The 220,799-nt window shown below is 67.9% G+C and carries 181 protein-coding genes, 3 tRNA genes and 5 pseudogenes; 91 read left to right on the top strand and 98 right to left on the bottom strand.

Features of this window, described 5'->3' with window-relative positions; all coding sequences use genetic code 11:
• Nucleotides 1-564: 564 nt before the first annotated feature.
• The 6 genes and pseudogenes from D187_RS58750 to D187_RS14855 all read left to right on the top strand — a co-directional run.
• Nucleotides 565-660: pseudogene (locus tag D187_RS58750) on the top strand (MerR family DNA-binding transcriptional regulator); the annotation flags it as partial.
• Nucleotides 661-935: 275 nt separating this feature from the next.
• Nucleotides 936-1,607 carry an FG-GAP-like repeat-containing protein gene (locus D187_RS14870; RefSeq protein ID WP_002621700.1) on the top strand — a complete coding sequence of 224 codons (672 nt, stop codon included), beginning with the start codon at nt 936-938 and terminating at the stop codon, nt 1,605-1,607.
• A gap of 118 nt (nt 1,608-1,725) precedes the next feature.
• Nucleotides 1,726-2,274: a hypothetical protein gene (locus D187_RS14865; RefSeq protein WP_002621699.1), complete on the top strand. Its 549-nt coding sequence runs from the start codon at nt 1,726-1,728 to the stop codon at nt 2,272-2,274.
• Between the two features lie 314 nt (nt 2,275-2,588).
• Complete coding sequence (locus tag D187_RS57810; protein ID WP_245591714.1) at nt 2,589-3,071, top strand: hypothetical protein; 483 nt, start codon at nt 2,589-2,591, stop codon at nt 3,069-3,071.
• A gap of 383 nt (nt 3,072-3,454) precedes the next feature.
• Nucleotides 3,455-3,526, top strand: a pseudogene (locus tag D187_RS59085) (hypothetical protein); the annotation flags it as partial.
• A 15-nt stretch (nt 3,527-3,541) separates the two neighbouring features.
• The gene (locus tag D187_RS14855; protein ID WP_306413570.1) at nt 3,542-4,360 is read left to right on the top strand and encodes a tRNA nucleotidyltransferase/poly(A) polymerase-related protein; all 819 of its coding nucleotides are present in this window, start codon (nt 3,542-3,544) and stop codon (nt 4,358-4,360) included.
• On the opposite strand, the gene D187_RS55140 is transcribed toward D187_RS14855, so the two are convergent.
• Complete coding sequence (locus D187_RS55140; RefSeq protein ID WP_043429722.1) at nt 4,361-5,197, bottom strand: hypothetical protein; 837 nt, start codon at nt 5,195-5,197, stop codon at nt 4,361-4,363.
• Between D187_RS55140 and D187_RS57805 the strand changes: the two genes are divergently transcribed.
• The gene (locus tag D187_RS57805) at nt 5,139-6,458 is read left to right on the top strand and encodes a transposase (RefSeq protein ID WP_002621695.1); all 1,320 of its coding nucleotides are present in this window, start codon (nt 5,139-5,141) and stop codon (nt 6,456-6,458) included. The genes D187_RS55140 and D187_RS57805 overlap by 59 nt on opposite strands.
• A 597-nt stretch (nt 6,459-7,055) precedes the next feature.
• Here D187_RS57805 and D187_RS14840 read toward each other — a convergent pair.
• From D187_RS14840 to D187_RS53855, 4 genes are all read right to left on the bottom strand, one after another.
• Nucleotides 7,056-7,493 (bottom strand): hypothetical protein, encoded by a 438-nt coding sequence (locus D187_RS14840; protein WP_002621693.1) that lies wholly within the window; start codon nt 7,491-7,493, stop codon nt 7,056-7,058.
• A 38-nt stretch (nt 7,494-7,531) separates the two neighbouring features.
• The gene (locus D187_RS55130; protein WP_002621692.1) at nt 7,532-7,684 is read right to left on the bottom strand and encodes a hypothetical protein; all 153 of its coding nucleotides are present in this window, start codon (nt 7,682-7,684) and stop codon (nt 7,532-7,534) included.
• Nucleotides 7,685-7,722: 38 nt separating this feature from the next.
• On the bottom strand, nt 7,723-8,280 hold the full coding sequence (locus tag D187_RS14835; RefSeq protein WP_002621691.1) for a dihydrofolate reductase family protein: 558 nt from the start codon (nt 8,278-8,280) through the stop codon (nt 7,723-7,725).
• A 493-nt stretch (nt 8,281-8,773) separates the two neighbouring features.
• Nucleotides 8,774-10,042: a DNA integrity scanning protein DisA nucleotide-binding domain protein gene (locus tag D187_RS53855; protein ID WP_081713696.1), complete on the bottom strand. Its 1,269-nt coding sequence runs from the start codon at nt 10,040-10,042 to the stop codon at nt 8,774-8,776.
• Nucleotides 10,043-10,508: 466 nt separating this feature from the next.
• Between D187_RS53855 and D187_RS52310 the strand changes: the two genes are divergently transcribed.
• Nucleotides 10,509-10,646: a hypothetical protein gene (locus D187_RS52310; protein WP_002621690.1), complete on the top strand. Its 138-nt coding sequence runs from the start codon at nt 10,509-10,511 to the stop codon at nt 10,644-10,646.
• Nucleotides 10,647-11,039: 393 nt separating this feature from the next.
• Here D187_RS52310 and D187_RS14830 read toward each other — a convergent pair whose 3' ends face one another.
• Genes D187_RS14830 through D187_RS14815 form a run of 4 tightly spaced genes read right to left on the bottom strand, consistent with a single transcriptional unit; the run spans nt 11,040 to nt 15,434 of the window.
• Complete coding sequence (locus tag D187_RS14830; protein ID WP_020918040.1) at nt 11,040-11,297, bottom strand: hypothetical protein; 258 nt, start codon at nt 11,295-11,297, stop codon at nt 11,040-11,042.
• Nucleotides 11,298-11,305: 8 nt separating this feature from the next.
• A complete protein-coding gene (locus D187_RS14825; RefSeq protein ID WP_002621688.1) occupies nt 11,306-12,295 on the bottom strand; it encodes an FAD binding domain-containing protein in 990 nt (329 codons plus the stop codon).
• A 17-nt stretch (nt 12,296-12,312) separates the two neighbouring features.
• A complete protein-coding gene (locus D187_RS14820; protein ID WP_081713695.1) occupies nt 12,313-14,793 on the bottom strand; it encodes a xanthine dehydrogenase family protein molybdopterin-binding subunit in 2,481 nt (826 codons plus the stop codon).
• The gene (locus D187_RS14815) at nt 14,793-15,434 is read right to left on the bottom strand and encodes a (2Fe-2S)-binding protein (protein ID WP_002621686.1); all 642 of its coding nucleotides are present in this window, start codon (nt 15,432-15,434) and stop codon (nt 14,793-14,795) included. Before D187_RS14815 ends, D187_RS14820 begins: the two co-directional genes overlap by 1 nt.
• Before the next feature lie 102 nt (nt 15,435-15,536).
• On the opposite strand from D187_RS14815, the gene D187_RS14810 reads away from it, so the two are divergent.
• Complete coding sequence (locus D187_RS14810; RefSeq protein ID WP_155893347.1) at nt 15,537-16,481, top strand: hypothetical protein; 945 nt, start codon at nt 15,537-15,539, stop codon at nt 16,479-16,481.
• 15 nt (nt 16,482-16,496) lie between these two features.
• On the top strand, nt 16,497-17,402 hold the full coding sequence (locus tag D187_RS14805; RefSeq protein ID WP_002621684.1) for a DUF1838 family protein: 906 nt from the start codon (nt 16,497-16,499) through the stop codon (nt 17,400-17,402).
• Nucleotides 17,403-17,922: 520 nt separating this feature from the next.
• Here D187_RS14805 and D187_RS14800 read toward each other — a convergent pair.
• The gene (locus tag D187_RS14800; protein WP_043429948.1) at nt 17,923-23,235 is read right to left on the bottom strand and encodes a trifunctional serine/threonine-protein kinase/ATP-binding protein/sensor histidine kinase; all 5,313 of its coding nucleotides are present in this window, start codon (nt 23,233-23,235) and stop codon (nt 17,923-17,925) included.
• A 268-nt stretch (nt 23,236-23,503) separates the two neighbouring features.
• Between D187_RS14800 and D187_RS14795 the strand changes: the two genes are divergently transcribed.
• Nucleotides 23,504-24,205: a YndJ family transporter gene (locus tag D187_RS14795; RefSeq protein WP_002621682.1), complete on the top strand. Its 702-nt coding sequence runs from the start codon at nt 23,504-23,506 to the stop codon at nt 24,203-24,205.
• 6 nt (nt 24,206-24,211) lie between these two features.
• Here D187_RS14795 and D187_RS14790 read toward each other — a convergent pair whose 3' ends face one another.
• The gene (locus D187_RS14790) at nt 24,212-24,955 is read right to left on the bottom strand and encodes a hypothetical protein (protein ID WP_002621681.1); all 744 of its coding nucleotides are present in this window, start codon (nt 24,953-24,955) and stop codon (nt 24,212-24,214) included.
• A gap of 321 nt (nt 24,956-25,276) precedes the next feature.
• On the opposite strand from D187_RS14790, the gene D187_RS14785 reads away from it, so the two are divergent.
• Nucleotides 25,277-26,692, top strand: coding sequence for an ELWxxDGT repeat protein (locus tag D187_RS14785; protein WP_245591713.1), 1,416 nt, complete (start codon nt 25,277-25,279; stop codon nt 26,690-26,692).
• 57 nt (nt 26,693-26,749) lie between these two features.
• On the opposite strand, the gene rsgA is transcribed toward D187_RS14785, so the two are convergent.
• The 10 genes from rsgA to D187_RS14735 all read right to left on the bottom strand — a co-directional run bounded on the left by rsgA (nt 26,750) and on the right by D187_RS14735 (nt 45,326).
• Nucleotides 26,750-27,838, bottom strand: coding sequence for a ribosome small subunit-dependent GTPase A (rsgA, locus tag D187_RS14780; RefSeq protein ID WP_002621679.1), 1,089 nt, complete (start codon nt 27,836-27,838; stop codon nt 26,750-26,752).
• A 312-nt stretch (nt 27,839-28,150) separates the two neighbouring features.
• Nucleotides 28,151-29,632 carry a DUF4340 domain-containing protein gene (locus tag D187_RS14775; protein ID WP_002621678.1) on the bottom strand — a complete coding sequence of 494 codons (1,482 nt, stop codon included), beginning with the start codon at nt 29,630-29,632 and terminating at the stop codon, nt 28,151-28,153.
• An 18-nt stretch (nt 29,633-29,650) separates the two neighbouring features.
• Nucleotides 29,651-31,279 carry a GldG family protein gene (locus tag D187_RS14770; protein WP_002621677.1) on the bottom strand — a complete coding sequence of 543 codons (1,629 nt, stop codon included), beginning with the start codon at nt 31,277-31,279 and terminating at the stop codon, nt 29,651-29,653.
• 8 nt (nt 31,280-31,287) lie between these two features.
• Nucleotides 31,288-32,007 carry an ABC transporter permease subunit gene (locus D187_RS14765; protein ID WP_002621676.1) on the bottom strand — a complete coding sequence of 240 codons (720 nt, stop codon included), beginning with the start codon at nt 32,005-32,007 and terminating at the stop codon, nt 31,288-31,290.
• A gap of 41 nt (nt 32,008-32,048) precedes the next feature.
• Nucleotides 32,049-33,062, bottom strand: coding sequence for an ATP-binding cassette domain-containing protein (locus D187_RS14760; RefSeq protein ID WP_002621675.1), 1,014 nt, complete (start codon nt 33,060-33,062; stop codon nt 32,049-32,051).
• Between the two features lie 171 nt (nt 33,063-33,233).
• Complete coding sequence (gene sppA, locus D187_RS14755) at nt 33,234-35,015, bottom strand: signal peptide peptidase SppA (RefSeq protein WP_002621674.1); 1,782 nt, start codon at nt 35,013-35,015, stop codon at nt 33,234-33,236.
• Nucleotides 35,016-35,092: 77 nt separating this feature from the next.
• The gene (locus tag D187_RS14750; RefSeq protein WP_002621673.1) at nt 35,093-40,465 is read right to left on the bottom strand and encodes a trifunctional serine/threonine-protein kinase/ATP-binding protein/sensor histidine kinase; all 5,373 of its coding nucleotides are present in this window, start codon (nt 40,463-40,465) and stop codon (nt 35,093-35,095) included.
• Nucleotides 40,466-40,746: 281 nt separating this feature from the next.
• Nucleotides 40,747-41,601: a tetratricopeptide repeat protein gene (locus D187_RS14745; RefSeq protein WP_002621672.1), complete on the bottom strand. Its 855-nt coding sequence runs from the start codon at nt 41,599-41,601 to the stop codon at nt 40,747-40,749.
• Between the two features lie 31 nt (nt 41,602-41,632).
• Nucleotides 41,633-43,396 carry a serine/threonine-protein kinase gene (locus D187_RS14740; RefSeq protein WP_002621671.1) on the bottom strand — a complete coding sequence of 588 codons (1,764 nt, stop codon included), beginning with the start codon at nt 43,394-43,396 and terminating at the stop codon, nt 41,633-41,635.
• Between the two features lie 421 nt (nt 43,397-43,817).
• Nucleotides 43,818-45,326: a DUF4214 domain-containing protein gene (locus tag D187_RS14735; RefSeq protein WP_081713694.1), complete on the bottom strand. Its 1,509-nt coding sequence runs from the start codon at nt 45,324-45,326 to the stop codon at nt 43,818-43,820.
• A 302-nt stretch (nt 45,327-45,628) separates the two neighbouring features.
• Here D187_RS14735 and D187_RS49920 point away from each other — a divergent pair, with 302 nt between their 5' ends.
• Both D187_RS49920 and D187_RS14725 read left to right on the top strand, forming a co-directional pair.
• Nucleotides 45,629-48,313, top strand: a complete 2,685-nt coding sequence (locus D187_RS49920) for an ATP-binding protein (RefSeq protein ID WP_002621669.1) — start codon at nt 45,629-45,631, stop codon at nt 48,311-48,313.
• Nucleotides 48,314-48,580: 267 nt separating this feature from the next.
• On the top strand, nt 48,581-49,660 hold the full coding sequence (locus tag D187_RS14725) for a Kelch repeat-containing protein (RefSeq protein WP_162159642.1): 1,080 nt from the start codon (nt 48,581-48,583) through the stop codon (nt 49,658-49,660).
• Between the two features lie 22 nt (nt 49,661-49,682).
• Here D187_RS14725 and D187_RS14720 read toward each other — a convergent pair whose 3' ends face one another.
• Nucleotides 49,683-51,143: a GAF domain-containing sensor histidine kinase gene (locus D187_RS14720; RefSeq protein WP_162159641.1), complete on the bottom strand. Its 1,461-nt coding sequence runs from the start codon at nt 51,141-51,143 to the stop codon at nt 49,683-49,685.
• A 195-nt stretch (nt 51,144-51,338) separates the two neighbouring features.
• Here D187_RS14720 and D187_RS14715 point away from each other — a divergent pair, with 195 nt between their 5' ends.
• Together D187_RS14715 and D187_RS14710 are read left to right on the top strand one after the other, a co-directional pair.
• Nucleotides 51,339-52,016 (top strand): cobalamin B12-binding domain-containing protein, encoded by a 678-nt coding sequence (locus tag D187_RS14715; protein ID WP_043429714.1) that lies wholly within the window; start codon nt 51,339-51,341, stop codon nt 52,014-52,016.
• Between the two features lie 481 nt (nt 52,017-52,497).
• Complete coding sequence (locus tag D187_RS14710; RefSeq protein WP_245591712.1) at nt 52,498-53,874, top strand: multicopper oxidase family protein; 1,377 nt, start codon at nt 52,498-52,500, stop codon at nt 53,872-53,874.
• 681 nt (nt 53,875-54,555) lie between these two features.
• Here the strand turns inward: D187_RS14710 and D187_RS14705 are convergent.
• From D187_RS14705 to D187_RS14680, 6 genes are all read right to left on the bottom strand, one after another.
• Nucleotides 54,556-55,860: an aspartate kinase gene (locus tag D187_RS14705; RefSeq protein ID WP_155893345.1), complete on the bottom strand. Its 1,305-nt coding sequence runs from the start codon at nt 55,858-55,860 to the stop codon at nt 54,556-54,558.
• 11 nt (nt 55,861-55,871) lie between these two features.
• On the bottom strand, nt 55,872-56,735 hold the full coding sequence (locus tag D187_RS14700) for a class I fructose-bisphosphate aldolase (protein WP_002621663.1): 864 nt from the start codon (nt 56,733-56,735) through the stop codon (nt 55,872-55,874).
• A gap of 50 nt (nt 56,736-56,785) precedes the next feature.
• The gene (locus D187_RS14695) at nt 56,786-58,036 is read right to left on the bottom strand and encodes a 3-dehydroquinate synthase II domain-containing protein (protein ID WP_002621662.1); all 1,251 of its coding nucleotides are present in this window, start codon (nt 58,034-58,036) and stop codon (nt 56,786-56,788) included.
• Between the two features lie 121 nt (nt 58,037-58,157).
• Nucleotides 58,158-59,375, bottom strand: coding sequence for a phenylacetate--CoA ligase family protein (locus tag D187_RS14690; protein WP_002621661.1), 1,218 nt, complete (start codon nt 59,373-59,375; stop codon nt 58,158-58,160).
• Nucleotides 59,376-59,398: 23 nt separating this feature from the next.
• Nucleotides 59,399-60,151, bottom strand: a complete 753-nt coding sequence (locus D187_RS14685) for an amidohydrolase family protein (RefSeq protein WP_002621660.1) — start codon at nt 60,149-60,151, stop codon at nt 59,399-59,401.
• A 28-nt stretch (nt 60,152-60,179) separates the two neighbouring features.
• On the bottom strand, nt 60,180-61,511 hold the full coding sequence (locus tag D187_RS14680; RefSeq protein ID WP_002621659.1) for a phenylacetate--CoA ligase family protein: 1,332 nt from the start codon (nt 61,509-61,511) through the stop codon (nt 60,180-60,182).
• A 426-nt stretch (nt 61,512-61,937) separates the two neighbouring features.
• On the opposite strand from D187_RS14680, the gene D187_RS49915 reads away from it, so the two are divergent.
• Nucleotides 61,938-62,264 carry a hypothetical protein gene (locus D187_RS49915; RefSeq protein ID WP_002621657.1) on the top strand — a complete coding sequence of 109 codons (327 nt, stop codon included), beginning with the start codon at nt 61,938-61,940 and terminating at the stop codon, nt 62,262-62,264.
• 104 nt (nt 62,265-62,368) lie between these two features.
• Here D187_RS49915 and D187_RS14675 read toward each other — a convergent pair whose 3' ends face one another.
• Entirely contained in the window at nt 62,369-63,076 is a 708-nt protein-coding gene (locus tag D187_RS14675) for a Coq4 family protein (protein ID WP_002621656.1), read from the bottom strand.
• 515 nt (nt 63,077-63,591) lie between these two features.
• Between D187_RS14675 and D187_RS14670 the strand changes: the two genes are divergently transcribed.
• Genes D187_RS14670 through D187_RS14650 form a run of 4 tightly spaced genes read left to right on the top strand, consistent with a single transcriptional unit; the run spans nt 63,592 to nt 73,993 of the window.
• On the top strand, nt 63,592-69,291 hold the full coding sequence (locus D187_RS14670) for a cupredoxin domain-containing protein (protein ID WP_002621655.1): 5,700 nt from the start codon (nt 63,592-63,594) through the stop codon (nt 69,289-69,291).
• Complete coding sequence (locus tag D187_RS14665; RefSeq protein WP_002621654.1) at nt 69,288-71,315, top strand: YncE family protein; 2,028 nt, start codon at nt 69,288-69,290, stop codon at nt 71,313-71,315. The genes D187_RS14670 and D187_RS14665 overlap by 4 nt, the downstream gene beginning before the upstream one ends.
• Nucleotides 71,296-72,411 carry an SCO family protein gene (locus tag D187_RS49910; protein WP_002621653.1) on the top strand — a complete coding sequence of 372 codons (1,116 nt, stop codon included), beginning with the start codon at nt 71,296-71,298 and terminating at the stop codon, nt 72,409-72,411. The genes D187_RS14665 and D187_RS49910 overlap by 20 nt, the downstream gene beginning before the upstream one ends.
• A 13-nt stretch (nt 72,412-72,424) precedes the next feature.
• Entirely contained in the window at nt 72,425-73,993 is a 1,569-nt protein-coding gene (locus D187_RS14650; protein WP_081713691.1) for a cytochrome c/ABC transporter substrate-binding protein, read from the top strand.
• Here the strand turns inward: D187_RS14650 and D187_RS14645 are convergent.
• Nucleotides 73,941-75,251: an MFS transporter gene (locus tag D187_RS14645; protein WP_051256372.1), complete on the bottom strand. Its 1,311-nt coding sequence runs from the start codon at nt 75,249-75,251 to the stop codon at nt 73,941-73,943. The genes D187_RS14650 and D187_RS14645 overlap by 53 nt on opposite strands.
• 162 nt (nt 75,252-75,413) lie before the next feature.
• On the opposite strand from D187_RS14645, the gene D187_RS14640 reads away from it, so the two are divergent.
• On the top strand, nt 75,414-76,361 hold the full coding sequence (locus D187_RS14640; protein ID WP_002621651.1) for a LysR family transcriptional regulator: 948 nt from the start codon (nt 75,414-75,416) through the stop codon (nt 76,359-76,361).
• A 37-nt stretch (nt 76,362-76,398) separates the two neighbouring features.
• Here D187_RS14640 and D187_RS14635 read toward each other — a convergent pair whose 3' ends face one another.
• Nucleotides 76,399-77,241: a helix-turn-helix domain-containing protein gene (locus D187_RS14635; protein ID WP_002621650.1), complete on the bottom strand. Its 843-nt coding sequence runs from the start codon at nt 77,239-77,241 to the stop codon at nt 76,399-76,401.
• Nucleotides 77,242-77,372: 131 nt separating this feature from the next.
• Between D187_RS14635 and D187_RS14630 the strand changes: the two genes are divergently transcribed.
• Nucleotides 77,373-78,110 carry an SDR family oxidoreductase gene (locus tag D187_RS14630; protein ID WP_002621649.1) on the top strand — a complete coding sequence of 246 codons (738 nt, stop codon included), beginning with the start codon at nt 77,373-77,375 and terminating at the stop codon, nt 78,108-78,110.
• 45 nt (nt 78,111-78,155) lie between these two features.
• On the opposite strand, the gene D187_RS49905 is transcribed toward D187_RS14630, so the two are convergent.
• The 15 genes from D187_RS49905 to D187_RS14555 form a co-directional block, all read right to left on the bottom strand.
• Nucleotides 78,156-78,650, bottom strand: a complete 495-nt coding sequence (locus tag D187_RS49905; protein ID WP_002621648.1) for a hypothetical protein — start codon at nt 78,648-78,650, stop codon at nt 78,156-78,158.
• 43 nt (nt 78,651-78,693) lie between these two features.
• Nucleotides 78,694-79,920, bottom strand: a complete 1,227-nt coding sequence (locus D187_RS14615; RefSeq protein WP_002621647.1) for a hypothetical protein — start codon at nt 79,918-79,920, stop codon at nt 78,694-78,696.
• Entirely contained in the window at nt 79,917-80,729 is an 813-nt protein-coding gene (locus D187_RS49900) for an alpha/beta hydrolase (RefSeq protein WP_081713690.1), read from the bottom strand. The genes D187_RS14615 and D187_RS49900 overlap by 4 nt, the downstream gene beginning before the upstream one ends.
• An 82-nt stretch (nt 80,730-80,811) precedes the next feature.
• Nucleotides 80,812-82,956, bottom strand: a complete 2,145-nt coding sequence (locus D187_RS14605) for a DUF6351 family protein (RefSeq protein ID WP_002621645.1) — start codon at nt 82,954-82,956, stop codon at nt 80,812-80,814.
• 59 nt (nt 82,957-83,015) lie between these two features.
• Nucleotides 83,016-83,993 (bottom strand): alpha/beta hydrolase, encoded by a 978-nt coding sequence (locus tag D187_RS14600; protein ID WP_002621644.1) that lies wholly within the window; start codon nt 83,991-83,993, stop codon nt 83,016-83,018.
• Nucleotides 83,994-84,043: 50 nt separating this feature from the next.
• Entirely contained in the window at nt 84,044-85,567 is a 1,524-nt protein-coding gene (locus tag D187_RS14595) for a tannase/feruloyl esterase family alpha/beta hydrolase (protein ID WP_002621643.1), read from the bottom strand.
• Nucleotides 85,568-85,591: 24 nt separating this feature from the next.
• Nucleotides 85,592-86,122: a hypothetical protein gene (locus tag D187_RS14590; protein WP_043429700.1), complete on the bottom strand. Its 531-nt coding sequence runs from the start codon at nt 86,120-86,122 to the stop codon at nt 85,592-85,594.
• 46 nt (nt 86,123-86,168) lie between these two features.
• Nucleotides 86,169-87,680 carry a carboxylesterase/lipase family protein gene (locus D187_RS14585; protein ID WP_043429698.1) on the bottom strand — a complete coding sequence of 504 codons (1,512 nt, stop codon included), beginning with the start codon at nt 87,678-87,680 and terminating at the stop codon, nt 86,169-86,171.
• Between the two features lie 266 nt (nt 87,681-87,946).
• Complete coding sequence (locus tag D187_RS14580; RefSeq protein WP_002621640.1) at nt 87,947-89,509, bottom strand: DUF1501 domain-containing protein; 1,563 nt, start codon at nt 89,507-89,509, stop codon at nt 87,947-87,949.
• 11 nt (nt 89,510-89,520) lie between these two features.
• Complete coding sequence (locus D187_RS14575; RefSeq protein WP_002621639.1) at nt 89,521-90,177, bottom strand: hypothetical protein; 657 nt, start codon at nt 90,175-90,177, stop codon at nt 89,521-89,523.
• The gene (locus D187_RS14570; RefSeq protein ID WP_002621638.1) at nt 90,167-91,585 is read right to left on the bottom strand and encodes a hypothetical protein; all 1,419 of its coding nucleotides are present in this window, start codon (nt 91,583-91,585) and stop codon (nt 90,167-90,169) included. Before D187_RS14570 ends, D187_RS14575 begins: the two co-directional genes overlap by 11 nt.
• 163 nt (nt 91,586-91,748) lie before the next feature.
• Nucleotides 91,749-92,012 (bottom strand): sensor histidine kinase, encoded by a 264-nt coding sequence (locus D187_RS58745; RefSeq protein WP_081713689.1) that lies wholly within the window; start codon nt 92,010-92,012, stop codon nt 91,749-91,751.
• A gap of 63 nt (nt 92,013-92,075) precedes the next feature.
• The gene (locus D187_RS14565; RefSeq protein ID WP_002621637.1) at nt 92,076-94,127 is read right to left on the bottom strand and encodes a DUF6351 family protein; all 2,052 of its coding nucleotides are present in this window, start codon (nt 94,125-94,127) and stop codon (nt 92,076-92,078) included.
• Nucleotides 94,128-94,280: 153 nt separating this feature from the next.
• Nucleotides 94,281-95,564, bottom strand: a complete 1,284-nt coding sequence (locus D187_RS14560; RefSeq protein WP_043429694.1) for a HAMP domain-containing sensor histidine kinase — start codon at nt 95,562-95,564, stop codon at nt 94,281-94,283.
• Complete coding sequence (locus D187_RS14555) at nt 95,561-96,283, bottom strand: response regulator transcription factor (RefSeq protein WP_002621635.1); 723 nt, start codon at nt 96,281-96,283, stop codon at nt 95,561-95,563. The genes D187_RS14560 and D187_RS14555 overlap by 4 nt, the downstream gene beginning before the upstream one ends.
• A gap of 380 nt (nt 96,284-96,663) precedes the next feature.
• Here D187_RS14555 and D187_RS14550 point away from each other — a divergent pair, with 380 nt between their 5' ends.
• Nucleotides 96,664-97,395 carry a DUF6310 domain-containing protein gene (locus tag D187_RS14550; protein ID WP_245591711.1) on the top strand — a complete coding sequence of 244 codons (732 nt, stop codon included), beginning with the start codon at nt 96,664-96,666 and terminating at the stop codon, nt 97,393-97,395.
• Nucleotides 97,373-98,136: pseudogene (locus D187_RS52300) on the top strand (DUF5953 family protein). Before D187_RS14550 ends, D187_RS52300 begins: the two are co-directional and overlap by 23 nt.
• A gap of 28 nt (nt 98,137-98,164) precedes the next feature.
• On the opposite strand, the gene D187_RS58740 reads toward D187_RS52300, so the two are convergent.
• The 3 genes from D187_RS58740 to D187_RS14540 form a co-directional block, all read right to left on the bottom strand.
• Entirely contained in the window at nt 98,165-98,296 is a 132-nt protein-coding gene (locus tag D187_RS58740; protein WP_002621632.1) for a hypothetical protein, read from the bottom strand.
• A gap of 90 nt (nt 98,297-98,386) precedes the next feature.
• Nucleotides 98,387-98,463: transfer RNA gene (locus D187_RS14545), tRNA-Asp, on the bottom strand.
• 23 nt (nt 98,464-98,486) lie between these two features.
• Nucleotides 98,487-98,558: transfer RNA gene (locus D187_RS14540), tRNA-Val, on the bottom strand.
• 194 nt (nt 98,559-98,752) lie between these two features.
• Here D187_RS14540 and hemE point away from each other — a divergent pair.
• From hemE to fadJ, 3 genes are all read left to right on the top strand, one after another.
• Nucleotides 98,753-99,790: a uroporphyrinogen decarboxylase gene (gene hemE / locus D187_RS14535; protein ID WP_043429914.1), complete on the top strand. Its 1,038-nt coding sequence runs from the start codon at nt 98,753-98,755 to the stop codon at nt 99,788-99,790.
• A 162-nt stretch (nt 99,791-99,952) separates the two neighbouring features.
• Entirely contained in the window at nt 99,953-101,254 is a 1,302-nt protein-coding gene (gene fadI, locus D187_RS14530; protein WP_002621630.1) for an acetyl-CoA C-acyltransferase FadI, read from the top strand.
• Nucleotides 101,254-103,494: a fatty acid oxidation complex subunit alpha FadJ gene (gene fadJ, locus D187_RS14525; protein ID WP_002621629.1), complete on the top strand. Its 2,241-nt coding sequence runs from the start codon at nt 101,254-101,256 to the stop codon at nt 103,492-103,494. Before fadI ends, fadJ begins: the two co-directional genes overlap by 1 nt.
• Nucleotides 103,495-103,556: 62 nt before the next feature.
• Here the strand turns inward: fadJ and D187_RS14520 are convergent, their stop codons facing one another.
• Nucleotides 103,557-105,485, bottom strand: coding sequence for a CocE/NonD family hydrolase (locus D187_RS14520; RefSeq protein WP_002621628.1), 1,929 nt, complete (start codon nt 105,483-105,485; stop codon nt 103,557-103,559).
• Between the two features lie 122 nt (nt 105,486-105,607).
• On the opposite strand from D187_RS14520, the gene D187_RS14515 reads away from it, so the two are divergent.
• Nucleotides 105,608-106,732, top strand: a complete 1,125-nt coding sequence (locus D187_RS14515) for a mannosyltransferase family protein (RefSeq protein WP_043429911.1) — start codon at nt 105,608-105,610, stop codon at nt 106,730-106,732.
• Complete coding sequence (locus D187_RS14510) at nt 106,729-107,397, top strand: class I SAM-dependent methyltransferase (protein ID WP_002621624.1); 669 nt, start codon at nt 106,729-106,731, stop codon at nt 107,395-107,397. Before D187_RS14515 ends, D187_RS14510 begins: the two co-directional genes overlap by 4 nt.
• Here the strand turns inward: D187_RS14510 and D187_RS14505 are convergent.
• Together D187_RS14505 and D187_RS14500 are read right to left on the bottom strand one after the other, a co-directional pair.
• Nucleotides 107,370-108,218, bottom strand: a complete 849-nt coding sequence (locus D187_RS14505; protein ID WP_002621622.1) for a carbohydrate deacetylase — start codon at nt 108,216-108,218, stop codon at nt 107,370-107,372. The two genes, D187_RS14510 and D187_RS14505, sit on opposite strands and share 28 nt — an antisense overlap.
• A 6-nt stretch (nt 108,219-108,224) precedes the next feature.
• Complete coding sequence (locus D187_RS14500) at nt 108,225-109,019, bottom strand: glycosyltransferase family 2 protein (RefSeq protein ID WP_002621620.1); 795 nt, start codon at nt 109,017-109,019, stop codon at nt 108,225-108,227.
• A 175-nt stretch (nt 109,020-109,194) separates the two neighbouring features.
• Here D187_RS14500 and D187_RS14495 point away from each other — a divergent pair, with 175 nt between their 5' ends.
• From D187_RS14495 to D187_RS14485, 3 genes are all read left to right on the top strand, one after another.
• A complete protein-coding gene (locus D187_RS14495; RefSeq protein WP_306413569.1) occupies nt 109,195-110,112 on the top strand; it encodes a diguanylate cyclase in 918 nt (305 codons plus the stop codon).
• Between the two features lie 221 nt (nt 110,113-110,333).
• Entirely contained in the window at nt 110,334-111,884 is a 1,551-nt protein-coding gene (locus D187_RS14490; protein WP_002621612.1) for an ATP-binding protein, read from the top strand.
• Nucleotides 111,881-113,350, top strand: coding sequence for a sigma-54-dependent transcriptional regulator (locus tag D187_RS14485; RefSeq protein WP_002621611.1), 1,470 nt, complete (start codon nt 111,881-111,883; stop codon nt 113,348-113,350). Before D187_RS14490 ends, D187_RS14485 begins: the two co-directional genes overlap by 4 nt.
• 15 nt (nt 113,351-113,365) lie before the next feature.
• On the opposite strand, the gene D187_RS14480 is transcribed toward D187_RS14485, so the two are convergent.
• Nucleotides 113,366-114,697, bottom strand: coding sequence for a replication-associated recombination protein A (locus D187_RS14480; RefSeq protein ID WP_002621610.1), 1,332 nt, complete (start codon nt 114,695-114,697; stop codon nt 113,366-113,368).
• A gap of 233 nt (nt 114,698-114,930) precedes the next feature.
• On the opposite strand from D187_RS14480, the gene D187_RS14475 reads away from it, so the two are divergent.
• The 9 genes from D187_RS14475 (at nt 114,931) to D187_RS14435 (ending at nt 125,086) form a co-directional block, all read left to right on the top strand.
• The gene (locus D187_RS14475; RefSeq protein ID WP_002621609.1) at nt 114,931-116,133 is read left to right on the top strand and encodes an ROK family transcriptional regulator; all 1,203 of its coding nucleotides are present in this window, start codon (nt 114,931-114,933) and stop codon (nt 116,131-116,133) included.
• The gene (locus D187_RS14470) at nt 116,130-117,617 is read left to right on the top strand and encodes a sugar ABC transporter ATP-binding protein (protein ID WP_002621608.1); all 1,488 of its coding nucleotides are present in this window, start codon (nt 116,130-116,132) and stop codon (nt 117,615-117,617) included. Before D187_RS14475 ends, D187_RS14470 begins: the two co-directional genes overlap by 4 nt.
• Nucleotides 117,598-118,635, top strand: coding sequence for an ABC transporter permease (locus D187_RS14465; RefSeq protein ID WP_002621607.1), 1,038 nt, complete (start codon nt 117,598-117,600; stop codon nt 118,633-118,635). The genes D187_RS14470 and D187_RS14465 overlap by 20 nt, the downstream gene beginning before the upstream one ends.
• A 74-nt stretch (nt 118,636-118,709) precedes the next feature.
• A complete protein-coding gene (locus D187_RS14460; protein ID WP_002621606.1) occupies nt 118,710-119,678 on the top strand; it encodes a substrate-binding domain-containing protein in 969 nt (322 codons plus the stop codon).
• 71 nt (nt 119,679-119,749) lie between these two features.
• On the top strand, nt 119,750-120,772 hold the full coding sequence (locus tag D187_RS14455; RefSeq protein ID WP_002621605.1) for a sugar phosphate isomerase/epimerase family protein: 1,023 nt from the start codon (nt 119,750-119,752) through the stop codon (nt 120,770-120,772).
• Nucleotides 120,769-121,935 carry a Gfo/Idh/MocA family protein gene (locus D187_RS14450; protein ID WP_002621604.1) on the top strand — a complete coding sequence of 389 codons (1,167 nt, stop codon included), beginning with the start codon at nt 120,769-120,771 and terminating at the stop codon, nt 121,933-121,935. The genes D187_RS14455 and D187_RS14450 overlap by 4 nt, the downstream gene beginning before the upstream one ends.
• Nucleotides 121,936-122,034: 99 nt before the next feature.
• On the top strand, nt 122,035-123,333 hold the full coding sequence (locus D187_RS14445; protein WP_002621603.1) for a hypothetical protein: 1,299 nt from the start codon (nt 122,035-122,037) through the stop codon (nt 123,331-123,333).
• 128 nt (nt 123,334-123,461) lie between these two features.
• Nucleotides 123,462-124,307, top strand: a complete 846-nt coding sequence (locus tag D187_RS14440) for an NAD(+)/NADH kinase (RefSeq protein WP_002621602.1) — start codon at nt 123,462-123,464, stop codon at nt 124,305-124,307.
• An 8-nt stretch (nt 124,308-124,315) separates the two neighbouring features.
• Complete coding sequence (locus D187_RS14435; protein ID WP_002621601.1) at nt 124,316-125,086, top strand: YdcF family protein; 771 nt, start codon at nt 124,316-124,318, stop codon at nt 125,084-125,086.
• Between the two features lie 3 nt (nt 125,087-125,089).
• Here the strand turns inward: D187_RS14435 and D187_RS14430 are convergent, their stop codons facing one another.
• The 4 genes from D187_RS14430 to D187_RS14415 all read right to left on the bottom strand — a co-directional run bounded on the left by D187_RS14430 (nt 125,090) and on the right by D187_RS14415 (nt 129,283).
• Nucleotides 125,090-126,721: a bifunctional metallophosphatase/5'-nucleotidase gene (locus tag D187_RS14430; RefSeq protein ID WP_002621600.1), complete on the bottom strand. Its 1,632-nt coding sequence runs from the start codon at nt 126,719-126,721 to the stop codon at nt 125,090-125,092.
• A 131-nt stretch (nt 126,722-126,852) separates the two neighbouring features.
• On the bottom strand, nt 126,853-127,599 hold the full coding sequence (locus D187_RS14425; RefSeq protein WP_002621599.1) for an MBL fold metallo-hydrolase: 747 nt from the start codon (nt 127,597-127,599) through the stop codon (nt 126,853-126,855).
• Between the two features lie 67 nt (nt 127,600-127,666).
• Nucleotides 127,667-128,272: a TetR family transcriptional regulator gene (locus D187_RS14420; RefSeq protein WP_002621598.1), complete on the bottom strand. Its 606-nt coding sequence runs from the start codon at nt 128,270-128,272 to the stop codon at nt 127,667-127,669.
• Between the two features lie 78 nt (nt 128,273-128,350).
• A complete protein-coding gene (locus D187_RS14415) occupies nt 128,351-129,283 on the bottom strand; it encodes a catalase family peroxidase (RefSeq protein ID WP_211241512.1) in 933 nt (310 codons plus the stop codon).
• A 122-nt stretch (nt 129,284-129,405) separates the two neighbouring features.
• Here D187_RS14415 and D187_RS14410 point away from each other — a divergent pair, with 122 nt between their 5' ends.
• Complete coding sequence (locus D187_RS14410; protein ID WP_002621596.1) at nt 129,406-130,047, top strand: NADPH-dependent F420 reductase; 642 nt, start codon at nt 129,406-129,408, stop codon at nt 130,045-130,047.
• On the opposite strand, the gene D187_RS14405 is transcribed toward D187_RS14410, so the two are convergent.
• Complete coding sequence (locus D187_RS14405) at nt 130,041-130,610, bottom strand: adenine phosphoribosyltransferase (protein ID WP_002621595.1); 570 nt, start codon at nt 130,608-130,610, stop codon at nt 130,041-130,043. The genes D187_RS14410 and D187_RS14405 overlap by 7 nt on opposite strands.
• Nucleotides 130,607-131,596, bottom strand: coding sequence for a 2-hydroxyacid dehydrogenase (locus D187_RS14400; RefSeq protein WP_002621594.1), 990 nt, complete (start codon nt 131,594-131,596; stop codon nt 130,607-130,609). Before D187_RS14400 ends, D187_RS14405 begins: the two co-directional genes overlap by 4 nt.
• A 159-nt stretch (nt 131,597-131,755) precedes the next feature.
• Here D187_RS14400 and D187_RS14395 point away from each other — a divergent pair, with 159 nt between their 5' ends.
• From D187_RS14395 to D187_RS14380, 4 genes are all read left to right on the top strand, one after another.
• The gene (locus D187_RS14395; RefSeq protein ID WP_002621593.1) at nt 131,756-135,055 is read left to right on the top strand and encodes a DEAD/DEAH box helicase; all 3,300 of its coding nucleotides are present in this window, start codon (nt 131,756-131,758) and stop codon (nt 135,053-135,055) included.
• A 152-nt stretch (nt 135,056-135,207) separates the two neighbouring features.
• On the top strand, nt 135,208-136,947 hold the full coding sequence (recN, locus tag D187_RS14390) for a DNA repair protein RecN (RefSeq protein WP_002621592.1): 1,740 nt from the start codon (nt 135,208-135,210) through the stop codon (nt 136,945-136,947).
• A 94-nt stretch (nt 136,948-137,041) separates the two neighbouring features.
• Nucleotides 137,042-137,803 (top strand): Stp1/IreP family PP2C-type Ser/Thr phosphatase, encoded by a 762-nt coding sequence (locus D187_RS14385; RefSeq protein ID WP_002621591.1) that lies wholly within the window; start codon nt 137,042-137,044, stop codon nt 137,801-137,803.
• A gap of 289 nt (nt 137,804-138,092) precedes the next feature.
• Nucleotides 138,093-138,989, top strand: a complete 897-nt coding sequence (locus D187_RS14380) for a M23 family metallopeptidase (RefSeq protein ID WP_043429897.1) — start codon at nt 138,093-138,095, stop codon at nt 138,987-138,989.
• An 88-nt stretch (nt 138,990-139,077) separates the two neighbouring features.
• Here the strand turns inward: D187_RS14380 and D187_RS14375 are convergent, their stop codons facing one another.
• Both D187_RS14375 and rlmM read right to left on the bottom strand, forming a co-directional pair.
• Nucleotides 139,078-139,767 (bottom strand): diguanylate cyclase domain-containing protein, encoded by a 690-nt coding sequence (locus D187_RS14375; protein WP_002621589.1) that lies wholly within the window; start codon nt 139,765-139,767, stop codon nt 139,078-139,080.
• A 43-nt stretch (nt 139,768-139,810) separates the two neighbouring features.
• Complete coding sequence (rlmM, locus tag D187_RS14370) at nt 139,811-140,971, bottom strand: 23S rRNA (cytidine(2498)-2'-O)-methyltransferase RlmM (RefSeq protein ID WP_081713688.1); 1,161 nt, start codon at nt 140,969-140,971, stop codon at nt 139,811-139,813.
• 173 nt (nt 140,972-141,144) lie between these two features.
• On the opposite strand from rlmM, the gene secA reads away from it, so the two are divergent.
• The 6 genes from secA (at nt 141,145) to D187_RS14340 (ending at nt 148,520) form a co-directional block, all read left to right on the top strand.
• Nucleotides 141,145-143,982, top strand: a complete 2,838-nt coding sequence (secA, locus tag D187_RS14365; RefSeq protein ID WP_002621586.1) for a preprotein translocase subunit SecA — start codon at nt 141,145-141,147, stop codon at nt 143,980-143,982.
• A 251-nt stretch (nt 143,983-144,233) separates the two neighbouring features.
• Complete coding sequence (gene rpsB, locus D187_RS14360; protein WP_002621585.1) at nt 144,234-145,208, top strand: 30S ribosomal protein S2; 975 nt, start codon at nt 144,234-144,236, stop codon at nt 145,206-145,208.
• 152 nt (nt 145,209-145,360) lie between these two features.
• Nucleotides 145,361-146,014, top strand: coding sequence for a translation elongation factor Ts (tsf, locus tag D187_RS14355; protein ID WP_002621584.1), 654 nt, complete (start codon nt 145,361-145,363; stop codon nt 146,012-146,014).
• 167 nt (nt 146,015-146,181) lie between these two features.
• On the top strand, nt 146,182-146,934 hold the full coding sequence (gene pyrH / locus D187_RS14350) for a UMP kinase (protein WP_002621583.1): 753 nt from the start codon (nt 146,182-146,184) through the stop codon (nt 146,932-146,934).
• 34 nt (nt 146,935-146,968) lie between these two features.
• Nucleotides 146,969-147,523 (top strand): ribosome recycling factor, encoded by a 555-nt coding sequence (gene frr, locus D187_RS14345; protein WP_002621582.1) that lies wholly within the window; start codon nt 146,969-146,971, stop codon nt 147,521-147,523.
• Nucleotide 147,524: 1 nt separating this feature from the next.
• Nucleotides 147,525-148,520: a diguanylate cyclase domain-containing protein gene (locus D187_RS14340; RefSeq protein ID WP_002621581.1), complete on the top strand. Its 996-nt coding sequence runs from the start codon at nt 147,525-147,527 to the stop codon at nt 148,518-148,520.
• Between the two features lie 53 nt (nt 148,521-148,573).
• On the opposite strand, the gene cyaY is transcribed toward D187_RS14340, so the two are convergent.
• Both cyaY and D187_RS14330 read right to left on the bottom strand, forming a co-directional pair.
• The gene (gene cyaY / locus D187_RS14335; RefSeq protein WP_002621580.1) at nt 148,574-148,906 is read right to left on the bottom strand and encodes an iron donor protein CyaY; all 333 of its coding nucleotides are present in this window, start codon (nt 148,904-148,906) and stop codon (nt 148,574-148,576) included.
• 5 nt (nt 148,907-148,911) lie between these two features.
• The gene (locus D187_RS14330) at nt 148,912-149,421 is read right to left on the bottom strand and encodes a SixA phosphatase family protein (protein ID WP_002621579.1); all 510 of its coding nucleotides are present in this window, start codon (nt 149,419-149,421) and stop codon (nt 148,912-148,914) included.
• Between the two features lie 223 nt (nt 149,422-149,644).
• Between D187_RS14330 and D187_RS58735 the strand changes: the two genes are divergently transcribed.
• The gene (locus tag D187_RS58735; RefSeq protein WP_002621578.1) at nt 149,645-150,334 is read left to right on the top strand and encodes a hypothetical protein; all 690 of its coding nucleotides are present in this window, start codon (nt 149,645-149,647) and stop codon (nt 150,332-150,334) included.
• A 34-nt stretch (nt 150,335-150,368) separates the two neighbouring features.
• Here D187_RS58735 and D187_RS14320 read toward each other — a convergent pair whose 3' ends face one another.
• From D187_RS14320 to D187_RS14305, 4 genes are all read right to left on the bottom strand, one after another.
• Nucleotides 150,369-154,157 carry an FAD-dependent oxidoreductase gene (locus D187_RS14320; RefSeq protein ID WP_002621577.1) on the bottom strand — a complete coding sequence of 1,263 codons (3,789 nt, stop codon included), beginning with the start codon at nt 154,155-154,157 and terminating at the stop codon, nt 150,369-150,371.
• A gap of 330 nt (nt 154,158-154,487) precedes the next feature.
• The gene (locus tag D187_RS14315) at nt 154,488-155,891 is read right to left on the bottom strand and encodes a hypothetical protein (protein WP_002621575.1); all 1,404 of its coding nucleotides are present in this window, start codon (nt 155,889-155,891) and stop codon (nt 154,488-154,490) included.
• Entirely contained in the window at nt 155,888-156,361 is a 474-nt protein-coding gene (locus D187_RS14310; protein ID WP_002621574.1) for a hypothetical protein, read from the bottom strand. The genes D187_RS14315 and D187_RS14310 overlap by 4 nt, the downstream gene beginning before the upstream one ends.
• Nucleotides 156,358-158,598, bottom strand: coding sequence for a glycosyltransferase family 4 protein (locus tag D187_RS14305; RefSeq protein WP_002621573.1), 2,241 nt, complete (start codon nt 158,596-158,598; stop codon nt 156,358-156,360). Before D187_RS14305 ends, D187_RS14310 begins: the two co-directional genes overlap by 4 nt.
• 43 nt (nt 158,599-158,641) lie before the next feature.
• Between D187_RS14305 and D187_RS14300 the strand changes: the two genes are divergently transcribed.
• From D187_RS14300 to D187_RS14285, 4 genes are all read left to right on the top strand, one after another.
• The gene (locus D187_RS14300; protein ID WP_002621572.1) at nt 158,642-159,733 is read left to right on the top strand and encodes a glycosyltransferase family 4 protein; all 1,092 of its coding nucleotides are present in this window, start codon (nt 158,642-158,644) and stop codon (nt 159,731-159,733) included.
• Between the two features lie 68 nt (nt 159,734-159,801).
• Complete coding sequence (locus D187_RS14295) at nt 159,802-161,628, top strand: bifunctional metallophosphatase/5'-nucleotidase (protein ID WP_002621571.1); 1,827 nt, start codon at nt 159,802-159,804, stop codon at nt 161,626-161,628.
• A gap of 233 nt (nt 161,629-161,861) precedes the next feature.
• Nucleotides 161,862-162,251, top strand: a complete 390-nt coding sequence (locus tag D187_RS14290; RefSeq protein WP_002621570.1) for a hypothetical protein — start codon at nt 161,862-161,864, stop codon at nt 162,249-162,251.
• 65 nt (nt 162,252-162,316) lie between these two features.
• Nucleotides 162,317-163,522 (top strand): hypothetical protein, encoded by a 1,206-nt coding sequence (locus D187_RS14285; protein ID WP_002621569.1) that lies wholly within the window; start codon nt 162,317-162,319, stop codon nt 163,520-163,522.
• Here D187_RS14285 and D187_RS55120 read toward each other — a convergent pair whose 3' ends face one another.
• Nucleotides 163,523-163,660, bottom strand: coding sequence for a hypothetical protein (locus D187_RS55120; protein WP_002621568.1), 138 nt, complete (start codon nt 163,658-163,660; stop codon nt 163,523-163,525).
• 566 nt (nt 163,661-164,226) lie between these two features.
• Here D187_RS55120 and D187_RS55115 point away from each other — a divergent pair.
• Both D187_RS55115 and D187_RS14275 read left to right on the top strand, forming a co-directional pair.
• Entirely contained in the window at nt 164,227-165,768 is a 1,542-nt protein-coding gene (locus D187_RS55115; protein ID WP_155893343.1) for a restriction endonuclease, read from the top strand.
• 193 nt (nt 165,769-165,961) lie between these two features.
• Nucleotides 165,962-167,133, top strand: a protein-coding gene (locus D187_RS14275; RefSeq protein ID WP_155893342.1) for an IS3 family transposase whose coding sequence is annotated in 2 segments (ribosomal slippage) — nt 165,962-166,217 and nt 166,217-167,133 — 1,173 coding nt in all. Because the reading frame shifts where the segments join, the coding sequence is not laid out codon by codon here.
• A gap of 180 nt (nt 167,134-167,313) precedes the next feature.
• On the opposite strand, the gene D187_RS14270 is transcribed toward D187_RS14275, so the two are convergent.
• From D187_RS14270 to D187_RS14210, 13 genes are all read right to left on the bottom strand, one after another.
• Nucleotides 167,314-169,176 (bottom strand): DUF4209 domain-containing protein, encoded by a 1,863-nt coding sequence (locus D187_RS14270; protein ID WP_043429680.1) that lies wholly within the window; start codon nt 169,174-169,176, stop codon nt 167,314-167,316.
• Between the two features lie 238 nt (nt 169,177-169,414).
• Nucleotides 169,415-170,209, bottom strand: coding sequence for a nucleotidyltransferase family protein (locus tag D187_RS14265; RefSeq protein ID WP_002621561.1), 795 nt, complete (start codon nt 170,207-170,209; stop codon nt 169,415-169,417).
• 20 nt (nt 170,210-170,229) lie between these two features.
• Complete coding sequence (locus D187_RS14260) at nt 170,230-170,928, bottom strand: GrpB family protein (RefSeq protein WP_043429677.1); 699 nt, start codon at nt 170,926-170,928, stop codon at nt 170,230-170,232.
• 4 nt (nt 170,929-170,932) lie between these two features.
• Nucleotides 170,933-171,802 (bottom strand): sulfotransferase family protein, encoded by an 870-nt coding sequence (locus D187_RS14255; RefSeq protein WP_002621559.1) that lies wholly within the window; start codon nt 171,800-171,802, stop codon nt 170,933-170,935.
• Between the two features lie 8 nt (nt 171,803-171,810).
• Nucleotides 171,811-172,515: an SDR family oxidoreductase gene (locus tag D187_RS14250; RefSeq protein WP_043429888.1), complete on the bottom strand. Its 705-nt coding sequence runs from the start codon at nt 172,513-172,515 to the stop codon at nt 171,811-171,813.
• Nucleotides 172,516-172,531: 16 nt separating this feature from the next.
• Nucleotides 172,532-173,299, bottom strand: coding sequence for a sulfotransferase family protein (locus tag D187_RS14245; protein WP_002621557.1), 768 nt, complete (start codon nt 173,297-173,299; stop codon nt 172,532-172,534).
• Nucleotides 173,300-173,303: 4 nt separating this feature from the next.
• Nucleotides 173,304-174,578: a coproporphyrinogen-III oxidase family protein gene (locus tag D187_RS14240; RefSeq protein WP_002621556.1), complete on the bottom strand. Its 1,275-nt coding sequence runs from the start codon at nt 174,576-174,578 to the stop codon at nt 173,304-173,306.
• A gap of 22 nt (nt 174,579-174,600) precedes the next feature.
• On the bottom strand, nt 174,601-174,948 hold the full coding sequence (locus D187_RS14235; RefSeq protein WP_002621555.1) for a phosphopantetheine-binding protein: 348 nt from the start codon (nt 174,946-174,948) through the stop codon (nt 174,601-174,603).
• The gene (locus D187_RS14230; protein ID WP_002621554.1) at nt 174,945-176,459 is read right to left on the bottom strand and encodes a class I adenylate-forming enzyme family protein; all 1,515 of its coding nucleotides are present in this window, start codon (nt 176,457-176,459) and stop codon (nt 174,945-174,947) included. The genes D187_RS14235 and D187_RS14230 overlap by 4 nt, the downstream gene beginning before the upstream one ends.
• A 179-nt stretch (nt 176,460-176,638) precedes the next feature.
• On the bottom strand, nt 176,639-179,428 hold the full coding sequence (locus D187_RS14225; RefSeq protein WP_002621553.1) for an Hsp70 family protein: 2,790 nt from the start codon (nt 179,426-179,428) through the stop codon (nt 176,639-176,641).
• A 19-nt stretch (nt 179,429-179,447) separates the two neighbouring features.
• Nucleotides 179,448-181,301, bottom strand: coding sequence for an Hsp70 family protein (locus D187_RS14220; RefSeq protein ID WP_002621552.1), 1,854 nt, complete (start codon nt 181,299-181,301; stop codon nt 179,448-179,450).
• Nucleotides 181,302-181,326: 25 nt separating this feature from the next.
• Nucleotides 181,327-181,926, bottom strand: coding sequence for a DUF2760 domain-containing protein (locus tag D187_RS14215; protein WP_002621551.1), 600 nt, complete (start codon nt 181,924-181,926; stop codon nt 181,327-181,329).
• 94 nt (nt 181,927-182,020) lie between these two features.
• Nucleotides 182,021-182,096, bottom strand: a tRNA-Ala gene (locus D187_RS14210).
• 178 nt (nt 182,097-182,274) lie between these two features.
• On the opposite strand from D187_RS14210, the gene D187_RS14205 reads away from it, so the two are divergent.
• The 5 genes from D187_RS14205 (at nt 182,275) to D187_RS14185 (ending at nt 188,550) form a co-directional block, all read left to right on the top strand.
• The gene (locus tag D187_RS14205; RefSeq protein WP_002621550.1) at nt 182,275-184,611 is read left to right on the top strand and encodes a tetratricopeptide repeat protein; all 2,337 of its coding nucleotides are present in this window, start codon (nt 182,275-182,277) and stop codon (nt 184,609-184,611) included.
• Between the two features lie 207 nt (nt 184,612-184,818).
• Nucleotides 184,819-185,703: a heme o synthase gene (gene cyoE / locus D187_RS14200; protein WP_002621549.1), complete on the top strand. Its 885-nt coding sequence runs from the start codon at nt 184,819-184,821 to the stop codon at nt 185,701-185,703.
• 7 nt (nt 185,704-185,710) lie between these two features.
• On the top strand, nt 185,711-186,718 hold the full coding sequence (locus D187_RS14195; RefSeq protein ID WP_043429673.1) for an ABC transporter ATP-binding protein: 1,008 nt from the start codon (nt 185,711-185,713) through the stop codon (nt 186,716-186,718).
• Nucleotides 186,715-187,605, top strand: coding sequence for an ABC transporter permease (locus D187_RS14190; protein ID WP_002621547.1), 891 nt, complete (start codon nt 186,715-186,717; stop codon nt 187,603-187,605). Before D187_RS14195 ends, D187_RS14190 begins: the two co-directional genes overlap by 4 nt.
• Nucleotides 187,606-187,719: 114 nt before the next feature.
• Nucleotides 187,720-188,550 carry a carboxypeptidase regulatory-like domain-containing protein gene (locus D187_RS14185; protein WP_002621546.1) on the top strand — a complete coding sequence of 277 codons (831 nt, stop codon included), beginning with the start codon at nt 187,720-187,722 and terminating at the stop codon, nt 188,548-188,550.
• A 1-nt stretch (nt 188,551) separates the two neighbouring features.
• On the opposite strand, the gene D187_RS14180 is transcribed toward D187_RS14185, so the two are convergent.
• Genes D187_RS14180 through D187_RS14170 form a run of 3 tightly spaced genes read right to left on the bottom strand, consistent with a single transcriptional unit; the run spans nt 188,552 to nt 191,101 of the window.
• A complete protein-coding gene (locus D187_RS14180) occupies nt 188,552-189,832 on the bottom strand; it encodes a HAMP domain-containing sensor histidine kinase (protein WP_002621545.1) in 1,281 nt (426 codons plus the stop codon).
• Nucleotides 189,833-189,891: 59 nt separating this feature from the next.
• The gene (locus D187_RS14175) at nt 189,892-190,572 is read right to left on the bottom strand and encodes a response regulator transcription factor (protein ID WP_002621544.1); all 681 of its coding nucleotides are present in this window, start codon (nt 190,570-190,572) and stop codon (nt 189,892-189,894) included.
• A gap of 25 nt (nt 190,573-190,597) precedes the next feature.
• A complete protein-coding gene (locus D187_RS14170; protein WP_002621543.1) occupies nt 190,598-191,101 on the bottom strand; it encodes a periplasmic heavy metal sensor in 504 nt (167 codons plus the stop codon).
• Nucleotides 191,102-191,324: 223 nt separating this feature from the next.
• Here D187_RS14170 and D187_RS14165 point away from each other — a divergent pair, with 223 nt between their 5' ends.
• Together D187_RS14165 and D187_RS14160 are read left to right on the top strand one after the other, a co-directional pair.
• Complete coding sequence (locus tag D187_RS14165) at nt 191,325-191,531, top strand: cold-shock protein (RefSeq protein ID WP_002621542.1); 207 nt, start codon at nt 191,325-191,327, stop codon at nt 191,529-191,531.
• A gap of 138 nt (nt 191,532-191,669) precedes the next feature.
• Nucleotides 191,670-192,032 carry a cupin domain-containing protein gene (locus tag D187_RS14160; RefSeq protein ID WP_002621541.1) on the top strand — a complete coding sequence of 121 codons (363 nt, stop codon included), beginning with the start codon at nt 191,670-191,672 and terminating at the stop codon, nt 192,030-192,032.
• 56 nt (nt 192,033-192,088) lie between these two features.
• On the opposite strand, the gene D187_RS14155 is transcribed toward D187_RS14160, so the two are convergent.
• The gene (locus tag D187_RS14155; protein ID WP_002621540.1) at nt 192,089-193,036 is read right to left on the bottom strand and encodes a LysR family transcriptional regulator; all 948 of its coding nucleotides are present in this window, start codon (nt 193,034-193,036) and stop codon (nt 192,089-192,091) included.
• Between the two features lie 72 nt (nt 193,037-193,108).
• Here D187_RS14155 and D187_RS14150 point away from each other — a divergent pair, with 72 nt between their 5' ends.
• Nucleotides 193,109-194,110 carry an aldo/keto reductase gene (locus tag D187_RS14150; RefSeq protein ID WP_002621539.1) on the top strand — a complete coding sequence of 334 codons (1,002 nt, stop codon included), beginning with the start codon at nt 193,109-193,111 and terminating at the stop codon, nt 194,108-194,110.
• Between the two features lie 284 nt (nt 194,111-194,394).
• Here the strand turns inward: D187_RS14150 and D187_RS57785 are convergent, their stop codons facing one another.
• From D187_RS57785 to D187_RS14140, 3 genes are read right to left on the bottom strand one after another with little or no spacing between them, the layout of a single operon-like run.
• Nucleotides 194,395-194,631, bottom strand: a complete 237-nt coding sequence (locus D187_RS57785) for a hypothetical protein (protein ID WP_002621538.1) — start codon at nt 194,629-194,631, stop codon at nt 194,395-194,397.
• Between the two features lie 36 nt (nt 194,632-194,667).
• Nucleotides 194,668-194,790, bottom strand: coding sequence for a hypothetical protein (locus D187_RS58730; protein ID WP_002621537.1), 123 nt, complete (start codon nt 194,788-194,790; stop codon nt 194,668-194,670).
• Nucleotides 194,787-195,446, bottom strand: coding sequence for a TetR/AcrR family transcriptional regulator (locus tag D187_RS14140; protein WP_043429670.1), 660 nt, complete (start codon nt 195,444-195,446; stop codon nt 194,787-194,789). Before D187_RS14140 ends, D187_RS58730 begins: the two co-directional genes overlap by 4 nt.
• 24 nt (nt 195,447-195,470) lie before the next feature.
• On the opposite strand from D187_RS14140, the gene D187_RS14135 reads away from it, so the two are divergent.
• Together D187_RS14135 and D187_RS56740 are read left to right on the top strand one after the other, a co-directional pair.
• On the top strand, nt 195,471-196,109 hold the full coding sequence (locus D187_RS14135; protein ID WP_002621535.1) for a DUF998 domain-containing protein: 639 nt from the start codon (nt 195,471-195,473) through the stop codon (nt 196,107-196,109).
• A 268-nt stretch (nt 196,110-196,377) separates the two neighbouring features.
• Nucleotides 196,378-196,794 (top strand): hypothetical protein, encoded by a 417-nt coding sequence (locus D187_RS56740; protein ID WP_155893341.1) that lies wholly within the window; start codon nt 196,378-196,380, stop codon nt 196,792-196,794.
• 160 nt (nt 196,795-196,954) lie between these two features.
• Here D187_RS56740 and D187_RS14120 read toward each other — a convergent pair whose 3' ends face one another.
• The gene (locus D187_RS14120) at nt 196,955-197,191 is read right to left on the bottom strand and encodes a DUF7336 domain-containing protein (protein ID WP_002621533.1); all 237 of its coding nucleotides are present in this window, start codon (nt 197,189-197,191) and stop codon (nt 196,955-196,957) included.
• A 9-nt stretch (nt 197,192-197,200) separates the two neighbouring features.
• Nucleotides 197,201-198,385, bottom strand: a complete 1,185-nt coding sequence (gene sitA5, locus D187_RS14115) for a SitA5 family polymorphic toxin (RefSeq protein ID WP_002621532.1) — start codon at nt 198,383-198,385, stop codon at nt 197,201-197,203.
• A gap of 187 nt (nt 198,386-198,572) precedes the next feature.
• Here sitA5 and D187_RS59715 point away from each other — a divergent pair, with 187 nt between their 5' ends.
• The 4 genes and pseudogenes from D187_RS59715 to D187_RS57770 all read left to right on the top strand — a co-directional run bounded on the left by D187_RS59715 (nt 198,573) and on the right by D187_RS57770 (nt 200,497).
• Nucleotides 198,573-199,016, top strand: a complete 444-nt coding sequence (locus D187_RS59715; RefSeq protein ID WP_497463184.1) for a DUF5372 family protein — start codon at nt 198,573-198,575, stop codon at nt 199,014-199,016.
• Nucleotides 199,013-199,327: pseudogene (locus D187_RS57780) on the top strand (recombinase family protein); the annotation flags it as partial. The gene D187_RS59715 and the pseudogene D187_RS57780, both read left to right, overlap by 4 nt.
• 14 nt (nt 199,328-199,341) lie before the next feature.
• Nucleotides 199,342-199,782, top strand: coding sequence for a recombinase family protein (locus D187_RS57775; RefSeq protein WP_002621531.1), 441 nt, complete (start codon nt 199,342-199,344; stop codon nt 199,780-199,782).
• Nucleotides 199,760-200,497 carry a recombinase family protein gene (locus D187_RS57770; protein ID WP_245591708.1) on the top strand — a complete coding sequence of 246 codons (738 nt, stop codon included), beginning with the start codon at nt 199,760-199,762 and terminating at the stop codon, nt 200,495-200,497. The genes D187_RS57775 and D187_RS57770 overlap by 23 nt, the downstream gene beginning before the upstream one ends.
• A 4-nt stretch (nt 200,498-200,501) precedes the next feature.
• On the opposite strand, the gene D187_RS14095 is transcribed toward D187_RS57770, so the two are convergent.
• From D187_RS14095 to D187_RS59540, 3 genes are all read right to left on the bottom strand, one after another.
• A complete protein-coding gene (locus tag D187_RS14095) occupies nt 200,502-200,675 on the bottom strand; it encodes a glycosyltransferase (protein ID WP_081713702.1) in 174 nt (57 codons plus the stop codon).
• Between the two features lie 249 nt (nt 200,676-200,924).
• A complete protein-coding gene (locus D187_RS14090; protein ID WP_081713685.1) occupies nt 200,925-202,976 on the bottom strand; it encodes an aerolysin family beta-barrel pore-forming toxin in 2,052 nt (683 codons plus the stop codon).
• A gap of 178 nt (nt 202,977-203,154) precedes the next feature.
• Complete coding sequence (locus tag D187_RS59540; RefSeq protein WP_438356949.1) at nt 203,155-203,847, bottom strand: transposase zinc-binding domain-containing protein; 693 nt, start codon at nt 203,845-203,847, stop codon at nt 203,155-203,157.
• A 203-nt stretch (nt 203,848-204,050) separates the two neighbouring features.
• Between D187_RS59540 and D187_RS14085 the strand changes: the two genes are divergently transcribed.
• From D187_RS14085 to D187_RS14075, 4 genes are all read left to right on the top strand, one after another.
• Nucleotides 204,051-204,416, top strand: a complete 366-nt coding sequence (locus D187_RS14085; protein WP_002621527.1) for a MarR family winged helix-turn-helix transcriptional regulator — start codon at nt 204,051-204,053, stop codon at nt 204,414-204,416.
• Nucleotides 204,417-204,463: 47 nt separating this feature from the next.
• Nucleotides 204,464-205,210: an NADPH-dependent F420 reductase gene (locus tag D187_RS14080; RefSeq protein WP_002621526.1), complete on the top strand. Its 747-nt coding sequence runs from the start codon at nt 204,464-204,466 to the stop codon at nt 205,208-205,210.
• A 152-nt stretch (nt 205,211-205,362) separates the two neighbouring features.
• Nucleotides 205,363-206,340: a hypothetical protein gene (locus D187_RS55110; RefSeq protein ID WP_155893340.1), complete on the top strand. Its 978-nt coding sequence runs from the start codon at nt 205,363-205,365 to the stop codon at nt 206,338-206,340.
• A 35-nt stretch (nt 206,341-206,375) separates the two neighbouring features.
• The gene (locus D187_RS14075; protein WP_020918029.1) at nt 206,376-207,599 is read left to right on the top strand and encodes a hypothetical protein; all 1,224 of its coding nucleotides are present in this window, start codon (nt 206,376-206,378) and stop codon (nt 207,597-207,599) included.
• Here the strand turns inward: D187_RS14075 and D187_RS49890 are convergent.
• Entirely contained in the window at nt 207,587-208,186 is a 600-nt protein-coding gene (locus D187_RS49890; RefSeq protein WP_002621524.1) for a hypothetical protein, read from the bottom strand. The two genes, D187_RS14075 and D187_RS49890, sit on opposite strands and share 13 nt — an antisense overlap.
• A gap of 145 nt (nt 208,187-208,331) precedes the next feature.
• A complete protein-coding gene (locus D187_RS14065; RefSeq protein ID WP_002621523.1) occupies nt 208,332-208,784 on the bottom strand; it encodes a hypothetical protein in 453 nt (150 codons plus the stop codon).
• Between the two features lie 164 nt (nt 208,785-208,948).
• On the opposite strand from D187_RS14065, the gene D187_RS49885 reads away from it, so the two are divergent.
• Both D187_RS49885 and D187_RS14055 read left to right on the top strand, forming a co-directional pair.
• Nucleotides 208,949-209,716: a hypothetical protein gene (locus tag D187_RS49885; protein ID WP_002621522.1), complete on the top strand. Its 768-nt coding sequence runs from the start codon at nt 208,949-208,951 to the stop codon at nt 209,714-209,716.
• A gap of 260 nt (nt 209,717-209,976) precedes the next feature.
• Nucleotides 209,977-210,171 (top strand): helix-turn-helix domain-containing protein, encoded by a 195-nt coding sequence (locus D187_RS14055; RefSeq protein ID WP_245591707.1) that lies wholly within the window; start codon nt 209,977-209,979, stop codon nt 210,169-210,171.
• Nucleotides 210,172-210,308: 137 nt separating this feature from the next.
• Here D187_RS14055 and D187_RS14050 read toward each other — a convergent pair whose 3' ends face one another.
• Both D187_RS14050 and D187_RS59535 read right to left on the bottom strand, forming a co-directional pair.
• Nucleotides 210,309-210,728, bottom strand: a complete 420-nt coding sequence (locus D187_RS14050) for a hypothetical protein (RefSeq protein ID WP_043429662.1) — start codon at nt 210,726-210,728, stop codon at nt 210,309-210,311.
• Nucleotides 210,729-211,241: 513 nt separating this feature from the next.
• Nucleotides 211,242-211,553, bottom strand: coding sequence for an immunity protein TriTu family protein (locus tag D187_RS59535; RefSeq protein WP_438356948.1), 312 nt, complete (start codon nt 211,551-211,553; stop codon nt 211,242-211,244).
• Between the two features lie 107 nt (nt 211,554-211,660).
• Here D187_RS59535 and D187_RS49880 point away from each other — a divergent pair, with 107 nt between their 5' ends.
• The 3 genes from D187_RS49880 (at nt 211,661) to D187_RS55105 (ending at nt 214,139) form a co-directional block, all read left to right on the top strand.
• Entirely contained in the window at nt 211,661-212,425 is a 765-nt protein-coding gene (locus D187_RS49880) for a hypothetical protein (RefSeq protein ID WP_002621518.1), read from the top strand.
• Nucleotides 212,426-212,664: 239 nt separating this feature from the next.
• On the top strand, nt 212,665-212,865 hold the full coding sequence (locus tag D187_RS14035) for a helix-turn-helix domain-containing protein (protein ID WP_245591706.1): 201 nt from the start codon (nt 212,665-212,667) through the stop codon (nt 212,863-212,865).
• Between the two features lie 326 nt (nt 212,866-213,191).
• Nucleotides 213,192-214,139: a hypothetical protein gene (locus D187_RS55105; RefSeq protein WP_155893339.1), complete on the top strand. Its 948-nt coding sequence runs from the start codon at nt 213,192-213,194 to the stop codon at nt 214,137-214,139.
• A 211-nt stretch (nt 214,140-214,350) separates the two neighbouring features.
• On the opposite strand, the gene D187_RS49875 is transcribed toward D187_RS55105, so the two are convergent.
• Nucleotides 214,351-214,848, bottom strand: coding sequence for a hypothetical protein (locus tag D187_RS49875; protein ID WP_002621516.1), 498 nt, complete (start codon nt 214,846-214,848; stop codon nt 214,351-214,353).
• 125 nt (nt 214,849-214,973) lie between these two features.
• Here D187_RS49875 and D187_RS14020 point away from each other — a divergent pair, with 125 nt between their 5' ends.
• The 8 genes and pseudogenes from D187_RS14020 to D187_RS59210 all read left to right on the top strand — a co-directional run.
• A complete protein-coding gene (locus D187_RS14020) occupies nt 214,974-215,285 on the top strand; it encodes a helix-turn-helix transcriptional regulator (RefSeq protein WP_211241508.1) in 312 nt (103 codons plus the stop codon).
• Between the two features lie 327 nt (nt 215,286-215,612).
• Entirely contained in the window at nt 215,613-216,194 is a 582-nt protein-coding gene (locus D187_RS14015) for a hypothetical protein (RefSeq protein ID WP_155893338.1), read from the top strand.
• A 141-nt stretch (nt 216,195-216,335) separates the two neighbouring features.
• Nucleotides 216,336-216,584: a helix-turn-helix domain-containing protein gene (locus tag D187_RS14010; RefSeq protein WP_051256349.1), complete on the top strand. Its 249-nt coding sequence runs from the start codon at nt 216,336-216,338 to the stop codon at nt 216,582-216,584.
• Nucleotides 216,585-216,985: 401 nt separating this feature from the next.
• Nucleotides 216,986-217,666: a hypothetical protein gene (locus D187_RS14005; RefSeq protein ID WP_002621513.1), complete on the top strand. Its 681-nt coding sequence runs from the start codon at nt 216,986-216,988 to the stop codon at nt 217,664-217,666.
• Between the two features lie 119 nt (nt 217,667-217,785).
• Nucleotides 217,786-219,051, top strand: coding sequence for a DUF3987 domain-containing protein (locus D187_RS14000; RefSeq protein ID WP_162159640.1), 1,266 nt, complete (start codon nt 217,786-217,788; stop codon nt 219,049-219,051).
• Nucleotides 219,048-219,257: a helix-turn-helix domain-containing protein gene (locus D187_RS13995; RefSeq protein ID WP_002621511.1), complete on the top strand. Its 210-nt coding sequence runs from the start codon at nt 219,048-219,050 to the stop codon at nt 219,255-219,257. The genes D187_RS14000 and D187_RS13995 overlap by 4 nt, the downstream gene beginning before the upstream one ends.
• A gap of 12 nt (nt 219,258-219,269) precedes the next feature.
• Complete coding sequence (locus D187_RS13990; RefSeq protein WP_063724974.1) at nt 219,270-219,545, top strand: helix-turn-helix domain-containing protein; 276 nt, start codon at nt 219,270-219,272, stop codon at nt 219,543-219,545.
• Nucleotides 219,546-219,547: 2 nt separating this feature from the next.
• A pseudogene (locus tag D187_RS59210) lies at nt 219,548-220,648 on the top strand (tyrosine-type recombinase/integrase); the annotation flags it as partial.
• Between the last annotated feature and the right edge of the window lie 151 nt (nt 220,649-220,799).

Raw genomic sequence — 220,799 nt, 5'->3', positions numbered from 1 at the left:
CTGAGAGCGGGGCACGCAGACAAGAGGGTCCTCCAGGAACCTGGGAGGTGCTGACGACTCCACGTCGAAGTGGCCGGAGGGCAACCGGAAGAAAGCCCAGGCCCGAGGGAGATGGGCGCCCGACTCCCGCGGGAGCGAAGGACGGGTGGCGGTGGTAGCGCGCTGGCGAAGGAAACGAAGCCGGGCGTGAAGGTCGTCAGGAAGTCGGAGTGCCTCGTAGTACCGCTGAAGCAGGGGAACGCACCCGGGCGGACCCTGTGGAGGGAAGGGGGCACCGGAACATGGAACCGAGGGAGGGAAAGATGGCGGGGACACCGAGCCCTACAACCGTCTCAACGAAACTCCAACGGATAGCGACGCTGGCGAGCAGCTCATCCAGCGCAGGGTGCGAGAAGGGGTGTCACCGACTCGCAGCGAAACCATGAGCCGAGGAGCCGGATGCGGGAATTCTGCACGTCCGGATCTGTGGGGGGCCGGGGTGGGCAACTGCCCCGGTCTACCCGACAGGAACGACTCGGAGAGCGAGAGGTGTCGGAACGAGTTCTTTGACACCTTCTCTGGAAGGTGGGCGAGCTCGCCGCACGCACCGGCGTCTCCATCCGTGCCCTCCACTACTACGAGGAGATTGGCCTGTTGGCGCCCTCGCTCCGCACCGACTCGGGGCATCGGCTCTGCGCGAGCAGCTCCAGTATCCCACCCCCGAGCAACCGAGAAGAGCGGGGGCGATCCGGCGCTCGAGCGCGGCATGAAGACCATGATCGAGCAGGAGTCCACCGTCCTGGGCAAGGACACGGGACCCATGCGCGAGATGATGAACTACATCACCCGCGCGCTCATGGCATCGCGTTCTCCATGACCGCTTCTTCCCAGGCGGCCCGCTGACGCCTCGAGGGATGCCGGGGAGGATGTCACGCACCTGCCCGAAAGGCCCGCACGTGACCGACACGGACTGGGACTTCGAGGTCGCGGACTGGAATGGCGACGGCGCGCAGGACCTCTTCGCCATCAAGCACCATGGCCTGAGCAACCACACCGAGGTGCACGTGCTGGACGGAGCCACCTCGCTCTCCACCTACCTCGGGCACTACACAACGGTGTTCGGCCAGACCGACGCGAACTGGGAGTTCGACGTGGGGGATTGCAACCACGATGGCACGCCGGACCTGCTCGGCGTCCGCCGCGCGGGTGGCACCAGCGGCAACGTCGAGGTGGACATCCTGAACGGGGCCGACGACTTCAGCACCGTCCTGCAGCATTCGGTCACCGCGATCTCCCAGACGGAGACCCAGCTCGACTTCAACCTGGTGGACTGGAACCGGGACAGCACCCTGGACCTCGTGGTCACCAAGCGCAACGGCACTTCCAACTCGACCGAGGTGCACGTGCTCAGCGGCGCCACGGGCTTCAGCGAGTTCCTCCTCCATGCAGGCACCGCGCTGCACCAGGCGGATGGCACGTGGGTCTTCAAGCTGGCCCGGCGCGACGAGACCTTCCTGGAGCGCCTCCTCGACGGCGGCAACGGCTTCGACCTGGTGGGCATCAAGCGCTCGGGCACGGCGAATGGACCCCTCCCCGCGCGGAAAACAAACCGAAAAATCCCCAGGTAAGGATCTTCCCGGATCCCGTCCTTTCAACAACGCGGCGGCCAGGCCAGCCGGTGGAACGAACCACCGGTACGGGTGGCCGCCGCGGGTGCAGTGCTTTCACTCGAAAAGGACAATCCTCATGAAGAAGCAAGTGGCGTTCCTGTTGACCTCCCTGTCGTTGCTCACCTCTGCTTGCGGCGTCGAGCAGCCCGCGGACAACGAAGCCAACCAGTTGTTGGATCAGGCCTCCGCGGACGAGAGCTTCCGCGCCACGGTCTCCTGGCTGGCGAAGGCCAAGGACATCCAGGTGGACCTCGGCCAGGGCGTCGTGGAGCACAAGGAAGGCGCGACCCGCCTCACCTTCGCGCTGCCGAGCGAGGAGGTCTCCGGGCTCTCCTTCGAGGTCCGCCCGGATGGCTCGACGCGTGTGTACACCAATGAGCGCCTGAACGAGGAGCCCGAGGACCGCTCGGCGCAGGCGGCCTGCGGCCGGTACGTGAGCTCGGACTCGTGCACGACCGGGCCCTACAGCACGGGCGAGTACTGCGCCAACAACGCGCCGCTGTACGCCTACACCGACTATACGCGCGAGACCTACCAGTACGGCCGCAAGGTCTTCCACAAGCAGAGCTGGAAGAGCTGCCAGTGGACGGCGCAGTCCACCACCTGTACGAACACCTGCAGCTGATTCCCGGGCGGCGGGCTCACCGCGGCGGCATCGGCATGCGCGCCGCGGTGGTACCCGCTCGAGCAGGGCCCATGAATCCACGCACATCCCGCCTGGCACGCGTTCCGTCAGCCGGCGGGAACGAGCCCGAGCAGTGCTCCCGGCCGGTAGAGAGGCCGCGCAGCCCCTTGGGGTACACGCCGACCCTGGCCGCCCTCCCGCATGCAGGTGCGTATGAGCGTGCAGGGAGAATCCCTCCAGGAACGCCGGGCGCGAAGGTGCCCACACGATTCGTCAGGGGCGGAGCGTGCGCTTCAGTGCTAGGCCATGCCGCCATGTCCGGCGACTCACCCCTCCCCACCCCCGGCGGCTTGCCCACCCTGCACTTCCCCCCCGAGCTCCCCATCTCGAGCCGGGTGGAGGACATCACCGCGGCCATCACCGCCCATCAGGTCGTCATCGTCGCGGGGGCCACCGGCTCGGGGAAGACGACGCAGCTGCCGAAAGTCCTGCTCTCCATGGGGCGCGGCCGCCCGCTCCCCCAAGCCGGAGCGGAGGAGAGGAGCGTGACGCCCCAGGCAGCGGCCAGCACGGAGCCGATGAAGGAGAAGACGCCGCGAGGAGACTGGGCCGAGTTGCTCAGGAGGACGTTGGCGCTGGACGTGTTCGCCTGCGCCCGCTGTGGAGGCAGGCGAAAGGTGCTGGCGGACGTGAAGGGAGGGGGTGGAGTGCGAGCGATGCTGGAGCACCTGGGCCTGGCCCCGGCAGGTGCGAGGCTGGCCCCGGCGCGAGGCCCCCCCCAGAGCGCGTGGTGTTGAGGCTCGAGCGGCCCCAGCCAGGAGAGCCAATCGCCTGCCGCGCACCTCCTGGGAAGGCGGCCTGGGCCGACGTGTGTATCCCAAGGGGCTGCGCGGCTTCTCCACCCGCCTGGCGTACTGCTCGGGCGGCCCCGTCAGCGGCCCTCCTCGGCTCCTGCGCTCCAGCCCTCATCCTCTACATGGCCTCTATCCCGCCTATACGCTTGATGCAGGCCTTTACCTCAGGGGGATAAGTAAAAGGCGTCATGGCGACACATGGGCGGGGAGCGCGCGGCACCTGAGGGACTTCGAGCGGCACTGGTACACGCTCAGCGACGAGGAAACCGTGCAAACGCGACGCTGCGGTTCATCCGACGTCCCCGATGTAGAACGACTTCACCGTCAACGCGATGGCGTGGGATCCGGTGGGCCAGGACTTCGTGGATCCGTTCGGCGGACAGGAGGACCTGGAGCGGCGGCTCATCCGCTGCGTGGGCTCGGCCACGGCGCGCTTCTCCGAGGACGGCTTGCGCCCCCTGCGCGCGGTGCGCTTCGCCGCGGTGCTCGACTTCTCGCTCGATCCGGACACCCAGGCGGCGATTCGTCCCACGCTGCCCATCTTCCAGAAGGTGGCCCTGGAGCGCGTGCGGGACGAGTTCGTGAAGCTGCTCCTGTCGCGCAAGGCCGTGTTCGGGCTCGAGCTGCTCGCGGACACGGGGCTGCTCGGGGTGTTCCTGCCCGAGGTCGCCGAGGCCGAGCCCGAGGCCGCCCGCCGGGCTCGGGAGGCCGCCGCCGCCGCGCCCGCCGAGGTGGAGCTTCGGTTGGCCGCGCTGCTCGCGGACCTCGTCGAGCCCGCGCGCGCCGAGGAGATCGGCACCCGGCTCAAGTTCCCCGCCAAGGTCATCGAGCGCATCCGCCTGCTGGTGACCCACGCGGCCGTGGAGTCCCTGGTGGGCGCGCCGGATCAAGCGCTGCGCCGCCTGCTGTCCAAGGTGGGGCTCGCCCAACTGGAGGCATTGCTCTCGGTGGCCCGGGCCCGGCTCGGGGTGCGCGAGCCCGCGCGGATGCCCGGGTTCGAGGCGCTCTTCGACCGGCTGCGTGCGCTTGCCGCCACGAAGCCGCCGCTGACGGCGAAGGACCTGGCGCTCAACGGCGGAGCAATCATGTCGGCGCTCGGCGTGGGGCCCTCGCCGATGGTGGGGGAGGCGACGCGCTTCCTCGTGGAACAGGTGCTGGACGAGCCCGCGCGCAACACGCCGGAGACCCTCCGGGAGTTGCTGACGGGTTGGCGGAGTTCGCGGAGTGCTTGATCAGCTCCGCCGTGGGCGGCCCAGGCCCACGAGGAGCCCCAGGCCGCACCACGCACCGAGGATGGGACTGGCCCCCATGCCCACGAGGGGAACGGGGAAGGCCCCGAGTCCGGGCGCCAGCGCCGAGAGCGCGAGGTAGACGGCGAGGCCCATCGCCGCGGCGGGCAAGGGGCCTTTGACGGCGGCCAGGGGCGACAGGACGGCTCCCGCGAGGGTGAGCACGGCCAGCAGCGCCAGGAGCGGAGAGGTGTCCCGGGCGAGGCCGAGGATGCCCTCGACCTCGGGCACGGGCAGCAGGGGATCCGGCCGGAAGAGTGCGATCAGGGCCGCCGCCGTGGAGACCGCCACGCCCACCCACCCGAGCGCCCCTGGTGGACGTTGAGCAAGCTGGATCGCGAGGACGGCGCCCGCCAGTGCCACGGCTTGCGAGGCATCCGGCTGGAGCGCCAGGACGAGCCCGATCCCGGGCACGGTGAGCGCGAACGGGAACCGTCGGGGGGCGAGGCTCGACCAGGCGACGAGGCCCACGGGCAGGAGCAGCTCGGCGGCGTTGAGCCGCACGGGGCCCAGGCGGATCCAGCGGTGGACGCCCGAGAGCCCCCCATCGAGAAAGGTGGCCGCGATGGCGGCCGGGACCAGGAGCAGGCAGACGCGTGCCATGCGCGGCGTGGCGGTCCGAGCGAGCACGGTGGCCAGGAGCGCCCCGAGGATCCAGGCGCCGGCGTTGCGCGCCCAGAGGGCAGGGGGGACGGCGTGCGCGGCGGCCACTCCGCAGCCAATGAGGACCGCGCCGCCCGAGCAGAGGGTGAATAGGACGGCCGCGCGCCGTGACGGCATGCTCGGCAGGCTGCTTGGGGGTGGCGCGTTCGAGGGGGCATCCATGTGGGCGGGGCGCGAACCTAGCAGTCAGGCGGAGGGGGCGGCCGTGAAGAGAAGGGCACCAGGGGGTCGCACGCGGCCGGGCGGCCGTGTTCACGCCAAGGACAGGCAGGGGCTGGAGCGGCTGTGCCGCTATGGAGCACGCGGAGCGTTGGCGCTGGAGCGTTTGTCACGAGCGGAGGACGGCCGCATCGCTTATCGGATGAAGCGCCCGCTGCCGGACGGCACCACGCACCTGCTCTTCACCGGGTTGGAGTTGCTGCGTCGCCTGGCATCCCTGGTGCCTCCGCCTCGGGCAAACCTCACGAGGTTCCACGGCGTCTTCGCTCCAGGCGCGAAACTGCGGCCATTTCTGGTCCCCCAAGCAGGTGAGGAGGGGGCGAGCGAGGCACCTGAGGCAGCGCGCAGCAAGGAGCCGAAGAAGAAGAGGACGCCGCGAGTGGACCAGGCGCAACTGCTGAGGAGGACGTTCGGCGTGGACGTCTTCACCTGTGCCGGGTATGGAGGCAAGCGCCGGGTATTGGCATACCTGACGGCACCCAACGCCGTGCGCGCCATTGTGGAGCACCTGTCACTGCCCACGCGGCCTGCTTGCGCTGGCCGCAGCGCGGGGGCCACCCCAGCACACGTGGTGTTGAGCCTCGAGCCGTCACGCTGCCCAAGACGCCCACACCCCTGTGGCCGCCCCCTGGAGGAGCCCTCGGGGCCGGCGTGTGCCCCATGGGGCTGCACCGCGTCTCCTCTGGCCCGGCACACAGCCCGCATGACACCCGTCCGCAGCTCTCCTCGCCCCCTCGGCTCCAGCCCTCTCCCTCCACACGGCCCCCATTCCGCCTATACGCTACGCACGCTACGTGCCAGCATCAACTACACGGATTGGTGGGGTAATACGTATTGGGCGTACAGGAGCAGAACACCTGGGAACCGAGGACCCAACCACACTCGGAGCCATTGCCGGAAGCACTACAATCGACCTTCATCACGCTTGTTCCAGCCGACAGGCAATAGTAGCCGCCGCAACCACCATAACGAGCTGTACAAGCGCACAAGCTGCCACACGCCTCACCGAGAGCGCTCTCGACTTGAGACTCAGTCTCCATCTGGGGGTCGGTCACACCACAACCCACCAGTGAAGCCGACGCAAACAGCGCAAAGATCATCTTCTTCATATTCCCTCCAACGAACAACAGCGCGAGACGCAGCCACGGTACTGCTTTGACACAAAACACACTTTCAATCCGTGCGTCAATGAGGAGTTCCCCCCGGGCCTTGGTGTTCAAGGAATGCAGCCGCAATACGAGACGCGGCGAAAGTACGAACTCCGCTGCTTGCTTTCGGGATGCGGCGAATCGTGAGGCGTTCAAAAGGCTCGCTCCCTCCTCTCCTGCTTGGGGGAACATTGCCCCCATTCCTCTCATGCGCGCCGACCTGCTCATGCGCGTCTTCCGCCTGGACGTTCTTCGGTGCGACCAGTGCGGAGGACGGATGAAAGTCCTCGCGGCGATACTGGACCCCCGAGCGGCGGCGGCGATCCTGGAGCACGTGGGACTCGGGGGCGAGGCGCCCGTGGTGGCGCCACTGCGGGGACCGCCCGAGAGGGAAGAGGGCGTTGGGGAGTGGGTCCAGTGAACGTGAGCTGCCGGAGCAAGGGTGAGCGAAGCTCGCAGGGCACCGGTGTGCCCGGTTCGTGGAGAACGGACTCGGGTCCTTGTTTTCCCCCGGGCGCCGCGGCGTCCGGGGGGCGAGGGTCGAGGCTCATGGTCGAGTTGGTCCGGGCCCGTACCGCTCGAAGTCCGGCTGGCCCGTCGACATCCTTTCAGCTCGGAAGATGTTTCCGGTACAGGCTGACGTTCGTGGGGCGCGACCCGTCGGGAAGCTTCACCTGCTGGACGACGCGCATCATCGTGCCGCCGTCGTCGAGCTGTCGCTCGGCGAACATCAGCGCCTGGCCGCCCCTGAACGCCACCGAATCGAGGCGACGTGCGGAAGGCACCGAGACGGCGAGCGCGTCGGCCAGTTCGCCGCCCGCGAAACGAGCGGGCTCGCCGTCGGGAATGCCGGAGAAGGTGACCTGGTGGCTCGCACCAGCGGCGTCTACCCAGTCGATCGTGAAAGTCAGGCGCCCCTCGGCCTCGGAGATGACGTACCGGCCCGCGCGCGGGGGCAGCCCCTGCTCGTAGTTGCAGGATTCGGGAATCAGAACCCAGGTGCCCAGGAAGCCGGCCCAAGGGCGTTGCGAGGATGACGAACTCATGGCGCGCCTGGAGGAGTCTACCAGGCCGGGGCCGGCGGTCACCTGGCGGCGTGCCGTCCCGCGCGCAGGACGGCCGGCCGCTTCGTACCGTCGAACACGACCGACACGCCCGGGAGGGTCCGGCCGAGCTCGCGCGCGAGCGTGGTCTTGCCCGCGCCCGCCTTGCCGCAGATGAAGTGGAGCGTCGCCATCGGGGGCGTCCTCTTTCCGTGGGTCTGAACGTACTGCTCTACTTTGCATCGACCCGGCGGTGATGCAGCGCCATCGCGCCGGATGCGAGGCGCTTCGTCGAGAGGAGCTTGAGGCGCCGCGAGTGCTCGAGGCCCTGAAACAAGGTCGGGCCATGGCCGGCGAGAACCGGGTGGACGACGAAGCGATACTCATCGATGAGCCCCAGCCGCTCGAGCTCGGCCGCGAGCATGGGGCTGCCCACGAGGACGCCGCGCGGGGTCTTCTCCTTGAGCTGCGTCACGGCCTCGTGCAAATCCCCCGCGATGCGGAAGGTGTTGTTCCACGGAAAGTCGTGTCGCGAGGCCGAGACGACATACTTCGGCTTGGCATCCAGCTTCTGCGCCCACTCCCGCATCGCTCGGAGGGCCTTCTCATCGCGCGCCACCGCCGGCCAGTAGCTCTCCATCATCTCGTAGGTGGTGCGCCCCCACAGCATCGCCCCGACCGCGTCCATGAGCTGCGTGAAGTAGTCGTGCAGTTCGTCGTCCGCGATCCCCTCCCGATGGTCGTAGCACCCGTCCAAGGTCACGTTGAGCGCGAAGGTCAAGACCCCCATGGGATTCCTCCAGTCGTGATTGCAAACCGCAACCAGTTGCAACGTACTATCGGTAGACCTGTCGAGCAAGCCGGCACGGCTCCACCCAGAGTGCACCGGCATGGCTCACAGCTCGTGGGCTCCCCTCAGCGGCCTTCCTCTGCCTCTCTGCTCCCCCCGCTGCCCTCGACATTGCCCCCATTCCTCTTATGCGCCATTGGCAGTGTAGGACCATAAATCCTCGGCCACGGGTTCCTCGATCGTCGTCAACTGCGGGCGCCAGTCTTGGGAACTCATGTGCCGATGGTAGCTGCGTGCAATCATTGTGGCCAGTAATTCGGGACTGGGGAACATCCAGTCCATGGCTGCGAGGATGTCGGGGCCTGAAACGAGGCTTCGCTCGCCTCTACCACGAAGAGTATCTTCGCCAGTCCGACGGAGGCAGTGATGACTCGTGTGGAGGTGGAAGAGTTCCGTGCCCGATGCGCCGCCACTCAGCCGGGTCCCTGGTCGCCTACAAAGCCAAGGGCCAGTGAACAACCAATTCCGGGCCGTAAGCCACAAAAATGGCCGCGTCTCCGTCCTGGGAGACAATGACAGAGAGTCCTTGGTCATGTGCCTTGGCAAAGCCTGCCGCTGCTCGATGACGAGTGCCTCGCATGCTCAATAGAAATGGCTTGTCTGGGCGCCTATCGAGGCCAATGGTTTTGACTTCGACGCCGTCCATGTCTTGAGACGGAAGTTTGACGCCAAAGGCAAGGACATCCAATTGCTGATTCAGGACCACGGCCCCATCGACAGTAGTGAAGTTGGTGATTTGTTCGACCATTCGCGACACAACGCTAGCCGCGAATTGCACGTCTTCATCCGCGCGCTCTTGCCAGTTCGGCTGATTGTATCCCTCTGCTGCGTGGTAGTCGAAAGTTTTTGTGAGAACGTTGAAGTTTCTCTCGCTAACAGCCCGTTGAAACGAGAGAGCCTCATTCATGTTCCGGAGCGCCTCTCCAAACTTCAACGGCTCAGCCAATCGCATGGGGCTGTCAAAGATGCCTCTCAGATTATCGTCAGGTCCGAGCACAACGATGAGTCCGCCGTGCTTCCGCCTGACCATGCCTTTAAGTATGAACGCAAGTTCAGAGAATACGCTTGATGCATAGGCAGGCTCAGCATCATTCCCGATGACTGCTCGCTGAATGGTATTGAGTTGTTTGATGTGGTGCTTTGTGAGTTCCGTCGGGTCGTCCACGCTCGGCCAGTTCTGAAGAACACGCCCACGCCGATAACGTACAATTTCCTCGACACCACGCCTGACGGAAACGTCTCCAGGATTCAACGCAATGACTTGAATAAATTCAATGAACGCCAAGAAGCTGGGAGCCGGTGGGGTCGCGATGCCAACTATTTTGAGTTGTTGGTTGTCTGCAACTACTGCAAAGAGAGCGTCGGTTGCGCCACACGCCGAGGCATACTTGGTGATGTGGTTCACGTCGAAATCTAGAGGGGAGCAAAAACGGACGAGCGTCCACCTGCTGTTTCGAAATGAATCGAGGTCATCGATAAAGACGATGCCTACACGGCTGAAGTGACCTTCTTCCGTTGCCTGAGATGCGAAAAACATCGTTTCGATTAGTTGTTTGATTTTGACTTTGGTGGGGCTCTTGGGTTCATTCTTGAAAGATTTGCCGAAAATGGGATGCATCTTCAGGCGATGCCAGGTGGCTTCCTCGCGGCGAATGAATTCGGCTGCGACATCACTGGGATAGGCAATACGCGGTGGAGTCATTGGTTCTCAGTCTATTGCAAGTAGACGACTTGAGCCAATGGCTCACGTTGAGCGCGAAGGTCAAGACCCCCATGGGATTCCTCCAGTCGTGATTGCAAAACCGCAACCAGTTGCAACGTACTATCGGTAGACCTGTCGAGCAAGCCGGCACGGCTCCACCCAGAGTGCACCGGCATGGCTCACAGCTCGTGGGCTCCCCTCAGCGGCCTTCCTCTGCCTCTCTGCTCCCCCCGCTGCCCTCGACATTGCCCCCATTCCTCTTATGCGCTCGCCTCCAGATTTGGTCCGAATCTGGTCCGACAAGAATCGATTTGGTCCCCCAAGGCGAGCCGCGCATCCTCTTTGGGAGTAGGCTGGCCGCCCCTTGGAGGGGCCCTCGGGGCCGGCGTGTGCCCCATGGGGCTGCACCGCGTCTCCTCTGGCCCGGCACGCAACCCGCCTCGGCCCGCGCCTTGGCCTGCGCACCGTGCAGAGCCCGGTGCCGCCGCTCACCCTCACCATCAACCTGTGGTGGCACGAGCGCACCCACACCGACCCGGCGATGAGCGCCTTCCGCGACCTCACCCGGCGCGCCGGTGCCCGCGGCGGTGCCAGCGCGACTTGACCGCTCACGGCCTGGTGAGGCCCAGCACGATAAGCAAGGCCAGGAACGCCGTGATTCCGGCCAACGGCAGGCATAACCCTTGCCCCGCGATGAGCAGGGTCAGCATCCCCAGGCAGAAGAGCGTGAACCCCACGCTCCTGGCGTTCGCCGACCTTCCGCGTCCATTCCTCGGGCCGGTGGCTATCACCGAACGACGAGGCGAGCACCCGGTCCGTGGGAAGGTGAGCTAAGGCGGCGGGCAACTTCTAGTGGAGGCGGCGGGAATCGAACCCGCGCCGGGCGGTGCGAAATTCCCAGCAGAATCGCGCCCTTACCTCGCAACCGCCCGGAATGTTGGTCACGCCCTTCCCGCCCCCTCCTCAACCAAGCCTGGGCGGTGAACGGTTCCCAAGTTCACTCCAGGATTCGAGCCTCCTCCGCCGACTCGTCCGTGGGGGGACGGAAGCAGACGCGCCCCTCTCCGCAGGCATGCGGATGGACCAGGTCGTCATCGGGCCCCACGCACTCTCCCGTCGAGACGCACCAGAACGTCGCGGTCGACACGAAGCCCGTCTCCCACTCCACCGCCGCGTCGTAGCGCACGCCCGGCGTTCCCTTCGAGCGCACCCGCCTGCAGACGCGCGGGGGTTTCTGCTCGGTGTTCGAGTCCATGGGCTCCCTCAGGCCTTCGACGCGGCGACCACCGTCCTTCGGATCACCGCTTCGAGGATCGGCACCTTGTAGGCGTTCTTCGACAGGGGCGTCGCGCCGCTCACGGCCGCCTTCGCCGCCTGCCGCGCGAGTTCCTCATCGAGCTTCTTCCCCACGAGGAGCTTCTCCGCTTCCGCCGCCCGTCGGGGCGTGGGCGCGACCCAGCCCAGGGCGATGGCCGCCTGCCGGACGACCTGACCATCCATCTGGAGCACCACCGCGACGTCGCAGATCGGCCAGTCGTAGCTCTCCCGCTCGCCCTGCTTGTGGTACGCCGCCTTCGTTCCCGCGCCCGGCACCGGGATGCGCACGCGCGTCAACACCTCGTCCGGCGCGATGACCGTATCGCGTGGCCGCTTCATGTCCGGTGGCAGCAGGAAGTCGGACACGGGGACCACGCGCGTCTTGCCGCCGGGTCCGCTCAACTCGACCGACGCGCCATAGGCCACCAGGGCCGTGGCCGGGGTGGAGGCGTGCACCATCGCCGTGCGCTGGTTGTCGAAGATGGCGTGGTACTGGTTCTCTCCCGCGCGGACCCGCTCGAGTTCGTTGCCTCCCACCTGGTGGAAGTACTCGTTGCGGAAGTACCAGCAGCGGGGCCGCTGGAGCAGGTTGCCGCCCAGCGTGGCGGCATTGCGGACCTGGGGCGTCGCGGCGTGCTCCGCCGCGTCCGCGAGCGCCACGAAGCGACGGCGCACCTCGGGCTCCCGAGACACCCGGGCCAGCGTCACCAGGGCGCCGAGCTCCAGGCCCTGTTTCGCTTCGAAGCGCACCCCGTCCAGTCCCTTGATGGTCTTGAGGTTGACCACCCGGCGCGGGGACACGACGCCTGTCTTCATCAAATCCAGCAGATCCATCCCGCCGGCCTTCGCCACGACCGGCGTGCGCTCGTTGCCTTCACCCAGCAGCGACACGGCCTGCTCCACGGATTCAGCATCCACCCACTCGAAGCTCTGCATGCGTCCTCCGGTCCGGTTCAGCCGCGCAGCGCCGCGAGCACGTTCGCGGGTGTCATCGGGAGCGTGCGGATGCGCTTGCCCGTCGCGTTGTAGAAGGCATTGGCCACCGCCGCCGCCGTGGCCACGTTGGCGGGCTCGGCGACTCCACGCGCGTCCGTCGAGGACTGTGCCCCGAGCTGCTCGAGCAGGATGACCTCGATGTTCGGCACCTCGCGCGAGCCGACGATCTTGTATTGATCGACGTTGGCGTTGAGCTGGTGGCCGCTCGCAGCGTCCAGGTGCCGCTCCTCGTAGAGCGCGTAGCTCACGCCTTGAATCACCCCTCCGAAGATCTGGCTCTCGGTCAGCTTGGGATTGATGGGACGCCCACAGTCGTGCACCGCGACCATCCGCACCACCTTGACGATGCCCGTCTCGGTATCGACCTCGACCTCGGCGAACTGGACGCCCCCAATGCCATGCCGGCTGATGCTCATGTCCGGGGTCACGGCCATGTACCCTTCGTAGTCGTCCCGTCGCTCGGCCCGGTGGGAGATCTCCTGGAAGCGGGCCTTCTTGACCGCCTCCCGGAACGGCATCGCCGTCGAGGCCTTGCCCTTCACCATCACCTTGCCCCCCGCGAAGACGATGTCGTCCGCGTTCGCGTCGAGAACGGGGGCGAGGCGTGTGGCGAGCTCACGGGCACAGCGCCAGGCGGCGTTGCGGGCGGCGGGAGTCAGGGAACTGGTGACCCGGCTCCCTCCGGAGGCGGGCCCACCTGGATAGCGGGAGTCGCCGATATGGGAACCCACCTCCTCGGGGCGCAGGCCGAACTCCTCCGCCACCACCTGGGCCAGGATGGTGCGCGTCCCCGTGCCGATGTCCTGCGTGCCGCTGAAGGCCTCGACGGAACCATCGCCCATCACCCGCACCTCGCACGCGGCGTTGCGGTGGACGAGGTAGAGCCACTGGGATTGGGCGACTCCCATGCCCCGCTTGATGGCTCCCTTGTCCGAGCCCGCGGGCCGCCGCTTGCTCCAGCCGAACCGTTCGGCGCCCACGCGGCGCTCATGGGCTCGGGCCAGGCAATCATCCGTCCCGGAGATGTCGATCTTCTCCCGGAGCGTGAGCGGGTCCATCCCGAGCTTCTCCGCCAGCTCGTCCACGGCTTGCTCCAGGCCGAACATGCCCTGGACCTGACCGGGCGCCCGGAAGGCGGCGCAGGGCCCCGTGTTGGTGAAGACGTCGTACTGCTCCACGTGCACGTTCGGGCAGTCATAGAGGGTGGAGTGGGCGAAGCCGACCCCCGCGCCTCCGGCCACGCCTCCGCTGCCATACGCCTGGAGCTGGAGCGCCACGAGGGTGCCGTCACGCTTCGCGCCGAGCTTGAGCCGTTGGATGCTGTTGGGGCGATGGCCACCCGAGACATGCTCGTCCCGGCGATCCAGGATCATCCGCACCGGCGCCCGGGCCTTGCGCGACAGGTGGATGGCGAGCAGTCCGAAGTTGCCAATCCCATACTTCGCGCCGAAGCCGCCGCCGGTGAAGTCGCTGATCACCCGGACCTTGCTCTTCGGCAGATCGAAGTGCTCGGCCGCCTCGTCCCGGACGCTGCCAAGGTATTGGGTGGACGCGTAGAGGGTGAGCCCCTCGTCCCGCCAATCGGCGACGATTCCGTGCGGCTCCATGGGCACGTGGGTCTGCACCTGCGTGCGGTATTCCGCTTCGACCACCACCTCGGACTCGCGAAACCCCTGGGCGACGTCCCCGCGCGGGCCCACTCCTCGAGGCTTCGTGTCGGGACCTCGTACGTTGCCTTTCTGGGGCAGACCCGGAGGCGCCCCGCCACCTCCCGCCGTCGCCGGCTGCTCGGTGGGCCCGGGGAAGACGCGAGGCGCGTTCTCCTTCATCGCCTCCTCGATCCCGGTGACGTGGGCCTGGGGCTCGTACTCCACCTTGATCAGCCGCGCCGCGGCTTCGGCGGCACGGGGGTTGTCGGCCGCGATCGCCGCGATGGGCTGGCCCGCGTAGCGGACCGTGGGATAGCGATTGCCCTTTTCCGCCTTGGGGTCGCGCAATTGCGCGGTCGAGAGCACTCGCTCCAGCACGTGAACGGCCCGGACCCCCGGGGCGCGCTCGGCCGCCGAGGTGTCGATGGACTTGATGCGCGCATGGGGCAGCGGCGAGGTGACCCACTTGCCCCAGAGCATTCCGGGGAGCTGGACATCGAAGGTGTAGCGGGCCCTGCCAGTGACCTTCTCGATTCCATCCAGACGGGAGACGGGCTTGCCAATGGACTTGAGCTTGGCGTTCTCGGGGAGGGGAGGGGGTTCATCCGCGGGGACGCGCCGGGTGACTTCCTTCAATCCCTGGCCGACAATCCCATATGGGAGTGCCTGCTGCCTCGAGGGCCCTGGGTTCGGTGGTGGCGGCGGCTGGGGACCCGCCTTCGGGCCTTTCTGTCCGTCGGTGGAGGGGCCAGCGCCCTGGGTACCCGTGGTATCCTTGACGTCTTGCATCAGCTGTTCCCCTTTGTCTTTCCACCCGCCTGGGCCGCCGCGAGGGTTGCCTTGAAGACGTTGGGATAGGTGCCGCACCGGCACAGATGACCGCTGACCGCCTGCTTCACATCCTCGAGCGTGCACTTCGGATTGCGCTCGACCAGCGCGGCGCAGCTCATCACCATGCCGGGCGTGCAGAACCCGCACTGAAGAGCATCGTTCTCCACGAAGGCGCGCTGGACCGGGTGGAGCTCGTCACCCCGGGCAAGCCCCTCGATGGTGGTGACCTTCCGGCCCCGGGCATCCAGGGCAAGCGTCATGCAGCTCGCGGCGACCTCGCCATCGAGCCAGACCGTGCAGGCCGAGCAGGCGCCGCGATCACAGCCAATCTTCGTTCCCGTCATGCCGAGGTGGTTGCGCAGCACCTCGGCCAGCGTCGTGGCGGGGTCGGCCTGGACGGTCACGGCGCGGCCATTGACGGACAGGGAGAGCGCGGCGGGCTCGGGGCCCAGGACCGGCGGAGCGGACGCGGCCGCCTGCGCGGTGGACTGAGCCAGCGTGGCGGTCAGCGCGGACGCGCCCGCGCCGGTGAAGAAATCCCGCCGGCTGAGCCTGGGCAGGACGGGCTTGGGGTCGGAGTCATCATCGGATGGGGCCAATGTCGAACACTCCTCTCGCGGATGAAGCTACAGGAGTCCTTCAAGCGCGGCCCAGCGCGAATCACCACTTGGGATGAAGGACGTCATGTTAAGGACAGTCACATGCGACGTCTCTCCTTCCCCTCCAAACGACTCATGCTCCAGAGCCGTCGGAGCGGTGCTCGTTTCACGCCCGTGCTGCTGTTTGTGTTGGGTGCTTGTCAGGAGAACTCCACGGCGGCCCCTCGGCCTCCCGTCGAGGCTCCACCCGTGGTCGAGGCCGCCGCCTCCGACGCGGGTGCTCCCAGTGCCCCGGCCGTCACGCCCGACGCGGGTACTCCCGGTGCCACGGCCAGCCCCCGGCCCGAGGAGCCCGCAGCGGCGAGCCGCACCTTCTCGCGCCTGAAGGGCTCGCCGCGTCCCGCCTGGTTTCTCTGTGATGGGACGAACCGGCCCCGGATCGCCGTCGTCGAGCGCGACGAGGGGGGCTCCACCGCCACGCTCACCTGGGTGGAGAAGCGCAAGGGTGCTCCGTCCACCCAGCAGACCTACGCACTGGGAGAGGTGTCTCCCGGAGCTGGCCAGCGCTTCTACCCGCTGCTCCAGGGTGGCAAGGAGGTGGGCAATCTGCACGCGGTCAATCCTGGCATGTTGCCCGAGCCCGACCGGGCGCTGATTCCTCCCTTCGTGAGCCTCCAGGCGGGTGGGGTGGACCTGTCCTGCCGTTGGATGCTGGGCGTGCGGGTGATGGGCTTCGATGGCACCCGCAGCGTGCTCGTCACCCAGGAGGGCAGTGGGTTCACCTACCAGTCCTTCGACTTCGCCGCCGCCGCCAAGGCGAAGCAGACGCGGATCGAGGGTTATGGCCAGACGACTCCGGCCTCGCGGACGGTCCAGGGCGGGACCGAGGAGCGCACCTCGGACGGCTCCACCTTCACCTTCCGCAATGAGGGCTACACCTATGTCCTCCGGGCGGGTGGGGAGGCGTCATTGGAGGTCTTGAAGGACGGGCGCTCCGTGCAGCGCTCCGACCTGCTCGCCTGGACCTACGCTCCCCCTCCTCCCTGAAAACAGGAGATCCTCATGGCAAGACACGTTTGTCACCTGGTGTACGCGCTGACGTTCGCGGGAGCGCTGGCGTGTGGTGAGCCCGAAACGCGCACGCCCCTCGACCTGTCCCAGCCTGGCGACACCCTGCTCGGCTTCGTGAAGACGCGCGGCTCGCTCGATCCCGAGCAGGAGGTGGTCTTCTACTGGACCGGCTTCATCTACTCGTCCGTCCAGGAGAGCAGTCTCCCCGTCACGAGGAGCAACAAGGTGCTCTTCAAGTTCGAGGGCTACAACATCACCCGCTTCCAGAAGACGGCGGAGGGCTACCAGCAGCTCAGCCGTGAGGCCTCCTTCTATGAAGACCCCACCACGGGGGAGATCCTCGAGTGCTGGAACAACCCGCTCAACGGCAGGTCCGTGTCCGTCGTCCACGTGTGGAACGACCCCGTCAACAACCGCTTCGGTGAGAAGGACGCTCCCCTGCTGGCGCACACCGAGGATGGGGATCGCGTCGTCTACAGCACCGACATCCTCCTGGCCTACCCCTCGCCGCTGCCCGTGGCGACGTACCCGGACTACTCCGGCGGCAACCTCTACCAGGCCGCCGAGCTCTTCAACTTCTACGTCTCGCGCGCCGCGCTGGAGGACTCGAGGCTCGACACCGTACCCGCGGACATCTCCTGGACGCGCGTGGGCCCCTATCTTCCCTGGATGCAGATGGGCTCCCAACCGGGCCAGCTCATCTACCAGACACATGGCCGCAAGCTGATGGGCGGCTGGGCCGAGCTGCCCCAGCACCTCCGGGATTACGTCACCCGCTCCTTCCCCGAGTACCAACACGCCCCCACCGAGTGGCCCGCGGGCCAGGGCAACGCCACGAGCTGGCGCTACTTCAAGCAGCTCGTGGACAGCGGGCAGTACAAGCCCTCCTGTCCGTGAATCCCAATGGGGGCCGCACGGAGCCATGACGAAACGGTGACGAACGCATGGACGGGCGTCGGCCAATGCCCGCTGGTGCCCACGTACGGTGGATTCGCTGTCTCCCCCCTCTCAGGAGCGCGAACCCTCAATGTGAATCTCAGGCGGATTTGCTTTCACTTCCGCCAGATGGGCCTCGAGCGAGGCGGCCCGCGAGCGACACCACGCCCCACCACACAGCCGCCCAGAAGGTGGCAACCAGGATCCACCCCAGCGGGGATGGCCCTGGCCATCCCCCGGACTCCGCCCTTCCGAAAACGGGGAGGCCCACTGCTCTCAAGGCCATGAGGGGCAGGTAGACCGAACCGGCCACCGCGGGCGCGATGGCCTCGGGAGGAAAGGCCGTCGCGAGGACTTGCAGCGTCAGCAGCGAACCCCACAGCACCAGGCGCAGTCGCATCGGTTCACTGCCTCGACGTTCGGGTGGCTGGCGACCTTGTCGCGCTACCTCGGGGACACTGATCGATGCCCGGTGGGATTGTCAATTCTCCTCGCTGGGATGGCCGCCTTCGCCGAGGGGCAGCTCGAGCGTGGCCGTGGCGCCCTTGCCAAGGCCGTCACTCTCCAGCGTGAGGTACCCGCCCAGCATCTTCGCCGCCAGCGCGCTCGAGTGCAGGCCGAAGCCATGGCCATTCTTGCGGGTGGTGAAGCCGTGCGTGAAGAGCCGCTCGCGCGCCTCGGGAGCGATGCCCATGCCGTTGTCCACCACCTCGATGCGGGCCTTGTTCCCCTGGGCGGTGAGCCGCACGTGCAGCCGCCGCTGGCTTTCGGGGAGCACGTCCAGCGCGTGCTTGGCGTTGCTGATGAGGTTGATGAGGATCTGCAACACCTTGTGCTTGTCCACCTGGACCTTGGGCAGCACGGGCAGCTCGCGGGTGATGGTGATGCCGTGGCGCTTGAGCGAGGCCATCTGGATGCGCAGGGCATCGACGACGAGCTGGGCGAGGTCGCACTCCACCGCCAGGACGGCGGTCTTCGCGTAGGTCTGTTGCACCTGGACGATGGCGCGGATGTGCTCGATGTTCCGGCCCATCTCCTCCACGTCTCCCAGCAGCTTCTCCTGCTCGCGCAGCAGCTCCTCGGACAGCTCGGCGAGGTAGTCGGGAATCTGCCGGCCTCGCGAGTCGCCCGTGAAGAAGTCCGCGAGGTCCTCGCGGTGCTCGAGGATCATCGCGGAGATCTGCTTCACCCGGCTCACGCGCGAGTCGCCCACGGCCCGGCGCAGCATCTCCACGTTGATGACGGCGCTGGTGAGCACGTTGCCCACGTTGTGCAGCACGTTGGAGGCCACCTCGCTCATGCCCACCTCGCGCGCCGTGTCCACCAGCTGGGCCTGGGCTTCCTTCAACGCGCGCGTGCGCTCCTCCACCCGCTGCTCGAGCGCGTCGTTGGCCAGGCGCAGGGCCGCCTCGCCCCGCTTCACATGCTCGTACAGCCGCGCGTTCTCGATGGAGATCGCCGCCTGAGAGGCGAGGTGGCTCAACAGGACGAGCCGCTTCGGGTTGAAGGCGTTGGTGGCCAGGTTGTTCTCCAGATACAGCGCTCCGCAGAACACCTCCTGGCGCATCAACGGCAGGCACAGCACCGAGCGGGTCTCGTGGCCGCGCAGGTACTCGTCGGACGAGAACGGATGGGGTTGGGCGGCGTCGTCGATGTGGACGTGCTCGTGGGTGCGCTTGACGTAGCCGATGAGCGTCCAGGGCAGCTTCGGGGAAGCGTCTTGCACCCCGACCCGCACGGCGCTCTCCTCCGGCGGGCCGCCGGAGATGGCGGCCACCGAGAGCGTGTCCCCGCTGGGCAACAACAGGGCGCCGCGTTGGGCTCCGGCGTTCTCGATGGCCACGTGCAGCAGGGTCGCCGCCAGCCGCTCCAGGACGATCTCCCGGGAGATGGCCTGCTGCGCCTTGACCACCGTGAGCGCGTCGACCTGGGTGGAGTCCGTGGTGGCGGTGGTGGCGTCCTCGACGTCGGTCCGGGAGGGCTCGAGGCCGGGCCATCGGGACTCCAGGTGACGCACCTTGCCCAGGGCTCCCCATTGTTGGTAGGCCGCCCGGGCATCGCGCGCGAAGGTGAGGGCCGTGGTCGTCGCCCGCCGCGCGCGCCAGAAGTTCGCCGCGAGTTCGGCCGCGATGCCGGTGTTCTGGGTGAAGCCGTTGTCGCGCGCCGAGCGGATGGCGTCCTCATAGGCGATGATCGCGTCATCCAGCCGCCCCGTGAGCCGGCACAACTCCGCGAACACCATGCGCTCGGGGGCGCGGAAGGTCTCGGGGCAGTTGTCTGCCCAGGCCGCGAGCTGCTCGTGGTGCCGCTGGATGGCCTCGAGGGTCTTCTCCCGCGCCGCCGTCGCCTCGCCCTGGCAGGTCGCGGCCAGCGTGAGGGCGCGGTAGAGGTGGAAGTCCAGGATGTTGATGCTCCCCCTCATGACCCAGATGTACCCGGCCACCTGGTTGGCGGCCTCGAGCGCCTCCTCGTAGGCGCCACACATGAAGCGGGACTTCATCTTGACGAGCCAATAGGTGCTGCGCGGGCCGTTCTGTCGCGAGGACTTCAGTGACGCCTCGAACGCCTGCTCGTCGAAGTCCTCTCCGCTCAGCGTGTCGAACGAGAGCGAGTGCCCGCGCAGCTGTTGCACGTAGCTTTGATGGAGCAGGAGCATGCCTCGCGCATCGCTGACCCCCGCCCTGTGCGAGAAGTCGCCCCGCACGAGCGCTTCCTGGTAGACGTCATCCAGGTGGTTCCCCATGGCGAGGCGGTTCAGGGTGATGGAGTTGCCGCAGTAGGCGGCCACCTGGAATTCTCCCTGCTGGACGGCGTGCTGAAAGCCCTCGAGGACGAGTTGCTGGGTCACGGTGAGGGGCTGGGCCCAATAACTGATGAATTGCAGGCTGAAGAGCACCTTGGCCCGCTGTGAGGACAGCTCGTGGTGCTCGAGGTGCTGCTGGGCGAGCAATCCCAGCGCATAGCCCTCCCGGTAGTGGTTGAAGTGGGCGCCGGCCATCACCCCCAGCCAGCTGAACCCGGACAGGGCGGCTTCCGTGAAGCCGTGCCGGAGCGTCAGGGTGACCATCTGGCTCAGGTCGATGATGAGCAGGTGGGGATCGGTGAAGAAGGACGAGGAGAAGAGGGACAGGAGGGCGCTCATCGCCAGCCGCATGTCCGGATCCGTCATGCGTGGAAGCGCGTCGAGGCTCCGGATGGGGTGCTCCCTGAGCAGTGCCCGTACCTCCTCGTAGGCGGCCATTGCTTCCTGGGCGGAGGGGGCCGCGGGGATCGACATGCCCAGCAGGGCCAGACACTCCAGGATGCAGGCGCTGGCCTCCTTCATCCGGGCGGTGCCCACGTAGAGGTCATTCAGCAGCAGGTAGGTGGCCACCTTGTCCTCGCGGGTGGGCGCCCGGGCGAGGAGTCCCTCCAGCAGCCGGCCCGTCTCGGCGGGATTGCCGCTCATGAGCTCGCACTGGGCCCACGCGAGCCGTACCTGGAAGGCCAGCGCGGCGTCCGTCTCCCACGGGTCCCCGGGAATGAGCGAGAAGGCCTTGGTGAAATAGGAGATGGCGGGGCGATGCGCGATGGAGGCCTTGGCCTTCATGCCCGCCTCGGCGTTCAGCCGCGCGAGGCGGTGGCGCTCCGCGGGCTCGTGGATGAGCTCCATCGCGTCGTTGAGCTGGCTCACCACGTCGAAGAGCTTCTGGTGCAGATCCTCCGGCTGGAGGCTCGCGAGCAGTGTCCGGCCGATGCGCAGGTGGATGGCCTTGCGCTCCTCCGCGGAGATGAGGGCATGGGCCGCCTGGTGGATGCGGTCATGCAGGAAGCGCAACTGCTCCGGGCCGTCGCGCATCAACAGGCCTTCCTGCAGCGCGGGGGCGAGTCCCTGCTCCACCTCGTCTTCCCCTCGTTGCCCGGACAGGGTGTTCAGCATCGCGAGGGAGAAGACATTGCCCACGCACGCGGCCAGGCTCAGCAGGCGTTGGTCCCACGCGGGGAGTTGGCGCAGCTTGGCCACCATGAAGTCGACCACGTTGTCCGAATAGCCCTTGGCCTGGACGCGCTCGGCGTCCCACTCCCAGGTGTCCTGGGGCGTGCGGGTGAGCAGGCCATCCTGGTCGAGCGCCAGCAGGAGCTGGTTGATGAAGAACGGGTTGCCGCCCGTCTTCTCGCGCACCAGCGCCGACAGGGGCAGCACGAGCTCCGGACCCGCTCCGGGCAGCGCGTCCGTGACGAGCTGCTGGACCTGCTCCACGCTCAGTGGCTCGAGCCGGAGGTCCGTCACCCGGGCGCCTGACTTGCGCGCCGTGTCCACCGTCAGCATCAGCGGATGCGCGGGCGTGACTTCGTTGTCCCGGTAGGCCCCGAGCAGCAGCAGGGGCGGTGTCTCCGGATGGGTGAGCAGGTGCTGGAGGAGCTGGAGGCTGGCCAGGTCCGCCCACTGCAAGTCATCCAGGAAGAGGACGAGGGGGTGCTCCGGCGTGGCGAAGACGCCGAGGAACTGGCGGAACACCCGCCTGAAGCGGTTCTGCGCCTCGGCGAGCGTCAGCTCCTGGACCGAGGGCTGCCGGCCCACGATGCGCTCCAACTGGGGAACGAGCTCCACCAGCACCTGGCCATTCTCCGCCCAGGCCGCCTGGAGGCGCTCACGCCAGCGGGCCAGCTCCTCGTCGCTGCCCGCCATCAACTGCTGCACGAGCCCGCGGATGGCCTGCGCCAGCATCGCGTAGGGGATGTCGCGCTGGAACTGCTCGAACTTGCCGCTCAGGAAGAACCCACGCCGTTGCACCACCGGCTTGTGCAGCTCCCGCACCAGCGAGGACTTGCCGATGCCGGAGTAGCCGTGCACCAGCATGAGCTCCGCGGCTCCTCCCCGCGCGACGCGCTCGAAGCCCCGCAGCAGCGTGACGACGTGCGTCTCGCGCCCATAGAGCCGCTGCGGCAACTGGAAGCGTTGGGGGCTGTCCGCGGTGCCCAGGGGGAACGCCTCGAGCGCCCCGTCGCGGCACTTCTCCAGATCGCGCAGCAGTCCCTCGGCGCTCTGGTAGCGCTCCTCGGCCGTCTTGGCCAACAGCTTGAGTACGACGGCCGAGACGGCGGGAGGCACGGCGGGGACGAGCTCGTGGGGAGGCTTCGGACGTTGGGCGATGTGGGCGTGGAACCACTCGAGCGCGTCTCGTCCGTGGAAGGGGCGGATCCCGGTGAGCAGCTCGTAGAACGTGACCCCGAGCGAGTAGAAGTCCGTGCGGTAGTCCACCTGGCGATTCATCCGCCCGGTCTGCTCGGGCGACATGTACGCGAGTGTCCCCTCGATGAGGGAGGCGGGCGCCGCCTCCTGGTGCTCCACCCGTTGGAGCGTGGCCACCCCGAAGTCGATGAGGCGGGCGCCGCCCTCGGGCTCGGCGATGATGTTGCCGGGCTTGATGTCCTTGTGGATGACGCCGTGGCGGTGCACCTGCGCGAGGGTGGAGGCCAGCGAGAGGGCCAGCTCCAGGAACCGGGGCACCTCCATGGGTTTGCCCACGACCTCGGCCAGGGGCTCGCCCCGCAGCCGCTCCATGAGGATCACCGGACGGCCGAGCAGATCCTCCTGCGAAAAGGCGCGGACCACGCCGCCCACCTCCCGCAGCCGCCGCAGGATGTCGAACTCCCGGCGATAGCGCTCGCGCTCACGCGGGCTCGGGGCTTGGACGGCGGGGGTCTTGATGATGACCGGCAGGCCATCCGACTCACGCACCGCGTGGAAGAGCACGCTCGCACTGGTCGTGCGCAGCGTACCGAGGAGCTTGTACCCTGGGATGTCGAGCATCATGCGTCGCGTCGGCCGGGGCGCTGACACGCTTGGGCGCAACAGTATGGGGTGTAACAGGGTCGGAGGGACTCCGTCATGCGCATCCATTCCGCTGGCTCGTCTCCCCCTCGCGGAACCCGGACTGATGGCATCTCCGGGGACAGACCCCGAGTTCAACCCCTATGGTGTGGCCGTGACGGCGATACGCGCGGAAGGACAGCGGTGGAGCGGGACCCGAGGGCTTTCCCTGGGAGGGCCCGCGCTCGGACTCGGAATCTGGAGCGCCTTGCTGGCCGCGAGGTGGGCCACGGGCAGCTTCCACGAGTTCCTCCTCGCCGAGACGCTCTTCCTGCTGGCGCCCCTCGTCCTCGTCCCGCTGGCCCTGCCGCTCACCGCCGTGCCCGCGCGCTCCGGACGTCCCTCCCGGCTGTTCACCCTGCTGGGGGCCCTCCTTCCGCCAGGCGCCCTGGCCCTCGTGCCGGCGTTCGCCCTGGAGCTGCCCTGGCAGGCCCGGGTCGCGCTGGGACTGCCCTATCTGCTCTTCACGCTCTGTGCCGCGCTGCACGGGCTGGTGCGGCTGGCCGGGCGCAGCGCGTTCCTCGTGGAGGAGCTGGTCATCGACGTGGCCCTGCTGTGCCCACTCGGGGGCGCGGTGTGGATGATGACCTGGTTGGGGGACTTCTCGCTCCTGGGCTTCCAGGGGCTGTGGGTGCTGCTCACCGCCGTCCACTTCCACTTCGCCGGCTTCGGCTGCCTGCTCATCGCGGGGTTGCTCGGCCGGCTTCTATCGTCGCGGTGGATGACGGGGCGGATGGGCGCGAGCGCGTGCGCGGGTGGATCCGCACCTATGTGCGCGATGGGAGCCCCATCTACGTGGCCGCCTACTCCAGCCACATGGCCGGCGCGACACGAGATGTGGTTCTTCGGAAGGAAGTACCTGGAGCTGCACTACTTCATCGAGCGGCTCGCCGAGGCTGGTCCGGAGTAGGGCGGCTCAGAAGTCGAAGGTCGCGAGCGCCTGCGCCACCACGCCGGTGGGGGCGGAGCCGCGCGGCGAACTCCAGCCCACCAGGCCCTGTAACTGGAAGCCCTTCCACACGTAGGACGCGGTCGGGCCGACCACCAGGCCGAAGGGCCGCCCCATGTCCTCGGGCGTCTTGAACTCGTCGACGAGCTCGAAGTGGACGCGCCCCTCGATGCCCGCGCGGAAGGAGGGGGTGAGCCGGTACGACGCGAGCGAAGCCGCCTCGAAGTCCACGTCGCCCCGGTGGCCCAGGCCCTTGCCGACGAGCACGTTTCCCGTCAGTCCCACGCGTCCGAGGGTCCTCCCGAACGCCAGCTTGGCATCCAATTCGGAGCCCGTTGATTCCATGCCCACCGCCCTGAAGCGCACGAGGGCCGTCAGGTTCACGGGCGCGACGGCCTCGGAGAGCAACTGCCAGCGCACGGAGGCCGTGGGCGTGAACGAGCCTCCCTGCCACTGGGAGGAGACGCCCAGCGCGAGGTTCGTCACGGGGGACCACAGCAGGGACGCGCCCAGGCTCGTGACGGAGGAATCCGCGCCATCGTCCGACTGATTGAGTCCGCCCCCGGCACTGACCCGAACGGTGCCCGCGCCGGGTACCGCGGCGGCCTCGGTGAGCAGCGTATCCCGCACGTTCCAGTCGTCCTCGGCGGCGCGAGCGAGCACGGGGAGACCCAGCACCAATGTCACAAACGTCCGCGAGATCGTCTGCATTCGGTATGAAAGCGCTCATTGCTCCGTGGCGGACAAGAAGGGTGGAACCACGCACGCAAGGACTGTTCATTCGCGAGCACCTCGTCGAACCCGGCGGGTATCCCAGGCCGTCGAAACGAATGGGGCTCCAGGCAGGCGAGCACGGCTGTCTCCGGGGTGCACTTGGCGCAAGGCTTGACGCAGCCCACCCTTGCCTCCCAGGCAGCGGAGGGGTGGAGCATGGCGATGTGGCGTGAAGGAATGGGGTTGTTCCTCCTGGCTTTTGGTATGGGTTGTGGCGGTCCGCTTCCGGATGAGGGGGAAGAGAGCGCGACGCGGGAAGTGTCCTCCGCGCTTCTCTGTCTTCCGGACGAGGCGAGCACCCAGCGGGTGCGCACCATTTTTCCCCCCACCGAGTATCCCCCTCGCCTGGCTTCGTTCCCGGAGTCCCTCGAGGAGTTCCGTGGCCAGCTCTACTTCGCCGCGAACTTCGATGACGGCCGCAGGGCCCTGTGGAAGAGCGACGGCACGGAAGCGGGGACCGTCCTGGTGAAGGAGTTCCCAGTCACCGAGGCGCACATGACTCCCTCGGTGCGCGAGCTCACGGCCTCTCCGTCCCTGCTCTTCTTCCAGGCGGCGGATGCCGAGCACGGGTCGGAGCTGTGGGTGAGTGACGGGACGAGCGGCGGAACGCGGCTCCTGAAGGATCTGACGCCCGGAGTGGAGGGCTCGTCCCTGTCGCAGCTGACGGCGCTGGAAAGCCGGCTCGTCTTCTTCCGCAATGTGTATGACCCGGCGTCCTCGTCGTCGCGCGGCGAGTTGTGGACGTCGGATGGCACCGAGGCGGGCACGGTGCCGGTGCGCGACTTCCCCGAGGGGGCCGAGGTGAGCAACGCGGCGGGCCGGTTGGGCGGCGCGCTGCTCTTCTTCGTCCGGGACGCGTCGGGCACGGCGCTGTGGAGCACGGACGGCACGGTGGGGGGGACGGCGCGCCTCACGCGCCTGGATGCCGGACCCGACAGCGCGTACGCCAGCGAGCTGCGCATCTCCGGCGGGCTCGCCTTCTTCTCCTTGGCTGAACCGACCGGCGACACCGAGGTGTGGAGGACGGACGGCACGGCGGCTGGGACGGTGCGTCTGAAGACCTATGGCCCCACGCGCGGCGTGCGCCTGCTCGACGTGCTGGGCTCCTACCTGTACCTGACGACGACCTCGTACAGCACCCAGTACATGGTCCTGAACCGCCTTCCGGTGGCGGGGGGTGACTCCACGAGCATCTTCACCTTCCCCAACCCCTACGCGAGCCAGGGTGAGGCGTTTCCGTACGTGACTGACGTCAGTGTCGCCCCCCAGGGCACGAAGATCTTCTTCTCCTTCTACATTGGCAGCTCGGGTCCCGCGCCCCGGGACACGCAGCTCTGGGTGACGGATGGGACGGCCTCGGGCACGACACTGTTGCGCCGGCCGTTGAGCCTGTCGGACGAATATGGCTCGCCCGTCCACGCCGTGAGCGACGAGCTCGTCTTCTTCAGCGCCTTCGAGCAGGAGTCCGCGGGCATCGAGCCCTGGGTGTCGAACGGCACGCCCGGGGGAACGCGGCGGCTGGAGGACGTCCGGTCCGGCGGCGACAGTTCCTACCCGCGGGAGTTCCTGCGCGTGGGGGATCGCGTCTTCTTCAGTGCCTTCGACGAGACCCAGGCCAACCAGTTGTGGTCCACGACCCTGCGCGACGCGTGCGTGGCCCCGGTGCGCGAATAGAAAAGGGAAGGGGGCCCACACCCGGAACGGTCCGGGCCCCCTCGTCCGTATGCGTCCTCAGTCCCCTCGCCGCTTGGAGCGTGAGCGCTCCCTGCCAGCCTGGGTGAGGTTCTTCACGTGGCGCTGGTGCTCGCGCCGCGCGGCGGCGTCCGACTGACGGGCGTGGTAGGCCTGTTCGCGCCGCAGCTTCTCGAAGCTCTCGAGCCGCTCCCCGTCGAGCGTTCCCTCGTCCACGGCGGCACGCACCGCGCATCGCGGCTCGCCCCGGTGCGTGCAGTCCCGGAAGTGGCAGTGGGCGGCCAGCGCCACGACGTCCGCGAACGCCTGGCCGAGCCCCTCTTCCTCTGCTCCCCACAACCCGAGCTCGCGCATCCCGGGCCCATCGATGAGCAGCCCGCCGTGCGGCAGGAGGAACAGCTCGCGGTGGGTGGTGGTGTGGCGGCCCTTGTCGTCCTCGGGCCGCACCTCCCGGGTGGCCAGACGCTGCTCGCCCAGCAGGTGGTTGACGAGGGTGGACTTGCCCACGCCCGAGGAGCCGAGCAGCGCTCCCGTGGTCGCGGGGGGCAGGTGGGCGCGCAGCGCCTCGAGGCCCTCTCCGGTATGGGCGCTCAACGCGAGCACGGGGACTTCGGGGGCGAGTGCCTCGACCTCGCGGACGCGCTCGGCCACCTCGGGGTCGAGGTCCGTCTTGCTGAGGACGACCACGGGCGAGGCCCCACTGCTCCATGCCAGGGTGAGCGCCCGCTCGATGCGGCGGGGGTTGAAGTTGCCATCCAACCCCGTCACGAGGAACACCACGTCGAGGTTCGCGGCGATGAGCTGCCCCTCGTGCTCGCTGTCCGCTTCACGCCGCATGAGGACGCCGCGGCGTGGGAGCACTTCGTGGATCAGCGCCTCGCCCGGGCCGGAGGGGGGTTGCAGCGCCACCCAGTCCCCCACGGTGGGCAGGGCCTGGGCGCCGGAGGCATGGTGGAGGAGCCGTCCCGAGGGGCGCGCGAGCAGGCGAAGCTCGGAGGTCTGGACGGTGAGCAGCCCGCGCTCCTGGCGCACGACGCGGCCGGGGACGAGGGACAGGGAAGAACCATGGAGGACAACGGAGAACGCGTGGGCGAGGGATGGACCCCAGCCGAGGGATTCGAGGAACACTTGGAAGGACTCCGGGCAGAGCGGTGCCTGCGGCGCACCTGAGGACTCGAGGGCACCCAGCAAGGAGCGGGACCGCGCTGCGTCGGACCTTCGGGGCCTACCTGGCGGCCCGCGCCCCCTGGGCGAACAGGACAGCGACCGCGGCAAGATCAAGGGCGGCGTTCATGGTGGCCTCCAGGAGGTTCATGGGGCGGCGTCCATCGCCACCCCGAGGTTCAACATACCGTGGGCGGACCTCCCTTGACGAGGCCCCACGCTCATGGACTCCCTGGGTGGGGAGGCATGCGCGTGGTGGGAGGTGCCCTGTCGTGCCTACTGCATCTGCCGTGCGCGCAGCTGGGCCTCGAGCTGCTGGCGCACCTCCGGCGGGAGCTGATCCAGCCCGCCAATCTGGCTGGGGCCTCCCCGAGGCATCTCCGGCTTCTTGAAGAGCTGGAGTCCCTGGGCGAGCCGTGTCTTCACGTACTCGGGCAGCGCGTAGGCCAGTGGGTCGATGGACGTCCGGGCGTACAGCTCCTTCACGCCGGCCGCGCTCCCGGGCGCCTCCTTGCCCAGCCGCAGCGTCTGCGACGGCGATGCCTCGATGGAGATCTCGACGAGCGCCGTCGGGGTGTTCACGCCCAGCTGGGCCTCGCTCGGCGTGCCGTCGACGACCCGGGCCGCGCGCAGCGAGCCGAGCCACGAGAGCAGGGACTCCACCTGGCTGGCGTCGAACTCGAAGCCCGTGGGCAACGTCCTCGGTTCGATCACCTTCCACTCCGTGCCCTCCCGGGCGACCTGGACCGCGGTCGGGCCCGCCTGGAGCTTGAACCGGGTCACCTTGGGCTGCTCGAAGTGGAACAGGCGCAGATCTCTCAGGTCCGTCAGGCGCTTGCGCAGGGCGTCCGCGCTGTAGGCCGCGAGCTGGTACACCTGGGGATCCCCCTCGAGCCGGGCGGCCACCGTCGCCCCGTCCTTGCCCGCGGGGGCGAGGTGCACGGCGATCGTCTTGCCGTCCTTGAGCTTCGCCTCGACCGTGTCGTGGGCACCGCCCAGGCCCGTGGCCGGGTCCGCCGCCGCCTCGCCCTCGAGGAAGTCCTGGGCGCTGAGCGAGGAGAGCTGCCGCGCCACCTGCTCGGCGAGTCCCGGGTCGAACCGGAAGTTCGGGGGAAGCGTCGTTCCCTCCGCCACGCTCCACTCGCCCGGCTTGGAGCCGGCGTTCAGGGTGAGCACCTCGCCATCCTTCGAGCGCAGGGTGAGCTGGGTGAGGTCCTCCGGCTTGAGCGAGAGCAGAGCGCGCTTGCGCCAGCCCTTCACGTCCTTGCGCACCGTCCAGTCCAACCGGCCGCGGGCGACGAACACCTCGTTCTTGCCCGCCTCGCGCACGTAGGCGCCTCCATTCTTGGCCGCCTTGCCGAGCACCAGCTCGATCGCCGGAGTCCCCGACTGCACCACCTTGAGCTTGAGCCCCTTCGCGTCATCGAGCTCGTACTCCGCGTGGGTCTCCGCGCGGTCGGTCACGAAGTCCGGGTGGCGCAGCTCGCCCAGGGCGTCCAGGGCGCTGGTGACCAGGGACTCGTCCGCCACGTACTTCTGCTCCGGCTTCGCCGGGTCCACCACCCGCCACCCATCGCCCTCCTTCTCCAGCCGGGCCGAGCGCGCGCCGCTGAGTTCGATGGAGGAGACCTTGTCCTTGTCCACCCGGGGTAGCTCGAGCTTGCGCACGCCCACGCTCACGTGGTCTTCGCGGGTGGCCAGTACCGCCACGAGCAGCACGGCGAAGATGCCCAGGACGATGATCGTTGTCTTGTTCATCGTGTGTCCTCCAGCGGATCAGACGGTGACGCGGCTCCGGCGCGCCTCACGCATGCGCCAGCGCACCAGGCCGAAAGCGGTGAACAGGAAGGGGATGCCGAGCACGTTGCCGTACTTCACGGTGTTGCGTGTGGCGTCCGAGATGTCCTTGTCCAACGGCGCCTCCGCGAGGCCGCGGGTGCGCATGTCGAGCAGGGCCGAGTCGAGCAGGAGCCAGTCGGCCACGTTGAGCAGGAAGGCCTGGTTGGCCGAGCTCATGAAGTCATCCCACAGCGCCGCCGAGCCACCGGCGACGATGACGCGCGGCTCGCCCTTGCTCTCCGCGAGCAGGGGCGTGGCGGAGCTGACGTTGGCCTGGGCGGCGAAGTGGCTCTTGAGCTTGCCGGACACCTGGACGATGAGCGGGTAGGGGCCGCCCACGGAGGGGGACTCGTTGCGCCAGTCCCGGCGCGGGTCGATGTTGAAGGGCTTGGACTCCAGCCAGCTCGTCTTGGAGGACTTCGCGAGCACCGTGCCCTGCACGCCCTCGGGCGTCTGGAGCGAGACGGACGTGGTGAAGGGCAGCAGCACGCCGCCAATGCCCTTGGACACCGGGCTGTCCCCCTCGAGCTGCGCGAGCAGGGGGATGAACGGGTAGGGCACCGGCATGTCGATGACCATGAAGCCGCGCCGCTCCTGCACCGACAACTGCCCCGAGCGCGCGTCCGCCACGAGCTGATCCCCGAGCTTCACGCCATACGTGGCCAGCAGCGGCGCCAGCCCGTGCTCCGCCTCGCTCTGCTCGAAGGTGCGTGGATCCACGCGCAGCGCATCCAGGAAGAACGCCGCGCTCTTGCCCTCCATGAGGAACTGATCGATCGCCTCGAGCTCGTTGGGCTCGAGCGCCGTCTTGGGCCCGATGACGAGCAGCGCGTCCACGCCCGCCTCCACGCGCTTGTTCTCGCCGAGGTTCACCGGGCGCACCTCGTAGAGCTGGCCGAGCAGCATCTTCAGGCGGCCGAGCTTGTCCTGGAGGCCCGGCTCGTCATGCCCTTGCAGCACCCCCAGCACGGGCGTCTGGGTGCGCGTGAGCTTGCGCAGGAGCAGGGTGAGGTCGTACTCGAGCGTCTGGGTATCGGCCACCACCGGGATGACTTCCTTCTTCTCCTGGTGCTTGATGACGATGCCCATGTAGGCGCGCCTGGTCTGCACCTGGTCGTCCTCGACGACGCGGACCTCGACGGGCTGGATGCCCTCCTGGGCCAGCTCGCGCTCCACGGACGTCGGCTCGCGGAAGGTGCGGCCGAAGATGTCGCGCTTCGTCTCCCGCTTCGCCTCCTTGTCGGCGTCCGTCTCCTGCGTCATGGGATCCAGGAACTCGAAGCTGAGCTTGCCCCGGGACGCGGCGCGGTACTCCTCGAGCAAGTCCCGCACGTAGCGCGCGTTGCTCGAGTACGGAGGGGGCAGCTTGTCGGTGAAGTAGGCGGTGACGGTGACGGGATCCTTCAATTCCTCCATCGTCGTCCGGGACGCCTCGGACAGGGTGTAGGTGTGGTCGCGGGTGAAGTCCAGGCGCTTGAAGGCGCGCAGACCGAGGATGTTGAGCAGCACCAGGCTGCCCACGATGCCGAGCAGCAGGACGGTGGCGTTGAGGGTGTTCTTTCTCATCGCGGGCCTCACTGACGAACGTTGCTCAGGGTGCGCGTGGTCAGGGCGAGCCCCACCACGGTGAGCGTCACGTAGAAGAGGACATCGCGGGAGTCGAGCACGCCCCGCGCGATGTTGTCGAAGTGGTAGTCCACCGAGAGGTACTGCAGGACCGCCGAGAGCGTCTGCGGCAGTACCACGGCGAACTTGTCGACGAAGTAGAAGGCGAAGCAGAGCACCAGGCCGATGATGAAGCCGACGATCTGGTTGCGGCTGAGCGCGCTCGCCCACAGGCCGATGGCCAGGAAGCTCGAGGCGAGCAGCAGCAGGCCCACGTAGCCCATCACCACCGGGCCCCAGTCGAACGAGGCGCCCGGCGCGGTGAGCGCCGCCACGCTCAAGGGATAGGGCAGGGTGAGCAGCAGCCCCACGCCCACCATGCCCAGGGCCGCGAGGAACTTGCCCGTGACGACCTGCCAGTCATTCAGGGGCATGGTGAGCAGCAACTCCAACGTGCCGGACTTTCGCTCCTCGGCGATGAGCCGCATGGTCACCGCCGGGGCGAAGACCACGAAGAGCACCGGCGCCACTCCGAAGAAGCCTCGCAGCGAGGCCTGGCCCGCCACGAACAACGTACTGAAATAGAGCCAACCCGCGGTGAGCAGGAATCCGCCGAGCACGATGTAGGCGACCGGCGAGTTGAAAAAGCTCCTGAACTCACGCCGGGCGACGGCGAGTGTCGTTCCCATTCGCTACCTCTCGTGAGATTGATTCGAAGTCTGGACGGGCGTCACGCCGCGTGCTGCGTGGCCTCGGACCCGGCACGGTGGGGGGTCCCGCTCCTGGCGGCTTCTCCCCCGGTGAGCTTGCGGAATGTTTCTTCCAGGCTCACGTGCCGGCGCTTCACCTCCAACAGACAGAGGTCATGGCGCACCGCGGTGTCGAAGAGCGCCCGGCGGATGTCCTCCGCGCCGTAGCGCAGGCTGAAGCCGAGCGTGTCGCCGCCCTCGGCCTCCGCGCCCTCCACACCGGTGACTCCCGGTACCTGCTCCAGTACCGCGCGCACCTGTTCGGGCCGCAGCGGGGCTCCCGAGCGCGAGGCGAGCACCACCGTCACCGAGCCTCCCTCGGAGGTGGTGAGCCGCTCGGGGGCGTCGTCCGCCACCACCTTGCCCTCATTGATGATGAGGACGCGGCTACACGTGCTCTGCACCTCGCTCAGGATGTGGGTGCTCAGGATGACGGTCTTCTCCCGGCCCAGTTCCTTGATGAGGTTGCGGATCTCCACGATCTGGTTCGGGTCCAGGCCCGTGGTCGGCTCGTCGAGGATGAGCAGATCCGGATCATGGAGGATGGCCTGGGCGAGTCCCACGCGCTGCCGGTAACCCTTGGACAGTTGTTGGATGTCCTTGCCCAGCACGCTGCCCAGACCACAGCGCTCCACCGCGGAGCGGATGCGCGCCTGGCGTTGGCCTTTGGGAACGCCGCGCACGTCGGCGATGAAGTCCAGGTAGTCCCGGACCATCATCTCCTCGTACAGGGGGTTGTTCTCCGGCAGATAGCCAATCAGCCGCCGCGTGGCGACCGGGTCCACGCTGACGTCGATGCCATTGACCTGGGCCACCCCCGAGGTCGGCGTGACGAAGCCCGCCAGGATCTTCATCGTGGTGGACTTGCCGGCGCCATTGGGCCCCAGGAATCCCACCACCTGCCCCCGGGGGACCTCGAAGCTCACCCCGCGCAAGGCCTGTGCGGAACCGTAGGACTTCGTCAGCCCTTCGATGCGAATCATCGGTTGAGACACGATATCTACCTCGTGAAGCGACCACATGAGTCGATGTGAGGCCCCACCTAAGACGCCCCACGGCACCTGTCAACGTGGCCAGAAACGAATTCTTCCCGGCCTCGGGCTCGCGCGAATGTCTCGACTCAATGCGCCATGCTCGCCCCACGAGGGCACCACCCGGCACGTGCCTCAGTGGATGGACACCTCGAACGGCATGCGGGCGTAGACGCCGGCCGGGTCGTTGAGGGAGCGCAGCACCTCCACCTGGCGCTGGACGTCGGCCATCAGCACGTCCACCGCCGAGCGGGCCTTGGGCTTGGCCTCCTCGCTCAGGGACTCGGCGAGCTGCTCGGCGAAGGACTTGCGGCCCTTGGGCATGTCCATCCGGTAGTCCTTGCCCACGCCCGCCTTCTCGGCGGCGAAGCGCGCCGCGTCCTCCAGGGTTCCCATTTCGTCCACGAGCCCCAGCTTCTGGGCCTGGACCCCGGACCACACGCGGCCCTGGGCGATCTCCTTGAGCTTCTCCCGGTCCAGCTTGCGGCCCTCGGACACCTTGTCCAGGAACTGCTCGTAGACGCGATCCGTGAGGGACTGGATGCGCGCGAACTCCGCCTCGCTCTGGGGCCGCGTGACGGTGCCCAGGGTGGCCATGCGCGCCGTCTGCACGCCATCGAAGGTGACGCCCAGGTCATTGGCCAGCTTCTGGAAGTTGGGCAGCAGTCCGAAGACGCCAATGGAGCCCGTGAGGGTGTTGGGCGCGGCGAAGATGCGGTCCGCGTAGGTGCTGATCCAATAGCCCCCGGACGCGGCATAGGTGCCCATGGAGACCACCAGGGGCTTGGTCTTCTGGGTGAGGATGACCTCGCGCTGGATGAGATCCGAGGCGCTGGCGCTTCCACCCGGGCTGTTGACGCGCAGCACCACGGCCTTCACGTCGGGATCCTGCCGCAGCTTGCGCAGCTCCCGGCTGAGGCGATCCCCGCCCACCTGGTCCGAGCGCCCCTCTCCGTTGACGATCTCTCCCTCGGCGTACACCACGGCGATGCGGTTCTTGCCCTCGCCGGGGCGGACCTCGGTGCCGGCATAGGCGGCCAGATCGATCTGGTTGAAGCTCTTGTTCTCCGAGTCGGTGCCCGACAGCTTCTTGAGCTCCTCGAGCACCTCGTCGAAGGACGCGACGCGATCGACGAGCCCGGCGACCTGGGCCTCGTCGGGCAGGAGCATGCCCTTGTCGTCCGCCAGGGCCTGCAGGGCCTCCGGGGTCAGCTTGCGATCGGGGGCGACCGTGGTCTTCCACTCGGTCCACAGGTCGTCCAGCAGCACCTGCATCTGCTCCCGGCTGGGATCGCTCATGCGGTTGAGGAGGAAGGGCTCCACCGCGGACTTGTACTTGCCGACGCGGGTGACCTGCACCTGGACGCCGAACTTCTGCAGGGCGTCACCGAAGAACGTGGTCTCGGACGCCAGGCCATTCATCTCCACCTCGCCGGCGGGGTTCACGAAGAGGGGCGAGGCGACGGAGGCCAGGTAGTAGTCGCGCTTGGCCCAGGTGACGTTGTAGGCGAGCACCGGCTTCTTGGCCTTGAAGCGCTGCAGCGCGCCGCGGAACTCGCGCAGCGCGGCGGGGCCCGAGCCGTAACCGGCGGGCGTGAGGTTGCTGGTGAGGTAGAGCCCCACGATGCGCTCGTCCGCCGCGGCCCGGTCCACGGCCGCCACGGCGGTGGCGAGCGCCAGGGTCCGGCTCTTCTCTCCCTGGAGCGCGGTCTGGAGGGATTCCGACACGCCCGGCGCGCTGGCGTGGTCCAACAGGTTCATGTCCAGGTCCACGACGAGCACGGCCTTGGGCGGCACCGGGGGCTCGCTGGAACCACCCACCACGGCCACGAAGCCCACGAACAGAAAGAGGCTGCCCACGACGAAGACCCCCAGCGCCACCAGGCAGGCGAAGAGCGTCTTGAAGAAGTCCTTCATGTATTCACCCCGAAGAAGCGCCCAGCATGCCGCGATGGCCGCCCGGCGCGGGTAGGAAAAGGTGCCACGGTTTCCAGTCAACGCTCATTCGCGGACGAAGGAGGGGCCCCGCTGGGCGCCCCCTGGCTGGTTTCCGGGGGGGCCTCCCTGGGCTCGGGCGTGAGCGGAATCTCCAGGGTGGCCGTGGCCCCCTTGCCGGGGCCCTCGCTCTCCAGCGTCAGCCGCCCGCCCAGCATCTTCGCCGCCAGCGCGCTCGAGTGCAGGCCGAAGCCGTGGCCGTCCTTGCGCGTGGTGAAGCCATGCGTGAAGAGCTTGCCCTGGACGTCCGGCGCGAGGCCCACGCCGCTGTCCGTCACCTGGATGCGCGCCCACCCGTTGTCGGCGGTGAGCCGCACGCGCAGGTTCCGCTGCTGCTCGGGCATCGCGTCCATGGCGTACTTGGCGTTGGCCACGAGGTTGACGAGGATCTGCATCACCTTGTGCTTGTCGATATGCACCCGGGGCAGGAGGGCGAACTCTCGGGTGAGGGTGACGCCGTGGCGCTGGAGCGAGGTGTACTGGATGCGCAGGGTGTCGTCGACGAGTTGCGCCAGGTCGCACTCCTCGGTGAGCAGCGGCGTCTTCGCGTAGGTCTGCTGCACCTGGACGATGGCGCGGATGTGCTCCAGGTGCCGGTTCATGGCGTCCAGGCTCTCCTGCAGGTTCGTCTGCTCCTTGATGAGCTCGGAGGCGAGCGCGGACACGTAGTCGGGCAGGCGGCTGCCCCGGGGATCCTTCGTGAGGAAGTCCACCAGCGTGTCGCGGTGCTCCTCGAACAGCGTGGCCACCTGCCGCACCCGGACGACCCGCGACGCGCCCACCGCGTGACGCGTCGTCTCGAGGTTGACGACGGCGCTGGTGAGGACGTTGCCCACGTTGTGCAGCACGTTGGAGGCGATCTCGGACATGCCCGCCGCGCGCGCCATCTCCACCAGCCGGGCCTGGGCGTCCTTGAGCTCGCGCGTGCGCTCGTCCACGCGCCGCTCCAGCTCGTCGTTGGCGTCGCGCAGGGCGGCCTTGGCTTGATGGATGTCCGCGTAGAGCCGCGCGTTCTCGATGGAGATGGCGGCCTGGGAGGCGATGTGCCCGAGCAGCCTGAGGCGGGCCGGGGTGAAGGCATCCGCGGTGAGGCTGTTCTCCAGATAGAGCACGCCGACGAGCTCCTCCTGGCGCAGCAGCGGCAGGCAGAGCACCGCCTTGGCCCGGCCGCGCTCGAAGTAGTCGTCGGAGGCATAGGGATGGGGCCGGGAGGCATCCCCGATGAGCACGTGCTCGTGCGCGCGCTTGACGTAGGTGAGCAGTGACCACGGCAGCTCGTGGGTGGCGTTGTCTTCCGGGAGCACCACTCTGCCCCCCTCCGCCACGTTGGAGATGGCCACCAGCCGCAGCTTGTTGCCGAGCGGGCGCAGCAGGGCGCCGCGCTGGGCGCCGGCGTTCTCCATGGCCACCCGCAGCAGGGTGGACACCAGCTGTTCCAGGACGATCTCCCCGGAGATGGCCTGCTGGGCCTTCACCACGCTGAGCGCATCCAGCTGTGTCGAGCTGGTATCGAAGGCGTCGCGGTTCGGAGTGCTCGCCGCGCTCGCGAGCGAGGGCCATTGGTCCTCCAGGTGCTGGACCTTGCCGTGGGCGCCCCACGTCCGGTACGTCTCCCGCGCCTCGCGGGCGTAGGCCAGGGCAATGCTCTTGACGCCCCGCTCGAGCCAGAAGCGCGCCGCGAGTTCATTGGCGAGAGCGACGTTCTGGAGGAAGCCGTTCTCGCGTGCGGAGTGGAGCGCCGCATCGTAGGCGTGCATCGCCTCGTCCCACTGGCCCAGGCGGTAGGCGAGCTCCGCGGAGACCAGCCGCTCCGCCGCGCGGAAGCTGCCGGGGTTGTTCTCCGCCCAGACCTCGAACTGTCGCTGGTGTCGCCGCATGGCCTCGAGGTACTCCCGCCGTGCTTCTGGCGCCGCGTCCTCGCAGCAGGCGGACAGGGCCAGGGCGCTGTAGAGGTGGAAGTCGACCAGCTGGATATGGCCGACCGAGGACCAGATGAGTGCCTCGGCCCTGGCCGACGCCTGCCGCGCCTCCTCGTACCGGCCGCACATGAAGCGCGACTGCGTCTTGGTGATCCAGTACCAGCACGCCATGGTGCTCATGTGCGGTGTCGTCGACAGCCCGAGCTCGAAGGCCTCCTCGTCGAAGTCCTCACCGCTCAGTGAGTCGAAGGAGGGAGACAGGCCGCGCAGCTGCTGGATGTAGCGCTGGGTGTGCTGGATGACTTGCTGGACGGCCTGGAAGCCGGCCTTGCGCGCGAAGTCCAGGCGCGCGATCGACTCCTGATAGATCTCCTCCAGGTCGTGCCCGTGGGCGAGGCGATTCGTGACGATGTGGTTGCAGCAGTAGCAGGCGGTCTGGAAATCGCCCGCCGGAACGGCCAGCTGGAAGGCGTTGCGGATGTATTCCAGTGCCAGGGTGAGGGGCTGGGTCCAGACGCTGAGCAGCTCCATCGAGTAGAGGCTCCTGGCCCGGGAGGAGGAGAAGCCATGGCGCTCGACGAGGGCGAGGGCCAGCTCGCCGAAGGCGTATCCCTCCCGGTACCGCCCGAACAGGTCGCCCATCGTGATGCCGTACCACGCATACCCATTCGTGACGGCCTCGCTGTTGCCGTGGCGCAGGGTGAGGGAGACCATCCGGCACAGGTGCAGGACGAGCAGATTGACGTCGGTGAAGAGCGCGGGGGTGAACAGGGCGGCGAGGACGCTCATCACCACCTGGATGTCCGGGTCCGTCATGAGCGGCAGCTCGACGAGGCTCGCGATGGGGCGCTCCCCCAGCAGGGTCCGCACTTCCTCGTTGGCGGCCTCCACCTCCTCCCGGGAGGGGTGGAGGGACATGGGCATGCCCAGCGCGGTCAGGCACTCCAGCAGACAGGTCACGGCGCGCAGGGTCTCGCTGGTGGCGATGTGGATATCACTCAACAACACGGACACCGACGCCAGCTGCGCGGGGGTCCGCGCCCGGGGGCGGAGCGCCTCCACGAGCTGGCGCGCCCCGTTCGTGTTGCCGCTCATGAACTCGCTCGTCGCCTGCTGGAGGCTCAGCTGGAAGGCCAGCGCGTGTTCGCTCTCCCAGGAGTCCGGCAGCAGCGAGAGGGCCACCGTGAAGTAGGTGACGGCCGCGCTGTGCGCCGTCGAGGCCTGGGCCTTCCTGCCCGCCTCGGCGTTCAGCAGGGCGACCCGGTGGCGCTCCTCGGGGAGCACGAGCAACTCCGCCCCGGCGTTGAGCTGGTTCACCACGTCGAAGAGCTTCTGGCGCAGCTCCTCCGGTGGGAGGCTCGCCAGCAGGAGGCGGCCGATGCGCAGGTGGATCGCCTTTCGCTCCGCCTCGGGAATGAGGGCGTGGGCCGCCTGCTGGATGCGATCGTGGAGGAAGCGGTACTGCTCCTGGCCCGCCTGCATCAACAGGCCTTCCTGGAGCGCGGGCTCGAGTTGCCGAGCCACCTCGTCCTCCGGTTTGTCGGAGATGATGGCCAGGGTCCGTGGCGGGAAGGTGTTGCCCGCACACGCCGCCAGACGCAGCAGGTGTTGGGTCTGCTCGGGGAGCTGTCGCAGCCGGCCCACCAGGAAGTCGACGACGTTGTCGGAGTAGGCCCGGGCCCGGATGCCCTCCTCATCCCACTGCCAGCGCCCCTCGGGCGTGCGGGTCAACAACCCGTCCTGGTTCAGCGTCCGCATGAGCTGGAGGAAGAAGAAGGGGTTGCCTCCGGTCTTGCGGTGCACCAGGGCCGACAGCGGCTCGATGACTTCCTCCCTCCCCGCGCCCGGGAGCGCGTCGGTGATGATCTGCCGCAGCTGCTCCTGGCTCAGGGGCTCGAGCCGGAGCTCGGCCACCCACGCGCCGCCCTTGCGCAGCTCCTCCCGCGCCAGCATCAGCGGGTGGGACGGGCTGACCTCGTTGTCGCGGTAGGCGCCGATCATCAGCAGCGGCGGGGTGTCCGGGTGGGTGAAGAGGTGCTGGATGAGCCGGAGGCTGGCCACGTCGGCCCACTGCAGGTCATCCAGGAAGATGACGAGCGGGTGCTCGGGGGTGGAGAGGACCCCGAGGAAGCGCTGGAAGACCCAGTCGAAGCGGTGTTGCGACTCGGAGGGAGAGAGGGCGGGGAGCGCCGGCTGCTTGCCCGCGACGAGCTCGAGCTGGGGCACCAGATCCACGAGGAGCTGCCCGCTGCCCTCCCACGCCTCACGCAGTTGCCCGCGCCACGCCTCGAGTTCCGCGTCGGTGCCGGCCAGCAGTTGGCGCACCAGGCCCCGGATGGCCTGGGCCAGGGTGGCGTAGGGGATGTCCCGCTGGAACTGGTCGAACTTGCCATCGAGGAAGAGGCCTCGCTGCTGCACGACGGGCCGGTACAGCTCGTGCACCACCGCGGACTTGCCGATGCCGGAGTAGCCGCTGAGCAGCACCAGCTCCGGATGTCCTCCTCGGGCAATTCGTTCGAAGGACTGGAGCAGCGTGTCCACCTGCGCTTCGCGCCCATAGAGCCGCTGGGGCATCTGGAAGTGGGTGGGGATGTCGTACTCGCCCAGGGGGAACGGTTCGAGCTCTTCCCCCCGGCCGAGCGCCTGCAGGCAGCGCAGCAGGTCCGCCTTCAGCCCGTCGGCGCCCTGGTAGCGCTCCTCGGCTACCTTGGCCAGCAGCTTCATCACGATGGCCGACAGGATGGGGGGAATGGCCGGGACGCGCTCGTGCGGCGCTTTGGGGATCTGCGCCATGTGGGCGTGGAACCACTCGAGCGCATCGCGCCCGTGGAAGGGCAGGGTGCCGGTGAGCAGCTCGTAGAAGGTGATCCCCAGGGAGTAGAGGTCGGTGCGGTAGTCCACGGAGCGGTTCATCCGCCCGGTCTGCTCCGGGGACATGTAGGCCAGGGTCCCCTCGATGAGCGTGGCGGGGGCCGCCTCCACGTGCTCCACGCTCTGGACGGTGGCGCTCCCGAAGTCGATGATGCGCGTTTCCCCCGAGGGCAGGAGGATGATGTTGGAGGGTTTGAGATCCTTGTGGATGACGCCGTGGCGGTGGATCTCCGTGAGCGTGGACGCCAGGGAGATGGCCAGATCGAGGAAGCGCTCGACCCCGAGCGGTTCCCCCACGATGTCGGACAGGGCGCAGCCGCCTTCTTCTTCCATCAGGAGCACCGGCCGTCCGCCGCTCTGCTCGCAGCCCAGCGCCTGGGGGACGCCGCGCACCTCGCTCAGTCGCCGCAGGATGGCGTGCTCCCGGCGGTAGTCGTCGCGCTCGCGAGTGCCGGGGGTAGCGGACATGGGCATCTTGACGATGACGGGCAGGCGATCCGCATCGCGCACCGCGCGGAACAAGAGGTTCGTGCTCGTCGACTTGAGCTTGTCGATGAGCGTGTAGCCAGGAATGCTGACCATATGACGACTGTCCACCTCGGTTGAGCCCGCGCTTCCCCATGAGCCGGAGGGCGACCTTTCGCGACTCGCGGACGAGGCCTGGGTGACGGCCCTCTGTCGGGGCTCTCACGGGGTGTGGCTCTCGTATTATCGGCAACAGATAGGGGGTGCGGCGGAAAAATGATCCGCTCCTCGGCTGCTTGACAGGGCCTCGTTGGTTGCGGCCGCTGCTTCTCCCGGAGTCCCGCGACGAGCGGACGGCGAGGCGCTCCCCACGCGAGCTGCTGCCGAGGGGAGGAGGGCTAGAGCAGGGGGACGCCCACTCCGGCCGAGGCCGTCAGGAGGACACTGCGGAAACGCTCTGGCGCGCTCACCGCGAGCTTCTCGACGCCCACGTCCACGAGGAAGGTCAACTGGGACCAGGGCGTCACCCGCACGCCCACCGTTCCGCCCCCACCGACGCCCACGCCTGTCACCAGCGTGCCGCGCAGGGCAATGCGTGGCTGGATGAGCCCGTTACCCAGGAGGTAGCCCAGCTCCAGTCCGATCCCCCACCGGCCATCGGGACCTGGAAGCAGCCGCGCGCTGGAGTCCAGTCCCCCGTAGCCCAGGCTGACTCCCACGCCAAACCCCCGGGCGCCCTGGCCCAACATGTCCACGTAGCCGAAGACCTCCGGACGCAGCCGGAAGGAGGCGTCCGATCCGGCCCGCGGGGATTGCGGCTCGTTCTCGCGCCACGCCTCGACGGACCGCGATGGCTCGGCCACCGCCGTGCTCCGCCGCTGCTCGGTCTCCTGGGCTTGAGCTTCCGCCCGGAGCCGCTCGGCCTCCACGTTCCCCCGCGCCAGGTCCGCCAGCTCCACGAAGTCAGGAGGAAAGCGCCTGGTGTCCACCCGCTGCTCGGGGTGGCGCCGCGCGAGCTCCTCGAGTTGCGCGCGGGCCTCGTCCTTCATGCCGAGCGCATGCATCGATGCGGCGAGGTAGACACGCGCGAGCGCCTGCTCCTTCGGCGAGGAGCTCGGGTCATCCGCTTCCCGCTGAAGCTTGTCGATCGCCTTTTCGTACTGGCCACGCTTGTAGAAATCGACGCCCCGCGGCTGCGACCACGCGGCCAGCGGAGCGAGGAGGACCATCAGGACAAAGGCACGTGGGGACATGGAAAGACACGGCTCCTGACGGAGGGGGGCTCTAGTCCTCGAACTGACAGGTGACCTCGAGGGTGGTCTGCTTTCCCGAACGAATACTGAACTCCTGGCTTCGCTTCTGGATGGCGGGATTGTCGCGCAGCTCGAGCGTATGCTTGCCCGTGGTCAGGAGCATGTCGTGCAGCGGGGGCATCTTCCCCATGTAGCTGCCATCCACGTACACCTCGGCCCAGCACTCACTGACCAGGGTCAGGGTTCCCTCTCCGGAAGGAGCGCGGTTCTTCTCGGCGGTCGTGGTGCTCCGGGTCGTCCGGGAGGATTCGGGGCTGCTCTTCGGCGGGCTCGAGGAGGGCGCCTCTCCCCCTCCGAGGATGGACACCGCGGTGGGGGTGGTCGCGGGCTGGGTGGACGGCGTGGCCAGGGGCTCGGGAGCGGGGGGGAGAACAGGGCGCGTCTGTCTGGGAACGTCGGGCGCCGGGGCCTCTGGCGTGTGGAGGAACAGGGTCGTTCCCAGGCCCACGAAGAGCATGACGACGCCCACCGCCACCCGCCGCGGCGTGTGTGAGCCAGGGCTCGGTGCGCGCTCGATCCGGTCGGTCACGACGGCCCGCGTGTCACGAGGTGGGGTGGTCCGCCGGGTCGCGGTGGGCGAGGGCTCGGGGACGGCCGGACGCGACCCCGAGAGGGTCCTCGGTGCGGCCCGCGTCTCCGGCACGGAGGCGACGCGCCCCGAGCGCCTGCCGCTCGGAGAGCGCGGAGCCGCCGCCCGGGCGGCCCCTTGTCGGACCTGGGCACGGGGCGCGGGGACGGGCTCCGGCGCGCTCCGGGGAAGGCTGGCCACCTGGGTCGACTCCGCGGCGAGCGTGCGGGAGATGAACTTCAGATCTCGCACCACCTCTTCCGCCGAGGTCGGCCGCTGCTCGGGCTTCTTCGCCAGCAGGCGCAGGACGAGCATGTCGAGTTCGGGCGGCAGTCCTTGCACGAAGGACGACGGCGCGGGTGGCGGCGTCTGCACCTGGTGGATGGCCACCTGCATGGGCGTCGCCGCCTGGAAGGGCAGCCGTCCCGTGAGCATCTCGAACAGGATGATGCCCACCGCGTACAGGTCCGTGCGCGGGCTCACCTCCTGCCCACAGGCCTGCTCTGGCGCCATGTAGTCCGGCGTGCCCACGATCATGCTCGCGCGGGTCTGGGGCGTGGCGGAGTGGGGCGCCGCGGCCTGCTTGGCCAGACCGAAGTCGAGCACCTTCATGTACTCGGTGCCATTGGACTCCTGCACCACGAAGAGGTTGCCCGGCTTGAGGTCGCGGTGGATGACGCCCACGCCGTGCGCGGCCGACAGCGCGCCGAGCACCTCGATGATGAGCGGGATGGCCTCGGTGGGTGGCAGCGGTCCCCGGTCATGGAGGACCTCGTCGAGCGGACGCCCGGTGAGGTACTCCATGACGAGGTACTGGCCGAGCCCCGGGAGCGTGCCGAAGCCGAAGATGTCGATGATGCCGCGGTGGCGGATGGCGCTGGTGGCGCGCGCCTCCGCGATCAGGTCTCGCGAGCGGGCGCCCTCGGAGGAGTCGGGGCGGATGAGCTTGATGGCGACCTTGCGGCCGATGATGGGGTGCTCGCCCTCGTAGACGACGCCCATTCCTCCGCTGCCAATGCGCCGGCGCACCTCGTACTCGCCGATCCGCTGGCCCACCACGACGTCCCGGACGACGGTGGCCTCCCACGCCCTCTCGGATTCGTCCAGGGACGGCGGCGGAAGCTGGCGTCCGTCATGCATCGGCATCTCATCCTCGGAATCGCTCATACGGCCGCACCTCCTGGGCAATGGCTGTCGTGCGGAAGATCCGTCCGTGGGGACGGGTCCGTGAAGGGGAGGAGATCGTCGCGCAACGTGGCCCCCCACGTCCACTCCGCCTCCTCCGAGACGGGGACCCTTCCCCCGTGCCGAGCGCGTGGTTGCGAGTTGTCATGGGCCGCGAGAAACCTGCATGGGACGGCCCATGTTAGGAGTGGGGCGCTTGCTTCTGGACGCCAACCACTTACGCCAGGACGCCAACCCTTTTCACTCACCGAGCGGTGGGAGAAGCCCGCGCGTGGCGCCTGCGTGGGGTGGACCCGTGCCGCGAGTCTCAGCCAGACACCTGGAGTGCGGCGGGCGAGGGCAGGCGGCCAGGTGGCCACACCGGGAGAGAAGACCCGGCGGGCGTGGACGCGACGGCGAGAGCCTAGAGCCCGTGCCGCGTCTTGTACTCGTTGCTGGAGACGAGGGCCTCCACCACGTCGCCCCGCGTCGTGCCCGTCTGCAGGGCGTTCACATAGGCGGCGAGCCCGGAGGCATCGGGATCCCTGCCCAACAAGACCGCGTACGCATAGGTGACGAAGTACGTGTTGGACATCGCGTCCATCGTCGACGCGGGGGTGTAGTTCCCCGTGGCGAGCCTGTAGGTGCGGTACTCGTTGGAGTTGAGGAAGGCGACCTGCACTTGAACGCGGGTCCTGGAGCCATTGTCGAGTGCGGTGGTCCAGGTGCTCATTCCCGAAGCATCGGCCACGCGCCCCAGGAGGATCTCGTAGAGGTACTTCACGTAGTCCGCGTGGGTCATCGAGCTGGCGACCACGGGAGGTGGCTGTCCACCCGCCGCGGCCTGGTTCGCGTTGATCTGCGCATCGGTCAGCAGCCCGCGGCTCGTGATCGTGGTCCTCTCCGCCGCGCTGAGGCTTCCGCCTGCGAAGGCAGAGGCCAGGAAGAGGTGGACCTTGGGCGTGTCGAGGTCATACATCAGCCCGAAGCGGCTCTCGGACACCGAATGGAGTTCCGGCTGATCCAGCAGCTCATAGAAGGAGACCGACTCGAGGGTGACCTTCGTCTGGGACAAGATGATGTTCAGATGCTTCGTGATGCCCCGGAAGCAGGCCTCGGTCGTCGGCTTGCCGGGGAGGTTCTCGTACGGGGTCCTGCTGCCATAGGGCGTGTTGGGATCTCCCGCGTAGATTTCCGCGCAATTGAACTCATTGATCCTCACGGGCTTGTTGAAGCGGGCCATGTTGGCGAACAGCCCGCCGGAGCCGAACCAGGGGTCCGTATCGAGGCTCGGATGCTCCTGCCAGGGGTAGATGTGATAGCCCAGCACATCGAACTCCACGCCTTGCGAGACCATGAAGTCGATGAAGCCATAGCCACGGCCGATGAACCCCAGGATGATCCGCAGGGGAACCCCGGAGCTGGCCCGGACATCCCTGATGGCTCGGGACATCCCACGGTTGACGGCGGCCTCGCGCCGGCCACAGTCGGTGTTGTACGGTGAAGCATCCATGGCGGACGAGCCGGGTGCGATCCTCAGTTGCCGCTCGTTCTGGAGCTCCCAATCCCGGATCAGATGCTTCATCTGATTGACGATGTTCCGGGTGGCATCATAGGCCTGCTGTTCCGTGGCCTGGGTCCCACAGGTGTAGCTGTTGTTCTTCGGATCGTACAGCATGGCTTCCAGCTGGATGCCGCGCTCCTTGAAAGCCGTCACGACCTGGGTGAGCCAGTTGATGTCCGACTGGGGAGAGATGTCCAACCGGACGGAGCGGATGTTCCTCTGGCTCAGCACCAGCGCCGTCTGTCTGGCCTGGTCCACCGTGCGGACGTGTGCTGGATGAAGATTCACTCCATAGGTCAGTGCCTGGGCCGTTGAAGACCACGCGAGGACCAGCAGGCCCAGCGCTGAAAGCAGCTTGAATCGATTCATGGTTCTCCATGAGGTAGTGGTTGGCCAGTTGTTCTCATATTTCTGTTTTTCAGGCAATTTGGTTTTTGTTCATATCGCATGCCACAAGGCGTGACGATTCAGCGCTACACCTGTCGCTGAGCCGCGCCGCGCGTTCGGTCCGGCCGGTGCCCCAGCCCGTTCCGTGATGGACGTTTCATCCCCCGGCTGCTTGTTCCGGATTCGTCGATTCAGCGCGTAGACGTTCACTCAGGTACGGGGAGGGGGCTGGCTGGCGCCCACTCCTCAAGTCCGCGTGAACAACCCTGCTAGACACGAGGGGCATGCGAACGGACGCCACCCAACCAGGGCAGTTGGCCGATCTGACCCACTGCGACAAGGAGCCCATCCACATCCCTGGCCGCATTCAGGCACATGGGGTGCTCCTGGTGCTTCGGGAACCCGCGTTGAGCCTCGTGCAGGTCAGCGAGAACGTCGCCGACTTCCTCGGGATACCGGTCGGGGCGCTGCTCGGACAACCCCTGCGCTCCTTCCTCCGGGAAGATCAGCTCGCTCCGCTGTTGGAGTGTCTGAATGGGCAGAGCCTCACCGAGCCCGTACGGCGCGAACTCGTGCTGCGCACCCCCACCGGGGAGCGACTCTTCGACGCCATCCTCCACCGCGGCGGTGGGGCGCTCATCCTGGAACTCGAGCCCTTCTCCCGGCAGGACGACGCGGCGGCGCTCGTGGCGCCCTACCATCAGGCCCGTGAGGCGCTCGCGCGGCTCAAGGCCGCCACGAGCCTCGACGAACTCTATCGGATCGCGGCGAGCGCGGTGCGCCAGCTCACCGGCTTCGACCGGGTGCTCATCTACCAGTTCGATCCGGAGGGCAACGGCGCGATCGTGGCCGAGGAACGGGAGGCGTCCCTCGACGCCTTCCTGGGCCTGCACTACCCCGCCTCGGATATCCCCCGGCAGGCCCGGCAGCTCTATCTGCGCAACTGGCTGCGGCTCATCCCGGACGTGCACCGTCCCACCGCCGCGCTCGTTCCCGCCCTTCATCCCGACACCCGGCAGCCGCTCGACCTGAGCCTCTCCATCCTGCGTGCCGTCTCGCCGGTCCACATCGAGTACCTGAAGAACCTGGGCCTGCGGGCCTCCATGAGCATCTCGCTCATCCGCGCCAACCAGCTCTGGGGGCTCATCTCCTGTGGCAACCACCAGGGGCCCAGGCACGTCCCCCATGACCTCCGGGTGGCGTGCGAGCTGGTGGGCCAGGTCCTCTCCCTGCAGATCTCCCTCCACGAGGAGGCGGAGCTCGCTCGCCAACGGATGCGCCTGCGGTGGCTCACGGATCAGCTCACCGGGCAGATGGCGGCGGCACAGGACTTCCGCGACGGGCTTCTGCGGCATCAGCCGAACCTGGCCGAGTTGTTCGAGTCCTCGGGCGCGGCCCTCTGCTTCGGGGGGGAGTGCTCGCGCCTGGGGCGGACGCCGAGCGAGGACGAGCTGTGGGCCCTGGCACGGTGGCTCGACACGAATGTCCGCCTGCCCGTGTTCCACACCGATGCGCTGTCGCGGCTGTTCCCCGCGGCCGAGCGGTACAAGGACATGGCCAGTGGGCTGCTCGCCATCCGCGTCTCCAGGAACCAGAGCCACTATGCCTTGTGGTTCCGTCCGGAGGTCATCCAGACGGTGACGTGGGGCGGAGATCCCCGCAAGCCGGTGGAACTCGACCCGGACGGGCCCCGGCTGCACCCGCGCAAGTCCTTCGCGCGATGGAAGCAACTCGTCCAGGACCAGTCGAGGCCCTGGCTCGCGCAGGAAATCGAGGCGGCACACGAGCTGCGGCGGGCCATCATGGACGCGGACCTCAAGCGGCAGGTCCTCCACGAGCAGGAGGCCCGGGCCGAGGCCGAGGAGGCGCGGCGGTTGTTGGCCTCCCTGACGGAGGCCATCCCCCAGCTGGTGTGGTCCACCGATCCCCTGGGCAACCCGGACTTCTACAACAGCCTCTGGTTCGAGAAGACCGGGTGCTCCCTGGATGCGGCCCGGGGTCAGGGCTGGGCACAGGTCGTCCATCCGGAGGACCGGCAGCGCACCCTGCATGCGTGGCTCAAGGCCACCCGGACGGTGCGGGACTTCGAGATCGAACACCGCTTTCGCATGCTGGATGGGAGCTACCGTTGGCAGCTCTCCCGCGCGCTGCCCGTGCGGGGCCCGGATGGGCAGGTGACGCGCTGGTTCGGGACCTCCACGGACATCGATGATCAGAAGCGCGCCGAGGCGGAGCGCTCACGGGCCATCCTGGCGCGCGAGGAGATCCTCGCCATGGTCTCCCATGATTTGAAGAACCCCCTGGGCGTCATCCTGTTGTCCACCGCCCTGATGCGCCGCTCGAAGCTCGAGGGCGAGCAGGGCGAGCAGCTCCGGGGACACCTGGAGAAGGTCCAGCGCGCGGCCGAGCGGATGAACAGCCTCATCCGCGACATCCTCGATCTGGCGCGCATCGAGGCGGGGCACTTCATCATCGAGCCCGTGCCACACCCGCCCTTCGCGCTGATGGACGAGGCCATCGAGATGCTGTTGCCCCTGGCGACCCAGAAGGTCCTGCGGCTGGCGCGGCACGGGGGGAGCGAATCCCTTGGCCCGGTGTCCTGCGACCGCGAGCGGATCCTCCAGGTCTTCTCCAACCTGCTGGGCAATGCCATCAAGTTCACCCCGGAGGGGGGCTCGGTGCTCGTCTCCGCCGAGCCGGGCGAGGGCACCGTGCGCTTCTCGGTGAAGGACACCGGGCCCGGCATTCCCGCCGAGCAACTGCCCCACCTCTTCGATCGCTACTGGCAGGCCCGGGACAAGGCGCGCATGGGCTCGGGACTCGGGCTGTTCATCTCCCGCGCCATCATCGCCGCCCACGGCGGCCAGATCTGGGCGGACAGCACCGTGGGTGTGGGCAGTACCTTCTCCTTCACCCTCCCGCTTGCACCGCCACCCCATCGGCCCCTGGGGACAGGTCAACCAGGATGAACCAGACACTTCCGGCCGCATGAGCGCGCACGGCTCAACAGCAGGAGGGCCAGCGATTGAGCCCTTGTCCCGTGCTGCCTAGCTTTCGCGTCACCTCGGCTCTGACTGCTCTGGAACACATGAGCGTCAGGGTCCGGGCCATTGCCTGGGGGGTCGTCGGACATGCTCATGAAGAAGACCATGCGTCGTGGTGCCGTGCTTGCCTTGCTCGCGGCTCTGGGTGGGTGTGGGGCTCCGGAGCTGGACGGGGCTGAAGACAGACAAGACATGATTCAAAGGCCGGCGGCGTCTGGCTCGGCCTTGCGTGACGGTGAGGTGCCCGGTGCGTCGTCCTGGGCGGTCACCGGGAGCATGGGGTTGCCGCGCATGTATCACACCGCCACCCTGCTTCCCATGACGGGCCAGGTGCTCGTGGCGGGCGGCTTCAATACCACCACGGAGGCGTACGAGCCGAGAAATGGAGAGTGGTGGCGGGCGGCCAATACCCTCACCACCCACCGCTCGCACACGGCGACGTTGCTGCTCGATGGCCGGGTGCTCCTGGCGGGCGGTGGACAGCACCCCCGCACGGGGGTCAACGCGGAGATGTACGACGAGATCACGGTCTCGTGGAGCGCCGCGGGCCGCATGATCACCACGCGTTTCGGTCACACGGCGACGCTGCTGCCCGATGGCCGGGTGCTCGTGGTGGGGGGCACCGACAAGGAGTTCAGCGGGCGTACGCTGAGTTCGGCGGAGCTGTACGATCCGGGCACCGACACCTGGACGGCCACGGGAAGCCTGGCCGCGGCGCGCACCCACCACACGGCGACGTTGCTGCCCGATGGCCGGGTGCTGGTGGTGGGCGGGGATGACAAGAAGCTCCGCAGGAACACGGCGGAGCTGTATGACCCGAGCACTGGGACGTGGTCGTCCACCACCAGCATGTGGGCGTCGCGCACCTATCACTCCGCGACCCTGCTGAGCACGGGCCAGGTGCTCGTGGCCGGAGGAGATCCGGAGGGGCGCAATGCCTCGGCGGAGCTGTACGATCCGGGCACCCGGACGTGGTCGTCCACGGCCGACATGAACGACGCACGGCGCTATCACACGGCGACGCTGCTGCCCGATGGGCGGGTGCTCGTGGCGGGTGGCTACCATGACAACGGTGGTATCCACTTCTCCGCGGAGTTGTATGACCCGGCCACGGGGACCTGGAGCTCCACGGCCAGCATGAACGCGGATCGCTTTCAGCACTCGGCCACGTTGCTGCCCGAGGGCTCCCTGCTCGTCGTGGGCGGTGTCGGCAATCACGATCAGTCCTCCGCCGAGCTGTATGTGCCGGAGGCTCTCGCGGTCTTGGAGTGAGTCAGGGCGCGCTGCCCGTGGCTCACGGCCCCGAGGACGTGAGGGTAGGGGCCTCGTGCGCCACGGGCACGACGAAGCAGAAGGTACTTCCGCGGCCGGGCTCGCTCTCCACCCAGATGCGCCCTCCGTGCGCCTCGACGAGCCCCTTGGCGATGGACAACCCGAGCCCGGCCCCTCGGCGATCTCCGTGCCGCATCTGCCAGAAGCGGTCGAAGAGGTGCTCGCGGGCCTCGGGGGGGATTCCCGGGCCGGTATCACTCACCCAGAAGCGCACCACCGTTCCCTCCGCCCGGGCGCCGAGCGTCACCCGGCCCCCGGGCGGGGTGAACTTCAGGGCATTGCCCAGCAGGTTGGAGAAGACCTGGAGGATCCGTTCCCGGTCCACGCGCACCCAGGGCAACACCTCGGCGATATCGGTGCCCAGTTGGAGCCGCGAGGCCAGCGGGCGCGCCTCCTCGAGCGCCTCCTGGAGGAGTGATTCCGTGGGCTCCGGATAGGTCTCCACGGCCAGCCTGCCCGCCTCCAGGCGGCTCACGTTCAGGAGATCTTGAATCAACCGGTTCATGCGCTCCACGGAGCCGCGGATGATGCGCAAGGGCGCCTGGAGCCGCGTGTCGCCGACGACGATCTGCTGCCTCAACAACGTCTGGGCACTGATGGAGATGGCATTGAGCGGATTGCGCAGGTCGTGCGCCACCACGGCCAGGACGTCGTCACGCGCCTGGGTGGCCTCTCGGGCGGTCCGGTACAGGCGGGCGCTCTGGATCGCGAGCGCGGCCCGGCGCGCCAGTTCCTCTCCCAGCCTCAGGTCCGCCTCTCCATACGCGTGCCGGGGCGCACTGGCGACGAGCACGAGCGTGCCCAGGAAGTGTTCGTGGACCTGGAGTGGCAGGCCCATGAGCGAGCGCGGGTTCAGCTCGAGCAGGAGCCGGAGGTGCTCCTCGCTTCGGGCGAGGGATTGGAGACTCCCGGAAGTCACCTCCGGCAGCACCCAGGGCCGCCGCGTCTCCAGCAGGGGCGAGAGCAAGGACGGGCCACGCCGTTCCAGCGCCGTGCGCTCCAGGGCCTCGACGAGTGGCCCCTGGTTCGCGTCACGATGCACCGCCTTCAGTCGCCGGGGTCTCCAGTCCTCGGTCTCCAAGGCGAGCAGGCAGCAGTCCGCCAGGGAACCCACCGCCAGCGCGGCGACGTTCGTGAGCGTCTGTTCATGGTCCAGTGTCGATGCGAGGCGATCGCCCACCTCGCCCAGGACTCGGCTCTCCCACTCGCGCCGCTGCATCGCGGGGGTCGAGCACTCCCGCCGCCGCGACCCGAGCAGGACTCCCACGCCCAGTGTCAGCGCCATCAGCACCGCCACCGACGGGAAGCTCCATTCCTCCGAGTGTCTTGGGGACATCAGGGCAAGCACCAGGGCGAGGGCTCCCAGCACGAGGACCCCCGAGAGCATCACCCTTCCCTCGGTCTTCCAGGGGGGCCGGCGCATGTCTTTTCCCTCCCCCATGAGCACTCCTGACCAGAGGGACTCTGGCGCCCCTCAAGATGGAGCGGGCGGAAGGTCTTTCCAATCCCAGCGCACGGAGGAGACAGAGGCAGGCAGGGTGGCGCCAGGGCCTTCCCCATCCCGCGAAGGACGGCGGGTGGCTACGTTTGGTCCGGAGGGGTATGCGTGCCGGAAACCATGGAACAAAGCCAACCAGCGGAGCTTCGCTTCCTTCGCCTGCTCGCGTCCTATCTCGCCGCGCAACTGGCGGGGGACCTGAGGGGCGCCTTGCGCCTCCTCGATGAGTCATTGGTGCGGGGTGCCTCTGTCACGGACCTCCAGTGCCAGGTCATCCAGGCGGCTCAGCGCGAGCTGGGCCGCCTCTGGCAGCAGGGCCGCGTCGACATCGCCGAGGAGCACCGGGCCACCGCCATCTCCCAGGTAGCGCTCGCCCACCTCTTCGCGCGCGCCCAGCCCGCGCCCGCCCGGGGGGTGAGCGTGGCGGTGGCCTGCGTCGAGGGGGAGCTGCATGAGATGCCTGCCCGCCTGTTGTCCGACTTCCTGGAGCTGGCGGGCTTCACCGTGATGCACCTCGGAGCCAACCTGCCCACGGACAGCCTGGTTTCTCTCCTCGAGCGAGAGCCGCCAGACGTGCTGGCCCTGTCGGTGACGATGCTCTTCAACATCCCCGCCCTTCGCCGGGCCGTCGTGGAGGTCCGCGGGCTGATGGGCCCCACTCTGCCCATCCTCGTGGGAGGCTCCGCCATCAATGCGCTCCCGGGACTGGCGGAGGAACTGGGCGTGGCGAGCGCGGGTCCTACCCCGGCCGAGCTGGAGTCCGCCGTGCTGCGCGCGGTGGCGCGACGTCTTCATTGAGGAGTTGGTGGGGGGCTGGCGCCAGGTCCATCCCAGGGATGGTGCTTGCCCGGTCCCTTCTCGTCTCGGACGGCTGGGCAATTCATTATCAACTTCAAGGCGTTGGGGAATGGAGTTTCCGTTCCCGCACGTCGTGGCAGTTTGATGGAGAAAACTCCAGCGATTATCTCTCATCACGAATTCAGGGTGGTCCTACTCTCGCGTTCCCCTGTCTGATTGAGTTCAGGGAGAAAGCGCGAGATTGAAATTGGGGCTCTTGACTCTTCGACGTGGCGGTCTGTCTCTGTTGGGTGTTGGCTTGATGGCGGGTGCCGCCGCCGTCACCCTTCCAAAACCCTGGCCCTGGCCCGGGCCTGGGCCGGGGCCTGGGCCGGGGTCATGGCCGCAGGGCCAGAATGTTTCTCAGGATCTGGTAGTCAAATACGGCACCAATCGCATCTGCCGGACCATGGAGCAGGGCCAGTGCACGCAATGGGATAACGTGAAGTTGCGCTCCTACAATGGGGGGCTCGTCGGACCGACCATCGAAGTGCGGCCCGGCAGCACCTTGCGCCTCCTGTTGGACAATCAGCTCCCGCTGGAGCCGCCTCTGGAGGTGGAGCAGCTGCTCCATCCCACCCCCAACATTCCGCACGGCTTCAACACCACCAACATCCACACCCACGGGCTGCACGTGTCCCCCGTGGGCAACTCGGACAACGTGCTGCTGGCCATCGGCCCCCAGAAGCGTTTCGAGTATGAGATCAAGATTCCCGAAGATCACCCCGCCGGGACCTACTGGTACCACGCCCACAAGCACGGCTCGGTGGCCCTGCAGGTCTCCAGTGGCATGGCCGGCGCCTTGATCGTCCGCGGCGACATCGACGAGCTCCCCGCCATCAAGAATGCCCAGGAGAGGCTCTTCGTCTTCGAGCAGATTCCCTATGCCCTGATGGATGATCCCACAGCGCCGGGCACGCAGACCAACATGGTGGAGAGCTACGACCAGTTCATGCCGGGACGATGGGAGGAGTCCGGCCTGCGCACCCTCATCAACGGGGAGTTCATGCCCACCCTCAAGATGAGGCCGGGCGAGACGCAGCGCTGGAGGTTCATCCATACGGGCACCATGGAGGCACTCCGGCTCCGGCTCGTGCGCGAGAGCGATCCGCAGGCGGTGATGATGCAGTACCAGATCGCTCACGACGGCATCACCACCGGCCGCCTCGACGCGGTCCAGGAAACGGAGATGTTTCCCGGCTACCGGGTGGACGTGATGGTGAGGGCCGGTGCCGTGCAGGAGACCTACCTGCTGGTGGATGAGGCGAGCGCTGTCCGGGACTCGCTGCATGGCCAGGAGGAGTCGCGCAAGGTGTTGGCTCGCGTCGTGGTGGAGGGCAGGAGCGGCGGCATGATGCCGCTGCCCAGCCCGGTCGATCTGGCCAGGCTGGTGCCCTTGTCGCCCCTTAAGGACCAGGACGTCACCGGCACCCAGGAGGCGCACTTCTCTGTGGATTTCAGCGCCACCCCGCCCAAGTTCATGATCAACGGCAGGTCATACGACCCGAACGAGCCGCCACGCCGGCTCCAGTTGGAGGCGGTGGAGGAGTGGCACCTCTCCGCCTCACCGCAGCTGGGTCATCCCTTCCACATCCACGTCAATCCCTTCCAGGTGATGCTGGGCAATGGAAAGGATGTCTGGAAGGATACCATCTTCATAAAGCCGGGTGAGTCCTTCCGGCTGCGCACTCGCTACACGCGCTACATCGGGAAGTTCGTGCTGCACTGCCACATCCTGGACCATGAGGATCTGGGAATGATGGAGGTGGAGGAAGTCGTTCCACCCGGTGCGACGAGCAGTAGCGAGCACCCCCACTGAGTCCAGCACCGGGCTGCCCCCAAGTGTGTGGTTCGGGCAGCCCGGTGCCTGGCCTCCTCTTCCATGCGTCCGCCGCTCAGGCCGGGGCGCTGGAGGTGAGAGGCCCGGTGGATGTCCCGCCGAGGAAGTGACCCGAGGCAGGTCCTGTCAGGGGTGATGAACGCCCTCCCTCCGCGGAATCGCCTCTCATTGCCTGCCGGAAACCTGCCCAGGACGGCCCCTCCCGGAGGTTTCATGCGGCGGAGGGGAACGACCTGGTTCGCGCCAGGCCCAATGCTCCAGCGGGCTGCTCACCCGCGGCTCGTTCACCCCCCAGGCCCGACGCGGAGATGCCCAGCGGCTTCTGGCCACGACACGGGCGGGCGGCGATCGCCGGAGCGCGGGCCGTCACCCCCACCCTCGGAGGCCCCGGCCAGGGCCTCCGGCACCCGCGGTCCACGCGCGCCTGGCTTGTTCGGGAACTGCTCGAGAAGAAGGAGATGTCCGTCCGGGGTGCGCGCCTGCCCGCATCGGGCTGGCTGGGCTTGTCCACGCTCAGTCAGGTCCGTCCTCCCGGCCGCGCACCCGCTCGAGGCGCGCTCCATCGGGAAGTCCGTGCCGCACTGCACTTTCACCTGATGGACCCCGCACCGGGCTCAGGGCTCGGGCAGCCTGGTGCGTGGCCTCTTCTCGTTGCGCCGCTCAGGCCGGGGCGCTGGCCGTGAGCGCTTCGGCGGAGGTCTCGCCGGCGAGCTCGAAGGTGTCATGCAGCAGTCGGATGGCGTCGTCCGCCTGACCCGACTCCAGCAGGCAGCTCACCCGCAGCTCGTTCACCACCAGGCCCGACACGGCGATGCCCTGCCGGTTCAGGCTGCGGCACAGGCGGGCGGCGATTCCCGGATCCGAGCGCAGGCCGATACCCACCAGCGACACCTTGGCCAGGTTCGACGACACCCGCAGCTCACGGGCACCGAGCCGCTTGGAGAGCTGCCCCAGGTGGGGCCGCACGCGGAGCAGATCCCCCTCGGGCAAGGTGAAGGAGATGTCCGTCCGGGTGCTCTCCTGGCCGCAGCGGGCATGGCAGAGCATGTCCACGCTCACGTTCAGCTCGGCCAGCAGGTCCGTCACCTCCGCCACCTGCTCCGGGCTGCACTGCACCCCGAGCAGCTCCACCCGCGCCTGTCCTCGCTCGCACGCCAGCCCCATCAGCTTGCGGGCCTCGAGCACCTGCTCCCGGGCGACGATCCGGGTCCCTTCCTCCTCCGAGAACGTGCTGCGTACATGTACGGGTACTTCGTATTTCATGGCGATCTCCACGCTGCGCACCTGGAGCACCTTGGCCCCCAGGGACGCCAACTCGAGCATCTCTTCGTACGGAATGCTGTTCAGCTTCCGCCCGGATGGGCAGACACGGGGGTCGGCCGTGTAGACACCATCCACGTCCGTGTAGATTTCACAGACATCCGCATTCAGCGCCGCGGCCACCGCCACCGCCGTGGTGTCCGAACCGCCGCGCCCCAGGGTGGTGATGTTGTTGTCGGGATCCACCCCCTGGAAGCCCGCGATCACGACGATGCGTCCCTGGGCGAGGGCCCGGCGGATGGGGCCCTGCTCCACCCGCAGGATGCGGGCCCGGGAGAAGGCGCTGTCCGTGAGCACCGGCAACTGGTGCCCCAACAGGGAGAAGGCCTGTCCGCCCTCCGCCTGGATGGCCAGCGCCGTCAGCGCCACCGACACCTGCTCCCCCGTCGACGCGAGCACGTCCATCTCTCGTGAGTCCGGCAGGGGAAGCATCTGGTGGGCCAGCTTCAACAGCCGATCCGTCTCGCCGGCCATGGCGCTGACCACCACCACCACGTCGTTGCCCGCCCGCTGGCTGGCCAGCGCGATGCGAGCGATGTTGCGGATGCGCTCGACACTCGCCACGGACGTCCCCCCGAACTTCTTCACGAGGAGGGGACGCCGATGGTTCTGGAACACACATCCCCCCGTAGGGGGATGGCTCATGACCGTGGGCTTCATTTCACGACCTCTTCCACCACGGGGGACCAGCGCACCTGGGGCGCGTGGTCGGGTAGGGACCAGGTGAGGGTGGGCTCCGGCACCACGGTGTTGCTCCCCAGGACCACCTCCTGCAGACGGCTGAGCGTGGCGCGAGCGGACTCCCGCTGGAAGATGTTGCGTCCCACGCACAGCCCGGTGGCGCCGCAGCGCACCACCTCCTCGGCCATCATGAGGATCTCCGCTTCCGAGCGCATCGCTCCCCCCGCGAAGAACACGGCGGTGTGCTCCTTGATGCCCTCGAGCAGGGTGGGCATCAGCGCCAGGTCATCCGGCGCGGCCAGCTTGAGCGCGTCCGTGCCCAGCTCCACGCACGCGCGCATCAGGTGCTTGAGCCTGTTCACGCGCTGCTCCTGCGCGTCGCAGGAGACCTTGTCGTAGAGCATGGTGAGCACGGGCAGGCCGTACTGCTGGGCCTCGTCCACCACCTCCCCGAGCTGGGCCAGGTTGTGGGCGTCGTTCTTCCCATCGAAGTTGAGCTGGAGGGAGACCGCGTCCGCCCCGAGGCGGAGTGCCGCCTCCACCGAGGTCAGCCGCTCCTTGCGGTCCGGTGTCGGGGCCAGCGACATCATGCCATTGAGGTGGATCATGACGCCGATGCCATTCAACAGCCCGTGGCTCCCGAGTCGCTCCACCATGCCCTTGTGGGCGATGATCCCCGTGATGCCCGGATGGCCTATCCAGCGCGACAACTGCTCCACGCTGGCCAGGCCCTCCACCGGTCCAATCGTCAGCCCATGATCCATGGGGACGATGATTCCCCGTCCGCTCCGGCGGTCCACGAAATGCGACCAGCGGATGCGTTTGGCGGTTCCATTCATGATGACAGTTTCCTCCTGCTTGAAATGAAGTGCTTCGATGGGGATGCGGCTCAGGTCTCGATGATGTGCTCGTCGACCTTGATGCCCACGTGCCGGCCGGGCTGGGCCAGGTGGCCGAGCACCTTGTCGCCGGGCTTGAGGGCGGTGATGTTCAGCGGCTTGGCCTCGTCGGAGAAGATCCGCACGTGCCAGTCGTCCTGCATGATGGCGTTGATGCGCTCGCCGCTGGCGAACTCGACCTCGATGAGGCGCAGGGGCCGCACCTCCGTCTTCATCCGGCCGACGCTGGAGCGGCGCGTCTTGCCGGTGTGGTCCACCAGCATGATGGACGCGCCCGCGCGCAGCTCGCTCATGTAGTCCGTGCGGTTGTTGTAGTTGTAGACGTAGCTGTGCACGGCACCGGCGTTCACCCGGAAGGGGCGCAGCTCCATGTACGGCAGGAAGAAGACCTCGGGGCAGCACAGGATTCCGCCCTGCGAGGTGGAGCCCACCAGCATGCCCTCCGTCGGGGAGAAGAGCGTCGTGGTGTCGATGCAGCTGCGGTAGCCCATGCCGATGGGCACGCTGCGCACCACGCTGGCCACCTCCACCTTCGTCGCCGCGCGATCCATCCGGCCGAGCCGCGAGACGAACTCGCTCAGCGCGCCGTGTGAGCGCGGCGAGAACATGACGCCGTCCGCGCCCACCTCCATGACGCCCAGGGTGACGATGGCGTCATCCACGTCCGTCGGGGTGTTGATCTCCTTGATGAGCACGGTGCGCGTGGCCTGCAGCGAGGCGATCACCAGCTCCAGCGGGATGTTGGTGGGATCCCGGAAGCGCACCATCAGGTAGGCATGGTGGACGCCTTCCTGGATGGACGCATGGAGGCTGTCCCCGTCATCCACGTAGGCGCGGTAGCAGGTGTTGAACCCCAGCTCCGCGGCCTTCTGCAGCACCTGGACTTCGGGGCTCGCCACCACGAAGCTCTGACCGCCCTGGGGCAGCGTCTTGAGCCGCTCGAGGTCCTCGATGCGCGGGGCATGGAGCACCTTGATCACCCGCGCCGGGATGGCCGGCGCGAGCGCGGCGACGTTCTCCGGGTAGAGGACGACGCCGGTGTAGGCCTGGTTGACGATCCGCCCGAGCATGCCCTCGCAGTCCGCGGGAGTGGCCAGCCCGGCCGTGTCGAACCAGACGATGAGCGAGCCGGCTTCCTCCACCCGGTTGCGATCCCCCTCCACGCGCTCGAGGCGGATGCGCTCGCGCTTCTGCATGTTGACGGTGTCATTGTTCGCGGTGTTGGTCGAGGTAACGTCCATGATTGTGTGTTCTCCACCCGGCATGTTCGTGATGCCTGCCGCCCGCGGCGCGAGAAGGGCCGGGGATGAGTGACGCGGACGGATTGGTTTGTGTTTGATCAATGCTCCATCACGAGCGGCGTTACGGCGTGCTCACGTAGATGGGCTTGCCCGCCATGCCGAACGAGATCGGCTCCTGGCGGTCGTAGAGGGTCCCCTTGGGAACCAGGTCGACCTTCAGGCGCAGGCCGTGGTGTTCCTCCAACCGGGAGAGGAGGGCGGGCCGCAGCGAGTCTCCCTCCCGCTCCTTCTCCACCGTGAAGTGCAGCCGCCCGTCCGGCGTGGAGGACACCCGCCAGAAGCGCCGGCTGGGCAGTTGGGAGACGATCTCCTCCAGCTCCCAGAGATCGACCGGCCTGCCCTGGCTCCAGAGCAGGTCCTCCACCCGGCCGCGGACGATCAGGGTCGAGTTCTGACCACACGTGCAGGGCCGCTCCACGCGCTGGACGCGGTCGCCCGTGAGGTAGCGGATCATGGGCGAGGCCCTCCGGGTGAGCGAGGTGATGACCGAGTAGCCCGTCTCGCCCGGCGCCACTTCCTTCTCGAGCCGCTCGTCCAGCACTTCCATCAAGAAGTGCTCCTGCCAGGGATGGAGCCGCTGCTCCCGGCAGTCCATGGCCTGGGGACCCGTCTCGGTCATGCCATAATTGTCATACACGGGCACTCCCCAGAGCTCTTCCAGCAGCTCGCGCCGGGCCTGCGTCAGGGGCTCCCCGGCGCAGCAGAGGGCGCGCAGATGGGGAAAGTCCCGGCGGAGCACGAACCCCGCCATCTCCGCGGCCTCGGCGATCATCACCGCCGACAGGGAGATGGTGGCGAGCACGGTGACTTGCAACTTCCTCATCAGCTCGACCACACGCGGCAGCGGGGTGATGGAGGTCCGGCTGTCGGCGGGGATGGCACAGGCGCCCTTGTGCTGGACGGCCCCCTGGACGAAGTGCCCGATGGTGGAGAGGGCATAGGGAAAGCGGATGAGCACCCGATCCCCGGGCTTGAACCCGACACCCCACTCGGAGAAGCGCGAATGGATCTCCGTCAGATCTTCCCCGCTGAACCAGGCGGAGACGGGCGTGCCCGTCGTCGCGGAGGACTCGTGGTATTGCAGCAGCTTCTCGGGCGGGACACAGATGAGGCCGTGCGGCGACTGTCGGCGCAGGTCTTCCTTGGTCGTGAAGGGGAGCCGCTGGAACTCCTCCCAGGAGCGGAGGGGCGTGTCCGGCAGGCGCTCCTGGTAGAAGGGGGCGCCTCGTGCGTGCCGCAGCACCTGATTGATGATGTCCATGCGTTCTGACGTGGCCATGGGTCGTGACTCCCTCGGAGTGGTCAATCCAGGTGGAGCAGCTCGCGGATGTTCCCGCCCAGGATCTGCTCGCGTTCCCCGTCGGTGATGGGAAGCAGGAGGACCTTCCTCAGCTCCAGAGCGGGGTGGGAGAGGGGGAACTCGGAGCCGAAGATCACCTTGCTCGCCCCCGTCTTCTTCACCGTCTCCACGACGTGCAGGTAGCTGCTGAGCGACGTCTCGAGGAAGAAGTTGTCCAGCTCGGCGGCCGTGTGGGTCGCCTCCCCGTCGGTGGGCAACTGCCCCATGTGCTCCAGGATGAAGTTCGTGCGGGGGCACTTCCTGGCCAGCAGGGCGTAGTCGCCAGTGTTCGCCCCTGGCCGCCAGCCATTGTGGGAGACGACGGGAACGCCATACTCGCCGCACAGCCTGGCCAGCTCGGCCATCGAGTCATCCGTGAAGGAGAACTTGTGGACGAGGGGAGACACCATCAATCCCCGGAAGCCCTGTTCCAGGTACTGCTCCAGCTTCTCGGCGGCCTGGAGATCACACGGATTCACGCAAGCCATTCCGATCAGCTTGGGACTGGATTGGACGCAGTTCCCCACGTATTCGTTCTTCGGGACCGCGTCTGGCTTCTTCTGGCCAGACACGAATTCGCTCATCTTCCTCACGTCCAGCATGCCGCCCGGACAGATGACGGCCTGGTCGATACCACTCTGGCTCAGCACCTCCAGGTACTGCTCGGTGGCGCCATAGGTGGTGGGAGAGACGTGTGCATGGGCATCGATGATCATGGAAGGATTCCTCCGGTGGTGGGGTGGATCACTCGCGGACGACGCGGACCGCCTTGGCCGTCGGGCGGGGCAGGCGATCGACGAACTCGATGTCGAAGGACAGGCCCGTCGACAGCTTCATCCGGTTGGCGAGCGTGGTGGCCAGCTCCGGGGAGGGTTTGACTCCTTGGGCCAGCTCGCAGCGGATCTTGATGCTCGCGCTGTCCGACTTCGGCATGACGAACTGGAACCAGTTGCCGACCTCGGGCATGCGCATCAGGTGCTCCTCCACGAAGAAGGGCGAGAACGGCTGGCCACGGAAGTGGAGTTGATCGAACGCGCGGCCCTTCATGTAGAAGCGGGTGAGCGTGGAGCCGCAGGCGCACGTGTCGGTCCGCAGGCTGCCCAGGTCTCCCGTGCGGAAGCGGAGGACCGGGCTGTCGTAGCGCAGGAGCGCCGTCACGACGATCTCGCCCACCTCTCCCGGAGGAAGCACCTGCCCGGTCTTCGGGTCCACGATCTCCATGAGGACGTGGGCCTGGGCCAGGTGGTAGCCGTCATGCGCGTCACACTCGATTCCGAGCTGTCCGCACTCGAGCGAGCCATAGAAGTAGTTGGCCGTGGTCCCCCAGATCTTCTCCACGCGCTGGCGGAAGGTGGGCGAGCACCCTTCGCCGGTCAACCACATCTTCTTGAGCCCCAGGCTCTTCAGATCGAACGAGGCCTTGGCCGCTTCCTCGGCCAGGGTGATGGACCAGGAGGGGCTGGTGACGACGATGGAGGGACGCAGGTCCCGGATCATCTTGATGGTCTTGGCGGGCGTGGAGTAGGCGCCGCCCTTGCCGGCGGGGATGACCGTGGCCTGGTAGCCATCCATGAAGGTCTTGTGGAAGGCGAGCCCCGCGGTGCTCATCTCGTACGGGAGGGCATTGAGACACACGTCGCCGGGTCCGACCGGGAACAGCTTCGTGTACCGGGGGGAGAGGTCGTGGAGCAGGAAGTCATTCCACGTGTACGTCATGTAGATTTCCTCTCCGCCCGTCGTCCCCGTGGACACCTGGACGAGCACGACGTCCTTCTTGTCACACGTCAGCAGCAGCCAGGGCTTTCCGCGGAGCTCGTCCTTCGTCAGCAAGGGGAGCCGGGTGACATCCGAGAGCTGCTGGAGGTCATCGGGAGAGACCCCGGCCCGGGTCATCTTCTCCCGGTAGAAGGGAGAATGATCATACGCTTGCTTGACCACGGCCTTGAGGGCCTCGAACTGATAACGGGCCAGCTGCTCGGGAGGCATGACGTCCGCCTGCCCCTCCCCGGAGAAGTAATTCGCGATGACCGGGGGATTCCGCAGGGTCCGCAATCTCTCTTCAAAGCTCGCGCGCATGTCTCTACACCTTCCTTCTGGAGGCCAATGGGGTGGGCATCGTTTTTGGAGTTGTCCGTGCTTCCGCGAAGGCCTGCCAAGGCCTTACATTCTCATCCCGAGAATTCAGCGGAGGCGGCGGGGGCGTTCACGGGCCTCAATGTAGACACGGCCGATGAGTGCGCTAGCCCGGCCCAGGAGGCTGGTTTCATTCACGAAGCTGGCGCGACTTCAGGGCAGGGTGCCCCCTGGGGCGGGACAGGCAGCCGTGTTTGGTTGGAATTCATAGGTGATTGGGATTGAACGCGGGGTGGGACCCCCGGTCATCGGTTATGAAGTTCACTGCCTGACGTATCGCCACGAGTTTCGCGGGGAGGGTGATGCGCATCCGGCTGGCGCTTCTGGCATCCTTTCGTCATCCCGCTTCTCACCCGAAGGAGTCACGACATGAGCGTCCGTACGCTGTTGTTGGTCCTCTCCACCTCCACCGTGTCAATCCTCACTGGCTGCGCCACCGGTCAGACGGCGGCCCGCGAAGACACCGCCGCCGCCGCCCGCACCTCCTCGGAGGTGGCCGAGGGCGAGTTCAGGGGATGCCGCTGCTCGCTCCACGTGAAGGCGGAGGACGGCTCCGCGCAGGCCGCGGCGGGCAGGGGTTGTCAGTGCCCGCATTGCTCGCATGGCGCCAGTGGCATCGCGGGCAAGGGCCCCTCGTGCGGGTGCTGGCACAACGGCAAGGGAGAGCAGGTGCAGGTCAAGGAAGGCGCGCCCTGAAGCGGGAACTCGCACGCGCGGGCACGGGGGGTTGCTCCCCCATGTCCCGGGTCGTCGCGAGCTGATGGGTTAGGGGGGAGGTGGAGAGAGCCGAGACCTTGGTCTCAGGCTGGGACGGTCGCCACGGAGAGCCTGTTGCGCTCGAACTCGCGGAGAATCGTGTCCACCTTGTCGAGTTCCAGGCCGAAGGTGGCGCGCACCTCCTCCAGTGGTCTGTCCAGCAGCGTCTTCCAGTCCGTGCCGAACAGCCGCCTGGCCCGCCGCCCCAACAGCCACCCCCTGACCACCTGCGGCATCGCCACCTCGCACAACTCGAAGTTGTTCAGGAAGGTGAAGCACAGGCCGGCCACGAAGACACCCATCGGTACGCGGGAGCCACTCTGGGCGAAGTAGAAGGCCTGGAGTCCCATCTCTCCCTCGGAGGTCGTGGGGAAACCCGTCACCACGTGCCACAGGTCATGTGTCTCGAACAGGTGGGCCTTCACGTAGCTGGCCGCATCCGGGGCCTCCAGGACGGGCAGCAGGTTCGGGTCCAGGTTGTTCTCACTCAGATGGTCCGCGAAGGTGCGCCCCAGCGTGCCCTTGGGACGCCGGCCCAGTTCCTCCAGATCGAGGCGTCCCAGCCGGGGACGCTCCCGCAGCACACGCGCGAGTTCCGGGTCCCGGGACATCCGCGCCACCGTCTTCTGCGTCGCATCCGACGAGGCGGACAGCGCTTCGATCAAATCGAAGACCCGATCGGGATCATTGGCATCCCGGACCATGGCCAGGGCGGCACGGCTGACGCGGATCTTCTTGATGATTGCTTGCATGACGGATCTCCTCGTTTCCTCCACACGCCCAGGATGGGCGGGGATGTGCGAGAAGAATCTATGCATTTCGCCCAACCCCACGCGGTTCATCCCTCGGTACCGGACTCCATCCGGATTGCAGCAGATCGGGGGGCGGAGGGAGTTCCGCTCGTGTCAGTCAGGAGATGAGTCCATCCGTCCCCGGGGCGGTTTTTCCGTCGGCATGCTCGGGGTACGGAGGATCGGTCTGGCGATTCGTTGGTAGCTGCAAACACAGCTGCCTGGAAGTTCATGTGTTCCGACCCATCCACCGAGGAGCGGACGTGCCGTGACAGGGTGCGGCGAGGGAGTCCATCTACGTCGCGGGGGAGCCCGCGCTCGTGGAAGGCGAGCCACCACGCGTTGACTGGCACACTTCCCATTGCACCCGGGGGCCATACTGACGTTCCCGGCTACCCGTTACAAACCATCCAGGCTGTCCTACGCCCGCCTCCCTGGCAGGGCCCATGAATGGCCGCATGTGACGGGGGTGTGCCGTGAAGCGCAAGGTGGCGATCGTGGGCTTGCTTCTGTTGGGGGGGTGGTCCGCCGTGGCGGAGGAAAACCTCCCGAAGGCCGGGCCCGCTGAACCCGAGGGCACGCCGTCCGCGCCACCTCCTGTCTGCGCGAGGACGCTCACCGCCAGCGTGGCGGTGCTGGATCAGCCGCTGATGTACAACCGTCTGGGCGCGCAGAACGTCAATGGAATCATCTATGCGCTGACGCGCGACTTGATCAACCAGGACACCGGACTGCCACTGTCGCGGGGCGGCGAGGCGGTGCCGGGCCGGGTCACCTTGCGCCCGGACAAGCGGCCACGTCCCCTCGTGCTCCGGGTCTCGGCGGGTGACTGCCTGCGGGTGCATTTCCAGAACCTGCTCACGCCCCTGGCCAATCCCAGGTCGGTCCCCAGCATCATCAACCGGCTCAAGTTCCTGCTGCCCATCGACGACCAGGTGGCGGATCGCTTCGCGAGCTTCACCGTTCCGGGCCTGCAACTCGTGAGTTCCATCGCGGATGACAGCTCCTTCGTCGGGCGCAACGACAGCAGCCTGGTCGCCCCGGGCGGGAGCGCCACCTACACCCTCTTCGCGCAGCGCGAGGACACGTTCCTGGTGACGAGCTACGGAGCCACCTTCGGTGGAGAGGGCACCCATGGCAACGGCGCCAATGGCATGTTCGCCGCCATCAACGTGGAGCCGCCGGGGGCGAGCTTCTACCGCAGCCAGGTCACCGAGGAGGAGCTGCGCCTGGCCACCACGGGCACCACCCCCACCGGCCAGCCCGCGCTCAACTACGAGGCCGTCTACCCCTCCACCGAGCCGTGGCTCGGTGAGGGCAAGGCGGGGCTGCCCATCCTCGACATGCTCACGCCCTCTGGAGAGCTGGTCCACTCGGACGTCAGCGCCATGATCGTGGGCCCCCTGCCGGATGGCGGCTTTCCTCCCAATACCTATCCATTGGAGAGCGTGGGCCGGCGCAACCCCTCCTTGCCCAACCGGTTGGAGTCCTTCCGCGAGTTCACCGTCATCTTCCATGACGAGGTGGCCGCGGCCGACGCCTTCCCCGGCTTCTTCGAGGATCCCGTCTTCCGTCACACCCTGGCCGGGGTGCGAGACGCCTTCATGATCAACTACGGCTCGGGCGGCATCGGTTCGGAAATCATCGCCAACCGCCTGAGCGTGGGACCCATGCATGACTGTCTGGACTGTACCTTCGAGGAGTTCTTCCTCAGCTCCTACACCGTGGGAGACCCCGCCATGCTGGTGGACGTGCCCGCCAACGTGGGCCTGGAGACGCTCGCTCCGGGGCAGGCGCCGCCGCCCGGCACGACCGGACCCAAGGCCACCCGGGCCTTCTTCCCGGATGATCCCAGCAACGTCCACCACAGCTACACCGGCGATTTCGTCAAGTTCCGCAACCTCCACATCGGCCAGGAGCAGCACGTCTTCCACCTGCACAACCACCAGTGGCTCTTCAACCCCAACGACGACAACGCCAACTACATCGACGCGCAAGGCATTGGTCCGGGCACGGACTACACCTATGAGATCAACTTCGGCGGCTCGGGCAACCGCAACAAGACGGCGGGGGACGCCATCTTCCACTGCCACTTCTATCCCCACTTCGCCCAGGGCATGTGGGAGCTGTGGCGGGTGCATGACGTCTTCGAGGGGGGGACGAAGCTGGCGGCGAGTGGAGCGCAATTCCATCACAAGCCCTTTGGACTGCAGGATGGGACACCCGCCGCGGGCGGGCGGGCCCTGCCGGACGGAGAGATCGCCGCGGGCACCCCCATTCCGGCGGTGGTCCCCCTGCCCGGCAAGGCCATGGCGCCCATGCCCGGGCGTGTCGAGGTGGCGGCCAATCCTCGCTCCACCACGGCCTCCACCTTCCACGGGCTGACGCCAGGAGCCTCCGTGCCGGTGGGCAGCAACGCCCGCGTCGTCGAGCGCGACGTCAACCCGGGCTTTCCCTTCTGGGTGGCGAGTATCGAGAAGACGGTGGGCCAGCGCACCACGACCCCGCCCCTGGACATGCTCACGGAGGCGGAGGCCGCCGCGCTCCAGCAGGGCTCCAACCCGCTGTTCGCCGGCCGCGCGGACCTGGTGCCCAACGCGGGTGGATTCAATGGTGGGTTGCCACGGCATGTCCTGGAGGGAGTGGCCGCTGGGGGAGAGGCCGAGTCCACCTTGAGCCGCCTGGACTTCAGCAAGGAGCTGGTCCGCGCCCGGCCGGTGTACTTCCCCGAGGAGGGCACGGACGTGGAGCAGACGGCCATGGCCTTCCATGCCCAGCGCCACCACCCGAGCACCGCGCTGCTGCGGGACGGCGGCACCGTGGCCGGCTCCTTCGTCACCAACGGAGGCCCTCCCGTGCCGAGCGCCCCCTACCACGAGCCCTGCGTGGATGATGAGGGCAACCGGATCCTGGCCGGCACGCAGCCCCGCTTCTTCGACGGCAAGGGGGGCACGAGCTTCACGGGCACCGTCCGGTTCGGCGCGCTCAACCCCCGCGTCTACAAGGCCGCCAACATCCAGCTCGACGTGGTCTTCAACAAGGCCGGCTACCACTACCCCCAGGAGCGCATCATCACCCTGTGGGAGGACGTGCAGCCCACCCTCGACAAGCAGCGGCCTCCCGAGCCCTTCGCCATCCGCTTCAACACCTTCGACTGCGCCAAGTACCTGCACACCAACCTCGTCCCCAGCGTCTACGAGCTGGATGACTTCGAGGTCCGCACGCCCACCGACATCATCGGCCAGCACATCCACCTGCCCAAGTGGGACCTGACCAGCGCGGACGGCGCGGCCAATGGGTGGAACTACGAGGATGGGACGCTGGCTCCGGGCGCGGTGCGCGAGCGCATCGAGGCCATCAATGCCTACAACTCCACCCCGGGCAATACGCCGGTGCCCACGCTGGACGGCCGCACCCACCTCGAGCCCCTTCCACACCCCTTCTTCGGCGCCGGCCCCAATGGGACCTGGCTGGGGGCGCGCACCACCCTTCAACGTTGGTTCATCGATCCGGTCTTCAACTCGGATGGGGTCGAGCGTGGGCTGGGCGTCATCTTCACGCACGACCACTTCGGCCCCTCCACCCATCAGCAGATCGGGCTCTACGGCTCGGTGCTGGTGGAGCCCGCGGGCTCCACCTGGAAGCACGCCGAGACGGGCGTGCCGCTGAACACCCGGGACGATGGTGGACCCACGAGCTGGCAGGCCGCCATCCACTCCGGTGATGTCAACGGGGATGGCACGGATGACAGCTTCCGCGAGTTCTGGCTCATGTCCAGCGACTTCCAGCATGCCTACGAGGCGGGGGTGTATGTCGGAGCAGGGCCGGATGGCATGCCGGATCCGGCGCTGACGGCCACACCCAACTCCTTCCGTCAGGCCATTGCCCCCCCTTTCCGGCAGCAGGCCAACCCCGTGTTCCCAGACCTGGTGGTCAACGCCGCCGTGTGCCCTGGTGGAGTGCCGCGACCCTGTCCCCAGGCCATCTCCGCGGATGACCCGGGCCTGTTCCTGGTCAACTACCGCAACGAGCCGACGGCCCTGCGCGTCTACGATCCACGGCGGCTGGGGCCGGATGGCAAACCCGGCGCACAGGCGGCTGGCCTGGCGGGAGATCTGGCCTTCGCGCTCCAGACGCGCACGGATCGCGCCATCCCCGCGTTCAACACCCGGCTGGGCAACACCCCCTATCCGCCGCTCACCGGAGACATTGGCCGAGGCGATCCCTTCACCCCGATCATGAGAGCCTACACCGGTGACAATGTCCGGCTGCGGGTGCAGATCGGCGGACACGAGGAGGAGTTCAACACCACCCTGCATGGGATGAAGTGGCTTCAGGGTGGCTCCAGCTTCGGGTACGCCCCCAACGCGGGTTGGCGCAACGCCCAGGTGCATGGCATCTCCGAGCAGTTTTCCGTCGCGCTCTCGCTCATGCCCCTGCTCGGCGGCGGTTCCGAGGTGGACTACGCCTACGCCACCAACGGCAGTACGGATGGCTTCTGGCAAGGCGTGTGGGGCGTGATGCGCTCGTACCACGAGCCCCGGCCCAACCTCCATGCCTTGCCCAACATGAAGATGCCGGCATTGATTGGCAATGCGAGGGAGTACAGCTTCGCGGAGGAGAATCCGCGGGCGGAAGGGGAGCAGGCCGGTGGGCAGGGCGGGGAGGGGAGGGGTGGAGCCTGCCCACGTGCCGCGCCGGTACGCGGGTATGACATCACGGCGGTACTGGCCAACACCGCGCTGGGCAACCCCCTGAACGTCACCCTGGTCCCCGGAGATGACTCGGCGACCCAGCACGTGGGCGCCCCGCTCGACCCGAAGGGCGGCACGCTGGTGTACAACCCACGGCGCACCGTGCTGGACAATGGCAGATCCGGGCCGCTGCATGATCCCACGGCGATCCTCTATGTGCACACCGGGGATCTGGATCCGCTCACCGGCGCGCTCAAACCAGACGTGCCCGTGGAGCCGCTCGTGCTGCGCGCCGCGGCTGGGGAGTGCATCGACGTCACCCTGCGCAACCGGTTGCCGGAGGCGCTGCCGGATCTGGCCAACCTCATCTCCCTGGCGAGCGTGGTCAACCGGGATCGGAGGGGGGCGCAAGGGGTGACCACCTTCAACAACAACCTCATCCGCCCCTCGAGCCATGTGGGACTGCATCCTCAGCTCGTGGAATATGACGTCGGCTGGGCGGATGGCACCAACGTGGGCAGGAATCGCGTGCAGACCGCTCCACCGGGCGGCACGGTGCGCTACCGGTGGTATGCCGGGGATATCCGCCAGGCGGGTATCGTCAAGGGCGAGAAGTCCAACCGCATCGATCTGATCAACACCCCCATCGAGTACGGTGGCACCAACCTCATCCCGGCCGACAAGATCAAGCAAGGCCAGAAGTCGCTGGTGGCGGCGCTCGTCATCGAACCCACCGGCTCGGTGTGGCGGGAGGATGCCAACCGGCACAGCGCGGCGAGCGTGGGCCCGGATGCCAATGGTGACGGGCAGCCGGACAGCGTGAGCTTCCGCGACTTCACGACGGTGTGGCAGAAGCAGCTCGGCCACCGCTACGCGGATGGCACGGCCGTGGAGAACATCGACGCCGAGGGGGGAGTCATCGCGGAGGACAGCCAGGACTCCGGGCACATGGCCATCAACTACGGCTCCGAGCCCCTGTGGTTCCGCTTCGGACTGCGGCCCAACGCGCCGCTGGGGAACGAGCCCGGGGGCCTGGGCGCGGTGCCCAATGCCCACCAGGCCTACAGCAACACGTTGGCGGGGGGGGATCCAGTCACGCCCGTGTTCACCGCGACCGCGGGCCAGCAGACCCGCCTGCGCCTGCTCCAGCCGCACGGCAACTTCCGCGGCTCCACCTTCCGGCTGCATGGCCATCAGTGGCAGCGCGATCCGTATGTCTGTCCGGGCTCGGCCTACCTGGGCCTGCCAGGGCTGTGCACCCCCACCGACGTGGCTTCTCAGGCGTTGGGCCTCAATCCCATCGCCTTCTACCGCAACGGCCAGGAGGGACTCCTGCCCTATACACACTATGAGATCCTCCTGCCGAGCGCCGGAGGCACCAACGCGGTCCCCGGGGACTACCTGTTCCGGGACTATGAGAGCTTGGGCAATACGGATGGCCAGTGGGGCCTCCTCCGGGTGCAGCGAGGAACATGGCCATGACTCCAAATGACAAAGAGGCCTGGCGCTCCCAGGCCGAGGTGTCCGTCATCGTGCTTGCCGTCTTGTGTATGGCGGCGCCCGTGGCATTCATTGTCCCCGCGCTGCCGCGGACGGAGCCGACCGTCCCCTCCGAGCCCACGCAGGGCCCGCAGCGGCTCGTCAAGAACGGGGTGGTGGTGGAGTTCTCCCTGCTCCACCCCGGCGACACCAGCGGTCCGCCGCGGCCGTTGATGGAAGGCGATGAGGCCGAGGTCCGCCTGCGCATGACGGATGCGAGCAGTGGTCTTCCGCTGCGAGGCCTGTCCCCCTCGGCATGGATGGACCTGGGCCACCTGCTGTCGGACAAGGCGGACGTGCAGCAGGAGTGCAAGGATCGGGTCGGCGTCTATCTCAAGGGACTGGTCGGCATCCGCCCGCTCATCGACCTCAACAGCTACTACCTGCTGGTGCTCAACAAGGATCCGAGCATCTCCGTCATCGATCCGGTGGTGGGAATGACGGGCAAGACGAGCCTCTACACCACGGTGGTGCTCGAGCGCCCGGGAGCTGACTGGGTCAAGAGCCTGGATCAGAAGAGACTCTACGTCTCCATGCCGAGGGCCGGGGCGGTGGCGGTGGTGGACGCGAATGTGTTCCGGGTCGAGGCCCGGGTGCAGGCGGGCGAGGAGCCCACCCGGGTCGCCCTTCAGCCGGACGGGCACTACCTCTGGGTCGGCAACGACGCCAGCGAGCCGGCTCGGAGTGGTGTCACGGTGATAGACACGCAAACCCTGAAGCCCGCCGCGACGATTGCCACCGGGCGCGGGCACCATGAGATTGTCTTCTCCAGCGACGACCGTTACGCCTTCGTCAGCAACAGGGACGAGGGCACCATCTCCGTCATCTCCATCGCCCGGTTGGAGAAGGTCAAGGACCTGAAGGCGGGCCCGCTCCCCATCTCCCTGGCATACTCACCGCTCTCCCGCGTCCTCTACGTGGCGGATGGGAAGGAGGGGACGGTGACGGCCTTCGACGGCGCTCGCCTGGAGGAGGTAGCGCGGCTGTCCGCGAGGCCGGGCTTGGGGCCCATGCGCTTCTCCCAGGACGGCCGTTGGGGCCTGATCGTCAACCCCGCCGAGCACGTGGTGTACGTGGTGGATGCGGCGGAGAACCAGTTCGTACATGGCATTCCCGTGAGCGGACAGCCCTACCAGGTCAGCTTCACCCGGGCCTTCGCCTATGTGCGGTTGCTGGACTCGGAGCGGGTGGAGATGATCAACCTCTCCACCCTGGGAAGGGGCAAGCAGCCCACGGTGCAAGGCTTCGCCGCGGGCCAGTCCGCTCCCAAACTCGCGGGGGACTTGAGCCTCGCCGACTCCATCACCCAGGCCTCCACCGAGGCGGCCGTCTTCGTGGCCAGCCCCTCGGACAACACCACGTCCTTCTACATGGAGGGCATGAATGCCGCCATGGGGAGCTTTGGCAACTACGGGCACAATGCCCGGGCGGTGCAGGTGGTGGACAGGAGCCTGAGCGAGGTGGAGCCTGGCGTCTACTCGGCGCGGCTGCGGCTCCCGGTGGCGGGCCGGTATGACGTGGCCCTCCTCCTGGATGCTCCGCGGGTGCTGCACTGCTTCCAGGTGGAGGCCAAGGCCAACCCGGCATTGAAGAAGGCGCTCGGCGCGCTGGAAATCGAATATCTGGACGCTCCGGCGCGGCTGGTGGTGGGCCAGAAGCCGCTGCTGCGCTTCAGGCTCCGCGACGCCTCGACCCACCAGCCCGCCACCGGGTTGGAGGAGGTGAAGGTCCTCACCTACGCCGCTCCGGGGCGCCAACGGGCGGAGGTGGCCGCCCGGGAGTTGGGCGAGGGCGTGTACGAGGTGGAGCCCTCGCTGCCACGCGCTGGCTCGTACTACCTCTACGTGGCGGTGCCCGAGTTGAAGCTGAAGTATGGCGATCTGCCCTATCGCACCCTCTGGGTGGGGGGCATGTCACAGAACCAAACCAAGAGAGAGGAAGAGGCCCGTGGTCCACGAGCGAACTAGCCTGGCGGTGGTAGGTTTCCTGGGGGTGTTGCTGCTGGCGGCGGTGGCTCATGCACAGCCGGCCTCCGCCTCCGCCGAGGTCCGCCTCGTCGACGCGGAGCTGCTCAATCAGGAGGGCGTGCCCGTCTACTTCAACAGTGATGTCCTCGCCAACAAGATCATCGTCATGGACTTCGTCTTCACCTCCTGCACCACCGTGTGTCCCGTGCTCTCCTCGCTCTTCGCCAGGGTGCAGGAGTCGCTCGGCGAGCGCTTGGAGAAGGAGGTGCGGCTGGTGTCCGTCTCCCTCGATGCCACGCGGGACACGCCCGCGCGGTTGAAGGCCTATGCCGCGCGGTACAAGGCGCGCCAGGGCTGGACCTGGCTCACCGGGGACAAGCAGGACGTGTCTCGGGTGCTCGGGGGGCTGGGTGCCTACACGCCCGATTATAACAACCATGCGCCCATGGTGCTGGTGGGCGACATGCGCACGGGCAAGTGGGTGCGGCTCAATGGCTTTCCCAGCCACGAGGAGATCCTGGCGAAGGTGGATGAGCTGGCGGCGGCCCGTCGGAACAGCAGGGCCGTCGAGCCACCTCCCAGCACGGGCTCGGCCTCCCAGCCCGAGGAGAAGTCCAGGCGCTACTTCACCGATGCGCCCCTGCTCACACAGGAGGGCAAGACGGTCCGGTTCTACAGTGACGTGTTGAAGGATCGGGTGGTCGTCATCTCCTTCTTCTTCACGCGTTGCCAGACCGCCTGTCCGCTGCTCACCCAGAAGCTCCAGCAGGTCCGGCGCGAGCTGGGGGAGCGGTTCGGCAAGGAAGTGCACTTCCTCTCCATCAGCGTGGACCCCGCCTTCGACACGCCCCAGGAGTTGAAGAAGTTCGCCCACCGCCACCAGGCGGAGACCGAGGGGTGGACCTTCCTCACCGGGAGCAAGGAGGACGTGGGACAGGTGCTCGGCAAGCTCGGGCAGACCGTGGGAGAGATCGAGGATCACACCACCCTGTTCATCGCGGGGAATGTCAGGAGCAGGCACTGGGTGCGGTTGCGTTCGGACTCGCCCGCGGTGGCCATCGCCGAGCGCTTGAGAGATCTGGCTGGGCGTCCGTGAGCGGGGTTGCTGAATGAGTTTCAGGCCTGGTGGCTGGTGGTTGGTGACACTGCTCTGCTGCGGGGCCGGGCGCCCGATGGGGCTCTCGGAGCAGGCTCAGGCGGGCAGGAAGATCTACCTCGAGGGGGGGAGCCCCACGGGGAGGGAGATCTCGGCGGAGATCGGAGTCGGAGCACGCCTGCCGGGCAGCGCCGTGCCCTGCGCCAACTGCCATGGAGAGGAGGGCCTGGGCCGTCCCGAGGGCGGGCTGTTGCCCCCGGAGATCACCTGGTCCCAACTCACCAAGCCCTATGGCCATCTCCACCCGAATGGCAGGAAACACGCCTCCTTCTCGGACAAGAGCGTGGCCCGCGCCGTGACCGAGGGAGTCGACCCCGACGGCAACCGATTGGACCCGGCCATGCCTCGCTACTCCATGTCCGCGGAGGACATGACGAGCTTGCTGGCCTACCTCCAGCACCTGGAGGAGCAGGGCGATCCCGGGCTGACGGAGTCGGAGCTCCGGCTGGGGGTGGTGCTCCCCACGCGCGGCCGGTTGGGCGAGGTGGGCCGGGCCATGGCGGGATTGTTGAGCGCCTATTGTGACGCTCTCAATACCTCCGGAGGGATTCACGGACGCCGGCTCGAGCTGGTCCTCGCGGAGTATGACAGTGATCTGGGCACGGGCCTCTCGAGCGCACGGGAACTCCTGGCTCGGGGTTCTGTCTTCGCGCTGCTCAGCGGGCTGGTGCCTGGGGCGGAGAGGGAGCTGGCGGTGCTGGCCGAGCAGGAGCGGGTTCCCCTCATCGGTCCGCTGACGCCGTGGACGTGGGAGGGCGGGCCTCCCGGCCGCCAGGTCTTCTACACCCTCTCCGGGGTAGGGGAACAGGTCCAGGTGCTCGCCGAGTATGCCGCCAGGGCGCTGCACACGCACGGGCCTCGGGTGGCCATCATCCACCCGGCGCAGGAGAGCTTGGCCGAGGCGGCCCGTGCGGCGCGCGGGCGGTTTCGAGCGCATGGCTGGGAGCGGGTCGAGGTGCTGCGGTACGAGCGCGGCCGGTTCGACCCGGAGGTCGCCACGCGGTTGAAACAGAGCGGCACGCGGCTGGTCCTGTTCCTCGGCAATGAGGAGGAGTTGGCGGGACTCATGGGCAAGGCGCGGGCGCTGGGTTGGGCTCCCTACCTGTTGCTCTCGGGCTCACTCTCGGCTCGGGCGGCCATGGAGGCACCGGCCTTCCTCGATGGGCACCTCTTCCTCGCCTACTCGAGCCTGCCCTCGGACGAGCGGCCTGACGCGGTGGCCTCCTTCAATCGACTGAGGGCTGGGGTACATGCCTCGGAGCGCCACCGGCTGCCCCAGGTGTCCGCGTATACGGCCGCGTCCGTGTTGACCGAGGCCCTGCGCCGCACCGGCAGACAGCTGAGCCGGGCCCGGCTGCTCAGCCACATGGAGAGCCTGTATGCCTTTGAAACAGGGCTGATGCCTCCCGTGAGTTACGGGCCTGATCGGCACGTGGGCGCGCGGGGGGCCTATGTCGTCACCGTGGAGCTCACGACTCGTACGTTCCGTCCGCTCGGCGGGTGGAGGGCGCTGAGGCCCTGAGCTCCGGCCACAGGCGGACCAGCAAGGCCGCCAGCGCCGAGGCGGTCGCCAGCAGCGTCACCGCCACCCATCCCCACCGGGCCAGCGCGAAGCTGCCGCTCGCCGCGCCGATGGACATGCCGATGAACATGCCGAAGATCAGCAAGGCGTTGATCCGGCTACGCGCGGCGGGATCGATGCCAAAGACGATCGTCTGGTGCGCCACGAGGGTGATCTGCACGCCGAGGTCGAAGCCGATCGCGCTGGCGACGAGCAGCCACAGCCGGGCGTTCGGCGCGAGCCATGGCGACGCGAACATCGTGGCGAACGAGAGGGCGGTCAGTGCGGCGCCCAGGCGGGTGACCACCTCGGGGCCGATGCGATCCGCGATGCGGCCCGCCACTGGCGCGCCCAGCGCCCCGGCCGCGCCAGCCAGACCGAAGGCACCGGCGGCCGCGCTGCCCAGGTGGAACGGTGCGCCATGCAGCATCACGGCGAGGGTGGACCAGAAGGCACTGAAGCCGACCGAGAGCAGGCCCTGCGCCATCGCGGCCCGGCGCAGGGCGCCGTGCTCACGCCACAGACTGGCGAGCGAACCGAGCAGGGCCCCGTACGTGAGCGTGCTGGTTGGGCGGAAGCGGGGCAGGCCGCGCCAGGCGACCAGGCCGATCAGCGCCACGCTGGCGGCGGCGAGCATGTACATGGCGCGCCAGCCGAAGTGCTCGGCGACCACGCCGCTGATGACGCGAGACAGCAGGATGCCAAGCAGCAGGCCCGTCATCACGGTGCCGACCACCTTGCCGCGCTCCCGCTCGGGCGCGAGGGTCGCGGCGGCTGGCACGATGTCCTGCGCCAGGGTCGCCGTCAGGCCGATGGCGAGGCTCACCGCCAGCATCAGGCCGATGCCGGGGGCGAGGCCGCCCAGCAGCAGCGCCACACTCAGGACGGCGGCCTTGATGAGGATGATGCGGCGCCGGTCGAAGCGGTCGCCGAGGGGCGCCAGCAGCAGGATGCCCAGCGCGTATCCCAGTTGGGTGAGCGTGGGCACGAGGCCCACCGCGGTGTCCGAGGCGCCGATGTTGGCCCCCATCACCCCCAGCATCGGCTGGCTGTAGTAGAGCGAGGCCACCGACAGCCCGGCGCCCGCGGACAGCAGCAGGCGCAGGCCGCCCGACAGCCCGTTGCCACCGTGGCGGGTGGTCGCGGACCGCGACGGCTCGGCCGTCGTGGCCATGGTTCCGTTTCCGGCGGTACTATGTACGGTGCGAATGAAGGACATGATGTCACCCGGGCGCTGCGAGTTGAAGCAAGTGTGGGCCAGAGGGATGGGCATCGGTAGTAGCGTGCTCCGCACAGCGGATATACGTTCCGCGTATAAAGCCGCTCGAGCCACACCCTCATGCCCAACCCTTCAAAGCCGCCTCGGCCACGTGCTTCCCGGATGCGCAGTCCCCCTCCCGCCGCGTCGGCCACCGCCGACCGGCTCGAGCTGATGCAGACCTTCCTGCGCATCGTCGACGCCGGCAGCCTGTCCTCCGCCGCCGCGCAGCTGGGCACCACGCAGCCGACGGTGAGCCGCCGCCTTCAAGCGCTGGAGCGCTCGCTCGGCCTGCGGCTGCTCCAGCGCTCCACCCACGCGATGAAGCTCACCGAGGACGGGGCGCGCTGCTACGAGCGCGCGAAGGAGTTGCTGGCGAGCTGGGACATGCTCGAGGCCGACCTGCGCGGCGCCAGCGACGAACCGGAGGGCACGCTGCGCGTCGTGGTGCCCCACGCGTTCGGACAGCAGTTGCTGGTGGGGCCGCTAACGGAATACCTGAATCGCCACGCGCGGGTCTCGGTCGAATGGCTGCTGCACGACCGGGCGGCGGATTTCATCGCGGACGGCATCGACTGCGCCATCCACGTCGGCGAGGTGCATGACCCCAGCGTGGTGGCAATCCGCGTGGCCGAGGTGCCGCGCATCGTCGTGGCCGCGCCGTCCGTGCTGTCAGGCCTGCCCGTGCCGACCCATCCCGACGAGCTCGCGCGGCTGCCCTGGCTGTCGCTGCGCACGTTCTATCGCAACGAGGTTTCACTGACCCACGTGGCCACCGGCGAGGTCCAGTCCGTCGTCTTCCACCCGCGCCTGAGTACGGACAGCCTCTACGCCACTCGCAGCGCCGCGGTGAACGGCCTCGGCGTCTGCGTGGCCTCGGCCTGGGTGCTCCACGAAGACATCATGCAGGGTCGGCTCGTGCACCTGGTGCCTCGCTGGCGGGCCGCTCCCTTGCCGATGTACCTGCTCTACCCGTCCGCGCGGTTCCATCCAGCGAGGCTGCGCACTTTCGTGGAGTTGATGCGGGAGAAGATTCCGGCGGCCGTGGCCGTGGCCACGGGTGGGGGATGAGCCGGCACCGCGAGCCCTTCCGCCCCGCGCGCGACCGTCACTGCACGGCACGCGCGAACTGGCCCGGGGTGAGCCCGATGATGCGCTTGAAGTGCCGGTTGAGTTGACTCTGATCGTAGAGCCCCACCCGGAGCGCGACCTCCGAGGGAGTCAGGCCCTGGGTGAGCAGTCCCATGGCCCGGGAGATGCGCAGATGGGTGAGGTACGCGTAGGGCGGCATCCCCACCTCTTCTCGGAAGGCGCGGCACAGGTGGAATTTGTCCAGTCCCGCCTGCTCGGCCAGGGCGTCCAGCGTGATGCCGTGCTCCAGGGCATCGTGCAGCGCCTCGAGCGCACGGCGGACGGGTCGGCGAGCACGCCGCTCCGGCTCGTCCGTGTCTCCGAAGCACGTGGCCAGCGCGGAGAGCGCCTCGGTCAACGCCGTCTGGAGTTCCAGGGGGTTGGACGCCTCCCTCCGGTCCTCGCGAACCAGGGAATGGAGACGGACGAAGGGGGCCGCCGCGGGCTGCTCGCGCTCGAACTGTACCCGCCGCAGGTGGGAGGAGGCCGGGTAGCCCAGCGCCTCACGGGTCTCGGTGACGAGTGCCTCATCGAAGGAGATCACCTGGAAGTGGGAGGAACCCTCGCGGCGCAGATCACGGTGGACCTGTCCGCTCTGCTTGAGGTCGAGCGTGCCGGGAGTGGTGGACCGGACCTTGCCAAGGCCCCACCACTCCGAGTGGCCGGAGTACGTCATCGTCACGGAGAAGCGCTCCTTCACCGAGCGCCACAGCCGCTCGTCGGTCCTGAAGCGTGACACCCGCACGCCTGACAACTCGGGCGGCAGGAAGACCCGGATGGAGAGCGGGCCATCGGAGACGGCGCGAAGGGGAGGGCTCACCCCTCGATTCTAACGCGAGCCACCACCGGGGCTTGGGCGTTCTTGGCGGGACCTGTCGCGCCAACAATGCCCAAGCCCGCCGTGCGTCCGCTGTCTATTTCCTTGCCCCAGGGACTGAACAGGAGAACGTCATGTCGGGAATCGAAGGCAAGGTCGTTGCCATCACGGGCGCGAGCAGTGGAATCGGCGAGGCGACCGCGCTCCTGCTCGCCGAGCGCGGTGCGAAGGTCGTACTCGGTGCTCGCCGAGCGGATCGCCTCGGGGCGCTCGCTGACCGTATCGCGGGAGCAGGTGGCCAGGTCTCCCATGCACGCACGGACGTCAAACGACGCGAGGACCTGTCCAACCTCGTCCAGTTGGCTTGTGAGCGGTACGGCAAGCTCGACGTTCTCGTCAGCAATGCCGGTGTCATGCCCGTTTCTCCCCTGGACGATCTGCGAGTCGGGGATTGGGAGGCGATGGTCGACGTCAACATCAAGGGCGTTCTGTATGGCATCGCCGCGGCGTTGCCTGTCTTCCGCGGGCAGGGATTCGGGCACTTCGTCAACGTTGCTTCCACGGCGGGACATCGCATCGTGCCGACCCAGTCGGTCTATTCCGGCACGAAGTTCGCCGTGCGCGCCATCTCCGAGGGGTTGCGCCAGGAGGCCGGCGACAAGCTGCGCGTGACGATCATTTCGCCGGGCTTCGTTCGGACGAACTTCGCGGACGGGGTGACGAATCTGGAGGTGAAGGCCCAGCTCGCCGCCCTCCGAGACAAGCTCGCGATGCCTCCGGAGGCGATCGCCCGCGCCATCGCGTTCGCGCTCGAGCAGCCGGCCGATGTCGATGTGAACGAGATCGTCATCCGTCCCACCGCGCAGGGGTAACTCCGCCAGGGGCGGCTGCCTGGACCCTCGGCGCCTTTCAGGACCTCAGCCCTTCATGGAGTAGATCGCCTTGATTTCATGGTCGTGACGGTCGTGGTTCTCGTCGCGGCTATGGGCCGACTCGCTCCAACGGTCCCCCACCTTCCCGTGGGAAGCGGGGATGAGCCGCGTGAGCGGGAGCTCCTCGCCGAGCCGCTGCCGGACGATCCGCTGGAACTGGTCGTGGCCCGTGAGCGGTCCCTCGAAGCAGTGGACCACCCGACTCCCGACGACCTTGCCGTCGAGCCAGGAAGTCACGTGGAGCTCCGCCAACGCGCCCGGCTCCATCTTGCTCACGGGGTGGACCGAAGCGCGGGCGGCTCGCGCATAGAAGTCCCGCGCCTGCTGGATGCTCGTGAGGAGCGAGGTGTTTCCACTCCCGAGCCGCTCCCGCACCTCTTCCTCGAAGAGGTCCGTGGCTTTCTGGAGGATGGGGATCATCCGGGACAGCCGCGCCGCGAGGGCGGAGCCGGAGCCACTCCCTGGTTTTCGTCTGGCCATGCGCGCGATGTCGCACGTTTGCGGCCGTTTCTTCAACCCGGCTTTACTGGGTATAGGCGTCGAGGATGGGTGCTTGCTGCGCCGTGCCAAGGAAATCAGGGTAGATGGCGATGAAGTGGTTGCCCTGCAGAAGCGCGGAGGGTGGAGTGTTGGGGCCTGGCTCCGCGTAGAGCCAATTGCCGCTCAGGGGGCCATGCACCTGGAGATGGTCAGGGTAGAGGATGAGTGCTCCCAGGGAGACGAAGCCGGGGAACCCGGCTTCACCCGGAGCCGCGTGGAAGCTCCCCAACACGGTCGACTTCCTCGTGGTGTCCAACCGCAGCGGATTCACCGGGCTCGGGTTCAGGGAATGAATGCTGATGCGACCCCATGTGCCCACGAATCGGACGTACGTTGCCCAGGAATAAGCAGCCACGAGTCCCGCGGAGTTGGCCGCGATCGCCACCTGGGGCTCGTACTCGGAGGTCGCCAGCTCCTCGAGGGTGGGTGCCAACAGGCACGTGTTGGACGGACTGTTCTCACGCTGAACGACGACTTTGTATCGAGTCACGGTGCCGTAGGGATCCCGAGGATCCGTACTTGGCTCGGTGTATGCCTGCGATTTGATTGAGTACGTGCAACCCTGCCAGACAGCCTGGGGGCCTCCGAGAACGGGCGGATCGGCATGAGCCGATGAGCCGAGCAACGTCACCATCCCAACGACAATCGAGCCGAGTATGCGCATGGATGCGGTCTCCAACAGGTGAGCCCCGGTAATGCCACGAACCGTAAGCCACTCGAATCCGGAGCGCATGTGCCGGAAGTCATAGAGGCCCTGCTCCGACCCTGGTGCTCCCCGCCCTTCCTGTCCCCGCCACCCGAGTGCTGAAGTGGTGGGTCGGGAGGTTGGATGATCCATCAGGGGCACCCCGATGCGCGCGTAGACGGGCCCGGCGTCGAGCCGGGCGGCGGGCGTCACCGCGAGCCGGAAGTCTGGAAACCCCCACGCGTCCTTCACGGGCACCATCGCCGACAGGCCGAGCTCGGCGGCGAAGAGTCGTGACAGACGGTAGGACGGGGCGACATCCGCGACCACCCAACCTCCGTCCCACAGCGTGTGCGTCCTGAAGACGCTCACCCCGCTGAGACCGATGAGCGGCCGGGCGCTGAGCCCCAGCCGGAGAGCGAAGGGGTTCTCGGATGAAGCGTGGGTCTCCGCTTCGCCTGATTGGGCCAGCACTCGCGGCGCTCCCAACAGCACGAGCATCCAGAGGAAGTGGTGCATCGTCATAGCCGCTCCCCGAACCACTTCCAGATGAGCTCGTCCGACTCGGCCCGGTGGGTGGCATCGATGTCGTGGCCCGCGCCTTCGAGGTATTGGACGTGGACTTCCTGCCCGAGCAGTTGAGCCGATACCGCGAAGGATCGCTGCACCTCGGGGAGGACGAGGGTGTCCTCCGTCCCCTGGAGAATCAGCAGTGGAACCTTGGGCCCATGGCCCATGTAGGTGAGGTTGCTGACGTCAGCGAAGACCTCGGGCGCATCCCGCACCTTCGCTCCGTCCGGCAGCGCGAGGAACCGGGTGAGGTAGGGTTTGATCCACCACTGCGTCGTCTCATAGACGGACGCGGGGTCACCGGCGCCGCACATGGACACCACGGCCTTCACCTCGAGGTTCTCGCTGTAGGGGCAATAGGCCGGCTCGAAGCGCGCGTCGTTCCGGGCGTACGCCGACATCATCGCGAGGTGCCCTCCAGCGGACCCGCCAATCACCCCGGCCCTGCTCGTATCCACTTTGTACGTGGCGGCATTCGCGGCGAGCCACCGGAGCGCACACCGCACGTCCTGCATTTGCGCCGGCCAGGGGTGGAGCGCCTTGCCGCGTCCATCGTCAAGGTCCGCGAGCCGATAGTTGAGGGTCACCCCGACGAAGCCCCGCCGGCTCGCTTCCTGGATTCGATCTCCGAAGTCTTCCAGATCTCCGATGACCCACCCGCCACCATGGATGAAGACGATCGCGGGAAAGGGCCCCGGCCCCTCTGGCACTGCGATGTCGAGCGTCAGCGGATGCACCCCACCTGGCTCGCGCGGGCTGGGCACTTCCGCCTCGGTATTCCTCCAACTCCCCCAAGCAGGTGCGGAGGAGCCCCCGGCTCACTGACGTGCCGTAGGGGCGCGGTTGCTAGTGTCGGCTGGCGGTCGGCTCAGGTCCTATTGGCGTCCCACCAGGACCATTCGCAAACGACAACCAAGGAACAGCAGCCGTTTGCTCGACACCGGGCTTACTCCAATCGCACACCCCCTGGGTGAATATCGCTTGAAGGCGTGCCCACTGCTCGTCGGTCATGCTGACTCCGTAAGAAGCTCGATCAGGGGCGGTCAGTTGACACTTGGTCGCTCCGACCGTGATCGGAGCCCCGGCGCCGGTACGTGGATCACCGAAGTACGGTTTTGCAGCGGCGCAGGTCGCGGGATCCGTCTCTCGCCGTCCATTTATCCAGCAGGCATCTACCGCGTTGGCTGGCTTATGCCTGGCCACCTTGGTCTCGAGAGTGTCAGCGGTCTTGTCCGACTTGATGGACCGCACCCAAGCCGCGAGGGTATCAAACCCGGATAGATCGTCATGAGTCTTGTCGAGTACAAGAACGTGATTGACGATCGAACCTGTCGACTGGCGCAGTCGCTCGCGCATCTTGTAACTGTGAAAGCAGGAGTGAATCTCGAGGTTGATGCACAGCTTCTCGTCGAGGATCGGAGTCGATGCCGCGTTGTTCATGAGGTTCATCTGACCTGTCCGATACAGCGCGGTGAGCGCATCGGGGTCCGCGACCGTCCGCTGCGCTGTCCAACCCCAGTTGATGTCCCGCCCGCCGACCTTCTCGTTGAGGTCCAGGAACTGATCAACGGAGATCATTCCAGCTTTGAGCGCCTCGAGCCCATACTGTACGCCGACGTTGTCATAGGCTCGTCCTGCAAAGCCATCAGGCCTGGTGCCAAAGATGTTTCGCTGGTAGTCCTGTAACGTGCACCGCGCGCCTTTCGGGTTGCTTGCGCTGTACATCCATGGTTGTGACGTACGTGGGCCTGCCAGTACGGTAGTCGGGTGATGGCAGGCCGTGCTTTCCGGGTTTGCCCAGCCTTCATCGAGATGACCCAGTTGCACCCAAGCGCGGCAAGTACCCGGCGCAAGATCCCCGTTGTCCATCACCGCATTCTGCTGGCTCACGTTCGTCCAGAGCGCCGGTGAGACGGTGTCGAAGTAGCGAACGAGGAGCGAACAATCTTGTACCTCGGTGTTCGTCGACCAGACGTCTGCGTAGGTGGCACTTGGGTTGATCCCGTCGATCAAGCCCGGATACGCATTGACAATCAAGTTCTGCTGTATGGAACCGCCTGAGCCCCCCATCGAGAGCGTGAACTGTATTTCGCCGATGGACTCGGCGACCTTCTCCTTCACCATCATGAGCGTTTCAGCCGAGACAACGCTGTTCGTGTTCTGTCCAAAGATCGTGAGCGAGGATGCAGCGGTCGCATACCCCTTGGCCAGCTGCGGGATCGCGAGGACATCGGCCTGCGGAGAGGCGATAACGGGGCCTTGGCGATGCTGCGGGAGTGCGCCGCCTTGGAAGATGTAGAAGAGAGCACCGTTCCATCCAACGGGCGGCTGCGCTGGCGTCGCTTGCTGCTTTGGGTCGGAGATGAACGCGAATGAATAGATTCCTCGATTGATTGTTCCAGTTTCTCGACGGACGATGAAGGGAACAGTCATGCCCGCGTCCGTTGTGGTCTGCGCGACATCAAGGGGCGGATTCGCTGCATCGTAAGGCAGCAACATTGTCTGCGCGGGGTCCGTGGACTTGTACAGGTAGTCCACCTTGGGTGTAGCAACGTTGCATTGATCGTCCACTGCTGGGCCAAGATTGCTCGCCTCTGGTTCACAGACCCATGGCTGTAACTGCGGTCCTGAGAAGACGGGTCCGCCCAGTGGATGATTGGTCATCGAAAGCGACATCCTGGCCCCACCGCCAATGCTGGCGGAAAGGCTGTTCGAGCCATTTCGAAGCCCGCTGACAACCCCCAGGAACCTTCCGTCGGCGCGTGTGCTGAACGCTGATGTGACATCCGTCGCGCCATTGAGAAGCACGCGCACGTCCTTGCTGTCAGTACCCGGTTTCAGTACCACCTCGACCAGAACATCTCCGCCAGAGACGAGGTCCGCGCGGTTCGACAGAGTACGAATGTTTTCCACCGTTCGGCCGCCGCTGCTACCACAAGCGGCTACCATGGCGGCGGCCGTTAAAGATGCAAAGAGTCTCGACTGATGCACTGGGGGTCTCCTGTGGGTGGATCGTGTGAATGCCTGAATGAGGCGCCCAAAACAGAACATCATCGGGTCGATGCCGCGTTCGAGAGCAGGCCGTGCGCGTCCAGCCACGCTTCCAGTACCGCGGGCCAGTGGTCGACGGGGAGTCCCCGCGGGCGCATACCGAAGCCGTGCCCGCCCTTTTCATAGAGGTGAAGTTCGGCCGGCCGATTTGCCTCGGTCCACAGGCCGAAGATCTGGGTGCTGCCCGTGGCCATGATGACATCGTCCTGCGCGGCGACAAGGAGCAGAGGCGGCGCGTCGGCCGGCACCCGCGGCGCGGCGGTCATCGACATGCCGTAGATCGACGCGGCGAAGTTCGGCCGCACGGCGGCGTCGTTCTCGAGCAGGACGCCCATGGTGGTAATCGCACCCGCCGAAAAGCCGATCATGCCGATCCGATCAGGGTTGATGCCATGATTTGCAGCGTCCTGACGAAGAATACGGACAGCCTGCGTGGCATCAGCGATGGCGATTTGGCGATGAGCTTCCAGTTGGAGCAGAATCTCGGTCAGGTCCGGCGGAGATTCTTGGCCGGGAGTTGGAGTGAAGGGGCGCACGCGATACTTGAGGACGAACGCGGTGATGCCTCGATCGGCCAGCCAGCGGGCCACTTTGGTCCCTTCTACATCCCAAGCGAGCGCGGCGAAGGCGCCACCGGGAAGGACCAACATCGCCGTTCCATTGGCCTTCCCGGGCGCGGGGCGAACGACGGTCATCGTCGGCACGGTGACGTGGGTCGTTATCTGAATCTCGCCTACGGACCCCGTGTCTACCCGGCTCACTTCGGGTCCGGTCCAGCTCTCGGTCCCGGGCGCGGCTCCCGGCCAGAGCTGCACCACCTCTGGCGTCGTCTCCGGCGGCGGCTGTTCTTCAGGAGCGCTGGAGCAGGAAGCCAAGGCCAGCACCGCGATGCCAAGATTCATCGTTGCGGCCAGAGCGGCCAGGGAAACATCCCGCCAGGGTTGCGGGACCAGGGCGAGGGGCGCGTATCGCTTCATCGAGTCCTCCTTCGTTGGAGAGCGGCCGGACCAGTCCGGTGACGCCGGTGTCAGGGGGCGGCGCACGTGAAGCTCGCCGCGGACGCGGGGTCGCCCTCTCCCTTGTAGCGGGGATAGAGGGGGTACTTGCACAAGGGCCTGGCGAGCAGCGGTGCGCCGGTCTGGAGGTCCACCTTGGTCGCCACGAGGTTCGCGCGGGAGGGCGCGATGCCCTTCTCCACCCAGTCTTCCAGCGCGGAGAGCAGATTCACGCTGTCCGCGCCGGGGCCGCCCCCGCAGTGGTGGACGCCCGGGGCGGGGAAGTACTCGACGAAGGAGTCCGCCGTGGCCTGTCCGCCGGACGCCTGCACCACGCGCTGGTAATAGGCGGCCGTGCCGTTCTGGGAGATGGCCGCGTCGATGCCGCCGTGCCAGAGGATGAGCTTGCCGCCCCGGGCACGAAACCGTTCGAGGTCGGCGCTGTTGGCGGACACCTGCGCGGAGACCTCGGAGATGCGTGGCAGCCACGCCTGGGGAGCGAAAGCCAGGGTGTCGTGGTTCGGGTCCCGGGTGATGAAGTAGCGGAGCATGCCGAGCTGCAAGAGACCGCCGCCCGTGAAGAGGGCGTTGCCATTGCCGGTCATCCACGGGGCCCAGCCGAGGGGATCCGCCTCGCCGCCAGCGGGCCAGCCCTCGTTGATGACGATGCCCTCGAGCCGCATGGGGGAATAGAGGGTGCGGGCCGAGGCGACCTGCTCCGCCGTCAGACAGGTGTCCTGGTCCGCGCCGGTGCATTGGAGCGTGCCGGGATCGAACTGGCAGGCGGCCGTGTGGGAGATGATGCCGTCGGTGAGGCCGTCCTTGTCGTCACAGGCGTCGAGGACCGCCTTGCCCAGGGTGGCGAGCCTGGCGGCGGAGAAGTTGGCGCCGGGCTTCGAGAGCTGCTGGAAGTTGCGGTTGAAGGCGAGCGCCAGCTCCACGAAGTTGTAGGCGGGGGCGCGGGCGACGATGCCGTCGAAGTCGTCGGGCCAGCGCTGGGCCTCGATGAGGGCCTCGCGGCCGCCATTGGAGCAGCCCTCGAAGTAGGTCTTCTCGGAATTCCTGCCGTAGCGCTCGCGGATGATGTCCTTGGCGAAGGGCAGCACCCGGTGGATGGAGCGGTCGGCGTAGTCCGCGAGCTTCTCGGGGTCCAGGGCGAAGGAGCCATCGAACAAACCCGTGTGTCCTCCATTGGAGGCGATGGCGGCGTAGCCCTGCGCCGTATAGACATCCGTTGAGGGAATCGAGCCGTCGAAGCCACCGCCTCCGGCGTAGACGGTCTTCCCATTCCAGTCGGAGGGCAGACGCACCTCGAACTGAAGATCGACGGGGAGCAGACCGGTGACCTTGCAGTACTCGGGCAGGGTGCTGGAGGCGGCGACGAGCGTGGCCTCGGTGATGCTGGCGCCGTCGAGGGCCTTCCCGCGGAGGCGTTCACAGCGTTGCTGGGCTGTTTCCTCGGGAGCGGGGGGCGTAGGGGGCGGAGTGCACCCTCCGAGCAGCAGCGTCACCCCCAGTGAGAACAAAAAATGGTTGGTCTTGTTGTCGCTGTGCATTGTGTCTTCCAGTCGTTTGCCGCGTCAGAGAACCCAACCCAAATCGAGCGTGATCCGGGGCGACGTGACCATGACCCGCGAACTGGCGTGGCTCACGCCCCCCGCGATGCCGATCGTGAACCCTGGTGCGAAGAGCCAGCGGTAGCCCGCGTCAGCCGAGAGCGCCAGATACCCGCCCTCCGTCGTCAGCGCGAGCTGCGCTCCTGGGGCGAGATAGAAACCCGCTGGCGCCGCATCCGAAAAGGGAAACCACTGCACTCCAGCGCCGATCGAGCCGATGTACGCACCACGCTCCTCGTAGGACCCGCGGTAGAGGAAACGCTGAGAGATGACGTTGCGCCACGCGTAATCGGCACTCGCGACCCACGCGAAGCTCGGCGAGAACGAGCGCACGTAGGAGAGGTCCACCGTGCTCAGCAAGAGGTTGGCCACGTTTATCGAGAACGCATTCCTTGCCTCAGCCGGAGCTGCGCGCTCGGCTGCGTTCGCCATCGGCACCGTGCCGGGAAGCACCGACAAGGACATGACGACGCTGAAAACCATGAACGTACGCATGAAAGTATTCCTGTTCTCTGGATGTCTTTGGCTCGAGAGGCGGGGGCTACGGATTGACTCCGGTGCGCAGCCACTCGTAGTAGCGGTCCAACGCCAAGAGCTGAGGGAGGTGCGGATAGGGACGTACGCCCTCCGGCGCGAAGCCCATGACCTGCTCGTTCGTCGGTGAATAGGTCGGCCACGGAGCGAGGCCAGGGCCGTTCGGATCTCCGGTCCGCGCGAAGTTCACGAAGTACGCGCGCATCGCGCGCGCGGTCTCCTCATCCTCTTTGGCGACCCCGTTCCCAAAAATGAAGTGCGCTTCCACACCATGAGGCGCACCGTTCGGAGCACTCGGCGTCTTGCGCTCGAGGTAGTAGATGAAGGCAGGGTGACGGCCGTAGGCCGTCTGGGCACGCGCCAACGCGTAGGTCGGCCAGCCGAACAGCTGATCGCGGAGGAGGTCACGGTTGGACTGCGCGGCCTCGGCGTCCGTCGTATGGGGGTAGGCTTCGAGGATCGCGTCCGCCGCCGGACCATACGTTTCGCGCACCGACTTCTCGAACGAGGCCACGGTCCCCGCGGGCGGGAACAACCCATCGTCGGCGTTCCAGCCAGCCAGGATGGGGGTGTCGTGGAATTCCCTCGAGGCGTAGAGCTTGGCCGGGTCGTCGGGGAGCATGTACCCGTCCGCCACCGGCCAGAAGAGGCCCTGCGCGCCGGTGATGTCCTCCGCCTTCAGCTCACGCGCGGCCTTCAGATCCGAGGCTCCCAGACTTGCGAGGAACGCGCTCCCCTCGGACTCCGCCAGCGCCAGGGTCGGCACCAGGGATACTTCCTGGCTGTTCCTACGCGCCGGAGCCATGGCTCCCCCGCTCTCGGAGATCACGCGGTGGAAGAGGCCTCTGGCTGGGGGCGCGGCCGCCAGCATGAGCGAAGCGGTTGCCCCCGACGATTGCCCGGAGAGGGTGACATTGCCCGGGTCCCCTCCGAAGGCGCCGATGTTGTCGCGCACCCATTCGAGCCCTGCCACGATGTCCTGGAGCGCCCAGGTCCCCGAGCCGTGACCCGTTTCCCGACTCAGCTCCGGGGATGCCAGGAAGCCGAGGGCTCCGAGCCGGTGGGGAATCGTCACCACGAGGATGTTGCCCTCGCGTGCGAGCCGCGCTCCGTCAAACGTGGGGTTGGCAAGGACCCCACCGGCGAATGCCCCCCCTTGGATGTACACGAGCACGGGCAGCTTCGCGTCAGGCACGTCGGTCGGTGTCCAGACGTTCAGGTACAGGCAGTCCTCGCTGACGCCGCTTCGCCCCCCCGACAGGAAAACGACGAGCCAGTTCTGCATGCAGGCAGGCGCGAACTCCCTGGCTGACCGGACGCCGCTCCATGGCACCACCGGCTCGGGAGCGTGCCAGCGCAGGTCGCCGACGGGTGGAGCCGCGAAGGGGAGCCCCTTGTAACTGGTGACCCCGTCCGCGATCGTCCCTTCGATCTTCCCGTCCCGGATCTCCGTGATGACAGGGGTTCTACAGGCCGCCAGGCTGATGGCGACCATGGCAAGAGTGGCATATCGATTCATGTGATGCTCCTGGTCTCGGGCCCACCGAGCGCGGCTGGCGCGACTGACGCGCCAGGGGACCCAAGCACGGGCGGAACATCGCGCGTCTTCGTGAGCGGCGTGTGCGTGGATCGTGTGGATTTGTAAAGGCCGCGAGCCCGCGGGTTTTCAGGCTTGTCAACCCGCCGGCCGCGGCGCTGCCGCCTTCCAGCCGCGCGAGCATCAGCACGATTGGGGCCTGTGGAGGGCAGGGGCATGAGCAGCAGCCCCCTGCCTCATGGCTCGGCTCAGGTGCGCACGAAAGCGCTCGCGTCGGGGAGCCCGCTGCCAGCGGTATCGACGCCCAGGGCGGTCAGGATACCCGAGAAGATGTCGGGCTCGTTCGTGGTCATCTTGTTGCGGTCGGGCTCTCCGGTACGCGGGTCGAAGCCGTAGGTCAGCGTGGTGCTCGAGTCGATTCCACCCAGCAGCGTGTTGCCCTTGAGCATCGGCGAGAGCATCAAGAAGCCGTTGTTGAGGTCATGCCCGGAGCTGAACGCGATGGCGTCGTTGGGCCGCGAGCGCGTGCGCCCGAATTCGGTCGCCACGTAGATCAACGTGCGGTCCCACATGCTCTCGCCGGTGGTCTCATCGAAGGGCTCCGACTTGAGCAGGTCGATGAGCTTGTCCACCACGTCCATCACCCGCGCCCACATGAAGGCCTGGCCCGCGCGATGATCGGTGTGGCTGAAGTCGAACGCCAGCGGTGGGTTGGCGATGAACTCCCCTGCCTCTACATGGTCTCTCACCGCCACGTTGAACGACGGGCCAATCGTCACCGTCACCGACACCCGGTACTTGAGGAGCAGGAACGCCAGCGCCGCCTGTCCCTGCACGGGGTCGGTCAGGTAATCCGGAAAGAGCGTGCGCAGCCGATCCCCATCGGGGGAACTCGACAGGCCGTACTCCGTGAGCGGCATCTTCGGCGGCTGGTTGGGCTGCACGTTGAGGCGGTTGATCAGATCCCGCGCCTCCAACGCCGGTTGCCCCTCGATGCGCTGCTCGTTCCACCTCTGGATCATCGCCGCGTTCTCGAAGGTCCGCCCGAAGACGGACTGTGAATCGAGCGTGTTGCGGGTGCGCCGGGCCATCTCCACCACGTCGCGCGGGGGCGCGTCCTTGATACCCTTGCTGCCATCGAGTCCCAACGGCCAGAACGAGGCGTTGGACACCACTTCCCCGTAGCAATACGAGGGCAGCGAACTGTCGGTGCCGCGCTCGGAGTAGCCCCCCATCCCCATGTTCACGTTGGGCATGGGGTAGCCCGCGCCATATTGCAGAGCCACGCACTCCTGCAGCGTGCGGCCGCGCCAGGCCGCGTTGCCGGTGATGCTTCGCTTCTGCGCGATGACGTGGTTCACTGAGGTACCCACCGAGGTGGCTACGAGCATGGAGTCCTTGTGCTTGCGCACGAAGGGCAGCTGAGCCGTGTTCACCATCTGGGGGAGGTTGCCCAGCGGATGGTTGCTCACCTTCACCGCGCGGAACGGGGAGCCGTCCACGCTCTGCACCTGCTCGTCAGGGAAGATGTTGAGCCGCGAGGCGTTGGCACCGGCCTCCGAGGCGCGCACCGCCAGCAGGCTGTCGACGATGGAGGCGCCCCCGGTTGCGCCCACCACGATGAGGAAGCGGGGCTTACCATCGAGGCGGGCGCGGCGCACGCCCCCGAGCCGCTCGAGTGTCTTCGGGGTGTTGAGCGCGTCGCGGCAGCCCGTCAACTGGGCTCCCAGCGTCGCGGAGCCCGCTGCGCACAGCGATAGTGCCTTCAACATCTCCCGGCGTGAGAGCCGGCCATTGCTGCGAAGTGACATGGCGTTTCCCTTTAGAAGAAGATGGACTCGGCAGAGGAGAGGACGACGAAGCAGGTGGCCTTCATCCAGTCGCGGCCGGGCGCCTGACTGCCCGAGGCCTCGATGTCGGTGGCCAATTGCAACAACGCGCCCACCTCGGTCTCCGTGGGGTCTCGCAGCAGTGCGCGCTGGTAGAGCGAGGTGATGGCGTTCTTCACCGGTTCGCCCTCCCCGCTCGCCAGGCGCCCCTGGGCGTCGAGGTTGATGCCCACGAAGATGACTGCCTCCGAGGGGGTGGTGACGTCGAGCGTGACGCGCTGGCCGCAGGCCGACAGTGCCACGCGGTCGACGGCAATGGGCGTGGTCGTTCCGGTGAAGGGCAGAGGCTCGTAGATACTCATACCGTACGGCTCGACGCCTCCCAGGGCCACGTTGTGCACGGAGGAGGTGCAGGGGTACTGTCCCAACTCGTTGCACACCTGCTCGACCGGCAGCGACAGCGCCGCCGCGAAGTCGGACGACAGCCGCTCCGGGCCCTTGAAGCGCAGGTTGTTGCGCGAGGAGCGTGCCAGTTCGGGAGGCGGTGGCGTGCCAGCGTCTTGCCCCGGGGGAGAGGGAGCGGGGGACGGGCAAGCGGTGAGAGCGCAGGCGGCGGACAGCTTCAAGATGCGAAGGAAATCAGGGCGCACCGTAGGCCTCCGTGCGGATCAGATCGTGAAGCATGCGCTGCACGCGATACTGGTGCGTGCCCTTGAAGCGCTGCCAGATAGCGACGAACTCGGCGTGCTCCTCGGCCGTCGGGGCATGGCCGATGAGCAGCTTCCAGTAGTCGGTGAGGGTTGCAATGGCGAAGGCGTCGCTGTTGGCGCCCACGTGTGCCCACTCCACGAGGTTGTTCACGGGCTGGCCGAAGATGTAGCCAGCCTCGGGGGTCTGGGTGATGGTCGGCGCGACATCACCGAAATACGTCTCGAGGCGGTTGGAGATGTAGTTCGCCGAGCTTGGTACGTCAGTGAGGGAGAGGCCCTGGTAGTTGCGGAAGGGGTAGCTCAATGGGTCGAGCGTCGCGTGGCAGGCGGCGCAGGCAGGCTCCGCCACGCCCTTGGCATCGTAGTCGCGGGGCTCATTGGGGATGCTGTAGAGGCCCTCCTGCCTGGCGATGTCGTAGCCCAGATACGCGCGGTAGGCCTGTGACGCGGCGTTACGAGGCAGCGCGGTGAACATCACGAAGTGGATGAGGCTCCACGAGGAGGTGATGTTGCCCGCGCGGTACTTCTCATCCTGGACGTACAGCATCGAATTCGGCTTGGTCGCTATCGAGTAGCGCGTGGGGTTCGACTCCCGGTGCACGAAGTACTTCGCCGTCATCACATCGCGCGCGTCGTGATCGTCGAGCTGCGAGTAGGCGTAGAGCGCGTAGTCGTCATAGTAGTCGGCGAGGGGAATGGTCCCTTGGTCCTCTCCGAACTTGAGCGAGCCCACCGGGCGGATCTTCGGGTGCGCCAGCTTCCACAGCTGCCCATTCTTGCCGCGCCAGAACTCGCTCCGGGCGCAGCGGTCGAGCTCGGCGTCGAGCCGGGCGCGCTGGTCATCGGCGTTCAACGCGGCGAACTCCTCGAGCTGGGCATAGGTGGGCGACTGTCCGCAGAAATCGAGCAGCACGCGCCGGTACGCGAAGCGTGTGTCGTAGCGGCACACGTCGTACTGGGGGTTGGTGCCCGCCGCGCAGCCGCCCGTATCCACTGGCACGCTGTTGGCGTCGGCCGGCAGGGTGCCGCGCTGGATCTCCACGAGGTTCGGCACGCCGTCGCCATCGGCATCCGCCGCCTCGGCGGCCCTCAATGCGGTGGGGAGTGCGTAGGCGAAGTCATTGTCGGACAGCGGGCGCGGCGCACCGGGAGCCAGGTAGGACTCCAGCCCGGCACCGAAGGCGTTGCGCTGTGGCGGTGCGACGTGACAGTAGGTGCAGGATGGCTGCTGTCCGGTGCAGACGGGTGCCGAAGGATAGGTGGTGCAGAACACGCTGCCAGCGGGCGGTTTGGCTAATGCCTCCCCTGACAGGCAGAGGGCTGCCCCCAGAATGAATCGTCGAAACACGTGACCTCCTATGATGCTCCTGGTCGCGGGCCAACCGGGCGCGCCTGGAGCGACTGACACGCCATGGGACCCAAGCACGGGCGGAACATCGCGCGTCTCCGTGAGCGGCGTGTGCGTGGATCGTATGGCTTTGTAAAGGCCGCGAGCCCGCGGGTTTCCGAGCCTATTCCGCGTTGCGCACCGGGAGGCGGATCGTCGCACGCGTGCCCCTGTCCTCCGTGGGCGCGAGCGCGATGGTGCCTCCATGCGCCTCGACGATCCGTCTCACCAGCGACAGGCCGAGGCCGACGCCTCCAGGTCCCTTTTTCGTCCGGACCCGGTCGGCCCGGAAGAACGGGTCCTCGCGGCACGAAGACGCCGTCCAGCACCAGCGAACCTGGGATGAAGAAGGTGGTGCAGCGTCGCAGCGGGCGAAAGTCTCGCCCAGGGATCAACGGCGGTGGGGCCGAAGCCCCACCTCACGTCTGAGCGAGCGCGTCAGCCCTCGCCCTCAATAGGCCTGGTAGGTCCCCTTCAGCGGAACCTGCCCTATCCCGGGCTCGATGTAGTCGCACACCCCCTCGGGAAAGATGCGGCGCAGCCTGGCCTGCTGCTCGGCACTGAACGCTACGCTATAGCTCCGGAAGTCGATCGGCTTCAGTCTGCACTTCAGCACATCCGCTGTCGTCGGCCCGCCTGCCTGCAGGATCGGATCGGTATGATATGGCATCAGCTTGTTGAACGCAGTCGTGGGATCCCAGGACGTCTTCTCTGGATGCTTCACGTCGGCCGCATCCCAATAGGCGTCGGTCGCCTCGGCAGGACGGGCGCGCACGACCTTCTCGTGGCTGAGCGGGGCCGGATCGGTCGTGATCGCGTCCAGCCAGCGCGTCATGGTGTCGAGCGCGAGATCGCTCAGGTCCACCTTTGATTCGATCGAACTGAGCCAGATCACGTGGTTTTCGGCATCCCCATTGGTTCGCACCAGCCGATCTCGCACTACAAGGTCGCGGAAGCGGTCGTGGAGATCCTTGAGCTGGTCCGTATAGGTCCTGAACTGGACGATCGGCGTGACGGCGAGTCCGCCGCCGCCGGAGTTGACGATCCCGCTTTCATAAGCGCGGCGGATGGCGGCCGGGTCGCCCTGCATCCGTGCCGCCTGCCAGTTACCGTCGACGTCGAACCCGCCGATATTCTCGTTGACGTCGAGGAACTCGTCGACAGTGAGCCTGCCGTCGTTCAATCCCTTGAGGCCATATTGAACGCCGACATTGTCTTCGAAATGCAGCCGAAAACCCGTCTCTGGATCGCGACCCACGATGTTGGCCAATGTCTCGTGAAGGCCGCAGCGCGGCCCGCGAGGATTCCGCTTCGGGTCATAGACGAGCGACGTGTCCTTGAGATCGCACATGACCGGCTCGGTCGCGGAATAGAGTGCGCCCAAGTCAGCCAGAGTATCGCACATGCCAGGATAGTGGCCCTCGATCTCCTGCTGCTTTTCGACGCTGAATGTCCTGCCGCTTCGCTTCATGGCGCCCTTCACCAGCACGCACTGCGCCACCGGAAACACGGTGTTGTCGGGAAAGGAGGCGGACGGCATGATTCCGTCGAGCAAGCCCGGATAGATTTGCGCGATCCCCAATTGCTGCACCGAGCCGCCCGAGCCGCCCGAGCCGGTGGTCCAGCGGGGCTGGCCATATTGCTCGATGAAGTGCTCCTTGAGCATCATCAGCGCCTCACCCTGCAGCACGGGGTTGCTGTGCACGTGGTTCACGAATTCGGAAGCAACCAGATGGGCGAAGCCGCGCGACAGAAACCTGTCGTTGAACACGTCCACGCCATCCTTGGGATCTAGGGTCCCCTGATGATACTTGTTCCCGGTGCCGAAGCCGAAACTGACCGTCAGCCGGCCGTTCCAACCCGGTCCTGGTCGCCAGTCCGGTCCAGGCGCGTTGCTGGGATCATCGAGGATTGCGATCTTGTAGATGGTCCGGTTGATCGTCCCCGCCTCGACGCGGACGATATAGGGCACGGTACGGCCATCGATGGTCGTGGTAGTCGACAGATCCGACGGAAGCGCTCCTGACGGCAATGGCTTGAATGCCTTGTCCGTGGCTCGATAGAACCAGTCATAGCGCGTTTTTATGTTGCAATTGCCGTCGATCGGCATGCCCAGTCCCGCCTCGACTGTGCGGCATTCATAGGGCGTCAGGTGCGGTCCGGAGAGGATGGGACCGTCCTTCGGATGGTTCACGACTGTCAGTCGGGCCGATGCTCGCCCTGCACGCACGACAATGTCGTTTTTGCCGAGACGCAGGCCTTCGATCAGCGCGATCGTGTTGGACGGGTTCGATTCCCTGATGCGCAGGTCGGCGGGGCTGCCGTTGACTGAAATCGAGATAGAACGTCCCTGCGCGCCAGTTACCTTGATCAGTGTGTCGCCGCCGGAGACGAGGTCCGGGCGCGGCGACGACAGCACGCTCCCTTCGATCTCCGTGATGTCAGGGGATTCACAGGCCGCCAGGCTGATGGCGACCATGACAAGAGTGGCATATCGATTCATGTGATGCTCCTTCTCGCGGGCCAACCGAGCGCGCCTGGAGCAACTGACGCGCCAGGGGACCCAAGCAGGGGCGGAACATCGCGCGTCTCCGTGAGCGGCGTGTGCGTGGAGCGTGTGGATTTGTAAAGGCCGCGAGCCCGCGGGTTTCCGAGCCTATTCCGCGTTGCGCACCGGGAGGCGGATCGTCGCACGCGTGCCCCTGTCCTCCGCGGGCGCGAGCGCGATGGTGCCTCCATGCGCCTCGACGATCCGTCTCACCAGTGACAGGCCGAGGCCGACGCCTCCAGGTCCCTTTTTCGTCCGGACCCGGTCGGCCCGGAAGAACGGGTCGAAGACGAACGGAAGGTCTTCCGCCGTAATGCCCTCGCCCCGGTCGCGGACGACGATCTGGACGCCAGCCGAGTCGGCGCTCGCATCCAGTTCGATGGCGGTGTCGCGCGGAGAGTATTTCGCGGCGTTCTCGAGCAGATTGTCGATGGCCCGGCGCAGGAGGACCGGGTCGACCTCGCAGACAGGGAGCGTCCCGACTCGCGTGGCGAGTTCGCGCTTCGGAAACCGTACGCGGAACTTGCCGGCCGCCTTCTCGCACAGCTTGTCGAGGGACGTCGGCTCGAGCTTGAGTGGAGGCAACCCGCTGGCCGCGGCGCTGCCACCTTCCAGCCGCGCGAGCATCAGCACGTCCGAAATCAGTGTCTGGAGTTCGTGCAGCTCCTCGGAGATGTCGTGGAGCGATTCGCGTGCGAGTTCCGGATCGTCCTCCGCCAGATCGAGCGAGACCTGGATGCGGGCGAGCGGTGTGCGGAGCTCGTGCGACACGTTCGCGAGGAGCTCCCGCTGAGCGCGAACCAGCCGCTCGATGCGTTCGGCCATCTCGTCGAACGACCGGGCCACGGCGCCGACCTCGTCCCGGCGACGAATACCTACGCGCACGGCGAGGTTTCCGTCTCCGAATCGTCGTGCGGCGTCCGCGAGACGCGTGAGCGGGTGGGTGAGGTATCTCGCCGCGACGAAGGAGGTCACCACGAGGATGGCGATCACGATGACCATCCACAGGAAGAGGGGGCCCGGCCCCCCCGGGATCATCCCGACCTCGATGCGCGTCCCCTTCAACGGTCCCGAGGAGACGACGACCGAGCTACGAGGGTCGAAGGGTGGACGTGGCGCGGAGCCGAACACAGTGCCATCTGGTTTCGTCACGACAGCATATGCTTTCGGAAGCCGCAGATATCTCGCGACCGCGTTCCGCAGGCTCGAATCGTCGACGGCGTCCTCGGCCAACCGCTCCGCCACGTACGTCATGTGGTGCTCGGCAGCGCTGAGCGACTCGCGCGGAGCCAGCCTCGCCAGGAAGATCGAGGCGCTGAGTGCGAAGGCGACGTTCAGGACCCCGAGGCCCCAGATCTGCAAAGCGAGCCGTCGTCTCGGCTGACGTTTCAAGACGACTCTCCGAGCAGCACGTAGCCGACACCCCGAATGGTCTTCAGGAGCGTGGGCTGCCGCGGATCGTCGCCGAGCTTGCGGCGCAGATTGGAGATGTGAACGTCGATGGACCGGTCGAACGCCTCGTCCGCGCTTCCGGTGACGAGTTCCATCATCTGCTCACGGCTGAGGACCCGCCCGGCCCGTTCCGCGAGCGCCTTGAGCAGTGCGAACTCGTACGTCGTGAGGCGAAGCGGCGTGCCGTCCAGTGCCGCCGAATAGGTTCTCGGGTCGATCGTGATCCGCCCGACCCTCAACACCGGGGACTCCGGTCCGGCTCGTCCTCGTGCTCGCCGAACGTGCGCGCGAATTCGCGCCAGGAGCTCGCGCGTCGAGAACGGCTTGACCAGGTAGTCGTCCGCTCCGCCTTCGAGCCCGAGGACCCGATCGGCCTCTTCTTCGCGAGCCGTGATGATGATGATCGGGACGTCGGACCTGCGCCGGATCTCCGCACAGACTTGCAGGCCGTCCATCTGCGGGATCTGCAAATCGAGAAGGACGATGTCGGGCTCCTCGCGGATCAGCTCCGCCAGCCCGCTCCGCCCATCGGAAAACCACCGGATGGAGAGCCCGTGGCGTTCGAGATAGCGTGAGGTGCGCGTCGCGGTGAACTCGTCGTCCTCGATGTACAGCACCGTTATCGACGGCGACGACTCCACGGTGGTGTTCTCGGTCACGAGGCTCGCTCCTCTGAAAGGAGACTCAACTCTCTTTCACTGTCAGGTTGGCGGCAAGTCCACTACAGGCCCGAGCTGCTGCTGCACCCTGGGCCCCTGCTGCTCCCCTCGCGTGCGTTCATGGCTGTCGGGGTGCGCCGCCATACTCCGAACGGCCCCACCAGGACCCATTAGGTCCTAGCTCCATGGAGGACCCGACCATGCGTCTCCGAGCGTGCATCGCACTTCTGCTCTATGTCTCCGCCTGCGCGACGTCAGCCCCCAGCCCACAAGAGCCAGCGGCCCGGGACCCAAGGCTCGCCAACCTCCAGCGAGCGGCGACGCTGCCCTGGACGGACGGGGGGCGTTGTGCCGTACAGGAGGCTTCCGAGCCCTGGCCCGTGCTGGCGGAGCGGTGCTATCAGGCCCTCGACCATGACCGGATGGAGTTTCACGACCTCACGGGACGATGCGCGGTTGCCTCCGCGGGTGCCGCTGCCGTGGGGCTCGGGGTCTGCGTGCTGGCGGCACCGGAGATCGTCGTGGGAGCGGTGATCGTCGTGGGCGTGGTCGTGGTGGGCTTCGCCATCAAGGCGGCGCTGGATACCTACGCGGAGAAGAGGGGCCGTCCCCAGGTAAGGCCCGCGACCGAAACGCGGCCCGTGCCTGAAACAGTGCCCGCCCCGCAGAAACCCTCGCCGGAAAAAAGGCCCAAGCCGGAGCCCAAAGGGCCGGATTTCCCTCCCGTGGAGCCACCCGAGACCTCGGAGCGAGAGCGCCGCAGGTGCGAGCCCGTCCCGGCGAAGCGCCACCTTGGTGGAAATAAACTGCACGACAAGTGCGCCGACAAAATTCCGAACAACAGTTTCCCCGGCAGGGATGTGTTCGTGAATGGGAAGAACTTCGACGCGCTGCAACTGGCCGCGCGCGCACTTTGGGAAGTCAAGACCGACAACTTCGACACGTACCCGCCCGAACTTCGGAGAATTGTGCTTGAGGACCAAGTGCTAGAGTTGCAGTACGAGCGCGCCCTTGCTCTGGCTTGTGGATTCAACTTCCGGGTCGGCGTGCGCAGCGCCGCATTGGAGAGCCTGGATAGAAACCTCGACAATGCCTGCAATGCAAGAAAGTGACATTGGTATTATCGTCTACGCGCCTGCGCTCGTGAGCGCCGATAGCCGCCCTTGGGCTGTTGTTCATGGAATGGAACGCGCGTTCCCTGGCTTGCGCCTGGAGTGGACGATTTCTCGCGAGGGGAAGCTGGTCCGGCTACCGCAGCGCGAGGTGTGGCTCGCCCAGGGGAGGCCGACCGGCAGGGGGTTTCGGCTCATTTGTAATGGCGACGAGAGCTACCGGGTAACGGTGTCTGGATGGGAAAGCCGGCGGGGATCTCCCCGGGAGGGTAGGCACAGTTTGAAATCCATGCAGCCCTGCCGCTCGGCGCAACCGGCACCGCGGCGGCAGTGGAAGTGCTGGAGGCCATCGCGGAGGGTGCTCGCGCATTCTGGGGGCACGCGACGCCATTCAACGCGGGCGTGGAGATTTCGCAGCAGACACGCCATCCCGTGCGCAAGCCGGGAGTTCCGCCACGAGGGTTGCCGCCGCTCAAGCTTTCGGAGGACATCCCCTCGCCAGAGATTCCACACTGTCTCGGATGGCTGAACTACTGGTCGGCTGCTGCCGCACGAGCCATCGGCTTCCCCGACCCGGCCCGCGACTCGGAGCTGCTGTCACGCGCACGGCGCACCGCGACGGGTGGGTGGGTTGTCCGGCTCACCGAGGCGCCGCTCGACCTGGACAACCCCGCTCACCTGGACGCGCTCAAACGGGCCTACGAACGCTTCCCGGAGATTGGCGGGCGCGCCACCCCTTGAGGCTCGGCACGGCTCGCGGTGGCCGTGCTCAGGGCTCCGCCTTCTGGCTCACCGGGAAGGTGACGTTCCCGAGGGTGACGGTGCGCGGCGCCCCTGCCTCCCACAGCTTGAGGGTACAGGGGCAGCCGAGCTGCGCGCGGTCCCCCTCAATGCCCACCACGACGGCACCGGCCCCATTGGCGGGAATGGGCGTCTCTTGCCACCGGCAAAGAAAAAGCCCAGCAACCCCGGAGGATTGCTGGGCTTTTATTGGCGAGGAGTACGGGACTTGAACCCGTGGCCTCCGGCGTGACAGGCCGGCGTTCTAACCAACTGAACTAACTCCCCACAGCGACTTCACTCGACTGACTTGGGCGGAACAGGGATTGAACCTGTGACCCTCGCCTTGTAAGGGCGACGCTCTACCGCTGAGCTATCCGCCCTCTTGGGCGTCACCGCGTTGCGACGGGGCGGCTTTTATCGAGCCCGCCCCGACCCTGTCAAGCATACCTTTTCCGGGGACGATTCATTCCGGGCCCGCCCGTCACGGGCGTTGACCGGGACGATTCCTCCTGTGACAACCCTCGCCCCCCGCTCGCCCCCCGAGGGACTTGGGGAGCCACCCGGAGTGTCCACCTTGAACGACCGCCTCCTTCGCGCCGCCCGCCGCCAGCCCACGGACACCACCCCCGTGTGGCTCATGCGCCAGGCGGGCCGCTACCTCCCCGAGTACAGGGCCATCCGCGGCAACATCGCCTTCCTCGATCTGTGCAAGCACCCGGACCTCGCCGCCGAGGTCACCGTCCAGCCCGTCACCCGCCTGGGCGTGGACGCGGCCATCATCTTCTCGGACATCCTCATCCCCGTGGAGGCCATGGGGATTGAACTGGAGCTGGGCGACAAGGGGCCGCACTTCCCCAACCCCGTGCGCTCCGCCGCCGACATCGAGCGGCTCGGTGTGCCCGACCCCGTGGAGGGCACCGGCTTCGTCGCCGAGGCCATCCGCCGCACCCGGCGCGCGCTCAATGACTCGGTGCCCGTCATCGGCTTCTGCGGCGCCCCCTTCACCCTCGCCGCGTACATGGTCGAGGGCGGCGGCTCCAAGAGCTACATCCTCATCAAGCGCATGCTCTTCGAGCAGCCCCAGCTCGTCCACACGCTCTTCGACAAGCTCACGCGCACGCTCATCCCCTACCTGCTCATGCAGGTGGAGGCCGGCGCGAGCATCGTGCAGATCTTCGACTCGTGGGGCGGCGAGCTGTCCCCCTGGGACTACGAGCGCTTCTGCCTGCCGTACCTCACGCGCATGGTGAAGGAGGTGCAGGCCAAGGGCGTGCCCGTCATCGTCTTCGGCACCGGCATGTCCAACCACCTGCCGCTGCTCAAGCGCACCGGCGCGGACGTCATCGGCCAGGACTGGCGCACCCCCCTCGACGAGGCCCGCCGCGTGCTCGGCCCCGACGTGGCCGTGCAGGGCAACCTCGACCCACTCCACCTCTTCCTGCCGCGCGAGGAGCTGGAGCAGCGCGTGGTGGACATCCTCCGGCGCGCGGGGCCCGTGGGCCACATCTGCAACCTCGGCCACGGTATCCTCCCGCCCACCGATCCCGAGGCCGCGAAGTTCTTCGTCGACGCCGTCCACAAGCACGGCTTCGCGCTGCGACAGTCCCCGTGAGCCGCCGGGTTGTGTGATGCCGGACACCTCGAAGGCCCCCCCTCCAGGCGGGCCCCGGGGCAGGGGAGCACCGGGTTGATTCCAGAATCAATCTCCCGTTGACGCGCCGCACCACCGCTCATTAGATGGGCCTCACCCCCGCAGGGAAAGGTGAGGCACACAATGGCACGCGAGCAGCAAAACGGTCACCGCAGGGTGGCCATCGTCCGCGGATTGCGGACGCCCTTCGCGAAGGCGGGTACGGACTTCGCGAGGCTCACCGCGTTGGACCTGGGCCGCATCGTGGTCCAGGAACTGGTGCAGCGCTCGGAGATCGATCCGCAGGAGATCGATCAGGTGGTGTTCGGGCAGGTCATCCCCACGCTCACCGCGCCGTCCATCGCGCGCGAGGTGGTGATCGCCGCCGGGCTGCCGCGCAAGATCGACGCCTTCACGGTGTCGCGCGCGTGCGCCACGTCCATCCAGGCGATGACCACGGCGGCCAACGCCATCGCCCTGGGCGAGGCGGACGTGGTGCTCGCCGGAGGCACCGAGTCCATGTCGGACGCGCCCATCTTCACCAGCCGTCCGCTGGCCCAGGCGCTGATGGCCGCCTCCAAGGCGCGTGACTTGCCCGGCAAGCTCAAGGCCTTCCAGGCGCTCAAGCCGGGAGACCTGGTGCCCGTGCCCCCGGCCATCGCCGAGCACTCCACCGGCATGACCATGGGCGAGAGCGCCGAGAAGATGGCCAAGGAGAACGGCATCTCGCGCGCCGAGCAGGATCAGATCGCGCTCGCCTCGCACCAGAATGCCGCGCGCGCCTGGAAGGATGGCTTCTTCGACTCCCACGTCATGCACGTGGTGGTGCCGCCCAGGTACGAGAAGGTGGCGGACAAGGACAACATCGTGCGCGCGGACACGAGCCTGGAGTCGCTCTCCCAGCTCAAGCCCGTGTTCGACCGCAAGTACGGCACCATCACCGCGGGCAACTCCTCGCCGCTCACCGACGGCGCCGGCGTGCTCCTGATGATGAGCGAGGAGAAGGCCAAGGCGCTCGGCCTGGAGCCGCTCGGCTACCTGCGCTCGCACGCCTTCGCGGCCACGGACCCCGGGGACCAGCTCCTGCAGGGTCCCGCCTACGCCGTGCCGGTGGCGCTCAAGCGCGCGGGCCTGACGCTCGCGGACATCGATCTCGTGGAGATGCACGAGGCGTTCGCCGCCCAGGTGGCGAGCAACCTCCAGGCCCTGGCCTCCAAGGAGTTCGCCAAGAAGGCCGGTTGGAGCGCGCCGGTGGGCGAGGTGGACCGCACACGGCTGAACCTGTCGGGTGGCTCGCTGTCGCTCGGGCATCCCTTCGGGGCCACGGGGGCGCGCATCGTCACCCAGGCCCTGCATGAGCTGAAGCGTCAGAACAAGAACACGGTGCTGTGCACCGTCTGCGCCGCCGGTGGCCTCGGTGCCGCGGTGGTCCTGGAGCGTGCGTGATGGGTGCCATGGTTGCTCAGGAGTCCGAGGTGAAGCAGGGCCTGTCCTTCCAGCTCGAGGGGGACATCGGCCTCGTGGTGTTCAACCAGGTGGACGAGCCGGTGAACACGCTCTCGCCCCCGACAGGCGCGGCGTTCGCGGCGCTGCTCGACCGGGCGGAGAAGGACGCCGCGGTCAAGGCGCTCGTCTTCATCTCCGGCAAGAAGGACAGCTTCGTGGCCGGAGCGAAGATCGACTTCCTCCAGACCATCAAGACGGCCGCGGAGGCCACCGCCACGTCCCGGGACGGGCAGCGCGTCTTCGATCGGCTGGAGGCCTTCCCCAAGCCGGTGGTGGCGGCCATCCACGGCGCGTGTCTGGGCGGTGGCCTGGAGTGGGCGCTCGCGTGCCACTACCGCATCGCGACGGACAGCCCCAAGACGACGATCGGACTGCCCGAGGTGCAGCTGGGGCTGTTGCCCGGCGCGGGAGGCACCCAGCGTCTGCCGGCGCTCATCGGCGCGCAGGCCGCGTTGGATCTCATCCTCGCGGGCAAGACGGTGAAGCCCTCCAAGGCCAAGCGGCTGGGCATCGTGGATGAGGTGGTGCCCGTGCCCATCCTGCGCGAGGTGGCGCTGCGGCGCGCCCGCGAGCTGGTGGACGGGACGCTGAAGGTGGAGCGCTCGCACGGCCAGGGGCTCAAGGCGGTGGCGCAGCAGGGCAAGAAGGGGGGCCTCGGCGGACTGCTCATGGGGCTCGCCAACAAGGAGATGTGGACCGAGGTGGCGCTGGAGGACAACCCCCTGGGCCGCAAGGTGCTCTTCGATCAGGCGAAGAAGCAGCTGCGCAAGAAGACGCGCGGCAAGTTCCCCGCGCCGGAGAAGGCGCTCGAGGCCATCCGGGTGGGCCTGGAGTCCGGCCGCGCGGCGGGCCTGGAGGCCGAGGCCCGGCTCTTCGGGGAGCTGGTGGTGTCGGATGTCTCCAAGCGGCTGGTGGAGATCTTCTTCGCCACCACGGCGCTCAAGAAGGAGAACGGCACGGACAAGGCCGACGTGAAGGCACGCCCGGTGAAGAAGGTGGGCGTGCTGGGCGGCGGGCTGATGGGCGGCGGCATCGCCTATGTCAGCTCGGCGCTGCAGGGCGTGCCGGTGCGCGTGAAGGACAAGGACGACGCGGGCGTGGGCCGTGCCCTCAAGCAGGTGCAGGGCATCTTCGAGGAGCGGGTGAAGCGGCGCTCGCTCACGTCGCGTGAGGCGGCGGCGAAGATGGCGCTCGTCACCGGCGGCACCGACTACAGCGGCTTCAAGAACGTGGACGTGGTCATCGAGGCCGTCTTCGAGGACCTGACGCTCAAGCGCCGCATCCTCGGCGAGGTGGAGGCCGTCACGCGCGAGGACTGCATCTTCGCCTCCAACACCTCGAGCATCCCCATCACCCAGCTGGCCGAGGGCGCGCGCCGGCCCGCGCAGATCATCGGGATGCATTACTTCAGCCCGGTGCACAAGATGCCCCTCCTGGAGATCATCACCCACAAGGGCACCGCGGATTGGGTGACGGCCACGTGCGTGGAGATTGGCAAGAAGCAGGGCAAGACGGTCATCGTCGTCAACGACGGGCCGGGCTTCTATACCTCGCGCATCCTCGCGCCGTACATGAACGAGGCCGCGTACCTGCTGGCCGAGGGCGCCGACATCGCCGAGTTGGATAGGGCGCTGGTGGAGTTCGGCTTCCCGGTGGGCCCCATCACCCTGCTGGACGAGGTGGGCATCGACGTGGCGCAGAAGGTGGCGCCCATCATGGAGGCCGCGTTCGGCAAGCGCATCGCGGCGCCCAAGGCGTTCGACAAGGTGGTGGCCGACGGACGGCTCGGCCGCAAGAACAAGAAGGGCTTCTACACCTACGACGGCAAGAAGAAGGAGGTGGACACCTCCGTCTACGAGCTGTTGCCGCATGGCCGCGAGCGCAAGCACCTGGACGCCCAGGAGATGGCCGAGCGGTGCGCCCTGCAGATGGTGAACGAGGCGGTGCGCTGCCTGGGCGAGGGCATCCTGCGCAGCGCGCGGGACGGCGACGTGGGGGCCATCTTCGGCCTCGGCTTCCCGGCGTTCCTCGGAGGCCCCTTCCGCTACGCGGACAGCCTCGGGCCCGCCGAGCTGTTGCGGCGCCTGGAGCACTACCACGACAAGTACGGCGAGCGCTTCGAGCCCGCGCCGGCCCTCGTGGAGAAGGTGAAGGCGGGCGGGAAGTTCTACCCGGGCTGAGCCTCGCTGGCGCCGGGACGGGAGGCCGCCACGAGGGGCCTCCCGCTCCCGCGCGGCACGGGTCAGTCGTCCAGCGCGGGCATCACCCCCACCTTGAGCGAGCTGGGGTGTTGCGCCGTGTGGTGGACGCGGTGGAAGGCTCGCACGAAGTCTTCCTCCCTGGCCTCGAAGATGTTGGGTACGAAGGTCTGTGGGTTGCGGTCGATGAAGGGGAACCAGCTCGACTGCACCTGGATCATCACGCGGTGCCCCCGCTTGAAGGTGTGCAGCACGTCGTTGAGGGTGAAGCGCACCCGCGTCACCTCGCCCGGCGTGAAGGCCTTGGGCTGGGAATAGCTCTCGCGGAAGCGGCCACGGAAGGGCTCGCCCCGCACCAGCGTCTGTTGGTGGCCCCGGTCGATCGCGTCCGGGCTCTCTTCGCGTCGCGCGGCGCCGGGCAGCTTGCCGGGGTTGACGTCGATGAGCTTCACCACCCAGTCCGCATCCGAGCCGGTGGTGGACACCCACAGGTCCGCCTCCAGTGGGCCCGCGAGCGTGAGATCCTTCTCCAGCGGCGCCGTCTGGTAGACGAGTACGTCGGGGCGGCGCGCGGCGAAGCGCTGGTCCTCGGTCATGTAGTTCTTGGCCCAGCCAGTGGTGATCTCCTGCGTGTAGGGCACGGGCCGGGCCGGGTCGCTCACGTACTCGTCGAAGGACTCGCCCGTGACGGACGGGGCCTGGAAGGCGAGGGCACCCTTGGGCTGGAAGTACAGCCGCTGCTCGCGCACGGCCTTGGGCGGCCAGGTGTCGAAGTGCCGCCAACGGTTGGCGCCGGTCTCGAAGAGGGTGGCCTCGGACAAGGCGGGGGCCTCACCGCCCTTGAGGTGGTGCTTGAAGAAGGTGAAGCCCAGCTCCTGGTAGAGCTGGCTCGTGGAGAAGCCGAAGTCCGCGTCCCCCAGCGACGAGCCGTCGGTGCGCATCCATCCGCCATGGATCCACGGCCCCATGAGCAGGGAGTTGGAGATGCCCGGGTTCTGCTTCTCGATGGCGGCGTAGGTGCGCAGCGGCCCGTAGAGATCCTCGGTGTCGAACCAGCCGCCCACCACGAGCACCGCGGCCTTGATGTTCTTCAAGTGGGGCAGCAGGTTGCGCGACTGCCAGAAGGCGTCGTAGTTGGGGTGCGCGACGAGGTCCTTCCAGAAGGCGACGTCGCCCTTGAAGTGGCGCGCGTCCGCGTTGCCGAGCGCGCCGAGCTCGAGGAAGAACTGGTAGGCGTCGGGGGTGCCGTGCTCGAAGCGCTTCCACTCCTCGCTGTCGGTGGGCTGGGGCCGGGGCAGGCCGAAGCCGGAGAAGAAGTTGAACGCCAACACCAGGTTGAAGGCGCCGTGGCGGTGCATGTCATCCCAGAACCAGTCGGCGATGGGCGCCTGGGGGGAGATGGCCTTGAGCGCCGGGTGCGAGTCGATGGCGCCCGCGGACGTGTAGTAGCCGGGGTAGGAGATGCCCCACTGGCCCACGCGGCCGTTGTTGCCCGGCACGTTCTTCACCAGCCACTCGATGGTGTCGTAGGTGTCGGTGCTCTCGTCGGTGTCCTTGGGGCCCTTCTTCGTGGCCAGGTGCGGCCGCATGTTGACGAACGTGCCCTCGGACATGTGCTGCCCGCGCACGTCCTGGAAGACGAAGATGAAGCCCTCCTTCTCATACTGCGCGGTGGGTCCGAGCCGGCGGGCGTAGCGGTCCACGCCGTAGGGCGCGACGGAGTAGGGCGTGCGCACGAGCAGCACGGGGTAGCGCTTGCCCGGGCTCGCGTCGTTGGGGACGTAGACGGAGGTGAACAACCTCGTGCCATCGCGCATGGGGATGCGGTACTCGAACTTGGTGTAGTGCGAGCGGAGGTATTCGAAGCGCTCGGGGCCTTCTCCATCGGGCGTGGGCCGCGCGGCCTGGGCCCGCGCCGCTCCGGTGAGCACGAGAAGTCCGAGCACCATGAGGTGGCGGAGGGTGGGGTGCATGCTGTCTCCTGGGGGAGGCGGCATTGTCGGTGACTGGCGGCGTGTCGGAAAGCGTCGTGTGTGGCTCCCACGTGGTGGCGCGTCTTGACCCCCAACCGTTTCTGGACGATGCCTTGCGGCGCATGCTCCGCTCGTCTTCCCGCATCCTGGCGCTCGTCGTGTTGGCCGCGCTCCTCGCCTGTGCCGCGGCCTCGGGCGCGGGGGCCTGGCGCTTCCATCACAAGAACCCCCAAGCGCCCGTGGTGGGGCTCGACGAGTACGTGGTGATGGGGTGGGTGGGGTGGGACGCGAGCTGGTACGCGCGGATCGCCGAGAAGGGCTACGACTACCGTCCCGGCGAGCAGAGCTCGGTGGCCTTCTTCCCGCTCTATCCCCTGGCCATCCGCGCCGTGGAGGCGCTCGGCGCCAACGTGTACCAGGCGGGAGTGCTCGTCAGCCTGTTGTGCGGCCCGCTCGCGGTGCTGCTCTTCCTGCGCTGGGCGCGCCTGCTCGTGGACGACACCTCCGCGCTCCATGCCTCGCTGCTGCTCGCCCTCTACCCCTTCACCTTCTTCCTCTATGGCGTGATGTACTCCGACGCGCTCTTCATCCTGCTGGTGGTGGGCGCGTTCCTCGCGTTGGAGAAGGGGCACCTGGTGCCGGCGGTGGTCCTGGGCGCGCTCGCCACGGCGGCCCGGCCGGTGGCTCCCGCGGTGGTGGTGGGACTGCTCGTGCGCCGCTGGGAGTGGAAGCGCGCGCGGGGCGAGCCCTGGAGCGTCGTGGATCTGCTGCCCGTGCTGTCCGCGCTCGGCTTCGGCCTCTACGTGCTCTACCTGGAGCGCCACTTCGACGCGCCGTTCGCCTTCGTCGATGCCCAGCAGGGCTGGGGCCAGTTGCCCGGCTGGGAGGCGTGGTTGAAGCTGCCCTGGTTCAAGGCCGTGTTCCACGAGGGCAACGCCGAGGTGAAGCTCCGGCTCGTCGTGCACGCGCTCTTGACGGGCGTGGCGCTCGCGCTCGTGATTCCCACCTTCCGGCGGCTGGGTTGGGGCTATGGCGCGTTCTGCGCCGTCATCGTGGGAATTCCCTCCGTGGCGACCAAGGACTTCATGGGCATGGGACGCTACCTCCTGTCCGCCTTTCCGCTCTTCGTCACCCTCGCGCTGCTCCTCAGAGACCATCCGCGCGTCCGCCAGGGCCTGTGGGCCGTGGGCGCGGTGTCTCTCGTCGTCCTCTCCGCCGCTTTCGCCCTGGACCACTACATCTCGTGAACGCCCCACTCACTCCCACCCTGTCCCTCTTCTCCCACCTGCCCCCCGGCGAGCGCTTCCACGTACACGCCCGGGCCTTCTCGGCTCCCCTGGAGGCCGTGGCCGCCCGGGTGCCCCCCGGGGGCCGCGTCGCCGAGGTGGGCTGTGGCCATGGCCTGCTCTCCGGGTTGCTCGCCCTGGGCGATTCCCGGCGCCAGGTGCATGGGGTCGATCCCGACCCACGCAAAATCGCCTGGGCACGCCAGGGGCCGGGGACGCTGCCGAACACGGTGTTCGAGGTGGGGAGCGTGGAGTCGCTGGCCGCCGGGCAGGCGGGCGGGTTCGACGCGGTGGTGGTGTGTGACGTGCTGTACCTACTGCCCCTGGAGCGCTGGCCGGACTTCCTTCGCGACGCGGCGCGGCTGCTGCGCCCGGGAGGACGGCTGCTGGTGAAGGAGGCCGAGGGAGATGGCTCCTGGAAGCACCGCAAGTGCCTCGCGCAGGAGTGGGCGATGGTGAAGGTGCTCGGCCGGACGAAGGCGGGCGGCGCGCTGGTGCTCCAGCCGCGGCACGCGATGGAGGCGCTGCTGCGCGAGGTGGGCTTGCACCTGCGCGAGACGGTGGACCTGGGCGCGGGCTACACCACGCCCCATATCCTCTACGTGGCGGAGGCCAGGGCGCCGTAGGTGGTCAGCTCCACCCCGGCGCGCTGGAGCCGGGCGCGCACGCGGGGGCTGGTGAGCGCGTCCAGCTCGGACTGCCAGCCATAGGTCCACAGGGGATCCTCCGGCACATGGGGGCGGCCCTCGCCCGGGTGGCACCCCAGCTCGAAGTCCCCGGGGGGCAGGGCGTCGAGCAGTGACAGGAGGGCGGCCTCGTCGAGCTGGCCCGCCTCGAAGACGCCGCCCGCGCTCACCCGCCGCACGCCCGCGGGCGGCCTGGGCGCGCTCCGGGCCAGCAGCGTGAGCAGCGACGTCTTCACCGCGGCTCCGGGCGCCCGTCTCCAGGCGAGGCGGGGCAGCCGGTCCGGCCAGCGCAGGGGCAGGCCCTCACGTCGCGCCAGTGCCTCCACGACGGGGCGCACGCCGGGCAGCAGGTGCAGGTGCTGGTGCATGTCGAGGTGATCCACCTCGGCGCCCAGCTTCCGGGCCCGCGCCAGCTGCGCGGCCAGTTCGTGCTCCAACTCCTCGCGGCGCACACGTCCGGTGAGCCACGCGCGCGCGAAGTCCGCCCAGCCCGCGCGCAGACGGCCGCCGGGCGCGAGCGTGGGGACGCGTGCGGGAGGCGACACGGGGGCCAGCCGGGTGCACACGGCGAGGTGGACTCCCAGGGCGAGTCCCTGGGCTCGCGCCTGGCGCACCGCCTCGGGGGCACTGGGGCCCATGACGAGCACGGTGGCGCTGGTGACGATGCCCTCGCGGTGGGCACGCAGGATGCCCGCGTCCAGGGAGGGGTGCAGCCCCAGGTCGTCCGCGTTGACGACGAGGCGTGTGGGCGCGTGCTTCACCGGGGCCTATCCGTGGCCGCGCGCCTTCTCGCGCGCCGGGCCGTGCAGCGAGGCCACCGTGGGGGGCAGCCGCACCGGGCGTTGGGCCGCCTTGGGCCAGCGCGTCTCCGGGTACAGCCGCGCCAGCTCGCGCACCATCTTCAGGATGACCGTGGGCGAGGACAGCGTGGAGATGCCGCGCGTGCGGGGGAAATAATCCACGCCCATCTGGAATACCCGGAAGCCCTGGTGGATTGCTTTCACCACCAGCTCCGCGTCGATGAAGGAGCCCAGACTGTTGAGCTCCACCGACTCCAGGACCTTGCGATGCATCACCTTGAAGCTGAAGTTGATGTCCTTCACATGGACGCCGAAGAGCGTGCGGATGAGCAGGTTGTAGGCGAACGAGTAGACGATGCGCTTGGGGCCCTCGCTCGTGCGATCGAAGCGGAAGGCGCAGAGCATGTCCGCCTCGAGGTACTTCATCAGGTGCAGCGCCCGCTCCAGCTCGTTGAGATCGAAGGGCAGATCGATGTCCGAGTACACCACGATGTCCTTGGTGGACGCGGACAGGCCGGTGCGCATGGCGCCGCCGAGCTTGAGGTTGACCGGGTGCGTGATGAAGCGGAACTGGGGAATGCGCGCGGCGAGCCGCTCGCAAATCTCCTGGGTCCGGTCCGTGGACGCGTCGTTGACGACGATGATTTCGAAATCATCGGTCAGCCGCGGAAGCACTTCCAGGGCGCGCATGACCGAGCGCTCGACGTAATCCTCCTCGTTCCAGGCGGGAAAGAAGAGGCTGATGCTGGGAGAAGGAGCCACGATGGAAGACCTCGGCGGTGCGCCCCGGTGAACGGATCGCGGGGGAGGCGGCTGCTATCAAACATCCCCGGCCGAGCGCAATCCAACGGTCGCGGAGTGACGGACGGACGTGCTAGCGTCACGGCTTTGGTTGGTTTCGAGGGGTGATGTGGGAGACAGGCGCCTCATACTGTTGGTGGACGAACAGCCCGCTCGGCAAGCACAACTCGCGGGTGCGCTGGAGCAGGACGGTTTCTCCATCCGGTTGGTCTCCGCTGGCGCGGAGGCCCAACGCCTCATCGACGAGGCCCGTCTGGTGCTGCTCGTGCTCGGGCCGGCCGGTGGGCCCGCGCGCGCCCTCCTGCAGCACCTGATGGCCCGGGACGACGACGCGCAGCGTCCGTCCATCATCGCGCTCATCCCCGCGGAGGAGAACGCGGCCGTGGTGGCCGTGTTGCGCCTGGGCGCCGAGGTGGTGCGCACGCCCGTGGACGCCGAGGAGCTGTCGGTCCGGGTGGAGCGCTGCCTCCAGGAGCGGCAGCGGATGGACGCGCTGCTCACGCGCGTGAACGCGCTCGAGCGCCTGTCCATCACCGACGGGCTCACCCAGGTGCACAACCACCGCTACTTCCAGGACCGGCTGCGCGAGGAGTTCCGGCGCGCCCAGCGCTACGACGATCCGCTCTCGCTCATCCTCCTCGACCTGGACCACTTCAAGCGCTTCAACGACGACCATGGCCACCAGGTGGGCGACCTCGTGCTGCGCGACGTGGCGGCCTCGCTCCAGCGCAGCGTGCGCGAGACGGACCTGCTGGCGCGCTACGGCGGCGAGGAGTTCGCCATCCTCCTGCCGCGCACGCCCCTGGCCGGCGCGCTCACCGTGGCCGAGCGCGTCTGGCGGGAGCTGGGCGTGCTGCACACCGGCCCGGAGCGCACCCTGCGCGTCACCGCCTCCGTGGGCGTCGCCTCCTTTCCCCACCACGCCGTGGGCAACGCCGAGCAGCTGGTGCGCTCCGCCGACGAGTCCCTCTACCGCGCCAAGCACGAGGGCCGTAACCGCATCTGCGTCCACTCGGCCCTCGCGTCGTCCCCCGAGCGGCCCGCCTCCCCTTAGTCCCCTTGTCGTCCGGATGGGAGAAATGGGGTGGGTCCCCATTGACCCGATTCGAGAGTCGGGGTATGATTATACCCAGGGTGGTCAGCGGCCCCGGGTGTTGAAGCACCCGGTATCAGGGCGGTTTGCGAGATAATGGATGTTGGCAGCGTCATTGCAAACGCTCGGGGTTCGGATTCGGGACGAGGTTGCCACTGGAACTGGCGCAGACACAGGGAGCGGTGCCACGCGGTCGGCTGTTGCTGGTGGACGACGAGGAATACATCCTGAAGTCCATCCGGCGTGTTCTCCGGCGCGGTGACTGGCAGATCGAGACGGCGTCGGACGCGGAAGAGGGTCTCAAGGCCCTCGAGCGTTTCACGCCCGAAGTGGTCATTTCTGACTTCCGCATGCCGGGCATGAATGGCGTGGAGTTCCTCAGCCGCGTGAAGGCGCAGGTTCCCCGCGCCCAGCGCATCATGCTCACCGGGCAGGCGGATCAACAGGCCATCGAGGAGGCCATCAACCGCTCGGAGATCTTCCGTTTCATCTCCAAGCCGTGGAACGACAGCCACCTGGTGCTCACGGTCAAGAGCGCCTTCGAGCAGTACGCGCTGCAGGCGGAGAACGAGCGGCTGTTGCGCGTGACGCAGCAGCAGAACGAGGAGCTGCGGCGGCTCAACGCGGAGCTGGAGACGCGGGTGACGCTGCGCACGCACCTGCTCAGCCAGGCCAAGCGCGAGTGGGAGCTGGCGTTCGACTCCATGGACACGCCGCTGGCCGTGGTGCGCGCGGACTATGGGGTGCGCCGCGCCAACCGCGCCTACACGGAGCTGGCGGGGGACAGGCTCAAGGAGCCCTTGAGCGAGGAGGGCTCCGAGCAGCTGTGCCACAAGCTGCTGTTCGATCGCGACTCGCCCTGCCCGGGCTGTCCCCTGCACGAGGCGCTGGAGACCAATCGCGGCACGCGCGCGGAGATCCGCCCCCGCGGCCGCATCTACGCCATGGCCGCCTACCCGCTCACGGGCGAGGGGCGCGCGGTGTGCTCCTACCGGGACATCACCGACGAGCGCGAGATGACGCGCCGCTTCATCGAGACGGAGAAGATGGCGGCGGTGGGGCAGCTCGCCGGCGGCGTGGCGCACGAAATCAACAATCCGCTGGGCGGCATCCTCGCCTTCGCGCAGTTGATGAAGCGCGACGAGGGCCGCAGCAAGGAGGACCTCGAGTCGCTGGGCCTCATCGAGGAGAGCGCGCTGCGCTGCAAGCGCATCGTGGAGAGCCTGTTGAAGTTCAGCCGTCACAGCCGCACGGATGATCGGCGCACGTTCCAGCTCAACAAGTGCGCGGAGGACTCGGCGGTGCTCTTCGGGGCCCAGCTCAAGTCCTACCCCAAGGTGCGGCTGGACTTGCGCCTGGAGCCGCAACTGCCCGAGCTGTTCGGAGACCCGGGCCAGCTGTCGCAGGTGATGCTCAACCTGCTGCAGAACGGCCTGCACGCGCTGCCCACCACCGGAGGCAACCTGACGCTGGAGACAGGCAGGGAAGAGGATCGCTGCTTCTTCCGCGTCGCCGACACGGGCTGTGGCATCGAGGAGCGCTACCTCGCGCGCATCTTCGAGCCGTCCTTCACCACCAAACCGCCGGGTCAGGGAACGGGCCTGGGCTTGTCGATCGCCTACCGTATCGTCGAGGACCACGGCGGCGTCTTCAAGGTCGATACCCAGATGGGTGAGGGTTCTCGCTTCACCGTCTACATCCCCATTCCGTTGCAGCTCGAGAGGTCGCCGTGAGCCCGCCCCCGCCCGTCCCCGCGCCCAAACGCGCCAAGATCCTGGTCGTGGACGACGATCCCATCGTCCTCAAGGCCGTCACCTCCATCCTCGTGCGCGAGGGCTATCAGGTCGTCTCCATCGACGACGCCGTCGAGGGACTGACGGCCGCGAAGGATCCGTCCATCGACGTGGCCGTGCTGGACATCAAGATGCCCAACCTGTCCGGCATGGACCTCTTGCGCGGCATCAAGGCGGTGCGGCCGGACGTGGAGGTCATCATGATGACCGCCTTCGCCACGGTGGAGACGGCCGTGGAGGCGGTGAAGGCCGGCGCCTACGACTACCTGACCAAGCCCTTCGAGAACATCGACGAAGTGAGCATGACGGTGGCCAAGGCCGCCGAGCGCAAGTCGCTGCGCGACAGGGCGCGTGCGCTCGAGGAGGCACTCAGCGCGCGCAACCAGTTCGAGGAGCTCATCGGCCAGTCCGCGCAGATGCGCGCCGTGTTCAAGCTGGTGGAGACGGTGAGCCACTCCACCGCCACGGTGCTCATCCAGGGTGAGAGCGGCACGGGCAAGGAGCTCGTGGCGCGCGCCATCCACTACCGCAGCGCGCGCAAGGACAAGCCCTTCGTGGCGGTCAACTGCTCGGCCCTCACGGACACGCTGCTGGAGAGCGAGCTGTTCGGCCACGTGAAGGGCAGCTTCACCGGCGCCACCTCCAACAAGAAGGGCCTGTTCGAGGCGGCCGACGGCGGCACCATCTTCCTCGACGAGATTGGCGACGTGCCCCCCGCCACCCAGGTGCGCCTGTTGCGCGTGCTGCAGGAGGGCGAGGTCAAGCGCGTGGGCGCCAACGAGCCGGTGAAGGTGGACGTGCGCGTCATCGCCGCCACGCACGTGGACCTCAGCCGCGCCAAGGAGCAGGGCAAGTTCCGCGAGGACCTGTTCTACCGGCTCAACGTCATCACCATCGACCTGCCGCCCCTGCGCGATCGTCCCGAGGACGTGCCGCTGCTCACCCACCACTTCCTCAAGGTGTACACGGCCAAGGTGGGCAAGCGCGTCACGGGCTTCACGCCCCGCGCCCTGGAGGCCCTCACCTGCAACCGGTGGACGGGCAACGTGCGCGAGCTCGAGAACGTCATCGAGCGCGCCGTGGTGCTCACCTCCAAGGAGGTGCTGGACACCGACGATCTGCCGCCGGGCTTCCAGGAGGCGCCCCAGGCCGGCGCCCAGGTGGAGGTGTTCAGCCTCGCGCACCTGCCCTACGCCCAGGCCAAGCGTCTGGCCATGCGCGCCTTCGAGCGGCGCTACCTCACCGCGCTCCTGGAGAAGCACACCCACAACGTCTCCAGCGCCGCGCGCGCCGCCGGAGTGGATCGCTCCAACTTCCGCCGCCTGCTCAAGCAGTACGAGGTGGCCGGCCGCACCATGAAGCGCTCCAAGGACGACGACGACGATACCCTCGACGCCGCGTCCTGACGGCGGGAGCGCCGCTCAACCCTCCTCGCCCGGTTCGCGCGAGCGGCTCTCCAGTTGACGTTGGATCTCCTCGTAGCGCTCGGCCATCTCCCGCTCGAAGCCGTTGCGCGTGGGCGTGTAGAAGCGCCGGCCCTCGAGCGCCGAGGGCAGGTAGTCCTCCGGGACGTAGTTGCCCTCGAAGTTGTGCGGGTACTTGTAACCCGCGCCGTAGCCCAGTGACTTCATCAGCTTCGTGGGCGCGTTGCGCAGGTGCGCGGGCACCGGCAGCGCGCCTCCTTCCGTGACGGCGGCGCGCACCGCGGCGTACGCGGAGATGACCGCGTTGGACTTGGGCGCGAGCGCCAGGTACGTCACCGCCTGGGTCAGCGGCAGGGTGCCCTCGGGCAGGCCCATCAGCTCGAAGGCGCGCAGCGCGTCCACCGCCACTCCCAGGGCGCGCGGGTCCGCGTTGCCCACGTCCTCCGAGGCGAAGATGACCATGCGCCGGAAGATGAAGACCGGATCCTCTCCCGCCTCCAGCATGCGCGTCATCCAGTAGAGCGCGGCGTCCACGTCCGAGCCCCGCATGGATTTGATGAAGGCGCTCACGACGTTGTAGTGCTCCTCGCCCGCCTTGTCGTAGAGCAACGCCTTGTGTTGCAGGGCCTCCTCGGCGATGGCCTTGTCCACGCGGGTGCCTCCATGCGCGGCCGCGGCCTCCAGCGCCGTGAGCGCCTTGCGCGCATCGCCTCCCGACGCCTGCACGAGGAAGGTGAGGGTCTCGTCGTCCACCCGCACCTTGCCCGCGAGGCCCCTGGGCGACTCCACCGCCCGGCGCAAGAGCGCCACGAGCTCCTCCTCCTCCAGCCCGCGCAGGGTGACGACGCGCGCGCGCGACAGGAGCGCCGCGTTCAGCTCGAACGAGGGGTTCTCCGTGGTGGCCCCGATGAGGGTGACGGTTCCCTTCTCCACGTGCGGCAGGAGCGCGTCCTGCTGCCCCTTGTTGAAGCGGTGGATCTCGTCCACGAAGAGCAGGGTGCGCTGGCGGCGCATCTTCCAGCGCTCCTGCGCTCGCGCCACCGTCTCGCGGATCTCCTTCACGCCGGAGAGCACCGCGGAGAGCGACTCGAAGGCGGCGCCGGTGGAGTGGGCGATGAGGTGGGCGAGCGTCGTCTTGCCCGTCCCCGGTGGGCCCCAGAGGATGATCGACGGCACCTGATCCTGCTGGATGGCCCGGCGCAGGAAGCGGCCTTCGCCCGTCAGGTGCTCCTGGCCGACGAACTCCTCCAGGCGGGTGGGGCGCATCCGCTCGGCGAGGGGCGCCAGGGTGGCCTCGTCCTTGCGGCTGGCGTGATCGAAGAGATCCATGGGGAAATACTGTTGTCCCCCTCCGACCCTGTCACCGCGCCGATGCGCCGCCGCGACCGCCAGGCCGTCCTTCGAGAGGTGCGCTTTCTTCCGTTCAGTGAATCGATTCCGCACGAGGTGCATGAGTATCGACCCATTTAGGGTCGAAGTTCTTTGTTGTCGGGCCGAAGTCCGCCTGGGTAGTTTGGACTTCGGCTTTCGCGCAACGTCCTTCACCCCCGCAGAGATCCGACTTGAACCGCTGGAACGGCCTATCTCCTGGAGAGCTCGCCCTGCTGGACATGGTGTTCTGGTCCAGCGGCCTGTCTCGCGACGCGCTCGCCCGGCGCTCGGCCTTCTCCAAGACGCGAGCCAACGCGGTGGTGGCGGGGCTGCTGGAGCGGGGACTGCTGGAGGAGAACGGCTTGCAGGCCTCGTCCGGTGGCCGCCGGGCCGAGACGCTGCGGCTGCATCGGGGGCTGGGCGTGCTGCTGGCGGCGGATCTCGGCGCGACCGGCCTGCGAGTGGGCGTGCTGACGCCGGACCTGCAGGTGCTCGCGCGGCACGTGGAATCCGCGGACGTGCGCCAGGGCCCCGAGCTCGTCCTCGCGCGCGTGCGGGCGCTGCTGCGTCAGTTACTGGAGCAGGCCGGCCTCTCGGCCCACGACGTCATCGGCATCGGCATGGGCGTGCCAGGCCCCGTCAACTTCGAGTCCGGTCAGCTCGTCAACCCACCGCTCATGCCCGAGTGGGATGGCTTCTCCATCCGCGACGACATGAAGGCCGACTTCGCCGCGCCCCTCTTCGTGGACAACGACGTCAACATCATGGCGCTCGGGGAGCTGTGGCGGCTGCAGCGCTCGCTGCACGACTTCCTGGTCATCAAGGTGGGCACCGGCATCGGCTGCGGCATCGTGTGCCAGGGGCAGGTGTACCGGGGCGCCACCGGCTCGGCGGGAGATGTCGGCCACATCTGCGTGGACCCGTCCGGTCCGCGCTGCCACTGCGGCAACCTGGGCTGCGTGGAGGCGATGGCGGCGGGGCCGGCGATCGCCCGCATGGCACGCGCGGCGGTGGAGGCGGGCGAGAGCGCGTTGCTCGCGGAGACCCTGGCGGCCACCGGCACCATCCGCCCCGAGGACGTGGCGCGCGCCAGCCGCGCGGGGGACGCGGCGGCCAACGCCATCGTGCAACGCGCGGGCGGGCTCATCGGACAGATGCTCGCGTCGGCCGTGAACTTCTTCAACCCGTCGCACATCTTCTTCGGCGGCTCGATGATGCGCATCGGCCCGCTGTTCCTCGCGTCGCTGCGGCAGAGCATCTACCAGCGCTCGTTGGCGCTCTCCACGCGCCAGCTCGAGATCCAGCTCTCCCCCCTCGGGGAGCAGTCGGGGCTCATTGGCGCCGCGGTGCTGGCCATGCAGGAGACGCTGCGGATGAAGGGAGCCGCGCAATGAGTCTCGCCATCGAGTTCCGTGACGTCGTGAAGGCGTTCGGCCCGGTACGGGTGCTGCACGGGGTCAGCTTCGCGCTGCCGCCTGGCCGGGTCATCGGCCTGCTGGGCGAGAACGGCGCGGGCAAGTCCACGCTGATGAAGATCCTCTCCGGCTACGAGTCGGCCACCTCGGGCGAAGTGCTCGTCAATGGCGAGGCGGTCCACTTCACCGGCTCCCGCCAGGCCGAGGCCCGGGGCATCGTGTTGATCCACCAGGAGTTCAACCTCGCCGAGGACCTGACGATCGCGCAGAACATCTTCCTCGGTCACGAGAAGAAGCGCGGCTGGTTGTTGGACGACGCGGCGATGAACCGCGAGTCCGCGCGCGTGCTGGAGCAGGTGGGGCTGCGGGCCTCTCCCGAGACGCCGGTGCGCCAGTTGATCGTGGCGGAGAAGCAACTGGTGGAGATCGCCAAGGCGCTGGCCCGCAAGGCGCGGCTGCTCATCATGGACGAGCCCACCGCCACGCTGACGCCGGGCGAGACCGAGCGCCTGTTCGCGTTGATCGCCCAGCTCAAGGCCGATGGCGTCTCGATGCTCTACATCTCGCACAAGCTGGACGAGGTGGAGCGCATCACGGATGAAGTGGTGGTGATGCGGGATGGCCGCTTCGTCGCCCGCTCGGCGACGCGCGACGTGACGCGCCACCAGATGGCCAGCCTCATGGTCGGCCGCGAGGCCTCGGACCTCTATCCGCCCAAGGCGCCCCCTCCCGCGGACGTTCCACCCCGGCTGAGTGTGCGGGGACTGACGGTGCCGGGATGGGCCCGGGACGTGAGCTTCGACGTGCGTCCCGGAGAGATCCTCGGCTTCGCGGGACTGGTCGGCGCCGGTCGCACCGAGCTGTTCGAGGGACTCCTCGGCTTGCGGCCACGCGAGGTGGAGCGCGTCGAGCTCGACGGCCGCCGCGCCCACTGGCGCAACCCCCGGGATGCCGCCGGGGACGGGCTCACGTACCTCAGCGAGGATCGCAAGGGGAAGGGCCTGCACGTGCACTTCGGCCTGCGCGAGAACCTGACCATGATGGCGCTCTCGCGCTACGCCACGCCCTGGCTGCGGCCCGAGGCCGAGCGCCAGGCACTCGAGGACGCCGTGAAGCGCTTCGGCATCCGCACGGGCTCCCTGGACAACCGCGCCTCGGCCCTGTCCGGCGGCAACCAACAGAAGCTCGCGCTCGCCAAGGTGCTGCACCCCGACCCCAAGGTGGTGGTGCTCGACGAGCCCACGCGCGGCGTCGACGTGGGCGCCAAGCGCGACATCTACTTCTTGATCGAGGCGCTGGCCCGCGAGGGCCGGGCCGTGATCGTCATCTCCTCCGAGCTGATGGAGCTGATCGGACTGTGCCACCGCGTGGCGGTGATGCGCGGCGGCCAGCTCCGCACCACGCTCGAGGCCGACCACCTGACCGAAGAGGAACTCATCGCCCATGCCACCGGAACCCACTGACTCCCTTCGGCCGGGGGCCACCGCCCTGGCCGCCTCGGAGGGGACGCCGCTGCACCGTGTCCGCGCCCTCCTGCATGGCTTCGGCCCGCTGCTCGGGCTCATCGTGCTGTGCATCGCCGGCACCCTGCTCAACGGCGACTTCGCCACGCTCGACAACGTGATGAACGTGCTCACGCGCACCGCCTTCATCGGCATCATCGCGGTGGGCATGTGCTTCGTCATCATCTCCGGAGGCATCGATCTCTCCGTGGGCTCGATGGCCGCGCTCATCGCCGGCGCGATGATCCTCCTGATGAACCGACTGGCCCCGTCGCTCGGCTCCCCCGTGTCGGTGATCGCGCTCGGCATCGGCTTCGCGCTCCTGCTCGGCGCGCTGTTCGGCCTCGCGCACGGCCTGCTGATCGCCCGGGGAGGCATCGAGCCGTTCATCGTGACGCTCGGCACGCTCGGCATCTTCCGGGCGTACCTCACGTACTTCGCCGACGGCGGCGCCATCACCCTGGACTCGGACCTGTCCGACGCCTACGGCCCCGTCTACTACGCGAGCTTCCTCCTCCCGGTTCCCGTCTGGGTGTTCCTCGCCGTCGCGCTCGGGGGCGGGCTCATCCTCAATCGCACGGCCTACGGCCGCTACGTGCAGGCCATCGGCTCCAACGAGCAGGTGGCGCGCTACGCCGCCGTGGACGTCAACCGCATCAAGGTGCTCACCTACGTGCTGCTCGGCGTCTGCGTGGGCATCGCCACCGTCCTGTACGTGCCGCGCCTCGGCTCCTCCTCGCCCACCACCGGGCTGTTGTGGGAGCTGGAGGCGATCGCGGCGGTGATCGTCGGGGGCACCGCGCTCAAGGGCGGCTCGGGCACCGTCACCGGAACCGTCGTGGGCGCGGTGCTGCTGTCCGTCATCAGCAACATCCTCAACCTCACCAGCGTCATCAGCGTGTACCTGAACTCGGCGGTTCAGGGCTTCGTGATCATCGGCGTGGCGTTCATGCAGCGCCGACGCAAAGGCGCCTCGTGACGAAGTGAGCCGTGTCGTCCGGCAGCCGGGGGCTGCCCTGTCGTTCTCCCTTACCCCACCAGGAGACAACCCGTATGAAGCCCATCTTCCGTAGACTCGCCTTCGGCTTATCCGCCATGGCCGCGCTCCTCACCGCGTCCGGAGCGCTCGCGCAGGACAAGCAGGTCAACCTCGGCGTGGCCATCCCGGCGGCCACCCACGGCTTCACCGGCGGCATCGTCTGGTGGGCCAACGAGGCCAAGAAGGAGCTGGAGAAGCAGCACCCGGGGCTGAAGATCACCGTGAAGACGGCGGCCAATGCCTCCGAGCAGGCCAATCAGCTCCAGGACCTGCTGACCGTCAACAAGATCAACACCCTGGTCGTCTTCCCCTTCGAGTCCGCCTCGCTCACCCGGCCCGTGGCGCAGGTGAAGGGCAAGGGCGTCTACGTCACCGTGGTCGACCGGGGGCTGACCGATACCAGCGCGCAGGATGCCTACGTCGCCGGGGACAACACCGCCTTCGGCCGCATTCCGGCCGAGTACCTGGCCAAGCGCCTCAACGGCAAGGGCAACATCGTGGCGCTGCGTGGCATCGCGACCACGATCGACAACGAGCGCATGGACGCCTTCAAGGCCGTGCTGAAGAACTACCCCGACATCAAGCTGCTCGACGCGCGCTACGCCAACTGGAACCGCGACGATGCCTTCAAGGTGATGCAGGACTACCTCACGCGCTTCAAGCAGATCGACGCCGTGTGGGCCGCCGATGACGACATGGCCGTCGGAGTGCTCAAGGCCATCGAGCAGGCCAAGCGCACCGACATCCAGGAGGTGTTCGGTGGCGCGGGCTCCAAGGGCATGGTCAAGACCATCCTCGAGGGCAAGAACAAGCTCGTCCAGGCCGACGTCTCCTACTCGCCCAAGTTCATCTACGAGGCCATCAAGCTGACGGCCGAGGCGCGCCTCAAGGGCGAGGCGCTGCCCCCCAAGACGATCATCCCCTCGGTGCTCATCACCAAGGAGAACGCCCAGCAGTTCTACTTCCCGAACTCGCCCTTCTAGGTGTCTTCCATCCCCGGCCCCTCCCGCGCGGGTGGGGCCGCGGGGTGTCTCCCCCTTCCAGGACTCCGACCATGCCAAGACCCGTCATGCTGTTCACCGGCCAGTGGGCCGACCTGCCTCTCTCCGAACTCGCTCCGCTGGCCCGGCGCATGGGCTATGACGGCCTGGAGCTGGCCTGCTCGGGCGATCACTTCAACGTGCGCGAGGCGCTCGCCTCCAAGGCGTACGTGCGCGACAAGCGGGCCCTGCTCGAGTCCCATGGACTGCAATGCCTCGCGATCAGCAACCACCTGGTCGGCCAGGCCGTGTGCGACCTGATCGACGAGCGGCACCAGTCCATCCTTCCCGAGCACGTGTGGGGAGATGGTGAGCCGGAAGGGGTGCGCCAGCGCGCCGCCCAGGAGATGAAGGAGACGGCGCGCGCCGCCGCCGCCTTCGGCGTGAAGACCGTCACGGGCTTCACGGGCTCGTCGGTGTGGCACGCCACCTATGCCTTCCCGCCCACCTCCCAGGCCTTCTGGGACAAGGGCTTCGCCGACTTCGCCCGCCGCTGGACGCCCATCCTCGACGTGTTCGAGGAGCATGATGTCCGCTTCGCGCTCGAGGTGCACCCGACGGAGATCGCCTTCGACATCGCCACCGCCCAGCGCGCGCTCGAGGCGGTGAAGGGCCACCGCCGCTTCGGCTTCAACTTCGACCCCAGCCACCTCGGCTACCAGGGCGTGGACTACGTGAAGTTCCTCCGCACGTTCGCGGGTCGCGTCTTCAACGTGCACATGAAGGACGTGTGGTGGGGCCGGGGCGACGGCACCGTCGGCGTGTTCGGTGGCCACACGAGCTTCGGCGATGCGCGCCGCTACTGGGACTTCCGCAGCGTGGGCCGGGGGCTGATCGACTTCGAGTCCATCATCGTCGCGCTCAACGACACCGGCTACACGGGACCGTTGAGCGTGGAATGGGAGGACAGCCGGATGGACCGCGTGCACGGAGCGACCGAGAGCGCGGCCTTCTGCAAGCGGCTCGACTTCCCCGCCGCGGCGGGAGCGTTCGACGCCGCGTTCGACAAGGACAAGCAGACCCGGGCGGCGAAATGAGCGCCTCGCACGATCGCAAGCTGCGCTACGCCATGGTCGGTGGTGGGCGTGACGCGTTCATCGGCGCGGTGCACCGGCGTGCCATGGCCCTGGACGGGCAGATGGAACTGGTCGCCGGCGCGCTCTCGTCCGACCCGGACAAGGCGCGCGCTTCCGGCCGCGACCTGGGCCTGGCCGACGCGCGCAATCACGGCCACTGGGAGGAGCTGCTCGCCGATGAGCTGAAGCGCCCGGTGGACGAGCGCATCGACTTCGTCTCCATCGTCACGCCCAACCACGTGCACTACCCGGTGGCCAGGGCGTTCGCCGAGGCCGGCATCCACGTGGTGTGTGACAAGCCGCTCGTGCACACCAGCGCCCAGGCCGAGCAGCTCGTGCGCACGGTGGAGCGGACCGGCATCGTGTTCGGCGTCACCTACAACTACACCGGCTATCCCATGGTCCGCGAGGCGCGGGAGCTGGTGCGCGGCGGCGTCCTGGGCGAGCTGCGCAAGGTGACCGTCGAGTACAACCAGGGCTGGCTCGCCACGCACCTCGAGGCCCAGGGCAACAAGCAGGCCGGCTGGCGCACGGATCCCGAGAAGAGCGGGGCGGCGGGCGCCATCGGTGACATCGGCTCGCATGCCGAGAACCTGGCCGCCACCGTCACGGGGCTCGAGATCGAGGCGATCTGCGCGGACCTGGGCTCGCTCGTTCCCGGACGCCGGCTCGATGACGATGGCAACCTGCTGCTGCGCTGGCGCGGGGGGGTGAGGGGCGTGTTGGTCGCCTCGCAGATCGCCGCCGGCTTCGAGAACGACTTGCGCCTGCGCGTGTTCGGCTCTCAGGGCTCACTCGAATGGCGGCAGGAAGAGCCCAACCAGCTGGTGCATGCGCCACTCGATGGACCCAGGCGCATCCTCACACGGGGCTCGCCGTGGTTGAGCGAGTCGTCGCGCCGCGCCTGCCGCGTGCCCTCCGGTCATCCCGAGGCCTTCATCGAGGCGTTCGCCAACGTGTACCTGGGCGTCGCGGCGGACATCCGCGCCCGGCTCGCCGGCGTGCGCGCGGATCCGATCGCCGCGGACTATCCGCGCGTCACCGATGGCGCGCGCGGGGTGCGCTTCATCGAGAAGACGGTCGAGTCGGCCTCCAGCGAACGCAAGTGGACGCCCATGACGTGAACGGGGGGCATTGAGCGGCTTTACTCGTATTGCGGGTCTGTTCACATTTCCGGTTTTTTGGGTTAAGCGCTTTTCAAGCCCTTGCTCCGGAGCGCTCGCATGCGTCGTCTGCTCTCGTCCCTCGTGGTGATGTCCCTGATGGGTTGTGGTGCGGGCCCCACTCCAGAAGAAGAGGCCGCGCTCGGAGCGGGGGAGGAGGGGCTCGCGGTGCCGGCGCTCGCCAGCCCTCCGCAGGCCACGGTGGACCAGGCCATCGCCGCGCCGCTGGGGTGGTTCGGCGTCAACTCCACGGGGGAGCGCTACTGCTCCAACTGCAATGGCCAGTCCATCCTCCTCGCCATCGCGGCCTTCAAGGGGAACACGAGCGCCGACGCGAGGCTCCTGCAGCAGATGCGCTACGTCATCGGCGGCAACCGGGATCCGTTCGCCAACGGCGGCTACATGGCCCAGCACGAGCGGATGATGACGGGCATGTTCGCCATCGCCAAACGCACCCCGCGCGTCTGGGAGCAGCTCACCGCCGCCGAGAAGACGAAGATCGATCTCATCATGAAGGCGACGCTGGTGGGCTCGGCCTACACCACCTCCGACACGAGCAACGCGGGCAGCGCCACGCCCACGGGCATCGATGGTGACACCAACCTCGACCGCGACTGGAACCCCAACTACCGCGAGGGCATGGTGGGCGCGATGCTCGTCTCCACGCTGTACCTGGGGGGACGGACCGCGACGGACACGTTCCTCAACGGCTACAAGCACGCCTCCTTCGTGACGCAGCTCACCTCGGCGGGCCTCACCCGGCTCGCCTCGGTCTTCAACACGAATGTCAGCACGCCGGGCGCGGGGGCTCCCAGCGCCGCCACCATCGAGAGCGCCATCCGCGACTATCGCTACAAGGGCCTGGCGCTCGACCAGCTCTTCGACATCTACGTGCTGCTGGCGAACGACACGTTCAGCGCCACCGTGGATTGTGGCCTCAACGCGGGCGCCGGGGTGCTGCTGAGCACGGGCGAGCACTCGGGCTATCTGGTGGAGGGCTGTGCCCAGTTGGCCAACAAGGGCAAGGTGGGCCAGCTCAAGGAGTTCCACTCCAACGACGCCAACGGCGCGCGCAGCTCCATCACCTACGCCTATGACGGCTTCAAGCCGGATCTCACCAACCACGCGGTGCTGATGGCGTACGGAGCCATTCCCGTGGGCACCACCACCACCGCGGTGGTGAACCGCATCTCCGTGGGGGCGAAGGATCTGTTCTTCAAGGCCACCCATGGCTACCGCAACTACGCCAAGGGCAAGGACCAAGGCACCTTCAAGCTGCCGGCCTCGGGCACCGGCAACGGCTACGAGTTCAACCGTCCCCTCTGGGAGAACGTCATCGCTCCCGCGTACGGCCTCTGACGGGTCCGGGAGTGGCCACGGGGGCTCCCTCCGGGACGGTTCGGCGCCCCGCCGGTGTCACGAGGTCATCGAAGCGGCCATTTCCTCCAGCGCGAGCCGGGGCGCTTGGTCTACAACCCGAACCCATCGTGCACACCCTGGTTCTGGTTGCGAAGAAGGACAAGCCCGAGGCGGCGGAACTCGCCCTGCGGATCCGTGAACGCTACCCCTCGCTGGAGGTGCTGGGGGACCGCCTCCTGGCCCACACGCTCGGCTGGCCGCGCATCGAGGATCGGGAGCTGGTGAGCCGGGCGGATCTCGTGGTGGTGCTCGGGGGGGATGGCACCCTCATCCACGCGGCGCGGATGCTCGATGGGCGCCCCACGCCCATTCTCGGAGTGAACCTGGGCACACTGGGCTTCATGACGGAGATCTCCGCGGACGGCATCTTCCCCGCGCTGGACGCGGTGCTCGCGGGCCGCTTCAAGCTGGAGTCGCGCATGAAGCTGTGCTGCCGGCTGGTGCGCGACGGCAAGGTGCTGGTGCAGGACGAGGTCCTCAACGACGTGGTCATCAACAAGGGGGCGCTCGCGCGCGTGGCGGACCACGAGGTGTCCATCGAGGGCGTGCCCGTGGCCATGTACAAGGCGGACGGCGTCATCCTGGCCACGCCCACGGGCTCCACCGCCTACTCGCTGTCCGCGGGCGGGCCCATCGTCCACCCCTCGGTGGACTGCACGGTGCTCACGCCCATCTGCTCGCACGCCCTCACGCACCGCTCCACGCTCGTGCCCGCCGATCGCACCATCCGCATCACCCTGTGCAGCGAGACCGCGGACACCTTCCTCACGCTGGATGGGCAGACGGGCCACGGCCTGCAGTGCGGGGACAGCATCGAGGTGGTGCGCTCGCCCAACCGGGTGCAGCTCTTGCGTGACCCGAGCGTGGGCTACTTCTCCATCCTCCGCAAGAAGCTCCACTGGGGCGAGCGCTAGGCCCGGGCGTGTTCATCTTCCTGTCGAAGGTGTTGGATCTGTTCCTCGCGCCCCTCACCTGGGCGCTGCTGTTGATGGCGGTGGGAGGCGCGTTGCGCCGGAGGCGGGCGCGGCTGGCGGTGGGGCTCCAGGTGTTCGGGTGGCTCACGCTGTACGTCTTCTCCACCGAGGCCGTGGCCAACGCGCTCCAGCGCTGGGTGGAAGCGGGCGTGGTGTCCACGTACCAGCCGGACACCGTCTACGACGCCGTCATCGTGCTGGGCGGGGCGGTGGACGCGGACGCCACGGAGCGCTCGGGCTATCCCGAGTACAACCCCGCGCCGGAGCGCATCATGCGGGGCTTCGAGCTGCTGCGCGAGGGCAAGGCGCGCCACGTGCTCCTGGCGGCGGGCACGCTGGACACGCGCCCGGAGGCGCCGGTGGAGGCGAACCTGCTCGCGCGCCAGTTGATGATGTGGGGGATTGAGCCCGAGCGGATCGTCCGGGAAGGCAAGAGCCGCAACACGCGCGAGAACGCGTTGAACTCCGAGCCCCTCATCCGCGAGCGGGGCTGGAGCAAGCTGCTGCTGGTGACGAGCGCGGCGCACATGCCCCGGGCGCTGGGGACCTTCGAGGCGGTGGGGCTGCATCCGGACACGCTCGCGGTGGATGTGCGCTCGCATGCCTGGTACCCGCACGGCGCCTGGTGGCAGCCCCGGGCATCCAACCTGTCGGTGGGCACGGACGCGCTGCGGGAGCTGTTCGGGCGGCTGGTGTACCGGCTGCGCGGGTGGGCGTAGCGGCTAGTGCGCCGCCCGGGCGCCGATGGGGCAGGAGATGGGAATTTCCTCGTCCGTGGTCGCCACGTCATGGGCCCCCGCGCGCAGCCGCCGGATGCGGCCGTCCGTGGCGGGGACGATGGAGGGCGCGGACGCGAAGGCGGCGCGCAGCACCTCCTGGGTGGTCCGTCCCTGCTTGGGGGCGACCTGGTACTTCGCGCCCTTGAACATGGTGTACCCGTCGCCGCCGCCGGAGATGTACGAGTTGGTGGCGAGCGTGTACGTGCGCCTGGCATCGAGCGGCTCGCCATTCACGTTGACGCTCACGATGCGCTCGCCCACGGGCCGGCAGACGTCGAAGGTGTAGTGGATGCCGGAGACCTGGGGGAAGCGCCCCGGGTCCGCCTCCTCGGCGCTGCGGCTCACGCCGTGCTCCAGCGCCTGGAGCAGCACCGCGCCCGTCACCTCGATGCTCACCACCGAGTCCGGGAAGGGGTGGATGGCCAGCACGTCCCGGCGGGTGAGGGGCCCGGGCCGCAGCACCGAGTCCGAGCGGATGCCTCCGCCGTTGATGAGCGCCACCTGCGCGCCCGCGGCCTGGCGGTAGGCGTCCGCGATGAAGGAGCCCAGGTTGGTCTCGTGGTTGCGGTTGGCCTGCTCGTTCGCGTCGAGCGGCACGGAGGTGCGGCCCACGGGCTCGGACAGCTCGGCCGTCAGCGCGTCATACGGGCGCATGGCGGCGGTGAAGGCGGTGTCCTCGGGCACGTCCGGCGTCACCGGCAGCACGTCGAAGTCCATGCTGCGCAGCTTGCCGCTGCGCGTGCCCACGTGCAGCGTGACGCGTCCCAGCTCGCGCGCCTCGGAGGACATCTTCACGATGGGCGTGCCGTTGGACACCGCCTGCATCAGGATGTGCTCGTGGCCGCCGATGATGACGTCGATGGGCGCGCAGCGCGCGAGCGCCTTGTCCTCGGCCACGAACAGGTGCGTGAGCCCGACGATCACCTGGGCGCCCTGGGCCTTCATGAGCGGCACCACCTCGCGCGCCTTGGCGCAGGTGTCCGTGAAGTACACGTTCGGCCCGGGCTTGGAGCTGTACTTCGTCTTGCCCAGCAGCACCCCGAAGAGGCCCACCTTCACCCCGCCCACCTCGCGGATGACGAAGGGCGGCGTGTCCGCGAAGGGGCGCCGGGTCTCCTTGTCCATGACGTTGGCGCCCAGCCACGTGAAGCGCGACTCCTTGATGCGCTGGCGCAGCACGTCCGGCCCGAAGTCGAACTCGTGGTTGCCCAGCACCGCGTAGTCCAGTCCCAGGGCGTTCCACGCGTCGATCATCTGCTTGCCCTTGTGGAAGGTGGACTCCACCGAGGGCCCCAGCGTGTCGCCGGCCATCAGGAACAGCGTGTGGGGCGACTCGGCGAGCACCTGCTTGTGCAGGGTGGACAGCCGCGCCAGTCCTCCCCGGCCCCCGAAGTCCACCGGAGTGAACTGGTACACGTCGTTGACGTGCAGGAGGGTGACGGTGACGGTGGGCTCGTCCTCCAACTCCGGCTCGGGAGACGGAGACGTGCGTCCCAACAGGGAGGCACAGCCCGCGAGCAGCAGGGGGGCCAGGAGAAGGGCGGAGAGGCTCGGCGGGCGGAACGGAGAGGACATGGGAATTTCGGCGGCGAGAATCTCCCACGTTGGGCCCGCTTGTACATCCTTCTCGCGTGACCCGTCCGTGACGCGCCGTCGCAGGTGCGCCCTCCCTCTCGCACAGCGAGGTGGCGGGCGGTTCGGGTGGCTCACACCGTGTAGCGGCGTCCCTGGGCGAGCGGTTCGATGTTGCTCGTCGCGAGGTCGAACCCATCCGGGTAGTGGATGAGCCGCATCTTCGCGCGAACGGCCTCGGGCAGGGCCGCCAGCTTCGCGTAGGGCGTGTGGACGCCGTGGTTCGTCTCGTGCACCACGAGGTCCGCCTCGCCGAGCCAGGCGATCAACCCCTCGTCATAGGCGGTGTCCGCGCTGTAGCCGAGGCAGCGCCCGCCGGCGCGGATGCGCAGCGCCGTGGTGGGCACGTGGTGGTAGGTGCGGCGGCACTCGATGGAGAAGGGGCCGAAGCGCACGGCCTCCTCGGTGGAGAGTGGCAGGGGCTCGAAGTAGTCGTCGAGCCCATGGCGCTCGGGCTCGCCTCCGGGCGTGCGGATGAGATCCTCCATGCCGGCGGCGAGGTGGCCGTCCCACAGCCGGCGCGTCACGTCCGGGTGGGCGAGCAGTCGCAGCTTCCGCTTGAGCACGAAGAAGGAGAAGTAGCCGAGCCCTTCCACGCCCGAGCTGTGGTCGGCGTGCAGGTGGGTGAGCACGAGGCCCGACACGCGGTCGGCGTCCAGCGTCACCCCCGAGGTCAGGCTGGCCTCGCGCATCATCTTGCGGATGGGGTGCGGACAGTCCACGAGCAGCACCTGGCCCTCGGCTTCGAGCGCCAGGCAGGAGGAGTAGTACAGGGCGGAGAAGGCATCGCCGATGCCGAGGGTGACGAAGGACAGGCTCATCGCGGACTCCAGCGAGAAGGGGGGGAACAGAGGTGCTGCTCGGGGCTCCATGTGGGAAGGATGCGAATCATCGCCGCGCCTCCGGGCCGTCCGTGTCGAGCAGCCCCGCGGCCATGCGCTTCACCGTGCCCGCGGCCGAGCCCGGGGGAATCAGCCCCGGAGCGGCCGTCGAGAGCACGAAGTAGCCCTGGATCGCCGCGAAGAGCCCCGCCGCCACCGCCCGCGCCCGCTCCCGGCCCAGCCCCTCACCGACCAGCTCCTCCAGGTGCGCCAGGTCCGCGCGCACCACCTTGTCGTAGGCCGCGCGCACCTCGGGCTGGCGCAGCGCCTCCGCGCTGATGGTCACCCAGGCCGCCACCGCCTCCGGCTCCGCTTCGTCTCCCGTGGCGAGCAAGGCCTCGATGAAGGCCTCCACCCGCGCCCGCGGCCCTCCCTTCGTCCGCGCCAGCCGCGCCTTCACCCGCTCCCGCCCCCGCTCCGCGAGCTGCTCCACCAACGCCAGGAGCACCTCCTGCTTCTGGGTGAAGTGGTAGTGCACCAGGCCCGGGCTCAGCTCCGCCGCCTTCGCGATCTCCGCGATGGACGCGCGCTCGTAGCCGCGCTCGGCCATCACCCGCAGCAGCCCCTGGACGATCTGCCTCCGACGCTCCTCCGTGTTCGATGGGCGGGCCATGTCCGAACCCCCTGTTCATAGGTTGGTCGAACAACCTATAAACGCGCGGGGGGTCCGGCGTCAACCGGACGGACCCGGCTACTGCCCCAGGTCGGCCGGCTTGGGCTCGGGCTTGGTCTCCTGGGAGCGGCGGTGGTGGGACTCGCGGTACACCTGGGAGCGGAAGCGCAGGATGGGGTCGTCGGACAGCTCGATGCCGGGGACGACGCCGGTCGGATCGAAGACGAACTGCTCGGACTCGCGCTGGTCCTCATAGGGGCGCTCGAGCACGAGCCGGCCGACGGTCACCAGCGGGCGGTCCTCGGGCCAGGCGCGGGTGGCGTCGTGGGTGGGATCACCGGGCTGGGCCAGCTGCAACTCGAGATCCCAGGACACGCGCTCGCGCGAAACGCGCTCGCGGATTTCATCGAGCAGGTACTGCTCGGGGCGCTCGGCGGCCTCGGCCTCGCTCAGGGTGGCGGGGCCGGCCAGGGGCACCCAGCGGTAGCGGAAGGTGCGACGCTGTCCGTGGGCGTCCACCAGATGGTAGGCGTGGATGCCGTTGAAGCGCTCGTGGGCGAAGCTGGGCGTGGGCTTGAGCTGGGCGACGCCCTTGATGCCGCGCAGCGTGCTCAGGTGCGTGGCGAGGTAGCCCAGCAGGCGCAGCGGGTTGGGCTTGCGCTTCTCGCCCTCGGGGCGCTGGGCGGTGGTGAGCTGCACGAACTCCTCGGGCGTGCGGACGAGGAAGACGGGGATGTTGGCGGCGGCCCAGGTGGCGAACCCGCCCGAGGGCAGGGTGAAGCGCACGGCGAGGCCCAGCACCCGGCCCCGGGTGGGCGACACGCGATCCCCGGCGTGGGGGCTGCCCGCGGCGTTCGACAGCCGCACGAGCGTGCGGATGGGAGGGCCCTGGAAGTGCTCCGCCGTCGTCAGGCCCCGGGCGTCGGGCGAGGGGGTGAACGTCGCACGGAACACCAGCCCCCGGGAGTGGGCGCGCCGGTAGCCCTTCTCGGCGCCGGTATAGGCCTCCATGGCATGAATCGCTTCTTGAACTGGCTCCGCCATCTCGCTCGTCCTTCTTTTTTCTGGGAGGTTTGACACAACGCGCCACCAGCGGCGCCGCGCGCTGATAACAGGGGCTCGCGGGAGGTGTCATGCGGATTGGAATCATCGGCAGTGGGAAGGTGGGGCGGGCGCTGGGGGCCTGGATGACCCGGGTGGGCTACGAGGTGGCCTTCACCTCGCGCACCCAGGCGCATGCGCTCGAGGCGGCGCGCGACGCGGGCCCCGGCGCCACGGCCCTGGAGCCGCGCGCGCTGGTGGAGGCGTGCGACCTCCTGCTGCTGACGCTGCCCTTCACGCAGATCGTCCCCACGCTCGAGCCGCTGCGCGAGACGCTCGCGGGGAAGATCCTCGTCGACGTCACCAACCCGCTCACCGACAACCACCGGGCGCTGAGCATGGGGCACACGACGTCCGGCGCCGAGGAGATCTCCCGGCGCTTTCCGGAGGCGAGTGTGGTGAAGGCCTTCAACGCCGTCTTCGCGGAGGTGTACGCCGCCCAGCGCTCCCGGCTCGAGGGCCGGCCCGTCACGATGTTCTACGCGGGCGACGAGGACGCGGCGAAGCAGCGGGTGCGGGAGATCCTCGTGCGGCTGGGGTTCGACGCGGTGGACGCCGGACCCCTGATGAACTCGCGCTACCTCGAGCCCCTGTCGCTGCTCAACATCCACCTGGGGCGCGTGCTCGGCTGGGGCGCGAACATCGGCTTCTCGCTGCTGCGCGAGCCTCAATAGGAGAGCAGGGAGCAGACCTTGTCGCGGCCCAGGCGCTCGCGTCCGGGCAGGAAGTCCAGCGAGATGAGGAAGCTGTAGCCCACCACTTCCGCGCCCAGCGCCGTCACCAGGCGCTGCGTGGCCGTGGCGGTGCCGCCCGTGGCCAGCAGATCATCCACGATGAGCACCCGGTCCCCCCGGGCCACCGCGTCCTCGTGCAACTGCAGGGCGTCCTCGCCGTACTCCAGCGCGTAGCGCTCGGTGCGCGTGCGCCAGGGCAGCTTTCCCGGCTTGCGCGCGGGGGAGAAGCCCGCGTGCAGGGTGAGGGCGATGGGCGCGCCGAACAGGAAGCCGCGCGACTCCACGGCCACCACCCGGTCGATGCGCTGGCCCCGGAAGGGCGCCGCCATGGCGTCCACCACGCGGTGGAACAGGTGGGGGTCGGCGAGCACGGGCGTCACGTCCTTGAAGAGGATGCCCGGCTTGGGGAAGTCCGGCACGTCGCGCAGGCGCTTCTTCACCTCGTCGAGGAGGGTGGCGTCATGGCCGGCGATGAAGGGGGAGGGCGGGGGAGTCGGACTCATGGGCGGTAGATCTCCGGGTTGACACAATTCGGCGGCGGGCGACCCTCCATCGCGGCGAGCAGGTTGTCCACCGCCATGGAGGCCATGCGGCCACGGGTGGCGTGGCTGGCGCTGGCGATGTGGGGGGCGAGCAGCACCCGGGGCAGGTGCAAGAGGGGGCTGTCGAGTGGCAGGGGCTCGGGGTCCGTCACGTCCAGGGCGGCGCCACCCAGGTGCCCGCTCTGGAGCGCGTCCACGAGCGCGGATTGGTCCACCACGGGCCCCCGGGCGGTGTTCACCAGCAGGGCGCCGGGTTTCATGGCGGCCAGCTCCGCCCGTCCCAGCCAGTGGCGGGTCTCGGGGGAGAGGGGCACGTGCAGCGAGACGACATCCGATTGGGCCAGCAGCGTGGCCTTGTCCACGCGCGTGAGGCCCAGCTCCGCCTCCAGCTCCGGCCGGGCCTGGCGGTTGACGTACAGCAGCCGCATGCCGAAGCCCCGGGCGCGCCGGGCCACCGCCGCGCCAATGGCGCCCAGGCCCACGATGCCCAGCGTGGCCCCGTGGACGTCCGGGCCCAGCAGCAGGCCGGGCTCCCAGGTGCGCCACTGGCCCGCACGCACGTAGGCATCCGCCTCCGCCACCCGCCGCGCCAGCCCCAGGAGCAGGGCGAAGGCGAAGTCCGCCGTCGTCTCGGTGAGCACCCCGGGGGTGTTGCCCACCGCGATGCGCCGGGCGCTACAGGCGCCCACGTCGATGTTGTCGTGGCCCACCGCCACGTTGCTGACCACCCTCAGGTGGGGGGCCTGGGTGAGCAGGGCCTCGTCTACCCGGTCGGTCAAGAGGGTGATGAGCCCCTCGGCCTCCCGGGCTTCCGCCTGGAGGACGTCTGGCGGAGGGGGAAGGGGTTCCGGCCAGACGCGGGGTGAGGTATGCACGGCCAGTCGGGCGAGCGCCTCTCCTGGCAATTGCCGGGTGACGAAGACGCGAGGGGGGTTGGGGCGTTTCATCTCGACCGACCATGCTCTCACAAGGAGTGGGCCGTGAGGTGGGTGAGCGATCAAACATCGTTTGGCCACCGGCCTTTATTTTTCCCACGACGCGAGACGTCCCGTCTGTGGTAATCGAATGGATTCCCCTCGCCCCGGGGGGAAGGGACTTGCCAGAACGTGCCTTCCATCGCCGACACACGAGAAGCACCGCCCGCTCTTGATGGCCAGTGGCTCCGGACCCTCAAGGCGGAGGTTCCGCCCCTCACCTTCAAGAAGGGCCGCGAGGTCGCGGAATCCCGCCGCGTCTTCGGACTCAACCGGGATGGCGGACGCATCCGGGCCCAGGTGGCCAGCTCCGACGCGCCCGAGGTGCGCTACGAGGTCACCCTCGACGTGGGCGATGGCAAGCCCATCTCCAAGTGCACTTGCGAGGCCTGGAACGTCCAGGGGCCCCACTGCGAGCACGTGGTGGCCGCCGCCCTCATCTTCGCCGCCCGGCTGCGCGCCTCGATGATCGCCGCCGCGGCCAGCGCGTCGGCCAACGCCGCGGCCCCGGCGGCCGCTGCTGCCGCGTCGGCCCCGGCCGCCGAGCCCTCCCGGGACGAGGACGAGGCCCCGGCCGACTCGGAGGAGCCCGTGCCCATGGAGGAAGGGCAGCCGGGGGACGCGGTGAGCCTGCCCGCGCTCGCGAAGGTGGAGAGCTGGCTGGGCCTGTCCTCCCAGCCGGACTACGAGTTCCTCTACCGGCTCACGCCCACCAACGCGGGTCCCGGCGGGCGTCACTGGCTCATCGACGTGCGCCGCCAGGACGCGCAGATGAAGGGGCCGGTGCATATCAAGCGGATGCTCCAGGCCGGCATGCGCATCGCGCCCCCCGACGAGCGCGTCTTCATCCTGCTGGCCAAGCACGAGCAGCGCTACGACTCGCGCATCGTGCTGTCCGACGAGGACCTGTGCGAGCTGTTCGAGTTCCTGCGCCAGCGCCGCGTCATCTACCGGGGCACCGCGCTCATCTTCTCCAACGAGCCGGTCCGGCCGCAGATCCACCTCGAGTCGCGCCAGGACGGCGCCACCGCGCGCATCGAGCTGCTCATGCCGGATGGCACGAGCCTGTCGCTCAAGGACGCCATCCTGCTGGCGGGCATGCGCACGTACATCATCTCCGGGCAGAACCTGCTGCCGGTGGAGCCGGACCTGCCGCCGCGGCTGGTGCGCAAGTGGCTCTTGGAGCCCACCATGGCCTTCCCGGTGGGGCAGTTGGATCGGGTGCTCACGTTCTTCGCCGCCCACCTGCCGCGCTTCCAGATGGCGCTCAAGGCGGACGACATCGACGTGGACGAGTCCGTGGAGCCGCGCTTCCTGCTCACCCTGGAGGGCACCTCCGAGCGCGTGAAGGTGCAGCTCGCCGCGCGCTACGGGCAGACCACGGTCGCCGTGTCCCCCACGGCCTCGCACCTGGGCTACGCGAGCGGCGTGGGCAGCGAGGGCCGCAAGCTCTACCGGCGCCGCGAAGAGGAGGAGCGCGCCGCGGGCAAGCGCCTGCAGGACCTGGGGCTGCGCTACGATCCGCACACCCACGCGTACGACGCGAGCGGGGATGGGGCGATCGAGTTCTGGGCGCGGGGCCTCGCGTCCCTGCCGAGCAGCTGGGAGCGCTTCGGCGTGCAGGCGCCCAAGGTGCGGCTGCGGCCGAAGCTGCGGCCGCGCATCCGCGTGGGCATGAGCGGGGTGAGCTGGTTCGAGCTGGACGCCGAGTTCATCACCGATGATCAGGCGGTGGACCTGGGCGCGGTGCGCATGTGGCTCGACTCGGGCCGGCGCTTCGTGCCGCTCAAGGACGGCACCTACGCGGAGGCGGACCTCGCGGAGCTCAAGCGCGCCGCGGACCTCCTGGAGGAGGCGGGGGCGCTGCCGGGGCGCACGCGCACGCGCCTGCCGCTGCATCAGGCCGTCGCGTTGGATCTGCTCGCGGAGCTGGGCGACTACACCGAGGTGGAGACCAAGGCGCGCAAGGCGATGACCGAGCTGCGCGACACCAACGGCGTGCCCAAGGTGGCGCTGCCCGACGGACTCAACGCCACGCTGCGCCACTACCAGGAGTCGGGCCTGTCCTGGCTATGGTTCCTGCACCGCCACGGACTGTCCGGCATCCTCGCGGACGACATGGGTCTCGGAAAGACGATCCAGTCCCTGAGCCTCTTGCGCAAGGTGGCCAACGAGGAGGGCCGCAAGCCGTCGCTCGTGGTGGCGCCCACCAGCGTGCTGGCCAACTGGGAGCGCGAGGCCGAGCGCTTCACGCCGGGCCTCAAGGTCGTCGTGTGGCACGGGCAGGATCGCAAGGAGCGTGTGGAGGACCTGAAGGCCGCGGACCTCGTGCTCACCTCCTACGCTCTCGTGCGGCGCGACCTGGAGGCGCTCAGCCAGGTGGGCTTCCGCTACATCATTCTGGACGAGGCGCAGAACATCAAGAACGCGGACAGCGCCACCGCCCAGGCCTGCAAGTCGCTGCCGAGCGACACGCGACTGGCGCTCACGGGCACGCCGCTGGAGAACCGGCTCAGCGAGCTGTGGAGCCTCTTCGACTTCCTCATGCCGGGCTTTCTCGGCAGCGCCGAGGGGTTCAGCGATCGCTTCGAGCAGCCCATCCAGGTGGCCAACGACACCTCGGTGCGCGACCGTCTGCGCCGCCGCATCCAGCCCTTCATCTTGCGTCGGCTCAAGACGGAGGTCGCCAAGGACTTGCCGCCCAAGACGGAGAGCGTGGCGTGGTGCGAGATGGAGCCGGGCCAGGCGGCGCTCTACCGCGAGGTGCTCGAGGAGAGCCGCCGCAAGGTGAGCGAGTCCATCGAGAAGATGGGCTTCAAGCGCAGCCGCGTCTCCATCCTCGCCGCGCTCATGCGGCTGCGTCAGGTGTGCTGCGATCCGCGGTTGCTCAAGATGCCCCCGGGCACGCTCCTGCCCTCGAGCGCCAAGCTCGAGCGCTTCGGTCAGCTCGTGGACGACCTGGTCGCCGAGGGCCACCGCGCGCTCGTCTTCAGCCAGTTCACCGAGATGCTGGAACTGCTCAAGGGCGAGGCGGATCGGCGTGGCCTGGGCTACCTCTACCTGGATGGCCGCACGAAGGACCGCATGGGCAAGGTGGACGAGTTCAACCGTCCCGACGGCCCCCCGCTCTTCTTCATCAGCCTCAAGGCGGGTGGCACCGGCCTCAACCTCACGGCGGCCGACTACGTCATCCATTATGATCCGTGGTGGAACCCCGCCGTGGAGGACCAGGCGACGGACCGTACGCACCGCATCGGCCAGACGCGCGCCGTCATCAGCTACAAGCTGATTACCCGCGGCACGGTGGAGGAGAAGATCCTCAGCCTGCAGAAGCGCAAGAAGGAGCTGGCCGCGGGCGTGCTGGGCGCGGATGGCGACTTCGGCAAGATGTTGACCGAGCAGGACCTGGTCGACCTCTTCCATCAGGAATAGCGCTCCCGAGAACCCCGGTACATGCGGGGTTCCCATACACCTCCACGAGCGAGCGGGCGGGCGCCCGTGCTCCAGGCCGGAACGCTTGTGCAGTGTCAGAGGCCACTGCTAGGTTGTTCAGGTACGGGGTGTATCTGGCGAGGGAGTGCACCGTGCTGCTGGGCTTGCGGATTTCGAATGTGGCGGTGATCGAGGAGGTGGAGGTGGCGTTCGGAGCCGGGCTGACCGTGCTCACGGGCGAGACGGGGGCGGGTAAGTCCATCCTGGTGGACTCGCTCGGGCTGCTGCTGGGAGGGCGGGCGGATGCGGACGCCATCCGCGCGGGGTGCGAGGAGGCGTCGGTGGAGGGGGTGTTCGAGCGCACGCCCATCCTGGCGACCCGACTCGAGGAGTTGGGGCTGCCGGACCTGGGCGACGAGGTGTTGGTGCGCCGGGTGGTGGGCCGCAGTGGCCGGGCCAAGGCCTACATCAATGGCTCCATGGTGACGGTGGGGGTGCTGGCGCGCTTCATGCGGGGCGCGGTGGACATCGCCGGCCAGCACGAGCACGTGAGCCTCTTCGACGCGGGGCTGCACCGGGTGCTGTTGGACCGGTACGGGCAGCTCGAGGAGCCGCTCGCCACCTATATGTGTGACTACGAGGCCGTCGCGGACGTGGTGGCCCGCATGGAGGCGCTGGGCGGGGACGAGTCCCGGCTGCGCGAGCGCGCCGAGTTCCTGCGCTTCCAGTTGGATGAGATCTCCAAGTTGGATCCCGAGCCGGGAGAGGACACGCGGCTGGACGCCGAGCGCAAGCGCCTGGCGGGCTCGGAGAAGCTCAAGCGCCAGGGCGCCGAGGCGGAGCTGCTGCTCGGAGGCGAGGAGGCGAGCGCCGTGGAGACGGTGGGCCGCGCGCTGGGGCTGGTGAACGAGGCGGTCAAGTGCGACGCCTCGCTGGAGCCGGTGGCCCAGTCGCTGGGCACCGCCCTGGCGGAGCTGGAGGAGGCGCAGCGGCGGCTCAATCGCTACGTGGAGGGTCTCGAGTCGGATCCGGCCCGGCTGGGCGAGGTGGAGGATCGGCTGGACGCCATCAAGCGGCTGTGCCGCAAGCACGCCACGTCCCTGGAGGGCCTGTTGCAGAAGCGCGACGCCCTGGAGACGGAGCTGTCCACGCTGGACAACCGGCAGGAGGTGCTCGAGGAGCTCGCGCACGAGCGCAAGGCCGCCGAGGAGCGGGCGCGCCGCAGTGGCGAGGCCCTCTCGCGCGCGCGCGTCGCGTGCGCCGGAACGTTCGGCAGCCAGGTGCGCGAGGGCCTGGGGATGCTGGCGCTGGGCAAGGCCGCCTTCGAGGTCCGGGTGACGCCCGGCCACCAGCTCAAGGCCGAGGGCCTGGACGAGGTGGAGTTCTTCTTCAGCGCCAACCCGGGCGAGCCGGCGCGCTCGCTGGCCAAGGTGGCCTCGGGTGGCGAGGCCTCGCGCCTGCTCCTGGCCCTCAAGCGTGCACTGGCCGACAGTGACGGCTGTGGGTGCTACATCCTCGACGAGGCGGACGCGGGCGTGAGTGGCGCCATTGCGGACGTGGTGGGTCGGATGATCAAGGACGTGAGCGGACACCGGCAGGTGCTGTGCATCACGCACCTGCCCCAGGTGGCGGCCTATGCGGACGCCCACCTGCTCATCCGCAAGGGGCTCAAGGGCGAGCGCACCGTCTCGGAGGTGGTGTCCCTGGAGGCGGGCGCCGAGCGGACCCAGGAACTGGCGCGGATGATGTCCGGCGTCGAGGTGACGCGCGAGGCCCTGGGAGCGGCCGAGGCCCTGGTGCGCTCGGCCCACCGGGCCTCGGGCAACACCCGGGCGCGGCGGGATCCTACCCCCGAGGGTGGGTCCCGGAGCCGGTTGCGCCGCACCGCGTAGCAGACAGGCTGCAACCGCTTCTTGCTTCCGCCACGAGCGCTCACATAGCATCCATGATGTGTCCAGAACCGCAGGGCAGACCGCGGCTCCCCCCATGAAGGTCGTCTCGGCCGGCCTCACGGATGTGGGGCGTAAGCGCAATCACAATGAGGACAGCTTCCTGATCGACGACGAGCTACAGCTCTATGTCGTCGCGGATGGAATGGGCGGCCATGCCGGGGGCGGTACCGCCTCGCGCATCGCCGTCGAGACCATCGACAAGGAGCTGAGGCGGGCCCGGGAGAGCCGGGACAACCCATTCGCCACCAGCGCCAACCTGCAGGACTCGCTCCTGCCGGATGCCTTGCGCACGGCGGTGGAGAGGGCCTGTCTGGCCATCTTCACCACCGCGCAGGAGGATCCGCGCCTGTCGGGGATGGGCACCACGGTCATCTCGCTCGTCGTGCGCGACAACCACGCGTTCTTCGCGCACGTGGGTGACAGCCGTGCCTACCTCGTCCGGGGTCCCCTCATCCAGCAGGTCTCCGAGGACCACTCCCTGGTCAACGAGCAGATCAAGGCCGGGATGATCACCCCCGAGGAGGCCAAGCACTCGCGCTACAAGAACATCATCACGCGCTCGGTGGGCTTCGAGGAGGAAGTCCAGGTGGACGTGATGGGCGTGGTGGCCGAGCCGGGTGACGTCTTCCTGCTGTGCTCGGATGGCCTCGCCAACATGGTCGAGGACCGGGAACTGCAAGAGGTGGTGCAGGCCACGCCGGAAATCGCCCAGGTACCCCAGCGCCTCATCGATCTGGCCAATGAGCGCGGCGGTGACGACAACATCACCGCCATCGTCGTGCAGATGTGTGTCTGACGGGGTGCTCCTCTTCTCGGAGGAGCCTCCTGGAATCCTTCCACCCGGCTGTAAGTGAAAGTCGGAGCGAGGGTGTCTCGGCTTGACACCCCTCGAAACCGGGTGGTAGCTGCCCAAACGACCCCTGTGGCAGTGCGGCACGGGGTGGGCATGAATCGGTGGCGAGGGCGGGGCAGGTGGAACGCGCCAGGGGCGGGTCAGTCGAGGACCGTCTCGCGAGCGCACACCGAAGCGCTTTGGCGCATCGAGGGAGTTTGCATTGTCGAAGGCGAAAAAGTCCTACACCCTGATGGTGATCGCGGACCACAACGCACCGGTCCGGCGTTTCAACATCTCGCGGTCGCTCATGTGGCAGGTGGGCAGTGGGGCGCTGTTGCTGACGGGACTGGCCCTGGGTGCTTCACTCCACTATTTCCAGGTGGCCCGGGACGCGGCGGAAAACCGCATCCTCCGGGAGGAGAACCTCACGCTGCGCACCCAGCTCAAGTCGGTGCGCGAGCGCATCGAGCACATCGGCTCCACGTTGGACCGGGTGGAGCGCTTTGATCAAAAGCTGCGCGCCATCACCCTCTTGTCGGATCCCCAGCGCAACCTGGCCATGGGCCCGGTGGAGCGGGAGCCAGGAGTGGGCGCGCCCGTCGCGGAGACGCAGTTCACCGAGCTGACGACGAGCCTGGAGTCGCCCAAGTCGCTGCCGGGCAAGCTGGATCGGCTGAGCGCCGAGGCCACGCGCCAGGAGCAGAGCCTCCAGGAGCTGCAGGCGTACTTCCAGGACCAGAAGTCGCTCCTGGCCTCCACCCCGTCCGTCTGGCCCACGCGCGGCTGGGTGACGAGTGACTTCGGCCAGCGGCTGGATCCGTACACCGCCGAGCGCGTGGGCCACGCGGGCATGGACATCGCGGCGCCCCACGGCAAGCCGGTGGACGCGCCGTCGGATGGCACGGTGGTGTTCGCGGGGCTCGAGGGCGGCTACGGCAACGTGATCGTCATCGACCACGGCTACGGCATCAAGACGCGCTTCGGCCACCTGTCGAAGATCCTGGTGAAGGCGGGGGATCGGGTGAAGCGCGGCGTGCAGATCGCGAACGTGGGCAACACCGGCCGCTCCACCGGGCCACACCTGCACTACGAAGTGCGCGTCAACGGCATCCCGCAGAACCCGCGCAAGTTCATCCTCGAGGACTAGAGGAGCCAGTCATTCGCCGCGCCCTTCCGGGGCGCCGCGCCGTGAGCGGGGGTGGGAGCCCAGGGGCTTCCGCCCCCTTCGCGTTTGCTCAGGCCGGAGAAGCGCCGGGCACGAAGCCGTCGAGCCGCAGCCGGCGCCGCTGGAGCTCCTCGGCCTGTCCCAGGCGCTCGAGGGTATAGGCGCGCTCCAGCTCTCCCCAGACGAGGGGCCCGAGCACCTGCCAGTGGGTGGGCTGCTCGAGCGTGAGCTCCAGCCGGGCGAGGGTGAAGTCCGGCACCTCGGCACCCGCGGGCAGCGCGGCGGCCACGTCCGCGGCGAGCCGGGCGCGCACGGCGTCACGGGGCGCCTGCGCGAGCGACAGCCCCGAGGTGGGCACGAGCAGCACGGCGAAGTTGTCCCCGTGCAGGCGCACCACCTTCGCCCCCGGAAAGCGCGCCTGGAGCGAGGCCACCACGGCGCGCAGCATCGCGTCGCCCGCGGGGAAGCCGTGGCGGGCGTTGACGTGAATCATCCCCTTCACGTCGACGATGAGCGCGCCCAGCGTCCACCCTTCCTGGTGCGCGTGCGTGGAGAGATCGAACTCCTCGCGCAGGAGTGTGCCCTGGGTGAGGGCGAAGGGGTGGAGGGCGCCCGTCGCATCCGGCACGCCCCGGCGCGCGTGCTCCTCGTCGAGCAGCCGCTGAAGCGCGACCTTCACGGGCTCGGCGGCGCGCTGCACGAGCCGTGGGTAGAGGGCCACCAGCGCGGTGGCCAGGTCTTCGTCGATGGCGTAGGGCATGGGGAGAGTCTGGCTCCGAGGAGGAGGAGAGGAGGGGAGGCGCTCACTGGCCCCGGTGCGCGGTGACCGTCACCTCGTCCCGGTCATGGTAGAGCTGGCGCATGGTGAGCCCCTGCCAGCCCCCCTCTTCGGTGAGGATGTGGCGCACGCGCAGCAGCAGGGGGTTCTTGTCCTTCATGGGCAGCTTGATGTTGGCCACTAGGTGCGTGGCCCAGTCGCGCCGGCCCCACTTGGCCAGGAGCTGCGCCACCTCGAGCGGACGCCATGCCATGTCGCAGCACAACCAGTCGACGGGCTCCTCCGGGGTGTAGGCGAAGGCACTCTCCTGCACGTGCTCCACCCGGGGGTGGTGGGCGAGCTCCGGCATCAACTTCGCCGGATCCACGGCGATCACCCGGGCGCCGCGCGCCACCAGCCGCTGGGTCCAGCCGCCAGGGGCCGCGCCCAGGTCCACGCACACCTCGCCCCGGCCGGGCTCGAAGGGGAGGTTGACCAGGGCCTCCTCCAGCTTCATCGCCGCGCGCGAGGGGGAGTCCGCGCCGCGGCGCATGCGCTGGCGGCCACCGGGCGAGAGCGACAGGGCCTCGCGCGCGGGCACCTCGCCCATCATCACCACCCCGGGCGCCACGCACAGCTCCACGAGCGTGGCTCCCGCCTCGCGCGCCCGCCACGTCTCCTCCAGGAGCCGGTCGGCGGGCAGGCGGGCCCGCACGGCCTCCAGCAGGGCATCCGCCTCGTCCGCGAGCCGGTTGCCCTCCGGGCTGTCGGGGGTGAAGGACTGGAGGACGAGCATGCCCTTGGGCAGGGTGTCGAGGATGCGCTCGGCCAGGGCTCCGGCCATCGGGTCGAGGTTCTGCTCGGAGGGGAGGGAGGTGAGCACGCGGATGCCGGTCCGCGCGAACACGGGCGGCTCGCTGGGGCGGGTCTCGCTCTCCACCAGGACCTCGCCCAGCATCCGGGGGGAGGCGCCCGCCCAGGCGAGCTCCTCGAAGAGGTGGGATTCGAACCCCGCCCGGCATGTCCACAACCACCGGTCCGGCTGGGCGGGGAGGGTGGTGGGAGGGGGGGCGGGGGCCTTGACCCGGGGCGGCGAGGCGCCAGGGGGTGGCCTGGCGGCCGCGTTCCGGGCGGGGGGGCTGCCCTTGGAGGGCCGGGGGGCGGGGCGTCTGACGGGACGGCGGGGGTCTTTTCGACGAGAAGGCATTGCGTGGCCTCGGTTCCGCTTTACTGTGTCCCGCCGCTCGCGCGGCGGCCAATCGGATGGGATGACGGAGGAGAAACGCATGGTTTCCTTCCAGCATCCCACCTATCTTTCGGGGATTTCCCTTCACTCGCCGTGTCCCATCGTGGACTCTCCGGCGGGAGAGTCACCATCGCATGATTGAATGGACGCTGAAGAAGATCATCGGGACCAAGAATGAGCGTGAGCTCAGGAAGACGGAGCCCAAGGTCCAACGCATCAACGCGTTGGAGAGCAAGATGCGGGACCTCAAGGACGAGGACTTTCCCGCGGCCACCGCGCGCATGAAGCAGGAGGTCCAGAACGGCCGTCCGCTGGACGACCTGCTCTACGAGTCCTTCGCGCTGGTGCGTGAGGCCGCCCGCCGGGTGATCGGCCAGCGGCACTACGACGTGCAGCTCATCGGCGGCATGTTCCTGCACCAGGGCTGCATCGCGGAGATGCGCACGGGCGAGGGCAAGACGCTCACCGCGACGCTCCCCAGCTACCTCAACGCGCTGTCCAACCGCGGCGTGCACATCGTCACGGTGAACGACTACCTGGCCCGGCGTGACGCCGAGCAGATGGGCCGCATCCACCGCTTCCTGGGCATGACGACGGGCTGCATCCTGCACGAGCTCAACGATCGGCAGCGCCAGGAGGCCTACCGGGCGGACATCACCTACGGGCAGAACAACGAGTTCGGCTTCGACTACCTGCGCGACAACATGAAGTTCCGCCTGCAGGACTACGTCCAGCGCGAACTCAACTACGCCATCGTGGACGAGGTGGACTCCATCCTCATCGACGAGGCGCGCACCCCGCTCATCATCTCCGGCCCCACCGACGACACCACCGACAAGTACTACAAGGTCGACAAGGTGATTCCGGGGCTCGTGCCGGACCAGGACTACATCCTGGACGAGAAGCACAAGTCGGTGTCGCTCACGGACGCGGGCATCGAGAAGGTGCAGAAGCGTCTGAGCATCGCCAACCTCTACGATCCGGGCGAGATCGAGACGCTGCACCACGTGGACCAGGCGCTGCGCGCGCACACGCTCTACCGGCGCGACCGCGACTACGTGGTGCGTGACGGCGAGGTGATGATCGTCGACGAGTTCACCGGCCGCCTGATGAAGGGGCGCCGCTGGTCGGATGGCCTGCACCAGGCCGTCGAGGCCAAGGAAGGCGTGAACATCGAGAACGAGAACCAGACGCTGGCGACCATCTCGTTCCAGAACTACTTCCGCATGTACTCCAAGCTGTCGGGCATGACCGGCACCGCCGACACCGAGGCCGAGGAGTTCGCGAAGATCTACAACCTCGAGGTCCGCGTGGTGCCGACCAACCGGCCCATGGTGCGTCAGGACCTGGAGGACGTGGTCTACAAGACCGAGCGCGAGAAGTTCGAGGCGGTGTGCAAGGACATCGAGGAGCTGCACAAGAAGGGGCAGCCGGTGCTCGTGGGCACGGTGTCCATCGCCAAGAGCGAGGTGGTGGCCAGCTTCCTGAGCAAGCGCGGCATCCCCCACAACGTGCTCAACGCCAAGCAGCACGAGCGCGAGGCGGACATCATCGCGCAGGCGGGCCGCAAGGGCGCCATCACCATCTCCACCAACATGGCCGGCCGCGGCACGGACATCCTCCTGGGCGGCAACCCGGAGACCATGGCCAAGCACGAGGTGGGCGCCGAGCCCCAGCCTCCTCCGCCCAACCCCGACGGCACGCCGGTGGACCTCACCGGCTACCAGCAGGCGCTCGCCGAGCACAAGCAGCGCTTCGACGAGGCGCTGGCGAAGTTCAAGGCGCAGACGTCGCGCGAGCGCGAGGAGGTCATGGCGGCCGGCGGCCTGTGCATCATCGGCACCGAGCGCCACGAGTCGCGCCGCATCGACAACCAGCTGCGCGGCCGCGCGGGCCGCCAGGGTGACCCCGGCACGAGCCGCTTCTACCTGTCGCTCGAGGACGACCTGATGCGCATCTTCGGCTCCGAGCGCATCTCGGGGCTGATGGAGCGCCTGGGCATGGAGGAGGGCGAGGTCATCGAGCACGTGTGGCTCAGCCGCGCCATCGAGAGCGCCCAGCGGCGGGTGGAAGGCCACAACTTCGACATCCGCAAGAACCTGCTCGAGTACGACGACGTGATGAACCAGCAGCGGCGCACCATCTACAAGCTGCGCCGCAAGGTGCTGGCCGCCGGCGCCGGCATCCCGCTCGTGGAGTACGACGAGGACAAGAAGACGCGCGTCAAGCTGCGCACCGAGCAGACCGTGTCCTGGGCGGACTACAAGGAGATGATCCTCGACGCCGTCGAGGACGTCATCGTGGCGCTCACCGACACCTACTGCCCGTCCAAGAACCCGGCGTCGTGGGACCTGGAGGCGCTCGCGCGCGGCGTGAAGGACACGCTCAACCTGGAGATGTCCTTCGCCACGGCGGGCTCGCGCGAGGACATCCAGAACGACATCTACTCGACGGCGGAGAAGGTCATCCGCGCGCGCGAGGAGGAGTTCGGCGAGGAGTTCCTGCGCTTCCTCCAGGTGCGCTACCTCGTCTCCATCGACACGCTGTGGAAGGATCACCTGCTCGCCATGGACCACCTGCGCCAGGGCATCGGCCTGCGCGGCTACGGCCAGAAGGACCCGAAGCAGGAGTACAAGAAGGAGGGCTACTCGGGCTTCATGCAGATGCTCGGCGCCATCAGCTCGCAGTTCGTCAGCCAGATGATGCGGGTGCAGGCGCGCGCCGCCACCGCCGCCGCCGAGGAGACCGCCCGGCTCGCCCGGCAGATGGCCCAGCGCCAGCGCCAGATGCACGAGGGCCGCGCCGACGCCGAGGGCAAGCTCGCCGAGCCCGCCGCTCCCCGTCCCGCCGCGACGCGTCAAACCGCCGCCGCCCCGAGCGGAGGCCCCAAGGTGGGCCGCAATGATCCGTGCCCCTGCGGCAGTGGCAAGAAGTACAAGAAGTGCCACGGCGCCAACGAGGCCAGCGTCTAGGACTTGACGCCGCCCGGCCCCTCGCCCTCCGAGGGAGCCGGGTTCCCCACTCCCTCCTCTCCCGCCGTGCGCGTGAAGCTTGCATGGCCGGGAGGGGTTTTGTTAGAGAAGCCGCGCCCGCCGTTGGCCCAGGCTGGTGGCGGGTTTTTCACCGCAGTCAACCCACTTCACACACGCGCGTCCCGGCCCTCGGTGCTCCCGTTGAGGAGGCAACGGCCGGACTTTTCCCCGCGCGTGGAGGACGAACCGAGATGGAAACGCAAGACACGACGCAGCAGCAGGCCATGGCCGCCGCCAGCGGCATCACGATGCGGCAGCTCCTGGAGGCCGGTGTTCACTTCGGCCACCAGACCAAGCGCTGGAACCCCAAGATGAAGCCCTTCATCTTCGGCGCCCGCAACGGCATCTACATCATCGACCTGCAGAAGACGGTCAACATGGCCCGCGCGGCCTTCCGCTTCGTGGCGGACATCACCGCGCGCGGTGGCTCGGTGCTCTTCGTGGGCACCAAGAAGCAGGCCCAGGACGTCATCCAGGAGGAGGCGCGCCGCTCGGGCCAGTTCTTCGTCACCAGCCGCTGGCTGGGTGGCACGCTGACCAACTTCAAGACCATCAAGCAGGGCATCGACCGGCTCAAGACGCTGGAGAAGATGGCCGAGGACGGCACCTTCGAGCGCCTGCCCAAGAAGGAAGTGGCGACCCTGGAGCGCGAGCGGGAGAAGCTCGAGAAGAACCTGGGCGGCGTGAAGGAGATGACCAAGCTGCCCAAGTGCCTCTTCGTCATCGACCCGAAGAAGGAGCACATCGCGGTGCACGAGGCCAACCGCCTCGGCATCCCCGTCATCGGCGTGGTGGACACCAACTGCGACCCGGACGGCATCGACTTCGTCATCCCGGGCAACGACGACGCCATCCGCTCCATCAAGCTCTTCACCTCCAAGGTGGCCGAGTCCTGCATCGAGGGCGGCGCCCGCTACCGCGCCAGCGGCGCGGCGGACCGTGACGAGGAAGAGGCCCGTGACGACCGCCGTGACCGCGATGACCGCGGTGGTGATCGCCGGGGCCCCCGCCGCAACGACCGTGGCGGTGACCGCCGTGGGGGGGACCGCGGAGACCGTGGCGGTGACCGCCGTGGGCCGCTCGTGGAGATGAAGGGCGCTTCCGCCCCCGCCTCGTCGTCGGGCGAGTCCGCCCCCGCCGAGGGTGGCGAGACCACCGCCGAGTAATGCCGTCCGCGCCCCCGCACCGGGGCGCGTGGAGTCCAGCCGGACGGCGTTCGCTCGCCGCCCGGCTTTTCTGTTTTCAACCGCAGCACCCCTGACAACCTCAATCGCCCCTCCCGCCACCCAGGCATCCGGAGAGGCCCCTGGAGACGAACATGGCCGAGGTCAGCGCCACGATGGTGAAGGAACTCCGCGAGAAGACCGGCGCGGGCTTGATGGATTGCAAGAAGGCGCTCGCCGAGTCCGCGGGTGACTTCGTGAAGGCCGAGGAGTGGCTGCGCAAGAAGGGCATCGCCAAGGCGGGCAGCAAGGAAGGCCGCGTGGCGGCCGAGGGCCTCATCGGCTCCTACATCCACGGCGGCCGGATCGGCGTGCTCGTGGAGGTCAACTGCGAGACGGACTTCGTCGCCCGCAACCCCGACTTCCAGGATCTGGTGAAGGACGTGGCCATGCACATCGCCGCGGCCAACCCCCAGTACGTGCGCCGCGAGGAAGTCGCCACCGACAAGCTGGACAAGGAGAAGGAAATCCAGCGCGAGCTGCTCAAGCAGCAGGGCAAGCCCGAGGCCATGTGGGACAAGATCCTCGTGGGCAAGGTGGAGAAGTACTACGAGCAGGTGTGCCTCGTGGACCAGCTCTGGGTGAAGGACGACAAGAAGAAGGTCGGCGAGATGATCAACGAGCGCGCCGCGAAGATTGGCGAGAAGGTCGCCGTGCGCCGCTTCGTCCGCTTCGAGGTGGGTGCCGGCATCGAGAAGAAGAAGGACGACCTGGCGGCCGAAGTGGCCAAGACGCTCGGCCAGGCCTGAGCCCCTTGCCTCCGCGAGGAGGCGGACGAGGGCCGTGTCTCCCGGGGAAGCCCCGGGCGGCGCGGCCCTCTTCATTTGCACGCTCGCCGCGCCCAAGGGCTTTCTGGCGGACGCCCGGGGCACTCCGGCGTTGATGCGGCCGGGGCGAGGGGATAGAAGCGGGGCCAATGTCCGCTCCAGCCTCGTCGCCTCGTTACAAGCGCATCCTGCTCAAGCTGTCTGGCGAAGCCCTGATGGGTGAAGGGAAGTACGGTATCCACCCGCCCACGCTCACGCGCATCGCCTCGGAGTTGAAGGAGGTGGTGCAGGCCGGCGTGGAGATGGCCGTGGTCATCGGCGGAGGCAACATCTTCCGCGGCGTGGCCGGCTCCACCGAGGGCATGGACCGCGCGAGCGCCGACTACATGGGCATGCTCGCCACCTGCATCAACTCCATGGCGCTGCAGGACGCGCTGGAGAAGCAGGGCTGCCACACGCGCGTGCTCTCGGCCATCAAGATGGAGCAGATCGCCGAGCCCTACATCCGCCGGCGCGCCGTGCGCCACCTGGAGAAGGGCCGCATCGTCATCTTCGCCGCCGGCACCGGCAACCCCTACTTCACCACCGACACCGCCGCCTCCCTGCGCGCCATGGAGATCAACGCCGAGGTCATCCTCAAGGCCACCAAGGTGGACGGGGTCTACAACGCGGATCCCAAGAAGGATCCCGCGGCGCGCCGCTACCGGACGCTCACCTACATGGACGTCCTTCAGCAGAACCTGAACGTGATGGACTCCACCGCCATCTCGCTCTGCATGGACAACAAGCTGCCCATCATCGTGTTCGACCTGACCCAGCGCGGCAACATCGCCAAGGCGATCCTGGGGCAGCTCGGGGACATTGGCACGCTGGTGGGTGTGGGCGAGACCGCCTGGGCCTGAGGCAGTACGGACGCTTCGCTAAGGAGACCTGCACATGGCAGACGTCGTGACCGACCTGAAGAGCCGTATCGACAAGACGCTCGATGATCTCAAGAAGGAGCTCACCAAGGTGCGCACCGGCCGTGCCAGTCCCAACCTGCTGGACGGCATCCGGGTGGACTACTACGGCACCCCCACGCCCCTGAGCGGCGTGGCCAACATCACTTCTCCCGAGCCCCGGCTCATCATCATCAAGCCCTGGGAGAAGAGCGTCCTCAAGGATATTGAAAAGGCCATCCGCGAGGCCAACCTCGGCATCAACCCGATGAACGACGGCGAGGTCATCCGCCTGCCCTTCCCCCCGCTCACCGAGGAGCGGCGCAAGGAGATCGCCAAGCAGGTGAAGACCAAGGGCGAGGACCACAAGGTCGCCATCCGCAACATCCGCCGCGACGCCAACGAGGCGCTCAAGGCGCAGCTCAAGGACAAGAAGATCACCGAGGACGACTCCAAGCGCCTGACGGACAAGGTGCAGAAGGAGACGGACGACGGCGTGAAGAAGGTCGACGAGATCATCTCCAAGAAGGAGAAGGAAGTGATGGAGGTCTGAGATGGCGCTGGTCCTCGTCGCGGAGCCCTCGGTCGCGGTGGCCGGGGCGCTGCGCCGCTTCCTGGAGGGCGCCGGCCACGAGGTGTTGGTGGCCAGCGCCCTCCAGGAGGCCCTGGAGCGGGTGCGCGAGCTGGCGCCCGTGCTCGTGTTGTCGTCCGTCACGGAGAGCTTCGACGGGGAGGGCCTCTGCCGGCAGGTGAAGGAGGAGCTGCCGGGGACGCCGGTGCTGCTGCTCTACCTGCCGGAGGAGGAGAGCCCCGAGACGCGCTCGGCCTCCGCCGGAGCCGAGGCGTGCCTGGTGGGGCCCCTCAAGCGCGCCACCGTGGTGTCGTGCGTGAGCTTGATGATCCAACTCGCCAAGGCGCGCGAGGCGGTGTCGGTGGTGCGCACCGAGATGCAGCTGTTGCAGCACCAGGGCAACCGCCGCGAGGCGACGGCGCCGCTGTCGGACCTGGAGTTCTTCAAGCGGCTGCTCTTCATGGAAGTCAAACGCAGCCGCCGCTACCGCTACCCCATCGCCTACCTGCTCCTGGAGCCGGATCGCTACGCGGAGAAGCTCGCGTCGCTGCCGCCCCCGGTGCGCACGTCCGCGCTGGCGGAGATGCTCCGGCGCATCAGCGACGGCCTGCGGGACATCGACGTGGCGGTGCCCTTCGCCGAGGGGCGCTTCATCATCTTCCTGCCCTATACGCCCTATGAAGGGGCCCTGGTGGTGGCGGAGCGGTTGCTCCAGCGCGTCAAGCAGGTGGAGTCCGTCCAGGGCCTCACGGCGTCGCTGGGGCTCGCGGTGTTCGAGCCGTCGGCGGCCAAGGGCCAGGCCCAGGTGAGCTTTGGCAGCCTGATGAAGGAGGCGGGCGAGGCTCTGCGCCGCGCGCAGGCGAGCGGCGGAGATCGCGTCGAGGGGCGTCCGGTGGCCTCGGAGCCCGCCGCGCCAGCGGCCTCGGAGCCCACTGAGACCGTGGTCCTGGACGCCGCCCCGGAGACGCCTCCGGAGTAGGGTGCCCCCCTCTCCCTCCCACGGGTGGGGGAGGGGGCCCTCGGTGCTTCCCGTCAGGCGCGGTAGGTGAGCGGCTCGCCGGAGATGTCCTGGACGACGTCCGCCACGAAGCGGAACAACTCGAGCCCCTTGCCCTTGTCGTCCAGCCAGAGGCCTCGGGTGGGCTCGTAGGAGAAGTGGATGCCCTGCCCGCGGCCGGCGACCCAGATCTGCCGCACGGCGCGCTGGGTGTTGACGATGCACTTCTCGCGCGAGGCACTGGTGAGCGTCACCATGTCGCCCGTGCTCTCGGCCTCCAGCACGTCGGGATCAATCCCGTCCGCGGCGGCGAGGATGCGCTTGAACGCCCCCGCCACGAGCTGGTTGTAGGTGGCTTCGTCCATCATCGACGCTACTGGAGGACGTCGATGAGCTGCTGGCCCGGCGAGGCGAAGAAGAGCAGCTTCGCGGGAGCGGGAGCGACTCCGGGCTCGGTGACGTCCGGGCGCTCGATGGCGATGACGGTGCCGGGGCTCACCTGCTTGGGGAACGACTGCATCCCGAGCAGGTGGGTGGCCAGGGCGCCCATGGAGGGCTGATGGCCCACGAGGATGATGTTCTCGCCCGCGTGCTCGTCGATGACGGGCGTCACGGCTCCCACCGGCATGTCCGGCAGGAGGCAGCGGTGCACCCGCAGCGGCCCCTCGTGCTTGAGGGAGGTGGAGAGCATTTGCGCCGTCTGTACCGTGCGCACCAGTGGGCTCGTGAGCACGAGCGAGACTGTACCGATGCGCTCCGCCAGCGACGCGAAATGCGCGGCCGTGTTGGCTCGGGCCTTGGCAGTGAGCGCGCGAGCCTCGTCGCCGAGTCCCTCGGGGGCCTCCGCGTCCGCCTCTCCGTGCCTTACCAGGAAGATCCTCAAGGTGCCTCCACCGCTACCTGAACGAACCGCGGTTCGTACACGACCGCGAATGGGTTGGTCAAAGGTAATGCGGCGATTGTTGGATGTTGGGGCCTTGCCCGCTGGCCAGCAGGCAGCCAGAGCATCTCCGGCCGGTCCGACTCCAGCCCCGCGGCGGCCGGGGAGCCCCTATACTGCGCCCTTTTGCTCGATGGGGTAGGTACGCCCCCCAGGAGGCCCCTGGATGCGCAAGGTGTTGTGGGTGGTGTTCGCCGCTGGCCTGTTGTCCGGATGCAAGAAGGAGGAGCCCGCCGCCACGGCCGGGCCGAGGCAGGAGGCGGAGGCCGGCCGGGAGGAGGCGCCGGGCACGGGCGCCGACCCCTTCGATGACAGCAAGCCCTATGTGCTGACGCGGGAGAAGCTGGACGCCTATGTGAGCTACCAGCGCACGGTGCAGTCGGCCTACGCCGCCGTGGCCCGGGAGCTCCAGGCGGCCCGGGCCCGCTTCCAGGAGGCTCCCGGCACCCCTGCCCAGGGCCAGGGCCGCCTGTCCGAGTCCATGAAGGCCATCGAGAGCAAGGCGGAGCTCGAGGACAAGGCGCGCCGCGACGTGGGCTTGAGCGAGCAGGACGTCAACCGCATCGGCTCGCTGGTGATGGACGTCATCACCCAGCGGCACATGGCGGCCATGCTGGACCTGTCCGGCGAACTCCAGAAGCTCGAGCAGATGCAGGCCCGGCTCAAGCCCGAGCAGGCCGCGGAGCTGGCGCCGCAGATCGACGCCATGCGCCTGCGCCTGCAGGAGACGGAGAAGCTCGCCTCGGTGCGCAAGGTCCACGGGGACGCCAACGTGGACCTGGTGCTCACCCGGGAGCAGGACCTGATGACCAACTACCAGGACATGCTCCGCTCGTTCGGGGGCAGGGCCCAGTAGGCGCCCAACCCCCCAGTGGTGCCTACACGAGGGCCTACACGCGGCGCAGGCCCGGCACCTTCTTGAGCAGCTGCGCCAGGTACAGGTCCGACATCTTCTCCAGGACCGTGTTGCCGCGCAGCCGCTGGTTGAGGTTGGCGAAGTCCACCTCGTCCAGGCGCTGATCCTGGTTGAAGCAGGAGAACACCCACGTCTCCTTGCCCGTCTTGGGATCCACGTGCCGCTGCAGGCACTGCGCGCAGATCTCCTTCATCATGCACTGCATGGGCGAGTTGATGGAGCCGATCGCCTCGTGCTCGGGCTTGAGGTAGGGCTGGAGCACCCCGTGCCGGGCCTCCTGCACCGCGCGCATCATCCGGTCCGAGCCGATGGCGATGATGCGGTCCACCTGGCTGAAGGAGACCAGGGGCTTCTTGCTCAGCTCGCCCTTGGCGTAGGCGAGCATCGCCTGCACCACGTTGCCCCGGAAGGACGAGTCCTGGGGACGCCGCGGCTCGATGATGTCGCCCGCGTCCACCGACCACACCACCTGGTCCGTGGAGGCCTCGATCTCCTCGTGCTTGAAGACGTCCGCGCGCTGACGGAAGCCGGCGAAGTACACCACCTTGCACCCGGCCGCGCGCAGCGAGCGCGCGATGGAGAAGAGCACCGCGTTGCCGAGGCCTCCACCCACCAGCAACACCGTCTCGTTGTGCGGAATCTCCGTGGGCGCGCCCGTGGGTCCCATCACCACCACCGGCTCACCCGGCTTGAGCGCCGCGCACAGTCGGGACGAGGAGCCCATCTCCAGCACGATGGTGCCCATGAGCCCCTTCTCCTTGTCCACCCACGCGCCCGTGAGCGCCAGGCCCTCCATGGTGAGCCGGACTCCGTCCACCACCGTCGCGCTGCGCTCGAAGTTCTGCAGCCGGTAGAACTGGCCGGGCTCGAAGTGCTGCGCGGCGAAGGGCGCCTTCACCACCACCTCCACGATGGTGGGCGTGAGCCGGTTGACCGTCACCACGCGCGCGAGCAGCGCCTCGTCCAGCTTGCCGAAGTGCGCCGCCAGCTTCTCGTCGCGCCGCGCCTGCGCCAGCTCGTCATTGAAGTCCAGCGCCGCCACTTCCTTCGCGTACAGCCGCGCCACCTCGGGGTAGCCGTCCTTCGCGCTCGCCATGGCCTTCACCACGTTGCCCGCGTAGGTGGGGTGGTTGTCTCCGAAGTAGGAGATGAAGTGGCCGTCCTTGCGGTACGAGGTGAAGAAGCCCGTCTTCACGCCGATGTCCTCCACGGGCTGCACCTGCGCGAGCGAGAAGCCCTCGGGGGACTCGGCCAGCTCGTAGCTGCGGAAGTACTCCTTGTTCTCGTCCAGCTCGAAGGTGCCCGGGTACTCCTTCTCGTAGGTGACGTTGGGCGCCGTGCCGGCCGCCACGCACACCGTGCGCGCGGGCATCTCGAAGAACTCGCCGCTGCCGCGCAGCTTGCCCTCCTTCGTCACCATGCGCTCGAAGCGCAGCGCCCGCACCGCGCCCTTCTCGTCCGCCAGCGCCTCCACCGGGCTCATGCGCTCGATGAAGCGGATGCCCTCCTCGAGCGCCTTGGACACCTCCTCGTGGTTGAGGCGGTAGGCGGGCGACTCGGTGAGTCCACGGCGGTACACCAGGCTCACGCCGCCCCAGCCGCGCACCAGCCGGATGAAGTCCGGCGCCCGTCCCTCGGCCTTGGCGCCCTCGCGCTCGGCGCGCACCGCCCGGCCATGCTCCAGGAAGGTGAGGTAGGTCGCCTTCTCCTCGGGATCCAGCCGCGCGAGCACCGTCTCCTCGCCCAGCTCCGCCACGAGCTGCTCGTGCCGCAGCAGCGTCTTCTCCACCTGCACCGGGTAGTACGCCATCAGCTCCGTGGCGGTGTCGATGCCGGTGAGGCCTCCGCCGATGACGATGGCCGGCAGGCGCACCTGGAGGTTGGTGAGCGAGTCGCGCTTGAAGGCGCCCGTGAGCTGCAGCGCCATGAGGAAGTCGCTCGCCTTGCGGATGCCCCGGATGAGGTTGTTCTTCATCCCGATGATGGTGGGCTTGCCCGCGCCCGCGGCGATCGCGAGGTGATCAAAGCCCATCTTCCATGCGTCCTCGATGGTGAGCGTGCCACCGAAGCGGATGCCGCCGTAGATGCGCAGGTTCTCGCGCCGCTCGAGCGTCAGGTGGAGCAGGGTGAGGAAGTTCTTGTCCCAGCGCACGGTGATGCCGTACTCGGACACGCCGCCGAAGCCCTCCTGGATGCGCTCGTCCAGCTCGTGGGTGATGGCGCGCCAGTCGTGGATGGGCAGGAGCTTCTTGCCGTTGCGGCCCACCAGCTCGTCCGGGAAGGGCTCGATCTTCAGGCCGTCGATGCCCACCACGCCAAAGCCCTCGTTCACCAGGTAGTGCGAGAGCGTGTAGCCCGCGGGGCCCATGCCCACCACGAGCACGTTGCGGCCCACGTACGGCAGCGCGTACGGACGGCGCACGTTGAGCGGATTCCAGCGCGTGAGCAGGCCGTAGATTTCAAAGCCCCAGGGCAGCGCCAGCACCTCGGTGAGCGTGCCCGTCTCCGCCAGGGGGATGTTCACCGGCTCCTGCTTCTGGAAGACGCACGCCTTCATGCAGTCGTTGCAGATGCGGTGGCCGGTGCCCGGGCACATCGGGTTGTCCAGCATCACCATGGCCAGCGCGCCCACCGACAGGCCCTCGCGCTTGAGCGCGTGCGCCTCCGAGATGCGCTCGTCCAGCGGACAGCCGGTGAGCGGAATGCCCAGCGGGTTCTTCTTGTACGTGTGGCCCTCGGCCACCGGATCCTTCGCCACGAAGCCCGTGGAGCACGAGTCCTTCTTGCGCTCGTGGCAGATGACGCAGTAGTCCACCTCGCCCATCACCTCGCGCTGGGTGCCGCGCGGGTCCGTCAGCTTGAAGCCGTCGCGGTAGCGCAGGTGGTGCTCCGAGCCCTGCGTGGCCTCGGGCATGTTCGGGTCCGGCCGCTCGAGCTGCACGAGCTGATCGAACACCAGCGGCTTGGGCACCCGGTGCGTGGGCCACTTGTGGAACAGCTCCTTCATCTCCGGGTGCAGCGCGCGCGCGTACGTCCAGCGGTCCGCCAGCGACAAGAGGTTGCGCACCGACTGCAGCTCCGCCTCGTCCGTGCCCTGCTGCACCAGGCTGGAGCCGAACGCCTCCTTGCCCTCGGGCGCCGACAGCAGCGCGGCGCGCAGGCCCGTCCACCGGGTGCGCAGCGTCTCGGACTGCTCGGGCGTGAGGGGCGGCAGGTTGCCGGAGGTGCCGGAGAACAACCGCTCCAGATCCATCAGCGTGAGCAGCGACTCGGCCAGCGCGCGCTCCACGTCGTCGCTCGCGAGTGCCTCGGGGAAGGCGAGCGACAGCAACAGCCGCATCCGCGCGTCCAGCGACGGGTACTCGGCGAGCGAGGGGCGATCCGTGGCGCCCTTCTTGAACACGCGGCGGGTGATGAACTCGCGCTTGAAGTCGAACAGGGGCAGCTCGCTCTTGAGCGAGCGCGCCAGCCGGTCCGACTCGGCCTCGACGCCGAAGAGCTTGGACACGAAGGCGCCCACGTGGCGCGCCACGCGGATGAGCAGCTCGGACTCGGCGGGGCCCTCGAGGCCCTTGCCGCCCGCCTTGCGGTAGGCGTCGAAGGTCTGGAAGAGCTCGGGCTCGTCCTTGGCCAGCTGGGCGTCGAAGTGATCGGACAGGCGGCGCAGCCCGCGCGGACGGTAGAGATCCTCGAAGCTGAAGCCGGGAATACCGAGGGTCAGCGTGGGTCCGTCGTTGGAAGGAAGAGCGTTCAAGGATTGCATGTCACGGGCCGTCAAGGAGAGAGGGCAACCAGAGTGGAACGGTTGCTGGATCCGCTCCTATTTCGCGACTTACCGCCTGGAAAGCAAGCGGGACCGCCAGCCGGGCGGGAGGGCGTGCCTCACCCCTTCTCCTCCTCGGCCCCATTGCTGGAGCGCGTCGCCGAGGCGCGCGATCACGGGCGGCAACAGGGCGGACACCCACACCGTCCCCTGGAGCGGTGGGAGCCGGGCGAGCATGGGTAGCACCGGCAGTGGAAATCTCGGTGGAAGGCGCACGAACTGGCGCGCTCATCCGAGTCCCCGCCCGGCTCCGGGGGTTGTCCGCCGCGCTCAGGTGGCGGTGGGGGGAGTGGCTGGAGCGGGGGTCCGCGTGGCGAGGGACCGCACGGGGGCGTTCCAGGCGGCGAGCGCGCAGCAGAGGGCGGCGACGATGAAGTAGTAGTAGTTGCAGAACGCCTGCTTGCTGAAGGCGAAGAAGATCATGATCAGCAGGCCCACCGCCAACGCGAAGCCCGCGGGGGTGCGAGGCGCTCGCCAGAGAGCGAGGCCAATCACCGGCAGCACCGCGACGAAGCCCAGCAGGGGCGGTGGCCGCACGCCCATGTGCTGGTTCCACCAGGCCAGATAGCTGAGCGACTCGACGCGGAAGGGCTGGCGCAACTGGAAGGTGATCATGTCCTGGTAGAAGGCCACCGGATCGAGCACGGCGAAGGGCAGGGTGATCACGGCGGCGACGGCCACGGCCTTGAGCACGGTGCGCACCGTGGCGCGCCAGGGCGAGGGGCCCGGGTGCAGCAGGACGACGAGCGGGGCGGCGAGGATCAGGTAGTGCTTGCTGGCGAAGAGCAGGCCCAGCGCCACGGGCAGCACCCGGGGGGCGCGGCAGGCACTCCAGACGGTCAACGCCATGAGGAACGCGATATGGGCCTCCGTCCAGCCCTGCTCGAGCACGAAGAAGGTCCGCGGGGTGAAGAGGAAGACCGCCGCGGCGACGGCGGGCAGGCGTCCCGGCTGGCACTGGCCCATCAACACCGCGGCCAGCCCCATCGCCACCAGGTTGGCCCAGCGGTAGTCCCCGCCGAGCACATACCCGATTCCGGCGATCAGCAGGCTGAGGGGCGGATAGGTGAAGCCCACCTGGACCCGGCCATTCGCCAGCAGCCCCGGCTCGTAGAACAGGTCGTGTCCGTAGATGTCCGGCATGGTGATGGCGTAGGGATTCACGCCCCGGCCCAGGGCCTGGAGCGCCTCGACGTGCCAGGCGAAGACGTCGATGTGCGGCCGGGGCGAGGCGCGCAGGATCCAGTAGCCCAGCGCCAGATGGACGCCCACGAGCAGCGGCAGCCGCCAGCGGCCCAGCCACGAGTCACTTCCCAGCCCCGCTCCCGCGAGCACCGCCGCGGCCGCGATCCCCATGAGAAAGGGCTGGAAGCCCTCCCTTCCGGGTCTCAGGTACATGGCGGGCGAGGTCGTGCAGAGCTGGGCGAACTGCCAGATGAGACCCGCGCCCAGCACCAGGACCGCCAGGCGCTCGGCCTGCCGGGTGGCGTCCTCCCGCCGGAGCGTGGGCAGGACGAGGGCGAGCGTCGAGGTCACCACCGCCACCGTGAGCCACGTCACCGACTGCGGGTGGAGGTTTCCGTTGGACACCTGGATGGCGTAGCCGAGCCCCACGGCCGCGATGGCGACCAGGGGCGCGAAGAGGGACCGATCGTTGGGCGCGGGGGTATTCATCCCCGCCCTGGCGTCTTGGCGGCGCGGCGCTTCGAGGGCGGCGTCGGAGTGGGCGCTGGAGTCGGCTCCGGAGGAGGTGTCTGGGCGGCACGCAGGGCCTCCACCTCGGCGCGTAGCCGCACCACCTCGGCGGAAAGCTGGGCGTAGGAGTCGCGCACATGCCCGTTGAAGGCGCGCTGGCGGCCGAGCGTCTCGTTGATGAACACCTGGCACGTCTGGCGGAAGGCCCACTTGGCCACCAGCACGAGCTGGCCCGCGCCGCCCCGGTGGGTGTGTGGGGGCAGCGGGCGGGTGGGGTCCGAGTGCTCCGCCAGCGCCTGGAGGTTGAAGGCGAGGGGATCCACCCGGGGCTCCACGCCGGAGGGAGGCACGTCCACGGGCTCGGAGGACGGCAGGCCCCGCGTGCGCAGGCGCTCCTCGATGCGCGCGATCAGCTCGCGCGCGGGGATGTCTCGTCCCAGCAGTTTCATCGGCTCTTCTCCCTCACGATGCGCTCCATCTCTTCGCGGTAGGCGTCCACCACCTGCGGCCACGTGTGGCGCTCGGCGTACGTCCGGGCCTTCTGGCTCAACCGGTCGCGCTGCTCGCCCACCTCGCGCAGCCCCGAGATGAAGGACTCCAGGTCCGTGTAGACGCGGCCCGCGCCACTGCGCTCCACCTGGCCCACCAGCACCTCCGAGTGCCCGTTGACCAGCACCGGCGTGCCCGAGGCGAAGGCCTCCAGCGTGAGCAGCGACAGGCTCTCGAAGCGCGAGGGCACCGTCACCGCCAGGGCTCCAGCCAGCGCGTCGTACTTCTCCTGCTCGCTCAGGCGGCCCACCGCGTACACGCCCTCGCCGCGCAGCTCCATGTGCGCCTCGCCCGCGAGCACCAGATCCGGCGCGTCGTGGAAGCGCGCGCGCAGCTCCCGGTAGTGCGACAGCAACTCGGGGATGCCCTTGCCGGCCTCCAACCGCCCCAGATAGAGCAGATAGGGGTTGTGCAGATCGTGGCGCTCCCGGAAGCGCTGGGGCTTCACGTCCGGAGGCACCTCCACCCCCACGCCCACCACCCGCGCGCGGGCATGACCCGGCCAGGCCCGGTCGATGAGCGCCACCTCCTCGGGCGTGTTGCACAAGAGGGCGCGCGGGCGCTCGAAGACGTCCGCGTAGGCGCCGAAGCGCAGGGGCGGCTCGTCATGCGCCGTGGGCACGAGCACCGCCCGGTCCGCCACCAGCGGCAGCCCCCACACCGTGGGCGCGTAGAGGTAGGTGAAGAAGACGAAGCCGTCGTAGTCGGCGCCGTGCGTGTCCAGGTGCTCGAGCAGCCCGGGCACCACCGGCCCCTGCTCGGCCACCCAGTGCTCCTCGCGCAGCCGCTCGTTGCTCCGATCGAACACCTGCCGGGACAGGGCGTTGAAGGGCCGGATGTGGCGCACGCGCGTCACCGGGAAGCGGAGGATCCGCACGCCCCCCTCGGCCCGTTCCTCGCCCGGAGGGAAGGCGTTCTCCCAGGTGAGGTGGTTCTTCGCGCAGGTGGTGAGCACCGTCACGTCCCAGTGCGGCGCGAGCTGTTCCACCACCTGCTGCGCGTGGCGCTCGGCGCCTCCCGTCACCTCGCCGTAGCGCTGCACCACGAAGCCCACGCGGGGCTTCTTCCTCGTGCTCCGGGTGGGCCGCGCGGGCTTGGGAGGAAGAGGCAGGGCGCGCGCGAGGGCTTCCTGGCTCGCGTCGGCGGAGAAGTGCTTCAACCGGCGGGCCTGGCCCGCGAGCAGCCGTTCGCGCAGGGCCTTGTCCTCGCACACCTCCACCACCAGCTCGGAGAGGAAGGCGAAGCGCTTCTCGTCGAAGGCGATGCCCGCGCCCCCGAGCGTCTCCGGCACGGCCGCCGCGGCGTAGGCCAGCACGGGCACCTCGGCGGCCATGGCCTCGATGAGCGGGACGCCGAAGCCCTCGTGCTCGCTCATGGAGACGAAGACATCCGCCGAGCGGTACGCCGCCACGAGCTGGGCATGGTCGAGCCGCCCGAGGAAGTGCACCCCGGACAGTCCCCGGGCCGTGCGCTGGAGCGAGCGGAAGTAGCGGCTGCCCGGCTCATAGCCGCCCACCAGCAGCAGGCGCGCCTGGGGCCGCACCTCGAGCACCTGCGCGTGCAGCGCGAGCAGATCCTCGAAGCGCTTGTGGGGGGCCACGCGGCTCACCGAGAGCATGACGGGGCCGGGGCCCGTGAGCCGCCGCAGCATCTCCGTGTCCGCACCTGCCCGGGCGAAGCGGGAGGGCTCGACGAAGAGGGGCACGGTGTGCACGTCGCGGTAGCCGGCCTCGCGCAGCTCGGCGCTGTTGTAGTCCGACACGCCCAGGGCCACGTCCACGAAGGGGGCCATGGCGGCGAGCTGGGCCCGCCCGGTGCGCAGTGCCTCGGCCAGCGGGGTGCCCGCGTAGGTATTCGCGGGGCTGATGTTGTGGAAGACGACGCCGCGGCGGCAGGGCAGGTGCAGGAGCTGGCCGCTCAGCGGCGAGGCGATGCCGTGGTGGTAGAGGACGAGATCCTCCGGCCCCGGGCGCAGCGCGGCGGCGGGGTGCGCGAGGGAGCCCAGGCCCTGGCCGACCTCGGCCGCGTACAGCTCGCCCGCATGGCCGAGTCGGCGCAGCAGCAGTTGCAGGTGCAGGGCCGCCTGTCCGGTGGCATCGCCCGCCACGAAGCTCGGAATCAGCTGATGGACCGCCATAGGGGGCCCCTGCCTATCACAGCACCGTGTTATGAGGCGCCCCGTGTCCATTGGTCCTGTCGCTTTCGACGCGAGTCTGTGGGACGAGCCCATCACGGGCATCGGTCTGTATACCCACTGTCTGGCCGAGGGCCTCGAGTCCCGAGGCGTGCGGCTGCAGCGGCTGGGGGCCCGGGTGTCGGGTGATGAACCGCGGGGGACGTTGGGGCGCACCGCCTACGTCCTGGGTCGGTTGCCCGAGGCGCTGCGTCAGTCGGGGGCGCGGCTCTACCACGCGCTGGGCAACTTCAACCTGCCCCTGGTGCGCACCCCCGGCACCCCCTACGTCGTCACCGTGCATGACCTGATTCCGCTGTTGATGCCGGAGACGGTGTCCCGCGCCTACCACTGGCAGTTCCGCGTGTGGCTCGCCCGGAGCGTCCAGGTGGCGGATCGGATCCTCTGCGTGAGCGAGCGCACGAGGGACGATCTGCTCGCGCGCCACCCGGAGGCGGAGGGCCGGGTGGCGGTGGTGTACAACGGCGTGGATCATGTGGACCGGCACGTGCCGGACGCCGCCGCGCTGGACTTCCTGCGCGCCCAGGCGCTGCCCTCGCGCTTCGTGCTGTACGCGGGCTCGCTGGACGTGCGCAAGAACGTGGGCCTGGTGCTGGACGCGCTCGAGCGGCTCAAGGCCCGGGGTCGTGCGGTGCCCCTGGTGCTGGTGGGGCAGCGCTGGTTCGGCTCGGGAGCGGTGGAGGGACGGGTGGAGCGGCTGCGCGCCCAGGGCCATGACATCCGCGCGCTGGGCTACCAGCCGGAGTCCGTCTTCTATGAGCTGATGCGGCGGGCGTCGGTGTTCGTCTTCCCCTCGAGGTACGAGGGCTTCGGGCTGCCGCCGCTGGAGGCGATGCGGCTGGGCACGCCCGCCATCGTGTCCACGACGGGCGCCACGCCCGAGGTGTGCGGAAGCGCCGCGCCCGCGGTGCGGCCGGACGACGCGGAGGGGCTGGCGGAGGTGGTGGATCGGCTGCTGCGCTCGGAGGAGGAGCGGCGGCACTGGGCCCAGGCGGGGGCGCGGCACGCGGCCGCGTTCACCTGGGCCCGTTGCGCGGAGCAGACCCTCGCCGCGTATACCCACGTCCTGGCAGGGTAGCCCGCCGTCCCCCGCGGGCCCGAGGCGGGTTGCCAGGGGGAGGGCGCTGGGCTCAACTCGGCGCCCTCATGTCTCCCTCCCGACTGTTCCTCACGTGCGTCGCCCTCGCGGCCGCGGGTTGCGCGAGCGCCCCGCGTTCCCTCTCCTCCACCACGTCCGCCCCGAACGCGCGCCCCGCCGAGCCCGTGCGGCTCACGCTGGTGGGCACCAATGACTTCCACGGCTGGTTGATGCCCCATGACACCACCCTGCGCAGCGGGCTGGTGCTGGAAGAGGGCGGGGCGGCGGCCTTCGCCGGCTACCTGGCCCGGCTGCGCGCCGACAACCCCGGGGGCGTGCTGCTCGTGGACGCGGGCGATCTCTTCCAGGGCACGCTCGCCTCCAACCTCACCGAGGGTGCCTCCGTCATCGATGTCTACAACCAGCTGGGCTACGCCGCCGCCGCGCTCGGCAACCACGAGTTCGACTACGGGCCCGTGGGTCCCAAGGCGGTGCCGGGGCCGGGCGAGGATGCCTTCGGCGCGATCACCGCGCGCATCCAGCAGGCGCGCTTCCCCCTGCTCACCGCCAACGTGTTCGACGGTGACTCGGGCAAGCCGCCCGCGTGGCTCGGCAACGACGGCACCCGGCTGGTGACGCTCCAGGGCGTGAAGGTGGGCCTCGTGGGCCTCACCACGCCGTCCACCGCGCGCATCGGCAACCCCGCCCAGTTGGGCTCGTTGCGATTCGGTGACATGCGGCCCGCCACGCTCGAGGCCGTCCAGCGGCTGCGCGCCCAGGGCGCCGAGGTGCTGGTGGGCATCGCGCACGCGGGTGGCAAGTGCGCGGACCTGTCCAATCCCCACGACACCTCGAGCTGCGATCGCTCGGATGGAGAAATCTACGGGCTCGTCGAATCCCTGCCCCCGGGCACCCTGGACGCCGTCTTCGCCGGCCACACCCACCAGGCCATGGGCCACTTCTTCAACGGCGTGCCCGTGCTCTCCACCCAGGGCCAGGGCCGCTCCTTCGGCGTGCTGGAGCTGTTCGTGGACCCGGTGAGCCACGCGGTGCTGCCCGAGCGCACCCGGCTCCAGGCCGCGATCCCCGTGTGCGTCCGGGTGGAGGAGCAGAGCGGGAGCTGTGACGCGCGCAAGCTCAAGGACCTGGGGGCGGACGCGAAGCTCGTGCCTCCCACCTTCCTCGGGGGCCCGGTGGTGCCGGATCCGGAGGTGGAGGCGGTCGTGGCCCCGGCGCTCGCCCGGGTGGAGGAGGAGCAGCGCCGTCCCCTGGGCTTCACCGTCGCCTCCCCCCTGGGGCGCAACTACGAGGCCGAGAGCGCGCTCGGCGACGTCATCACCGATGCGATGCGGGAGATGGAGAAGGCGGACGTGGCGCTCGTCAACTCCGGCGGCCTGCGCGCCAACATGAAGGCCGGCCCCATGACGTACGGAGATCTCTACGCGGTGTTGCCGTTCGACAACACCGTGGCCATCGTCACGCTCTCCGCGGACGAGCTGCGTCGTCTGCTGACGGCTGCCTATGGCGCGAGCACCAGCATGTTCCAGGTCTCCGGTCTCAAGGTGACGCTCGCGCGTTGCGCCGGGCCCCAGCGCTTCCGCGACGCCACGCTGCCGGATGGACGGCCGCTGGATGCGAAGCGCATGTACCGGGTCGTCCTGCCGGACTTCCTCGCGCGCGGCGCGGGGGGCCTGGGCGTGGTGCTGTCCCAGGTGCCGCCCGAGCGCATCGATCTGGGCGCCGGCCGCGAGCTGACCCTGCGCGAGGCGCTCGCGGCGTGGTGGAAGAGCCGGGGCACGCCGGTGACGGCACCTGCTACAGGCCGCATCAGCTACGTGGATGATGGCGGCCCGTGCGCCGCGCGCCCGGCCTCCGAGCGCCCCGAACGACCATGAAAAAATTGGCGCCTCCCGGTCGCTGGCCGCACCATCGGCCGGTGATCGGGAGGAGGGTTCCCGGCCGAGTCCCCGCAAGTATCCGAGATCTGGACGGATCGCCGCGCGGGCCGAAAAATCGGCTTGGGATCAGTTTTCAACTACCCTTTTCCTCCTTAGTCTAGTGACGGCGCGCCGTGATCCGAGGAGCCTCTCAGGCTCCCATCAGGGCCCGCCGGCTGGGGAGGAAACACATGCTCTACAAAGTGACCCCGATGATGCCGCCGCCGGGCTCCAAGGAGACCAAGGCGCGCGAGGCGGGTCAGCCGCGCAAGCGTCGCAAGTCGGCCATCTTCGATGCCGAGGGCCAGGAGGTCCTCATCTCGTTGATGTGCCTCAAGTGCCGCTCGCTCAAGCCGCTCGCGCAGTTCGGTCTGCGCAAGATGGCGGATGGAGCCATCCGCAATCAGCCCTGGTGCCGCACCTGCCGCTCGGGCGCGGGCAAGCCCAAGGAGAAGGCCGGCGAGAACGTCGCGGCGCTCGAGCAGCCGTCCGCGGTGGCCGCCACCCTCCAGGTGGTTCCCGCCCCCGAGGCCGCGGTCGACGAGGACGAGTCGTCCATCGCCATCGCTTCCCAGGGTTGAGTCCGCTTCACCCCTCCATGCCGCCGCGAGGCTTCCGACGCGTCTACCAGGCGGGAACGCCGGACGTGAACGGCCGCTTCATGGGCGGCACGGAGATCATGCACCTGGTGGCGCACGCGGGACGGCTCTACGCGGCGACGTCCACCCTGTGGGATCAGCCCGGGGATGATCCAGCGGTGGGCGCGCAAGTGCTCGTGCTGGACCGTCCGGACGCGGGCTGGCGCGTGGAGTACGAGTTCGCCGCGCGCCACTGGCGGATGAGCCTGGTGTCCGTCACCTTCACGGTGGATGGGCGGGGACGCGCATTGCCGGCGCCCGTGAGCATGCTGTTGGCGGCGCCCTCGGACGGACAGGGGCACGCGACGATCCACGCGCGTGACGAGGCGTCGGGCGTGTGGACGGAGATGTCGCTGGCCCGGAGCAGCGGGCGGGCCTCGAGCGTGCGGTGCGTGGGGATGCACCGGGACCGGATCACGGGCATCGAGCGCGTCTTCGCGGGGACGTTGCCCGGAGGGCTCTACAGCGGCGTCTACGACGCGGACGTGCCCGGACGCATCCGGTGGAGCGAGTCCCCCGAGCTGTCGGGCTACAAGGCGCGTCCCATGGCCTTCGCCGAGTGCGATGGGGCGCTGCACGTGGCGATCAAACCCTGCCTCTACCGGCTGGTGGATGGCGAGCAGCCCCGATGGGAGACGGTCTACACGCTCCCGGGCGAGGTCACGCGCATCAGCAGTGGGCTGCGGGGGCTGACGACGATTGCGCACCCCTCGGGCCACGGCGAGTCCCTGCTGGCCGCGCTGGAGGGAGAGAACGCGCGCATCGTGCGGATCGACCCCGGCGACGGCTACCGCGAGACGGTGGATCTGGACGTGCTGGAGTTCCTCGGCGAGCAGGGGGGCCGACGTCCGGGCTATGCCATCGTGGCCTATGACGACATGACGCCCGTCCCGCTTCCGGGCCAACGGGGGACGGCGCTGCTCATGGGACTCGAGGCGACCCACAGCACCGAGCACGCCACCCATCCCAAGGACGGCTGGGAGCCCGAGGGCCGCTACCTCATCCGCCATCCGGAGGGGCGCTACGAGCTGCGGCGGATCATCGATCCAACGCTCGATCCGATGCCGCCCCTGGTGTCCACGCGCACCATCCGGGTGTCTCCCTTTGATGGAGAGACGATCTACTTCGGGGGGTATGACCCCAACTCGGTGCCCGCCCACAACACGGGCTGGGTGTTCTGCGCGCCCCTGGAAACCGTGCTGTCGGGCGACTGACTACTCCGGCAATTTCTCGGGCAACGTTTCCCCGATGAAGGCTTCGAGGGCTTGCCGCGCATATTCCTTGAGGCGAGCCATGCTCGCTGCATCATCGAAATCAATTGTCTTTGCCATGTCACGAAACAGAGAGAGCACGGCCTTGCACTCAGAAGGACGGCGAGTTGCCGGTGATTTGCGACCCGCGTCGCTTTCAACCAGCTTGAGAACGAGGGTTGCGTCCTCGTGGAATTCTTCTCTTACTTTCGCATCCCCCTTGTGCTGCGAGTCCCCTCTAGTCCTACTCGGTGACTTGCCTAGGGCATTCGGCGACCCTCCGAGGTAAGTCTCTCTGAGTGGGTACGAAATGACCAAGTAGGACTGGCAGGCTGCTGAAAAAGGGTCGGACCCCCTGCTGTGCCCCCAACATTTGGGGGTCGGTCCCGATGCATTATCCATCTGGTAGTGGGTCGTCTGGGGGTCGAAGGACTTTTTCAGCAGCCTGCTAGGTTCCATCCCGCCCATTCGCCAAGGGGCGAGCTTGCGCGACTGCCTCTTCATGTATGCTCAGAGGCATGACACGCACTCCTGAGTTCCTGGGCTTCATCACATATGACTATGACGAGCCAGTGGTTTCGCCAAAGAACCCCCTCTTCCAGTGGTCAGCAGTCTGATCTGTGCAGGACAATTAGCGCGGGAATAAGATTTATCCGCAGAGAATGACAATGGACGACATCAGAAATAGTGACCTTTTAGAAAACACAGACAGCCTTGAGCCGAACACGCTTGGACTGGAAGAATTCTCAGGCAAGTCAACCGCCGCATTAATCAAATTGGCAAAGGAGCACAGCTCTCCTGATGGCGCAGTGAAAATAAATTTTCAACTAGCAAACATCGGCAACACAAATGACCCTGCAAACATCGCCTATGACTATCTTGAGGCATTATGGATCGGAGAGAGACTATCCAAGCATTGCAAGAAGGTAACCAGCGAAACAAAGAGCTTGAGCTATTACGAAGTTTATGTCGTGTTTTCAATGTGGCCTTCGGATTTTGAAGAATGGGCCCGCGAACTGGTTCAATTGACAATAGACCTTGAACTCTGGGGTGAAGACTGCCCGGACGGATATGAAATTTACGACCCCATCACAAAGGCAGAGGGCATCTCAGAAGTCGAGGACGACATTTTCAACGGCAGTTCTAAAATCTGCCTCCCAGAGTTGGCGGATTGTTTCATTGCGAATTTCATACACGGGACTTTCTACCATGAGGAGGAGGCGTATTGGAACGAGAGATTCCCCACTTGGCGCCATGGATTTTGGAAGTCGGCCCTGAGTAGGGAGATTGGGTATGATCTATACACCTCCACGAACTCTCAGGGCGTGTGGATCGCCATGTCCGACAAGGACAAGATAGAAGATTTGCTATCGCAATATGGCGGATTCAGCGAGACGGGCCGCAAGCTTTACTTGGCTGAGTATCTCCGACTCAACGACGAATCGCCTTTTCTGGTGAGCGTCCGCAACTCAGTTTACGCGCCAGTTCAACAGGTTGAGAGCGCGCTTGAGTGCTGGGAAAAATGTCTACAGGACAAAAAGCGCAAGTCCAAGGCAAATGACGACCAGTATTCTAGTGCTTGGCAGGACTTCTCATGGAGAATGACTGAGCATGGTCAAGCAGTGGTGGCCAGTCACGACAACGTTCAGTTTGTGGCGTTTTGCAGTTCAGCGGATTCTCTACGGCCAGAGCAACTGCAAGACACTCTTGCGAAATTGGAGAACTCCGCAGACAGACTGAGGCAACTTGTTGGCCTTCCACCATCCTCTCTGTGCAATTGGGACTCCATTAACGAGGAGGACTTTGAGGAACTCTGTTATGACGTGCTCAGGCGAACGGGTATTTTCGATGAGCGGACGATTCGAAAGCACGGAAAGACCCGCTCAAGAGATGGGGGAAGAGATATCGAAATCTGGAGTCGCTCTCGCATAGGAAAGCCTGGCGTCAAGTGGATTTTCCAATGCAAATATCTGTCGACCTCCCGCTCGTTGGGCGCGGGTCGTATCGATATGTCGGATGTTGTAGAGCAATATGGTGCGGGGGGGTTCGGCGTGATGACAAATTCCGTTATTGATTCCACTCTCTATGACAGGATGGATGCGATAGCTGCCAGAAGGGACCTGGAGTTGATGTCTTGGTCTAAGTTTGAGCTGGAGAGATTTATCACACCTAGACGAGACTTACTTCGTCGCTATTTTAAACATGATTAAGAGTCCATTTGCCAGGAGTCTGCTCTGTCTTCCTACCATGGCCGAAACGCTCGCTCCACATCCCGGCATGGAGGGGGCAAGGCTCTGAGCGCCATCCGATCTCCGGGAAGCGCTCGGTGAGTGTCAACGTGGTTGGGACTGACCCGCTTTTGTGGACATACCTCGTAAGTCGGCTACACGGGCGGTAGTGTCCATGGAGCGAAGAAAAAGACGGAGCTTCAACGCGGAGTTCAAGGCCGAGGCGCTCCGACTGGTGCGCGAAGTAGGCAAGAGCGTCCCCCAGGTCGCCAAGGACTTGGAGCTGACGGACTCGGCTCTGTGTAACTGGGTGAAGCAGGCGGAGGTAGACGAGGGCAAAGGCCCTACGGGCGCGCTCACTTCGGCCGAGCGGGAGGAGTTGACGCGGCTGCGCAAGGAGAACCGCCAGCTGATGATGGAGCGTGACTTCTTAAAAAAAGCGGCGGCCTTCTTCGCGAAGGAGGGCTCGACGTGAAGTTCGAGCTGATGGACGCGCAGAAGGCCCATTTCCCCGTGAAGTTCATGTGCCAACAGCTGGGCGTGTCGCGCTCGGGCTACTACGCCTGGCAAGGGCGCCCGGAGTCCGCGCGGCAGGTGTCGGACCGGGCACTGGCCAAGGAGGTAACCCAGGTGCACCACGACAGTCGCCGCACGTACGGCAGTCCGCGAGTGCACGCGGAACTGCGAGCCCGCGGCCAGCGAGTGAGCCGCAAGCGTGTGGTGCGGCTCATGCGCGAGCAAGGACTGGCTGCTCGCAGGCGACGGCGCTACGTGGCCACGACGGACTCGCGTCACCATCAGCCCGTGGCGCCCAATGTCCTCGCGCGGGACTTCTCTCCCGCTCAACCCAACACCACCTGGGCGACAGACATCACCTATGTGGGCACGCGCGAGGGAGGGCTGTACCTGGCGGTGGTGCTCGACCTGTTCTCGCGCAAGGTGGTGGGCTGGTCGATGAGCGAGACCATCGACCGGCATCTGGTGCTCGCGGCGCTGGACATGGCGCTCAAGGGCCAGCAACCGCCACGAGGACTGGTGCATCACTCGGACCGAGGCAGCCAGTACGCCAGCGAGGACTACCAGCGAGCCCTGACGGCACGAGGCATTGAGTGCAGTATGTCGCGCAAAGGCAACTGCTGGGACAACGCCGTGGTGGAAAGCTTCTTCAGCACCCTGAAGCAAGAGCTCGTCTACACCACGGACTTCACCACGCGCGAGCAAGCCCGGTTGGCACTCTTCGAGTACATCGAGGTCTTCTACAACCGGCAGAGGCGGCACTCGACCCTGGGCTATGTCAGTCCAGTGAACTTCGAGCTTGCGGCCTTACCGCAGAAGTTGGCAGCATAACCCCACTGTCCACGTCAGCGGATCAAGCCCACTCTGGATGGGGAGGTGTAGTTGTCGTTGATGGGGAGGTGTAGTTGGCGCTGAGCACGAACTGCGCGACATGGCGGAGAAGATCGTCAACTGCTTCGTGCAAATCACGAAGCAGCGGGACTGACGGCCATCACGTCGAGCCCACCAACGTCACTCCGTCTCAGTGCCTGCTCTCGATGAGAGCCAAACAACATAGGCCAACTGATAGAGGAGCGCGAGAGCGATCCCGGCGGACTCTGCCGTGCAGTGCTGAGGACCTGCCAGTCCATGAGCAATCTCATTCCGGAGATTCAATCCCGTCTGTGAGTTCAGCACCGAATCGAGATGCTCCCACAGGTCGCTCCCAAGATACTCCTTAACGGACCGCCCATCCGGAAGCGTTAGGCGCATCAGCTTTCCAAACGGAACATCGTCGGTCCGAGATGTTCCGTCACCAACGTCCGCCTTGAATTCCGTTGTGTCTACTCCAAGCCTACGGAAATGTCGGCGTAGGATGTCCTCAATCCGCAGGACTAGAATGTGCGTGGCGGAAATGAAGTCCTGCGCGATGAGACGCTCGCACCCCCGCCGAATGAAGAGAAGCGAGTCTTCATCCAATGCGAGCGGGAAGAGCGGAACGATGAGGTGCTCTTCTGTCAGCCCGGTGGCTTCCGCTGCGCGCGCCACAGTAGTACTGACAGCAGCACCGAATAGACTGGCCTGCAACATCGCGCGACTTTCGACGTCCAAGTCTAAGTTCGTTTGCGGAGACTTACTCTCGCCCACTACCTTCCCAGGGCTAATCACCGTCCGCCTGGCCATTGCCAGCAGAGGTGTCTGGGTGCTTGTCTCCTTCACATGCTCAGCGATCTCCTTACGGTTAGGAATCTTGCGAACGGCCTGCTCGGCGAGCGCCACGGCTGTCTTATCTGGCGTCTCTTGCGTATAGTCCATGAGCTGACTTGGCACCTTAAATGAAACCTTGAAGGGAATGATTTCCCCCGCCTCCAGGCCCCGATTAAGGGCCGCTTGCTCCGCGCGCTGCAACTGAGCGATGTCGTCAGCGGTGAAAAACCGTCGCTCACGCTCGACAAGTTGTCGCGCCTCGCGAAAGGCGTCTGCGGCAATGAATCCCTTCCCCGTCTTCTCGAAAAATTCGGCCCGACGCACGATCGCAGCAAATGTCCGCCGAACCTTGCGCTCGTGGACCTTGTCGCCCTCCTCACCCCAGTGCCTCCGAAGTTTGGCCTCGGCCTCAGCCACTCGGATCGAGCCCACATCCTCAAGCGGATTAGACTCGTAGAACACTGCGGCCTCGCCGAGGAGACCAAGCGACCTCTCCTGGAGCGCTGGGGACGCTGCGGATGCTGGCAGGTCCGTAAGGTGCTCAAGATAGTCGGCAAGCCAGCGATACCGCAGGTATTCCTTCTTCTCTTCCCGCGGAAACGTCAGCGACTCCTCCGCCAAGCCAAGGATCCATTGTGACCACTCCGCGTACGCCTCGTTTCTAATGACGCCGGGTCGGGCCATAAGAGGCCCCGCCGCCGAGAGCGCGCTATCGATCCACACGGCCATAGAGTGTGCTGGATCACTCTTGCTGCCCTGAATGCACCCACTCACGTACTCACGGCAAGACGTCAGAAGTTCCCACTGGAGCTCGATCCACGTCCTCCCGCGTGGCTCCGAACGAAGAAGGACGAAGGATAAGTAGTGTAGCTTGAGGACGACATCCCGCGTTTCCTTGGCTCGCTCACGGCCGTAGGCCACCGTGCTTTCCGATATTCGGTACTGCTTGGCGTAGGCTTCATAAGTACCCCCGCGATACGGTGACACACCCTTTGCCGGCGAGAGCCAGAGATCGATCAAGCCCAACTCCCAGTGCAGCACTTCGACCGTAGCAGCATCGCCCTCTGCCTCCGCCCGCTTCAGTGCCGCCAGGGCAATGCCCCTCTTTGGCGCGTAATGCTCCAACTGCTCTGGCAACTGCGCAGGAGCGTCGTAGTCTGAGCCTAGAATCTCCGCAGTGCGCGTCATGAGCTTCAGGATAGACCGATCGCTGCGGATCGCCAAACACCTAGACCAGGACACAGACCGGACGGTATTCTGCAGCTCAGCCTGACATTTGTGGTTCTCAATACGTGGCAGCGGCGAACGCCATTCTACTACCTTAGCATAAGCTTCTTTATGCAGTTCACCGCGTAAAGGATGGGCCAATGAAGCCAAGGTGTTCTCCGCGCCCTTAGAGGTCATCCTGTCGGGTGGCTGAGCGTCTTCAAAAGAGAGCGTCGAGGATCACGCGGGACTTGTCCTGGCGGGCACAGGCGTAGAGGCGGCGCTTGAACTCCTCGAGGTGCTCGAAGCCGGGGCCGAGGTGGTTGGGAATCCACTGGCGCAGCCGTCCATCCATGCCCTGGATGTCGTGGTCGGCGTAGCGCTCCAGGTGCTCCAGCACATTGGGCTCGGGGGTGTATCCCCGACACAGGAACTGGAGGATGCGGAAGGTCGTGCGGTAGCTGGTGTCGAGCACGCGCGGGTGCGTGATGAGCCGCAGCCGCCTGACGTGCAGATCCTCGAGCCCGCGGTCGAGTGGATCCAACAGGATTCGCTCGCGGCAGTCGTAGAAGAAGGCGTTGATGGAGAAGTCGCGCGTGAGGGCGTCCTCGCGCACGTCTTCCCGGGCGACGAAGGTGGTCGTCCACATCTCGTCGTTCTGGATGTCCTTCCAACTGCGCAGGATGTTGAGGTCCACGCCGCCCGCCTCGTTCCCCCAGCGCAACGTGCCGAAGCGCTCGAGATGCAGGAGCACCGGATCGATGTCGGGATGGGCCTCGCGCAGCAGCCGGTGCACCTCCTCGAGGGGCCGATCCAGCGAGAGATCGATGTCCCGTCCGGGTTGTCCGAGCAGCCAGTCCCGAGGCGCCCCGCCCACGATGAACACGCGCAGGCCCCCATCCAGGAACAGCCGAACCAGGTCGCCCACGCGCACTTCGCGCTTCGCGTCCCGGTAGATCGTCCGCCGCAGGGCCTCGTCCACCCGGTTCGAATCAAGGGGGAGGGTGGGAAACATGTGCGTCCGCTCCAATCCGCTCAAGCGCCCGAGCCCTCGCGCGCCTCGGCCCAGGTGTTGGCCCGGGCGGTGAGCTGCTGGAGCAGGTGGCTCTTGAGCACGCTGTATTCGAGCCAGCTCTGTCCGGGTTCGGAGGCGAGCTGGTGCTTGAGGCGCTCGTATGCCTCGCGCTCCGAGGGATGTTCGCGCAGGTAGTCGCGCGAGCGCAGTAGGTTCGTGAACCAGACGGCCCGGGCGTCGCACAGGTGGATGACGAGGGCCCCGTCCTCGTGCAGCCGCCAGAACCAGGAGAAGCCGGGATCGATGGGGCTGGGGCCGTGGAAGCGGTAGCCGAGCGAGCCGAGGACTTCTCCATACCGGGGCGCATCGAGCGGAGTCCTCACCGCGACCGCGAGGTCGATGATGTTCTTGCCCGACAGGCCCGGGATGGCGGTGCTGCCGACATGCTGGATGTCCACCACGGGCTCGTCCGTCAGTGCCTGGAGGAGCCGCGTCCGCTCTTGCTCGAAGCGCTGGGGCCAGGAGGGGTCATACGCGCGCAGGCTCAAGCGTGGCTCGGGCGGCCGGAGTCTCGCGTAGCGCAGGACGAGCTGTTCGAGGGGCTCGCCTCCGATGTCCTCCACGCCCAGGCGTTCCTTGAGCCGGCGGATGAGCCGCCGCATCTGAAGGGCTCCCTCCATCCATCCGGGGATGGTCCTCGCGTCGTCCACGGGTTTCATGTGCTCACGCCGCCCGGGGCCGGTACCAGGAGGACAGCGGACGGCCGAGGAGTGCTTCCAGCCGTTCCCCATCGGGCCGGAGTTCTTCCCGCAGCCGGGCCTCGAGTTCCGGCGCGAGCGGAGCGCCACGAGGGCCGTGGTGGAGGTGCTTCGCCGTCTTGCGCTCGAGCTTCTCGAGGACCTCGGGCGAGGCCGCGCGCATCTGCCTCAGCACCAGGGGCCGGATACGTTGCGCGGCTCGTATGGGATCGAACTCCAGGGTGACGTCCGGATCCACTCCCAGGAAGTCGAGCAGCCCGCGCATCGCCCGCGTCGGATCGCTCATCAACTCCTCGAAGAGGAGGACGTGGACGCGCCGCTCGCCGAAGACGCGCAGGAAGCGCTCCACGGCCTCGGAGAAGCGGGCCAGGGCGCGGTACTGCAAGCCCTCGGGGAAGTACACCCGGGCGGGGAGCCGCTGGCCCTGGGCCCGTGCCGCTTCCGCCTCCAGGGCTCGTGCGAAGTCCTCCAGCTCCTCGTTGCCCGTGCGCAGGAAGAGCGCGTGCAGCGACTGCATCATCTCCAGGGGATCTCTCAGCATGATGAGGATGCGCGCCTCGGGCGACCAGGCGTGGATCTCCCCGGCGGCCCGCTTCGACATCCAATAGAAGACGGAGCCCTCACCGATGACCCGGGCCTCGCCCGCTCCGGCGAAGAGCCGCAGGTAGGCGGCCTCGTCGGAGATGGCGAGCGGATGGGGCGTGAGATCCGAGCCGAAGAAGAGGGGCTCCTTGAGCAGCGACAGGAAGATGTCCGGGTGCTGCTTGAGGTACGTGTACACGGAGGTGGTCGCGCACCGGGGCGCCCCGACGATGAAGAAGTTCGGCTTGCGCATGCACCTCTCTACCAGGGGAAGTCCTGCCGGTCCTTGAAGAAGCCCCCCCGGGGCCCGTTGTCCGGAAGCGTGGCGAGCCAGGTGATGGTGTCCGCGCCCTCCTCGACGGAGCGATCCGCGTGCATGCCCCCCATGTGGGTGCGCACCCAGCCCGGGGTCATGGCGTTGACGAGGATGTTGGTGTCCTGGAGCTCGTCGGCGAAGACGCGGGTCATCGCGTTCATGGCCACCTTGGACAGACGGTAGGCGAGCCGGCCCGCGGTCATCTTCGAGAAGGAGCCCAGGCCGCTGGACACGTTGACGATGCGGCCGTAGTGGTTCTGCCGCATGAGCGGCACGAAGAGCTGCGTGAGGTGCATGGCGCCGTAGAAGTTGGTCTCCAGGGTGGGCCGGACGACCTCGTCGAGGCTCACCTCGAGAGCGGGCGTGTTGCCGTCCAGGGAGACGCCCGCGTTGTTGATGAGCACGTCCAGCCGTCCGAACTCCCGGGTGATGAAATCGGCGATGCGCACACGGTCCGGTGCGGAGTCCACGTCGAGCGGTTGAAAGCCCACGTGCAGTCCCTCCTCCGCCAGGGTGGAGACGGCCTCCTTGCCCTTGTCCTCCCGGCGCGCCGTCAAGATGACCTGGAGGCCGAGCCTCGCGAGTTGACGGCAGGCTTCCAATCCAATGCCACGGTTCGCGCCCGTGACCAGCGCCACTCGTCGTTCCACGTTCCTGGCTCCCGTCTCAAACATCGTATTCAGGGAACATCTCGAAGAGCAGCCGCTCACGGGACCGCACGAAACGTTTCAGCTCGGAGGTGTAGTGGTCCTGCCAGCGCGAAGCCTCGTCCCGGCTTCCCCCTTCGGGGAACACCTTGGGCTCATCCAGGATGAACGCGATTCGCTCGCGTGGCATCCCGATGCCGAGCAGGAAGTCATGGAGTTGATGGTTGAGGCGCTCGGAGCGCAGGAAGTGCAAGGGAAAGAGGGATTGTCGATAGCGGCGGCTCTCCAGCGCCTCCTCGTCCAAAGAGGCGAAGACCGCGCGTGGTTCATGACAGTAGAAGCGGATGAACTGTTCGGTATGCCAGCCGGGCCGGAAGGGATCGGCGAGACGGTCATTGCGAAAACCCGTCTCCCGGCCCTGGTGGCAGTTGAGGAAGAGGGTGTTGGCCATCCGGACGAACTCGTCGAAGGACAGCTCGGGGTAGTGGGGATGGAGCGCCTTCATGGCGTCGGCGCCGCAGTAGGCGTCCGGGTGCCGCTTCCACCAGCCGAAGTGGTACTGCGACACGTAGCGGTCATAGGGGTTGCGGACCGTGGTGAGCAGGGGCTTGCCGAGGTGGGCCGCGGGGATGTCGCCGCACGTGCCGTGCTTGTGGGTGTTGAGGAAGGTTCCCCCCAGGCCGGGACGTTCCGGCGAGCCCAGGTAGAGCCGTTCCAGCACGTGGGTGACGAAGGTGCCCCCGGTCTTGGGCGGGTGGATGTAGACGAGATCGTCGGTGATGATCATCGGTTCAGGCCAGGGACTCGATGCAGGCGGCGAGTCTGCGCCCCACGTAGTCGCCCCAGACAATCCCCTTCCGGGTGAGTGACAGCGTGTGCTCCTGGATCGTCACGAAGCCGTTCTTCTCCAGCTCCTCCACGGCGGGGGCACACCAGCGCGCCAGATCGAAGCCATGGCGTTGCTGGAAGGCGGCCAGGTCCAGGTGGATGAGCTTCATGCCCAGCACCACCTCGCGTGTCATCAGCTCGCGCGCCGAGAGCCGGTAGCCCCGGGTGAGGGGCAGCTCTCCGGCTTCCAACGTCTGGAGGTAGCGGGGCAGGTCGCTCGTGTTCTGCATCACGTGGGCGTCGAGCGAGCCGAAGGCCGACACGCCGAAGCCGTAGGTGTCCGTGCCGAGCCACCGCGAGCTGATGTGCCGCTGCCGGAAGGCGCCGCCCCGCGTGAAGGTGAAGAAGTTCACCGGCTGGTAGTCATGCCGCTCGAACTGTTCCAGGGCGTGGGTGATGAAGCGCAGCTCCTCGTCGTCCGTGGGCAGGGTGAGCGTGTGGCGCTTGATGTCGGCGTAATAGTCGGTGTTGGCGTGGAGCTCGGTCTTGTAGACGGTCAGGGAGTGCACGTCGGCTTCGAGCGCGCGCTCGATGGTGTAGGCCCACGTCCCATCGGTCTCCCCCGCGAGGCCGCTCATCAGGTCCACGTTGACGATGGCGCCGGTGGCCTTGGCGAGCGCGATGGCCGTGAAGGCGTGCTGCTCCGTGTCGTGGCGCCCCGTGCGTCGGAGGATGTCGTCGCGGAAGGACTGGATGCCCAGGCTGATGCGGTTGACGCCGAGCGCCTGGAGGTGCTCCGCCTTGGACGGGGTGAGCGTCACCGGCTCGGCCTCGAGGGTGATCTCCGGCTCCTCCAGCGTCAGGTGTTCGCGGAGGCTCTCCATCAACCGGCTCAGGTTCTCCCGGGACAGCAGCGTGGGCGTGCCGCCACCGAAGTACACGCTGGTCGTGGGCCGCTCCTCGAGGTGGAAGCGCCGGGAGACCAGGGCGATCTCCCGGCACAGCGCGCTCACGTACGCGTCGATCTCCGCCTTGCGGTGCTCCGCCAGCGTGGTGGTCTTGTAGTGGCAGTACGCGCAACGCTGGATGCAGTAGGGCAAATGCACGTAGACGTTGAGGGGCCGGGGGTCCAGCAGCCCCCGGAGGCCCTCCGGGCGCCAGTAGCGGTAGGGCGGATAGTGGGTGACGAATCCCCGGCGTGTCAGCTCGTCTGGCGCGGGTCTCTCCCCGGTGCTCATGGCGCTGTCCTTCGGGCGGGCTTCAGGGGGTAAGGCTCTTGCCGGCCCGCAGGAGCTGGCCGTGGATGTGCGCGGCCAGCACGGTGAGGTTGGCGAAGACCTCCGGGCGGATGTCCTGATCGGCGAACTCGAAGCCGTAGCGCTTCTCGATGAGGTTCATGAACTCGAAGAGGACCATCGAGTCGAGCGCCAGTCCGTCCTCGTGGAGGGACACCGTCGCGTCGATTCGCGACTCGTCGATGCGGACGTCCAGCTCCCGGGCGATCATCTTCTTGAGCTGATCGATGATCGGGAGGAGCGCCGCCACGGTGGCGGTGGTGGTGGAGGAGTGGGGCTTCTCGCGGGGAGGGAGCGATGCGCGCGTGCTCATGGGCGGAGTCCTTGTTGAAGCGCGGAAGGGGGCGTCATGGCCAGCGCGCGCAGGGCCTGACGATCCACCTTGCCGCTGGGCAGCAGGGGCAGGGTGGAGAGGAGCCGGACTTCATCCGGGAGCGCGTAGCCGGGCAGCAGGTCGAGGCAGGTGGCGCGCACCCGCGCGGGCTCGAGGGACTGTCCCTCGCGGGGAACGCAGAAGACGATGAGGCGCCGGCCCCGGAGGCCCTGCGACCCGAGGACCGCGACGGCCCGTTCCACGCCGCACACCCGCTGCACGGCGCCCTCGATGTCGGTGAGCATGAGGAGGCGTCCATCCCGTTTGACGCCGAGATCCGTCCGGCCCAGCACCTCGAGCGTTCCCTCCTCGTGGAGGAGGCAGAGATCCCGGGTGCGGTACCAGCCGTCCTCGACGAAGGGCTCGCCGCGCCAGGGGTGGCCGTCCTCGTCGAGATAGCCCTGGAAGGCGAAGGGGTGGTGGCACCAGAGCTCGCCGGCGGTGCCCGGTGGCTCTCCCTCGCCCTCATCCGAGTCCTTCAGGGGGCGGAGCTGGATTCGCACGTCTGGTAGGGCCCGGCCCACGGAGGTGGCCCGCGGTTCCTCGCCGGCTTCCGGGTCGACGGCGGTGATGGCGCCCAGCTCGGTGCAGCCATAGAGATTGATGATGTGCTGGAAGAGGGCCTGGGCGGAGGCGAACAGCTCCGGCGTCATCCGGTCTCCGGCGATGACGGCCTGGCGGTAGTGGACGGGCGCGGTGCGTCGCCGCAGCACCATGGCGCACAGGTGGGGGGTGAGGAACGTCACCGTCGGGTGCGTGCGCTCCTCCCGCTCGAGGAAGCGGGGCAGGCTGGCGCCCTCCAGCAGATCGAGGTTCGCCCCCACGGCGAGCGCGGGCAGCACGGCCGCGCCCAGGCCGAACATGTGCGCCAGGGGGACCGGCACGCAGATGCGATCGTCTTCCCGCAGACGCAGCCGCTCGATGCAGTTGAGCGCATTGCCGAGCAGACCCTCGTGGGTATGGACCACGAGCTTGGGGACGCCCAGGCTGCCCGAGGTGCGCACGAAGAGCCGCTCGGGCGCGCTGGCTTCACCCGCGGGCGGCGCGTGGGCGCCCGCGATGGGTGAGATTTCCAGCAGGTGCTCGGGCCGGGGGAGGCCGTCGGGCTCCACCGTGGAGGTGCCGTGCACCCGGAGCCGCAGGGAGCAGAAGCGGGGCGGGGGGGTCTCCGCTCGCGCGGACGGGGGGAGGAGGGCGAAGCTCGTGCCGCCGCGCAACAGGGCCAGGAGCGTGAGCAGTCCTGGCACGGAGGTGGTGCACTCCAGGACCACGGGCCTGTCCCGGGTCACTCCCGAGTGCGCGAGAAAGGCCTCCCATTGTGCGAGCCGTGCCTCGAGTTCCGCGTACGGAACGCGGAAGCGGCCATCGGTCAACGCGTTCCCCCGGACGGCTCCGACGGTGATCGCTTCACGGAGCACTCGAGCGATGCTGATGGACTCAGGGGAGGACATGCGCTCGGGGGGATGACAGGGGGGCGTATTGCCCGGGAAATCTATAAATCCCCCTGGACGAACTCAAATGACGAAACCAGATGAAAGCTGGTAACTCCTTGATTTCGTCCCTGGCCCGGGGTGGGTGAGCCCGAGGGGGGCTCATCCCAGATGCCGTCCGAGGAGCTTCGCCCGGGGGACTACAGGCGCAGACCGGCGGGCAGGGTATCGCCCAGGGCGCGGGCCTCGTCGGCGGCCTCCAGGGCCACCACCTCGGTCACCATGCGCACCCAGGTGTCGGAGGCCTTGGCCGCGCGCAGGGCCTCGGCGGTTTTCGCCCGCAGGTCGGGGGAGATGTCGCGCATGCGGTCTCCGGTGAAGCGCGCGAGCTGGGCCGCGGCGAACGGGGCGCCGTCGATGCGCGACAGGCCCAGCTCCAGCAGCAGGGACAGCCAGGCCTCGGCCACCTCCACCGTCACCACCTTGTGGCCGCTGCCGTAGAGCGGCACGCGCGCGCCCAGCCGGCCGAGTGCCCAGGGCCAGGGTCCGCCGCCCTTGTTCTCCGCCTTCAGCCGCGCCGCCATCCACCCGCCCAGCTCCGCCTTGTCCGTGGGCTCCAGGTGCTCGAGCGACGCCGCGGTGCGCACCATCTCGTCCAGGCCCTCGGGTTGAATGCCCTTGGCCTTGCCGGGAGTCGCGGGGGCGTCCAGGGGGATCTTCCGGGCCAGGTGCGGCTTGAGGTAGTCGTACAGCTTGCGCTGCTGCGCCTCGCTGAGTCCGCCGGCGATGCGCCGCCACATCACCCAGAACTCCACCCAGACGGACTTCTCGGTGTGGTGCTGCACGAGCGGCTCGAACAGGGAGAACGTCTGCTCGGCGCGCCAGTGGTCCAGGGGGTAGCCGAAGCCCGGGCGCAGCGTGTAGCCGGTGAGGCTGTAGAAGACGCGCTCGTGGTCCGCGGTGCGGCGGCGTTTGGAGGCGCCGGCGAAGAGCGAGCTCCACAGCTCGCGCAGCACGGGCACGCGCCAGGTGTCCCGGGGGCCGAGCACCTTCTCCAGCGTGCGCGACAGCTGCTTGATGTCCTTGGGCCCGATGGGCAGCGGCTTGTTGCCGTAGAGCCGGTCGACGTTGTCCTTGGCCTCGGCGAAGCGCGCCGGCATGGACTCGGTGACGGTGAGCTCGCGCTCGCCCCCGGTGCCCCGCAGCTCGAACTCCAGGCGCCAGCGCTCGTCGGCCACGTTGGACACGGCGAACAGCTCCAGCGTGCCGATCTCCGTGAGCCCCGAGCGCAGGTGCACGGGCACCAGGGCCGCCTTACCCGCGGCGCCCTTGAGCACCGTGTGGATGGGGGGCAGGGGCTTGAGTTCGTCCTTGAGCTCTTCGGTGAGCGGCACCACGTCGCCCGGCTTGTCGATGCGATCGCTCGTGGTGGAGTAGAGGGTGAACTGCACCGGCTGGCCGAGCGTGAGCGAGAAGGAGCGCTCGCCGATGTCGGTGTGCTGGCCCTCCTCGAAGCCGCGGGGGATGAGGCAGAGCACCGGCTGCTCCGAGCTGTCCGCCGGGCGCTGCAGGGCCACGTAGTACGCGCGCGCCGCGCCACCGCCGATGCGCAGGCCGTGCCCGCGCCGCACGAGGCCGTAGTACGCCGCGCCCCGGGCCACGGCCAGCTCCAGCGACTCGTGTCGCAACAGTCGGATGCGCGGCGTGTCGGGCCACCAGGCGCTCACCGCCTCCACGAGCCGCTCGGCCAGTCGCGGCGAGTTGAAGACACCGCCGTTGAGGAGGATGGCATCCGGGCGGGGCAGGGCGCCTTCGGTGGGGGCGGACTCCCCCAGGGCGGTGAAGCCCGCGGCGGCGTGCTGCGCGAGGAAGGCCGCCAGGTGCCGGGTGATGGCGGCGTCCTGGGCGTAGGGCAGGCCCAATTCCTGGAGCGCCATGCGCGCGGCGCGCCGGGGCCGCTCCTGGGCGCCCACCGTGGGGAAGAAGCCCTCCAGCACGAGCGCCTCGGCCTCCTCGCGCGTGAGGTCCGTGGACAGCGAGCCGCCGAGCAGCTTGCTGCCCCCGGCGACGAGGGACACGCCATGGCGCTCGGGGGGAGCGGTGCCGAGCAGGGACTCCTTGGCGGTGCGCGCGGCCTGGAGTGCCTGGGTCCACTGGGTGGCGGACAGGCGCCGGTTGCCGTCGGGGAAGAGCTTCTCCTCCAGCCGGCGGGCGAGCGCGGCGTCCATGTTGTCGCCCCCGAGCATGAGGTGCTCGCCCACCGCGAGCCGCCGCAGCATGGGGCCCTCGGGGGACACGCCCGCGTGCACGAGGGTGAAGTCGGTGGTGCCGCCGCCCACGTCCACCACGAGCACCAGCCGCACCTCCTCGAGGGACTTCGCCAGGTCCTTCCGGTGGCGCGCGGTGTAGTCGTAGAAGGCCGCCTGGGGCTCCTCGAGGAGGGTGAACTTCTCCAGGCCCGCCCGGCGCGCGGCGCTCACGGTGAGGGCGCGCGCGGCCTCGTCGAAGGAGGCGGGCACGGTGATGACCACCTCCTGCTGGGCGAGGGGCTTGTCCGGGTGGGCGTGGTTCCACGCCTGGGCGATGTGGGAGAGCAGCAGGGCGCTGGCCTCCACGGGGGACAGCTTGGCCACGTCGGCCGGAGCGCCCCAGGGGAGGATGGGCGCCGAGCGATCCACGCCCGGGTGACACAGCCAGCTCTTGGCGGAGGTGACGACCCGGCCCGGCACCCGGGCGCCCTGCCAGCGGGCGAACTCACCCACCACCTGGGCGCCGCTGTCGCCCCAGGGCAGCCGCAGCGCGCCCTCGGCGAGCTCGTGTCCGGCGGGTACGTAGACACAGGAGGGCAGCAGGGGCCGGGCGCTCACCTCGCCCTGACGCACCAGTTGGGGGACGGGGAAGTCCTCCACGGGAGCGGTGGGGCCCTTCGTAGGGTCCACCGAGGCGACGGCGCAATGGGTGGTTCCGAGGTCGATGCCGACGATGTGCATGGGCGTGGGGAAGGGGCTTCTATTCCTTCATGCGGACGTTGAGCTCCAGTTTCCAGCGGCCGGGGCCGTTCTTCTCCAGGCAGCGCAGCTCCAGCGTGCCCACCTCGGTGACGGCGGCCTGGAGGTTGACGGGCGTCAGGTCGCCGAAGGGCGCGGGCGTGCCGGGGAGCGTCGTCTCCACGGGGGCCAGCTCCTCGAACTCGCCGTTGCCCTCCACGTCGTCCACGAAGGCGCCCACCTTGTCGTCGCGCCGCACGGACGAGGCGAAGAAGCGGAAGCTCGTGGGCTCCCCGGTGACGAGGCCGAACTCCTGGGGAGGCACGTCCGCCTGGGTGCCTTCCTCCATGCCGAAGGGGGCCACGCACAGCGCCTTCACGGGCGGCTCCATGCCGGGCACGGCGGGCATGGCCGTCTCCACGCCCACGTAGTAGGCGCGCGCGGTGCCGCCGCGGATGCGCAGGCCATGGCCCTCGCGCACCCAGCCGTAGTAGGCGGCGCCCCGGGCCACGGCGAGGTCCAGGTCCGCGCCCTCGAGCTCCCGGGCGGGCGAGCCCCCGTCGGCGGCGAGCCACGCGTTGAGCACCTCCATGACCCGGGCCTTGAGGGGGCCGGCCTTGAAGACGCCTCCGTTGAAGAGCACGGCGGTGGGGTGGATGAAGGCCTTGCCGCCCACGTTGACGGGCGAGTCCGGGGAGTTGGCGAGCGCCTGGGCCTGCCGGGTGAGGAAGGCGGCGAGGTGGCGCGTCACCGCCGCGTCCTGCGCGTAGGGCAGGGCCATCTGCGCGAGGCCGGTGCGCCGGGCCACCCGGGGCAGCTCGGTGACGGGGGAAGGTGGGAAGAAGCCCTCGGTGAGGACGCGATCCAGCTCCTCCCGGGTCAGCTCCGTGCGGATGGTGCCGCCCAGGAGCGAGGAGCCGCGGCTGGCGATGGCGATGGGCGCATGGGTGAAGGCCGAGTTGCCGTAGAGCGACTCCTTGGCCATGCGGCAGCCATGGGTGAGGGCGTTGAACTGCCAGGCGTCCAGCTTCTTGCCCTCGGCGGTGAGGCGCTGCTGGAGCGTGTGCGCGAGCGCCAGGTCCATGTTGTCGCCGCCCAGGAGGATGTGGTCGCCCACGGCCACGCGCGTGAGCTCCACCTCGCCCGCGCGGTCGCGCACGGTGATGAGCGAGAAGTCCGTGGTGCCACCGCCCACGTCCACCACGAGGATGACCTCGCCCACCTTCATGTTCTTGCGGAAGGACTCGCCCTGGGCCTCGAGCCACGCGTAGAGCGCCGCCTGGGGCTCCTCCAGGAGCAGGACGTTCTCCAGCCCCGCGGCCCGGGCGGCCTCGAGCGTCAGGTCGCGCGCGGCGGCGTCGAACGAGGCCGGCACGGTGAGGATGACGTCCTGGGCGGCCATGGCGTTGCCCGCTTCCTCGCGCGAGCGGGCGAAGGTGTGGTCCCACGCCTCGCGCAGGTGGCGCAGGTAGCGCGTGGCGGCCTCCACCGGGGAGACGCGCTGCACCTCCTCGGGGGCCTGCCAGGGCAGGAGCGCGCCGCGCCGGTCCACGCCGGGGTGGCTCAGCCAGCTCTTGGCCGAGGAGACCAGGCGCGTGGGCACCTTGGCGCCATGGGCGCGGGCGAACTCACCCACGAGCGCGGGGGCATTCGGGTTCCACGGCAGCGCGAGGCTGCCTGGGGGGAACTCCTGGGCGCCGGGCAGGTAGAGGAAGGAGGGCAGGAGCGTGCGCGCCTCCACGGTCCCCGGGGCGGTGAGCTGGGGGATGGGCAGCATGGACTGCGCGGGACCCCGGGCCTGGCCGCCCTCGAGGTTGAGGTAGGAGACCGCGGAGTGCGTGGTGCCGAGATCGATTCCAATCGCGTAGCGGGACATAAGAGGAGGGGCCCCTTCGGGAAGGTCAGGACAGCTCGACTTCGGCGGGCGCGAGCACCCGCGGATCCAAGGCCGGACTGGTGGAGGGGAACGTCACGGAGGTGATGACCCAGCCCTTGTGCTTGAGCGAGCCGGAGTAGGGCGGCTGACCGGCCACGTTGCCGGTGAGGCGGATGCGCTGGGCGTCGAAGCCGGCGGGCACCTGCACCGTGTCACCCTCGTTCTGGGAGAGCACGGGCTCCAGGGCGAGGTACTGGCGCAGCACCTTGCGGCACCCCTCATGGACGATGCGCGCGGCGGCGCCCACGTCCTCATCCGGGAAGGCGGCCACGTCCTCCTGGAGGAAGTCGACGAGGCGGCCCTCGCGCTGGAGCATGGCGAGGAACTGGAGGGCCGAGGCGTGCTCCCGCTCGGGGGGCGGGGCGGCCGGCGCCGGGGGGGGTGGCGTGGGCTTCGCGGGCGTCGGCTCGGGCATGGGGGGGCCCGCCGGCAGCTTGCCGGCCCGGTCGGCCTCGCGCACGGGCAACACGGCCTGGGCGAACGAGCGATCGAGCCAGATTCGCCAGAAGCACACCAGGGCGAGCCACAGACGGGCGAAGAACGAGAGCGTGGGCTGGTCGGTCATCGGCCCCGGATAACAGACCCGGCGCGCTTTTCAATTCACTGGAGGCGCAAAAGAAAAGGGCTCCCCTGTTTCCAGGGGAGCCCTTTGGACTGCATGGTGGAGGTGGACGGGATCGAACCGACGACCTTCGCATTGCGAACGCGACGCTCTCCCAACTGAGCTACACCCCCATGACACTCCTGTTTCTCAACACCGTTGGGCGGCTGCGGTTTCCCGCCGTCGAGAAGACGAACGGGCATGTACAGGACCCCAACCAGGGTGTCAAGCCGGGAATGTTCGGACCCTCTTGGGCGATTGACGCACGGCAACTTGGGGTGTCATAAGAACCCCCTCAAGGCACCTCCTTTAATGTCCACATCCCCATCAAAGACGTTGAGCCCGGCCGAGCTCGCGAAGCTGGAGCATGCCTTCGCGTCCGACCCTTCTTCCGAAGCCTACAAGCCCCTCGCCGAGGCGTATCTCGCCTCTGGCCGTTTCATGGAGGCGATGGTCGTCTGCAAGAAAGGGGTGAAGGCACACCCCAATCGAGCCGATCCCCGCCTCCTCCTCGCCCGCGTCTACCAGGACCAGGGCAAGGACAAGAAAGCCCTCGAAGAGGTGCTGGGCGCGCTGCAGGCGCATCCCTCCGACAAGGCGACGCTGCGCATGGCGGGCGCCCTGCAAATCAAGACCGGTGAAGCCGACGCCGGCAAGGCCAACCTGCTCAAGGCCTACGAGGCGGATCCCACGGATCCGGACACGTTGGCGGTGATGCAGCAGCACAAGGTGCAGCCGCCCGTGGCCGCCGCGCCCGTGGCCGCCGCCCCGGCCCCCGCGCCCACGCCCGCTCCCGTGGCGGCTCCGGCCGTCCAGGCCGCCCCCGCTGCGGCCGCCACGCCCGCTCCGGTGGCCGCCGCCCCGGCCGCTCCCGCTCCGGCCGCCGAGCCGGCTCCTCGCGCCAAGGCCCCCGCCGCGCAGGCCGCGCGTCCGGCGGCCGCTCGTCGTCCCGCCGTGGTCGTCGAGGACGATGACGTCGACGACGATGACGACGCGCCCCGCAAGTCGCGCAAGAAGAGCGGCTCCAACACGAGCAAGTTCATCACCATTGGTCTGCTCGTCGCGGTGCCCATCTTCCTGGGCGGCTACTTCGTCCAGGGCCGCATGGCCGCCCAGCGCAACCGGGAGATCAAGAAGCAGCTCGACGCCGCCACCCAGGAGCTCAAGCACGACTCCTTCGCCTCCTACAAGAAGGCGTGCGAGGCGGCGGACAAGGCGATCGAGGTCGCTCCCGACTCGACGGCCGCCCACGGCTATCTCGCGTACGCCTACGCCATCCGCTGGGGTGAGCACGGCGGCGGAGACGACGCGCGCGGCAAGGCCGAGGAGCACCTGGCGGCCGCCCAGAAGAGCGGGGAAGTCAGCTCGCACCTCTACGCCGCCGCCGCCCTCGTCAAGACGTACGGCGGCAAGGGCAAGGAGGCGCTCGTCGAGCTCGAGAAGCAGGTGAAGAGCTTCGACGAGCAGGGCAAGCGCAGCTCGCTCTTGTACCTGACGCTCGGCCTCATCCAGATGAACGCGGGTGACCTGGAGCGCGCCAAGGACAACCTGGAGAAGGCCCAGGGCCTCTCTCCGGACGACCCGCGCATCTACGCCGCGCTCGGCGCGGTGTACCGCCGGCTCGGCCAGGACGGCACCGCCTGGAAGAACTACGACTTCGCCCTGCGCTACGAGAAGGACCACCCCGAGTCCCTGCTCGGCAAGTCCCTGCTGATGCTCGAGCAGGACGAGGCGAACTTCGGCCTGGCCGCGGTCATGCTCAAGAAGCTGCTGGAGGTGGATCCTCCGCCCTCGCCGCGCCAGCTCGCGGCGGCCAACGTGGCGCGCGCGCTGCTCATCTCCCGCGTCTCCACCGCCATGGAGAAGCTCAAGCCCGACGAGCAGGCCAAGCTCGCCGAGGCCACGGGCGTGCCCTCCGACAAGGAGAAGGCGCGCCAGGAGCTGACCAAGGCCGAGGACACCGGCTTCGCGCTCGACCGCAACAGCCCCGAGCTCTACCTCATCAAGGGCCGCCGGTTGCTCTCCGAGAACCACTACGACGAGGCCGCCGCGGAGATCCGCAAGGCCGTCAAGATGGACGGCACGCGCGCCCAGCTCTACGTGGAACTGGCCAAGGCCCTCATGGGCAAGCCGGGCGGCGAGAAGGAGGCCTCCGAGGCGCTCGTCACCGCGCTCAAGACCATGGGCGACAGCCCCAAGCTGCTCACCATGCTGGGCAACGCCTACCGCCGCCAGGGCAAGCTGGACGACGCGCTCAAGACGTATGAGCGCTCGGTGAAGGACGCCAACGCGAAGAACCCCGAGGCCCGCCTGGCCATCGGCGCCATCTATCGCGAGCGCTCCGAGTGGGCCAAGGCCCAGGAGTCGCTGGAGAAGGCGAGCACCGAGTTCATCGGCCAGCCGGACAAGGCGGCCACCGCGCTGCTCGAGCTGGCGCGCGTCTTCGAGGGCAAGGGCGACACCGCCAAGGCCGACGAGACGTACCAGAAGGCGCTCAACGCGGACGAGAACTACGCCCCGGCCTACTACTTCTACGCGGCGTTCCTCGCCAAGGACAAGAAGCAGGCCCCCAAGGCCAAGGCGCTGGCGCAGGAGTACGTCAAGCGCGAGCCCAAGGGCGAGTACGTGGCGCAGGCCCAGGCGCTGTGAGCCGGGCTCGTCCCACCGACAAGAAAAAGTAGTCACCAGACATGTGGGCGGGCGCGGGGATGGCATGAATCCCGCGCCCGTTTGCTTGATGTGGCCACCTCCTTGTGTGTAAGGGAGGGCGGCCTTTCATCTCATCTTGGGCGGAGTCCGCTCCGCCTCCAGCCGCGCCAGCCGCCCTGCGTGCCTGACGCGCCTCGGGGAGTCCGCGTGATTGCGCGTGCCGTGAGTTCGCCGAGCCTCGCCTCGGATTTGATGTCCCTCACCAAGCCGAGACTGTCGGGCCTGGTGCTCGCCACGGCCGCGGGCGGCATGTGGTTGGCCCCCGGAGAGCTGACGGTGTCGCGCATGCTGGTGACGCTGCTGGCCACCGCCGGCACCGTGGGCGCGGCCAACGCGCTCAACTGCTACTGGGAGCGCCACAGCGACCGCTTCATGGCGCGCACGAGCAACCGCCCCCTGCCTTCCGGGCGCATGGAGCCCCATGTCGCGCTCGCCTTCGGGGTGGGGCTCGCCGCGGTGTGCCTGCCGGCGCTCGCGCTGGGGGCCAATCCGCTCACCGCGCTGCTGGGCCTCGTGGCGCTGCTCAGCTACGTGCTCGTGTACACGCCGCTCAAGGCCCACTCCTCCATCGCCATGCTGGTGGGCGCGGTGCCCGGCGCGCTCCCCCCGCTCATGGGCTGGACGGCCGTCACGGGGCAGATCGACGCGGGCGGCTACGTCCTCTTCTCCATCCTCTTCCTCTGGCAGATCCCCCACTTCATCGCCATCGCCCTGTTCCGCCAGGACGAGTACGCGGCGGCCGGGCTCACGTGCGTCCCCATCGAGCGGGGCGAGGACTCCAGCCGCTTGCAGATCGTCCTCTACCTCGTGGCGCTGGTGCCCATGAGCCTCTTGCCCTTCCAGCTCGGCATCGCCGGGGGGTGGTACCTCGCCGCCGCGGTGCTGCTGGGCCTGTCCTTCCTCGGCCTGGGCGCCGCGGGGCTGTTCCAGCGCCTGGGAAGGGCCTGGGCCCGTCAGACGTTCCTGTTCAGCCTGCTGTACCTGACCGGCCTTTTCGCCGCGATGATGCTCGACAGCGGGGGACATGGTTGATTCGAGGATGACTCCGGCCCCTTTGGCCCCTCCGGTCACGGCGCTCTCGTCCGTGCCCCTGCTCCAACTCGACGGCCTCACCCGGCGCTTCAAGTCGCGCGTGGCGCTCGATGGCTTGAGCCTCTCGGTGCGCGCGGGGGAGATCGTCGGCCTGCTCGGCCCCAATGGGGCGGGCAAGTCCACCACCTTCCAGGTGCTCGCCGGACTGCTGGCCCCCGACGCGGGCCGCGTCCTCTTCGAGGGCCGGCCCCTGTCGCTGCATGATCCCGCGCTGCGCCAGCGCCTGGGCATCATCTTCCAGCGCGGCAGCCTGGATGACCTGATGAGCGCGCGGGAGAACCTCCTGCTCGGCGCCCGGTTGTATGGGCTGACGGGTGCGCACGCCCACGCTCGCGTGGAAGAGATGCTCCGGCTCATCGGCCTGGAGGCGCGCGGGGACGAGCGCGTGGGCACCTGGTCGGGAGGGATGCGGCGGCGGCTCGAGCTGGCGCGGGCGCTCGTGCACCAGCCCCGCGTGCTCCTCATGGACGAGCCCACCCAGGGGCTCGACGAGGCGTCCTTCCGCTCCTTCTGGGCCCACCTGCGCGCGCTGCGCGACACCGAGGGCCTCACGGTGCTGCTCACCACCCACCGGGCCGACGAGGCGCAGATGTGTGATCGCCTGGCGGTCCTGGATGCCGGGCGGCTGGTGGCCATGGACACGCCCGCGGCCCTGACCGCGCGGGTGGGGGGAGACCTCCTCATCCTCGAGGGCCACGAGCCCGAGGCGCTCGCGGCCGAGGTGCGCGCGCGCCTGGGGCTGGAGGCGCGCGTGGTGGAGGGGCACGTGCAGGTGGAGGCCGAGCGGGGCCATGCCCTGGTGCCCCGCCTGGTGGAGGCCTTTCCCGCGGGCCGGCTCGCCGCGGTGTCGTTGCGCCGGCCCACGCTCGCGGATGTCTTCCTTCAACTCACGGGCCGCACCCTGGGGGCGGATCAGCCCACCGCCGAGCCCCCCACGAGGAAAAGCCGCCGATGAACGCTCACGCCTCCTCCCTCTCCGACACCTCGCTGTCCCCCGAGCCCCGGCTCGAGCAGGAGGAGCCGGCCGCCCCCGCGCGGGCTCCGCGTGCGCCGGGCGCGCTCGCGCTCCAGTGGGCCACGGTGCGCGTGCTGCTCTCGCGCGACGTGGTGCGCTTCTTCCGTCAGCCCAGCCGCGTGGTGGGCGCGCTCGCCCAGCCCATCCTCTTCTGGTTCGTCATCGGCGCGGGCTTCTCCGGCTCCTTCCGCGTGGCGGGGGCCCAGGGCCTGGACTACCAGCGCTTCTCCTTCCCGGGCGTGGTCGCCATGGTGCTGCTCTTCAGCGCCATCTTCGCCACCATCTCCGTCATCGAGGACCGGCGCGAGGGCTTCCTCCAGTCCGTGCTGGCGGGACCCGGCTCGCGTCTGTCGGTGGTGTTGGGCAAGGCGCTGGGCTCCTCGGCCATCGCGCTGTCGCAGGCCTCGCTCTTCCTGCTCTTCGCGCCGCTGGCCGGTGTGTCGGCCGCCACGGTGAACGTGCCCCTGCTGCTCTCGGTGATGGGGCTGTCCGCCCTGGCCCTCACCTGCATGGGCATCGCGCTCGCGTGGTGGGTGCGCTCCACCGCCGGCTACCACGCCGTCATGAGCGTGGTGCTCCTGCCCATGTGGGTGCTCTCCGGCGCCCTCTTCCCGCTCAAGGGCGCCAGCCCCCTGCTGGCGTGGGTGATGCGCCTCAACCCCCTGCGCTTCGCCGTCGAGGGACTGCGGCGCGCGCTCTACGGCGCCGAGGCCTCGCTCGCCCTGGGCTCCCCGTCGTCCGGCGCCGGGCTCGAGCTGCCCGTGCTGTTCGTCTTCGCCGCCGTCTTCACGGGACTGGCCGCGTTCAGCATCAGCCGCCGGGAATGACCCGTAAACCCGTTCTCGCGTTGACTTCCCGGTCCGCTCTTCTTACGACAGGTGGCGCCCTTCACGGGTCCACCGCGCGGCCCGGCGGAAGTGGGCGCCATGAGGAGAGATGACATGAAGTTGCGTACGCTGGGGCTCGCGCTGCTGGGCACGGTGGGACTCACGGCCCTGTCCGCCTGCAAGCAGGAAAGCCCTCCCGCGCCTGTTGCAGCGGAGCCATCCTCGCGGACCCAGGACGCGGCGGCGGAGGGGTCCCCCGCCGAGGAGTCGCCCGAGCCCGAGCCCCTGACGGGCGGCGGCACCCTCCAAGGCACGATCACCTTCAAGGGCACACCGCCCGCGCCCGCGCCCGTCACCCCCAGCCAGGATCCGTCCTGCGAGGGCATGCCGTTGGTGGACCAGTCCCTCCTGGTGAAGGCGGGCAAGCTGGAGAACGTGCTCGTGCGCGTGCGCGGGTTGATGCCGCGCTCGCCCCGGACGCGGTCCGCCGTCGTGGACCAGAAGCAGTGCAGCTACACCCCCCGGGTGCAGGGCGTCGCCTCGGGGCAGCCCATCCTCATCAAGAACAGTGACGGCACGCTGCACAACGCGCGGGCCCTCTCGGGCACCAAGTCCATCTTCAACGTGGCCCAGCCGCCCAACGGCAAGCCCGTGCAACGCACGTTGCCGGCCGACGCCGAGGTGGTCCGCCTCAAGTGCGACATCCACCCGTGGATGGTGTCCTGGGTGGTGGTGAATCCCAACCCGTACTTCGCCACCTCCAACGCGGACGGGGCCTACTCCATCGAGCACCTGCCCGCGGGCACCTACACGCTCGAGGCCTGGCACGAGGTGCTCGGCACCAAGACGGCCGAGGTGACGGTGAAGGAGGGGGAGACCACGGCGCTCGCCTTCGAGTTCTCCACCGAGGACGCCAAGGGCAGCGCGTCGGGCTCGGTGAAGTAGCTCACCCCGCCGCCGGGCGGCCGCCGCGCTCCAGGGTGAAACCCACGCGCGCGCCGCCCTCGGGCCGGTTCTCCGCGAAGGCCTCTCCGCCGTGCGCCCGGGCGATGCGCCGCACCAGCGCGAGCCCCAGGCCCAGCGAGCCCGCCTCGCGCCGCTCGCCTCCCGCGCTGCCCCGGTAGAAGGGCTCGAAGACGCGCGCCTCCTCTCCCGGTGGCAGTCCCGGCCCCCGGTCCTCCACGCAGAAGGCGAGCCGCCCCTCGCGCTCCACCAACCGCAGCGCCTCCACTCCCTGGCCGTGTCCGCGCGCGTTGTCGAGCAGGTTGGTCAGCGCGCGCCCCAACAGCGTGGCGTCGCCCACCAGCTTCGTGTCGGGCACCTCCACCGAGAGCAGTTCGGCGGACAGGCCCGTGCGCTCCAGGGCCCGCTGCGCCAGATCCTTCCCCTCCAGTGCGTGGGGGTTGAGCTGGCCGAAGTCCAGGCGCGAGCTGGCGAGCAGCTCGCCCACCAGGGCATCCAGCTCCACGATCTCCCGCTCCATCTGATCCGCGGTGCGCTCGGGTCCACCGGCGTCGCGCATCAGCTCCACGAGCACGCGCAGGTGCGCGAGCGGCGTGCGCAGCTCGTGGGACACGGTGGCCAGCAGCTCGCGCTGGTCCGCCATCTGCCGCTCGATCCGCGCGGCCATCTCGTTGAAGGCCGAGGCCAAGAGCTGCATCTCCCCGGTGGCGTGGCGGCCCAGGTCCACCCGCGTCTCCAGCCGGCCCTCGCCCAGCTCCTGCACGGCGCGCGCGAGCATGTCCAGGGGCCGGGCCAGCCGCCGGGCCACCCAGCCCGAGGCCATCCACATCGTGAGTCCGCTCACGGCCCAGAACAGGGTGCCGCGCCAGGGAGCGCGGCTCCGGGTGCGCCCCGAGCAGACGTGGGCGGTGCCGAGCCGCACGCCTCCGTGCTCCACGGGGAGGATGACGTTGGCGGACCCGAGACACGGCTCTCCGGCGCGCACCAGGCTCCTGCCCGAGACGTCGAGCAGCTCGATGTCGAGCAGCAGATCCGTGGACACCTCGCGCACGAGGGCATCTCGCCGCTCGGGCTCGTCCCAGACGTCGGCGAGCCGGTGGATGGCGAAGGTGCGCACGCGCTCGAGCTCCTGGCGCCAGGAGTTGCCCCCCACCAGGTTCATCACCGAGCCCACCACCACGGCGGTGACGAGGATGGAGATGCCGAACCAGAGGAAGAGCCGCCGGCGCAGCCGGGCCCGGACATAGGAGCCGAGCCGGGTCATCGGGCGGGGAGGCCATCCGCCGGGCGAGTCCCAGGGTCCGTGCCCGTGCCCGCGCCGTCTCACGGGCCCTCCCGGGCGAAGAGGTAGCCCACGCCCCGGACGGTCTTGATGAGCTTCGCGCCGTCCTCGCCCAGCTTCTGGCGCAGGTGGGAGATGTGCACGTCCACGGTGCGCTCGCCCACGAGGGTGTCGCTGCGGCCCGCCTCGCCGAGCAACGCGTCGCGGGGGATGACGCGGCCGGCGCGCCGCACGAGCGCCACGAGCAGATCGAACTCGAGCCCGGTGAGCTCCACGCGCCGGCCATTGACGCGGGCCTCGCGAGCGGGGACGTCGAGCGAGACACCGTGGGCCTCGAGCTTCTCGGCCATGGCGGAGGGTTGGGCGCGGCGCAGCACGGCGCGCAGGCGCGCGAGCAGCTCGCGGGGGCTGAAGGGCTTGGCGAGGTAGTCGTCCGCGCCGAGCTCCAGGCCCACGACGCGATCCGTCTCGTCGCCGCGCGCGGTGAGCATGAGGATGGGCACGGTGCTGCGCGAGCGGATGCGCCGGCACACCTCGAGCCCGTCCATGCCCGGCATCATCACGTCCAGCAGCACGGCGTCGAAGGCCTGGGAGTCCAGGGCGGCCAGGCCGCGTCCTCCATCGGGGGCATGGGTCACCTTGATGCCTTGCTGCCCGAGGTACTGCTCGAGCAATTCATACATCCGGGTGTCATCGTCGATGAGGAGGACGCGGGTGGACATGGGCGGGGCGGACTCTACCAAGGCTTCACCCCGCCCAGGCGCCGCGCCAACCGCAGCGGTCGGCCCGGAAGGCGTGGGCGCGGGGGTGGCGGTGGTGGGAGGAGCCCCAGCCGCGCTCGACGAGGTCCGCCAGCTCGAGCCGCTGGCGCGGATCGAGCGCCTCGTGGACCTTCGCGAGCGAGGCGTGGATCGTCTTGCGCAGCTCGTCGACGAGCGCGTCCTGCTTGGCGTCCTGCTCCCGCAGGGCGGCCCCATCGAAGTGTTCTCCGCGCAGGGCTTGGGCCCAGGAGGAGCGGGTGTCGCCCCAGAGGCCGCGCAGCTTCTCGGCGGCCTGGCTCACGTCCTCGGCGGCCTGGACGAGGATCTTCTCCTGACCGGGGGAGGTGTCGAGCCGCTCGAAGACGTGGCGCAACTGGCCGCGGGGGCTCCAGCGGCCGGGGCCGCCGCGCCAGGAGGCGTAGCGCCGGGCGCGGCGCACGGTGAAGAGGGCACCCGCGAGGCAGACCGCGCCAAAGATGTATCCGAACATGTTGCTGCTCCTTCCGTGAGCGACCGGCCCGGCAGGGGCTCGGCGCCATCGGTCAGTCAGGAAGGTAGGAGGCGGATGTGAAGCGCTCACCCGGCGAGCGATGAAGAAGTGTGAAGGCCGGGGAGGAATGGGGAATGGCTCCGAGCCGTTTCATCCGCAGTACTGCCCTCACGTGGAGGGTGGTGGATTGCCGTAGCGCAGGCGCAGAAAGTCAGGGAAGTCCATGGCAACTGGTACCGTGAAGTGGTTCAACGACGCGAAGGGCTTTGGTTTCATCGCACCGGATGCGGGGGGAGATGACGTTTTCTGCCACCACACCGCCATCAACGCGCAGGGCTTCCGCTCGCTGGCCGAGGGCCAGAAGGTGGAGTACGACGTGACGCGTGGGCCCAAGGGCCTGCAGGCGCAGAACGTTCGCCCGCTGAGCTGAAGCACCGCACTCGAGCCGTGACCTACACGCCCGCTCCTCCCTTCGGGGGGGGAGCGGGCGTGGTGTTTTGGGGGGTTCGCTTCGCTCCTGGCTTCCTTAGCTTGTCCGGAAGAAGTCAAACGACAGGGGAGAGCCGAGATGGGTGACACCAGTGTGAAGAAGGTCGATTCCCACCACTCGCCGACGGGGCAGATGGGGCAGAAGTACCTGGCGGAGGGCATCCGGGTGGCGATGCGGTTGTGGGAGAACGAGGAACCGGCCGAGGCCAAGCCCGTGAGCGTGCGCGACTACGAGACGGTGGGCTACGTCATCAAGGGCCGCGCGGAGCTCCACCTGGAGGGCCAGGTGTTGGTGCTCAACCCCGGGGACTCGTGGCTCGTGCCGAAGGGGGCCAGCCACACGTACAAGATCCTGGAGACCTTCACCGCCGTGGAGGCCACGAGCCCGCCGGCCTCGGTGCACGGCCGCGACGAGAAGAACAAGGGCGAGGTCAAGGCGTGAGGTGAGGGGGCGTGGGCCGTGCGGTGGGCCCACGCCCGCGCGCTTTGATTGCCTCCTCAGCCGCTCGTCGTCGACCGGGGCGCTTCCTCGGGGCCGTGCACTGTCTTCACCACGCGGACCACCAGGTCCCGAATGAAGCGGATGGCGTCGTCGTCGTCGACCGTGTTGCGCCAGAGCAGCTCCGTCGGGGCGCCTCCCAGGTCCAGGGGAAGGGGCGTGGTGCGGAGGTTCGGACGCAGCGAGGTGATTTCCCGCGCGACCACGGCGGGCAACGTGGCGAGCAGGGCGCTGCCTTCCACGAGTGCCCCGACGCTGTGGAACATCGGGACCGAGACCCGGACCCGCCGCTGGACGCCGAGCGCGTCCTCGACAATCCCTCGCAAGTCTCCGTTGTATGAGACGATGACGTGCTCGTGCGCGAGGTAGCTCTCCCGCGTCAGTCGCTTGCCGATGCGAGCGTGCCGCGGATCGTAGAGACAGACGAACCCGCCCCAGAACAATGTCAGACGCCGCGTGTCGGCCGACAGCTCGTCGGCCACCGTCACCGCGAAGTCCACCGCCGAGGAACCCAGGGCCTCGGCGATGGTGCGGAACTGCACGGGAATCACGACGAGCCGCATGCGTGGCGCCTCCTCGTCGAGCGCGCGCAGCAGCGGCGGAAGGAGCCAGGTCTCATTCGCGTCCGAGAGGCCGATCCGCACGGTCCGCTCGCTCGTCTTCGGGTCGAAGGCCGCCGGGGAGACGGTGGCCTCGACGAGGGCCTGGAGGAGCGGCCGGGCCGAGGTGAACAGGCGCTGGCCACGTGCCGTGAGCGCGAGTCCGCGTCCCGCGCGGACGAAGAGCGGCGCTCCGACCGTCGACGCGAGGCGCCTGAGCGCCGCGCTCACCGCGGGCTGGGTGAGGTAGAGGCGGCTGGCGGCCTCGGTGACGCTGCCTGCCTCCGCCACCACGACGAAGACGCGGAGCAGGTTGAGGTCCAGGTCCTTCTCATAGATGCCGTGCATGATTGGGATACATCCTATTGATTTGATTTAAGTGTGTCGATCCTTAGTCTTGGCGCAGAAGGAGACACACGGATGAGCACGCACGAGACGAAGCAGACGAAGCGCACGGTGAAGCTGGGCTCCACGGGTCCCGAGGTCTTCCCGCTGGGACTGGGCTGCATGGGGATGTCGGGCACGTACGGGAAGACCGATGACGCGGAGAGCGTCCGGACGATCCAGGCGGCGATCGAGCGAGGGGTGACGCTGATCGACACGGGGGACTTCTACGGCATGGGCCACAACGAGATGCTCGTGGGGCGGGCCATCGAGGGGCGCCGGGACAAGGTCCAGCTCTCGGTGAAGTTCGGCGCGCTCCGCGGGCCGGATGGGAGCTTCAACGGTAACGACACGCGCCCCGTCGCGGTGAAGAACTTCATCGCCTACAGCCTGAAGCGGCTGGGGGTGGAGGTCATCGACATCTATCGACCCGCTCGGCTGGATCCCTCCGTTCCGATCGAGGACACCATCGGGACGATCGCGGACCTGGTGAAGGCGGGCTACGTGCGCCACATCGGGCTGTCGGAGGTCGGTGTCGAGACAATCCGCCGGGCCCACAAGGTCCACCCCATCGTCGACTTGCAGATCGAGTACGCCATCGCCACCCGGGGCCCCGAGGCGCAGATCTTCCCCGTGCTCGCCGAACTCGGCATCAGCGCGACGCTCTACGGGGTCTTCTCGCGAGGACTGCTCACGGGCAGCAAGCCGACGGAAGCGGGAGACTGGCGCGCCCATCAGCCTCGCTTCGCTGGCGAGAACGGGGCGAAGAACGAGGACTCGGTGAAGGCCCTCCAGCGCTTCGCGCATGAGCGTCGCATGACGCCGGGGCAGGTGGCGCTCGCCTGGGTGCTGGCGCGGCAGCCCGCGTTCGTTCCCGTGGTGGGAGCGAAGACCCGCGCGCAGCTCGAGGACGTGCTCGGTGCCCTGGAGCGGCCGCTGTCGAAGGAAGACCTCGCGGCGCTCGAGTCGATGGTGAAGATCTCCGGTGACCGCTACGACCCGGCCCAGATGAAGCACCTGGACAGCGAGCGCCGGTAGCGCGCTCCCTGTCGTCGGCGCTGGGGTCCCCCGATGGAGGGGGACTCCGCCTACCGGCCTTGAGCATAGGAAGGACAGGAGCCCTCAGGGCGAACGTCCTTTTCAGCAGCCCGGCGAGAGTCCAAACGGGGTGAGCGCTCCTTCCCTGGCTCCTCCACCGTCGCGGCAAAGGCTGGGCTCTCCTCCTCCTGCCCCGGCTCTGCCCCCGCTTGTGGGGCTTGCTCCCTGCCGCTCATCCCTTCGCTCTGTGGACCTACTCGCCACCCAGAATGGCGAAAGTCGCCTCAGAACCGGCTGGCGATCCAGAACAGCCCGAGCGCTGCGGAGCCGAGCGCCACGAAGCGTTGGAGCCGCTCGGCCACGTTCGTGCTCATGCGCGCCAGGCCCTCGGCGAAGATGAGCCCCACCGCGCCCATGCCCACGAGGATGCCCAGCGCGAAGCCCGGCAGGTACGTCCACCCGGAGGTGCTCAGGCTGCCGCCCACCAGCAACGGCGGCAGGGCCAGGAGCAGCGAGCGCACCCCGCTGACCGCCAATGAGGGCCCCGGCCGCGGTGCTCACCCGGTCATGGATGTGATGGCGAAGCGCAGCGCGACGAGGAAGGTGGCGCGGTGCCGACCCGGGCCCAGCGTGCCGAGCGTGGCCATGGCGGCACAGTGGTCCGGACCCACGGCGTTCACCGGGGGCCCTTCGCGGAAGTGGCCCTGGCAGGGGGGGCGACGAGCGTGGTGACGAGCGTCTGGGAGAGCCAGGTCTCGTACTCCTCCGGCGTGAAGCCGCCTTCGAGCACGAGCAACCGGTAGACGTCGCGGCTCGTGTACATCCACAGGAGGCGGCGGGCCTTGTCGAGCGAGAGTCCCTCCCGGGCCCTGCCCGCCTCGAAGAGGCGAAGGACACGCGCTTGCTGGAGCGCGAATCGCTTCTCCTCGAGCGAGGCCTCGAGACGCCGAAGCGCGAGCGAGAAGCCGGAGGCCCCCCGGAGAAGTCCGAGCAGGGTGGACTCGCTCTCGTAGATGCCTCGCGCCACGGTCGCCGTCATCCGAAGCTGCTCCACGGGATCCGCTTCCGCGTCGAGCCGTGCGCTCGCGGCCTGGTAGCCCTGTCCGAAGAGTGCCTCCTGGATCAGCGCTCGCAAGAGCCCTTCCTTCGATGCGAACAGCGCGTAGACCGACGAGCCCGAGACGCCCGCGCGCTCGGCGATCTGGGCGATGGTCACCGCATCGATTCCGCGACGAGCGAAGAGTGCCCTCGCCGCCTCGAGGATCCGGGCCCGGTTGGCGGCCGCGGCGCTGTCCCGCTTGGGGGATGTGTAGGTCCGTTTGCGACGAATTGCCATATTGGATGGAGTCAACTATATCGAATGTCCATGACCCTTCAATCCGCGCGAATCGCCTTCTGGGCTTCCTCCGTCGCGCTCCTGTCGCTTCTGGTGCTGCACGTGCTGCGGCCTGACCTGGTGCCCACGTCTCACATGATCAGTGAGTACGCGATAGGCCCCTACGGCGCCGTGATGGGCGTCTCGTTCGGGGCCTTCGCGCTCGGCAGCCTGGCGCTCCTCGTGGCGCTCGTGGGCCAGGCACGGGGTTGGTCTGGCCGGATGGGGCTCGTCTTCCTCTTCCTGACGGCCGTCGGGCTCGCGCTGGGGGGCGCCTTCCCCATGGATCCGACGACGGCGGACCAGACCCAGATGTCCTTCTCCGGAAGGATGCATGGGGTGGGGTTCATGATCGGGGTGCCGAGCGAACTCCTGGCCGTGCTCTTCGTGTCGCTCGCGCTGCGGCGACAGGCGCCCTGGTCCGGGGCGCGCTTGCCCATGTGGGCCGCCGCCGTCTGGTTGAGCCTGGTGGTCATGGTGCCCCTGCTCATGCAGATGCGCTACTTCGGGATTCCCAACCGGACGTTCATGGTGGCGTACGGCATCTGGATCATGCTCGCCGCGCGGCCACTGATGCGGACGCACCCGGTGCCCACCCGCCCGGGCGATCTCATCCCGGGCTGAGCACGGACACGGCGCGTGAGGTGGTCAAGGTGTGCGCCCTGCTCGGCAGCGGCAAGGAAAAGATCGGAAGTATCAGCTGCGGTGACGCGGACGATGCGGGCAAGTGCGTCAAGATGAAGAGGACCCAGAGCTCCAAGGTGGCCTTCGGCTTCATCCTCAAGGGAAACACCTGGATCCTCAACACCGCCTCCCACGGACTGATGTCGAGCGCGTCATCGCGCCCGCGCCCCGCTCAGGTCGTCGAGGCGTTGTGGAAGGGGAGGAGCGGGTGGAGGAGCGCGGGTGGGCGTACCGGCGGAGGCAGCCGGAGGGGACGGTGCTGTACGAGGCGGTGAAGGACAACCTGGCCACGCTTCTGGAGGAGGCGAGCGAGGTGGGGCGCGGCCTGCCCCGGTACGTGGAGCGGGACTTCGCCCGGTACCTGGAGTGCGGAGTGCTGGCGCACTGCGCCAGAATCGCTCTCACCCCTGCTGCTCCCTTCACGTCCGCCACTCCACTCCGCCTGCCTTCACACCTCAAGCACGCGAACACATCCGTGGAGACCATCTGGGCCTGGGGAGACCTGATGAATGGCTTGCAGGTGTTCCCCAACCTCGTGGGGCTGGTGGGCCTGAGCGGCGTGGCCGCCTCCGTGCTGCGTCCGGCACATGCGAGCATGCCGGACGCCACGACAACCCGCGTATAACCGGTCACCGCATCAGGGGACCCAATCGGTTCTTGTCGGACCAGATTTGGACTCAATTGGGCTTGTGGGGCAGCGTGACGGCCCCACCCCATCGCCTGCCTCCAACCATCCGGAAGACCTGAATGCTATCGCTCGGACGAGAGCTTCGACTCCCATGGATTCATGATTCATCAAGGGCTTCATCCCATCCAATGAACCCCTCGGTCCAGTGGTCCTTGTTGAGTTCGTACCGAGAAATGTGAAACCCCTCCGGGTGCTCTCGGAAGCCTGGCTGTTGGCTCAGACGGGAAACAGCCGCCTGGGCATCCGCCTCGGTCACGTACACGCCAATGAGCTTGATATCCTCCTCTCCGTTTAGAGCTGCATGCACATGTTGAAGGACATACACGTGTGTCATGGGACGCCCTCATGGGTTCTCGAATGCGCGGTCTCCCCATTTTTGTATCTTGTTGAATTCACTCCCAGGCCCCTTGTCGTAGCTCCCTTCCCCATACTTCTTGTCCAACAACCTCTTGGCGAAGTCCTTGCCACTCTCATCAACCTTGGGCCGTTCACCTTTCGCCCAGCTTGGCACATCCTTGGCGCCCTCTTTCCCGCTGACGCCAGACTTGGGCGTCTTGTATTGCTCTTGCTTCGAGCCACCACCGGGCCCCTTGCCCGTCATGGCCACCGCCGTGGGAGCCAGGATAACGGTGATAGTGCCCTCGGCGGAAACCGCCACCGTGCTCACCTGTCCTATCTCCGAAAGTGTGAGGCGCAGTGGTTCGGCCCCCAGTGCCGCCGCCTCCGCGACGTTGGGCAGCATCGACAGTCTTGAGGCCAGCCATGCCGAGCCCCCGGTCATGCCGTGGCTCATCACCACCGTCACCGCGAGGACAAAGACGCGGGCCACCTCCGGCCCCACCCGGTGGGCGAAGCGCTTGCTGGCGTGCTCCAACTCCTCCCAGGTCATGGCCCGGTCGCTGGCCCATTTCAATTCCCGGCTCGCGTCCACCACCTCCAGGAATGTCTCCACTCCCAGGTAGATCAACAGCAGCGCCGAAACGATTGCCGCCGCCTTGGTGAACACGGGCTCGGGGTTGACCGCCAGGACGGCCCAGGTGACCAGCCCCGTCGCAATGACGGTGTAGAAGAGCTGCGGGGCCAGCGTCTTCTCCACCGCCCTGGCAATGCTCTCCTTGAGGGGATCAATCGACAGGCCCAGGGCCACGCCCAGTTTGTCCCATTCACTCAGGCCCATCACGTCGTCGAGCGGGGAGAGGCAGGTTTCCATCCGCTGGCCCGGCTCGCAGAGGCCGCCGTAGCGCTTACTCATGAGGCGCTGCCAGCGAGGTGCCTCGTCGTTGCCTGGGTAGGAGGCGAGCACCAGCCCACCGTGCTGGAGTGGGCGGAGCGTGAGGGGCGCATTCAGCACCATATGCGTCAGCACTTCCTCGAACGCTTCCGCGTCCACCTTCACGGACTGAGGCGAGGTGGGCAGCTTGTACTCCAGGGGTTCCCCCTGCCTCGTGTCGAGGCGTACCACACGCTGGGTGGCGCACGCACTGAGCAGGGCCAAGAGCAGGACCGCAGCGGTCAGGCGAGTTGCCATGGGGCTCCCTCCAGATCGAGGAGGGTTCCAGCCTACAAGATCGGACAGGACTTGACGCAGCGAGATACCTATTGCCCACGGGTCCGGGCGGTTACGAGGTAAGGGCGCGATTCTGCTGGGAGTTTCGCACCGCCCGGCGTGGGTTCGATTCCCGCTGCTTCCAATAGAGGTTTCCCGCCGCTTCGAGGTGACGGTCACGCTGCCGGTCCACCCCCTCAAAGGCATGGAACGGCCAGTCGCTCGGTTCATCCGTAGCCAGGAGGGTCGGCGCTACGTCGACGTGGAGCATCCTCCCGGACAGTACATGAGACTGCCGCTCGAGTGGACGGACCGTTCCCCGCTCTTCGTTCCTCCGAGCGTCGGTGGCCGAGAGGTCCGACTCTCCATCCCTGCGCTGCTCGAGCTTGCCAGTGCGGTGCAGGTGGCGCTCGGTCGCACCCAGGGCCCCTCCGCCACGCCCCTGGCCCAGGGTGGACCTACGTTGATACATGCCAACGTGTCCTTCCCAGAAATCCGGCCCCCCGTGGGCGGCACTGCCCATGGCGGTAAGGCCGCAACTGCTCGGCACGTGGGCCGCCCTGCTGCACCAGGTGCTGCGCGCCGAAACCGTAGACGCGGAGGAAGGCGATGAACGACAAGGTTCGAGTCACGCATCTGGAGCGTCGAGCGGTGGTGTACCTGCGCCAGTCCACGCTCAGGCAGGTCCACGAGCATCGTGAGTCCACGGCCCGTCAGTACGCCCTGCGCCAGCGCGCTCTGGAACTGGGCTGGCCGCCCGAGCGCATTGACATCATTGATGAAGACATGGGCCCGAGTGGGACGAACGCGGACAGGCGAGCGGGATTCCAGCGCATGGCCGAGGAGGTCGCGCACGGACGCGTCGGCGTCATCCTCTCGTTGGAAGTCTCTCGCCTGGCGCGCTCCTCGGCGGACTGGCACCGGTTGCTGGACCTGCCATGCGAGGGCCGGGCACGCATCAACTTCGCCAGGTGCCACCGCGTTACACCCTGCTGCTCTCCATGCTCCACAACCCCACCTACGCCGGTGCCTATGTCTTCGGGCGCAATGAAAGGCACCTGACGCTGGTGGACGGACAGGTGCGGCGCCAGCGCCGCACGCGGCTGCCGTGGGAAGCCTGGAAGGTGTGTTTGAAGAATCACCACCCGGCCTACATCCGCTGGGAGGAGTACATGGCCAACCAGAAGAAGCTCGCGACCAACCATCCCAACTACCAGCAGCCGGACCAGCGCGGTGCTGCCCGTGAGGGAAGCGCTCTGTTGCAGGGGCTGGTGCTCTGTGGCCGGTGCGGTCACCGGATGCAGACCGCCTACCGGGAGCCCGCGCGTCCGTACGGTGGACCCGGACAACCGCGTGGTGGCCCGCACGTTGGTGCGTGAGTGGAACGAGAAGCTGGGCGAGTGGGAGTCGCTCGAGCGCGAGCACCAGCAGGTCCTGCGGCGCGAGAAGGTAGAGCTCACGATCCAGGACAGAGCACACCTGCTCGAGCTAGCCAAGGACTTGTCATATGTCTGGCACGCGCGGAGCACGACGAATGCCGAGCGAAAGAACCTGCTGCGGATTCTGGTGAGAGAGGTGGTGCTCAGCCCCGTGGACGTCCCGGAGCGCGGGATTCACATCCAACTGCTCTGGCAGACCGGGACGTGCAGCGAGCTGAGTATTGCGCGTCGCCCATCATCCGAGCGAGCCACTTCGCCCGAGGTCATCAAACTCATTGGCACGCTGGCCAAGGAGAGGAGCGACAGGGAGGTAGCAGCCGAGCTGAACCGAAGGGGGCTGCTCTCTGGAGTCAAGCGCGCCTGGGACAAGGAGGCGGTGCGCTGGGTGCGCAAGCGCTACGGCATCCGGTGCCAGCCCGCGGGACGACGAGGACGGCCACGACAGCCAGAGCGCCGGGCCGACGGCCTCTACTCCCTGCAGGGGGTCGCCGCGCTGCTGGGCGTGACGGAACCCGTGGTGCGCTCCTGGGTGGAGAAGGGCTGGCTGCGAGGTGTCGAGGGGGGTGGCTCCGGCAGTCCTCGGTGGTTCACGGCTGAGGACCACCAACAGCCGGGAAGAAGTCGTTGCCGATGGAGTCGCGGTGCTCTTTCATGAGCTGTTATATGTCAATGCCCACGGGCACGAAGGGCAGGTCGAAGGCCCTGGCTTCCGAGGCGAAGGCGGGAGTGGCCGCCAGCACGGGCTCGTGGCCTCGCTCGCGCAAGGCCAGCGCCAGGGCCAGCATGGGTTGCACGTCCCCCCGAGAGCCATTGGCCGAGACCAGTATCTTCATGGCCCGCAGCATAGCCCCCTCATCCTGTTGGCGGCGGATTCCGGTGCGCAGGTGGAACAGCGTGCGGCGGTATTCGCACGGCCCGCCCCGGCCTGTCTTGAAGGAATCGGACAGGCACCTGACGCACCGAGTACCGGGTTGAGTGAGGCTCGATACGGCGGGGGCGGCGAGAGTGAGTGCAAATGGATCGTATGGCCCTCGGCACTGATACCCGCCGCCCCCAATCGGGCTCCGGTCCTCTACTTCAATTCACAGCAACTGCGCCGGATATTCCCTGATGAATGTGGTGCCACCGGCCACGTTGCTGAACTTGCCATTCAGCGGAGCGACAACGCCACCTCTGAAGAAGGGCAGGGCCTCATCAAGCAGGGGACCGAAGTTGTTCTGCATCCAGAACCAGTCCCAGTCCGAGTAACCGCCGATATACCGATGATCGTACTTGTCGAGGATATCACCGAAGCCCGAGAGGCTGTCGTTGCCAAAGGTTACTGAAAATGGCGCCTCATCGGTCGGATGGTTGACATGAGCGTTGCCGAGAGCGCCGCTGCGCAGATGGCCTTCGAACTTGATGGTGAAAGCGATCAGCGCCCGCGCGTTATAGTTGATATCCGATTTGGTACGGTACGCGAGCAACTCGAGGCGCTTCCGGCTCATCGCCGGTACTTTCATCTGGTAGTTGATGGTTGTCCCAACAACGGTCGTGTTGGTCGTCATATCACTCCAGCCCTGTTCTCCATTGATGGAAAGCTCCGTGGAGACCTCGGACTCAATCAAGAAAGGAATTTTTGCCTTGCTCTTGACGGTAACCTTGAGGCCGGCGCCGATCTTGGAACTCGTTGTATGCGCATACGAGTCTGTATGCGAATCGGACATTCCCACCGTCATTGTTGACTCGGTGCTGCCACGATTTTCCGCGACCTGGCTGCTAAGAATGAATGGTTGCTCCACGGACGTGATGGATTGCGCACCATAGGAAAACGTCGACGGATCGATGATGGTCCTGAAATTGGAGAGCGTTATCTTGAGCCGATCATCCGCCTTGTGATACGGGTAGAGCCAAGGATCATTCTTGTCATAATGCGCTTTCATGACGTAGCTCCCGTCCCAGGCTCGGTACACTTCGAAGTCCCGGCCGGTGACCGGATCCCGCGTTCCATTGCAATAAGCGAACCCGAGAGCATAGGCGAACTTCGCGAGCTTTTCGATGATGAGGGGATCGCTGGCGATTCTCCACTTGAGGTCATCGTCATCCACGGTTCCGGCAATGGGGTATCCCAACCTGGTTGCCTCTCCTTGGAGTGGAGCTTCAACAAGGATGGCGGAGGTGATGTTCTCGAAGTCATTACCCACGTAGGTCGTGTTGGAGGTAAACGTCTTCCTGCGTCCGTAGAAGTTGGGATGCTCGTACAGGGTGACCGTCCACCCCGGGGGAACCATGAGCGAGCTCACGGCGTTGTCGCCCATACCAATGTCTGACAGATGATAGATGCCCGGCACGAGGGCCTGAGCACCGCCTCCTTGGAGTTGCAGGTCATCGAAGATGACCGCCGGACCGGTATTGCTTGGTCCCTGGACGATGATGGCGGAGGTGATGTTCTCGAAGTCATCACCCACGTAGGTCGTGTTGGAGGTAAACGTCTTCCTGCGTCCGTAGAAGTTGGGATGCTCGTACAGCGTGACCGTCCACCCCGAGGGAACCATGAGCGAACTCACGGCGTTGTCGCCCATACCAATCGCTGCCAGATTATAGACGCCTGGCGCGAGGGCCTGAACACCACCGCCGCCTTGGAGTTGCACGTCATTGAAGATGACCGCCGGGCCGGTATTGCTCGGCCCCTGGACGATGATGGCGGAGGTGATGTTCTCGAAGTCATCACCCACGTAGGCCGTGTTGGAGGTAAACGTCTTCCTGCGTCCGTAGAAGTTGGGATGCTCGTACAGCGTGACCGTCCACCCCGGGGGAACCGTGAGCGAGCTCACGGTGTTGTCGCCCAGACCAAACGCCCCCTGATTATAGACACCTGGCGCGAGGGCCTGAGCACCGCCTCCGAAGTTGGCGTCCGTGTGGATCATCATCGCCGCATCTGTGTTTGGCCGCGAAGTCACTTCCATTGCGCCCACAACAGAACCGGTCATCTCATCCGCAAGAAAATTGTCTTCGGTTTCTGCCGTCAAACAAGCAGGAAGCATGAAGACCCATGCTGCTATCAGGACCGATGTCCATGAACAAGGCCGGTGCAAGACTCGACCAGCAGTCAAATTCCTCGAATTGCTACCGGCTTGGGTCACCGGCAGCGCCATGGTCTTCCAACTATGAGGGCTCACTGCGCTACTCCTTGAGTCACCGTTCACGGGTCTGGTTTGGGTTGAACGGACGCCCAGCACGATGTGTTTCGTGATGTTGCATACTCTGTCTGCTCCGTTGGAATAGTTCAGTGATGAGCTTCACACGTTGAGAGTGGACTGCGTCACAGGCCGTCTACCCGGCGCAGTCGGTCACGAAGCTCCAGAGCCGCGTGTTGGCAAGGCCGAGCCGAAGAACTGAATGAACGACATGGCCCCTCCTCGCACATCGCGGAGGCCCTGCCGGTGTGCCCTCCGTCGCTGCAGGGCGAACACCGCGAGCAGGACGTCGGAGAGCAGCCCCGCATCCTTCAGCAGCACCCACCGCACCCGGTGCCGTCCACTGTCGATAGGGCACGTGCGGCAGCACCCGCTCCACCAGGTGCGCCGCCGTCACCTGCGCCCGCTTCGCATTGCAGGACGGGCACACCCCTCGTCCCTTGCATGAGAAGGCGACGAGCAGTTCGTCCTTGCAACTCTCGCAGCGCACCCGCGCGAAGCCGTGTGCCAGCACTCCGCATTCCAGGTACCTGGCGAAGTCCCGCTCCACGTACCGGGGCAGGCCGCGTCCCAACTCGCCTGCCTCCGCTAGCAGCGTGGCCAGGTTCTTCCTCACAGCCTCGTACAGCACCGTCCCCTCCGGCAGCCTCCGCCGGTACCCCCACCCTCGCTCCTCCACCTGCCCCTCCCCAGCCACACCTCGCGAGGGCTCACGATACGGAGGGGCTCCCACGGCTTCCGTGGCGTATAGGCGGAATGGGGGGAGCACCACGACTCCGTGACCGCTCGCCGCCAGGTCCGCGCTCGTCACCGGCGCGGCTCGCGGCATCGCCCTCGGACATTCCCTCCGAGCGTGCTGCCGGTCAGCAGTCCTCCTGGTGGCGCCCGGAGCACACCCGAAGGCGCCTTGACAGCCTCTCCACGCCTCATTATCTAGTGAACAAGATACTTGCGAGCTAGGTGATGACGACTTTGAAACGGCGAACCGTTGGGACACAGCTTTCCTTCGCGCTTTACAGCGCAACGAATCGGATGGTGCGGTTGCACAAGCCGTTCCTCGAGCCGTTGGGCCTGACCTTCCCCCAGTACCTCGTCATCCTGGAGTTGCTGGACAACGAGCCACTTCCGGTGGGCGAGCTGGGTGCCCGCCTGGACATGGACACGGGGACGATCACGCCGCTCATCAAGCGGCTCGAGGCCTCGGGGAGGGTCACGCGAACACGCGACCCCGCCGATGAACGCCGGGTGCTGGTCAACCTGACTCCGGAGAGCCGCGCCCTCGAAGCGGAGATCCGAGGCATCACCGACAAGATCAAGACGGCCTGCCAGCTCAGCCAGAAGGGCCTGGACGACCTTCGCCGGACTCTCGAAGCGCTCGCGCACCCCGCGGTCGAGTGAAGCCCTCACTCCCGACTCACTCACTCAACAACCCAGGAGAAACGATCATGAAGATTGGCATCATTGGCGCTGGCTATATCGGGAAGACCCTGGTGCGGAAGCTGAGCGGGGCCGGACACGACGTGAAGGTGGCCAACTCGCGCGGCCCCGACACGATCGAGGCCGACGTGCTGGCCCAGGGCGGACGCGCGGTGACGGCGGCACAAGCCGTGGTGGACGTTGACGTCGTGATCCTCTCGATTCCCCTGGGCCGTATTCCGGGGGTGGCGCAGCTGCTCTCCCGCGTGCCCTCCGCGACCTTCGTCATCGACACGTCGAACTACTATCCTTTCCGCGACGGGAAGATCGACGCCATCGAAGCGGGTCAGGTCGAGAGCCTGTGGGTGGCCGAGCAGTTGGGCCGGCCGATCGTCAAGGCCTGGAACTCGATCGGCTCCCACTCCTTCGCGACGAAGGGGAAGCCCGCGGGGTCTCCGGACCGCATCGCGCTTCCCGTCGCGGCCGACCGCGACACGGATCGCCGAGTGGGAATGGCGCTCGTCGAGGACACCGGGTTCGACGCGTTCGACGCGGGCTCGTTGGCGGAGTCGTGGCGGCAGCAGCCGGGCGCGCCCTGCTATTGCACGGATCTCACGCGCGAGGAGTTGCCGGCCGCGCGCGCGACCGCCGAGGCGGCACGCTTGCCCAAGCGGCGGGATCTGTCCGTGGCGGCCATCCAGGAGCGGCTGAGCGACAGCAAGGCGAATCCTGACGCGGAATACTCCGTCCGCCTGACTCGCGCTTTGTTCAGATGACGGCGCGCCGTCCCAACGCCACTCGAACAAGGCTTCGTGAGCGCATTGAGCCGTCGCTCGTGAGCCATCCAACCCCACGGGGCACCCGACGGCCGGATGGGAATTCCCCTCCCGCCGTGGGACCGGGCAATCGTCATCATCGGGAGCATGGAATGAAAGCTCAGACAGCAATAGGTGGGTTGTTGCTCGTGATGCTGGGGGCTATCTGGCCCGGCATTGCCGCCGAAAAGCCCGCCACGGAAGAATGCGCACCGTCGGGCGAGCTGAAGTTCCTGTGCGGCATGGAGAACCCGGAAGATCTGGCGGTTCTACCGGGCGGGCGCTATATCGTCGCCAGCGGAATGACCATCAAGAGTGGCCTTCACCTCATCGATGGGAAGACCAAGAAATGGGAACGGTGGATCGCACCGGTCGCCACCGCGCCCAGGGCGCCCTTCGACCAATGCCCTTCGCAGCCCTCGCCCGACGAGTTGCAGATTCACGGCATCAGTCTTCGTGACCGCGGACAGGGCCATGCCACCCTCTATGCCGTCAACCATGGGGGCAGGGAAGAGGTGCGGGATCTGTCCGTTGGCGGCGACCGCGAAACGATCGAGGTCTTTGACATCGACATGACCGGCGCGCAGCCCGCCCTCTCCTGGGCCGGTTGCGTCCCGATGCCGGAGAAACGGGTCGCCAATTCCGTTGTCTCGGCACCCGATGGTTCCCTGTTCGCCACGGTGATGCTCCATCCAGACACGTCACTCACCGATCTCTGCCAGGCGCGCACTCGCCGTGGGCAACCCCAGGTGCGCCAGAATCGCTCTCACCCCTCCTGCTCCCTTCACGTACGCCACTCCACTGCGCCTGCCTCCACACCTCAAGCACGCGAACACCTCCAGGGCGAACGTCCTTTTGAGCAGCCCGGCGAGAGTCCAAACGGGGTGAGCGCTCCTTGCCCGGCTCCTCCACCGTCGCGGCAAAGGCTGGGCTCTCCTCCTCCTGCCCCGGCTCTGCCCCCGCTTGAGGGAGTCGCCCGGCTGCAAGAAGACCCTGGCGCCGGACCCGGTCAGCGGCCCTCTTCGGCCCCTGCGCTCCAGCCCTCTCCCTCCACACGGCCTCTATTCTGTCTATGCGCAATCCGGTTCTAGATGCATTTCAATGAATTCCGGTTTATAGGCAGGGCATGCGAACTCCTGCTCCTTCCTTTGTCTCCTGGTGCGCTCGTGCCACCGCGCTCCCGTCCTTGCTCGCCACCTTGTTCATGCCGGGCACGCAGGCCCTGGCGGGCTCTCTCGCCTATGACGGAAACACCGGTGGAACGGGGCTCACCGTTACCAACCTCCACCTGCCGGATGGCATTGAGACCCACCCCTCGGTGGAGAACCCTATCATTCAGGGTCACAACCTCTACGCCCCGGACCCGGTACGCAACGGAGGCGTGTGGAACCTCTATTACGGCGGCTGGAAGAACAGCTCGGATGGTAACGACCGTATCTACTTCGCGGTGTCCGACGACTGGGTGCCCGAGGGCGCCTGGTCCGGTCAGTGGGTCATCATCAACAACGGCTCCTACATGCACGTGAATGACCCCTCCGTGCAGAAGCGCAGCGTGACGAGCTGGGTGATGGCCTATACGGTGGCTCACCAGGTCGGGAGCGACTACCGGGACTGGATCGCCATCTCCACCAGTACGGACGGCTCGGCGTGGAATCCCTCGGTGGCCACCTCGACGACGGAGATCCGCGTCTCCGGCGCGTCCTTCAGTGACATCGCCCGTCCCGCGCTGCTCTGGACGGGCAGTGGCTGGAAGCTCTGGTTCGATGGGCGTATCGGCAACGGTCCGCTCCACTCCTACTTGGCCGAGTCCAACGAGGACATTCCCCGCAACTTCACCCTCGTTCACACCTACCCGGACGTGAACGGGTTTCCCGGCTTCATGGAGCCGGACGTGGAGCGGGTCAACGGCGTCTACGTGGCGGTGGTGCAGCGCGGCTTCGCGACCCTGCACAAGCTGGTGAGCACCGATGGGCGGAACTTCACCGAGGCCGGGACGATGCTGAGTGCGGCCAATCCGGCCTTCGGCCGCAAGTACGTGAGCAATCCCGGGCTCGTCTACGACAACGTGGACCGCGTGGTGCGGGGAGTGGCCTACGGCATGACGGACAACTCGGGCCTCACGGACCACGACATCGGCTTCGCCTATACCCAGCACCGGGTGCGCGTGTTGTCCTGCCCGAGCACGTGGCACGGCTTCGACGCCTCCCGCTACTACGACCAGGTCGTCGTGCTCACCTTCGACTACTCGAGCTACTGCCGCATCGTCGTGGAGGACGCGCGCAATGGGGCGGTGCTCGCGGATCAGACGGTCTCGTCGAGGGCCGGAGACCGCTGGCGCTACGTGCCCTGAGAGACCACGTGCACGCTCGCGGCCTCCAGGAGGCTGCTCCATGAGGGGCTGTGCCCCCCTTCGTCTGGGGTGTTGACGCCAGGGGGCTCCCCCACGCCCCCCGGCGTGATTCCAGGGGGCGTGGTGCGAGGGACAACGACAGAGATGTTCTCGAGGGCATCGTTGTCGCGTGACCAGCGCCCCCGGAAGCAGTGCCAGAAGGGCTTCTGAATGCACTCCCCCATCTGGAACGCGCGCCACTGCGCTTCAGTGTGGGCAAGGCCCCCGCCGCTTTCGTACAGCATCACCTCGACCGGAGCCTCTCCCCCCGGGAGGTGAAGGCGGTGGGTCGCCTTGAAGCTCCGAGCCTTGTCCGGGGTGAACCCTGGCTGCCGGAGTTGCGGCGGTGTGAGGTCGGGATAGTGCGCGTAGATGGGGTTCATGACCTCCATGAGCATTGTTCCCATGAGGTCTCCGACGGTCCGGCGGTACTTCTTGAAGAACTCCTCGGATTCGCGCCCCTGGACTTCATGAAGGGACTCGTCGAGCCGCCTACCGACATCAACCATCAGCTCGCTGAGCTTCCGGGCCGTCTCCCTGGTCATCATCCCACGATGATGCCGGTGAGCATCTCAGGGGCAAAGTGCCGAAGCGGTGAGGCCCGCTCTCCTTCCCGAGCAGAGCAACCGTCGGAGTGGCCCCGCCAAGCCGGTACGGCCATTCGGGGCTTCTCATCGCCAGCAGTACCTGCATTCAGCGCGAGGATGCGGCCACATCGACGTGGCCGGGCAGGCGGATGTCGGGGCGCACGGGCTCGCCCGAACCGCGGTGAATCTGGCTGGGCTGCGGCGCCTTGTTGAGGTCGAGAAACCATGCCGGCCGCTGCTCGAGGAGGTACTTGTGCAGCAGCCCGAAGAACTTCCCGATGGCACGCAACTCGTCGCCGCCCTCGTCAGAGAGGTACTTGCAGTGCCAGCCCTGGCCGGGGAACTCCCCTGTCTCGATCAGCCAGTCGAAGAAGGCGGACGCCTCCTCGTCCTCAACGGACATCTCCCGTTGCGCGTTTTTGAAACCGTGGATGTACGCGTGCAGTCGCTCGATGCGGAGCCCCTCCATCATGTCGCTCGTCTGCCCGCCGACTCCAATGAAGAAGCACCAGAGGGGTGGTTCCTCCAGGCTGATTCTGTAGAGGTGCTTGAGGAGCATGGCGTTGCTCTACCTCGTTCCGGCGCAACTCAGGTGGAGTGGACCTGGCTCATCTTGCCAGACCGCGTTGTTCGGTCTCCACGAACGAGGAGAAGAGAAGCCCATGTGAACCGCCTGACTTCCGAGGTAAGCTCTCCGGACTCATCTCGAAAGGAGAGGAAGGCGTGAGCGACACTACCCCACGAGAAGGTAGCCGACTGGGACCGTACCTGCTCGGCAGGCGCCACCCGGACTCGGATCCGGCCCTGGGCCACATCTACGAGGCGCATCATACCGAGACGGGTGCCCCCGCCCTCGTGCTGGTTCCCGACCCCGCCACGCCCTGGGCGCCCCGTGCTTCCTGGTCCGTACGCGCCCTGAGCGAGGTCTCCCCTCCGTTTCTCGCGGTGGAGGTGGATCGCACGCCAGGAGCCACCACCCAGGCGCTCCACGAGTTGACGCTGCTGCACATGCGCCTGTCGGGTGCCATGGCCTGCGTCGAGGATCGCGAGGACACCGCCACCTTCCTCTCCCGTGCGCCCCGCGCCGCACCTCGCCCGCTGCCGCGCTGCCGCGCGCTTTCCGTGGGTCTCGCCGTTCTTGGAGGCATGGCGCTCGGCGTGGGGCTGTTGCTGCTCTGGCTCCAGTCTCACTCGCCCACGGTCGCGGCGCTGGATTCCAGGACTGTGCAGACCGTGGCTGGCGAGCCCGTGAATTGGGTCGACGTGGCGGCGGACACTCAACCCGGCATTGGTTACCCCTTGCCATCCACTCCCATCAAGGGACAGCAAAAGCCCCCCTGCCTCGAGGGCACCGCAGTGGAAATCAACGGCGGTTGCTGGGTGCAACTCAAGCAGGATGCCCCCTGTCCCCGGAGCACCGCCGAGTATCAGGGCAAGTGCTACATGCCCGTGCGCAATCCTCCACCCGAGCCCCGTTCCCTCCAGCCCTGACGCGCGGGTCTGCGCGTGGTGCGCCAGTGGTGCGGAGCCCGGAGGAGAGACGCGAGGTGAAGGGGAATGGGCCCTCCTGGATTCGAACCAGGGACCAATCGGTTATGAGCCGGGGTGGGGTGGGTTGGCAGGGGGTGGCAGCCCCTGTCACCGTTTCGCAACCTGTGGAAAGCACTGGGGTTTCTAGCGGGGCGGAGGCGGAGCCGGTTGGCACCGTTTCCACCGTTTCGACTGGGCGTGGTGCGCCGGTGGTGCGGAGCGTGGTGCGCGCCTTGGTGCGGCCGGTGCCCCCCGCGATGCTCACGGTCCGCGAGGTGGCGGGAGAGCTAGCCGTCTGCCGGGCCACGGTCTACGCGCTCCTGGAACGCGGGGAACTGGAGCGGGTCTGGGTCGGGCGCTCCATCCGCATCCCGTCCGCATCCCTGGAGGCGTTCCTCGCCAGGGGGCGGCGCTGACGTGGGGCAGTGGTTCCCGGTTCCCGGCCCTACAGCGAGAACCGGAACCGCTTGAGAACCGCGCCGCCGGAGTAGCGGCGTTGATCTGGAAGAGCAGGTGAAAAGACGGTTGACGGGACTCACCGGGTGGGGGCGGACTATGGCCACGGAAGAAGGGACTTGCTCCAACGTCCTGGCGTCCCGTCATGTGGAACACGACGGCGGATATCGTCGTCGTGCCTGATGATGTGCTCGGCAACGAGCCTGTGGAGCATCCTCAGCGGCCAATGGAATGAGATCGACCTGATCTGGGCCATGATGTCGGCGAATTGCTTGTCCGGATCCTGTTCGCCAAACGGGGACCCGTAGCGAGAATCCTCCGCCTCCGCGACAGCGTCCCAGACCCTCAGAATGTTCTCCTTGCGCTCAAGGGGCAGATGTGGCCACCACCATTCGATCCAGCGTCGGATCCGCTCGCGCTTCCAGGAACGGTGAACTGCCCTGGCGATGACGACGGCGAGCCACGTTGGCGCGAGCCACCAGTTCTCTCGGCACCAGGAGATGACGGAGTCGACCATCCCTCGATCCTCACCCACCTTAGCGCCCTACGCCAAGCATAGGAGGGCTTGGGCGGCCCACGTCGCGGAACCGAGCAGCGTTACGCTTGGCCTAGGCCCCCGAAGCAGAGACCGCTGGAGCATCCGCGCCCAGCGGTCCCCGCTTCAGTTGTTCTGAGGCCCCGGGTCGCTGGACGTAGGCGCAGACGGCGCGGGTTCGCTCAGGCGCTCACCCTGGGAGACCTCGTAGGATGCGGGAGCGGTTCCGCGCGCCCTCTTGCCCGTGCCTTTGGGCGCCTTGCTCGCGCGCTTCTTCGGGTTCCCTTGGCGCTCCATTCCCTCCGGGGAAGGTGTCAAAGGACTCGTTCCGACATCTCGTTTCCTACGAATCGTCTGACACCTTCTCCGGAGGAGCGCCCGCTGTCGAAGGACGACCTCGTGGCACTCGAGTCGGTGGTGAAGATCTCCGGTGCCCGCTACGACCCGGCCCAGATGAAGCTCCTCGACAGCGAGCGCCGGTAGTTGAAAGAGACCCTAAGCCCCTGCCTCCAGTTGCTCGAAGAACTCATTCAGCCAACTCGGAGGTGGGGTTTGAGCGAGAGACACGCCATCTCGTTCAAAAACGAAGTCACCCGATTGGAGATCGATGACCGCCATGTGGGCGGCTCCATCGTCCCATACGGTCAACTCCCCCAGGCGCTTTCCACGGTCTACTCTCAATCGGGCTGAGGCTCTGGGGCTCTCGTGAACATCGAGGTCAACGGTCGCGCCCGACCCCCTGAGCGCCTCGCTCTTCGTGCGCAGCCATCGAACAAAATCGGCGAACGACCAGGAGGCATTGCTCATGGAACGACAACTTGGCGGTCTCCACGAACGAGGGCAAGCGAAGCCCATGCGAACCGCCTGACTTCCGAGGTAAGCTCTTGGGACTCATCTCGAAAGGAGAGGAATGCGTGAGTGACACTACCCCACGAGAAGGTAGCCGACTGGGACCGTACCTCCTCGGCAGGCGCCACCCGGACTCGGATCCGGCCCTGGGCCACATCTACGAGGCGCATCATCTCGAGACGGGCGCCCCCGCCCTCGTGCTGGTGCCCGACCCCGCCACGCCCTGGGCGCCTCGTGCTTCCTGGTCCGTACGCGCCCTGAGCGAGGTTTCCCCTCCCTTTCTCGCGGTGGAGGTGGAGCGCATGCCAGGGGCCACCACCCAGGCGCTCCACGAGTTGACGCTGCTGCACATGCGCCTGTCGGGTGCCCTGGCCTGCGTCGAGGATCGCGAGGACACCGCCACCTTCCTCTCCCGTGCGCCCCACTCTGCACGCGCGCTGCCGCGCCGTCGCGCACTCTCCATGGGTCTCGCCGTTCTTGGAGGCATGGCGTTCGGCATGGGGCTGTTGCTGCTCTGGCTCCAGTCTCACTCGCCCACGGTCGCGGCGCTGGATTCCAGGGCTGTGCAGACCGTGGCTGGCGAGCCCGTGAATTGGGTCGACGTGGCGGCGGACACTCAACCCGGCATTGGTTACCCCTTGCCATCCACTCCCATCAAGGGACAGCAAAAGCCCCCCTGCCTCGAGGGCACCGCAGTGGAGATCAACGGCGGTTGCTGGGTGCAACTCAAGCAGGATGCCCCCTGTCCCCGGAGCACCGCCGAGTATCAGGGCAAGTGCTACATGCCCGTGCGCAATCCTCCACCCGAGCCCCGTTCCCTCCAGCCCTGACGCGCAGGCCTGGAGCAGCTCCGGTTCCAGCCAATTCCGCGAGGTGAAGGGGAATGGGCCCTCTTGGATTCGAACCAGGGACCAATTCGTTATGAGCCGGGGTGGGGTGGGTTGGCAGGGGGGGGGCAGCCCCTGTCACTGGCTCGCAACTCGTGGAAAGGATTGGGGTTTCCAATGGCGGGGAGGCGGAGCCGGTTGGCACCGTTTCGACTGGGCGTGGTGCGCCGGTGGTGCGGAGCGTGGTGCGCGCCTTGGTGCGGCCGGAGCCCCCCGCGATGCTCACGGTCCGCGAGGTGGCGGGAGAGCTGGCCGTTTGCCGTTCCACGGTCTACGCGCTCCTGGAACGCGGGGAACTGGAGCGGGTGTGGGTTTGGGTGGGGCGCTCCATCCGCATCCCGTCCGCGTCCCTGGAGGCGTTCCTCGCCCGGGGGCGGCGTTGAGAGCGGGCGATGGTGGTTCCCGGTTCCTGCTCCTATAGGCGGAACTGGAACCACTTGAACACTGCGCCAGTCCCAACCGGCTCGGCGGCTCTTCCTCGGGGCATGGACGACCGTTGTGGCGTAAGGAGGCGGCCACACGGGCCAGCGGCTATCGCCGTTGGAGGCACCCGAGCGGGTGCTACGGCGCGAAACACGGTCCGACACCTGGGGCGGAATGAGGGGCCTTGAGAATTGGGGGCCGGGCGCGACTGCGGTACAACGTCGGAAGAGTGTCCTAGACGCCCGCTTGGCAGTGCACGCAAGGGGATTGAGGAGGAGATGCCGACGTGGTGCACCTCGACTATGAAACAGGTGTTGGCGTGTCACTGGCGCTGAGTGGCGCTCAGCTCGTCTACGCGCTTTGTCGGCGCACCTCGGTGTTTCATACGAACCTCGCCAAAATTGGCGTGCGGCAAAACTTTTTCACCGGGGAGTTCAGGCGCGGCGGCTCTCTGCTGTGGGAGATTGCGGTATCCGTTGTGTTCAACGGACTTATTGCATTGCTCAGTTGGGTCGCTGTTGCTGCGCAAGTGCTCTCCAAAGGCTATGAAATGTGGGTTCGGCGGTTCACGACGCCATCTCGCACTGCAATGGCTTTGCTGAGGTTGGGGGAGCGCCCGCTTACGGAGCGGGAGGCCGCTGAAAGGTTCGTTGCGTGCGCTGAAGCGGTGTCTGGGTGTGTCGCGACACCGAACGAGCGTGAAAAGGCCGTCCAATGGGTGCTGTCACAAGTATGCTACACAGGAACGGTTAATCATGCCCTCTACCTCTTTGACCGTACACCAGGGGGAGAACTGCTGGCAGTCGAAAGAGGCACAATTCACGACGAGATTAATGCTCGACAGTATCTAATCATCAATGACAAACGATTGGATGGGGGGACGGACCATTGGGTGTTCGGCGTGGTCGAAATGCATGCGGCGTACAGTGAACTCCCAAGAAGAGATTTTACAGAAAGATATTTTACAGAAGGACCGCTGCGACGGCTATATGACCTTCGACGAAGTGATGCCGAGCACTGGGAGGTGCGGGAGCATCTTATGCAAGAGTGGGTAAGCGTCCCGAGTCATCACGCTAGCCGCATTGAGGACTTTTTCCAGCGCCTGCTGGCTTCTGCGGTCCCTCAAATTGGGCTCAAAACGCTCGCCACGCACGTTAGGGAGGAGCACGAAGCCGCTGCCAGTAAGGCTGCCGCCAAGAAGACTCGTCCCCGCTCCACGGACAGCGAAGCGTAATTCGGGGAGGGCGAGGTCAGCAGCCAATCCCCCCCCCCCGAACACAGCGCCACCTACATGTCCTCGTGGCGCTGGCTCAGAGCAACCTTTTCTCGGCGCTCAGGTGACTCTCTTCCGTGGATCAAAGTTGCGTTGCCGCCCAAACCAACCCTGGAGCCAGGACCGATGGAGCATCTCCGCACCCATCGGTTGGCTTTGCTGAATCCGTCTGTCAGGCGGGAGTGGAAGACGGCGAGGAAGGTTCTTTTGGCTCCTCCTCCGGATTGAGAGAGGAATCGGGAGCCGGTTCTTTTACCTTTCTCTCCCTGGCTCGTCTCGCTTTCTTCGGCTCCACGTCCACCGCTTTCCGCTCTTCACGCTCCTTCGGTTCGACTCCCCACGCGGAGGGGCGGGCGAGGACCAGCGGCATCCCACGGGCCTTCCACGCGAACAGGACGATATCCCCGTCAACGTCGGCCAGTGACTCGGTGAGGGTGCTCGCGTTGTGGGCGGCCCAGATGTGCGCGGGGTCCTCCTCGCCGCGCACCACCCGGCGTAACTGGTCCAGGCGCCCTCCCACCAGCGAGAGGATGGAGAAGACGCACACGGGGGCATCCTTCTCCGAAGGGTCATCCAGGAAGCCCTGGCGGGTCAGGTAGTCCGCGAGGATCTCCGCGCCCCGCGTGGCGTTCGCCAGGGTCAACAGCTCCAGGTCCAGGCTGACCGCCATCGGGTCAGGGCTCCTGACTTCGGTCTCATCGGGCATGTAGGCCGTCCTTTCGTCGGTTGGGGCCTACGCTCAAGGTAAACTATAGTTTGTGGTAATGTAAAGGTAACCAGGGCGAGATTGCCCTCGTGTCCCCATCCGGCAAGTCACACTCGCGCAAGCCGCCTGAAGGTCCCCCACCGGGAGACCTGGATGCCCGTGTAAAACGGGAGTTGAAGCGGCTCGGCAAGAGGCTTCGAGATGCGCGCCACGCCAAGGGGCTCTCCCAGGAGCAGGCTGCGGAACTGATCGGGGTCCACCCCAAGTACATGCCGCGCCTGGAGAGCGGCGGCGCCAACCCCACCGTGGCCACCCTCGTGGCGGCCTCGGTGGCCTACGGGATCTCCTTGTGCGACCTGTTCAGGCCGGATGACGAGGGAGCCTCAGAGCAGGGCCGCTGAGGTGAGCACGTCCCGTGCGCGCCCACTTCAACGGCCTACTTCAGGCTGTTGATGCGGATGGCGCAGCCGACTCCCAGGCCACGAATACTGGTTTTACCAGTCTAGACGGCCCGTTTATCGTGTGCGCGGCTTGGCTACATGCCTGTAGCAGCGCACGCGGGTGACGCTATGGCCGCACCCGCCGGGCAAGCCTCCATGCCGGGTATTCGCCCCCAGCAGTCCGTCGCGGTAAAGGATCGTCGTGCGGGCACGACTGGCCAGTCGGCCACAGCCCCCAGCCGTGGCAGCCCGCGCTTTTTCGACCCTGGGGTGCGCTCTGGGGGCGCCATGGCATCAGAACCGAAGTGGGAAAAGTGGCGGCTCATGGACTGTGCGCGCCTCTACGAGTGGGTCGCGTTGCTCGCCCGTCTCGATCCGGACTCCATACGGGTCGACGCGAATCTGTACTCCTGGAGCACGGTTCATTTCCGAGTCGCGGATGAAACCTTTGGGGACCTCCTGCGCATAGCGGAATCGAGCGTGACGGCAGGGACACTCACATGCCACTTGAGGAGTATGGATCGAGAGGGCATGAGTGAGGTTCTCATGCCGGAGTTCTTGAGGTGGGCCCGGTCGAAAGGCCTCACGATTCCCCCTGAATTGGCTCCGGCGGAAGGGATAGGCACTGCCGCCAGCGCAGCGGATGCCACCTCCATCCAGGGAATCGATGGGCTCCGGGACCTCATCAAAGCTCTAGGGGGGCCTGTGCTCGGCAGCGACCCGGCAGCCGTGCGCAGCTTCGCAAAGAAGGCCGGGGTCATGAAGGATGGCGACAATCCGCTGCGCACCCCTCGAACGTGGAGCCGCGCGGAGATTGAGCCCATGCTGAAAGCGGCAATCGAGAGCTGGCGTCAGAGGGAGACCAAGTAGCCTCCGACCTCCGACCTCTGACCGACGCGCCTCCGACTCACCTCCGACCTCCGACCCCGGTCGGAAAAGCTCCGGAATCTCCCCGGTTGGCAGACCCTCCGAATTTCCGACCTCCGACTCTCGTCGGAGCCGTCTGGGCGGATGCACGTTGCGCGCATGCTCATCAGCATTCGCAAACGGACGGTTCCCGGGCTTGGAGAGCGCCTCATCGCGCTCCGCAAGAGCCGTAGTCTCTCTCAACAGGTGCTCGCAACCAAGGCGGGCATCTCCATTCCTCGGCTCCGGGACGCTGAACGCTTCGGCGCGGCCACCACGGAGACGCTCAACCTCCTCGCTCATGCCCTGGCCACAGACGTGGACACGCTCCTCGGGCGCAAGGGGGGCGAATGAGCGCCGCGATTCCAGCGTGGATGGCGTGCGTGAAGGCATGGGGCGTGCGGCATGTGGCCCAATCCTTCGGACTCGCGCCGAGGGGGCGCAATGGGCTGTCCCCGTGTCCAGCGTGTTCGGCGGAGACCAGGCACCCGAGCCGACACGATAAGCGCGGGGCGGTGGGGGTCCGGCCCGACGATTCCGGTTGGGAGTGCTTCGAATGCGGAGAGAAGGGCGATGCCCTCCACATCGCGTCCTGGCGCATCTCGGGCAAGCGACGGGCTCTCGGTTCGGAGTGGGGCGAACTCCGCCGCGCATGCGCCGAGCGCGGTCTCTGCCCGCCGGACCCAACGGACACGGCTCCTGGTCCGCAGGTGCGCACCTGGACAGCTCCACCACCCAGGAAGGAGACAGAGCCCGTGCGCGCCAATGCGCTCGAAGTGGCGGAGGTTTGGAACTCCGCACGGCGGGTGATGGATGACGTGGAGGTGACCGCGTGGCTCACCTCGCGCGGGCTCGACGCGGCCGACGTGGACGATAGGGACCTTGCCCGGGCTCTCCCCAAGGGCGTTGTCCTGCCTCGCTGGGCTCGCTTCCAAGGGAACGCCTGGGACCGGAGCGGCCATCGGCTCATCGTGCCCCTGTGGAGCGATACGGGCGCGCTGGCCAGCCTCCACGCGCGAAATATGAGAGCAGACCTGCTACCAGCCCACAAGGCCGCGAGCCCGGCGGGTGCGGAAGTGCGTGGCCTCGTGATGGCCGATGCGCTCGCCCGCCGGATGCTTGAAGGGGCGATCCTGGCGGACGGGCTGCCCGCCTCGGAGTTGGTTGTCACAAGCGGCCTGTGGGTGATGGAGGGCCTTCCGGACTTCCTCACTCGCGCCACGGACTACAGCGACGCGGACGAAGCCGCGCCCGCAGTGCTCAGCGTCCTGTCGGGAAGCTGGGGGGCTGCCATCGCGGCACGAGTGCCCGACGGCACTACCGTGGCCATCGAGACGCATCCGGACGCGGCGGGCGACCGGTATGCGCGGACAATTGCCAGCAGCCTTGCTGGACGGTGCAGGTTGAAGCGCGACAACACAGGGCGGGCCGAGTGATGGGCGGCATGGACGCGAATGCCCGTAGACGTGCCGGTCAGAGGCCACCGGATCTCGCGAAGCTGCCTGAGCTGACGGTATCTGACGCGCAAATTCCTACGACCAAGGGGGGCGTGCGGATGGAACAGCCTCCCGCGCGTCTGTCGCTGCAATCGCCCGCGCTCCACGGCCTGGCTGGAGACCTCGTGCGCACCATCGAGCCGCACACGGAAGCCGATCCGGCTGCCATCCTGGTTCAGTTCCTGGTGGCAGCAGGCAACGCGATGGGTCGCTCGCCGTTCTTCAAGGTCGAGGCGACCCGGCATCACACCAACCTCTTCGCGGCCATCGTTGGCCAGAGCGCCAAGGCCAGGAAGGGGACTTCCTGGTCATGGGTGGAACGAGTCCTGGCGACTGCGGAGCCGGAGTGGGGTCCCCGCCTTCAAAAGGGCCTCAGTTCAGGCGAGGGGCTCATCCATGCCGTTCGCGATGGGGCCGCCGAAGACCCGGGAGTCACCGACAAGCGGTTGACGGTGATCGAGTCGGAGTTTTCTTCGGTCCTCCGCCGGATGAACCGAGAGGGGAACAGCCTCTCCGCAATCCTCCGCGAGGCTTGGGATTCCGGCTCGCTCCAGGTTCTCACCAAGGGGACGCCTCAGCGAGCCACCGAAGCGCACTTGTCCGTTGTGACGCACATCACGATTCCGGAACTGCGCGCGTTGCTCTCGGCTACGGACATGTCCAACGGCCTCGCCAACCGCTTCCTGTGGGTATTCGCGCGCCGCTCCAAGCTCCTGCCCGAGGGAGGCCGCCTCGAAGATGGTTCGCTTTCTTCGCTTTCTTCGCGCCTTGCTCGCGTCCTGAGCTGGGCGCGTGACGTGGGGGAGATGAAGAGATCGGAGGCAGCCCGGAAGCTCTGGTGCGAGGTGTACGAGTCTCTCTCCAGTGACAAGCCCGGACTGTTCGGTCAAGCCACCTCCCGAGCTGAGGCGCAGGTCGTGAGGCTCTCGCTTCTCTACGCGCTGCTCGCCAGATCCGAGGCCATCGACGAGGAGCACCTCTCCGCCGCCTTGGCGCTCATGGATTACGCGAGTGACAGCGCGCGCCACATCTTCGGCGGCGCTCAGCAGAACCCACGGGCGAACCGCATCCTTGAGGCTCTCCGCGAACGTCCCGAGGGCCTTTCTCGGTCTGAGCTGGTGAAGCTCTTCACGGGGCATGTGACGAGGGCAGAACTCGACATGGCGCTGGGCTCCCTCTCCGAAGCGGGCGCGGCTCACATGGAAGAACAACCGAGCGGAGGCCGCCCTACGGAGCGCTGGTTCCACGGCGCCGCTGCGGCGAAGGAAGAGAAGAAAGCGAAGTATCCCCCGGCTTCGGCCAGCGTCACGGAGCGTGAGTCATGAGCAACAACCCCGAACCCCTCTGGAAGGTGCGGGACGTGTCCCGCTTCCTCTCCCTGTCCACCTCCTGGGTCTACAAGGAAGCCGAGGCGGGGCGGCTCCCGTGCGTGCGCATCGGCGCGGCGCTGCGGTTCCACCCCGAGGAGATCCGCGCGTTCCTGGAGCGCCAACGCGCCCCTCGTGGCTCCATCACCTCGTTGCGCCGTTAGGAGGTTAAGTGCATGCTCTCTTCCGTGACTACCGCACGCCGTCCCCGTTCCAAGCGCAGCACGCCAGCACCACAGGTGCTCACCCTGGCCGAACTTCGGCGGCTGCGGGGCCTCACCCAGGTTGAAGCGGCCACCGCTGCGGGAATGGATCAGTCCGAGTTGTCCAAGGCGGAGCGCCGGGCGGACCACCGGCTCTCCACGCTCCAGCGCTACGTCGAGGCGCTCGGGGGCAAGCTGGAAGTGTTCGCCCGCTTCGGCTCGAAGCGCGTTCGCCTCAAGGAGATCTGACCATGGCCACCATCTTCAAGCGTGACGGCTCCTGGGTCGTGAAGTGGAAGAACGGGGCGGGCAAGTGGATGCAGCGCCGGACGAGTTGCGCCACGAAGCTCGAGGCTCAGGAGTTGTTGCGTGAGCTGGAGCGCAAATCCGAGTACCAGCGTCACGGACTGGAGCCCCTCGCGGGCCCGGTGTTGATGACGTTCGGAGAACTGCTCGACTGGTACGAGGAGCACTTCGCCGGGCAGCTTCGCTCGCAGGGAGATCGGCGCGCGGCGGAGAAGCACCTCCGCCCTCGGCTGGGTTCGCTGGCGCTGCCCGAGGTGACTGCGGCTCGCATCGATGAGGCGCTCTCCGCCGCAACGGATTCACTCGCGCCGAAGTCGCTCAACAACCTGCGGGGCTTCGCTCAGACCGTCTTCTCCAAGGCCATCCAGCGTGGGCTGTGGAGGGGCGCCAACCCAGCGGATGCCGTCCCCCGGCGCAAGGTGCCCAAGCGCGTGCCGACCTATCTCCGCGCCGAGGAAGTGGCGCCGGTGCTCGCCGAGGTGCCCACCGAGTGGCGCTGTCTCTTCGCCACTGCCGTCTACACGGGGATGCGGCGGGGTGAACTCGTGGCGCTCCAGAAAGGGGACGTGGACCTCTCCCAGGGGGAGATCGTCGTCACCCGGAGCTGGGAGGCGGGCACCACGAAGAGCGGCCGGGCCCGGGTGGTCCCCATTCACAGCGAACTGCGGCCCTATCTCGTCCAGGCGATGCGGGAGAGCCCCTCGGAGCTGGTGTTCCCGCGCCCGGATGGCTCGATGCACTCGCAGAACGTGGACCTCGCCGAACTGCTCCGGGCCGCCCTGAATCGTGCGCAGCTCGTGGACGGGTGGGCCCACAAGTGCCGCCGCTGCGGCCACGTCGAGCACTCGGCTTCCTCCGAGGTGCGCCGCTGCTCCAAGGCGGGCTGTGGCTTCACGCTGTGGCCCGCGCCCAAGCCGCGCGCCATCCGCTTCCACGACCTGCGCCACACCACGGCCACGCTACTCCTCAAGGCCCGGGTGCCCCTGGCGGTGGTCCAGCGCATCCTCGGGCACTCCTCGCCGACCATCACGGCGGGGGTCTACGGCCACCTGGACGTGGAGGACATGCGCGCGGGCCTGGAGCAGCTCCGCTTCCAGCCGGTGGAGGAGCCCGTTTCTCGGGTGCTTTCGCTGGCCGCGAACGCGCGCCGTGGTGCGCCGGTGGTGCGGAACTCGTCCGGGGCGGGTTTCTCGGGTG

It is taken from the genome of Cystobacter fuscus DSM 2262 (genome assembly GCF_000335475.2).
Taxonomy (GTDB): Bacteria; Myxococcota; Myxococcia; order Myxococcales; family Myxococcaceae; genus Cystobacter; species Cystobacter fuscus.
This window is presented reverse-complemented; position numbering and strand designations above follow the sequence as displayed.

Bases quoted from the DNA above. Each gene is read 5' to 3' on its own strand.
- D187_RS14175 (WP_002621544.1), bottom strand. From the start codon at position 190,572: ATGTCCACCCGCGTCCTCCTCATCGACGATGACACCCGGATGTATGAA.
- D187_RS14650 (WP_081713691.1), top strand. From the start codon at position 72,425: ATGAGTTTCAGGCCTGGTGGCTGGTGGTTGGTGACACTGCTCTGCTGC.
- D187_RS14265 (WP_002621561.1), bottom strand. From the start codon at position 170,209: ATGTTTCCCACCCTCCCCCTTGATTCGAACCGGGTGGACGAGGCCCTG.
- D187_RS14565 (WP_002621637.1), bottom strand. From the start codon at position 94,127: ATGAATCGATATGCCACTCTTGTCATGGTCGCCATCAGCCTGGCGGCC.
- D187_RS14680 (WP_002621659.1), bottom strand. From the start codon at position 61,511: ATGCGCGCGAGCTTTGAAGAGAGATTGCGGACCCTGCGGAATCCCCCG.
- rpsB (WP_002621585.1), top strand. From the start codon at position 144,234: ATGGAAACGCAAGACACGACGCAGCAGCAGGCCATGGCCGCCGCCAGC.
- D187_RS14140 (WP_043429670.1), bottom strand. From the start codon at position 195,446: ATGGCAATTCGTCGCAAACGGACCTACACATCCCCCAAGCGGGACAGC.
- D187_RS14640 (WP_002621651.1), top strand. From the start codon at position 75,414: ATGCGCAGTCCCCCTCCCGCCGCGTCGGCCACCGCCGACCGGCTCGAG.
- D187_RS57775 (WP_002621531.1), top strand. From the start codon at position 199,342: ATGCGAGGGCCGGGCACGCATCAACTTCGCCAGGTGCCACCGCGTTAC.
- D187_RS14865 (WP_002621699.1), top strand. From the start codon at position 1,726: ATGAAGAAGCAAGTGGCGTTCCTGTTGACCTCCCTGTCGTTGCTCACC.
- D187_RS14455 (WP_002621605.1), top strand. From the start codon at position 119,750: ATGCCAAGACCCGTCATGCTGTTCACCGGCCAGTGGGCCGACCTGCCT.
- D187_RS14450 (WP_002621604.1), top strand. From the start codon at position 120,769: ATGAGCGCCTCGCACGATCGCAAGCTGCGCTACGCCATGGTCGGTGGT.
- D187_RS14480 (WP_002621610.1), bottom strand. From the start codon at position 114,697: ATGGATCTCTTCGATCACGCCAGCCGCAAGGACGAGGCCACCCTGGCG.
- sppA (WP_002621674.1), bottom strand. From the start codon at position 35,015: ATGAAGGACTTCTTCAAGACGCTCTTCGCCTGCCTGGTGGCGCTGGGG.
- D187_RS49890 (WP_002621524.1), bottom strand. From the start codon at position 208,186: ATGATGACCAGGGAGACGGCCCGGAAGCTCAGCGAGCTGATGGTTGAT.
- D187_RS14445 (WP_002621603.1), top strand. From the start codon at position 122,035: ATGCGTCGTCTGCTCTCGTCCCTCGTGGTGATGTCCCTGATGGGTTGT.
- D187_RS14220 (WP_002621552.1), bottom strand. From the start codon at position 181,301: ATGTCCCGCTACGCGATTGGAATCGATCTCGGCACCACGCACTCCGCG.
- D187_RS14085 (WP_002621527.1), top strand. From the start codon at position 204,051: ATGGTGCGGTTGCACAAGCCGTTCCTCGAGCCGTTGGGCCTGACCTTC.
- fadI (WP_002621630.1), top strand. From the start codon at position 99,953: ATGGCACGCGAGCAGCAAAACGGTCACCGCAGGGTGGCCATCGTCCGC.
- D187_RS14775 (WP_002621678.1), bottom strand. From the start codon at position 29,632: ATGAACAAGACAACGATCATCGTCCTGGGCATCTTCGCCGTGCTGCTC.
- D187_RS14820 (WP_081713695.1), bottom strand. From the start codon at position 14,793: ATGCAAGACGTCAAGGATACCACGGGTACCCAGGGCGCTGGCCCCTCC.
- D187_RS14790 (WP_002621681.1), bottom strand. From the start codon at position 24,955: ATGCAGACGATCTCGCGGACGTTTGTGACATTGGTGCTGGGTCTCCCC.
- D187_RS14235 (WP_002621555.1), bottom strand. From the start codon at position 174,948: ATGAGCACGCGCGCATCGCTCCCTCCCCGCGAGAAGCCCCACTCCTCC.
- D187_RS49905 (WP_002621648.1), bottom strand. From the start codon at position 78,650: ATGGCCAGACGAAAACCAGGGAGTGGCTCCGGCTCCGCCCTCGCGGCG.
- D187_RS14615 (WP_002621647.1), bottom strand. From the start codon at position 79,920: ATGACGATGCACCACTTCCTCTGGATGCTCGTGCTGTTGGGAGCGCCG.
- D187_RS59535 (WP_438356948.1), bottom strand. From the start codon at position 211,553: ATGAGCAATGCCTCCTGGTCGTTCGCCGATTTTGTTCGATGGCTGCGC.
- D187_RS14015 (WP_155893338.1), top strand. From the start codon at position 215,613: ATGGCATCAGAACCGAAGTGGGAAAAGTGGCGGCTCATGGACTGTGCG.
- D187_RS49915 (WP_002621657.1), top strand. From the start codon at position 61,938: ATGAGCGTCCGTACGCTGTTGTTGGTCCTCTCCACCTCCACCGTGTCA.
- D187_RS55140 (WP_043429722.1), bottom strand. From the start codon at position 5,197: ATGCCGTCACGGCGCGCGGCCGTCCTATTCACCCTCTGCTCGGGCGGC.
- D187_RS14385 (WP_002621591.1), top strand. From the start codon at position 137,042: ATGAAGGTCGTCTCGGCCGGCCTCACGGATGTGGGGCGTAAGCGCAAT.
- D187_RS57810 (WP_245591714.1), top strand. From the start codon at position 2,589: ATGTCCGGCGACTCACCCCTCCCCACCCCCGGCGGCTTGCCCACCCTG.
- D187_RS13990 (WP_063724974.1), top strand. From the start codon at position 219,270: ATGCTCTCTTCCGTGACTACCGCACGCCGTCCCCGTTCCAAGCGCAGC.
- D187_RS14770 (WP_002621677.1), bottom strand. From the start codon at position 31,279: ATGAGAAAGAACACCCTCAACGCCACCGTCCTGCTGCTCGGCATCGTG.
- D187_RS14715 (WP_043429714.1), top strand. From the start codon at position 51,339: ATGGAACAAAGCCAACCAGCGGAGCTTCGCTTCCTTCGCCTGCTCGCG.
- D187_RS14270 (WP_043429680.1), bottom strand. From the start codon at position 169,176: ATGACGCGCACTGCGGAGATTCTAGGCTCAGACTACGACGCTCCTGCG.
- D187_RS14010 (WP_051256349.1), top strand. From the start codon at position 216,336: ATGCACGTTGCGCGCATGCTCATCAGCATTCGCAAACGGACGGTTCCC.
- D187_RS14080 (WP_002621526.1), top strand. From the start codon at position 204,464: ATGAAGATTGGCATCATTGGCGCTGGCTATATCGGGAAGACCCTGGTG.
- D187_RS14430 (WP_002621600.1), bottom strand. From the start codon at position 126,721: ATGTCCTCTCCGTTCCGCCCGCCGAGCCTCTCCGCCCTTCTCCTGGCC.
- D187_RS14645 (WP_051256372.1), bottom strand. From the start codon at position 75,251: ATGTCCTTCATTCGCACCGTACATAGTACCGCCGGAAACGGAACCATG.
- D187_RS14375 (WP_002621589.1), bottom strand. From the start codon at position 139,767: ATGCCCTACGCCATCGACGAAGACCTGGCCACCGCGCTGGTGGCCCTC.
- D187_RS14415 (WP_211241512.1), bottom strand. From the start codon at position 129,283: ATGGAGGCCTATACCGGCGCCGAGAAGGGCTACCGGCGCGCCCACTCC.
- D187_RS14740 (WP_002621671.1), bottom strand. From the start codon at position 43,396: ATGAGCGATTCCGAGGATGAGATGCCGATGCATGACGGACGCCAGCTT.
- D187_RS14460 (WP_002621606.1), top strand. From the start codon at position 118,710: ATGAAGCCCATCTTCCGTAGACTCGCCTTCGGCTTATCCGCCATGGCC.
- D187_RS14810 (WP_155893347.1), top strand. From the start codon at position 15,537: ATGCGACGTCTCTCCTTCCCCTCCAAACGACTCATGCTCCAGAGCCGT.
- D187_RS14240 (WP_002621556.1), bottom strand. From the start codon at position 174,578: ATGAGCACCGGGGAGAGACCCGCGCCAGACGAGCTGACACGCCGGGGA.
- D187_RS14720 (WP_162159641.1), bottom strand. From the start codon at position 51,143: ATGCGCCGGCCCCCCTGGAAGACCGAGGGAAGGGTGATGCTCTCGGGG.
- D187_RS14215 (WP_002621551.1), bottom strand. From the start codon at position 181,926: ATGACCGACCAGCCCACGCTCTCGTTCTTCGCCCGTCTGTGGCTCGCC.
- D187_RS14825 (WP_002621688.1), bottom strand. From the start codon at position 12,295: ATGCAGAGCTTCGAGTGGGTGGATGCTGAATCCGTGGAGCAGGCCGTG.
- D187_RS49875 (WP_002621516.1), bottom strand. From the start codon at position 214,848: ATGGCGGTCAGCCTGGACCTGGAGCTGTTGACCCTGGCGAACGCCACG.
- D187_RS14590 (WP_043429700.1), bottom strand. From the start codon at position 86,122: ATGCGTACGTTCATGGTTTTCAGCGTCGTCATGTCCTTGTCGGTGCTT.
- D187_RS14425 (WP_002621599.1), bottom strand. From the start codon at position 127,599: ATGAGCCTGTCCTTCGTCACCCTCGGCATCGGCGATGCCTTCTCCGCC.
- D187_RS14725 (WP_162159642.1), top strand. From the start codon at position 48,581: ATGATTCAAAGGCCGGCGGCGTCTGGCTCGGCCTTGCGTGACGGTGAG.
- D187_RS14745 (WP_002621672.1), bottom strand. From the start codon at position 41,601: ATGTCCCCACGTGCCTTTGTCCTGATGGTCCTCCTCGCTCCGCTGGCC.
- D187_RS14405 (WP_002621595.1), bottom strand. From the start codon at position 130,610: ATGAGTCCGACTCCCCCGCCCTCCCCCTTCATCGCCGGCCATGACGCC.
- D187_RS14400 (WP_002621594.1), bottom strand. From the start codon at position 131,596: ATGAAACGCCCCAACCCCCCTCGCGTCTTCGTCACCCGGCAATTGCCA.
- D187_RS57805 (WP_002621695.1), top strand. From the start codon at position 5,139: ATGAGGACCGCGCCGCCCGAGCAGAGGGTGAATAGGACGGCCGCGCGC.
- D187_RS14120 (WP_002621533.1), bottom strand. From the start codon at position 197,191: ATGACACACGTGTATGTCCTTCAACATGTGCATGCAGCTCTAAACGGA.
- D187_RS14230 (WP_002621554.1), bottom strand. From the start codon at position 176,459: ATGTCCTCCCCTGAGTCCATCAGCATCGCTCGAGTGCTCCGTGAAGCG.
- D187_RS14835 (WP_002621691.1), bottom strand. From the start codon at position 8,280: ATGGGGGTCTTGACCTTCGCGCTCAACGTGACCTTGGACGGGTGCTAC.
- D187_RS14705 (WP_155893345.1), bottom strand. From the start codon at position 55,860: ATGAGCCATCCCCCTACGGGGGGATGTGTGTTCCAGAACCATCGGCGT.
- D187_RS14195 (WP_043429673.1), top strand. From the start codon at position 185,711: ATGACTCCGGCCCCTTTGGCCCCTCCGGTCACGGCGCTCTCGTCCGTG.
- D187_RS14735 (WP_081713694.1), bottom strand. From the start codon at position 45,326: ATGAATCGATTCAAGCTGCTTTCAGCGCTGGGCCTGCTGGTCCTCGCG.
- D187_RS14470 (WP_002621608.1), top strand. From the start codon at position 116,130: ATGAGTCTCGCCATCGAGTTCCGTGACGTCGTGAAGGCGTTCGGCCCG.
- D187_RS14675 (WP_002621656.1), bottom strand. From the start codon at position 63,076: ATGCAAGCAATCATCAAGAAGATCCGCGTCAGCCGTGCCGCCCTGGCC.
- rlmM (WP_081713688.1), bottom strand. From the start codon at position 140,971: ATGCCTTCTCGTCGAAAAGACCCCCGCCGTCCCGTCAGACGCCCCGCC.
- D187_RS14595 (WP_002621643.1), bottom strand. From the start codon at position 85,567: ATGCACAGCGACAACAAGACCAACCATTTTTTGTTCTCACTGGGGGTG.
- D187_RS55115 (WP_155893343.1), top strand. From the start codon at position 164,227: ATGGACGACATCAGAAATAGTGACCTTTTAGAAAACACAGACAGCCTT.
- D187_RS14170 (WP_002621543.1), bottom strand. From the start codon at position 191,101: ATGTTCGGATACATCTTTGGCGCGGTCTGCCTCGCGGGTGCCCTCTTC.
- D187_RS14750 (WP_002621673.1), bottom strand. From the start codon at position 40,465: ATGGTCAGCATTCCTGGCTACACGCTCATCGACAAGCTCAAGTCGACG.
- D187_RS14205 (WP_002621550.1), top strand. From the start codon at position 182,275: ATGTCCACATCCCCATCAAAGACGTTGAGCCCGGCCGAGCTCGCGAAG.
- D187_RS14155 (WP_002621540.1), bottom strand. From the start codon at position 193,036: ATGCACGGCATCTATGAGAAGGACCTGGACCTCAACCTGCTCCGCGTC.
- pyrH (WP_002621583.1), top strand. From the start codon at position 146,182: ATGTCCGCTCCAGCCTCGTCGCCTCGTTACAAGCGCATCCTGCTCAAG.
- D187_RS14315 (WP_002621575.1), bottom strand. From the start codon at position 155,891: ATGAATACCCCCGCGCCCAACGATCGGTCCCTCTTCGCGCCCCTGGTC.
- D187_RS14840 (WP_002621693.1), bottom strand. From the start codon at position 7,493: ATGAGTTCGTCATCCTCGCAACGCCCTTGGGCCGGCTTCCTGGGCACC.
- D187_RS13995 (WP_002621511.1), top strand. From the start codon at position 219,048: ATGAGCAACAACCCCGAACCCCTCTGGAAGGTGCGGGACGTGTCCCGC.
- D187_RS14245 (WP_002621557.1), bottom strand. From the start codon at position 173,299: ATGATCATCACCGACGATCTCGTCTACATCCACCCGCCCAAGACCGGG.
- D187_RS14090 (WP_081713685.1), bottom strand. From the start codon at position 202,976: ATGGCGCTGCCGGTGACCCAAGCCGGTAGCAATTCGAGGAATTTGACT.
- D187_RS55130 (WP_002621692.1), bottom strand. From the start codon at position 7,684: ATGGCGACGCTCCACTTCATCTGCGGCAAGGCGGGCGCGGGCAAGACC.
- D187_RS14260 (WP_043429677.1), bottom strand. From the start codon at position 170,928: ATGAAACCCGTGGACGACGCGAGGACCATCCCCGGATGGATGGAGGGA.
- D187_RS14290 (WP_002621570.1), top strand. From the start codon at position 161,862: ATGCTCTACAAAGTGACCCCGATGATGCCGCCGCCGGGCTCCAAGGAG.
- D187_RS14520 (WP_002621628.1), bottom strand. From the start codon at position 105,485: ATGCACCCCACCCTCCGCCACCTCATGGTGCTCGGACTTCTCGTGCTC.
- D187_RS14800 (WP_043429948.1), bottom strand. From the start codon at position 23,235: ATGCTCGACATCCCAGGGTACAAGCTCCTCGGTACGCTGCGCACGACC.
- D187_RS14185 (WP_002621546.1), top strand. From the start codon at position 187,720: ATGAAGTTGCGTACGCTGGGGCTCGCGCTGCTGGGCACGGTGGGACTC.
- D187_RS14305 (WP_002621573.1), bottom strand. From the start codon at position 158,598: ATGGCGGTCCATCAGCTGATTCCGAGCTTCGTGGCGGGCGATGCCACC.
- secA (WP_002621586.1), top strand. From the start codon at position 141,145: ATGATTGAATGGACGCTGAAGAAGATCATCGGGACCAAGAATGAGCGT.
- frr (WP_002621582.1), top strand. From the start codon at position 146,969: ATGGCAGACGTCGTGACCGACCTGAAGAGCCGTATCGACAAGACGCTC.
- D187_RS49920 (WP_002621669.1), top strand. From the start codon at position 45,629: ATGCGAACGGACGCCACCCAACCAGGGCAGTTGGCCGATCTGACCCAC.
- D187_RS14225 (WP_002621553.1), bottom strand. From the start codon at position 179,428: ATGCACATCGTCGGCATCGACCTCGGAACCACCCATTGCGCCGTCGCC.
- D187_RS14310 (WP_002621574.1), bottom strand. From the start codon at position 156,361: ATGAAACTGCTGGGACGAGACATCCCCGCGCGCGAGCTGATCGCGCGC.
- D187_RS14515 (WP_043429911.1), top strand. From the start codon at position 105,608: ATGCTCCGCTCGTCTTCCCGCATCCTGGCGCTCGTCGTGTTGGCCGCG.
- D187_RS14340 (WP_002621581.1), top strand. From the start codon at position 147,525: ATGGCGCTGGTCCTCGTCGCGGAGCCCTCGGTCGCGGTGGCCGGGGCG.
- fadJ (WP_002621629.1), top strand. From the start codon at position 101,254: ATGGGTGCCATGGTTGCTCAGGAGTCCGAGGTGAAGCAGGGCCTGTCC.
- D187_RS14665 (WP_002621654.1), top strand. From the start codon at position 69,288: ATGACTCCAAATGACAAAGAGGCCTGGCGCTCCCAGGCCGAGGTGTCC.
- cyaY (WP_002621580.1), bottom strand. From the start codon at position 148,906: ATGATGGACGAAGCCACCTACAACCAGCTCGTGGCGGGGGCGTTCAAG.
- D187_RS14630 (WP_002621649.1), top strand. From the start codon at position 77,373: ATGTCGGGAATCGAAGGCAAGGTCGTTGCCATCACGGGCGCGAGCAGT.
- D187_RS14180 (WP_002621545.1), bottom strand. From the start codon at position 189,832: ATGACCCGGCTCGGCTCCTATGTCCGGGCCCGGCTGCGCCGGCGGCTC.
- D187_RS14380 (WP_043429897.1), top strand. From the start codon at position 138,093: ATGGTGATCGCGGACCACAACGCACCGGTCCGGCGTTTCAACATCTCG.
- D187_RS14585 (WP_043429698.1), bottom strand. From the start codon at position 87,680: ATGAATCGATATGCCACTCTTGCCATGGTCGCCATCAGCCTGGCGGCC.
- D187_RS14690 (WP_002621661.1), bottom strand. From the start codon at position 59,375: ATGGCCACGTCAGAACGCATGGACATCATCAATCAGGTGCTGCGGCAC.
- sitA5 (WP_002621532.1), bottom strand. From the start codon at position 198,385: ATGGCAACTCGCCTGACCGCTGCGGTCCTGCTCTTGGCCCTGCTCAGT.
- D187_RS14580 (WP_002621640.1), bottom strand. From the start codon at position 89,509: ATGTCACTTCGCAGCAATGGCCGGCTCTCACGCCGGGAGATGTTGAAG.
- D187_RS14150 (WP_002621539.1), top strand. From the start codon at position 193,109: ATGAGCACGCACGAGACGAAGCAGACGAAGCGCACGGTGAAGCTGGGC.
- D187_RS14465 (WP_002621607.1), top strand. From the start codon at position 117,598: ATGCCACCGGAACCCACTGACTCCCTTCGGCCGGGGGCCACCGCCCTG.
- D187_RS14075 (WP_020918029.1), top strand. From the start codon at position 206,376: ATGCGAACTCCTGCTCCTTCCTTTGTCTCCTGGTGCGCTCGTGCCACC.
- D187_RS14765 (WP_002621676.1), bottom strand. From the start codon at position 32,007: ATGGGAACGACACTCGCCGTCGCCCGGCGTGAGTTCAGGAGCTTTTTC.
- D187_RS55110 (WP_155893340.1), top strand. From the start codon at position 205,363: ATGAAAGCTCAGACAGCAATAGGTGGGTTGTTGCTCGTGATGCTGGGG.
- D187_RS14050 (WP_043429662.1), bottom strand. From the start codon at position 210,728: ATGGTCGACTCCGTCATCTCCTGGTGCCGAGAGAACTGGTGGCTCGCG.
- tsf (WP_002621584.1), top strand. From the start codon at position 145,361: ATGGCCGAGGTCAGCGCCACGATGGTGAAGGAACTCCGCGAGAAGACC.
- D187_RS14830 (WP_020918040.1), bottom strand. From the start codon at position 11,297: ATGGACTCGAACACCGAGCAGAAACCCCCGCGCGTCTGCAGGCGGGTG.
- D187_RS14165 (WP_002621542.1), top strand. From the start codon at position 191,325: ATGGCAACTGGTACCGTGAAGTGGTTCAACGACGCGAAGGGCTTTGGT.
- D187_RS14805 (WP_002621684.1), top strand. From the start codon at position 16,497: ATGGCAAGACACGTTTGTCACCTGGTGTACGCGCTGACGTTCGCGGGA.
- D187_RS14255 (WP_002621559.1), bottom strand. From the start codon at position 171,802: ATGCGCAAGCCGAACTTCTTCATCGTCGGGGCGCCCCGGTGCGCGACC.
- D187_RS14420 (WP_002621598.1), bottom strand. From the start codon at position 128,272: ATGGCCCGCCCATCGAACACGGAGGAGCGTCGGAGGCAGATCGTCCAG.
- D187_RS53855 (WP_081713696.1), bottom strand. From the start codon at position 10,042: ATGACTCCACCGCGTATTGCCTATCCCAGTGATGTCGCAGCCGAATTC.
- D187_RS14410 (WP_002621596.1), top strand. From the start codon at position 129,406: ATGCGGATTGGAATCATCGGCAGTGGGAAGGTGGGGCGGGCGCTGGGG.
- D187_RS14000 (WP_162159640.1), top strand. From the start codon at position 217,786: ATGGAACAGCCTCCCGCGCGTCTGTCGCTGCAATCGCCCGCGCTCCAC.
- D187_RS14695 (WP_002621662.1), bottom strand. From the start codon at position 58,036: ATGGACGTTACCTCGACCAACACCGCGAACAATGACACCGTCAACATG.
- D187_RS58735 (WP_002621578.1), top strand. From the start codon at position 149,645: ATGCGCAAGGTGTTGTGGGTGGTGTTCGCCGCTGGCCTGTTGTCCGGA.
- D187_RS14600 (WP_002621644.1), bottom strand. From the start codon at position 83,993: ATGAAGCGATACGCGCCCCTCGCCCTGGTCCCGCAACCCTGGCGGGAT.
- D187_RS14160 (WP_002621541.1), top strand. From the start codon at position 191,670: ATGGGTGACACCAGTGTGAAGAAGGTCGATTCCCACCACTCGCCGACG.
- D187_RS14700 (WP_002621663.1), bottom strand. From the start codon at position 56,735: ATGAATGGAACCGCCAAACGCATCCGCTGGTCGCATTTCGTGGACCGC.
- D187_RS14065 (WP_002621523.1), bottom strand. From the start codon at position 208,784: ATGCTCCTCAAGCACCTCTACAGAATCAGCCTGGAGGAACCACCCCTC.
- D187_RS14095 (WP_081713702.1), bottom strand. From the start codon at position 200,675: ATGAAGATACTGGTCTCGGCCAATGGCTCTCGGGGGGACGTGCAACCC.
- D187_RS14685 (WP_002621660.1), bottom strand. From the start codon at position 60,151: ATGATCATCGATGCCCATGCACACGTCTCTCCCACCACCTATGGCGCC.
- D187_RS59540 (WP_438356949.1), bottom strand. From the start codon at position 203,847: ATGCCGCGAGCCGCGCCGGTGACGAGCGCGGACCTGGCGGCGAGCGGT.
- D187_RS14295 (WP_002621571.1), top strand. From the start codon at position 159,802: ATGTCTCCCTCCCGACTGTTCCTCACGTGCGTCGCCCTCGCGGCCGCG.
- D187_RS14320 (WP_002621577.1), bottom strand. From the start codon at position 154,157: ATGCAATCCTTGAACGCTCTTCCTTCCAACGACGGACCCACGCTGACC.
- D187_RS14135 (WP_002621535.1), top strand. From the start codon at position 195,471: ATGTCCATGACCCTTCAATCCGCGCGAATCGCCTTCTGGGCTTCCTCC.
- D187_RS14190 (WP_002621547.1), top strand. From the start codon at position 186,715: ATGAACGCTCACGCCTCCTCCCTCTCCGACACCTCGCTGTCCCCCGAG.